Origin of the sequence: Burkholderia seminalis DSM 23518 (genome assembly GCF_902832885.1) — a bacterium.
Taxonomy (GTDB): Bacteria; Pseudomonadota; Gammaproteobacteria; order Burkholderiales; family Burkholderiaceae; genus Burkholderia; species Burkholderia seminalis.
The window spans coordinates 325,140-555,825 of the sequence record NZ_CADFDK010000004.1; the positions used below are offsets into that span (position 1 = coordinate 325,140).

Below are 230,686 nucleotides of genomic sequence, written 5' to 3' on the forward strand. Positions count from 1 at the left end.
ATCGCTCGTCGTGATCGCGGCGACGCTGCACCAGTTCAACATCCCGGAAGCCGGCCTGCTGCTGATCCTCGGTGTCGACACGTTTCTCGACATGGGGCGCTCGGCCACCAATGCGGTCGGCAACTCGATCGCCAGTGCGGTGGTGGCCAAGTGGGAGGGCGAACTGCTGTCGGAGAGCGATGCGCAGGCGCACGCCGCGCTCATGGACGCGGAACTGGCCGCGTCGAACAAGCAGACCGTCGGCGCCTGAGCGGCCGTGTCATCTTCCGCGCGCAGACGCCGAATCATGCGTCTGCGCACGTCGTCCGTGTCCGGTCCCGTGCGGGATCGGCAAGTCTGAATTAAAACGCAGTCCTGAATATCAGGCACATCCACCGCGTCTGATACCCGCACCTGCCCGATCGGGATTTCGATCCCGGTTGCGGCCCGTCCCCTCTCTCCCGACGTTCCGCTCGATGCCGCACCACGCACGCGTGCCGGCCTGACGAGTCGTACGCCGTCTCGTTCTCCGTGGCGATACAGGCTCGGGACCCGTCCTACGACGGTCGCGGGGCTTCTGTCGGATTTACGCGCGCCGACGGCGAAATAGACTTCCAATCGAGCGACATGATCGTACGGGACGGAACACGAAGCCGACCGGCCCGCGTCGCTCGCGCAAGCGCTTCGGCATGTCGCCCGACGGTCGCACGCTGCCGGCACCGTCGACGTCGACCGCTCTTGGGGGAGCGGCCCGCCTGTATCGGCAGACGAGGGGCAATCGCCTGACACGGGCGTTGCCCGACTGTTTCCGGACCGGATCCGGACCAAATCGTTACGCCCAGAGGGTCGACACACGTCGTGCCGGTGCGCCGGCCGACCGTCGATGCCGTGCGACCGGATGCCGTCGCATCGTGCGCCGCGTCGGGCGAATGCCTATCGAGGGGGTCATCATGACCAGGTCATTTCGTATCGTCGGCGCCGCGGTTGTCGCATGGGCGTGCGCCGTTGCCAGCTTTCCGGTTCAGGTTTGCGCCGCGACGCTCACGGAGTACACGGCGCCGCGCCATGCCGCGCGGGCGCGTCCGGCGGTACGGGCCGTGCCGGCGGCCGTGACGGTCCGGGCGGCAAGCGACGGCAGCGACCAGACCGATGCGTTGCAGGCCGCGCTCAACGCGTTGCAGGCCGGACAGACGCTGATCCTCGCGCCGGGACGCTACACGGTCAGCCGCTCGTTGTCGGTGGCGACGTCGGGCGTCGTGGTGTCGGGCTACGGCGCGACGCTCGTCGCGACCAACCCGTCCGACCAGACGATCGTGATGAGCGGCGCCGGCTCGACGCTGGTGGGCGTGACGCTGGTCGGTACCGGCACCACGCGGCTCACGACGCCGGCGTCGACCAAGGTCGAGGTGACGGGCACGGGTGTCCAGGTGCTCGGCGTGACGATCCAGGGCGGCGCCAGCGCCGGGATCTTCGTGTTCGGCGGCAGCAACGTCGCGATCGTCGGCAATACGGTGAGCGCCACGCTGGCCGACGGCATCCATACGACCTACGGCTCGACCAACGTGCTCGTGCAGAACAATACGGTGAAGGGGACCGGCGACGACCTGATCGCCGTCGTCAGCTATCTGGGAGACGGCCGCGTCAGCAGCAACGTGCTGATCGATCGCAACACCGTGTCGGGAAACGCGTGGGGGCGCGGTATTGCGGTGGTCGGCGGACAGGCCGTGACGATCTCGAACAACACGGTCGACGGCGTGCAGAAGGCGGCGGGCATCCTGCTGGCGCAGGAGGACAGCTGGAAGACCTACGGCGTGTCGAACGTCGTGATCGACGGCAACGTGGTGACCAACGTCCAGAATTCGACCGTGAACAACGGGTTGCAGCCGACGCAGCAGGCGGCGCTCGAACTGGACACGTGGTCGGGCACGGTGTCGACCGTGACGGTCACGCGCAATCGCGTGACGGGATCGGGCTATGCGGGATTCCGGGCGCTGGGCAACGTATGCGACTTCGAGGTCGCGGGCAACACGTTCGCAGCGATCGCGGGTAGCGCGGTGTCGTTGCTGTCGAGCGGATGCACGGCCAGCCGGATCGTCGCCAGCGGCAATACGCTGGATGGCGTCGCACTGGTGCCGCCGGTCGGCGCATCGTCGTCGGGCACGATCGCGGCCGCGGGCGCGGCGACGACGGCGATGCCGCAGGTGCGCACCGGCCTGATGCAGTCGTCGGGCAGTGCGGCGCCGGCGGCCGGCGCCGCACGATGACGTCGCGACGACGATCAGAGGAGCCCCAGGCGCTGGCCCGCGGCCGCGGCCTGGGTGCGATTGCGCACGTGCAATGCCTTGAAGATGGCGGTGATATGGGCTTTCACGGTTTTCTCGGACAGGCCGAGCCGGTCGGCGATGAGCTTGTTCGGCACGCCTTCCGCGATCAGGCGCAGCACGTCGAGCTGGCGCAACGTCAGGCGCGGGCTGTCGGGTTCGTGCGCGGACGGCGGGTCGCGATGCGCCGATTGCATGTCGAGCAGCAGCGGCGGCACGTACCGCTCGCCGTTCATCACCATCTTGATGGCCGACAGCAGCGTGTGCGCGGTGGCGGACTTGGGGACGTAGCCGAGCGCGCCGCGCGTGAATGCCGCGCGTACGTCCTGCGGGTCCTCGGACGAAGACAGCACGACGATCGGCAACTCGGGCCGCAGCTGCGTGATCCCGTCAATCGCGGCGAAACCGTCCATGCCGCTCATTTTCAGATCCAGGACGATGACGTCGAGGTCGGTGTGCAGCTCGAGCAGCCGCAACGCGTCGTCGGCGTTGCCCGCCTGAATGTCGATCATCCCGCCATTGTCCTGGTGCAACAACGTCGCCACGCCGTCTCGCAGAACCGGATGATCATCGACAATGAGTATTTTCATGAAAATAAAAATAAAGTCGGAGGCAGATCTCTTTCGCTCATAGGGAATCCGGGGTTTTCGAAAAGTCTTAATACTTTGGTCGTATGCGACGCCGTTTTTCCATGGGCTAACGTCGGATTTACATCCGGTCAAGCGTGTTTGACACTGAATCGTCGCGGTTTTCGGTGCGCTGGGACGCACAACGAGCGTCACGAAGATCGCGATGACAAGGGCTCGGGCAAGCTGCGGAAGCCGAGAGTTTTCGGGGTGCGATCGAACCCGGGTGCAGACTATACGATAAAAAGAACCGAACGTGCCAATACGGGGTGCGCTGATTATTTCAATTGATTGCCTTCTGAAAATCAGGCAATTGACGCCGAGGCGGGCGATTCACACCGTAAAACCAGACATGTTCCTTTGCACGGATTTGACGGACGTCTCCATCGGCCTGATTCGATATCAATCAAGGTGCAATATGGAAACTATCAATGAAGAGGATTTAATTCGCGACCTGAACATGTCTTATCTGTGGCTGGCGCAGCGGTTGCTGCGGACGGATCGTGCGACCGGCATGTTTCGTCTCGGCGCGACGCCGGATATGGCGGAGGCACTGGAAAGCCTGTCGATGCGATCGATGCTGAACCTGGCATCGTCGGGCCAATTGATCTGCGTGCTGCGACTGAGCCGCCGCGATACGGTGGACGCGCTCGCGCGGCACGCGCCGTCGGACGAAGTCGCGCCGCTGCACGTCGCGCTGGCGTTCTCCAGTATGGGGGCGTTCGACCAGGATATGCCGTGAACGGCGCCGCCGATGCCGCGCATGCGGCGAGTCTTGCCGATCACGCGCGGCTCGTGCTCGATGCCGTCACGCTGATCCGGCTCGGTGCGCGCCCGCAGATGCTCGAGATCGAGCTGGCGCTGCCGCACGAGCGCCTGGTCCGCCTGTATCGCGAGGTGCGCGGCGTGGCGCCGCCAAAGGGCCTGCTGCCGTTTTCCAGCGACTGGTACATGACCTGGATGGCCAACATCCATGCGTCGCTGTTCCACAACATCTACCGCTTCCTGCGGATCGACGCGCGGTGTTCGCGACTCGACGCGCTGGTGAAGGCGTACGGGCTGTATGCGGGGCGATGCCGTGCCGCGCACTGCGATCCGCTGCTCGACCTGACGCGCGCGTGGATGCTGGTGCGCTTCGTCGACGGCGGCGTGCTGTCGACGGCGCGCTGCGTCCGGTGCCATGCCGCATTCGTGATCCATCGTCACGACCTGCGCCCCAATCGCGTCTGTGTCGCCTGCCGGCCGCCGGCACGGGCCGGCAAGCGCGCCGGCCACGTGAAGCCGGAGCCGTCCGCCGGAAGCGCGTGCGGCACGAACGCGCGGATCCGGCTTGACCCGGCAAGCGCCGGCGGACACGCGCGGTGCCGCTAGATCGCGACGCCGCGGGCGTCCGTGTCGGCCATCGAGCGCCGCCGCGCACCGGCGGCGACGAGATGACCGACCGCCGTGCGCAGTTTGCCGTTCGGCAGCGGGCGGTGCAGCAGAACCAGCCCGCGCGCATGCGCCGCGGCCCGTTGTTCGTCGGTCGTATCGCCGCTGATCAGCAAGGCGGGCACGGCGGCGTCGAGCGCCCGGCGCAGCCGCTCGATGACCGCGATGCCGTTTTCACCGCGCGGCGGCAGGTAATCGCAGATCAGCAGGTCGGGTTGCCGCGCGCCGGCCGACAGCCGGTCGAGCGCCTCCTTGCCCGAGCGTACCGCGATCGTCTCGTAGCCCCACGTCGCCAGCAGTGCGGACAACCCGGTGCGGGTCGCGCGATTGCCGTCGATCACGACGACGCGCCCTGTCGTGCCGGGCACGTCGTCGTGACCGGCGATCGGCAGGTCGAGCGGATCGGGCGGGCAGGCGGCAAGCGCGATCGCGACTTCGAAGCACGAACCGCGGCCGGGCGTCGAGTGCACGGCCAGCCGGCCATCGAGCAGGGCGGCCAGCCGCCGCACGATCGCGAGCCCGAGCCCGAAGCCTTTCTCGTGATCGCGTTCGGCATTGCCGACCTGGTAGTACTCGTGGAACACGAGCTTCTGCAGGTGATCGGGAATCCCGCAGCCCGTGTCCCAGACCTGGATCGCGAGGCGGGTGCCGCGGCGCCGGCAGCCGACGACGATTCTTCCGCGCGCGGTGTAGCGCACCGCGTTGGAGACGAGATTGCGCACGATGCGTTCGACCAGCAGCGGATCCGATTGCACCACCGCGCGGCACGGCACGCGCGACAGCGCGACGCCTTTCGCTTGCGCGTCGAGCAGGCAGTCGTTGCACACGTATTCGAGCACCGCGTCGACGGCAAACGGCCGGCGCTGCACGTCGACGCTGCCGGCGTCGAGCCGCGAAAGATCGAGCAGCGCGCCGAAGAGCCGGCTGAGCGCGTCGGACGAGCGCTCGATGCGCTCGACGAGCTGGCGCCCGTCCGGCGGCATCGGGACGCCGTGCAGCGCGCCGATCAGCAGATTCAGCGCATGCGCGGACTGGCGCAGGTCGTGGCTGGCCGCCGCGAGGAATTGCGATTTGGCGAGATTGGCCTGGTCGGCGATGTGTCGCTGGCAGTCGAGGTCGACGGCGAGTCGTTCGATCCGTGCGTTCTGCGCCTGCAGATCGACTGCGTACCGTTCGGCCTTGAAGCGCAGGCGGATGTTCCGCGTGGCCGCGCGGTTCGCCAGCAGCCCGAGATAGCCGATCACGCCGGCGATCAGCAGCATCATCGGCGCGGTCGTGCGCTGGAGCGCGTTCGTCGACAGGAGCGCGGCGCCGATATACGGGAGGGTGGCCGGCAACAGAAAGGCGATGAACGCCGGAAAGTACGTGCCGAGTACCGGGATGGCACCGGCCACGACGCCGGTCGTCGCGATGACCACGAGGCTCGCGATTTCGAAATCCGCGTGCGCCGCGAGATGAATCGACGCCCATCCCCAGCCCATGCCGGTGGCCGTGCTGAAGGCGGAGAGCCCCAGCGCCCAGCACTGCCAGCGGCTCGCGGACGACGGCGATCGCCGATACAGACGCGACAGCACGATCTGGCCGGTCGAGCACACGGCGATGTAGAGCGGCCACGCAAGGCCCGATGCGGGGGCCGGACGGCCGAGCCAGCCGATCGAAAGGGTCGCGAAGAGGGCAAGCAGCGTGCTGCCGACGGCGTAGGGCATCACGACGTCGTAGACGATCCTGACCTGTTCCGAGGCAATCCGGTCTCGCGACTGCATATGCGTCCACCAAGATCGCTGCGCACGGCAGCGGGGCGTATCGGCGCGCCCGGCACAGACGCGTATTCCCGTTACATCAGCATAGTCGTTGCGGTGTCGAAATACGCGGTATTTTTTGACGTAATCTGAAAGTTACTCAGGACTACAGATGTAATTGAGAATCGCCGGTTTGGATTCAAATGGGGTTGCGTTGGATTGTGCCTCGGCAGTGCGCAATCGGTTACATGCGGCAGCGCAGCGGCCGCGCCGGCATGGCTGGAGCACTCGACATTTTCACGGAGAAATCGTCGTTTCCACGGACGGCGCTGCCTGCCGAGCGCATGCGGCGTGGGAATGGGCCGCCGTTGCCGTGAAGCGAGCGGCGGCCACGGCAAGCTTCAATCGACCGTCGACGACATGCGCGCGCGGCCGTGGGCATCCGCCGCATCGCGCACGCGGATCGCCGCCTGCATGCCGGACAGCTTCAGTTCGGTTTCCTGATACTCGTTGACCGGATCGGAGTCGGCGACGATACCGCAGCCCGCGAACAGCCGGCACGCGCCGCCTTCGATCAGCGCCGAACGCAGCGCGACGATGAAGTCGCCGTTGCCGTGCGCATCGATCCAGCCGATCGGTGCCGCGTACCAGCCGCGATCGAAGCCTTCATGTGCGCGGATATGGTCGAGTGCCGGCGCGCGCGGATGGCCGGCGACGGCGGGCGTCGGGTGCAGCGCCGCGACGACCTGCAGCAGCGTCGCGTCCGCATGCAGCGTGGCGCGGATCGGCGTGCTCAGGTGCTGCAGTTTCGGCAGCCGGTGCAGCGACGGGTGCTCGGGCACGTCGAGCATGCGCGACAGCGGCGTCAGCGCGGCGCGGATCGCGTCGACGACGAGCGCGTGTTCGAGCCGTTCCTTCGCGGAGCCCAGCAGCGCGGCGCCGAGCGCGCGGTCGTCGTCGGGCGTGGCGCCGCGCCGGATCGTCCCGGCGAGCGCATGCGTGCGCACGTCGCCGGCCGCGACCCGCGCGAGCCGTTCCGGCGTGGCGCCGACGAAGCATGCATTTGCGCGACGGATGGCGAACAGGTGGGCATGCGCGTCGCGTTGGCGGAGCCTGCGCAGCAGCGGCGCGATCGCGACGGGCCGCGCGTACTGGTCGAGCACGTCGCGGGCGAGCACGACCTTGCCGAACGCGCCGCCGCGTATCGCGTCCACCGCGCGCCGGACTTCGCGCTGCCATTCGCTTGCCTGTAGTGCCTGCGTGTGCAGCAGGTGGGATGCATCGTCGTCGTGGGCGGCGGCGAGTGCACCGAGCGACTCGATCCGTGCAAGACACGCATGCGCGAGCGCGGCCGGATCGTCGTGCGCGGCGACGACGTGCTGGCAGACCGCCCAGTGCGCTTCGCCTTCACGCACGATCAGCAGCGTGGCCACCGTCATGCTCGCGTCGGGAAACGACGCCCAGTGCACGCTGCGCGCCCCATGCGAATCGAACCGGAAGCCGCCGACGACGCGCGGCGGCTGCGGGCCGGCCGTCACCGCGCCGCGAACCAGCGTGCGCCAGCGCGCGTCGATCTGCGCGAAGCGCGTATCGCCCGTGGCGTTCAGCTCGAGCGCGCGGTCCCAGCCGAACAGCGTGACGGACGCGTCGCCGGCTTCGTGAAAGAACCACGGCGTGACGCCGTCGTCCCAGGCCGCGATCAGGTCGAAGAAGTCGAGCGGCCGCAGCGGCACCGACACCGAGGCGAGCGTCGGCTCGCCGGTGGCGGCGGCGCGTCGGGCGGCACGCGCGAACGTGTCGTGCAGCAGCGGAAGGCCGGCGTTCATGCGAGCCCCCGCTGTTGCCGCCAGTACTGCGTTTGCTGGGCGATGTACCACGCGATCAGCCCGGCGAACAGCGACTCGACGTAGTCGGCGTCGAGACCGGCCTGTTCGGCCCAGCGGCGCCGGTCGGGCAGCATCGCGGCCACCCGTTCCGGCGCGGCGATGCTCGCTTCGTCGGGCTTGAAGCGCGACGCGGCCTTCACGTATTGCATGCGCCGGCCGAGCGCGTCGATGATGTCGGCGTCCAGGCGATCGATGGCGTCGCGAATGTCGGGAAGCCCCGTGCAGGCGTCCGGTGCTTTCATGTGTACTCCTTTCCGTAACGAAGGGACTGGTCGATCCGTTCGACCAGATGCGCGATCACCGCCGGGTATTGGTGCCGCAGGTAGAAGTGGTCGCCGTCGAACGTCTCGATGCGGATCGGGCGCGCCGCGACGTCCTGCCACGCATGCGCTTCGTCGCGGTCGAGTTCGGTATCGGCGAGCGGATGCATCACGCCGAGCGGCGCATCGATGCGTGGCGGCCGGTCGCGCCGGTACGTCTCGATCGCGCGATAGTCGTCGCGGATCATCGGCAGGTAGATCGCACGCATTTCCGGATCGGCGAGCAGCGCGGCGTGTTCGCCGGACAGCCGGGCGACATCGCCTGCGAGCGCGTCGTCGGATTGCAGGTGCAGATTCGACAGGCGCTGGCGATGCGGCGGCGGCAGCGCGGAGACGGCCACGTAAAGCGGCGCGGCGCCGCGTGCTTCGAGCCGTAACGCGACCTCGTACGCGAGCGCCGCGCCGAGGCTGTGCCCGAACAGCACGAGCGGCGCGTGCGCATAGCGTTGCAGGGCGTCGGTCGCGGGGCCGGCGAGTGCCTCGATCGACTGCAGGCACGGTTCGCCGAAGCGCTCCTCGCGGCCCGGATACTGCAGCGCGAGCAGATCGACGTCCCACGGCAGCGCGCGGCTCCAGTTGCGAAAGAAATTCGCGGTGCCGCCCGCGTGCGGGAAGCACACGAGTTGCGCCCGTGCGCACGGCGACAGCCGCAGCTCGCGGATCCAGTTCGAACCGGTCGGGCGCGCGATCATGCGGCGGCCGCCTGCAACTGGCGGCGCAGCAGCTCGCGCAGCGATTTCTTGCTGGTCTTGCCGATGCCGGTTTCCGGGAAACGCGGCATGAACTCGATACGGTCGGGAATCTTGAAGGCCGCGAGTCCGCAATCGCGCAGGTAGCGTTTCAGCACCAGCCTGGACGGTGCAGGCGCGCGCGCGACGACGAACGCGCACGTACGCTCGCCGAGCAGCGTGTCGGGCATTGCGACGACTGCCGCGTCGTGCACCTGCGGATGCGCGAGCAGCAGGTTCTCGACTTCCTCGGCCGACACTTTCTCTCCGCCGCGGTTGATCTGGTCCTTGTCGCGGCCTTCGACGACGAGGTCGCCGTCCGCGGTGCGCCGCACACGATCGCCGCTGCGGTAGAAGCCGTCGGCCGTGAACGCCGTTGCGTCGTGGTCGGCGAGCCGGTAATAACCGCGTATCGTGTACGGGCCGCGTACCTGCAGCTCGCCGATCTCGCCGGGCGCGACCGGTTCGCCGGCTTCGTCGACGATGCGCACTTCATCGGCATCCGATACGGGGCGCCCCTGCGTACGCGCGATGCGTTCGGGCGAATCGTCGAGCCGCGTGCAGCAGATGAGCCCTTCGGCCATCCCGAACACCTGCTGCAGCCGGCAGCCGAGCACGGGCGTCACGCGCGCGGCCGCGTGGTCCATCAGCCGCGCGCCGCCGACCTGCAGCACGCGCAGGCTCGACAGGTCGGCCTGCCGTTGCGGTTGCTCGTCGAGCCACAGCAGCGCGAGCGGCGGCACGAGCGCGGTATGCGTGACGCGTTCCCGCGCGATCAGCGCGAAACTCTGTTCGGGCTCGGGCCGGCCGGTCGTGACCACGCGGCCGCCCGCGAGCAGCGCACCGATCGTGCCGGGGCAGCACAGCGTGAAGTTGTGCGCCATCGGCAGCGCGGCGAGATACACGGTGTCGGCACCGAAGCCGCTTGCGGCGCTGCATGCGCGCACGTTGTACAGGTATTCGCGATGGCGGCGCGGAATCAGTTTCGGCGTGCCGGTCGTGCCGCCCGACAGCTGGAAGCAGGCGATGTCGTCGGCGCGTGCCGCGCATTCGAGTACGGGCGGCGCGTTATACAGCGCGTCGAACGACGTGAACGCGTGATCGTCGCCGGCCATCACCACGTGCGCGAGCGTCGGGCAGTCGGCCTGCAACGCGGCCGCGAGCGGGCGGCAGTCGAAATCGCCGAGTTGCGACGCACCGAGATAGGCGCGCGCGCCGGCAAAGCGGCAGAACGCGCCGATCTCGTAGTGGCGGTGCGCGGGCAGCGCGAGCACCGGCCGCACGCCGAGCTGGAACAGCGCGAAGCACGTCTCGATGAAGCGCGCGCCGTTCGGCAAATGGACGACGACCGCGTCGCCGCGCGTCAGGCCGAGCCGAGCGAGGCCGCCCGCGAGTCGCCGGATGCGCGCCAGCAGGTCGCGATAACCGAGCCGGCAGGCGCCGTCAACGACGGCGAGCGCGTCGGGATGGCGCCGCGCACACGCATCGAGCGCGGCGAAGAACGTCGTGTCCTGCCAGTAGCCGGCGTCGCGGTAGCGGCGCGCGACGTCGTCGGGCCAGTCGGGCGCGTCGGCCGGCACGGCCGGCGCCAGGGAGGGAAGGGAGGATTGCATGCGCAGACCTTGGGTTCCGGCAAGTTGTCAAAAAATGTAAATGAGAGGTATTATCATTTGGAACACGCGCCGCGATAGCGTCGTTTCTTTTGATATCGCGGCAATTTCATTCGATCGGGCGTCCGTTGCGCGGCGCCCGCGCGGTCCGGCCGGACAATCGGCCGGTTGCCGCCGGCGCGCGCCGGTCCGCGCGTGCCGCCTAACCAACGGACCCTCCGATGAGCTCGACCTCCTTCGCTTCGTCACGACGTCACCCGCCGGTGCTCGTGCCCGGCAACCATCCGGGCGTGGTGCACGTCGATGCGGGCATGAAACTCATGAGCGGCACGCTGTGCTCGGACAGCCGCGACTGGTACGAGGAGCCGCTCGAGAAAGGGCTGAAGCTCGTCCTCGTGCAGAGCGGACAGTTGCGCTGCCGCGTGCCCGGCCAGCCCGAGCAGTGCATCAAGGGGCCGGGCCTGTGCGTGATCGCCAACGACGGCGAGTTCACGACGCACCAGATCTACGATCGCGACGTGCCGCTGCGCTACACGATCGTGCAGCTCGGCCTCGACGCGCTCGACCGCAACCTGAGCCTGCTGCCGGAAAAGATGCTCGCGCCGACGGGCGGCGATCCGCGCATCGTCAGTTGCCCGGCGTCGAAGGCGCTGCAGGCGCTCGCGGTGCAGATCGCCACCTGCCCGTTCGAGGGCGCGGTGCGCGAGTACTACCTGAAGGCGAAGGCGTTCGAGCTGACCGCGCTGAGCGCGCAGCTGCTCGCGACGCAGCGGCAGTTCGCGCCGGCCGACGTGCGCGTCACGTCGTCGGATGTCGAGCGCGTGTATGCGGCGAGCGACATCCTGACGCGCGAGCTCCAGCAGCCGCCGACGCTCGACGCGCTCGCGGGCCGCGTCGGGATGAATTCGCGCAAGCTGACGGCCGGATTCCGCAAGGTGTTCGGCACGAGCGTGTATGCGTACCTGCAGGAATACCGGCTGCGGACCGCGCACGCGATGCTGTGCGCGGAGGACGCGAACGTGTCGACCGTCGCGTATCGCGTCGGCTACAGTCCCGCGCATTTTTCGATCGCGTTCCGCAAGCGCTACGGCATTTCGCCGAGCGATATTCGCGCGTCGTCGAACGCGATCGACGACGACGAACTGACGAGCGCGGCAATCTAAAACAACTGACCGGCAGCCTAAAGGAATCGACCGGGCACATGGGAGTGAATGAGATAGATTCTCATTCACGGGTGGCCGCCACCGCGCGGATCCGCCATCGAACGACCCATACAAGGCGTGCCCATGAGCCAGACCGTTGTCGATTCCCGTATCGACCATTCCGATCCTTCCTGTTGTTCCTCCACCGACTTTCGCTCGCAGCTCGTTGCGTTGATCGCCGGGCTGCTCGACGAATCCGTCGATGAAATCGCATCGCTCGACGATGACGAGGACCTGCTGAGCTGCGGCCTCGATTCGATCCGGCTGATGTATCTGCAGACGCGCGTGAACCGTCTCGGTTACGCGCTGACGTTCGATGCGCTCGCGCGCACGCCGACGCTCGGCGCGTGGGCCGCGTTGCTGGCGAATGCGCCGCGTGTCGCGCGGCCGGCTCCCGACGTCGCGGGCGAGGATGTCGACGTGCACGCGCCGTTCGACCTGTCCGCGGTGCAGCAGGCGTACTGGCTCGGCCGCGGCGACGGCGAAGTGCTCGGCAACGTGAGCTGCCACGCGTTTCTGGAATTCCGCAGCCAGGCGCTCGATCCCGTTCGTCTCGACGCGGCGTGCCGGCGTGTGCGCGAGCGTCATCCGATGCTGCGCGCGCTTCGCCGGCGGTCGTCAGCAGATCCTCGCGGCGTCGGACGCGCCGGTGCTCGCGCATGCGGACTGGCGCGGCAAGACGGCCGCCGACGCGGAAACCGAATGGGCGTCGCTGCGCGCGTTCCGGTCGCACGAATGTCTCGATGTCGAGCACGCGCAGGTCTTCATGATGGGGCTCGTGCAGATGCCAGGCGGCGAGGATCGCGTGTGGTTGAGTGTCGACCTGCTCGCGGCCGACGTGGACAGCGTGCGGCTGCTGATGCAGGAGATCGGTGTCGCGTATGCCGAACCGTCGGCGTTGCCCGACGCGCCGTCGACGTGGTTCCCGGCCTGGCTCGCGCGTCGCGCGGCCGATACGCGCGACGCGCGGGCCGCGGCGCGCGATGCATGGCACGCAAAGCTCGCGACGCTGCCGGAAGGGCCGGCGCTGCCGCTGGCCCGCGCGCCGGAAGCGATCCGCGCGCCGCGCTTCAGCCGCATCGCCCACACGCTGAGCACGGACGAGCTTGCGCGCCTGCAGGCGCGGGCCGCGCAGCATGGCGTGACGCTGTCGTCGGTGTTCGGCGCGGCGTTTGCCGCGGTGCTCGCACGCTGGAGCGGCCGCCATGCGTTCCTGCTCAACGTGCCGCTGTTCGACCGGCATGGCGACGCACCCGATCTCGGCCGCGTGATCGCCGATTTCACGACGCTGCTGCTCGTCGAATGCGACGTGCAGGCCGACGCGAGCGCGGCCGATGCGGTGCGCGTTTTCCAGCAGCGGCTGCACGGCGCGATCGCGCACGCCGCGTATCCGGCGCTCGACGTGCTGCGCGATGCGCGCCGGCAGGGCACGCCGCGCGCGGCGCCCGTCGTGTTCTCGTGCAATCTCGGCGACGCGCCGTTCGTGCCCGAGGCGTTCGCGCGCGTGTTCGGCGATCTGCACGACATGATTTCGCAGACGCCGCAGGTGTGGCTCGATCATCAGCTCTATCGCGTGCCGGACGGCGCGCTGCTCGCGTGGGACAGCGTCGACGGCCTGTTTCCGGACGGGATGGTCGACGCGATGTTCGGCGCGTACGTCACGCTCGTACAGGCGCTGTGCGATCGCGACTGGCGGCTGCCGATCGCGGTCGAATTGCCGTCCGCGCAGCGTCGGGTGCGCGAGGCGCTCAACGCGCAGCCCGCGCCCGGCCGGCCGCGCACGCTGCATCGCGATTTCTTCGCCGGGGCCGCGCGCGAACCGGCGGCGGTCGCGTTGCGGTGCGGCGGGCAGGTCGTGACGCGCGGCGAACTGGCCGCGCAGGCGCTCGCGATCGCGGGCGGGTTGCGCGCGGCCGGGATCGGGCACGGCGATGCCGTCGAGATCAGCCTGCCGCGCGGGCCGGCGCAGGTCTCTGCCGTGTTCGGCGTACTGGCCGCCGGCGCGTGCTACGTCCCGCTCGACATCGCGCAGCCGGCCGCGCGCAAGGCGCTGATCGAGCGCGCGGCGGGCGTGAAAGCCGTGATCGGCGACACGGCGCGCACGGATGCGCCGGTGCCGCATTGGAGCATCGCCGCACTGATGCGGCATGCGCCGCTGGCCGCACCGCTCGCGGTCGCGCCGCGGGCCACGGCGTACGTGATCTATACGTCCGGCTCGACGGGCGTGCCGAAGGGTGTCGAGATGACGCACGCGGCGGCGGTCAACACGATCGACGCGATCGACGCGCTGCTCGGCGTGAGTGCGGACGACCGGTTGCTCGCGGTGTCGGCGCTCGACTTCGACCTGTCGGTGTACGACCTGTTCGGCGTGCTGGGCGCGGGTGCCGAACTCGTGCTGCCCACGCAGGACGACGCGCGCGACGCGGCGCGCTGGATCGAACTGATTGCGCAGCATCGCGTGACGCTATGGAATTCGGCGCCCGCGCTGCTCGAAATGGCGCTGGCCGTGCCGGTCGCGAAAGACGCGTGCCGCAGCGTGCGTGCGGCGCTGCTGTCCGGCGACTGGATCGCGCTCGACCTGCCGGCGCGCCTGCGCGAGCGCTGCGGCGACGCATGCGTATTCCACGCGCTCGGCGGCGCGACCGAAGCCGGCATCTGGTCGAACGTGCAGACGGTACGCGACGTGCCGCCGCACTGGCGCTCGATTCCATACGGCCGGCCGTTGCCGGGGCAGGCCTGGCGCGTGGTCGACGCCGACGGCCGCGACGCCCCCGATTACGTGCCGGGCGAACTGCTGATCGGCGGCGACAGTCTTGCGCGCGGCTACCGCAACGATCCCGGGCTGACCGCGCAGCGTTTCGTGCAGCACGCGTCGGGCCGCTGGTATCGCACCGGCGATCGCGGCTGTTACTGGCCGGACGGGACGCTCGAATTCCTGGGGCGCGAGGACCGGCAGGTGAAGGTGCGCGGGCACCGGATCGAACTGGGCGAGATCGAAGCGGCACTGGCCGCGCATCCGCGGATCGATGGCGCGTGTGCCAGTGTCGCGAACGGCGAAGTCGCGCGCATCGTCGCGGCGTTCGTGCCGGCCGATTGCGTGGCCGATGCGGCGCCGTCGCCGCTCGCGGATGCGGGCACGGCCGATACGGTTCAGGCGGAAGCGGCCGTTGCACGCGTCGTCGCCGATCGGCTGATCGACGGCGGCGCGAGCCTGCCGCCGTCGCTGCATGCGCGCCGGCACGCGACAGGCGATGCGTCGATCTCGATCGACGCCGCGCTCGATCGGCTCGGCTGGCATGCAACCGACCTGGACGACCTGACGGCGGCGCTGCGCGCGCTCGCAGCCGATCCCGATACCGTCGCGCAGCGCGTGGCGCTCGATCCGCGCGTCGCGCCGCTTGCATTCGCGACGCGCTTGCCGGACGGCGCTCGTGTGCTGCGCGAGTTTGCTGGCGCGCTCGATGCACAGGCTGCTGCATGCACGGACGCGATGCGGGTCGCGGTGCTCGATGCCCGCGCCGGGCAATGGTTCGACGCGGGCCTCGACGTGCTCGACGATCCGCGTTTCGACGTGACGCTGTTCGACGTGTCGCCGGGTCTGCTGCACACCGCGCAGGCACGCTTCACGCGAACGAGGCCCGCGCTTCAGGCGCTGCAGGACGCCCTGCTGCCCGCGCGTCATCTCGGCGCATTCGACTGCGTGATCAGTTTCGCCGCGGCACACCTGCGCGACGATCCGCGCGATACGTTCAGGATCGCGGCCGCGTTGCTGGCGCGGGATGGCCGTTTGCTGTTCGCCGACGTGCTGCGCGACTCGCCGTTGCGCGAACTCGTCGCGAGCGTGACGGGCGATGCCTCGTTGCCGCGGCCGTTCACGACCGAGGCGATCGCCGCTGCCGCGCAGGCGAGCGGCTTCACGCCCGACTCCCGAAGCTGGTATTCGACCGCGTTTGCATGCCTCGACGCGCGTCGTGTCGGCGAATCGGCGACGCAAGCGGTGCTGGCAGACTGGCTGCGCGACCGGCTGCCGGACGCGATGCGCCCTGACGCACTGTGGTGCCTGCCGCGCTGGCCGCTCAACGCGAACGGCAAGATCGACCGGCGCGCGGTGGGCGACGCGCTTGCGCGCGCGCTCGGCGACGCGCCGGCCGCGCATGACGCGTTCGTGCCGGCAAACGAACGGCATGCGACGCTGCTCGCGTGCTGGGAGCAGGCGCTCGGCTGCCGGGCGAACGCCCGCGACGCCACGTTCTTCGCGCTCGGCGGCGACAGTCTGCTGGCGACGCGCCTGCTCGCGCAATTGCGCGAACGGCTCGGCGCGCGGATCGGGATGGCCGCGTTCTACCGCGATCCGACGCTCGCCGGTCTTGCCGCCCAGCTCGACGATGTGGCGCCGGCGGTCACGGCGGACGGCAGCGCATCGGTCGCGACGATCGAGGAGGGCGTGCTGTGAGCTTCGACGACGTACTCGATCTCTGCCGCGAACGGCAGATCGAATTGTGGTGCGACGACGGCGGTCAGCTGCGCTATCGCGCACCGGCCGGCGCGCTCGACGCGGACCTGGCCGCGCGCATCAAGGCCGAACGCGACGCGTTCGTCCGCTTCCTGCGGGGCGGCGCGTGGCGCGGCGATCCGGCGCGCCAGCATGAACGGTTTGCGCTGACGCCGGTACAGGCCGCGTACGTGCTCGGCCGGCACGAGTCGTTCGAGTTCGGCGGCAGCGCATGCCATCTGTACGTCGAATACGACGAGCGGCAGGATCTCGACTGCGTGCGCTTCGAGGCCACGTGGAATGCGTGCGTGGCGCGGCATCCGATGCTGCGCGCGATCGTCGAGGACAACGCATGGCAGCGCGTGCTGCCCGACGTGCCGTGGCAGCGGCTCACGGTGCACGACCTGCGCGACGGCGATGCGCACGCATTCGACGCGCACGTGCAGCGGGTACGCGAGCGGCTCGACCACGCGGTCCATGCGCTCGACCGCTGGCCCGTGCTGCAGCCCGAAGTGAGCCTCGGGCCGGATGGCGCGCTGCTGCACCTGTCCGTCGATTTCACGCTGATCGACTACGCGAGCCTGCAACTGCTGCTTGCCGAATGGCGGCGCCGTTACGACGATCCGCAATGGCAGCCGGCGCCGCTCGACGCGACGTTTCGCGACTATGTGGCTCACGAGGCGCAGGCCGGCACGGGCGCCGATCATGCGCGCGACAAGGCCTGGTGGCTCGCGCGCATCGACGATCTGCCGGCGCGCCCCGATCTGCCGGTCGTGCCCGCGATGCGCACCGACGCCCGTCCGCGTTTCACGCATCGCCATGCGCGGCTCGACCGCGCGCAATGGGTCGCGCTGAGCGGCCATGCAAGCCGTTTCGGGCTGAGTGCGGCGAGCGTCGCGCTGGCCGCGTTCGCGGAAGTCGTCGGCCGCTGGAGCCAGTCGCCGGCGTTCTGCCTGAACCTGACGGTGCTGAACCGTCCGCCGGTGCATCCGCGCATCGACGCGGTGCTCGGCGATTTCACCGCGTTGAGCATGCTCGCCGTCGACGTGACGCAAGGGGGCGATTTCATCGCGCGCGCGCGTACGATCGGTGCGCGGATGTTCGACGATCTCGACCATCGCGCATTCACCGGCGTCGACGTGATGCGCGAACTCGCGCGGCGGCGCGGCAAGGAGGCGGCGCTGATGCCGGTCGTGTTCACGAGCGGCATCGGCAGCGTCGGCCGCTTGCTCGGCGAGCAGGCGGGCCGGGCGGAACCGCCGCGCTACATGATCAGCCAGACGCCGCAGGTGTGGCTCGACTGCCAGGTGACCGACCAGTTCGGCGGGCTGGAGATCGGCTGGGACGTGCGGGACGATCTGTTTCCCGAAGGCTTGCCGACCGCGATGTTCGACGCGTACGTCGCGCTGCTGGGCCGGCTTGCCGACGATGCCGGATGGTGGTCGCGTGCGGGCGACATCGTGCTGCCGTGCGCCGCGCCCGTTGCCGACGTGCATCCGGACGCGGAGACGCATATCGCGGCCGGGTTTGCCGCGCAGGCGCTGCGCACGCCCGATGCGCCGGTCGTGATCGACGCGCAGGGCGCCCGCACGTACCGCGATGTCGCGCAACATGCGGCGGCGCTGCGTACCGCGCTCGAACAGGCCGGCGTCGGCGTGGGCGACACGGTGGCGGTGCTGATGCCGAAGTGCGCGCACCAGCTCGCGGCCGTGCTCGCGATCGTCCAGGCGGGCGCCGCATACGTGCCGGTCGACAGCCGCCAGCCGGCGTTGCGCCGGCAGGCGATCCTGCGCAATGCGCGGGTGCGCGCGGTCGTGAGCGTACGGGCGCTGGACTTCGAGCATGAAGGATGCGTGCGCATCGATGCCGATGCGTTGCCCGCCGATCTGCAATGGCCGCCGCGCGCCGCGTGCGACGTCGACGGCGCGGCGCTGGCCTACGTGATCTACACGTCGGGCTCCACCGGCGAACCGAAGGGCGTGATGCTGAGCCACGCGGCGGTGTGCAACACGCTCGCCGACATCAACGCACGCCATGCGGTCGGTGCGGGCGATGTGGTACTCGGCCTGGCCGAACTGAGCTTCGACTTGTCCGTCTACGACTTCTTCGGCGCGACCGCGCGCGGTGCGTGCGTCGTGCTGCCCGACCCCGCGCGCGGTCACGATCCGTCGCACTGGGCAGAGTTGATGGCACGTCATGCGGTGACGGTGTGGAACTCGGTGCCCGCACAAGGGCAGATGCTGATCGATTACCTCGAGGGCGAACCGGCGCTCGACGTGCCGGGCCCGCGCCGCGTGCTGTGGTCGGGCGACTGGATTCCGGTGACGCTGCCGGCCCGCTGGTGGAAACGCTGGCCCGACAGCGCGCTGTTCAGTCTCGGCGGCGCGACCGAAGCGTCGATCTGGTCGATCGAGCATCCGATCCGCCCGGAGGACACGCAGCTCGCCAGCATTCCGTACGGCCGCGCGCTGACCGGGCAGACGATGGAAGTGCTCGACGTGCTTGGCCGGCCGTGCCCGCCCGGCGTGCGCGGCGAGATCCATATCGGCGGCGTCGGGCTCGCGACGGGCTATGCGAACGATCCCGCGCGAACGGCCGAACGTTTCATCCGTCATCGCGACGGGCGCCGGCTCTATCGCACCGGCGATCTCGGCCGCGTGCGCGCCGACGGTTCGCTCGAATTCCTCGGCCGGCAGGACGATCAGGTGAAGATCCGCGGTTACCGGATCGAGCTGGCCGAGATCGATGCGGCGCTGACCGCGCATCCGCTGGTCGGCGCGGCCGCGACGATCGTGCTCGGCGAGGGCGCCGAGCGCCGGCTGGCGAGCTTCGTGTCGCTGCAGGGTGCGGCGCCGGACCCGTCGGCGCACGACCCCGCCCTTCACGAGATCGCGGCACCGGTCCGCGCTGCGTTCGACGCCGTGCGCTGGCCCGCGCAAGCGGACGTGGCGCGATCGGTCGAGCAGCTCGAAACGGCATGCGTGGCGTCGCTGGCTGCGTGGATCGTACCGGCAGGCGGCTTGACGGCCGACGACGCAACCGGTTTCGCGACGCTGTGCGAGCGGCTGCGCGTGCCGCCGGCGCGGCAGCATCTGCTGCGCCACTGGCTCGCGATGCTCGTGACGCACGGCGTGCTGCACGCGGATGCCGAAGGCGGCTGGCGTAGACGGTCCGACGCCAGCCATGCCGACGCGCACGCATGCTGGGATGCGTTCGCGCTGCATGCATCGCCCGAGCTGTGGCCGCCGGTCCTCATCGACTACTTCCGCGACAGCGCGGGCTGCCTGGACGTACAGGTGGATGGCACGGTTTCGCCGGCCGGCCTGATGTTCCCCGAAGGCGCGTCGCATATCGCCGAAGCGATGTACAGCAACGGCGAACACGCGCATGCGCTGCATCGCGGGATGGCGCAAGCCGTGCGCGAGATCGTCGCGCGCGAGCCGCGGCGTACGTGGCGCATCCTCGAGATCGGCGCGGGAACGGCCGCCGCGACGCGCGCGATCGTGGATGCGCTCGCGCCGCTGGTCGAAGCGGGCACGCGGATCGACTACCTGTTCAGCGACGTGTCGAGCTACTTTCTCGCGGCCGCGCGCGAGCGCTTCGCCGCGTATCCGTGGATGCGGTTCGTGCGTTTCGACATGAATGCAGCGCTCGACGCGCAGGGCATCGCGCCGCATTCGATCGACATGACGATCAGCTCCGGCGCGCTGAACAACGCGCGCGACACGGTTGCACTGATCGCCGGATTGCGCGCGCTGTCGGCGGCCGATGCATGGTGGGTGATCCAGGAACTGACGGCCGAGCATCCGGAGATCAGCATCAGCCAGGGGCTGATGATGGAGACGCCGCGCGATGCGCGGGCCGGGTCGTGCCGGCTGTTCGTACCGCGCGCGCAGTGGCTCGAATGGCTGCAGGGGGACGACGGCGATCGCGCACTCGGCTGCGTGACGGCCGGCTCGCCGCTCGACGCGCTGGGCTACGACATCCTGCTCGCGCACGTGAAGCGCGGCGCGGCCCGCATCGCGCCGGATGCGCTGCTGTCGTTCGTTGCCGAGCGCGTGCCGGGCTACATGGTGCCGTCGCAACTGCGCGTGCTCGAGCGACTGCCCGTGACCGCGAACGGCAAGATCGACCGCCGGACGCTGGCCGGCATTGCCGACATTCGCGAGCCGGAACCGGCGGCGGTTCGGCCGGCGCAGACACCCGCCGCCGATCCGCTGCTGGCGCGATTGATCGGATGGTGGGAGACGGTGCTCGATACGCGCAACGTCACGCCGGATCAGGATTTCTTCGCCGCCGGCGGCGATTCGCTGCTGATCGCGCAACTCGTGTCGCGGCTGCGTGGCGAGGAACCGCTCGCGCAGGCGCATCCGTTCGACCGGCTGCTGCGCTGGGTGCTCGCGCGGCCGACGCCGGCGGCGTTCGCCCGTTGCCTGCGCGAAGCGCAGACGCAACCGTCGGCCGCCGTATCGCCGGCCGGCGCGGCCGCACCGCGCGCGATGCAGCCGTCGTCCGTCGTCCACGCACCCGCGCCGCGCGTGCGCGCCGACGTGCGGTCGATTCCGCTCGCGCCGGGCGACGGCGTGCCGCGCGTGATCGTGCACGAAGGGCTCGGCACCGTGCATGCCTATCGTCCGGCACTGCCGGCACTCGCGCGGCTCGGCCCGGTGCTCGGCTTCGCGGTGCGCGACGCGCAGGACTATCTCGACCTGCCGGCGCGTCACCTGAACGCGACGCTCGGCCGGCGCTATGCGGATGCGCTGTGGCGCAGCGGCGTGCGCGAGGTCGACGTGCTCGGCTACTGCTCGGGCGGGCTCGTCGCACTCGAAATGGCGAAATCGCTGGTGCAGCTCGGCGTCGCGGTGCGCACGCTCGACATCGTGTCGAGCTACCGCATTCCCTACCTGATCGAGGACGAACGGCTCGTGCTGTTCAATTTCGCGGCGACGCTCGGACTGCCGCTCGACGCGCTGGGCTTTCCGGAAACGTACGTGCTCGCCGATGCGCTCGCCGACGCGTTGAAGGCCGACCCCGCGCGGCTCGCGCCCGGCAGCCTGCAGGCGCAGCTCGAGATCTTCGGCGATCGCTGCGAGCCGCTCGACGAGTTGCGCCGGCGCGTGCTGCGTGCGGCGGCCGGCCTGTCGATGCAGGACGACGTCGCGCATCCGCTGCTCGACGAGCGCGAACGGCTGTACCGGCTCTTCATGCATTCCGTGCAGGCGAGCCATTGGGCCGGCGACGCGCCGTATGCGGGCGCATTGCGGTTGTTCGTGCCCGAGCGCTGCAACCCACTGATTCCGCAGCAGCGCGCGGCGCTCACCGAGTACTGGACGGCGCAGGCGCTCGGCGGCATCACGGCCGCCGACATCCCCGGCGGTCATTTCGACTGCCTGAACGCCGCGTTCGTCGACACCCGCCTGAAGGAGGCACGATGAAGGTTCACCCGCTGCCGGTCGTCGTGGCCGGCTCCCGCTTCGGCCAGTTCTACGCGGCGGGCCTCGCGGCGTCCGGTTCGTATCGCGTCGCGGGCTTGCTCGGCCGCGGCAGCGCGCGTACCGCCGCACTGGCCGCCCGCGTCGGCGCACCGGTGTTCGATTGCCCGGAGGCGCTGCCGGACGACGTGCGTGTCGCCTGCGTCGCGGTGGGCGGCGCGGCGCGCGGCGCGGAAGGGGCCGCGCTCGCGTGCCGGCTGCTCGAACGCGGGATCGACGTCGTGATCGAGCATCCGCTGCTGCCCGACGAATGGGATACCGTGCTGCGCGCCGCGTCGCGCCACGGCCGCCGCTGCCTGCTGAACAGCTTCTATCCGAACCTGCCCGTCGTCGCGCGCTTCATCGCGGTCGCGCGGCGGTTGCGCGACACGAGTGCTCCCGTGCACGCGGACGTCGTGTGCTCGGTGCAGGCGAGCTACGCGGCGCTCGACGTGCTGGCGGCCGCGCTGCAGGGCGTCGGGCCCTGGTCGGTCGAGCCGATCGGGCCGGCGCTGTCGTCGATGCGCGAATGCGCGATGGTGCTGGCCGAAACGCCGGTATCGCTGCGCGTGCACAACGAGATGGCGGCGGCCGACGACGGCCGCATGAGCCTGTTGTTCGGCATCACGCTGACGACGGACGCCGGCACCTGGACGCTCGCCTCGCCGCACGGGCCGTTGTGGTGGGCGCCCGCGCTGCGCGAACCGGCGATGGCCGAGGACGGGCTGTTCCCGATCTTCGGCGACTCGGCGGGCGATGACATGCCGAGCCTCCAGATCTGCGACGACGCGCAGGACACGTGGGGCGAGATTCATTCGCGCTGCTGGCCGCAGGCGGCCGTGCGCGCGGTCGACCGGCTCGTGTCCGGGGAAGGGCTGCCGGCGCATAACCAGCGCAGCATCGACGTGACGCGCGTCTGGCAGCAGTTGACCGCGCAACTCGGCTTCCCGGCGCAGCCGCCGGGCGATGCGTGCGCGGCGACGCTCGGCATGCTGCTGGAGCGTGCCGCATGAAGGGGCCGTTGCGTTCGATGTTGCGGCCGTTTGCCGTGCCGCTCGCGGCGGCGGTCGTGTTGCAGGCGCTCGCGGGTGTCGCGTCGCTCGTGCCATGGCTCGCGCTCGCCCGGATCGCCGACGCATGGCGCGGGTCGCACGCGCTCGACGCGACGGCACGCGGCTGGCTCGTCGCGGCCGTGGTCGCCGGCGTGTGCTGGCTCGGCGGCCAGACGGTCGCGCTGCACCTGACGCATCGCGTCGACGCCGATCTGGGCGATCGCTTGCGCAAGCGGCTCGCCGATCATCTGCAGCGTTTGCCGCTCGGCTGGTTCGCCCGCGCGGGCAGCGATCGCGTCGCGCGTCACGTCGATCAGGACGTGCGCGCGCTGCACCAGCTCGTCGCGCATGCGCCGGCCGACGTCACGCAGCTCGTCGTCGTGCCATGCGCGGCGCTGGCGAGCCTGCTTTACCTGAATCCCGCACTGCTCGCGTTTGCACTGGTGCCGCTTCTGGCCGGCGCCGCGCTGTTCCGCTGGATGCGGTCGGCGCGGTTCGCGCCGGCCGTCGCGGCACGCAACACGGCGCTCGAAACCCTGATGGGCGACTATGCGCAACTCGCGCAGAACCCGGCGCTCGTGCGGCAGTATCCGGGCGCGGGCATCGAGGCGGCCGCGCTGGCGTCAACCGCGCGTTTCGATCGGGCATTTTCGGCATGGGTCGGCCGCGTCGGCGGGCCCGGCGCCTGCACGCAGGTGCTGCTCGGCACGCCGTTTCTGCTCGCCTGGGTCGTGTTCGGCGCGACGTGGCTGACGGCCGGCCGGTTGCCGGTCGGCGAACTGTGCGCGTTCGCGCTGTTGATCTGGGCGGTCGCGGCGCCGGTGCGCGCGCTCGGCCATGGCGCCGATGCATTGCGCGAAGCGCGCGCGGCCGCCGCGCGCCTGGCTGCGTTGCTCGCGCAGCCAGGCCTGTCCGAGCCCGCCGACGGCGCGGCGCAGGTGCCGCGCGATGCGTCGGTCGAACTGCGCGGCGTGAGTGTCGACCTCGACGGCACGCCGATCCTGCACGACATCGACGCGACGATCGCGGCCGGCGCGGTCACCGCGATCGTCGGGCCGTCGGGCGCGGGCAAGAGCACGCTGCTGATGCTGCTCGCGCGCTTCATGGATCCGGATCGCGGCACGGTGCGGCTCGGCGGTGCCGATCTGCGGCTGCTCGCGCCGGATACGCGGCGTGCGCAGGTCGCGATGGTGTTCCAGCAAGCCACCGCGCTCGACGTATCGATTGCCGCGAACATCGCGCTCTACCGGCCCGATGCCGATCGCGACGCGATTCACGCCGCCGCGCGCGCGGCCTGTCTCGACGAACGCATCGACGCGTTGCCGGGCGGCTACGACTGCGTGTGCGGGCGCGACGTGCGTTTGTCCGGCGGCGAACTGCAACGCCTGTCGATCGCGCGCGCGCTGCTGTCGCCCGCGCCGTTGCTGCTGCTCGACGAACCGGGCTCGGCGCTCGATCCGCAAACCGCGCGCGCGTTGCGCAATGCGCTGCGCGGCGACCGGCGCACGCGCGTGATCGTCAGCCACGATCTCGACGCGATCCGGCACGCGGACCAGATCCTCGTGATGGATCGCGGCCGCATCGTCGAGCGCGGCACGCATGCCGCGCTGCTGGCCGCGCGCGGCCTGTATGCGCGGCTGTGGCGCGAACGCGATGGCGCGGGCGAGGAGGCCGCACGATGATGAAGTCGCTCAAACGTTTGCAGTGTCTGCCGCCCGAAACCCGCCGCGCGCTGCGGCGCGGTGTCGGCTGGGCGGTGGCCGCCGCGCTGCTCGACGGCGCCTGCGGGCTGCTGCTCGTGCCGCTGATCCGCGCGTGGTTTGCCGGCGCGCATGCGGCCGCGCTGCACTGGACGATCGCGCTCGGCGCGCTGACGCTGTGCCACGCGCTCGTGATGTACGTCGCGCAACGCGGCGGCTATCGCGCGGGCGGCGCGCTCGCGGCCGGGCTCGTCGATCGCCTCGTGCGGCACCTGCCGCGCATCGCGTCCTGGCAGGCCGTGCGCGACAGTCATCCGGCCGGGCTGCTGCGCGGCCCGGTCATGCAGGCAATGGGGATGCCCGCGCACCTGCTGGGGCCGCTGATCGCCGCGGTCGTCACGCCGCTCGCGGTCGTCGCGGGGCTCGCGTGGATCGACTGGCGCATCGCGTCGTGCCTCGCGGCCGCGGCCGTGCTGCTGTTCGCGCTGCTCGAACGCGGCGGCACGCGCACGCTCGCGTTCGAGCAGGCGCGCGCGGCCGGCGAGCGCGACATGGCCGTGCAGCTCCAGACCTTCGCCGCGCATCAGGGGCTGCTGCGCTTCGCGGGCCGCGAGGGCGACGCGCGCGCGGCGTTGCAGCGCGCGTTCGACGAGCAGCATCGCCGCACGCGTGCGCTGATGCGGCGCTCGCTGCCGATCGAGCTGGGTTTCGCGGGCGCGGTGCAGGGCGTGTTCGTCGCGATGCTGCTGGGCGGCACATGGGCCGTCGCGGCGGGCCGGCTCGATGCGGCGACGGCCGTCGCGGTGCTCGTGCTGCTCGTGCGCTTCATCGAGCCGCTTGCGCACCTCACGCAGCTCGACCAGGCGCTGCGCGGCGGCTGGCGCGCGCTCGACACGGTGCTCGCGGTGCTGCACGCGCCGCGTTTCGACAGCCCCGAGCGCGGCACGCCGGTACACGATGCGAGCGTCGACGCGATGCGTGTCGGCTACCGGTCCGCCAGCGGCGCAACGCTGCTCGACGGCATCGACCTCCATTGCCCGGCGGGCGGTTTCGTCGCGATCGTCGGCCCGACGGGCGCCGGCAAGAGCACGCTGCTCGGCCTGCTCGCGCGGCTCGACGATCCGGGCACCGGGCGCGTGCTGCTCGGCCGCGCCGACGTGCGGCACCTGAGCGAAGCGACGCTCGCCGCGACGCGCAACCTCGTGTTCCAGGACAACGCGCTGTTTCGCGGCAGCCTTGCATGGAACGTGCGGATGGGGCGTCCGGACGCGACCGACGCCGAACTGCGCGCCGTGCTGGATGCGGTCGGCCTGCTGCGTGACGCCGAGCGGCTGCCGGACGGGCTCGACACCGACGTCGGGCCCGGCGGCCAGCTGCTGTCCGGCGGGCAGCGCCAGCGAGCCTGCCTCGCACGTGCGTTGCTGGCGCGGGCACCGGTGCTGATGTTCGACGAGCCGACCGCGAGCCTCGACGAATTCGGCGCGCGGCGCGTGCGCGACAGCCTCGTCGCGCTGCGCGGGCAGCGCACGCGCATCGTCGTCACGCACCAGCCGGCGCTCGCGGCGGCCGCCGATACGATCGTCGTGCTCGAGGGGGGCCGCGTACGGGCGACCGGCACGCATGCGCAGCTCGTGGAAGCGGATGCGTGGTACGCGACCTTCGCCCGCGCGGGACGCCGGCACGACGACGCATCGTATGCAGGCGCAGGTCAGGAAGCCCGGCCGGCCGAATCCGCACACTGACGTGAACAATGCGGGCCGCCGTGCCCGGAATCGATAGGAAAAGCCCCTCGATCGAAAAATCGCCTGCCGGTTCTATTTGATAATGAGAATGATTATCAAATACGGGGGCGTGATGCGGTACGAGGTACGGGAACCTGGGAGATCGGTGATGAAGGGCGCGCACGTCGCCCGTTCGGGGCGGCGGCGCTGGCGGCCGTCGCTGTATCTCGGCCTGCTGATCGCGGCGCATCCGGCGGCCGCGTTCGCCGAGACGGCGCCGCCGGCCGGCACGGAGATCCGGAAGGAAGCGGCCGCCGCACAGCCGGCGGCGAGCGAGCTGAAGGCAATTTCGGTGAACGCGTCGCGCGGCGTGGCCGACGATCCGTCGGTCGCGACGGTCGGCAAGCTGCCGCTCGCATTGCGGGAGATTCCGCAGTCGATCAGCGTGACGACGCGCGAGCGGATCGAGCAGCAGAACCTGTATTCGCTCGACGAGGTGATGCAGCAGTCGGCCGGTGTGACCGTGCAGCCGTACGTGTTGCTGACCACCGCGTATTTCGTGCGCGGCTTCAAGGTCGACTCGTTCGAATTCGACGGCGTGCCGGTCGTGATCGGCGACATGGCGAGCGCGCCGCAGGACATGTCGGTGTACGAGCGCGTGGAAATCCTGCGTGGCGCGAACGGGCTGCTGCACGGCTCGGGCAATCCGGCCGCGACGGTCAACCTGGTGCGCAAGCGGCCGCAGTACCGGTTCTCCGCGAACGCGTCCGTGAGCATCGGCAGCTGGGACCGCTATCGCGCGGAAGCCGACATCGGCGGACCGCTCAACGCGGCCGGCACCGTACGCAGCCGGCTCGTCGCCGCATACGAGGATCGTCACTTCTTCTACGACCACGCGAAGCAGGACACGCGTTCGATCTACAGCGTCACGGAAGTCGACCTGACGCGCGACACGCTGCTCACGTTCGGCGCGCAGTACCAGACGACGTCGTCGATTCCCGACATGTCCGGCGTGCCGATGGCGCGCGACGGGTCGAGCCTCGGCCTGTCGCGCTCGACGTTCCTCGACACCGCATGGGGCCGCTTCAACTGGGACACGACGCGCGCATTCGCGTCGGTCGAGCAGAAGCTCGGCGCCGGCTGGAAAGCGAAAGTGAGCGGCGAGTACCAGAGCGTGCGCTCGGACCTGAAGTACGCGGGCTCGTTCGGCGCGATCGATCCGGCGACCGGCGCGGGCGGCCGGCTGACGGGCAGCGCGTACCAGTTCAGCAGCTACAGCCGCAGCCTCGACGCGAACGTGCAAGGCCCCGTGCATGCGTTCGGGCTCACGCACGACCTGCTGTTCGGCATCACCTACGCGAACAGCAGCAGCGGGCAGATGACGGCGCCGCTGCTCGGCAACGTGTCGGGTACGCCGGTGAACGTGTACCGCTGGAACCCGGGCAGCGTGCCCGAGCCCGGCATCGGGCCGTACCAGCAGTCGCAGCAGAACGACATTTCGCAGAAGGGCGTCTACGGGCTCGGCCGCATCAAGCTCGCGGAACCCGTCACGCTCGTGCTCGGCGGCCGGATGAGCTGGTGGAACCAGGACAGCCTCGGCGCGCACTACAACACCGGTCACCAGTTCACGCCTTACGGCGGTCTGATCTGGGATTTCGCGCGCGACTGGTCGTGGTACGCGAGCTACGCGGAAGTGTTCCAGCCGCAGACCAAGTCGATGTGGGGCGGCGGCATCCTGACGCCGGTGAAGGGGCGCACCTACGAGACGGGCGTGAAGGGCGAACTGGCCGGCGGCAAGCTCAACGTGTCGCTCGCGGCGTTCCGCATCGACCTCGACAACAACCCGCAGGTCGACATCGCGCATCCGTGCGCGGGGCCGAGCTGCTATTACGTGAACGGCGGCAGCGTGCGCAGCCAGGGCTTCGAGTTCGAGGCGAACGGCCGCATCACGCCGTGGTGGAGCGTGTGGGCGAGCTACACGTACGACACGATGCGCTACGCGGACAACCTCGCGAACGCGGGCACGTTCGCGCCGCTGCTGAACCCGCGCCACCTGTTCCGGCTGTGGACCAACTATGACCTGCCGTGGCAGGAGCGGCGCTGGAGCGTCGGTGGCGGCCTGCAGGTGCAGAGCAGCTACTCGGCGCAGGCCAACGGCGTGACGATGAGCCAGGGCGGCTACGCGCTCGCGAGCGTGCGGCTCGGCTACCGCTACGACAAGCACTGGAGCGCCGCGCTCAACGTCAACAACCTGTTCGACCGCCAGTACTACCTGAGCCTGAGCCAGCCGGGCTGGAACAACCGCTACGGAGAACCGCGCAACGTGATGCTGACCGTGCGCGGGCAGTTCTGATGGCGCCCGGCTGGGGCACGCGCTCGGCGATCGCGATCGGCGGCGTGCTGCCGGGCGCGGTGGCGCTCGCGGTCACGCTGGCCCGTCATTACCCGGCCGACGGCCTGAACCGGCTCTATGCGGCCGTGTTGCTGACGCTCGCCGCGAGCGTGGCCGCGCTGCTGTGGATGCTCGTCGCGCCCGGGCCGCGGCAGGCGGTGTGGCGCGCGGGTGTGTGGCTCGCGGCGCTGGTGCCGTGCGCGCTGTTCTGGGGAGGGCGCTGACATGGATGCGTCGTCGCGTTCGCGCTGGCGCGCGCTGCATCGCGGCGCGGGCGCGCTGTTCGGCACGGTGCTGTTCGTCGTGCTGTTCAGCGGCACCTGGAGTCTCGCGTTCGATTCGATGCAGGGCTGGTGGCGGCCGCCGCCGGTGGCGGTCGCGCGGCCGGCGTTGCCGCTCGATGCGCTCGTCGCGCGCGCGGCGGCACACGGTGTTGCGTTGCGCGACGTGCGCATCGTGCTGCCGCGGCCGGACGATCCGGCGATCCGGTTCTGCGATGCGCGCCAGGCGTGCACGCTGGCGCTCGATCCGGCGACGGGCGCGCCGCTGCCCGACGCGGGAAGGGCGAGGTTGATCGTCACGCTGCACAAGACGCTGTTCGCCGGTTTCCCCGGCCGCATCTTCGTCAGCCTGTGGGGCATCGTGCTGCTCGTGCTCGTCGTCGCGGGCGTGGTCGTGCATCGCCGCCGCTGGCCCGATGCGGCACGCGTCCGGCGCGGCCACGGGTTGCGCGTCGCGCTGTTCGACCTGCATGCGTGGATCGGCCTGTGGGGGACGCCGTGGCTCGTGCTGTTCGCGTTCACCGGCGCGTTGTCGGGGCTCGGCGCGCTCGGCACGGTGTCGCTCGCGGGCGTTGCGTATCCGGGGCAGCCGCAGCGCGCGTTCGCCGAACTGCTCGGCGGGCCGCCGCCCGCCGAGGCCGGCGGCCCGTGGCAGCACGCGCCCGATCTCGACGCGCTGTTGCGGCGCGATGCGGCGCGCAGGCCGGACTTCCGGCGCGAAGCCGTCGCGCTGCATCGCTGGGGCGACGCGAACGCGACCGTCGAGATTGCCGGCACGACCGCGGGGCTGCCGAGTACGGCGGTGTTCGAGCGTCACCTGTATCGCGCGGCGGACGGGCAATGGCTCGCGGATGCGACGTCGCGCGGTCGCGGCTTCTGGCTGCGCGCATTCATCGCGGTGCAGCCGCTGCATTTCGCGCAATACGGCTGGGTCGGTGCGGCGGGCGGTGTGCTGCGCGCGCTTCATTTCCTGATGGGGCTTGCTGCGTGCGTGTTGTGCGCGACGGGCTTGCATCTGTGGATCGAGCGGCGGCGCGCGCAGCGCGATCGCTCGGCAAACGTGCTGGCCGCCGTCGCGGTGGGCGCATGCGGGGGGCTCGTGCTCGCGGGCGGTGTCCTGCTGTTTGCCGGGCGCGCGTTGCCCGACGGCGTGCACGTCGACCATGCGCTCGCGATGCTGTTCTGGGCCGTGTGGGCCGGTGCGATTGCGGTCGCGGCCCGGGCGGCCGATCGGGCGGCATGGCTGCGCGTGCTGATGCGTGCGGCCGGCGCCGCTTACGGGCTGGCCGGCGCGACGCATTGCGCACTCGCGCTGCTGGGCGCGGGCGCACCCGTGTACGGGTGGATCGACGCGGCACTCGTCGTATTCGGCGTGTTGCTGCTGCGTGCCGCCCGCCGTCCGCGGCGCGATGCGATGCCGGCCGCACGCGTGCCGGCCGGCGTCGAACCTTTTTAACCTCATGCAACTGGAGACTTCGATGCGCGATCTGCTCGAACATCGCCGCCTGGTCGTCACGATCACGCTGCTTTACCTGTCGCAGGGCATCCCGATCGGCATTGCGATGGATGCGATGCCGACACTGCTGCGCCACGACGGCGCGCCGCTTCACGCTCTCGCGTTCCTGCCGCTCGTCGGGTTGCCGTGGGTCGTGAAATTCCTGTGGGCGCCCGTCGTCGACAACCGCTGGTCGCCACGCCTCGGGCGGCGGCGCAGCTGGATGCTGCCGATGCAGACCCTCGTCGTGGTGTGTCTCGGCTGCCTCGCGCAGATCGGGATGACGGTCGCGACGGCCGGCTGGGCGGTCGGCCTGCTGGCCGTCGCGTCGCTTGCCAGCGCAACGCAGGACATCGCGAACGACGGCATGGCCGCCGAGCATTTCAGCGGCGACACGCTCGCGAGGATCAACGCGATCCAGATCGCCGGCGTGATGATCGGCTTCTTCGGCGGCGGCGCCGGCACACTGACGCTGATCGGCCTGTTCGGCCAGCCGGCCGCGTTTCTCGCGCTGGCGGCCGTGCCGCTCGCGAGCCTGGTCTGCGTGCTGTGGGTGCTGCCGCGCGATGCGGACCGTGCGCGGGCGCGGCCGGCACACGACGCGAGCCTCGTGCGTTTCGCGAAGCGGCCGCGTTCGTGGTCGCTGCTGTCGCTCGCGCTGCTGTCGGCGATGACGGCCGTATCGGGCTTCGGCCTGTCGAAGCTGTTTCTCAACGACGCGGGCTGGACGCTCGACGCGATCGGCAAACTCGGGATGGCGGGCGGCGTCGTGACGGTCGTGCTCGGTTGCGGCGGCGGCGCGTGGCTCGTGAGGCGGCTCGGGGTATGGCGTGCGTTCACGGCCGGCGTGAGCTGCGCGGGCGCGGCGGCGTTGCTGTGGTTCGCGCAGGCGAGCGGATGGCTACCGGTGTCGCCATCGTGGGCGTGGCTGTGCACGGTGCTCGGCTCGCTGGCGACGGGGATCACGTCGGTGTCGATCATGACGGCCGGCATGCGCTTCGCGGGCGGCAGCGACCAGGCCGGTACCGACGTGACGGCCGTGCAGAGCACGCGCGATCTCGGCGAGTTGATCGCGTCGTCGACGATCCTGTCGCTGACCGCGAAGGTCGGTTATACGGGCGGGTTTCTCACGGGTGTCGGGCTGGCGGTGCTGGCCGCGTTGATCGCGATGACGCTGCGGCGGCGGGAGGCAGCGCATGCGGCGAAGGGGAGCGATGTGCTGGCGTCGTGACGGCGGCGCGGTCCGGCGCGCGCCGGTCGCGCTGCGTCACCTCAGCCGCGCGTCAACCGTCGCGCCGCCAGCAGCGCGAGCGCGAGCAGCACCGCGACATACGCGGCGACGCTCGCCCACGCGCCGTGTTGCCAGAACGTCCCGCCGATCGAGCCGAGCACGCTCGACCCGACGTAGTAGGCCAGCAGATAGAGCGAGGCCGCATGCCCCTTCGCGGCCCCCGCGAGGTTGCCGACCCAGCCGCTCGCGACCGAGTGGGCGACGAAGAAGCCGATCGTGACGAGCACGATGCCGACGACGATCGCGACGAGCGAGTGCGACAGCGTCAGCGCGAGACCCGCCGCGAAGACGACGATGCCACTGACGAGCACCGGGGCCCGCCCGAGGCGGTCGGCGAGCGCGCCGGCACTCGACGATGACACCATCCCGAACAGGTAGGCGCCGAAGATCAGTCCGCAGGCGGTCGGGCTCAGGTTGAACGGCGCGGCCATGAGCCGGAACCCGGCGTAGTTGTAGATCGTCACGAACGCGCCCATCACCAGGAAACCGATCGCGAACACGAACGGCAGACGCACGTGACGCAGTTGCGCGTGCCACAGCCGGATGTGATGACGCAGCGTCAGGTCGGTGCGCTTCACGAAGCGGCGCGATGTCGGCAGCAGCATCACGAAGGCGATCGCCGCAAGCAGGTCGATGACGCCGATCGTCAGCATCGCCGTGCGCCACGAGAAGTGCTCTTCGAGCGCGCTCATGCCGATCCGTCCGATCATGCCGCCGAACGCGGTCCCGCCGACGTAGAGGCCCATCGAGAAGCCGAGCCCGTCGGCGGCGATTTCTTCTGCGAGATAGGCCATCGCAACCGCCGGCACGCCGCCGAGCGCGAAGCCTTCGAGCGCCCGCCAGAGCAGCAGCAGGTTCCAGTTCGGCGACAGCGCGGCCAGCAGGTTGAACAGCGCGGCCAGCGTCATCGACGCGAACATCAGCCCGCGCCGTCCGACGCGTTCGGACAGTGCGCCGGCGCACAGGATCGACACCGCGAGCATCCCGGTCGACAGCGACAGCGAGAGCGAACTCGACGCCGCGCCGAGGTTGAATTCGCGGGCGAACGCGGGAAGCAGCGGCTGCACGCAGTACAGCAGCGAGAAGGTGGAAAAGCCGGCGAGAAAGAGCGCGAGCGCGATGCGCTTGTACGCGGCCGAGCGCGGGGACACGCCGGCCGGCAGGGCATCGGGTGCGGCTTGCTGCAGGCCGGGCATGGAGCGGGAAATCGAGGGGGCGGACATGGATGCACTCGATGTGCGACGGGAATGCACGAATTCTTGCGCATCGTCATGTATATGTCCAATATATGAAAAGAACCGCAGCGATATGTTTTAACACTGGCTTAAAGGCCGCCTCGACTTCCCGCAAGGTCGCTCACGAATGGAACTCCGGCATCTCCGATACTTTCTGGCCGTCGCGGCCACGTCGAATTTCACGAAGGCCGCCGACCTGCTCGGCATCGGTCAGCCGCCGTTGAGCCAGCAGATCAAGGCGCTCGAAAGCGAACTCGGCGTGGAGCTGTTCAAGCGGACCGCGCGTGGCGCCGGGCTGACGCTGGCAGGCGAGGTCTTCGCGGAAGAGGCGCGACGCGTGCTCGACGATGCCGAGCGCGCGGCACGCGCGGCCAGGCGTGCCGCGCGCGGCGAAACCGGCCATCTGCGGGTCGGTTTCACCGGGACGGCGGCGTTCAACCCGAAAGTGTCGGATCTGATTCGCCGCTTTCGGGAGGCGTTTCCGGATGCGGAGTTGACGTTGCAGGAAGCGACGTCGGGTGTCCTGCTCGAGGCACTGGATGCCGGGCGCCTCGACGTGGCGATCGTGCGGCCGGTGCGGCGCGTCGCCGCGACGTTGCGCGCCGCCGACTGGGACGAGGAGCCGATGTTCGTCGCGCTGCCCGTCGCGCATCGGCTGGCGCCGCGCCGGCGTATCGATCTGGCGGAACTGGCCGACGAGTCGTTCGTGCAGGTGCCGCGGGAGGCCGGCAGCGCGTTGTTCGACGACATCGTCGCCGCGTGCAAGGCCGCCGGATTCGAGCCGCGCATGGCGCAGCCGGCGCCGCAGATGGCATCCGCGGTGACGCTGGTGGCGGCCGGGCTCGGCGTATCGGTCGTGCCGAAGGCGATCACGCAGGTGCAGGTGCCCGGGGTCGTGTACCGGCCGTTCGCGGGTAACGGGCTGCGCGCCAGGCTGGCCATCGTGTCGCGATGCGACGAGCCGTCGGCGGTGGTGCGGAATTTTCTGCGGCTGGCGTAGCCGAAAACGAAAAACCCGCGAAGCCATCTGCTGTCGCGGGTTTCGGAAAATACGCGGAAAACGTTGAAGCTGCATTTGGTGCCGACGGCGAGACTCGAACTCGCACAGCTTTCGCCACTACCCCCTCAAGATAGCGTGTCTACCAATTTCACCACGTCGGCACTGCAAGGGGCGCAATTCTAACGTCACATTGCGCGTTTGTGAAGGGGCCGTGACAACGTCATGATTTTGCACGGCAGCGATCCCGGTAGAATTCGTCGGATCGGTCTGGCGACCGTCGCAACCGCAACCCGTTTTCACCCGTGACCCACACCCTCGAACAACTGCAGGCCGGACAACTGTCGGGCGCACGGCAACTCAAGCTCGCATGCGGGTTGACCGAATTTCCGCGCGAGATCCTCGATCTGGCCGATACGCTCGAAGTGCTCGACCTGACCGGCAATGCGCTGTCCGCGTTGCCGGACGACCTGCCGCGGCTGCATCGCCTGCGCATCCTGTTTGCATCCGGCAACCGCTTCACCGCGTTCCCCGACGTGCTCGGCGCGTGCGGGCAACTCGACATGATCGGCTTCAAGGCGAACCGGATTCGCACGGTGCCGCGCGGCGCACTGCCGCGCGCGCTGCGCTGGCTGATCCTCACCGACAACGCGATCGACGCGCTGCCGGCCGACATCGGCGACTGTTCGCGGCTGCAGAAGCTCATGCTCGCGGGCAATCGGCTGCGCGCGCTGCCGGCCGAAATGGCCGCATGCCGCGCGCTCGAACTGGTGCGCCTGTCGGCGAACCGGCTGGAGGCGTTGCCCGACTGGCTGCTGCGCCTGCCGCGTCTCGCGTGGCTCGCCACGGCCGGCATTCCGTTCAGTGCGGCGCCGGAGGCGGCGGCGGCGGCGGGGCCGGACGTCGCGCAGATCGACTGGGCGTCGCTGTCGTGTGAGCGGAAGCTGGGCGAGGGCGCATCGGGCGTCATTTACCGCGCGCAATGGCGTATGGACGGCCACCCGTCGCGCGCGGTCGCGGTCAAGCTGTTCAAGGGCGCGGTGACGAGCGACGGCCTGCCCGATTGCGAAATGGCCGCGTGCCTGCACGCCGGCCGCCACCCGGACCTGATCCCGGTGATCGGCAAGGTGAGCGGGCATCCGGACGGCACGCACGGCCTCGTGATGGAATTGGTCGATCCCGCGCTCGGGAATCTCGCCGGGCCGCCGAGCTTCGCTTCCTGCACGCGCGACGTGTATGCGGCCGACGCGCGCTTCGCGCCGGCCGAAGCGGTGCGGATCGCGCACGGCATCGCGTCGGTTGCGGGCCATCTGCATGCGCGCGGCATCATGCATGGCGACCTGTATGCGCACAACATCCTGCACGACGGGGCAGGCGGCGCGTTGCTGGGCGATTTCGGCGCGGCGTCGCTCTACGACGTGAACGACCGCACGCGTGGCGGCAGGTTCGAGCGGCTCGAAGTGCGCGCGTTCGGCTATCTGCTCGGCGAGTTGCTCGAGCGATGCGAGTCGCGCTCGGATGCCCTCGATGCCCTCGCGGCGGCCTGCCTGAATGAGGATATCGACGCCCGCCCGTCGTTCGGCGAGATTGCCGCGGCGCTCGCCGCGCACATGCGCTGACGCGCTTGCCCGCTTACGCCTGCCGTGCGGTCAGCAGCTTGATCCCGAGCCCGACGAACAGCAGCCCGCTGGCGCGCTTGAGCGCACGTGCTGCGCGACGCGTGCCGAAATCGCGATGGAATCGGCGCACGCCGGCCGAATAGACGCTGTGAACGATCACGACGGTGCAGGCGATCGTCGCGTACATCACGACGAACTGCAGCGCGAGCGGGCGATCGTGCACGACGAACTGCGGCATGAATGCCGACAGGAAGACCATCGTCTTCGGATTGCTGCCCGATACGAACAGCGCTTCGCGAAACAGCTTCGCGCGGTCGGGCATGGCGCTTTGCGCGGCGCCGCCCGACGCGGCGGCCATGCGGTCGCCGCGCAGTTGCCGCACACCCAGAACCATCAGGTAGGCGGCGCCGACGACCTTCATCGCGACGAACAGCGGCGGCATCGCGGCCAGTACGGCGCCGACGCCGAGCGCGACGAGCAGCACGACCACACCCTGTGCGACGAGATTGCCCGCGATCGTCGCGGCGGTGCCGTGCGTGCCGTAGCGCACCGTGTTGCGGATCACGAGCAGCACGTTCGGCCCGGGCGACAGTGTCGTGGCGAGATAGGCTGCGGCAAACAGCATCCAGGTCTGAAGGGCCATGCGTTGCTCCGGGTGACGGTTCCGGCGGACGGGATGCAGCGATGGTGCCACGCCAATAACGGCGCGGGCCGCCGCCGGAACCGTGCGGGCGCGGCGCGTCAGTGCGTGTCGCGCATGCAGTACGCGGGAATCGACGGCGGCGTGTCGATCGCGGCGGGCCGCGTCATCCACGCGATCCACGCGGCCCACAACCCGCAGACGATCAGTACGGCGAGATTCAGCGGCGTCCGGTAGCGGACGATCCGGCCGGCCAGCGGCAGGCGGTCTTTCATGTGCGTCTCCTTCGATCGGGATACCGGGTGCGTTACTGGCCGGCGTAGGTCGGCGCCTTCGCGTCGCAGGTGACCGACACCGTCGAGCCGTCCGCGAAATGCAGCCGGAACGGCACCTTCGAACCGGGCGCGACGGTCTTGCGCGGTTCCTCCAGCATCACGTGATAGCTCTTCGGCTTGAAGGTCAGCGAGCCGTGCGCGGGGACGACGACCGAGTCGACATGAACCATCTTCGCGGTGCTGCCGTTCGTCTGCGTTTCATGCACCATCGCCATCCCGTATGCGGGGCTGTCGATGCCTGTCAGCGTGGCGGGCGTGTCGCCGTCGTTCTTCAGCGTCAAGTAGCCGGACGACGGCACCGTCGCCGGCATCGCGCGGATCCAGCACGCATCGGCCTGCACGGCCGGCGCGGCGAACGAGGCGGGCGCTTGCAGCGCGAACACGGCAACGAGCAGGGTGGTCGGAATCGGGTGTTTCATCGTTTGTTCTCCTGATGGGGGGGGCCGGGGCAGCGTGTGCGTTACTTCAGTGTGAACGTGTAGCGGCCTTGCGTGCGATGGCCGTCGCTTGCCACCGCGACCCACGCGACCGTGTACGCGCCGGCCGTCAGGCTGGCCAGGGCGACGTGCATCCGTTTCCGGTTGCCGGCGTCGACGGCCGATTTCCCGTCGGTGACCGATTGACCATGGCCGTCGGTGACGGCGATCGAACTGAAGGCCGGTTCGAGCGCTTCGCTGAAATCGATCGTGACGGCGTGCGGCGCGGCCGACAGCGTGGCGTCGGCGGCCGGGACCTGCTTCTTCGGGATGGCGTGCGCATGGGCAGCCTGGATGACGACGAAGCCGAGCGCGGCGAGTGCGCCGCGAAAGAGCGTGGCGGTATGCATGAGGGTGAGCGTCCTTCGAAACGTGACATGTCACGCACGCGAGCGGCGTGCGCGGACCACGCGATGCGCGATGGCATCACGTGCAACGACAGCGGATCAGGACGTGAACGGCGGGGCGCGCGGCTGCGCGGCCGTGAGCGGCAGCGCGCGGCGCAGGCTTTCGAAGCGGGTGGCCGCGCGATGCTGGATCACGCGTACGTGGGCCGCGAACGTCAGTTCGGGGGCGGGCAGCGCGGGGGTATGGGCAAGCAGGCTGCAATAGCCGCATGCCTGGAGATGCGCGTGGAGGCTGGTCGACGGATCGGACGCGTGGCCGCCGGCGGCCGGCGCGGCCGTGCAGTAGCCGGCCAGCAGCGCGTCGACACGCCCTTGCGTGGTGAGCGCCTGCGAGATCGTCGGCGCGAGCGCCGTCATCAGGATGGCGAGCATCCCGATCAGACTGCCGATCTTCCGGAGGCGACGACTCAGCATGCGATGCGCGGCGGCGTATGGACGACGATGGAGCGGATTATGCCACGCACGCCGGTGCGCGGGACGGCGGCGGCATGCGGCGAAGCGGCGCGCTACGCGTGCTTCGCCAGGTATTTCGTGATCAGCATCATCTGCGCGGCCCAGCCTTGGTCGTTCATCTCGCGCGCTTTCGCGCGGCGCGCTTCGATCAACTGGTCGAAACCCGTTTCGGTGACCGTGAGCAGCGTGCCGCCGGCCTGGGCGGCGAGCGTGAACGTGACGAGCGTCATCGGCTCGGACGCGTAATCGAAATGCGGGTCGATCGCGAACGGATGCCAGCGAAACGAGAACAGTTGCTGCGGCTCGATGCGATCGACGACGATTTCGAACACAGTGCCCGCATAGGGTTCCTGTGCCCTGGCGACGTCGTCGTCGACGCGCGTCGGCGTGATGCGGCCGAACAGCGGCTGGTCGGCCGCGAACGGCCCGTCGAACGCGACGCCGAACCACTGGCCGAATTCGCCGGAATTGCTGACGGCTTCCCACGCGCGGTCGGGCGAGGCCGCGAGCTGGACTTGTTTCTCGATGCGATCGGTTGACTGGGTCATCGCGTTCTCCACGCAGGATCGGGCGTTGCAGGACGGCGCGCGTGGCCGCACGCCGCGTCTAGTCGAGCATGGTCGCGTCGGGCACGTCGAGCACGAGGTCCGACGTCGCGACGGCCACGCACGGCAGCGTATAGCCGTCGGCCTTTTCCTCGCGGCTCAGGCCCGGCCATTCGATCGTGTAGCGTACGCTGCCGCTGACGATCCGGCAAAGGCAGCTTCGGCACGTGCCGTTGCGGCACGAGCGCGGCAGCGACACGCGCGCGAACGCGGCGGCCTCGAGCAGCGTCAGCGAATCGGGCGCGTCGAAGGTCGCGCCGAGCGGCTCGATGCGCACGAGGGGCGGGTGGTCTGGATCGGTCATGACTGAAGCGGGCGGCGGTCGGCGGCAACGCGCCAAGCATACCCGAACCGGCCGGCGGGCAGCGTCCGCCGGCCGTGGGCGTCAATGCCGCCGCAGGTAGCGGTACACGGTATTGCGCGCTAGGCCGAGCTCGCGCGCGGCGGCCGATACGTTGCCGCCGTGCCGCGCAAGCACGGCGTCGATCACCGCGGCCTGGCGGCTTTGCAGCGTTGTGCCTTCGTGCGTGCCGGCCGGCACGGTCGGCGTGGCCGGCGTGGCGGCAGCGGGCGCGGCCGATGCATCGTCGCAGTCGAGCCAGAAATCGTCGGGCAAATGCGCGAGCGCGATTTCGGCTTCGTCTTCGGCGAGCATGCCGGCCGTGCGCAGCACGTTGGTCATCTGCCGCAGGTTGCCGGGCCAGCGGTGGCGCTTGAACGCATCGAGCACGTCGGCCGCGATGCGGCGCGGCATCGGTTCGCTGCGCGCCAGCCGCGCGAGAATCCGGTCGACCAGGACCGGCAGGTCGGTGCGCGCGGCCAGCGCCGGCAGCGTGACCGCGAGGCCGTTGATCCGGTAGAACAAATCTTCGCGGAACGTGCCGTCCGCGATCATCGCGCGCAGGTCGCGATGGGTCGCGCAAACCACGCGCACGTCGACCGGTACCGCGCGCGCGCCGCCGAGCGGCATCACCGCCCGCTCCTGCAGCACGCGCATCAGCCGCACCTGCTGCGCGAGCGGCATGTCGCCGATCTCGTCGAGAAACAGCGTGCCGCCGTCGGCCTGCGCGATCTTGCCGGGGCTGCCGCGCTTGCGCGCGCCCGTGAACGCGCCGTCTTCATAGCCGAACAGCTCGGCCTCGATCAGCGAATCGGGCAGCGCCGCGCAGTTGACCGCGACGAACGGGCCGTCCGCGCGCGGCGACGCCTGGTGCAGCGCGCGGGCGAGCCATTCCTTGCCGGTGCCGGTCTGGCCGAGGATCAGCAGCGGCAGGTCGCGCCCGCGGATCTTCGCGACGCGTTCGAGCACGGCGGCCATGCGTGCGTCGCCGGTGTCGAGCGTCGCGAACGTGATCGCGTCGGGGTCCGGCGCGCGTACGCGCGCGGCCGGCGCGGGCGGCGTGACGGCGACGGCCGTCTTCTGCGCGTCCGGGAATTCGCAGCGGGCGAGCACGCGCACGCCGGTCGACAGCGTCAGGCGGAACGTGGCGCCCGGCGCGCGGGCGGCCTGCTGCGCGAGCTGCGCGAAGCGCATGCCGAACAACGCGTCGCTGGCCTGATGTTGCAGTGCGTCGAACGACGCGCCGAGCTGGAATTGCGCGCTGCGGTTCGCGGCGATCAGCCCGCCGTCGGGGCCGAACGCGACGAGCCCGGCGAACAGCGAATCGACGCAATCCTCGTGCGCGTGAAAGCGCAGCCGCAGCGCTTCGCCGCACTGGTTCGCGAACAGATGGTTCTCGATCAGCTGCGCGGACATCCGCACCAGCGCGAGCGTATGCGGGCTGGAGCCGCGCGGGTCGCCACTGACGTCGAGCGTGCCGAGCGTGCGGCCGAACGGATCGACGATCGGCGCGCACGAGCAGGTGAGGATGTGGTTCGCGCGCAGGAAGTGTTCGGAACCGTGCACGACGACGGCCTGGCCCGACGCGAGCGCGGTTCCGATCGCATTGGTGCCGCGCGCGCCTTCGGCCCACGACACGCCGGTGCGCAGCGCGACGCGGTTGGCTTTTTCGATGAAGTCGGCGTCGCCGATGCTGTGCAGGATCACGCCGTCGGCGTCGGTCAGCAGCACGAGGCTTTGCGTCTCGGCGATCTGCGCGTGGAGGTCTTCCATCACCGGGCGCGCGTGCGAGAACAGCGTGTGATTCGTGTCGAGCAGTTCGCGCAGCGCGATACGCGACAGCGGCGTGAAATCCGGGCGTTCGTGCGCGCGCAGGCCGACCGCGGTCGAACGCGCATGCGCCTGCGCGAGCAGGTCGGTGCGACCCGCGGTGACGGGCAGCACGAAGGGTTGCGGCATGACTTGTCTCCTGTTCCCGGGCAGCCCGGGCCGACCGAATCGGAACCGGCGGCGGAGTGCGTCTCCGCTCGCGGTGCACCATCCGGCGCAACAGCCGTCCGTCCGGGTACGCATCATCATACAAGCGCCACGTGCGATGCGCGACCGGGAACAAAATCTCCTTGCTTTCAGGCGCCCGCCTGCAATGATGGAAATGGAGCACGCACGCGCCGTGTTCCGCATTGCAACATGCATGCGACGCGACATGCATCCGTTCGGGAGACGCATCATGGTTCGGACGGAACTGAGAGTCGTGCTGGCGGCCATCGCCACGTTCATCATGCTGGGCGGCATCGCCGTGGCGATCCACGGATTGCTGTTCGATCTGGCCGATGCGGTCCAATACGGGGCGGCCGCGATTGCGGTGGGCGTCACGACCGCCGCGATCGCGCTCAACGTCTGGCCTACCGATCCGCACTGAAGCCCGTTTCCGAAACGGTGCCCGATGCCGTGCTGATCTGAGGAATGACGCGTCGGAACGACGCATGCGGGAAAATTTGTCTCCTGCGCGAAACCGTCTAAAGTGGAAAGCAACCGGCATGCGTCGACCGCCCCATCCCCCGCGGTCGTGGCCTCCGCCGGCGAGCCCGCGTACATTTCGTCCGGCCGGTGGCGGACGACGGACGCGGTCATTCGTTTTCTACCGGTCGAGGCGGCTCCCATGCAGATCCATTTCACGAACGAGAAGCCCGAGTATTCGGGGCGCGACCTGATGCTTGCGTTCACGGCACTGGTCAATGGCGAGCGCGTCCAATGTCAGATCACCGCCGAGGCGCTGGAAGACCACTTCGGTGCGGCATCGCCGCGCTTCGAGGACATGGTCGGCGCATTCGACCAGCACCGCGACCGTATCGAGGCGGCTGCGCGGCGCCTGCTGTCGGAGACGCGCGCGCAATGCGTGACGCTGCGCAGCGGTTACGTGCGCTTCTACGAGGCCAACTGGCGCTGACGACACGACGCTCGTCTCGCGGCGCGCGCGATCAAGCGCGGCGCACGCGAAGACGTTGCCATGCAATGCCGTTCGGCGGGCCGGGCGGCATTTTCGTATGCGGGCGCCACCGGTTGTCGGGCGCATATGTACGGCACGGTGCGTCGACGCGCCGGGATCGCGCAAGGAGTCGTGCGAAAGTGCGAAAACAAGAACGCCACCCGAAGGTGGCGTTTTTTCATCCGCGGCGCGGCGTGTCGCTTACTCGCTGCCGAGATAGAAGAAGCGGAACAGGAACACGGCCGCGATGATCCAGACGATCGGCTTGACCGTGCGCGCCTGGCCCGTCAGCAGCTTGAGGCCGCCGTACGCGATGAAGCCGAACGCGACGCCGTTCGCGATCGAGTACGTGAACGGCATCAGCAGCGCGGTCAGCGCGGCCGGCACGGCTTCCGTCGCATCGTCCCACGGCACCTCGACCATCTCGCGCAGCATCAGGCACGACACGTACAGCAGCGCCGGCGCCGTTGCGTAGGCCGGCACGACGCCGGCGAGCGGTGCGATGAACAGGCACGCGAGGAACAGCACCGCGACGGTGATGGCCGTCACGCCCGTGCGGCCGCCGGCCTGCACGCCCGATGCGCTTTCGATGTACGCGGTGGTCGACGACGTGCCGAGCACCGAGCCCGCGACGATCGCGGTGCTGTCGGCGAGCAGCGCCTTGTTCAGGCGGTTCATCTTGCCTTCGACGAGCAGGCCCGCGCGGTTCGCGACACCCATCAGCGTGCCCGTTGCGTCGAACAGCTCGACGAGGAAGAACACGAGGATCACGTTGATGATCCCGGTCGACAGCGCGGCGCCGATGTCCAGCTTGAACAGCGTCGCATCGATCGACGGCGGCGCGGAGAACACGCCGTGGAACTGGTTGCCGGCGAAGAAGAACGACAGGACCGTGACGCCGATGATGCCGATCAGGATCGCGCCGCGCACGCGCAGGTGGTCGAGCGTGACGATCGTGAAGAAGCCGACGATCGCGAGGATCGTCTCATGCTTGTGCAGGTCGCCGAGCGTGACGAGCGTAGCCGGGTTGCCGACGATCACGCCCGACGTCTTCAGCGAGATGATGCCGAGGAACAGGCCGATGCCGGCGGTGATCGAGATCCGCAGCGATTTCGGAATGCCGTTGACGATCGCCTCGCGCACGCGGAACAGCGTGACGAGCAGGAACAGGCAGCCGGAGATGAACACCGCGCCGAGCGCGGCCTGCCACGTGAAGCCCATCCCCTTGACGACCGTATAGGCGAAATACGCGTTCAGGCCCATGCCGGGCGCGCACGCGATCGGGTAGTTCGCGTACAGCCCCATGATGATCGATGCCAGCGCCGCGACGAGGCAGGTCGCGACGAACACGGATTCCTTCGGCATGCCGGCGTCGCCGAGGATCGCGGGGTTGACGAAGATGATGTAGGCCATCGTCAGGAACGTGGTGACGCCCGCGAGTATTTCGGTGCGGAAGTCGGTGCCGGCTTCAGCGAAGCCGAAATACCGCTTGATGGATTCCATGAAGGCGTTTCTCCGGTCGGGTTGTCGTGTTGATTGTTGTGCCGAATTGTTGTGCAGGCAGCGCGCGGCGGGCTTAATGTAACCAGCCACTATTTCCTGGCTATCGGCGGATTGTAATAGCGCGGATAGCTCGGACGATATAGTTGGAGGGCACGATCGGTTGCCTGCGCGCGAACGGTCTGGCAGCCCGGCCGCGCGACGAAGGCGCGCATTTTACCGGTTCGCGCGGCACGGGCCGGCAGAAATGGCGGAAACGGTGGAAACGATGGCAGGCGGGCAGGCGAAACCGGCCGATGCGTGTGCAACGGCGCGGCGGCCGCATCGCGCGTGGCGGATGCGCGACGACCGGCGACGCAAACGGCGCGCCCGCATGCTGCACGAACACGGTGCAGGCGGCGCCCGCGCGCGGCCGGTGCGGATGCACGACGGCAGCGTGCGGCGGGCATTCGTCAGCCCAGGCGGTGGCAGGTATCGGGCTATGCTGCGCCGAAGCCGTCCCGTCCGCAACTGTCATTTCGCGATGCGGGGGCGACTGTGGTTTCTGTGTAAAAGATTGCAAGACCCCATCGCGTAAACCGGCAAGTCTTTCTAGGATAGATACACCGCGCATGCACACGCCGGCCGGTAATTGCCGACGCGGGGGAGTCGCAGTCCGTGCAGGCCAGGCGGTGAATGGCGGTCAAGGCCGTTGCGCGTTCGGGCAGGCACGGCCGATTGCGATTGCCCGATGCGGGTTCGTCCGTAATCACGGAGGTCAGCATGTTGAACTGGATCAGCCGTTGGGCGATGCGACACGCCCCCACGCCGGAAAAAACCGCTGCGTCGATGCTCGTGACGGCGCGCATGGAACTGTTCGCAGCCGAACAGCGCGTCATCGATGCGAAATTACAAGCGGATTACTGGCGCACACGCGTGTCATTCCTCGAAGAGGTGCAGAAGCAGGGCATCGATCCGTGGGTGACCTCGCAGGCAGCGCAACGTCCCGACGTCGATTCCACTCCCCGGAGCACGGGCCCGCGTCTCGCCGCCAGCACCTGATGCACGCACTGCATCCGGTTGTTGCGCACGGCGTGCGATCGCTCGCGGCCCGCATTCGCGGGCCGCGACATTCGATGCGCACCCGCGGCGCATTGCGCCGCGGGTGCGTCCGTTTCCGGCCGCGGCCGTTCCGCGTCCCGCGTGCGTGACCGCACGTCGCTCATCCGCTTCTTCTCCCTATCCCGACGAGCCAACGTTGCACTTGCGCGAGCATGCGCCTCAAGCGCTCGCCGCGCCGCACGTACGCGGTCGTGATCGTCGCTTCGGCCGACCGGTCGCCATCGGTGCCGAGCCAGATGCGCTCGCCGCGCGCGATGCGCAGCACGTCGCCGGGCCGCACCCAAAAATCGGCGACGTCCGGCGGGCGCGTGACCCACAGCGCCGCGCCCTGCGTGCGGAGCTCCGCATCCCGCGGCGCACGCCAGGTCATCGTCGTGCGCGGGGCGACCGCGAAACGGATCACGACGGTCGGTAACGCGATCGTGCCGGCGCGGCGCCGATCGGGACGGTCGAACAACGGGCTTGCCTGGTCCATCGTCTTCTCCATTCAGTGAGTCGGACGGATGACGCGCACCAGAACAAAAAGGCCTCATCCGTTTCCGGTGAGGCCTCGTGTGACATGCGGTACTGCTCGATTGCTAACGCACAAGCGCCTCCCGTGAATCATTCTTTCGAATGTTCATCGAGCAATGAATCGCGACGGCGATGAGCTTGAACGTAGGCATGCGAACGATTTTGTTGTCGGGCCGCGGTGTTGTCAACGACTATTTTCGGGATATGCGACGGTGAGCCGATGGCGCGCGTGCGCGGTGTTTCATGAGGTCGAGGCGAGCCCGGATCGCACGCGCGACGATGCATGCGTCACGCGCGACTTCGATGTCTCCCGCCCAGCATGCGGCGCATTCGTGCGAGCGCACGCGCGGGCCACGCGTCGCGTTTCATCACGTACGCGGTCGTGATCGACGCCGCGGCGGGCCGCTCGTCGTCGGTGCTGATCCAGATGCGATCGCCGCGCCGCAGGCGCAGCACGTCGCCGGTTCGTATCCAGTAATCGTCGAGGCAGCCCAGCCGCGTGATCCACAGCGTCGCGTCGTCTGCGCGGACCTCGGCATCGTGCTGCGCGCGCCATGCCAGCGTCGTGCGCGGCGCGACCGTGAAGTGCAACTCGACTCTCGGCAACGCGATCGTATCGGTGCGGCAGCGATCGCGGCAAACAACCAGCAGGCTTGCTTGGTCCATCGTCATCTCCATCCGTTGAGCCGGACAGGATGACGCGCACCAAAACAAAAAGGCCTCATCCGAATCCGGCGAGGCCTTGTGACATGCGTAACTGAATCGCGATGCTAATGCACAAGCGCCTCCGGTGCTCGCCACGTATGGGCGTTCACTCGATTTTCATGCGCGATGGCGATGGGCTTGAGCATAGGCATGCGAACGAGTGTGTCGTGGCAGCGCGGCAATGTCAACGGAAATTTCGAGATACGTGGCGGTCACGCGTCGCGTTGCGCGAGGCCGTTCACGAGCAGCTCGGACAGCAGGCCCGTCATCCCTTCCGGGTGCGTGGCCGCACGTGCCTTCAGCTGCTCGACGAGTTCGGCGTTGAGCTTGCACGCGAACGGCACGAGGCCCTGTTCCTGGTCGAGCTTGCGCTGCGCGCGGCGGTCGAGCTTGGCCGCGTCGTCGGCGCCCTTGCCGAAACGCGCGGAGTTCGACTGCTTCATCGCGTGCGTCAGCTTGAGCGCCTTGTTCTTTTCGAGATCGGTTTTCTTCATGGCCATCGCGGCACCTCCGGGAAATTGAAGCCGCGATTGTACGCATTTCGGCGCGCGCCGCCCGCCGAACCGGCCGGAAACCCGGTTACGCGCCCTTCGCCGTGCCCCAGTTGCCGCCGTGCGCGGCCGCCTGCGCGGCCGGCGAGCGCGCGAGATACGCGAGCGCCTGCTCGGTCGACCCTTCGTGGTGCGGCGTATAGCCGGGCTTGAAATAACGCAGCGCCGCGCCGATCACCTTCCAGAACGACGGCAGGTGCCCGCGCCGCGAACCCTGCCACCACGCGAGCACGAAGCCCGGGTAGCGGCCGGCGTCCGGGTCGCGCCGGTACATGAACTTCGCGCCGGTCGTGATGTAGTAGAGCAGCAGCACGATCACGAACGCCATGTGCACGCAGCGCTCCGGATAGGTGCCGCCCAGGTGCCGGTAGATGTCGAACGCGACGGTGCGGTGCTCGACTTCCTCGGCGCCGTGCCAGCGCAGCAGGTCGACCATCGTCGGGTCGGCACGGCCTTCGTCGAGACCGTGCGCGTTGAGCACCCAGTTGCCGAGATAACCGAAGAAGTGCTCCAGCGACGCGATCACGGCCAGCTGCTGCCGCAGCCAGAAACGCGTGTGGCCGATCTTCAGCCCGAGCGGCTGTTCGCCGAGCACGCGCGTGAACAGCCGGTTGAGCTTCTGCGTGAACGGCTTCGTGTCGATCCCGTGCCGGTCGTAGTAGTGCTTCAGCACGCCGCCGTGCGAGCGCGAATGCGCGGCTTCCTGGCGCAGGAAACCTTCGGCCTCGTCGCGCAGGCGCGCATCGGTGATCAGCGGCAGCGCCTTGTTGTACACGCGGCAGAACCACAGCTCGCCTTCCGGGAACAGCAGGTTCAGCGTGTTGATGATGTGCGTGCTGCCCGGATCGTTCGGCACCCAGGTGACCGGCGTGTCGCTGAAGTCGAATTTCACGTGCCGGGCCTTGATCTTGTGGTAGTCGGCGGTATCGGTCATGTTGTCTCCCTGTGCGGCGTCATGCGCCGTCAATGCGATGCCATGCTGACGCGGGCGATCATCCGGCCGAGCCACGGCAGGAAGCGGCCGACGAAACGCATCGCATGCGCCTCGCCGCCGACCGCGACGACGGGGCGGTTGCGCAGCACGCCGTCGACCATCGCCTGTGCGACGGTTTCCGGTTTCAGGCCGCGCATCTGGTAGAGCTTCGTCGCGCGCTTGCGCAGCCGCGCTTCGTCCTGGGCATTGGCGCCCGCGTATTGCGTCGACGCCATGATTCCGGTCTCCGCGAAACCCGGGCACACGGCCGTCACGCCGATGCCTTGCTCCGCGAGTTCCGCGCGCATGCACTCGCTGAGCATCAGCACCGCGGCCTTCGTCGTCGCATACGCGGGCAGGTCGCGTGACGGCCCGAACGCGGCGGCCGACGCGGTATTGACGATGTGCCCGCCGGTGCCGCGCGCGGCCATCTGCCGCGCGAACAGCCGCGAGCCGTGGATCACGCCCCACAGGTTCACGTGCAGGATGCGCTCCCAGTGCCGCGCGCTCGTGTCGAGGATGCCGCCGGCCATGCCGATGCCGGCGTTGTTGATCACGACGTCCGCGCCGCCGAGTTCGCTGCCGACCCACGCCGCGAGCGCTTCCATCTCGTCGGCGGACCCGACGTCGACGCGTTTCGCATGCGCGTGCGCGCCGGTCAGCCCGAGCAGCAGCGCGGTGCGTTCGGCGCTGGCGAGATCGATGTCGCATGCGACGACCGTCGCGCCTTCGCGGGCGAACGCGAGCGCCGCGCAGCGGCCGATGCCGCTGCCCGCGCCGGTGACGACCGCGACCTTGCCGCTGAAACGGCCGCTGGTGGCGCGGCGGCGCGCGTTCGCGAGCGCGGGCGGCTCGGTGCCCGATTCGACCGCGTCGATCAGTTGCCCGGCGAGATCCGCGAAGCGCGCGGGATCGGCGAGCGGCAGCCAGTGGCCGGCCGCGACTTCGCGGCGGTAGTACTGCGGCACCCAGCGCGACAGGTTCTCCGAGAGCGCGGGGCTCACGTACTTGTCGCCGAGCGGCACGATCGTCTGCACGGGGGCATGCGCATAGCGTTCGCGCGGCGCGAACAGGCAGCGGATGAAGTTCGCGCGATAGAGGCGCACGCCGCGCGCGCCGTCGTCGGCCTGCGTCGGGCGCGGTATCGCCGGCGTCTTCTCGAGCCGGCGCAGCAGGCGCGGCCACGCGCGGCCGAGCCACAGCCGCCAGCCGAGTTCGGGGACGAACGGCAGATGGAACAGGTACACGTACCACGAGCGCACGAGCTGGCCGCCGAGTTTGCCGAGCGACGCGGGCGTCGGGCGCAGCACGCGTTCGCGCAGCCAGAAGCCGACGTGGTCGAGGCACGGCCCCGAGCACGACGTGTACGACGCGATGCGGCCGGCGAGGCGCGGATCGGTGACGAATTCCCAACCCTGGATCGAGCCCCAGTCGTGCGCGATCAGGTGCACCGCGCGGCCGGGGCAGAGCGTGTCGATCACCGCGACGAAGTCGTCGGTCAGCTTCGCGAGGTGATAGTCGGCCGTGCGCTTCGGCGCGCCGGACAGGCCCGCGCCGCGCACGTCGTACGCGATCACGTAGTGCTTGCGCGCGAGCAGCGGCGCGACGTGCCGCCAGACGCTGCTGTCGTCGGGATAGCCGTGCACGAGCACGACCGGCGAGCGGGCCGGGTCGCCCCAGGTCCTGACCGCGAGCGTCAGGTCGCCGGAGGCGACCGCCGTCTCGCTGTGAACCGATTCGAACAGGGCCAGCGGCGCTTCGTCGGAAAGAGGCTGCATCGTGAGTCCGTCGTTCAGGGAGTCGGAGGGGCGCCGCGTCAGGCGGCGGCCGGCACGGTCGAAACGGCCTGCGCGCGTTCGGCCTGGCGGCGCTGCCAGCGGCGCACGTGCGGCAAGTCGTCGTCGAGCCAGTACGCGTCGTCGTCCGTGATCACGAGCAGCTCCTCGAATTTCGCGCCGACGCCGGCGAAGCCGAGATGCGGCTCGACGGCCCACAGGCCCGGCACCGGCGCATGCTCGGAGCGGCGGTCGATCGACCACAGCGGCGACCAGCCCTGCTGCTTCGCCGCGCGGCCCTGGTCGAGCAGCAGGTTGCGCGTCGCGTTCAGCCCGAAGCGCGCGACGAAGCGCGGCTTCGACAGCTTGTGGATCTTCGCGACGCGATGCGCGAGCACCTTGAACGGATAGGCCTTGTGGCGCGGCTCGACGCCCTGGCGGCGGCACAGCGCGTCGACTTCCTGCGCGACCTCGGCCATCGGACGGCGTGCCTTCACGAGCCGCACGATCATGTCGCGATGGTCCATCAGGTCGTCCTGCAGCTGTTCGAGGATCGGGTTGTGGCCGAGGCAGTGCGCGTAGCCGACGTCGGCGACGATGCCGTCGAGCACCGGCGCGACGTCGAGGATCACCGGCATGTCGGTTTCGAGCTGGCGATTGCTCGGGAAGAACGCGAGATTGAAGCCGCCCATGTGCTTGAGGCCGGAGAAGCCTTCGAACGCGGTGCGGTCGCCGAACCACGCGAACGGCTTGTGCAGCCAGTCGTGCACGCCGTTGTCCTGCAGCCATTCGGTCAGCAGGCGCGCGGCTTCCTTTTCGGTGATGCCGGGGTAGAGCATCGCGCCGACGGTTTCGACGCAGCGGTACGCGAGCTGCTGGACCGCGCGGAATTGCGGCAGCTCGTCGAGGTGGACTTCCGGCAGCGGATGGTGATCGGCCATGGTGCGTCTCCGTGTGGGCGCTGATCCGGAACGCGCCCGCCGGCGTCGCCGTCGCGGGTTATTCAGTCAGCATTTAATGTGTCATTGATCGATGTAAAGATCATAGACGGTTCCGGGGCGACGGACGTGGGGATTTGTCCTAATGGAGACGCGGAATGGAGGGCCTCCTCTAGAACGGAACGCGGCGACGCGCCGCGCCGGATCGCGTCTTGTCAGGGCTGACGGATGACGGTTTTCGCGGTTGTCGTGCCTGCCGTTCCCTGCGCGTCGGGATCGGCGTCGCGGCAGCGGGTGTCACGAGCGGTTCCGCCGCCAGCCGCGCATGTCGTGCTGGATCAACTCTCCGTCGTGTCGCGGCGCGACGCTGTCAAATTGCCGAAATAATTTCGTCACATCATTCGCCCCCGATTCGAAGCCGTCCCGGCTTTGCGGTGGCGGTGCGCCGCGCAGCGTCCGGGGGCAGCGGCCGGAGCCGATTCGACATTTCCAGGAGAGAGACCATGCAACGCCGCCAGTTCATGAACACCCTTGCCGCAGCGACCGCTGCGTCGTCGCTGATGCTAAAGGCCGGCACGGCCCGCGCGAAGAGCGCGACCGCGCCGGACGCGCTGGACCCGGGCCGCTGGTCGCCGTTCAACGCCGCGCGCCTGCAGGCGGTGCTCGACCAGCACGGCGTCGCGAGCGCCCGCTACGACGGAAAGCGCCGCCCGTATGCGGTGTTCGACTGGGACAACACGTGCATCATGAACGACTGCGAAGAGGCGTTGCTGATGTACCAGATCAACCATCTGCAGTACAAGCTGACGCCGGACGAATTCGTCGGCGTGATGTGGAAGGATGTGCCGAAGGGCGCGTTCATGAAGGACTACACGACCGTCGACGGCAAGCCGGTGACGATGGAGGATCTCGCCGCCGACGTCGAATCCGATTACCGCTGGCTCCATGCGAACTACAAGGGTTTCGGCGGCGACAAGAGCCTCGACGAGATTCGCGAGACCGACCAGTTCAAGGATTTCCGCGCGAAGCTGTACTTCATGTACGACGCGATCTGCGACACGCATCCGCTCGAAGTCGGCTACAAGTGGATCATCTATTTCTACAAGAACATGACGACCGCCGAACTGCAGGCGATGGCGGAAGCGTCGAACAACTACGGCATCGGCGACGCGCTGCGCAAGGTCCGCTACGAAAGCCCGAAGACGCTGCCGGGCAAGGCAGGCGTGGTGGCCGACACGCATTTCCACGGCATCCGCATTCACGAGGAAATCCGCGCGGTGATGCATACGCTGCGCGCGAACGGCATCGACGTGTACGTCAGCACGGCGTCGCTCGACGACGTCGTGCGCGTGTTCGCCGGCAATCCGAACTATGGCTACGGCGTGGCGCCCGAGAACGTGATCGGCCTGCGTCTCGACATGCAGGACGGCCAGTACACGAGTACCTATCCGGCCGGCTGGCACTTCAATTGGGGGCCCGGCAAGACGGTGGGCATCCGCAACGTCCTCGCGTCGAAGAAGGGCTACGGCCCGCTGCTGGTGTTCGGCGACAGCGACGGCGATGCGTGGATGCTGCGCGACTTCAAGGACACCGCGGCCGGCGTGATCGTGAACCGGATGAAGAAGGGCGAGATCGGCGCGGACAGCAAGCTCGCGGCCGAGCAGATCGGCAAGCCGGACGCGCGCTTCCTGCTGCAGGGGCGCGACGAACACACGGGCCTGATGATCCCGGACGAGAAGTCGATCAAGTACGGCAAGTCCGATCGCAAGCTGCTGGCCTGACGCGGGCCGGGCGTCGGGCCGCCGGGCCCGGCGCCGCCCGGGTGCCGGCCGCGGCGTCGCGCGGGCCGCACCGCCTGCGTTTCAGCGCTCGCGCGGCGCGCCCAGGCGGTCCAGCCACGCCCCCAGCAGATCGATCGGCAACGGAAACACGATCGTCGAGTTCTTGTCCGCCGCGATCGTCGTGAGCGTCTGCAGATAGCGCAGCTGCATCGCCTGCGGCTGCAATGCAAGCCGTTGCGCGGCCTGCAGCAGCTTCTCCGACGCCTGCAGTTCGCCTTCCGCGTGAATCACCTTCGCGCGCCGCTCGCGCTCGGCTTCGGCCTGCCGCGCGATCGCTCGGATCATCGTCTCGTTCAGGTCGACATGCTTGATCTCGACCGTCGACACCTTGATTCCCCACGCATCGGTCTGCGCGTCGAGCGTCTTCTGGATATCGGCGTTCAGCTGCTCGCGCTCGGCGAGCAGCGCATCGAGTTCGTGCTTGCCGAGCACCGCGCGCAGCGTCGTCTGCGCGAGCTGGCTCGTCGCCTCGAAGAAGCGCGCGACCTGGATCACGGCCTTCTCCGGATCGACGACGCGGAAATACACGACCGCGTTGACCTTCACCGACACGTTGTCGCGCGTGATCACGTCCTGCGGGGGCACGTCGAACACGACGGTGCGCAGGTCGATCCGCACGACCTGCTGGACGATCGGGATGATCAGCACGAGCCCCGGCCCCTTCACTTTCCAGAACCGGCCGAGCATGAACACGACGCCGCGTTCGTACTCGCGGAAGATGCGGATGGACGACGCGACGAGGACGACGACGAAGACGATCAGGACGCCGCTGAAGCCGAACGTGTAGCCGATCATGAAGGTTCTCCCTGGTGATGGGGCGGCGCAGGCATGTCGTAGAGCGGCGCGACGGTCAGCGTCAGCCCCTGGCGGCCGGTGACGCGCACGCGGCAGCCGGCGGCCAGCGGCGCGCTGCTCGCCACGCGCCAGCGCTCGCCATGCACGCGCGCCCAGCCCGCCGCGGACGGCGCGGTGCCGGCCGCGCCATGCGGCTGGTCCGGATGAAGGCCGTCGTCGAGCACTTCGCCGACGCTGCCGAGCATCGCCTCGGCGCCCGTCACGACCGGCCGCCGCCGCGCGCGCAGCGCGACGCTCGACACGCCCGCGACGAACAGCCCGCCGCCGAGCGCGAGGCTCGCGATCACGGGCCACGGGATGCCGTAGCCGGGCACGTCGGTGTCGATCAGCATCAGCGCGCCGATCGTGAACGACACGATTCCGCCGAAGCCGAGCACGCCGAAGGTCGGCAGGAACGCCTCGGCGACGAGGCAACCGAGGCCGAGCAGCACGAGGCCGAGGCCCGCATAGCTGATCGGCAGCAACTGCATCGCGAACAGCCCGACCAGCAGGCAGATCGTGCCGGCGACGCCCGGCAGCACGAAGCCGGGGTTCGCGAACTCGAAGAACAGGCCGTAGATGCCGATCGTCAGCAGGATCAGCGCGACGTTCGGATCGGCGATGATCGCGAGGAAGCGGCTGCGCCAGTCGGGTTCGACGACGACGAGCGGCGCATGCGCGGTCGCGAGCCGCACCGTGCCGGCGGGGGGCGTCGCGCCGTGGCCGTCGAGCTGGCGCGCGAGATCGGCCGGATCCTGCGCGATCAGGTCGACCACGTGCTGCGCGCGCGCCTCGTTCGCCGACAGGCTGACGGCTTCGCGCACCGCGCGCTCGGCCCATTCGGCATTGCGCCCGCGCAGCTGCGCGAGGCCGCGGATGTAGGCGGAGGCGTCCTGCATCGCCTTGCGGATTTCGGTCGATTGCGTATCGGTCGGCAGCGCGGCCGCCGTGGCCGACGCCTCCGATGCGCCCGATGCGCCCGATGCGCCGGTCGGCCGCGGCGCGGCAGGGTTCCCGCCCGGCGGCGCGGCGCCGCCGATGCCGAACTGCACGGGCGACGCCGCGCCGAGATTGGTGCCGGGCGCCATCGCCGCGAAGTGGCTCGCATACACGATGTAGGTGCCCGCGCTCGCGGCCCGTGCGCCGCCCGGCGCGACGAACGCGGCGACCGGCACCGGCGAGCCGAGGATCGCCTTGATGATCTGCCGCATCGACGTATCGAGGCCGCCGGGCGTGTCGAGCTGCAGGATCGCGAGCGGCGCGTGCTCGCGGGCGGCGCGCTCGAGCGCACGCACGATGAAATCGGCGCTGGCCGGGCCGATCGCGCCGTTGACGGGGATCACGATGACCGGGCGCGCGGCGGGCGCGTCGACGGGCGACGGCGCGGCGACCGCGGCACATACGACGAGCAGCGCCGCGAACAGCGCGGCGCGCGCGACCCGCGCGGACAGCGGGTGACGGGGCCGACCGTCGGGCGCGGCAGGCGCCGGCGGCGGCTCATGACGGTGAAAGCGCATCGGGGCGTCCAGGCGGCGCGCGGCCGCGCGCCGTCCGGCTCGCGGAATGGGCGTGGGCCCGATGCTTAAAGATTAGGCGGTTTCGGCGCAAAGCGCGAAGCCATGGCCGCGCCGGCCGGATTCAGACCGCGCCGCCGCCGCGCGCGAGCACTTCGTCGCGGTAGTCGGCCGGGCTGCGGCCGCTCCATTTGCGAAACGCGCGATAGAACGCGCTGGGCTCCGCGAAACCGGTGGCGGCCGCGACGTCGGCGATCGTGCGCGCGGGGTCGGCCAGCGCCTCGAACGCGAGGTCGCGCCGCAGCGTGTCCTTGATCGACTGGTAGGCCTGGCCCTCCTGGTGCAGCTTGCGGCGCAGCGTGGCCTCGGCCACGTGCAGCCGTGCGGCCATCCCGCCCGCGCCGGGCCACGCGGCGGGCGGCATCCCGCGCAGCACCGCGCGCACGCGCTGCGCGAGCGCATTCGGGTTGCGGTACTTGACGATGAAGCTGGCCGGCGCGTTGCGCAGGAAGGTTTTCAGCGTCTTCGCGTTCTGCACGACCGGCAGCGTCGCGAATTCGGGATCGAAATCGACATACGAATCGGGCTCGTTGAACCGCATGTCGTCGCAGAACATCGACGGGTATTCGTGGTCGGCGGGCGGCGTGTCGCAGCGGAAGCACGCATGCAGCAGCGGAATGCGCCGCCCGATCAGCCAGCAGGTCAGCCCGTACACGATGATGAAATAGGTCGCGTACGTGAACATCGCGGGCGTCGCGCCGTTGTTGCGGTGCACGAAGCGCAGCCGCACGCGCTGCGGGTTCGCGTCGAGTTCCGCGTGCAGGTCGTCGAGCACGCAGTGCATGAAATTCACCGCGCGCGCCATCGCATGCAGCCCGTCGCGCGCGGACAGGGCGGACTGGCTCATCGCGATGAAGCTGCCGCTGCGCATCGGGTGGCGATCCTGCCCGAAAAACTCGTCGTCCATCGTGCGCGCGATCGCGTTCCACAGCGCGCCGTACTGCTGCGCGGTCACGCGTGCGCGCGGCTGCGCGAGCAGCGCGGGCGCGATGCCGGCCTGCGCGAGCAGCGGCTCGGCCGCGACGCCGCGCCGCGTGGCGAGCGCGACGCTGTACGCGACGAGGCTGATCGCGACGGTTCCCTTGTCTTCCTGCTTCATCGGTGTCGCCGGTGTGGCAAAAACGCTCAGTGTAAATGAGCGACGCGAGCATCGAACAGTCGCGCCTGCTTGCCTACACTTGTTGCATCGAAACGCATGGACGGTCGCGCCCGGCGGCCGCGGGAGACAGCAGCACCATGGACGAGCTTTACACCGAAGACCAGCGGATGATCCGCGATGCCGCGCGCGCGTTCGCCACCGAGAGGCTGGCGCCGAACGCGGCCCAGTGGGACCACGACGCGCACCTGCCCGACGCGATCGTCGCGCAGCTCGGCGAGCTGGGGCTGCTCGGGATGATCGTGCCGCAGGAACTGGGCGGCTCGTATACGGACTACGTGGCCTACGCGCTGGCGATGGAGGAAGTCGCCGCCGGCGACGCCGCGTGCGCGACGATGATGAGCGTGCACAACTCGGTCGGCTGCGGGCCGATCCTCGGTTTCGGCACGCCGGCGCAGAAGGATCGCTGGCTGGCCGACATGGCGGCCGGCCGCGTGATCGGCGCGTTCTGCCTGACCGAGCCGCACGCCGGTTCCGAGGCGAACAACCTGCGTACCCGCGCGGAATTGCGCGACGGCAAGTGGGTGCTGAACGGCGCGAAGCAGTTCGTGACCAACGGCCAGCGTGCCGGGGTGGCGATCGTTTTTGCCATGACCGATCCGGAAGCCGGCAAGCGCGGCATTTCCGCATTCCTGGTGCCGACCGACACGCCGGGCTTCATCGTCGGCAAACCCGAGAAGAAGCTGGGTATCCGCGCATCGGATACGTGCCCGATCACGTTCGAGCATTGCGCGATTCCCGAAGAGAACCTGCTCGGCAACCGCGGCGAAGGGCTGAAGATCGCGCTGTCGAACCTCGAGGGCGGGCGCATCGGCATCGCCGCGCAGGCGCTCGGCATCGCGCGCGCCGCGTTCGACAAGGCGCGCCGCTATGCGGGCGAGCGCGTGCAGTTCGGCAAGCCGATCGCCGAGCATCAGGCGATCCAGCAGAAGCTCGCCGACATGGCCGTGCAGATCAACGCCGCGCGCCTGCTCGTGCACCACGCGGCGAAGCTGCGCACGGCCGGCTTGCCGTGCCTGTCGGAAGCGTCGCAGGCGAAGCTGTTCGCGTCGGAGATGGCCGAGCGCGTGTGCTCGGATGCGATCCAGATTCACGGCGGCTACGGCTACCTGGTCGATTACGAAGTCGAGCGTCACTATCGCGACGCACGCATCACGCAGATCTACGAAGGCACCAGCGAAGTGCAGCGGATGGTGATCGCGCGGCAGCTTTGAGCGGCGATGCGCGCCGCCGGCCGCCACGCGAACCGGCGAGCCGGCATACGACAGGCAATCAGGCAGGGCACGAGGGCAGGGCACGAGGGCAGCGCGGTGAACGCGGCACGCAACGACGTGACCGTGCGCCGCAACAGAGGAAACCGGGCACGCGCTGCAGCGCGTGCACCGGTTGACGGCGAGGCATGGGATCCACGCAAGCGCTGAAGCGTCGACGCGGATCGACAGGAGACGACACGATGACGGTACAGGCATTCCTGGACGCACGCGATTTTCTGCTGCGCCATCGCACCGACTACGAAACCGCGTATCGCGATTTCGAGTGGCCGGTGCTCGATGCATTCAACTGGGCGCTCGACTACTTCGACCCGATGGCGCGCGGCAACACGCAGCCCGCGCTGTGGATCGTCGACGCGGCGACCGGCTCGGGCGATCCGTATTCGTTCGCGCAGATGTCCGAGCGCTCGTCGCGGATCGCGAACTGGCTGCGCTCGATCGGCGTCGTGCGCGGCGATCGCATCCTGCTGATGCTGCCGAACCGTGTCGAACTGTGGGACGCGATGCTCGCCGCGATGAAGCTCGGCGCGATCGTGCTGCCCGCCACCACGCAACTGTCGCCCGACGACGTGCGCGACCGCGTGCGGATCGGCGGCGCGAAATTCGCGATCGTCGACGAGAACGAAACCGCCAAGTTCGAACAACCGGACCTCGGCCTCGCGCGGAAGATCGTCGCCGGCGCGCCGCGCGCGGGCTGGCTCGCGATGAACGACGGTTATGCGGCGAGCGCCGAATTCGAGCCGGACGCCGTCACGCACGCGAACGATCCGATGCTGCTGTACTTCACGTCGGGCACGACGTCGAAGCCGAAACTCGTCGAGCATACGCACCGCACCTATCCGGTCGGCCATCTGTCGACGATGTACTGGGTCGGCCTGCAGCCGGGCGACATCCACTGGAACATCAGCTCGCCGGGCTGGGCGAAGCATGCGTGGAGCTGTTTCTTCGCGCCGTGGAATGCGCAGGCCTGCGTGTTCGCGTTCAACTACGCGCGCTTCGAGCCGAAGGTCGTGCTCGATGCACTCGTCAAATACCGGGTGACGACGCTGTGCGCGCCGCCGACCGTCTGGCGCATGCTGGTGCAGCAGCCGCTCGCGTCGTTCGACGTGACGCTGCGCGAGATCGTCGGCGCGGGCGAGCCGCTGAATCCCGAGATCATCGAGCGCGTGAAGAAGGCATGGAACATCTCGATCCGCGACGGTTACGGCCAGACCGAGACGACCTGCCTGATCGGCAACTCGCCGGGCCAGCCGGTCGTGGCGGGCTCGATGGGCCGGCCGCTGCCGGGCTACCGGATCGCGCTGCTCGATCCGGACGGCGCGCCGGTGACCGAAGGCGAAGTCGCGCTGCCGATCGGCGCCGACGTCACGCGCCCGGTCGGGCTGATGAAAGGTTATGCGAACAACCCGGACGCGACGGCCCACGCGATGCGCGACGGCCATTACCGCACGTCGGACATCGCGATGCGCCGCGACGACGGTTACTACGTCTACATCGGCCGCGCGGACGACGTGTTCAAGTCGTCCGACTACCGGCTGAGCCCGTTCGAGCTCGAGAGCGTGCTGATCGAGCATCCGGCGATCGCCGAGGCGGCCGTCGTGCCGAGCCCCGACCCCGTACGGCTGTCGGTGCCGAAGACGTTCATCACGTTGCGGCAGGGCTACGAGGAAAGCCCGGCGCTCGCGCTGGAGATCTTCCGCTTCTCGCGCGAGAAGCTCGCGCCGTACAAGCGCATCCGCCGTCTGCAGTTCGCGGAGCTGCCGAAGACGATCTCGGGGAAGATCCGCCGCGTCGAGCTGCGCCGCCGCGAAATCGAGCGCGGCGACGACGCGACCGCGCGCATGCCCGGCGAATACTGGGAAGAGGATTTCGCCGCCGAACTGAAATGACCGGCTGCGGGCCTCACGTGCCGCATGTCGCGGCCGTTGCCCGCCGCCGAACTGAACCGGCCGCGCGGCGGAACGCCGCTTCGCGGCCCTCTGCAAGGAGAGAGGATCGATGAATGCGAATCCGACGCCCCGTACGGGGCAAGACGTGCCGACGGTCAAGCTGCTGATCGACGGCGCCTTCGTCGAGTCCGCCACGAACGAGTGGCGCGACATCGTCAACCCGGCGACGCAGCAGGTGCTCGCGCGCGTGCCGTTCGCGACCGTCGCGGAAGTCGATGCGGCCGTGCAGGCCGCGCACGCCGCGTATGCGACGTGGAAGAATACGCCGATCTCCGCGCGCATGCGCATCATGCTGAAGTTCCAGGATCTCGTGCGCGCGAACCAGCAGCGCATCGCGAGGACGCTGACGGCCGAGCAGGGCAAGACGATCCCCGACGCCGAAGGCGACATCTTCCGCGGCCTCGAAGTCGTCGAGCATGCGTGCTCGATCGGCACGCTGCAGCTCGGCGAATTCGCGGAGAACGTCGCGGGCGGCGTCGACACCTACACGCTGCGCCAGCCGCTCGGCGTGTGCGCGGGCATCACGCCGTTCAACTTCCCCGCGATGATTCCGCTGTGGATGTTCCCGATGGCGATCGTCTGCGGCAATACGTTCGTGCTGAAACCGTCGGAACAGGACCCGATGTCGACGATGGAACTGGTCGAGCTCGCGATCGAGGCCGGCGTACCGAAAGGCGTGCTGAACGTCGTGCACGGCGGCAAGGAAGTCGTCGACGCGATCTGCACGCATCCGCTCGTGAAGGCGATCTCGTTCGTCGGCTCGACGGCGGTCGGCACGCACGTGTACAACCTCGGCAGCGCGCACGGCAAGCGCGTGCAATCGATGATGGGCGCGAAGAACCATGCGATCGTGCTGCCCGACGCGAATCGCGAGCAGACGCTCAACGCGCTCGTCGGTGCCGGTTTCGGCGCGGCCGGCCAGCGCTGCATGGCGACGTCGGTCGCGGTGCTCGTCGGCAAGGCACGCGACTGGCTGCCCGATCTCGTCGCGAAGGCGAAGACGCTGAAGGTCAACGCGGGCGCGGAAGCGGGCACCGACGTCGGCCCGGTCGTGTCGCGCGGCGCGAAGGCGCGCATCCTGTCGCTGATCGAGGCGGGCGTGAAGGAGGGCGCGAAGCTCGAACTCGACGGCCGCGGCGTGAAGGTCGCGGGCTTCGAGGAAGGCAACTTCATCGGGCCGACGATCTTCTCCGGCGTGACGACCGACATGACGGTCTACACCCATGAAATCTTCGGGCCGGTGCTGGTCGTGATGGAAGTCGACACGCTCGACGACGCGATCGCGCTCGTCAACGCGAATCCGATGGGCAACGGCGTGGGCATCTTCACGCAGAGCGGCGCGGCCGCGCGCAAGTTCCAGAGCGAGATCGACGTCGGCCAGGTCGGCATCAACATCCCGATCCCGGTGCCGGTGCCGTTCTTCAGCTTCACCGGTTCGCGCGGCTCGAAGCTCGGCGATCTCGGGCCGTACGGCAAGCAGGTCGTGCAGTTCTACACGCAGACCAAGACGGTCACCGCGCGCTGGTTCGACGACGACGCGACGGCCGGCCCGGTGAACACGACGATCCGGCTGCACTGAGCGGCGGAGGATACCACCATGAAAATCGGATTTATCGGCCTCGGCCACATGGGCGCGCCGATGGCGCTGAACCTGCTGAAAGCCGGCCATGACGTGCATGCGTTCGACCTGAGCGCCGATGCGTTGCGCGCGTTGCAGGACGCCGGCGCGCAGGTGGCCGCGTCGCCGCGCGACGCGTCGTCGGGCGCGACGTTCGTGATCACGATGCTGCCGGCCGCGCCGCACGTGCGGTCGGTGCTGTCCGGCGAAAACGGCGTGCTGGCCGGCCTCGGCGCGGGCGCGACCGTGATCGATTCGAGCACGATCGACCCGGCCAGCGCGCAGGCGTTCGGCGCGCTGGTGCGCGAGCACGGCGGCGCGTTCGTCGATGCGCCGGTGTCGGGCGGCACCGGCGGCGCGGCGGCCGGCACGCTGACCTTCATGGTCGGCGGCAGCGACGCGGATTTCGAGCGCGTGAAGCCCGTGCTCGCCGGCATGGGCAAGAACATCGTCCATTGCGGCGCGACCGGCATGGGGCAGGTCGCGAAGGTCTGCAACAACCTCGTGCTCGGCATCTCGATGGCGGCCGTGTCGGAGGCGATGTCGCTCGGCGTCGCGCTCGGCATCGACCCGAAGGTGCTGGCCGGCATCGTCAACACGTCGACGGGCCGCTGCTGGAGCTCGGATACCTACAACCCGTACCCGGGCGTGATCGAGACCGCGCCGTCGTCGCGCGGCTACACGGGCGGCTTCGGCACCGACCTGATGCTGAAGGATCTCGGGCTCGCGAACGACGCGGCGAAGCAGGCGCGCCAGCCCGTCTATCTCGGCGCGCTCGCGCAGCAGCTGTACCAGACGATGAGCAGCCGCGGCGACGGCCAGCTCGATTTTTCGGCGGTGATCCGCCTGTACCAACCGGCAACGAAGAAGGACGCGTGATGATCGAACTGGACTACGTCGACGACGGCGCGATCGCGTGCGCGACGCTCAAGCGTCCGCCCGCGAACGCCTTTACCGCCGACGGGCTGCAGCAACTGCAGGCAACCGTCGCCGAACTGAATGCGAACCCGCGCGTGCGCGCGCTGGTGATCACCGGCGACGGGCCGAAGTTCTTCAGCGCGGGCGCCGACCTCAACACGTTCGCCGACGGCGACCGCGCGGTCGCGCGCGCGATGGCGGCCCGCTTCGGCGCGGCGTTCGAGGCGCTGCACGACGCGCGCGTCGTGACGATCGCGGCGATCAACGGCTACGCGATGGGCGGCGGGCTCGAATGCGCGCTCGCGTGCGACCTGCGGATCGCCGAGACGCATGCGCAGATGGCGTTGCCCGAACCGTCGGTCGGCCTGCTGCCGTGCGGGCTCGGCACGCAGACGCTGCCCTGGCTCGTCGGCGAAGGCTGGGCGAAGAAGATCATCCTGACCGGCGCGCGCGTCGACGCGGCGACGGCGCTGCGGATCGGCCTCGTCGAGGACGTGGTCGACAGCGGCGCCGCGCGCGACGCGGCGCTGGCGCTCGCGCGCAACGTCGCGCGGCAGAGCCCGCACGCGGTCGCGTACAGCAAGGAGCTGATCGGCCTCGCGCGCCGCGGCGTGCCGCGCGGCGCGGCGCTCGCGGTCGAGCGCGAACGCTTCATCGACCTGTTCGACACGGCCGATCCGCGCGAAGGCGTCGCTGCGTTCCTCGGCAAGCGCGCGCCGCAATGGCGCACCGACGGAGAGCCGCAACGATGAGCACGCCGGTGACGAATCACGACGCGTTCGCGGAGCACGCGCCCGAGGTGCTGTTCCGCGTGGTGAACCGCGTGGCGCTGATCACGCTGAACCGTCCGGCCGCGCTCAACGCGCTGTCGTACGCGATGATCGGCGAGCTGGCCGCGTTGTTCGAGCGCTGCCGCCACGACGACCAGATCGTCGCGGTCGTGCTGCGCGGCGCGGGCGAGAAGGGCTTCTGCGCGGGCGGCGACGTGCGTGCGCTGTACCGGATGGTCGCGCAGCGCGAGACTTGGCTGCCGTTCTTCGTCGACGAATACCGGCTCGACCATGCGATCCACACGTTCCCGAAGCCGGTCGTCGCGCTGATGGACGGCGTGACGATGGGCGGCGGCATGGGGCTCGCGCAAGGTGCGGCGCTGCGTGTCGCGACCGAGCGCAGCAAGATCGCGATGCCGGAAACGCGCATCGGCCTCGTGCCCGACGTCGGCGCGACGCATTTCCTGGCGCGCATGCCGGTCGAACTCGAGCTGTACGTCGGGCTGACCGGCGCGATGCTGTCGGGCGCCGACGCGCTGAGCGCGAAGCTCGCGGACTTGTGCGTGCCGTCCGCATGGCTCGACACGTTCGAGACGCGCATCGAAAGCGTCAGGTGGGACGGCGACGCGCTGCCGCTGCTGCGCAAGGTGTTCGAGCCGCCGTGCAACGTGGTGCCGCATGCGGCGCTCGACAGCCAGATGCCGTGGATCGTCCGTCACTTCGACAAGCGCTCGACCGTCGAGCGGATCGTCGCGACGCTCACGCAGGAGCTGGCGCGCGAGGAACTGTCGCGCGAGCACCGTCAATGGCTGCAGGCGACGCTCGACGCGCTCGCGAGCCATTCGCCGACGATGCTTTCGGTGACACGCGAGGCGCTGCTGCGCGGCCGGCAGATGACGCTCGCCGAATCGTTCCGGATGGAGCTCGGTATCGTGGCGCGCGCGATCGAGGAGGGCGATTTCTGCGAAGGCGTGCGCGCGCACCTGGTCGACAAGGATCGCAAGCCGCGCTGGGCGCCCGCGTCGCTGGTCGAGGTGCGCGCCGAACGCGTGCGGCATTTCCTGACGTCGCCGTGGAAGCTGTTCGCGCATCCGCTCGCGGATCTCGGCGCGGCGTGATGCCCCGGCGCGCCGCGCGGCGGCGCGCCGGTTCCCGCCCGTCTCATCGCAGTTCGTCGGGGCGCTCGATCATCGGCGGAATCGCCTGCGCGAGCGCGTCGATCACGCAGCGCGTCTTGCGCGGCAGGTAGCGCGTCTTCGGCCAGATCGCGTGAATGTCGCCTTCGCAGACGAAGCAGCGATCGAGCACGACCACCATCTCGCCGCGCTTCACGTAATGGTCGAGCAGCCAGCTCGGCACCCACGCGATGCCGAACCCCGATGCGCCGGCCGCGGCGATCGCCTGCACATCGTCAAAACTCAGTTGATGCGGCATGTCGATCCGCACCGTCGAGCCGTCCGGCGCGCGCAAGTCCCACGGTTGAACCACGCCCGAGCGTGAATACGCGATCGTCCGGTGATGCTTCAGGTCGTCGAGCGTCTTCGGCATCCCGTGGCGCGCGAGATACGACGGCGCGGCGCCGAGGCTGCCGTATTGCGTGCCGAGCCGCCGCACCGCGAGGCTCGTGCTGTCCGCGAGCGTGCCGATCCGGACCGCGAGGTCGATGCCTTCCTCGACGAGATCGACGAACCGGTCGGTGATCGACACGTCGATCCGCAGATGCGGGTAATGGCGTGCGAGATCGAGCACGATCGGCGTCACGCAGTGGTGCCCGAACGCGAGCGGCACGCTCAGCCGCAACTTGCCGCGCGCCTCGTTGCGGCCGCAATCGAGATCGGCCTCCGCCGCTTCCAGTTCCGCCAGCGCGCGCACGCAGCGGTCGTAGTACGCCTGGCCGTCGTCGGTCAGGCTCTGGCTGCGCGTCGTGCGCTGCAGCAGCCGCGCGCCGAGCCGCTTCTCGAGCCGCGCGATCGCCTTGCCGACCGCCGAACGCGTCATGTCGAGCCGTTCCGCCGCGAGCGCGAAGCTGCCCGATTCCACTACCTGCACGAAGGTCGTCACGCCGTCGAGTCTGTCGGTCATCGCAAGTTGCCGTGATTGATTCCTGAAATTCCCCAGTTCGTGGAAATGCATGCGTCAATGGGGAGGGAAATTCTCACTATAGTACCGATTCCCGCCCAGCGTGCGTTGCCGGCCGCACGCGGCGAATCCTACTCACCTGGAGGCGCGCGGCCTGTCGCCGGGCCGCCGCGCAATACGCATGACACGATCCGACTCCCGCAGGAACGCGGTCGCACTTGCGGCCGTCTGTCTCACGTCGCTGATGTTCGGCCTCGAGATTTCGAGCGTACCGGTGATCCTGCCGACGCTCGAACACGTGCTGCATGGCGACTTCAACGGCATGCAGTGGATCATGAACGCATACACGATCGCGTGCACGACGGTGCTGATGGCGGCCGGCACGCTCGCCGACCGGTTCGGCCGCAAGCGCGTGTACGTGATCGGCACCGTGCTGTTCGGCGCGACGTCGCTGCTGTGCGGACTCGCGCCGAACGTGCCGGTGCTCGTCGCGGGCCGGCTGCTGCAGGGCGCGAGCGGCGGCGCGATGCTGATCTGCCAGATCGCCGTGCTGTCGCACCAGTTCCGCGAGGGCCGCGAGCGCGGCCGCGCATTCGGGATCTGGGGGATCGTGTTCGGAATCGGCCTCGGGTTCGGGCCGATCGTCGGCGGCGCGATCGTCGCGCTGGCGAGCTGGCCGTGGGTGTTCCTCGTCCATGCGCCGCTCGCGGCCGTCGCGCTCGTGCTGATCGGCGGCGCGGTGCGGGAGTCGCGCGATCCGCATGCAGGCACGCTCGACGTCGCGGGCATCGTCACGCTGTCGCTCGCGGTGCTCGGCCTTGCGTTCTACATCACGCAGAGCGCGGCACTCGGGCTCGCGAGCGCCGCCGGGCTCGGCGTGCTCGGGGCCACGGTGCTCGCGCTGATCGGTTTCGTCGTCGCGGAGCGCGCCAGCGCACGGCCGATGTTCGACTTCTCGGTGTTCCGGATCCGCGCGTTCACCGGCGCGATCTTCGGCTCGATGGGGATGAACTTCAGCTTCTGGCCGTTCATGATCTACCTGCCGATCTGGTTCCAGGTCGCGCTCGGCTACGACAGCGTGACGGCCGGCCTCGCGTTGCTCGCGTACACGCTGCCGACGCTGGTCGCGCCGCCGTTCGGCGAACGGCTCGCGCTGCGCTACGGGCCGGGCGTCGTGATTCCGGGCGGCCTGTTCACGATCGCGGCCGGCTTCGCGCTGATGCGGCTCGGCAGCGCGGCCGGGCATGCGAGCTGGCTGACGATGCTGCCCGGCTGCGTGATCGCCGGCATCGGGCTCGGCTTGACGAACACGCCCGTCACGAACACGACGACGGGCGCGGTGCCGAGTTCGCGGGCCGGGATGGCATCGGGGATCGACATGAGCGCGCGGATGATCTCGCTTGCGCTGAACATCGCGGCGATGGGCTTCGTGCTGGTCGCGGGGATCGTCGCGAGCCTGAAGGGCGGGGCGGCCGGCGCGATCGGCGATACCGCGCTGCGCAGGCTCGCGCAGGAAATCGCGTCGGGCCGCACCGACGGGCTGCACGCGATCGCACCCGCGCTCGCGCAGGCCGACCCGAGCGGCGCGGCGCTGCATGCGGCGCTCGTGCACGGCTTCGGCTGGGTGATGGTCTACGGCGCGGCCGGTGTTGCCGTGCTCGCGACGGCGAGCGCGGTGGCGTTCGCGCCCGCGCGGCGCCGGGCAGCGGTATGCGAATGACGCGGCCCGCGCGCGGCGCCGCGCCGCCGCTCAGGACGTCCCGCCGCCGAGCGCGCGGTACAGCGTCATCTGGTTGTTGAGCCGGTTCAGGCGCGTCAGTTCGTCGGCGCCTTGCGCGCTCCTCAGCACCTGCTGCTGGTCGAGCCACGGCTGCACGGCGGTCGCGCCCGCCGCGAAACGCGCGGCGGCCAGCCGTTCCGCGCGCTGCGCCTGTTCGAGCGACAGCGCGCGCTGTTCGGCTTCGCGTTCGAGCTGCACGCGTGCCGACAGCGCATTCTCGACTTCCGCGAGCGCCGTGTAGAGCCGCTGGCGGAATCCGACCACCGCCTCCTGGTACTGCGACTTCGACACCTTGATCTGCAACTGCATCGTGTTCCACTGGATGAACGGCAGCGCGAGGCCGAGCCCGAGCGTGCCGACCGGGTTCGTCAGCACGCGCTCGAGGCTCGTGCTCGTCGTGCCGGCGCTGCCGGTCAGCGTGAAGGTCGGGTAGAAGCTCGTGCGCGTCGCGTCGACCTGCGCAAGCGACTCGCGCAACCGGAATTCCGCGGCGCGCAGGTCGGGGCGGCGGCCCAGCAGGCTCGCGGGCAGGCCGGCCGCGACCTCGGGCGGCGCTGCGTCGGGCAGCGCCGACGGTTCGGCAGCAAGCTGCTGCGGCGGCCGGTCGAACAGGATCGCGAGCGCGTGGCGGTTCTCGGTGCGTTGCTGGATCAGCTGCGTCTGCGCGGCGCGTTGCGCGGCGAGGCTCTGTTCGGCCTGCGCGAGATCGAGCCCCGACACGGCGCCGGCGGCGTGTCGCGACCGGACGAGCGCGAGCGTGCGCACCGCATACGCGATGTTCGCGTCGCCGAGCGCGATCTGCCGGTTCAGATAGCCGAGCTGCCAGTACAGCGACGCGGTCGTGCCGATCAGCGACAGCCGGGCGGCTTCGAGATCGGCGGCCGTCGCATCGGCTTCCCAGCGCGCCGAGTCGCGCAGCGCGGCCAGCCGGCCCCACAGATCGATTTCATAGCTGAGCGAACCGTTGATGCCGCTCGACCGGCTAGTCCGGTGCGTATCGAGCGTGCGCGACACGGCGCCGTTCGCGCCGGCCGTCACGTTGGGCGTCAGGTTCGTATCGGCGAGACCGGCCTGCAGTTGCGCGCGATAGACGCGGATCGCCGCGATCGCGAGGTCGTTGTTGGCGCGCAGCGCGTCGTCGATCAGCGCGTCGAGTTGCGGATCGTTGAAGCTGTGCCACCAGTCGCGCGTGGTGGCCGGCGCGTTCGCCGCGACCGGCGCGGCCCAGTGCGCGGGCATCGCGACGGCCGGCAGCGGATCGTGACGCGCACCCGCGCACCCGGCGAGCAGCGTGGCCGCGCACGCGAATGCGCCGAGGCGGCGAAGCGGTGAGGAATGCGTCATGGCAGGTCTTTCGTCAATCGCGCGCGAGCGCATCGATCGGATCGAGCCGCGACGCGTTGCGTGCGGGCATGAACCCGAATATCACACCGGTGAGCGTCGAGCATACGAACGCCGTCACGATCGCGCCGACGGAGAACACCATCTTCCACTGCACGACGAACATCGAGAACAGCGCGCCGAGCCCGAACGACAGTGCAATGCCGATCGTGCCGCCGAGCAGGCAGACGAGCACGGCCTCGACGAGGAACTGCTGCAGGATGTCGGATTGCCGCGCGCCGACCGCCATCCGGATGCCGATCTCGCGCGTGCGCTCGGTGACCGACACCAGCATGATGTTCATCACGCCGATCCCGCCGACGACGAGCGAGATCACGGCGATTAGCGACAGCAGCAGCGTCAGCGACTGGCCGGTCTTCTCGACGGTCTTGACCACGCTGTCCATGTTGTACGTGAAGAAGTCCTTGCGGCCGTGGCGCTGGATCATCAGCTTCTCGAGGCTTTTCTCGGCGGCGGCGCTCGGCTGCCCGTCGCGCACGCGCACGGTGATGCTGTCGAGATAACGCTGGCCGAACAGGTGCCCGCTCGCGGTCGTGTACGGCACCCACACGTTCAGGCTCTTCACGCTGCCGAACGCGCTCTTCTTGTCGGCCGTCACGCCGATCACGACGCACGGCACGTTGTCGACCAGGATCACGTCGCCGACCGGGTTGCGCGTCGCGCCGAACAGCTTGCGGCGCGTGTTCTGGTCGATCACGGCGACCTGCGCCTGGCGGCGCACCGCGTCGTCGTCGAACGCGGCGCCGAGCGCGAAACGCATCCCGCGCGCCTGAAAGTAGCGGTCGCCGACGCCGCTCACGAGCGCGTTGACGTCGACGTTGCGGTAGCGCAGCAGCAGCGTGCGCGACGTTTCGGGCGTCGCGCTGTCGACGTACGGCTGCTCGGCGAGCGCGGCGACGTCGGCCGGCACGAGCGTCTGGATCGTGTCCGCGCGGCTGTCGCCCCAGTCGGTGCCCGGATAGATGTTGATCGTGTTGGTGCCGATGCTGCCGATCTCGTCGAGCATGTAGCGCTTCGCGCCTTCGCCGATCGCGACGATCGACACGACCGACGTGATGCCGATGATGATGCCGAGCATCGTCAGCAGCGTGCGCAGCCGGTGCGACACGAGCGCGATCCAAGCCATCCGGCATGCCTCGGCGAAGCGGCCGGTGCCGGCCGCGAAGCGCGGGGCGCGCGGGGCGGGATCGGTATCGGCGTTCGCGTCGGCGTCGGCGGGCGTGGCCGTATCGTGACGATCGACTGCCGACGAGCCGGCAGCCGTGGCGGTTGCGGCGGCTTCCGCCGTATCGATGCCGGCTTCGGCGAGCGCTTCCGCGTAGTGCCGGTTCGGCCGGTCGGCGACGATCTCGCCGTCGCTGATCTCGATGATGCGCCGCGCATGGCGCGCGACGGTCTTGTCGTGCGTGACGATCACGATCGTGTGGCCGAGCGCGTTCAGCTCGTGCAGGATCCGGAGCACCTCCTGGCCGCTTTTCGTGTCGAGTGCGCCGGTCGGCTCGTCGGCGAGGATCACCTGGCCGCCGTTCATCAGCGCGCGCGCAATGCTCACGCGCTGCTGCTGGCCGCCGGACAACTGCCCGGGGCGATGATGCGCGCGATCGGCGAGCCCGAGGCGCGCGAGCAGTTCGCGTGCGCGGGTGTGCCGCGCCGCGCGTGGGGTGCCTGCATAGATCGCGGGCATTTCGAGGTTCGCGACCGCGTCGGCGTGCGGCAGCAGGTGGTAGCGCTGGAACACGAAGCCGAAGTGCTCGCGGCGCAATTGCGCGAGCTCGTCGCTGTCGAGCATGTGCGTGTCGCGCCCGCCGACCGTGTACGTGCCTTCGCTCGGATGATCGAGGCAGCCGAGGATGTTCATCAGCGTCGACTTGCCGGAGCCCGACGCGCCGACGATCGCGACGATCTCGCCCGCGTCGATCGACAGGTTCACGTTGTTCAGGACGACGACGTCCTTGTCGCCGGCCGGAAAGCGTCGTGTCACGGCGGCGAGTTTGAGCAGGGGCTGGCGCATCGTCACACCGCGTCCGACAGCAGCGCGTGGTCGTCCGCCGACGCTTCGCCGAGCACCACGCGCTCGCCGTCCTTCAGGCCGGCCAGCACTTCGACGCGCACGTTGTTGTTGATGCCGATGCGGATGTTGCGCGTGTCCGTGCTGCCGTCGGCGCGCAGCACGCGCACCGCATAGGTGCCGTCCTTGCGTTTCTCGCCGAGTGCGGCGGCCGGGATGCTCAGCGCGTTGCGCGCGTTGCCGAGCACGATGCTGACCTGCGCGGTCATCGCGATGCGCAGCCGGTGCTCGGGATTCGGCACGTCGAACAGCGCGTTGTAGAACACCGCGGCATTCGGTTTCGCGCCGCCTCCGCCGAGCGGGCTTTGTACGTCGGCGTAGTTCTGCGGCGCCGGTTCGATCGCGCGCAGCTTGCCGTAATGACGCTTGTCCGGTTCTCCGAGGCTCGTGAAATACGCGGTCTGGCCGGCGCTCACGCGGATCACGTCGGCTTCCGACACCTGCGCCTTCACGGTCATCGTGTCGAGATTCGCGAGTTTCAGAATCACCGGCGCCTGCTGCTGCGCGATCACGGTCTGGCCTTCCTGCGTGACGATCGCGACGACCTGGCCGTCGATCGGCGCGACGATGCGCGTGTAGCCGAGGTTGGCCTGCGCGGTCTCGATCTGGATGCGGGCCGAACGGATCTGCGCGGCGAGCGACGCGAGGGTCGCGCGCTGCACGTCGAGCGTCGCCTTCGCGGCCTCGAACGATTCGCGCGACGTCGCGTCATCGGGCAGCATCGCCTGCTGGCGGCGGAACGCGAGTTCGGCTTGCGTCAGCTGCGCGGCCGCCGATTGCTGCTGCGCGCGCAGGCTTTCTTCGCTGGCGCGCGCCTGGCGCAGCGCGTTTTCCGAGATCACGGGATCGATCTCGGCGAGCCACTGGCCCTTCGTGACCTTGTCGCCGAGCTTGACCTTCAGCGTCTTCAACTGCCCCGACACCTGCGCGCCGACGTCGACCTGCCTGAACGCCTGCAGCGCGCCGGTCGCGAGCACCGCGTTCTCGAGATCGCCGCGCGTGACGGGCGCGGACAGGTACTGCGGGTGCTTGTCGGGCGCGCAGGCTTTCAGCGTGACGCCGGTGGCGATCGCGACGACGGCAAGGGTAGCCAGCACGATGCGCCGGCGGCAATGGGTCTTCTGGGCCATGAGAACACTGCGAGGATGAAGCGATGCCGGCGATGCGTGCGGCCGGGCGGGACGATCCGGCCGGCGTCGCATGCCGGGCATGTCGCCCGCGACGGCATCCGCGTACGCATCGCGCGGGCGTGCCGGGCCGAATCAGGCGCCCATGGTAAGCGAGGAATTCGCGCCGAATCGTGTGGAAATTGTGCTGAATTGTGCGAGCGCCGTGTCGCAAGGGGGCCAGGCCGCGTGATTGTGGCGATGTGTGAACGACCCGACGTTCGCGCTACCGATGTGCAGCGACGATGGCCATCATTGGGCGGTCGCGCTCCTCGTCGAGCGCGGGCATCGCGTCGACCTGCTCGGGCGTCGGCCCCCATTCGCCGAGATGCGCGAGCGTGAAGCCGCAGCCGATCAGCAGGTTCACGAGCGTGCCGAGCGTGCGGTGCTGCTTGACGACGCCCGGCGCGAGCCAGTCGGTCACGCGTTCGCCTTCACGCTGGTAGCCGTCGAGCGGCCAGGTGCGGTTACCCTGCGCGTCGATGACGAAGCCGGGCCGGCGCGGCGCCGTATAGACCGGATGCTCGATCGAAAACACGAGCCGCCCGCCCGGCACGAGCGCGCGGTGGATCGTGCGCAGCAGCGTGTCGAGGTGCGCAATGTAGTGGAACGCGAGCGAGCTGTAGGCGAGATCGAATGCGGCGTCCGGCAGTACGAGCGTTTCGAGGTCGGCGCGGCGGTACGTGATGGCCGGATGCGCGGCGGTCGAGTTCGCTCGTTCGAGCATGCGTTCGGACACGTCGACGCCGAGCACGCCGGCCGCGCCCTGATCGGCCGCCCAGCGGCTGAACCAGCCGTAGCCGCAACCGAGATCGAGCACGTGGCGGCCGCGCAGATCCGGCAACAGCGCGCGTAGCGCGGGCCATTCGGGCGCGCCGTCGAGCCCGTGAATCGAGCGGTTCAGGCGGCTGTAACCTTCGAAGAAGGCCGGGTCGTCGTAGATGTTCTGCGTCATGCGGCGCGCCTCGTGCGAGCGGGGCACGCGGTGCGGTGCGCCCGAACCCGCGAGCTTACGCGTGCTGCCTGCCCGCGTCGATCCTGCGCTGCGTGTCGGCATCGACGATCTCGCGGATCGCGCTGAACAGCGGCGCGGCGTCGGTGTAGCGCCGGCCGTAGCCGAGATTGAACGCGTAGTCGAAATCGGGCGGATTGCTGCCCTGGTTGTGCTGCAGGATCGTCTCGAGCTTGTCGAGCGCCTTCGCCGCGCGCGCTTCCGGCGATGCGGCCGCTTCGTATTCGTCCCACAGCGCGACGATCGCGTCGCGCTGCGCATTGTCGAGCGACCCGGTCAGTGTCAGCAGGTCATCGCGTTCGTGCACGCTCTTGTCGGGATGCGCGGCCTGCTCGATCGCGGGGATGTCGCCGTGCAGCGCCTCGCCGAGATCGTGGACGACGCACAGCTTCAGCAGTTTCAGCATGTCGATGCCGGGCAGCGCGTCGGCGAACACGAGCGCCATCAGGCACAGCCGCCAGCTGTGCTCGGCCGTGCTTTCGGGGCGACCGTTCGACGTGTGGCCGCTGCGCAGCACGTCCTTCAGGCGTTCGGCTTCGCGCAGGAAATCGAGCCGTGCGCGGATCGTATCGGAGTTCATGGTCGGCGTCCTTGCGATGAGCCGTCCAGCGTACGCCGCCCGATCGCGGTTCGTCCACGCATGAAATATGCGCGGCGCGCGCTAAAGCGTCTCGACGAGTCGCGCGGCCGAGCCGTCCGACAGCGTCATGCGCGTCCACCGGCACCGGCTGCCGCGGATCGGCACGACGCGCGATGCGTTTGCGCCCGTGTCGAACTCGACGCTCGGCGGCCCCGCGCGATCGTGCCAGCCGAGCGGATCAAGCGCGGCCTCCATGCGGACGATTTCCGGCGTCGCATAGCGCCACAGCGACGTGCCGAGCAGCATCGAAAGCGGCTGCGAGAACTCGGCCGCGCGCGCCGGTGAACAGGCGAGCAGCCGATGCGTGAGGTCGCACACGAGATGCAGGCGGCCCGCGCTGCCCGCGATCAGCCGCGCGAGCGCGTGGTCGCCGGCGGAATCGAGACGCGCGGCGAGCAGCCGTTCGGCCGTCGCGCGCTCGTCGGGCGACATCTGCTGGCGGCCGGCTTCCCAGCGCGAGATCGTCGATTGCGCGACGCCGAACAGTTCGGCCGCATGGCTTTGCTTGACGCGGTGCAGCGCGCGCCAGCGCTTGAGTTGCGGGCCGAGCGGCGGCGTGTGAAGCGGTGAGGCGGTCATGACGATGCTCCCGTGGCGGCGCGTACCGCGCACGCCGTTACATGATCCGGATGCCGCCGTTTGCCTGGATCGCGATGGCCGCGAACGGCACGAGCACGATGCCGCCCAGCACGAGCACGCCGTCGGCGGCCACCGTGATCGGCGTGGCGAGGATCCGCAGGCCCATGCCGACGACGGACGGCGATTCCCGGATGTACACCCGGTACTGCTCGTTGAACGCTTGCGCGGCGCCCTTGTCCTGCTCGGCGAAACCTTCCGTCGAATAGCGCTTGCCGCCGATGTCGCCTTCGAGCACGAGACCGGCCGGCGCGGCGGTGAAGCCGTCGGCACGGGCAGCCTGCCGATCGTCGTCCGACGCGTCCTTCGGCAACACGATCCGGTAGTGGCCGGTGATGCCGCCGCCGCTCGCGTGAAAGTCGGCAAACGTCGTATGCAGCGATTTCCGGTAGCCGGACAGCAGCACCGGCCGCAATTGGGCCGGCAGATCGAAGATGTAATGGTAGCGCGTGCCGAGGACGACCAGCTTCTTGCCGTCCTGGGTGATCATGAAACTGGTGACGTACTCGCTGTATGCGTCGTCCTTGTACAGCTTCGGCGTGAAACAGCCTGACAGCGCCAGGCTGCTCGCGGCCATGGCGGCGGCCAGCAGGCGCCGGCGCGTGATCGATGTGCTCATTTGTTGTTGTCCCGTCTGTGCGGTTCGGTTCAGTGGCTTGCGCCCTCGGAAGCGCGATTCTCGCGTATCGGCGGCAGGTTGTCGAAGGGAAATCTGTCATGGCAGCGGGCGGCCGGATCGCTTCGCGCCCCGCCGAAAACGTTTTCGCCAGGCTTTCAACCGGCTCCGCCATATCTTATTATTCGGCGAGAGCGGCGCATGCCGGCCGCCGTCGGTCATGTCGACGGCACGACGCGCCGGCAACGATGACCGACTTTCGGCCGCCGCGTCGCACGGCGCGTGGTCGACATGACAGGGCACGCGAGGCCGCGCGTATCCCGAAAAATGACACGAGGGCGCGATGGTACGACTGGTATTGCTGCTGCTGGGCATCGAATATCTGCGAACCCGCTGGCGCGGGCTGACCGTGCTCGGCTGGGTGTGGGTCGCGGCAGGCATCGGGATCTTCGTCGACGCGCTCGACGGCGCGCTGCATTTCCCGATCGAGCTGTTCGCGTGGCTGTTCCTGATCGAGGGGCTCGCGACGCTCGCCATGGCCGGCAGCGGCGTCGGCGGGCAGCGCATCCTGCGCTACGTGAAGGGTATCGTGGTGGTCGTGGCCGCGGGGCTCGTGTTCGCCGGCCATCACCACGGCCACTTCCTGCTGTCGATGATCTTCGGCACGCTGTTCCTCGTCGACGGGCTGCTGCAGTGCACGTCCGCGTGGATGGTGCGCTACCGGCGCTGGAATGTCGCCTTCGCGTGGGGCATCGTCGAGATCCTGCTGGCGGTCTTCTTCTTCCAGCCGTACCCGACGCATTACGTCGGCACCGTGCCGTACTGCCTCGGCTTGCTGCTGATGTTCGGCGGAATGCACATGCTGAGCCTCGCCGCGCGCGAGCGGCGCCTGACGCGCAATCCCGCGTTCGCGACGTCGCCCGCGCCGGCGCTCGTACCCGATCTCGACGATGCGCGCGAGCAGCCGCGGTTCGCGCAAGCCGAATGGGACGGCCCGCCGGCCGACGGCGAGCACGCGCTCACCGTGCACGTGTGGACGCCGACCGGCACGTCGAAGGCCGAAGCGCAGCGTTATCCCGTGATCGACCGCTACATCGCGGCGGTGGACGTCAACGGCGTGATCTCGACCGGGCACGCGGCGCTGGAGTCGCCCGAAGGCATCTACATCAGCCTGTACCCGGGCGTCGAAATCGATCGTTCTCCGGACGAATTCACGCGCATTCTGCGCGCGACGCGCGAGAACGACGTGCCGGGCCTGTTCCAGCCCGACTATGCGACGGAGTCGAAAGCGTGGTGCCCGTCGACCGTGCGCGTACGCATCCGCAACTACGATCCGGCGAAGCTCGAAGCCTTCTGGTCGTCGTATCGGCAGAACGTCACGTACAACCTCACGCACCGCAACTGCTCGAGCACGGTATCGAATGCGCTCGAAGCCGCGCTCGACGGCGCGGTGTGGCGACTGAAGGGGGCGCGGGCCGGGTGGGGCGCGTTCGTGCGGCTGCTGCTGACGCCGGAGCTGTGGGTGGCCGCGCAGATCCGCAAGCGTGCGGTGACGATGGCGTGGACGCCCGGCCTCACGCTCGACTATGCGCGCGCGCTCAGCATGCTCGCCGATCCGCGGCCGTTCGCGTGGTGGAAGGTCGCGCGCTCGGCGGTGAATGCGATCATGGCGTCGCGCCGCGCGTGGCGCGAGCAGGACAGCGCGGCGCTGTCGCCCGGCCGATCGGAGGCGGCGTCGATGAAGTGAAACGCGTGGCGCCGGACGAGGGCCCGGCGTCACTTGGGTCGCCACCGCGCGACCCGGCGAGTGTGCCCGCCATCACGATCCACAGACGACAACAATGAACGAGACGAGAGCTTTACGCATCCTGATTCCCGCTGCGCTCGTGCTGGCCGGCGCCGGTTTCGCGCAGGCGAGTTCGGACGAAGTGCCGCGCATGAGCAACGACGTGTACCGGACGTCGGTGTCGTTCTGCTCGAACGTCGCGGCCGCCGAGAAGATCGCGTGCCAGGGCGACATGATCGCCGCGGGCAGCCGGATCGTCGCGGCGATCGGCGGCTTGCCGCCGGCGTCCGCCACGGCGATCGACGAAGGCGCGCGCAACAAGCTGCCGCCGGAGGAGCGCAAGGGTCTCGCGCCCGTCGAACCCGGCGCGATCGACAAGGACGACGACTTGGCCGGGCTCGCCGGCATGGTGCGTCTTTGCGACGTGTACGAATCCGAGCCGGCGTCCCGCGCGCGGCATCACGCGGCGCTGCGGCAGAAGGCGCCCGATGCCGCGCCGCGTGTCGAGGCGTTGCTGGCCGACGCGTCGACGGCCGCGCGCCAGCGCGTCAGTATCGGTGTGTGGCAGATTCTCGCGCTCGAGGGCCCCGAAGCGTCCGCCCGCGCGTGCACGCAGCTCGGCACCGGGTCGTGAGCGCCCGGATGCCACAGGTGCGAGCCGTGCCGCCGTCGATGTGCCGGCATCGATAGTGCCGCGTTCGGCGCATGCCGGGACGGTCAACCGCTCGCGATCGTGGCCGGCCTGACCCGTATCGGCTTGCCGGGCGTCCGGGCGACCGGAGAAGTCCGCACCGCGTCGCGCACGAGCGTCTGCTGTGCGGGCGACAGCGGCGCCGCGAAGCGCAGTGCGATATCGAAACCCGTTTCGTGGTCGAGGCGGTCGACGGTCACGTCCGCCGTGCAGGCGGGCAGTGTCACGCCCGCGCGTTGCGCGGCCAGGTCGATCGACATGCAGACGCACGCCGCGAGCGCGCTTTCGAGCAGCTCGTGCGGCCGCATGCCTGCGTCGCCGCCTTGGCCTTCCTTGTGCGTGTCCGCACGCACGACGCTGCGCCCGTTGCCGATCTCGACGCAATAGGGCTTGCCGAACCGTGTGGCGGTTACCATCGCGATGCTCCATAGCAGGGTGAGGGTGGCGACAGGGTACGCGGGTGCCGCCCGTGGCGGAAGGCAACGGGTGGTACCGGTACCGCTTGTAACAGGGTGGGCGGCGACCCGCGAGTTCTTTCGTCCACCTTCACATTCGTGCCACGTTGCGACAGCAACAATCGTGGGCAGACATTCGACAACCTTGCGGCGCATCCCGCGACCGCATGCCTTTTCCGAGGAAACACGCCATGCTCAAGACGCTCGCCCGCGCCGCTGCCGCCCTCGCCGTCGCTTCCGTTTCACTGCACGCCGCCGCGCAGACCAGCTACGACTACCTGTTGCTCGCCGCCTCGTGGGAGCCCGGCTTCTGCGCGTCGCACGATACGCCGGAATGCACGAACCTCGCCGGCTCGTATGCGGCGACGAGCCTGTCGCTGCATGGGCTCTGGCCGAACCGCTATGACGGCAACCAGCCGTTCTACTGCGGCGTGCCGCAGAACGACATCGACCTCGACAACGCGCACCAGTGGTGCAGCATGGACGCCTATCCGATCAGCAGCGCGACCCGCAACACGCTGTCGACGTACATGCCGGGCGTCGCGTCGTGTCTCGACAAGCACGAATGGTTCAAGCACGGCACCTGCTCGAACTCGGCGACGCCCGACGCGTACTGGAACCAGGCGTCGGGCATGATCAGCCGGCTCGGCAACACGTCGTTCAACGCCTTCCTGCAGGCGAACGCGGGCAAGACGGTGACGCGTAACCAGCTGCTGTCGGCGTTCGAGGGCGCGTTCGGCAGCAACACGCGCAGCGCGGTGTCGCTGAAGTGCACGAAGACGAACGGCGTGAGCTACTTCACGGAAGCCTGGATCGCGGTCAAGACGAATGCGGCCGCGCAGTTCCCGAGCGCGGCGTCGCTCGTGACCGACGGCAACACGCAGGGCACGTGCCCGACGTCGGGCGTGTTTATCGCCAGGTAACGGGGCACGGCGCGACGCGGGCGGGATCGCGCATGTCGCCGCCGGTCACGGCGCAGCGCACGCGCAATTTCCGGTCGGCATCGACCTCATTCTGGCGGGGATCGGAACGGCCCGGTGAGCCGGCCTGCGGCGGGCGGTTCCCGGTGAGGCGCCGGTTTGTTACGCGAGCAGGTGCAACGCGTCGGCGAGCGACAGCACCGTCGTGCGCGATTCGAACGCGGTGGCGAACAGATGCTCGTGAACCACCGGGTCCGGGTCGTAGCAGCAGTCCTTGACGGTATAGAGGCGGAAATCCGCGTCGCTCGCATGGGCGATCGACGACAGCATCACGCCGGTCGACGCGATGCCGACCAGGATCAGCGAGTCGATTCCTCGCGCGGCCAGCCGAGCCTGCAGATTCGTGCCGAAGAACACGCTGGCGCGGTGCGCGACGATCAGCGGTTCGTCGGCCTGCCGGCCCAATTCCGGGCAGACGTCGTCGTTGATGAACAGGCCAAGCTGCTTGATGCCCTGGCCGTTCTTGTTGCGCGGGCTGACTTCCGGATAGCCGGGGCGGAAGCGGAGATTCGCGAACCAGACGCCGACGCCGGCAGCCCGCGCCGCGTCGCACAACCGGCGCGTGTTGGCGAGCAGCTCGGGCGCGACCGACGGAAAGAGGCCGAGGATGTCGGTCTGGTAATGCATGACAAGCAGTGCGGTGCGAGACGGCACGATCGCGGGAATCGATGCGGAGGCGTCGGCGTTCGTGCAGGCTGTCGTGACGATTGCTGGTGCGTTGTCCGGATGCATGCGTGATGTTCTCCAGTAACCGCTGGGGGTGTCAGAAAATCGATCGTATCGTGCGAGTCGCCAACCCGTACAACGCCAACGTGCCGGGACTCCGGCAAGATAACCCGGCATGCCGTCCCGGCGCCCATCGTGCGGGCGGACAGCCGTGGTGCCTGCGATGACCGGGTTCGGCCAAGAAGAGACGTAGCGCCGCGAGCCTCAGGTTCCTGTTCCATGGATCACCAGGCGAATTTCCGCCCATGCGAGCAGGGGGCATCGACACTCGCGCGATGATATCGTGTTCGACGCCTCAGTTTTCCTGGCCCGCCACCGTTCCAGTCTCGGAGCTGTCGACCGGTAGCGTGATCGCTTCAACCCGTCTCATACGGGTTCGATTGATCATCAGGCGAGTAACGTCCGGGCGGGAATAATGCCCGGCGGGATCGGCGGCGCTCTTCGAAATGACGATGGCCGCAAGATCGATATCCGCGTACAGAATGCCCTCGCTGTCTTCCGGCAGCTTGGAGACAAGCGCGTTTCCGTCGGGCCCGTAAATGATCGCATGACCGCCGCCCACGTGGTTGAGTCCGTGCTTCTCCGGTGTGTCGCACAGGTCGTCGATCATCGCTTGTGTTACGACAGCGCAGGGTGCCAGTACGAAGCACGATCCCTCGACCGCATAGATTTTGCTCGCAGCATTGTTGACTTCCCACCCGAGTGCGTGAGCAAACGGCTCATAGTTGGAAAAGCTCGGCCATGCCGCAACGTGCACTTGCTCGTTTTGCGCGTACATCGCGTACTTCGACAGCGGCTGCAAATGCTCCCAGCAGCACAACGCGCCCACACGTCCAAGGCCTTCAATCTGATACACGGTCAGATCCGATCCATCGCCTTCGCCGAACACGGCACGCTCCACATGAGTGGGGCGCAGCTTGCGGCGAACGGCGATGGTCTCACCGTCGGCGCCAATGAGCCATTGCCCCATGTAGAGGCTGCCGCCGCTTCGCTCGGAAACGCCGATGACCGCCGTGATGCCGGCCTGCCTGACTGCGGCGCTGAGTCGTAGGGCCTCCGGGCTGTCGTAGCTTAGCGAATTGTCGAAGTATCGTTGAACGAAGCCACGGCTTACCTGCCAAGCATGCGCCCCCATCCAGATATGCCACGGATAGCCAGGCAGCCAGGTCTCCGGGAAGGCGACGAGCTTTGCGCCGTTCGCTGCCGCCTCTCGGATAAGGGCAATGGTCTTGTCGATGCCGGCTTCGAGGTTGAGCCAGATCGGGGCTGCCTGAACAACGGCGACCTTGTATTGCGGATGAGTGAGGGGCATGGTGAATCGCTTGAAGGTTTCGTGGTCCGGGCAACTTCCGATGTTTGCGAAGGGGTGCTCGAGAAGTCGAGAGTCCTAGTCGGCGATTTGCGTGAGCTTGCGCCGGGAACAGCCGCACCCGATCGCCTTCATGCCGTATCTGCGTCCGGGTCCAAGGACTTGCAGTGAGTGAGCATGTCGGCGCACTTCCTTGGCGGTCAGCGGACCGCCGTGCCCCATGTAGAAGCGTTGCATTCCCGCGTCGACCATGCCGATCAGTTCCGCGCTGACAGCTTTCGGGTCGTCCTCGAAGGGAGGGCGCATGGCGTGGGTCTTGCGGATGATTCCCCCGAGCAAGACGCCCGATGCGAGCAAATCGCCGACCAATGCGTCGCCACTGCTCAGTTCAACCGAGACAGAGCCCGCCGTGTGGCCAGGGGTATGCCTGGCCAGACCGTCAATTCCATGGCCGCTCAGATCGAAACTTGCGCTGTCCTGCAGCAGGATGTCGGGCGTGAAGGGCAGGTAGGGCTCACGAGGCACGCCGGAGCTCAAGAAGAGGGGGCCCCACCAATGGGCGACGCAGTATGTCATTTCCTCGCGCCGCTCGTAGTAGTCCAGATCTCCCGCATGGGCAAGGATCGGTGCACCCGTGAGTTCACGCAGTCGGGCAGCTGATCCGGCGTGATCCGTATGAGCATGCGTGACGACAATCAAGGTGACATCGCGAAAACCGCGACCATGTTTTTTCAAGGCACGCTCGATCTTCCCTTGCGACCCCGGCGTGCCGGTGTCGACGAGGACGCAGCCCGTTTCACCGATGATCAGGTGGCAATGGACCATGCCAAACGGCAGGATCGGGACCGTAACGATTGACGGGGTAGTCAAGATGTTTTTCCTTCGGAGCAGTTGACGGCGCCGCGTCGCTGACGAATTCCACGTGCCGCGGGCCATCCGGTAGCGTCACGTTCAGAGTCGAGTCCGGCCATCGAAATCGTCCGCGTTCACCGCAGCGTCAAAAGCAGCTGCGACCTGGTCGGGTGCGCCGCACGCGGTGGCCTTGTCTTCGAGCGCCGCGACGAAATGTGCAATGACCCGCGCCACCTCGGCCGGCGCTTCAAGCGGCGACAGGTGTCCGGTTCCAGGCAGGATGTACATCGCGGCCTGTGGAATTCGGGGCAGCAGTTCGGCCTGCAGCGTGGCGACGCGATCCACCTGGTCCAGCTCTCCGGCAATGACCAGTGTCGGGGCGTCGATCAACGCCACTGCGGCGGTGATGTCTTCGGCCATGGCCACGTTCGGCCATGCCGCCTTCGCTTGCGGCGCGGCCTTCAGACTGTCCTCTATGACTTGCTCGCGGCAGTCGGCGTCCAGCGGCTTCGCGGTCAGCACCTGGTCGATGACGAATTCGACCGATTCGCGCGACAGATAGGCGGCAGCCAAGGTTGCGCGTTGCTCGTCGGAGACAAGCATCGGCGACGGCGGCGACGGTGCAACGAGCACGAGGCCTTCGAGCCCTCGCGGCCGCCGTGATGCGATGAGTTGCGCAACCTTGCCGCCCATCGAGTGACCGACGAGAACATAGCGCGGCAATCCCAGCGATTCGATGACGCCCTCGGCATCGGCAGCAAGATCGGCGATACGGTAGCCGTCTGCGGGTGCTTCGGATTCGCCCCAGCCTCGATGATCGGTGGCAATGATGCGATACCGGTCGGACAACTGGTTTGCCACCCGGTCCCAGGTTCGCGACGAGCCGCCGTAGTAATGCAGGAACACGAGCGCCAAATCCCCGCTGCCGCACTGTTTGATGTGAATCCGCGTGCCGTTCGTGTCGACTTCCATTGGGATGCCCCTTCTTTATGAGTTGTGTCGAGGTTAGATCCCTGTCTTGTATTTGATAATTGCTGCATCAGTAGCGGCAGTCGATAATGGTGTTATCGAATTGAGGAGGCGCAATGGATCGACTGACGAGTCTCGGGGTGTTCGTCGCCGCAGTGGAGGAAGGCAGCTTTGCTGCTGCGGCGCGGCGGTTCGGGCTATCGGCGGCGATGGCCGGCAAGCACGTGAGCGCAATCGAGTCCGAACTGAATGCGCGGTTGCTCCAACGAACCACGCGCCGCCTGAGTTTGACCGATACTGGCCAGGCCTACTATGAGCGATGCAAGCAGATCCTCGAAGCGTTCGACGATGCGAACCGGGAAGCGAGCGATTCGCAAGGTACGGCGCGCGGCGTTTTGCGCGTCGCGGCGCCCGTCACGTTCGGCGCGATGCATTTGGGCGACGTTCTTGCCCGTTATGTAGAGGACCATCCGCAAGTGAACGTGGACGTGCTTCTCGGAGACCGTTATGTCGACCTCATCGATGCGGGCGTTGACGTGGCGATCCGGATCGGGCGGCTGCGGGAGCCGGAACTCGTCACACGCCGGCTTGCGCCGTGTCGAATGGTCGTGTGCGCGTCACCCGCGTACCTCGAGCGGCATGGGATGCCACGCAAGCCTGGCGACTTGCTGCGGGCACCACGCCTCGCCTTCAGCGAGGCCGTGTCGGCCGGTGACTGGACCTTGTTCGATGCGAGAAACCGCGCGTATGTCATCGACGGACCTTGCCGGATCGCCGCCAACAACACGCAAATGCTTCTCGCCGCCGCACTCGCCGGCGCCGGCATCGCGTACGGTCCAACCTTCGTATTCGGCGAGCACCTGCGTCGGGGCGAACTTGTGCCGTTGCTGCCGGCCTACCGTGCCACTGAGTTGGCGATCCAGGCCGTTTATCCGAGCGCGCGACGCATACCGCTTAAAGTGCGCCGCTTTGTCGATTACCTCACGGAAGCGTTTGGTGATGACCCCCCTTGGGATCGAATGGCGAAGCTCTGAAAGAGCGGCGGATGGTCACGCGTTACCGGCGTGACTGTGTGCTCCCGGGAAGCCGTCCCTGTAGTTTCGTCTGCGCCGGGCTGTTCAGGGTCGGCCACGGCCGACAGCCCCGAAGTAAAGTATGCGTCTCCGCTACGCCGGGACGACCGCGACATGCTTGCGATCTATCACGCGACGTTCGTTATACGGCGCTTGTCGGTCGCGTTCACGCACATTTTTGAGCGTGCGGAACTGTTGGACGCCGATCGGGCCACGATCGAGGAGATGCTCGCGCTGTATCGTGCCCGGCTCGACGCCGGCTTCTCTACGATCGAGCGCCATGGCGTTTTGTCCGACGTCGCGCGGGATTTGATCCACGAGGGGCAGGATTACGCGAAATCGCTGGCAGCTTGCTGACTGTTGCTTCGTCGGCCAATTCCGGGACTCGGAATTCCGGTGATTCTGATGCCGTTTAAGGGAATCGGCCGGGAAAGGCGTTTGTGCTCTGCGAGCGTAAACGCCTAATTCGGTGTATTGATCGATCGCTTCAAAAGAACCAGCAGCCTGCGGATTCGCCGGGGCTCTTCGCTATTGCAACGGATTGGACGACTGGGCAAGCCGTCAGACCCGGTTCGGCCGCTCGTCCGAGCCATGAAGCCCTCTCCCGAACGGCTGTTCCAACCTGAAACTCGCCAGATGTTCAGCGCGCACATCTTGCCGAAAGCGCTCCGAGCGGGCATCAGGGTCAACTTTGATTGCTCCAAAGATCGTCCACCGCACGGATCGACAGCAAGTAGCCGTTCGCGCCAGCCCCGCAGATGACGGCGGTAGCGGCCACCGAGATTGTCGAATGACGGTATTCCTCGGAGCGCCGGTGAATGTTCGTGATATGCACTTCCACCACCGGCCGGCGAACCAGCTTGACGGCATCGAGCACCGGAATGCGCCCGAACGAGAAACCGGCCGGGTTGATGATGAGCGCGGCGTCCTGCAGGAAGGTTTCCTGAATCCAGTCGATCAACTGACTCTCGCTGTTGGTCTGGCGGAACACGCAATCGAACTTGAGATCCGCGGCCAGCGCGAGGCAGTTCCGTTCGATGTCCTTGAGCGTCGTATGGCCGTAGAGGTGCGGCTCGCGCGCGCCGAGCATGTTCAGGTTGGAGCCGTTGAGGATGTAGAGTTTGCGAGTCATGGCGTCAGTGGGTAGCGCTACGTTCGAGGGCCGTGTCTTTGGTTTCCCGCGACGTCGCGATCATGAGGAAGGAAAGCAGGTTCAGCGAGCCGCAGACCGCGACGATGGCCCACGGCGAACCATGAAAGGCGTTGAGCAGCGCCACGGCGACGATCGGCATCGGCCCGCCGGTGAGCAGGTTGGCGCCCGAGTAGGACAGCGCGGAGCCGGTATAGCGCGCTTCCGTCGGGAAGGATTCGGCGAACCACACCGGCTGGATGCCGCTCTGGAACTGCGTGAAGCCGAGGAAGGCGCCCATCACGGCCATCGTCGTCGCGACCGAGTGCTGATTGAGGATCGGGAAGTAGATCAGGCAGCAGACCAGCGTGCAGAACGAGCCGATCAGCAGCGCGCCTTTACGTCCGATCCTGTCGCTCAGGTAGCCGCCCGCCAGCGCGCCCGCGATGGCGCAGACGTTCGCCACCATCAGCAGCATGAAGCCAGTCTGCTTGGGCACGCCGAGGTTCTTCGTGAGATAGCTGAGCGAGAAGACCACGATCAGGTAGAAGAGCGCCGCCGGACCGCAGAAGAACAGCGTCAGACGCAGCGCGGTGCGCCAGTGAAACCTGAAGACGATGCCGAGCGGATTGGCGGCGCGTGCGCCTTCGCCCTTTTTCCTGAGCGCCTCGAATGCCGGCGTCTCGCTGACCTTCATGCGGATATAGATGCCCAGCAGCACGAGCACGAAGCTCGCGAGGAACGGAATTCTCCATCCGTACGATTCGAAGTCCTGGGCCGAAAGCAGGCCGGACAGCGCGAAGAGGGCGAAGTTGGCGAGGATCTGGCTGAGCGGCGAGCAGATGCCGAGCAGGCCCGAGTACAGCCCGCGCTTTTTCGCGGATGCGTGTTCGACCGCCATCAGTTGCGCGCCCGTCGATTCGCCGCCGAGCGCGAACCCCTGAATGATGCGCAGCGAAACCAGCAAGGTTGGCGCAAGAATGCCGACTTGCTGATACGTGGGCAGCAGGCCCATCAGGAACGACGACGCGCCCATCACCGAAACCGTGACCAGCATCAGGTTGCGCCGCCCCCAGCGGTCGCCGAGCATGCCGCAGATCACCGCGCCGAGCGGACGGGCGGCGAGTCCCGCCCAGAAGCTCGCCAGCGATGCGAGCAGCGACGCGGTCGGATCGAGCGACGGGAAGAACAGCTTCGGAAAGATCGTGGCCGCGACCACACCGTACAACGCGAAGTCGAACCATTCCAGCGCCGTGCCGACGGTGGCGCCCGCCACCGCGCGACGGGCCATCAAGTGAGCCTGTGGGGACCCTTCGCCTGCGGCGATGTTCGGGTCAGCGATATCTGACATGGTGTCTCCTGGATTATCGGTATGGTGTAACCGCGTTTCTCGCGACCAACAGGTGCTATTGTTTGCGCTGCGGAAGCGGTGCGTTCCGCACCGGAACTACATTTCATATCGCGGAATGTCGACGAACGATGTCGCTCAAGAACGGCCTGAGAGTGCTCGATTTCCTCGCGTCGCAAGGCGAGGGCGCGGGGCTTGTCGAGATCGCGGATGCGCTGGGAATGCCGCGCAGTTCGTGCCATCGCGTTCTCGCGGAACTGGTCGACAGTGGTTACGTGCGGCAATTGGCCGATCACAGCCGCTACATCCTGACCATGCGCATGACGTCGAACGGCCTGGAGTTCCTGAGCCTGACCGGCATCGCGGATATTGCCCAGCCGATCATCGAACGCGTCGCCGCGCGCACCGGCGAACTGGCGCGCCTGTCGCTGGTGGACGGTGAGACGATCATCTGGGTGGGAAAAGCGGATGGCCAGCGTACCGGTTTTCGTTACGATCCCGACATGGGGCAGGCGGCACGGCTCTCATGTACATCGACCGGACACGCATGGCTCATGACGATGTCCGACGAACAGGCGGCTGCGCTCGTCCTGAAGCAGGGCTTTGGTGAGCCGAACGAGTTCGGCCCCAACGCGCCGACCACGCTCAAGGCGCTGCTCGGTTTCCTGCACGCCGCGCGCGTGCGCGGCTACGCGATGATCGATGAGGTCTTTGCGCCGGGAATGGCGGCGGTCGCGACACCCGTGGTCAGCGGCTCGCGTTGCGTCGGCGTCATCAGCCTGGCCGGTCCGCGCAAGCGGCTGACGGCGGAAAAGATTCACGTGTATTCGGAATTGCTGCGCGAGGCCGCCAATGAACTCGCCCAGTTGAGCAACATGGCCGGCTTTCCAGGCCGGCCCCCTCTGGGCAAGGGGTGATCCGGAGCGTGCCCGGCGCTCTGCGCCGGCCCACACCATGCGCTTCGAATCGGCTTCTCCGATACATCGGCGTGGATGGCCGGCGCGCGCTGTTCGCAAGCAGCGAATGCCCGACTTCGCGACCGGCTGAAGCGGGGCGATCGCGGCCGATACTCATCTGCCGCCGTTGCGCCGGGTGACGCACGCCTGACTCCGCCCCCTCAAAAAATCGACCTTCCCGTATAAGTCGTCAGCCACTCCAGCGCCAGCGTCCCTGCCAGCGAGTTCCCGTTCGCATCCAGCCCCGGCGCCCACACGCACACGGCCATTTCACCCGGCAGCACCGCGACGATCCCCCCCGCCGACACCACTCTTCGCCGGCAACCCGACCCGATACACGAAATCGCCGGCCGCGTCGTAAGTGCCGCAGGTCAGCATCAACGCCGACAGCCGTTTCGCGGAACTCGGATCGACGATCCGCTCGCCCGTCACCGGCGCGACGCCGCCGTTCGCAAGGAACAGCGCGGCGCTGGCAAGCTCGACGCAGTTCATCGTGATCGCGCACTGGCGGCAATACGCGTCGATCACCGTATCGGGCGGCATCTGCATGTTGCCGAAGCTCGCCATGAAATGCGCCATCGCGCGGTTGCGCTCCGCGTGCTGCAACTCCGACAGCGCGACGCGCGAATCGTAGTTGATGTCGTTCGCGCCGATCGTCCGCCGCACGAATTCGACCAGCGCCGTTTCGGCCTTGACGAAGCGGCGGCACAGCACGTCGGTGACGACCAGCGCCCCCGCGTTGATGAACGGATTGCGCGGCTTGCCGCGCTCGCTTTCGAGCTGCACCAGCGAATTGAACGCGTTGCCGGACGGCTCGCGGCCGACCCGTTCCCACAGTTCGTCGCCGAGCAACTGGAACGCGAGCGTGCACGCGAACAGCTTCGAAATGCTCTGGATCGAGAAACGCTCGTGCGCGTCGCCGACCGTGTAAACGTTTCCGTCGAGTGTCACGACAGCCATCCCGAACTTGTCGGCAGGCACTTTCGCGAGTTCGGGAATGTAGTCGGCAACCCGTCCCTGGCCAATCCAGGGGGCGAGTTCGGTATGGATGCGTTCGAGGATCGGCTGGTAATTCATCAAGTCAGGCGGGTAGAGGCATGTCCCGGATTCCGGCGAGCCCGTATGGAACCGTCCCGGCGCCGATTCGTCAAGCGCAACCGACATCGCGCCCTTATTTTCAAGACCGCCAAACGGGCGAGCGGCGGTCGCAGTATCATGCGGTACGTTTCGGCCGATGGCCGGCGTCCGGCACCGGCCGGCGCCGCCGCGGCTTCCCTGATGATCCGACCGCTGCCCATGTCTTTTCGTATCCTGCTCGTCGAAGACGACACCCGCCTGTCCACGCTGATCGCCGGCTACCTGCGCAAGAACGACTACGAGGTCGACACTGTGCTGCATGGCGACGCCGCGGTGCCGGCGATCCTGTCCATTCGTCCCGATCTCGTCATCCTCGACGTGAACCTGCCGGGCAAGGACGGCTTCGAAATCTGCCGCGAGGCGCGCAAGCAATACGACGGCGTGATCATCATGGTGACGGCGCGCGACGAGCCGTTCGACGAACTGCTCGGCCTCGAATTCGGCGCGGACGACTACGTGCACAAGCCCGTCGAGCCGCGCATCCTGCTTGCGCGGATCAAGGCCCAGTTGCGCCGCGCACCCGTGCGCGCGGTCGAAGGCACCGCGCCGCAGCCGGAGCGTTACGCGTTCGGCAAGTTCTCGATCGACCGTACCGACCGCACCGTCGTGCTGCCCGACGGCAGCACGCCCGACCTGACGTCGGCCGAGTTCGACCTGCTGTGGGCGCTGGTGTGCCATGCGGGCGAAGTCGTCAGCCGCGACGACCTGATGCTGCAGCTGCGCGGCGTCGAATTCGACGGCCTCGACCGCACGATCGACGGGCGCATCTCGAAGCTGCGCCGCAAGCTGCGCGACGACGCGAGCAACCCGCAGCGGATCAAGACGATCCGCAGCAAGGGTTATCAATTCAGCAAGCACGCGTGGGAATGACGCCGCCAGCGCGCGACGCCGTCACGTTCCGCGCGGGCATTGCGCCCGCAGGCCGGGAGCCGCGATGATCCGACGAACCCGTTCGCACCCCGATGCACCGCCGCTGCCGACGCTGCGCTACGTCAAATGGCGCTGGCTGCATTTCCGCCGCGCGTGGACCGACACGCGCGCCGACCGCATTCCGAGCTGGTCGCGCCTCTACGTGCGCACCTATCTGCATCTGCTCGGCCTCGTCCTGCTGACCGCGCTCGTGCCGGCGCTCGCGCTGTGCGTCGAATTGTCGCCGCAGGTCGTGTGGCATGCGTTCGACGCGCTGCCCGGCGACATCTATATCGTGCTCGCGTTCGTGTTCGCGGCGCCCGCCCTGGCGGCGTACCGGTGGATGCGGCCGGTGTGGTCGGATCTCGTGATGGTGCGCGAACGCGCGATCGACTTCACGGGCGGGCGGTTCAACACGCGCGCGCGCGAATCGCACAGCGTGATCATCGGCCCGCTCGCCCGCACGCTGAATGCGCTCGCGATGCGCATGGAGCGCCTGATCGCCGCGCAGCGCGATCTGACGAACGGCATTTCGCACGAGCTGCGCACGCCGCTCGCGCGCGTGCGTTTCGCGCTCGAAATGCTGCGCGAACCGGCTTCGGCGGCGGAATACCAGGGCGCGCTCGAGAGCATCGCGCAGGACGTGACCGAGCTCGAGGAATTGATCGACATGAGCCTGACGTTCGCGCGGCTCGAATACAGTTCGCTGCAGTCGAACCTCGAGATGACCGCGCCGGTCGCGTGGTTCGAACACCAGATCCACGACGCGCAACTGCTGTATCCGGAGCGCGCGATCGAGGCGCGCATCGCGATCGCGTCGGATCTGCGCGTGAAGATGGACCGGCGGCTGATGTCGTACGCGATGCGCAACCTGCTGCGCAACGCGAGCAAGTACGCGAAATCGCATATCGTCGTCGGCCTCTCGCTCGTGCACGGCAACATCGGGATCTTCGTCGAGGACGACGGCCCCGGCGTGCCGGAGAGCGAGCGCGAACGGATCTTCGACGCGTTCGTGCGCCTCGATCGCCGCACGGGCGGCTACGGGCTCGGCCTGTCGATCACGCGGCAGGTGCTCCACGCACACAACGGCCGGATCGCGGTCGTCGATCCGGTCGAGCTCGGCGGCGCGCGCTTCGAGATCAGCTGGCCGGTCTAGCGATACGCCGCCGCGCGCTCAGTATGTGCGGCCGAGCTGCAGGTAGAAGTTGCGGCGGCCGCCGGGGGCGAGCGCCACGCCGATATAGACGGGCCCGAACGCGGTCGACAGGCTCGTGAAGAACGTATAGCTCTGCTTGAGCGCACCACCGCCGATCTGCTGGCCGCTCGACCAGACGTTGCCGACTTCCGCGCTGGCGCCGACCGACAGCGCCTTGATCGGCGACGCGTTGAACGTCATCAACTGGTTCATGTAGGTGATCTGACCGTACGCGAGCTCGTTGCCGTTCAGCTGGTCGGCCGCATACGCGGACAGGTGCTGGAAGCCGCCGAGCGTGAAGTTGAACGCGTTGATCAGGTTGGTGCCGCCGATGCTCTTGCCGCCCTCGATCGTCGCGCTGACGCTGTGCCGCCCGAACTGCTGCGCGATCATCGCCTTGCCGTAGATCTCGGTGTACGGCGCGTTGTTGATCCCGTCGTCGAATGCCGATGCCGAGCGGCCGTTGCGCGACACCAGCGAGCGTTCGACGCGCAGTTCGCCGAAGTAGCCCTTGCGGGGGAACATCGGATCGTCGAGCTGATCGATGACGAACCGCGCGCGCGCGGTCAGCGCCTGGGACGTGAAGCTCGGCCACAGCAGGTTCTGGCCGCTGCCGTCGTCGAACGGCAGGTTGTAGGTCGGCGAGCCGTGCCCGGTCACGTAACCGATGCCGATCCGGAAATCGCCGAGCCGCGCGATCGGCAGGCCGAAATCGATCCCGGCGCGCGCCGTCTGCATCAGGTACTGCGTGATCTTCACGTCGCCGGTGTCGTCGTACAGGTTCGCGTAGCGGCGCTGATACTCCGCGTACGGCGACAGGTAGACGCCGTACGCCATCGACAGCGGCTGGCGGAATTCGACGCGCGCCGACTGCAGGTCGCTGCCGATCGTCGTATCGGCGCGGAATTCCAGCCCCGATTCGGTGAGCCACGGCCGCCGGTAGCCGACGTGCAGGCGGAAGCCGCCCTCGTCGGTCGAACTGCTCGACATGCCGAGCCCGAACAGCAGGAAATTCGGCCCCCAGTACTTCTCGCGCGCGTTGATCTCGAGCACGTTGTCGTCGCCGTGGCTCACGATCTGCTGCGTGACGCTCTCGAAATTGCCGCCCGTCGTGAGGCCGAGCAGGTCCTGGCTGACGGTCTGCGGATCGTAGGTGTCGCCGGGCTTCACGTGCAGCGCGTTGCTGACGACCCGCTTCGGCACGCCGCCGCTGGTCTGGATGTCGATGCGCGTGATCCGGATCGGCGGCGGCAGCGGCTGTGCGTGCGCGGACCGGTAGGCGGCGTACTGCTCCGGCGTGAGCGCGAAACGCCGCAGTTTCGGCAGCGCGGCGGTCGCGGCGGCGGCGCCGGCGGCGATCGCCTGCTTCGCGTTCTGGAAATCGGTAAACGCGAGCCCGCCGAGATCGGGCGTGAGCAGCACGTCGTGCGTGTCGAGCTGCTTGCGCTGCGCGGTCACGTTCTGGCGGATCAGGATGCCCACCATCTGCTGCATCACGTCGGCGGGCGACGCAAGCGCGTCGAGCGGGCGCAGTTGCGAGCCGATGTCGACGGCGATCACGACGTTCGCACCCATCTGCCGCGCGGTGTCGACGGGCAGGTTGCTGACGAGCCCGCCGTCCACGAGCGCGCGCCCGTTGATCTCGGCCGGTGCGAACAGACCCGGCATCGCCATGCTCGCGCGGATCGCGAGCGGCAGCGAGCCGTGGTCGAGCACGACCATCTGGCCCGTCTGCAGGTCGGTGGCGACCGCGCGGTACGGGATCGGCAGGCGGTCGAACGGCTGGTTGGTCGGCACGGCGGCCGTCCAGTTCGCGAGCAGCGCCTGCAGCCGGTTGCCCTGCACGAGGCCGACCGGCGCCTTCACGCCTTTCTTGCCGAAGCCGAGCGTCAGCCCGTTGATGTACAGCCGTTCGTCTTCCCGGCTGGTTTGCGGCAGGTCCGCGCGGTCCGTCACGTCGAACGCGATGTCCGCGAGGTTGACCTCCGACAGCCGCTTCTGCATCTCGCCGGCCGCCATCCCGCTCGCATACAGGCCGCCGACCACGGCGCCCATGCTGGTGCCCGCGATGCAGTCGATCGGGATCCGGTTGTCTTCCAGCACCTTGAGCACGCCGAGGTGCGCGTAGCCGCGCGCGCCGCCGCCGGACAGCACGAGGCCGACCGACGGGCGGCCGTCCGGGCCGCCGTCGGCCGTGCAGGCGTTCGCGGGCGTGGCGGGCGCGGCGGGCAGCGCCGCCGGTGCGCCCGCGGCAGCGGTAACGGTCGGGGCGGCGGCGGGTTCGGTGGCCGGCAGCGGCTGCGCGGCGACCGTGCAGCACCAGAAGGCGACGAGCGTCGTGCAGAGCGGGCGCACCCGCGCCCAGCGGGAGGAAACGGTCGCTGTCATGGTGGAAATACCTGGCGTGATCGGGCGTCTGAGGCCTGCCGGGAGCAGGCAAGACCGAGAGATTACCGTGTTTTACAGGCGCAACGCGAGCGGCCGTTTCGGAGTCCGATGCCCGCGAAGTGTCATTTTCGGCAAATTCGCCGCGAAAAAATCATCGGAATTGCCTAAAGTATCGGAACGATTTGCCGCTAAGCTCGTGATGGGGCGGCACGCACGCGCCGCGACAATGCGGCGCGGCTGTCCCGGCCCGTTCGCTCACAAAGGTTTGATATGTCGACACCGCTGTTCGGAAAGTTGTTTGCGCAACCCGTTGCGATCGACCCTGGAACGGCGAGTACGCGGATTTATACGCACGAGCGCGGCGTGGTGCTGAACCAGCCGTCGGTCGTCTGCTTCCGCAAGGGCGGCGCGACCGACGCGCGGCCGACGCTTGAGGCCGTCGGCGAACTCGCGAAGGCGCTGCTCGGCCGCGAACCGGGGCATCTCGAAGCCGTGCGGCCGATGCGCCATGGCGTGATCGCCGACGCGCACGCGGCCGAACAGATGATCCGCAGCTTCATCGACATGTCGCGCACCCGGTCGCGCTTCGGCCGCCGTGTCGAGGTCACGCTGTGCGTGCCGTCCGACGCGACGGCCGTCGAGCGCCGCGCGATCCGCGAAGCCGCGTTCGCGGCCGGCGTATCGGACGTCGAACTGATCGAGGAGTCGCTCGCGGCCGGGCTCGGCGCCGGCCTGCCGGTCACCGAGCCGGTCGGCTCGATGGTCATCGACATCGGCGGCGGGACGACCGAAGTCGCGGTGATCGCGCTCGGCGGCATCGTCTACCGCGAGGCGATCCGCGTGGGCGGCAGCCAGTTCGACGCGGCGATCGTCAATCATGTCCGTAACCTGTATGGCGTGCTGCTCGGCGAGCAGACGGCCGAGCACGTGAAGAAGACGATCGGCTCGGCCACCAGCGCGGTGCCGCGCACGTCGACGCGCGCGGTCGGGCGCGGCATCGGCGACGGCTTGCCGCGCTCGGTCGAACTGTCCAACCATGACGTCGCGGACGCGCTGGCCGCGCCGCTCAAGCAGGTGATCGGCGCGGTGAAGTCGGTGCTGGAAAACGCGCCGGCCGAACTCGTGACCGACATTGCCCATCGCGGCGTGGTGCTGACGGGCGGCGGCGCGTTGCTCGCCGACCTCGAACGCCTGCTGTACGACGAGACGGGGCTGGTCGCGCGGATTGCCGACGAACCGGCCACCTGCGCGGTGCGCGGCGCCGGCGAGGCGATGGGGCGGCTGTCGATGTGTCCGGTCGATTGAGCCGGGCCAGGGGCGCCCGGTCATCGTTGCGCGGTGCGGACCGTCACATTCTTTCGATCTCCCTGTTGCCGGCGCGTATCGCCGGTCATCGTGTCGACCGGCCGCTGATCGTCCGGCATCGGTTCGCCGTGCGGCCATGCGCGAGCGTGTCGTGCCGGCGCGTTGCGCCCATCCAGGGCCGGGCCGTCCGAAACGGCCGATACACCTGACGACCCGAGAGACCGACCACCTTGAAATATCGAACCAGACGGAGCCTTGCGGCCCGAGCGGGCCGCCTGCTGGCCGTGTTTGCGTGCCTCTGGGGCGCGGCGGCCATTGCGATCGTCGCGTACGGGATGCGCATGCCGGGCGAACCGGCCGATGTCGCCGTGATCTTCGGCAACGCACTCGACGAGACGGGCGCGCCGAAGCCCGTGCTCGCGGCCCGGCTCGATGTCGGCGTGCGCTGTTACCGCGCGGGGCAGTGCCCGGCGTTCCTGGTCAGCGGCGCGATCGACGGTCCCGGGCTGAACGAGGCGACGGCCATGCGCGACTATCTCGTCGCGCGCGGCGTGCCGGCCGACCGGATCGCCGTCGACGACCAGGGCGACAACACGCTCGCGACCGCGCAACACACGCTCGCTTACATGCAGGCGCACCACGTGTCGCGCGTGCTGATCGTCAGCCAGTACTATCACCTCGCGCGGGCGAGGCTCGCGTTCGAGCGCGTCGGCATCGCGCGCGCGAACATCTCCGCCGCGTATCCGCATCGCTTCCAGTGGCGCGATGTCTATTCGAGCTGGCGCGAGGTGCCGGCTTACGCGATGTATGCGGTGCGGCTGTGGGCGAATCCCGACGCGCAGCCGCGGTCGTTCCGGCCGATGCTTTATCTGATGAGCCTGTTTTCGTAACGCGCGCGCCGCGGGGCGAACGCTTCGGGTGCACGCGGTTCCGTTTTTTCTTCCGGTTTTCCTGTCCTTTTCTCTCCCCCCGGCACGGGATGTATTCGCCGCGTGGCAAGCGATAACGATTCGCATTGCAGTTTGAACGCAGGGGCGAAAATCGAAGCAATTTGGCCGGTTGCCTGAAAATCAGGGGTTTATTTGATTGTTAAGTAAGCGCTGATTTTCAGTTCTACAATTTCGATAATTAAAATACTGCGCTGCGGAATTCATATACCTTGAATCGAAGTTGCGCATCAGCGTTTTCACTGATGCGGTGATTCCGTTATTTTTGCGAAAAATCAAATCGGAAAGACGAAAAACATGCGTAACGTCGTCGCCGGACATCTTGCGGTGGGTAAAAAATACAGGCTCGCTATCCCTTGATCTGATGAGTAAACATCGACTGGAAAACGGTTTGAGTTTGATATAGCCTTGTCTGACAAAAGCAGGGTAGTAATCAAATAAACCAGAAAGTCGCTGCAGAAAAACAGGGGCCGCCATCATGTCATTCGACTAGTCTTGCGTCTGCAATCCCGAATCCGGGCTGATTGAAAATCAGCCATGAATAAACTGGCGTCACATCGCGACCGCCGGGGCGGACGCTTTTGTCCGTGATTTTCTGCTGCGCGCCGTCCGGTGCGGCCGAAATACCGCAATACCCATATCAAAAACCAAAGCTAAAAACGAGGGAAAGCATGAACCTTGCGCGTTCGAAAAAAGCCGGTGAGCCGTTTCCGAGACTGCTGTTGCCCACGGGCGTTTTCCTGGCATTGTCCGGCGCGGGTATCGTGCCTGCCCATGCGGTTTGCAGCACGGCGGGCACGACGGTGACCTGCTCCGGCGTCGCGAATCCGCTGGCGCCCAGTTATGCGAACAGCGCGAACAACCTGCACGCGACGGTCAACCCGGGCGCGAGCGTGGGCGTGCTGCTCGGCGTCGGCGGTACCGCGTTGTCGCTGACGGGCAACAACAACACGCTGACCAACAACGGCACGATCGACCCGTCCGCGCTCGGTTCGGGGCTTGGCGTGCTGTCGAGCGGCGCGGTGGTCGGCAATGCGTCCGCGAGCAACACGACCGTCACCAACAACGGCACGATGAACGGCACGACCGGCGTGGCGATCAGCGGCGTGACGGGCATGGCGCTGTCGGTCCAGAACGGCACGGGCGGGACGTCGACCATCACGAACACCGGCACGATCGGGTCCAATCCGCTGGTCGGCGCGACCCTCTCCGGCGCGGATGCGCCCGTGGTCGCCGCGTACGGCGGCGGCACGGTCAACATGTCGAACAGCGGCACGATCAACGGCCGCGTGTCGCTCGGCACGAACGGTACTCCCGGGCAGGGCAACACGTTCACCAACTCGGGCACGATCAACGGCGGCGTGTCGATGGGCGCGAACAGCAACAATACGTTCAATGCCGTGACGGGCTCGTCGGTCAACACGGCGGGCGGCACCGGCGGCGCGTTCAACATCACCGTCGGCCCGGTCACGATCGGCGTCGCGGCGACGGGTGTCGTCGATGGCGGCGCGGGCGGCAACAACACGCTCAACCTGCAGCAGGGCACCAGCGCGAACGGCACGATCGCGGCCAACAACTACATCAACTTCAATCACCTGAACGTCCAGAACGGCGACTGGACGATCAACGGCGCGTCGACCGCGCAGGACGCGACGCTGGCGGGCGGCGTCGCGATCATCAACAACAATGGATCGCTCGGCACCGGTAACGTCACGGCCACCGGCGGCGCGCTGCAGGCAGGTGCGGCGGGGCTCGACGTCTCCAACAACGTGACGCTCGGTGCGGGCGGGCTGACGGTGCAGGGCGCGACCGGGCTCGCGCTGTCGGGCACGGTGTCGGGTGCCGGCGCGCTGACGAAGAACGATGGCGGCACGCTGACGCTGTCGGGCGCGAACACCTATGCGGGCGGCACGAACCTGAACGCCGGCGGCCTGGTGCTCGGCAACAACGCGGCGCTCGGCACGGGCGCGCTGAACGTCAACGCATCGGCGTCGCTCGACACGAGCGCGAACGTGACGCTCGGCAATACGGTGAATCTCGCCAACGGTGCGGCGCTGACGGTCGGCGGCAGCAACGATCTCGGGCTGGCCGGCGCGATCAACGGAAACGGCAGCCTCGTGAAGAACGGCGCGGCGACCACGACGCTGACCGGCGTGAACACGTACACGGGCGACACGACCATCAACGGCGGCACGCTTGCGCTGAGCGGCGCCGGCAGCCTGGCGTCGACCGGGACGGTCAACCTGACCGGGGCGGGCGCGGCGCTCGACGTGAGCGGCGCCTCGGGCGCGCGGACGATCGGCGCGCTGGCGGGGGCGGCCGGGACGAGCGTGAACCTCGGCGGCAATTCGCTGACGCTCAACGGCAGCATCAATGCAACCTATGCCGGCACGATCGGCGGTGCGGGCAGCGTGACGCTGTCGGGTACGGGCACGCAATCGCTGACGGGCACGAACGTGTACACGGGCGGCACCAACCTGAACGGCGGCAACGTTGTCGTCGGCAGCAATACGGCGCTCGGCAGCGGTGCGGTGAACGTGAACGGCTCGTCGTCGCTCGATGCGACCGCCAGCGTATCGCTGGCGAACGGCGTCAACATCGCGACGGGCACCACGCTGACGCTCGGCGGCAGCACGTCGCTCGGTCTGGGCGGCACGATTTCGGGCGGCGGCGGTCTCGCGAAGAACGGTGCGGCGACCACGACGCTTTCCGGCGCGAACACCTACACGGGCGGCACGACGCTGAACGCCGGCGGCCTGGTGCTCGGCAACAACACGGCGCTCGGCACGGGCGCGCTGAGCGTCGGCGGCGCGGCGACGCTCGACACGAATGCGAACCTGTCGGTGGCCAACGCGATCGATCTCGGCACGGGGGCGACGCTGACGCTCGGCGGCAGCAATGCGCTCGGGCTGAGCGGCGCGATTTCCGGCACGGGGGCGCTCGTGAAGGACGGTGCGGCGACGACGACCCTGACCGGCGCGAATACCTATACGGGCGGCACGACGATCAACGCCGGCACGCTGGCGATCGGCGCGGGCGGCAGCCTGTCGTCGACGGGCGCGGTGAACCTGGTCAATCCGGGCGCCACGCTCGACATCAGCGCGGGCGGTGCACAGTCGATCGGCGCACTGTCGGGCGGCGTCGGCACGAGCGTGAGTCTCGGCAGCAGTGCGCTGACGCTGGGCGGCACCGCCAGCGGCACGTTCGGCGGCGTGATCGGCGGCACCGGCAGTCTGACGCTGTCGGGCACCGGCACGCAGACGCTGAACGGCGCGAATGCATACTCCGGCGGCACGAACCTGAACAGCGGCAGCCTCGTCCTCGGCAACAACGGGGCGCTCGGCTCCGGCACGCTGAATGTCGGCGGTGCGGCGACGCTCGACACGAACGCGAGCCTGTCGGTCGGCAACGCAGTCAACCTCGGCGCGGGCGCGGCACTCACGCTGGGCGGCAGCAACACCCTCACGCTGGGCGGCGCGATTTCCGGTGCGGGCGGCCTCGTGAAGAACGGCGCGGCGACCACGACGCTGACCGGCGCGAACACGTACACGGGCGGCACGACGATCAATGCCGGCACGCTGGCGGTCGGTGCGGGCGGCAGTCTCGCATCGACCGGCGCGATGAACCTCGCGAATGCCGGCGCGACGCTGGACTTGAGCGCCGCGACGGGCGGGCAGACGCTCGGCGCGCTGTCGGGTGTCACGGGAACGAACCTCAATCTCGGCGGCAACGCGCTGACGCTGGGCGGCACCGCGAGCGGCACGTTCAGCGGCGCGATCGGCGGCACCGGCAGCCTGACGCTCGCCGGCACCGGTACGCAGACGCTGAACGGCGCGAGCACCTATTCGGGCGGCACGAACCTCGACAGCGGCGGCCTGGTGCTCGGCAACAACACGGCGCTCGGCACGGGCGCGCTGAGCGTCGGCGGCGCGGCGACGCTCGACACGAATGCGAACCTGTCGGTGGCCAACACGATCGATCTCGGCACGAGTGCGACGCTGACGCTTGGCGGCAGCAATGCGCTCGGGCTGAGCGGCACGATTTCCGGCACGGGTGCGCTCGTGAAGGACGGTGCGGCGACGACGACCCTGACCGGCGCGAACACCTATACGGGCGGCACGACGATCAACGCCGGTACGCTGGTGATCGGCGCGGGCGGCAGCCTCGCGTCGGCCGGCGCGATGAATCTCGCGGGTGCCGGCGCGACGCTCGATCTGAGCGCCGCGACGGGCGCGCAAACGCTCGGCGCACTGTCGGGCGTCGCGGGGACCCACCTCAACCTCGGCGGTAACGCGCTGATGCTGGGCGGCACCGCCAGCGGCACGTTCGGCGGCGTGATCGGCGGCACGGGCGGCGTGACGCTGTCCGGCACCGGCACGCAGACGTTGACGGGCGCAAACACCTACACGGGCGGCACGACCATCAACGGCGGCAGCACACTCGCACTCGGGGCGGGCGGCAGCCTGGCGTCGACCGGCACGGTGAATCTGGCCAGCGCGGGCGCGACGTTCAACCTGGGCGGCGCGACGGGCGCGCAGACGATCGGCGCATTGACCGGTGCGGCCGGCACGAACGTGAACCTGGGCGGCAACGGGTTGACGCTGAGCGGGGCGGGCAACCACACGTTCGGCGGCGCGATCGGCGGCACCGGCGGCCTGACGCTGGCCGGCGCGGGCACGCAAACGCTGACGGGTGCGAATACCTACACGGGCGGCACGACGATCGGCGGCGGCAGCACGCTCGCACTCGGCGCGGGCGGCAGCCTCGCGGCGACGGGGGGCGTGAATCTTGCAGCCCCGGGTGCGACGTTCGATGTGAGCGGTGCGACGGGCGCGCAGACGATCGGCGCGCTGACCGGCGCGGCCGGCACGAACGTGAGCCTCGGCGGAAATGCGCTGACGCTGAACGGCAGCGGCAACAACACGTTCGGCGGTGCGATCGGCGGCACCGGCAGCGTGACCTTCGCCGGCTCCGGCACGCAAACGCTGACGGGGGCGAACACGTACACGGGCGGCACGACGATCGACGGCGGCAGCACGCTCGCACTCGGCGCGGGCGGCAGCCTCGCGGCGGGCAGCACGGTGAATCTCGCGGGCACGGGGGCCGCGTTCGACGTGAGCGGCGCGACGGGCGCACAAACGCTCGGGGCGCTGACCGGCACGACCGGCACGAACGTGAATCTCGGCGGGAATGCGCTGACGCTGAACGGCAGCGGCAACAGCACGTTCGGCGGTGCGATCGGCGGCACGGGCGGCGTGACGCTCGCGGGCACCGGCACACAGACGCTGACGGGCGCGAACACGTACACGGGCGGCACGACCATCAACGGCGGCAGCACACTCGCACTCGGCGCAGGCGGCAGTCTCGCGGCAACGGGTGCCGTGAACCTCGCGGGCACGGGTGCGACGTTCAATCTGAGCGGCGCATCGGGCGCGCAGATGGTTGGTCCGCTCACCGGTGTGGCCGGCACCATCGTGAGTCTCGGCGCGAATGCGCTGACGCTGAACGGCAGCGGCAACAACACGTTTGGCGGCACGATCGGCGGGACGGGCGGCGTGACGTTCGCCGGTACCGGTACGCAGACGCTGACGGGGGCGAACACGTATACGGGCGGCACGACGATCAACGGCGGCAGCACGCTGGCGCTGGGGGCGGGCGGCAGTCTCGCATCGGGCAGTGCGGTGAATCTCGCGGGCACGGGGGCCACGTTCGACGTGAGCGGCGCGACGGGCGCACAAACGCTCGGGGCGCTGACCGGTACGACCGGCACGAACGTGACGCTCGGCGCGAATGCGCTGACGCTGAACGGCAGCGGCAACAACACGTTTGGCGGCACGATCGGCGGCACGGGCGGCGTGACGCTGGCCGGGACGGGCACGCAGACGCTGACGGGCGCGAACACGTACACCGGTGGCACGACGATCGACGGCGGCAGCACGCTCGCGCTGGGGGCGGGCGGCAGTCTCGCATCGACCGGCGCGGTCAACCTCGCCGGCACGGGCGCGACGTTCAACCTGAGCGGCGCATCGGGCGCGCAGACGATCGGCTCGCTGGCCGGTGCAACTGGCACGAACGTGAACCTCGGCGCGAACGCGCTGACGCTGAACGGCAGCGGCAACAGCACGTTCGGCGGCGCGATCGGCGGCACGGGCAGCGTGACGCTGGCCGGGACGGGCACGCAGACGCTGACGGGCGCGAACACGTACACCGGTGGCACGACGATCAACGGCGGCAGCACGCTGGCGCTCGGCACGGGCGGCAGCCTCGCATCGACCGGCTCGGTGAATCTGGCAGGCACCGGCGCGACGTTCAACCTGAGCGGCGCGTCGGGCGCGCAGACGATCGGCACGTTGACCGGCGCGGCCGGCACGAACGTGAGCCTCGGCGCGAACGCGCTGACGTTGAACGGCAGCGGCAACGGCACGTTCGGCGGCACGATCGGCGGCACGGGCGGCCTGACGCTCGCGGGCACCGGCACACAGACGTTGACGGGCGCGAACACCTACACGGGTGGCACGACGATCAACGGCGGCAGCACGTTGGCGCTGGGTGCGGGCGGCAGTCTCGCATCGGGCAGCACGGTGAATCTCGCGGGCGCAGGTGCAACGTTCAACCTGAGCGGCGCGTCGGGCGCGCAGACGATTGGCGCGCTGACCGGCGCGGCCGGCACGAACGTGACGCTCGGCGCGAATGCGCTGACGCTGAACGGCGGCGGCAACAACACGTTCGGCGGTGCGATCGGCGGCACGGGCGGCGTGACCTTCGCCGGCACCGGCACACAGACGCTGACGGGCGCCAACACCTACACGGGCGGCACGACGATCAACGGCGGCAGCACGCTGGCGCTCGGCGCGGGCGGCAGTCTCGCATCGACCGGTGCGGTGAATCTCGCCGGCGCGGGTGCGACGTTCGACGCGAGCGGCGCGACAGGCGCGCAGACGATCGGCAGGCTGACCGGCGCGGCCGGCACGAACGTGACGCTCGGCACGAATGCGCTGACACTGAACGGCGGCGCGAGCGGCACGTTCGGCGGGACCATCGGCGGCGCAGGCGGCGTGACGGTGGCCGGTGCGGGCACGCAAACGCTGACGGGCGCGAACACGTACACCGGTGGCACGACGATCAACGCAGGCAGCACACTCGCACTCGGTGCGGGCGGCAGCCTCGCATCGACGGGCGCGGTGAATCTCGCCGGCGCGGGTGCGACGTTCGACGCGAGCGGCGCATCGGGCGCGCAGACGGTCGGCGCGCTGTCGGGCGCGGCCGGCACGAACGTGAACCTCGGCAGCAACGCGCTGACGTTGAACGGCAGCGGCAACAGCACGTTCGGCGGCACGATCGGCGGCTCGGGCGGCGTGACGGTGGCGAGCGGCACGCAGGTGCTGACCGGCGGCAACACGTACACGGGCGGCACCACGATCGCGGCCGGCGGCACGCTGCAGCTCGGCAACGGCGGCACGTCGGGCAGCGTGGCCGGCAACGTCGTCGACAACGGGGCGCTGGTCGTCAATCAATCCGGCAACGTGACGATCGCGAGCGTGCTGTCCGGCACCGGTTCGCTGACGCAGGCCGGCAGCGGGCAACTGACGCTGACGGGCACGAACACGCTGAGCGGCCCGACCACGGTCAGCGCGGGCACGCTTGCCGTCAACGGTTCGCTCGGCCAGTCGAACGTCACCGTGCAGAGCGGCGCGACGCTGACGGGCACCGGCACGGTCGGCGGCCTCGTGGTGCAGGGCGGCGCGACGGCGGCCGCCTCGCAGCCGGGCGCGGCGCTGAACGTGGGCGGCAACGTCACGTTCCAGCCGGGTTCGACGTTCCAGGTCGCGGCGGCGCCGCAACAAAGCGGCAGTCTCGCGGCGGGCGGCACGGCGACGCTGAACGGCGGCACCGTGCAGGTGATCGCGAACCAGAGCGGCTACCAGCCGAGCACGACCTACACGATCCTCACGGCGGCGTCGGGCGTGCAGGGCACCTTCAGCCAGGTGAGCGCGAACTACGCGTTCCTGATGCCGACGCTCAGTTACGATCCGGGCCACGTGTACCTGCGGCTCGTCGAGAACGGCACGTCGCTGCCCGACGTCGCGACGACGCCGAACCAGCGTTCGGTCGCGGCCGCGCTCGGCGGGCTCGGGGCCGGCAACCCGCTGTACGACGCGGTGCTGACGACCGACGCGCCCACCGCGCGGCGCGCGTACGGGCTGCTCGACGGCGAACTGCAGGCGAGCCTGAAGAGCATGCTGCTGCTCGACAGCCGTTATGTGCGTGACGCGGTGACCGATCGTGTCCGCCAGGGCCTCGCGCCCGGGGCGGGGCCGCTTGCCGCGCTGTCGTCGGGCGGCGCCGCGCTGTGCGGCGACAACACGGCCGGCGCGGTCGACCCGATGCTGCCGCCGGAACGCCGGATCGGTTCGCGCGAGGGCTGCTACGGCGGCACGCCTTATCAGCCGGTCGTCTGGGGGCAGGCATTCGGCGGCCGCAGCCGGCTCACCGGCGACGGCAACGCGTCGACGATCAACCGCAGCATGACGGGCTTCATCGCCGGCGCCGACATGGCACTCAACGACAAGTGGCGTGCGGGCCTGGCGGCAGGCGTCACGCACAGCTCGCTCGACAACGACCAGAGCTCGTCGGCGGCCGTGAACAGCTACTACCTGTCGCTGTATGGCGGCGCGCAGTACGGCGCGCTCGGCGTGCGCGGCGGCGCGTCGTACACGTGGTACCGGATCAACAGCGACCGTTATCCCGGCTTCGCGGGTTTCTCGGATCACGACTCGGCCGGTTACAACGCGAATTCGGCGCAGGTGTTCGGCGAAGTCGGCTACGCGCTGCCGGTCGGGCCCGTCGCGATCGAACCGTTCGCGGGCCTCGCGTATGTGAACCTGCATACCGACGGCTATACGGAAACCGGGGGCGCGTCCGCATTGCGCGCCGGCGGCGAGACGACCCACGTCGGCTTCTCGACGCTCGGCCTGCGCGCGGCGTCGCAACTCGGCGCGATCGGGAGCGGCACGTTCACCGCGCGCGGGACGGTCGGCTGGCGCCACGCGTTCGGCAACGTGCGGCCGTCGTCGGCGTTCACGTTCGCGAACGGCGGCACGTCGTTCCAGGTGTCGGGCGTGCCGATCGCGCGCGACAGCGCGGTGCTCGAAGCCGGCATCGACGCGAACATCACGAAGCGCCTGACGCTCGGCCTCACGTACAGCGGCCAGTATGGCAGCGGCGTGCGCGACAACGCGATCCTCGGCAACATCCTGTGGAAGTTCTGACCGGCAACTGACGTGCCCGCACGCGGCGCCCGCGACGACGGCAACGTCGCGGGCGCCGCGGCCGTTTCGTCGCTGCGCACGTGCCCCGTTCTGGCCTATCCTGTGCGAAACACGCGACGCGCGCCGCGCGTTGCGCCTCGACACAGGAGCATCGATGCCGAATCACGCCGAAGCCACGACGACGCAGGCGCCGCAAGTCGCGCCCGTCGCCCCGACCGCCGCGTCGGGCCCCGCCTTCATCGCGCCCGAAGCCGATCCGCAGGCGCTCGCGCGCAACAACCAGTACGTGCTGAAATCCGGCGACGCGTTCGTGGTGAGCGACGCGCTCGGCGACATCGGCGGGCATGACGACGGCCTGTTCGTCGACGACATGCGCGTGCTGTCGACGTGGCGCCTGACGTTCGGCGGCCGCGCGCCGTCGCTGCTGTCGGGCGCGACGAGCGCCGACAACGCGTCGTTCACCGCGCACCTGACGAACCGCCCGCTGCCGCCGCTCGGCGGCCACGAGACGCCCGAGGGCGTGATCCATATCGAGCGGATGCGCGTGCTCGCGGGCGACGTGCTTTACGAAGCGCTGACGCTGACGAACTACGGCGCGAGCGAGGCCGAGGTGCCGCTGTCGCTGTCGTTCGCGGCCGATTTCAAGGACATGTTCGAGGTGCGGGGCACGCAGCGCCCGAAGCGCGGCACGGTCGTTGCTCCGCGCGTCGATGCCGGCGCGGTGCGGCTGCGCTACGACGGCCTCGACCGCGTCGAGCGCAACGTGACCGTGCATTTCTCGCCGGCGCCCGACGCGCTGTCGGTCGATCGTGCCGACTACACGCTGACGATCGCCGCGCAGGCCTGCGTGTCGATCTACCTGACCGTCGATGCGACGCTCGGCCCGGCGCACGGCGAAGGGCCCGGGTGCGGCCGCGTCGCGCTGCGCACCGCGCTCGTCGGCGTGCATCGCGAGATGCGTGCGCGGCGCGAGTCGATGGCGCGCGTGAACACCGGCAATCCGCTGTTCGACGCCTGGCTCGATCGTTCGCTCGCGGATCTCGGGCTGCTGACGACGCAGCTCGATACGGGGCCCTACCCGTATGCGGGCATTCCGTGGTTCTCGACGCCGTTCGGCCGCGACGCGGTGATCACGTCGTTGCAGATGCTGTGGCTGCAGCCGTCGCTCGCGCGCGGCGTGCTGCGTTTTCTTGCCGAGCACCAGGCGCGTGAAACCTCCGCCTTCCGCGACGCGGAGCCCGGCAAGATCATGCACGAGTTCCGCCGCAGCGAGATGGCCGCGACGGGCGAAGTGCCGTTCGCGCTGTACTACGGCGGTGTCGACACGACGCCGCTGTTCATCGTGCTGGCCGGCGCCTATGTCGAACGCACCGGCGACGATGCGCTGATCGACGAGCTGTGGCCCGCGCTCGAGCGCGCCGCGCAATGGGTGATCGACAAGTGCGACCGCAATCCCTACGGACTGCTCGATTACCAGCGCACGTCGGAGCGCGGCCTCGCGAACCAGGGCTGGAAGGACAGCCACGATTCGGTGTTCCATGCGGACGGCCGTTTTCCCGACGGGCCGATCGCGCTCGTCGAAGTGCAGGCCTATGCGTGCGCGGCGCTCGATGCGATGTCGGCGTGCTCGCACCGGCGCGGCCACGCGGCCGACGCGACGCGCTACGCGTTGCGCGCGAAGGCGCTGCGCGACCAGGTCGACGCGTTGTTCTGGATGCCCGAGGGCCATTTCTACGGGATCGCGCTCGACGGCCATGGCGACCTGTGCCGCGTGTTCGCGTCGAACGCGGGGCACCTGCTCGCGTTCGGGCTGCCCGATGCCGAGCGCGGCGCGGCGGTGGCCGGCGTGCTCGGCTCGACGCTGTTCCAGACGGGGTGGGGCATCCGCACGCTCGCGGCCGGGCAGCCGCGTTTCAACCCGATGGCCTATCACAACGGGTCGGTATGGCCGCACGACAATGCGCTCATCGCGCGCGGCCTGGCGCGCTACGGCGACAAGACGGCCGCGGTGAACCTGTTGCGCGCGCTGTTCGAGGCGGCGGTGAGCTTCGAGATGCGCTTGCCGGAGCTGTTCTGCGGGTTCCCGCGCCGGCGCGGCGAACCGCCGACCGCGTATCCGGTGGCCTGCCTGCCGCAGGCCTGGGCGGCCGGTGCGCCATTCATGATGCTGCAGGCATGCCTCGGTGTGAGCATCGACGCGACGCGCCACGAGGTGCGCGTCGAGCGTCCGGCGCTGCCGGAGGGCGTCGACTGGCTGCGGATCGACGCACTGCGCGTCGGCGACGAAACCGTGTCGTTGACGTTCCGCCGTGTCGACGGCCAGGTCGTCGCGGCGGCGGAGCAGCCGGGGCGGGTGAAGGTGGTCGCGGTGCTGTAGCGCCGTGCTGCACGAACGTTGCGCGATGTCGCGCCACGTTCGTGCGCAGCGGCATAGAATCGTGACATGACCCTTGAACGATGGAGGAGGTAGACGATGACGACCGACAACCGGCCCGACGACGGCGAGCACAAGCTCGAAAACCTGGAGGCGGCGGTCGACCACCTGCACAAGTCGATCGAATCGCAGAGCATCGCGGTCGGCGCGGCGAAGGGCATCCTGTTCAGCCTGATCGAAACGCTCGGCGCGCTGATCGGCGATCCCGACCTGCCCGAGCATGCGCGTTCGGGTTACGAAGCGTTGCGCGACAAGGCCAGCGAATTGCGCGGCGGGCTCGACCGGCATTGATCCACGGCGTGCGCCGACGCGAGCCGCACGGGCCGCGCCGGCGCTGCCCGATTCTGCGGATGAAGCACAAAACCCCGTGCGCTCAATGAGTTAGGCGCCCGGTGCGCAGGATATCCACAAGCTTGCCAACACAATCTGTGGAGAACCGGCCGGCCTTCGGCCGCACGTGTGCTGCGCTCCCGATGTGTGCCCGGGAGGCCGTTCGAATGATGGTGCGGTGCCACACCATTGACCGGTCAAGGTCCTGATATCGAATCCCCTTGTGTATCAAGATGTTACGCGCCGGATCCGGCGGATATCCACAGGTTTGCCAACAAATTCTGTGGACAACTTGCCATCGATTGCGTCGCATGGGTTGAGTATCGGGCCCGAATGCGGCATGCGCGCGAGGCGCGTGCACAAAGGCTGCCCGATGTGTGGGTCGGAACGCAAATTCGTGCGCGATCAAGGGCTTAGGTCCCGGGTGCCCAGGATATCCACATCCTTGCCAACACTTTCTGTGGACAAGGGCGGTTGCGTTACGCGTCCGGTGTCGTGTCGGCCGCCTCGGCCACGATCCAGTCGCGAAAGAGCGTCATTGCGGGCGTCAGCGGTTTCGATTTCAGCGACGTGAGCCAGTAACCGCCCGCGCACACGTCGATGTCGAGCGGTCGCGCGAGCAGGCCGAGCTGCAGTTCGCGTGCAAACATGCAGGCCGGCGCGAGTGCGATGCCCGCACCCTGCATCGCGGCCTCGACCATCAGCCGCGATGAATCGAACACGGGCCCGTTGACCGTCCACGGCTCGAGCTGCGCGGCGTCGAACCAGCCGTGCCATTCGTCGGTGCGGTACGAGCGCAGCAGCGTTTCGTTCGCGAGATCGGCCGGCCGCGCGAGGCGCCGCGCGATCTCCGGCGCGCACAACGCGGTGAGCGGTGCATCGAGCAGCCGTTCGTTGCGCGTCGCCGGCCAGTTGCCTTCGCCGAAGCGGATCGCGAAATCGAGTCCCTCGGCGGCGAGATCGACGACGTTGTTGTTGGTGCGCAGCCGCAGTTCGACGAACGGATGCGTGTCGCCGAACTGCTTCAGTCGCGGCATTAGCCAGCCTAGGGCAAAGGTGCCGACGACGCCGAGTGTCAGTACCTCGCGGAAGCGCCCGCCGTCGAACTGCTTGAGCACCGTCTCGATGCGGCTGAACGCATCGCTCAGCACGGGCAGCAGCGCCCGCCCTTCGTCGGTGAGCCCGAGGCCCCGCGGCAGCCGCGTGAACAGCGTGCAGCCGAGCCGCTCCTCGAGCGAGCGCACCTGCTGGCTGACCGCGGCCTGGGTCACGCTCAGCTCGAGGCCGGCGCGCGTGAAGTTCAGGTGGCGCGCCGACGATTCGAACGCGCGCAACGCATTGAGCGGAAGATGAGGGCGGAGCTTCGTCATAAGAATTTCTTTTGTCAGCGCTCAATTATCGTTGCTTGTCGGCTAACCGTAAAGTCTCGATAGTGCTGTCTCGGCGCCGCCGTTTCAACCTCGATTCGCCGCCATTCCACTCCGAGACAACCGACATGACCTACTCATCGAAACGTCGAACCCTGTTGCTGGCCGCCGCGACGGCGCCGCTCGTCCTCACCGTCACCGCGTGCGCGTCGCGGCAGGCCGCGAAGGCGGACGCGGCCGATCCGGCAGCGGTGGCCGAGGCGGCGGCTGCGCTGGCCGATCTCGAGCGCGACGCGGGCGGCCGTCTCGGCGTGTGCGCGATCGACACCGCGAGCGGCCGGGTCATCGCGCATCGCCCGGACGAGCGCTTCCCGTTCTGCAGCACGTTCAAGGCGATGCTGAGCGCGGCGGTGCTCGCGCAGAGCGTCGATCGCCCGGGTTGGCTGCAGCAGCGCGTGACGTACACGAAGGCCGATCTCGTCAACTATTCGCCGGTGTCCGGGAAGCATGTCGGTTCGGGCATGACGGTTGCCGCGCTGTGCGAGGCCGCGATCCAGTACAGCGACAACTCGGCCGCGAACCTGCTGATGAAGCTGATCGGCGGCCCGTCCGCCGTGACCGCGTTCGCGCGCTCGATCGGCGACGACACGTTCCGGCTCGATCGATGGGAGACCGAACTGAATACCGCGCTGCCGGGCGACCCGCGCGACACGACGACGCCCGCCGCGATGGCGGCGAGCATGCGCGTGCTCACGCTCGGCGACGCGCTGCCGGCCGCGCAGCGTGCGCAGCTCGTCGCGTGGCTGCGCGGCAACAAGGTTGGCGACAAGCGGATCCGCGCAGGCGTGCCGGCAGGGTGGACGGTCGGCGACAAGACGGGCACCGGCGACTACGGGACGACGAACGATGCCGGCGTCATCTGGCCGGCGTCGGGCGCGCCCATCGTGCTGGTCGTGTACTACACGCAGGCGCAAGCCGATGCGCGGGCGAAGGACGGCGTGATCGCGTCGGTCGCGCAAATCGTGGCGCGGACGTTCGGTTGAGTCGGGCGGCGCGGCGAGCGTGAACGCGATCCGCATGCACGCCGTGCCGCAGTCGTGACCCGCGCGACCAAACGTTGTGCGATCAACGACTTAGGTCGCGCATGCTCAGGATATCCACATGCTTGCCAACAAAAACTGTGGACAAGCCCGCGTGCGGCCGCGTTCGGCGCGGCGTGCGCGGCCGTGCCCTGTTTGAGGCGGCGCGGACAAAGTCTTTCGGATCAAGCGCTTGGCTGCGGTATGCGCAGGCTGTCCACACGCTTGCCAACACAATCTGTGGACAAGCGCGCCGGTCGGCGCCGGTGGCGACGCGTCACGCCGCGCGAGGGCACGCAACCGGCGATATGCCGGCTGCGTGCCGCGTTTGAGGCGGCGCGGACAAAGTCTTTCGGATCAAGCGCTTGGCTGCGGTATGCGCAGGCTATCCACATGCTTGCCAACACAATCTGTGGACAAGCTCGCGCGCTGTCGCCGCGATAGTCAGCGCTGCCGATCGTCGACCGCGGGCCAGCGCGCGAACGCGAATACCCACAACATGATGAAGTTCAGGACCGGGACGAACATCGTCAGGATCCACCAGCCCGAATGTCCGGTGCGCCGGACGATGCGGACGTACGGATAGACGACGATGGCGACGAGCACGAGCGAGACGAGCAACTGCCACGCGGTGAAGTGTTCCATGGTCTTCCTCGGAGTGATGGTGATGCGTCGTGGTGCGGCTCGCATGATCTTGATGCGTGACCTGCGCGGGCGTCAAGGCGCGGGTTGAGCGTAGCCGTCGTGCCGGATCGTTCGTGCACGCTTGCGCCACGCGTTGCCGCAACGGTGACCCCGCGCACGAACCTCAGGCCGATCAACGGGTTAGCGCATGCGTGCTCAGGATATCCACAAGCTTGCCAACACAATCTGTGGGTAAGTGGCCGGCACGGCAGCCGGCCGGCGTGCATGCGGCGGTCGTTGCGTGCATCGTCGTGGCGTCGTGATGCGAACTGGGGCGAAGTGGCGAGCGCGACGGCCATCGCCCGGCCCTCGTCTGCATCACGCGTGCCAAAGTCCATCGGATCAAGGGTTTAGCGTCGCGGTGCGCAGGATATCCACAAGCTTGCCAACATTTTCTGTGGAGAAGTCCGCGTTCGCGATCGGCCGGTGCGATACCGGCGGATGCCACGCGTTGCCACGTGACGCACGCGCACTTACGCGGTGCAGATACCGGCGACACCGACTTTCTGGAACAGGTGCGGGCTGGCGACGGCGGACGACGGATAGGCCGACAGCTTGGCGACGAACGCCGGATGCGTGAAGGCCGCGCGAAACGTAGCGGTCGATGCCCAGATCGCGTAGTTCAGGTAGGTCGGACTGTCGCCGAGTGCGCGATGCAACTGGGTCGAGATGAACCCCGGCTGCTGCTTCATGAATGCCGCGTCGTCCTTCCAGGCGGCGAGAAAGTCCGCTTCGTCGGCGGGTGCCAGGGTGAACACGTTGACGAGAACGACCGGCTCCGCGTCGATCGCGATCTGTTGCTGGATCGGAAAGGCCGGATCCATCGGCTTGAAGTGGGGCATGGGAATTCCTGGTGAGGTGGCGGGCTGGCGGGGTTACGCGTGGCCGTCCTGGCCGTGCGCCCGGGACATCGCCGACAGCACGCGAATGGCGGCATCGAGGTCGGCCGCACTGAAGTCGCCGGCGATGTCGCGGACATGCTGCTGCCACTGCTCGGCCACGGCCCGATAGGCCGCTTCGCCGCGCGGCGTCAGCGCATACAGAGGGGAGCGCTTGTGCGCCGGGTTCGGCAATGACAGGACGAGCCCTTCTTCGGTCAGCACGTTGACCTGTTTCAGCACGGCTTGCCGCGTGATGCCCATTGCATCGGCAATCTGCGGGATGGTCGGCGCGTCCGGCGCCATCGAGATCGCGCCCAGCACCTGCCAGCGCGCACTGGTCAGGCCGTGCGGGCCGGAAAAGGTGTTGCCCCATTCGATCAGCAGCCCGTTCAAGCGGAATACGGACAGCGCGACGGTGGTCAATTTCTCGGATTTCGTCATATCCCGCTCGCATCATGAATTGACAACCACTTTACAAAATAGACAACTGGTTGTCAAATTGGATGCGCGGATCAAACGAATCGTCCATGACGATCGACGGGCGCGCGGCTGCCCCGGGCTGGCGCATTTGCCGCGCATGCCCGACAAATCCTTTCCGATCAAGGGCTTGGTGTCGTTAATGGAAGGTTGTCCACAAGCTTGCCAACATAATCTGTGGACAAGCTTCCGGTCACGTGCGCATCAGACCGGTGCGGGAAACCGCACCGTGACGGTCAGCCCGCGCCCGCCCTGCGTGGTGCCGAGCGCGACCGTCGCGCGATGCTGTTCGGCGATTCGCTTGACGATCGACAGCCCGAGCCCGCTGCCCGACGACGTGACGGCCTGCGCGCCTTCGCCGCGATAGAAGCGTTCCCACACGTCCGTGCGTTCGGCTTCCGGAATACCGGGGCCGTCGTCGGCGACTTCGAGCACGGGCGTCGTGCCGTCGACGCGCGCGGACACGTCGACGCGCGCGCCTGCGCCCGCATAGCGGATCGCGTTGTCGACGAGGTTGTTGAGCAGCACGCGCAGCGTGTCGGCATTGCCCGCGGCCATCACGGGCGCGGCGACGATCGCGCCGAGATCGATCCGGTGCGCGTCGGCGACGCGCGCGCGGTCCGACACCACCGACCGGCACAGCGCGGCGAGATCGACGGGCTCCGACGTCGAGGCGGCCGCCTGCGCATCGGGTTCGAGGCGCGCGAGCGTCAGCAGCTGCTCGGCGAGGTGGCCGAGGCGCGTCGTGCCCGCCTGGATCTGCGCGAGAATGTGCTCGCGCTCCTCGGCGGTCGCCGCGCGCCGCAGCAACTGCGACTGGATCGACAGCCCCATGATCGGCGTGCGCAACTCGTGCGCGGCATCGGCGATGAAATGCCGCTGCAGCGTGAACGACCGGTCGAGCCGCGCAAGCAGGTCGTTGATCGCTTCGGCGAGCGGGCGGACCTCGTTCGGCATCGACGCGACGTCGACCGGCTCGAGGTTGTTCGCATTCCTGCGTTTCAGGCCCGATGCGATCGTGCGCAGCGGCCGCAACCCGGCGCCGATGCCGAACCACAGGCCGATCGCGAGCAGCGGCAGCATCGAGAACACCGGCCACAGCAGATGCACGGCGATCCCGGCGATCGCTTCCCAGCGGGCATGCCGCGCCTGCGCGAGCCGGATCGTCGTGCCGCCGCGTTCGGTCACGTAGGTGCGCCACGACTGGCCGCCGACGTCGACGCTCGCGATACCCTTCTGCGCGGGTGCCGGCAACTTCGAATCGCGGTCGGTCGAATACACCAGCGTGCCGTTGCGCCACACCTGCAGCAGGACCGCATCGGGGTCGCTCGCCTCGAAACCGTGCTTGCCGTTTGCACGGTCGCTGAACGACAGCTCGCCGTTCGGGCCGACGACGATTTGCTTCGACATGCTGCGCATCTGGTCGTCGAGCAGGTCGTCGAGCTCGCGCAACGCACCCCAGTAGGTGCCCGCGCTCGCGACCAGGCCGATCACGCACGCGGCCGGCAGCAGCCACGTCAGCAGGCGTCGCCGCAGCGACGCGTTGCGCCAGCGTGCGATCGTGCGTTGCACGTGCGTCATGTGCCGTCACCGATCCGGTAGCCGACGCCGCGCACCGTGCGGATCATGTCGTGGCCGAGCTTCTTGCGCAGGTTGTGGATATGCACCTGTACCGCGTTGCTCTCGATTTCCTCGCCCCAGCTGTACAGCCGCTCCTCGAACTGCTCGCGCGAAATCACCGCGCCCGGTTCGCGCATCAGCTCGTGCAGCAGCACGAACTCCTTCGGCGACAGCGGCACTTCCTCATCGTCCAGCCAGACGAGGTGCTTGACGGGATCGAGCCGCAGCGGGCCGATCGCGAGTGTCGTCTGCGCGCGGCCCGCGTGGCGGCGGTTGACCGCGCGGATGCGGGCGAGCAGTTCGTCGAGTTCGAACGGCTTGACGAGATAGTCGTCCGCGCCGCTGTCGAGGCCCGCGATGCGGTCGGGCACGCCGTCGCGCGCGGTGATGATGATCGCGGGCAGGTTTTCGTCGCGGCGGCGCAGCGCGGCGAGCACCGACAGGCCGTCGCGGTTCGGCAGCCCGAGATCGAGCAGCAGCAGGCCGTAGCCGGTCGAACGCAGCGCGAGCGACGCGGCATCGCCGTCCTTCACCCAGTCAACCGCGAAGCCTTCCTGTTTGAGGCCCTGTTCGAGCCCGCTGCCGATCAGCGGATCGTCCTCGACGAGCAGTACGCGCATGGATTCGTGTCTCTTCAGCAGGGCGCGGCAACGCCCGGGATTCCCATGATAAGCGCGCGCGTCTTAGGTCAAGCTTAAATGCGGAGGGCGCCGCCGCCATTTCGTACCTGTCCAATGCGGCACCGTGTCGCCTCGGCGCGCCCTTCAGGTTTGCTTAATCTTACGATCCGTAATCTGGTGCCGTCGCGTTCAACGGAGCGCGGCGTCACATTCAAGCAGAGGACCGACATCATGAAACACCTGGCCAGAATCCTGGCGGTTGCACTCGCCACGCTGCCCGCCGCCGTCTATGCGCAATACACGGGGCCATCCGCGCTGACCACGACGACCGTGAAGGAATTGCTCGCCAACGGCAAGGACGATCAGCACGTGCAGTTGCAAGGGCGCATCGTCAAGCACGTCGGCGGCGAGGACTACGAGTTCGCCGACGCCACCGGCACGATCCGCGTCGAGATCGACCACAAGCTGTGGGCGGCCGGCCAGCCGGTCAGCGACAAGAACGAAGTGAAGGTGACCGGCGAATTCGAGCGCAAATGGTCGGGCAGCGTGAAGGTCGACGCCGATCACGTCGAAGTGCTGCGCTGACCGGTGCGCGCGGGGCCGGTGATACCATGAGCGACCGGTTCCCGTTCCCATCACGATGGCTGCCAATTTCGACGAACTCGCGTCCCGGATCCGGGCGCAATTTTCCGAGCTGAGCCCGCAATTCCAGGCGGGCGCCGCCTTCCTGCTCGACCATCCCGACGAAGTCGCCACGTCGTCGATGCGCAAGGTCGCGCAGCGCGCGCAGGTGCAGCCTGCGTCGCTCGTGCGGCTCGCGCAGCAATTCGGTTTTCCCGGCTGGAACGAGTTGCGCGATCTGTGCGTCGCGCGCGTGCGCGCGCGGCCCGAGCCGCTCACGCAGCGCGCGCGCTCGCTGGTGCGGCCCGACGCGAGGGCGTCGCTCGCGCATGACCTGCTCGCCGCGCAGCAGCACAACCTGTCGGCCACCGCCGCGCAGAACGAGCACGCGCTCGCGGACGCGGCCAGGCTGATCCGCAAGGCATCGCATGTTCACGTGGCGGGGTTCCGCTCGTGTTATCCGGTCGCGTTCGGGTTCGTGTACGGCTACCGGCTGTTCCGCCCGACCGTGTCGCTGCTCAACGGCGTCGCCGGTTCGCTCGAAATGGAGCTGCGGACGATCGCGAAGCAGAGCGTGACCGTGGTCGTCAGCTTCGCGCCGTACTCGGCGGAAGCAACACGCGTCGCGCAGGCCGCGAAGGAGCAGGGCAGCAAGGTCGTCGCGATCACCGACAGCGCGGTGGCGCCGATCGCGCTGCACGCGGACGCGCAACTGATCTTCACGCACGACAGCCCGTCGTTCTTCCCGTCGCTGGTGGCCGCGCATGCGATGGCCGAGGCGCTGGTCGCGCAGTTGCTCGCGCTCGAAGGCAGCGATGCGATCGCGGCGCTCGAGCGTACCGAAGCGGCGCTGCACGCGAAGGGCGCCTACGTGGTCTGACGCGCGCGGTGCGTGCGGCTCCAGCCAATTCCCGTTCACGATTCAACCCGACGCAACCGATGACGTTCACCTACGAAGTGACCGACGCGGGCGACGCGGACGTACGCAAGCAGATCGTCGCGCCGCTCGTCCGGTTCAACGAAAGCCAGGCCGGCCCGGCCGAGTTCCGGCCGCTGGCCGTGGTCGTGACCGACGCCGCCGGCGCGGTGGTCGGCGGCCTGTGGGGCGGCACGGCGTTCGGCTGGCTGCACGTCGACCTGCTCGTGGTGCCCGAGGCCGCGCGCGGCCAGGGCGCCGGCACGCGCATCATGGATCTGGCCGAAGCGGAGGCGCTCGCGCGCGGCTGCCACAGCGCGTGGCTCGACACGTTCGATTTCCAGGCGCGACCGTTCTACGAAAAGCGCGGCTATGTCCGCTTCGGCGAGCTGCCGGACTATCCGGTCGGGCACACGCGCATTTTCCTGACGAAGCGGCTCGCGGGCTGAGCGGCGCTGCGTCGGCAGGTTGACGATGTCGCCGGCCGTCGCCTACGATACCGGGCAGCGATGCAGGTCGCTTCCGGGTCCGCGGAAAGGGTTGAACCCACCTGTGTCGCATCCACTCGAGGTTTCCCCATCCTTTGTGCTGGCGGTATTGCGGACCTTCGGCCATCCATGCACGAGGATCCGCATGAACACGCTGCCTCCCAACGCCCATCCCGATCATCTGAAAAAGCAGGCCAAGGCATTGTTGCGCCTGTACCGGCAAGGCGACGCCGGTGCCGTCGCGCGCTTTGTCCGGTCGCTCCCCGCCGCCGCGAACCGCACGCACGACGAAACACGCGCGCTCGGGCTCCGCCTGCACGACGCGCAGTCCTGCATCGCGCGCGAGTACGGCTTCGCGTCGTGGGCCGATCTCGGCGCGTTCGTCGAAATGCGCGCGCTCGCGCGGCAACCGCGGTCGGCGCTGATCCGGCGCTGGCTCCACCTCGCCTACGGCGGTGAGGTGACCGGCGGCGTCGATGCGCCCCGGCCGCGTGTCGCCGCGCAATTGTTGCTCGACCATCCCGATCTCGTGTCGGCCGATCCGGCCATCGCATGCGCGGCGGGCGATCTCGACGCGGTGAAGGCGGCGCTGGCCGCCGATCCCGGCTGGATCGCGCGCGCCGGCGGTGCGTTCAAGCTGCCGCCGCTGGTCGCCGTCACGCATTCGCGGCTCGGGCGGATTCCGGCGTTCGCCATCGGGCTGCGCGACTGCGCGCGTCATCTGCTCGATGCAGGCGCGGATCCGAACCAGCGGATCGGCAACCGGTTTCCGCCGGCTTCGCTTGCCGAGCCCGACGAGTCGGCGCCACTGTCGGCGCTGTACGGCGCCGCGGGCGTCAATCGCGATCCGGCGCTCACGGCGATGTTGCTGGAAGCCGGCGCCGACCCGAACGACGGCGAATCGCTGTATCACTCGCTGGAGAATCCGGCCTGCACGCGCGTGCTGCTCGAGCACGGCGCGCAAGTGGGCGGCACGAATGCGTTGCGGCGCGCGTTCGACATGCGCGACGCGGCGGCGCTCGAACTGCTGCTCGCGCATGGCGGCGACGCGAACGAGCCGCCCGGCGCGGGCCTCGCGCGGACCTGGGGCGCGCCGTTGCTGCGCGCGATCGGCGTGCGCTGCTCGGCGCGCCATGTCGCCGCGCTGCTGGCGGCCGGCGCCGATCCGCGCGCGTGCACGCCGGCGGGCGTCAGTGCGTACCGGCTGGCGATGCAGGCCGGCTTGACCGACGTCGCGGCGCTGCTGCGCGCAGCCGGCGCGGAAGAGGCGCTCGGCCCGGACGACGCATTCGTGGCGGCCTGTGCGCGTGCCGACGCCGACACCGCGCGGCGTATCCGGGCGCGCCATCCGGAACTGCCCGGCGCGCTGACCGAGGCCCGGCTGCGACAACTGCCGGATGCCGCCGCATGGGGGGCGCGCGACGCGGTGAAGGTCATGGTCGAGCTGGGCTGGCCGATTGCCGTGCGCGGTGGCGACTGGGACGCGAGCGCGCTCAATCACGCGGTGTTCCGCGGCGATGCCGATCTGCTGGCGTTCCTGCTCGCGCACGGCGCAAGCTGGCGCGAGCCGCACGGATTCGGGAGCGACGCGCTCGGCACGTTGTCCTGGGCGTCCGTCAACGAACCGGAGGGCGTCGACGTACCCGACTGGGAAGCGTGCGCACGCGTGCTGATCGCACATGGCGTGCCGCAGGCGGTGCGCGATCCGTCGCATCCGGACGCCGTGCTGATCGACGGCCGCACGATGCAGTTCTCCGAGGGCGTCGCCGACGTGTTGCTCGGCATCGACGGCGGGCCGGCTGCATCGACGTAAGCGCCGGCTGCCGGCGCGCGTCCCGCGCGTCGGTTTTTTCCGGTCGCGCGACGACATTTCGGCCATCGCTGAAACGTCGCGCGCACGACCGGCGTAAGCTCACCCGTCATGACCATCCGGGAGTCCACGATGACCCGTTCCGACCTGCAAGCGCGCCACGCCGAAGTTTTCCGTTCGCTGCACACGCGCCCCGGCGCGTTCATCATCCCGAACCCGTGGGACGCCGGCACCGCGCGCCTGCTGGCGATGGCCGGTTTCGAGGCGCTCGCCACGACGAGCGCCGGCTACGCGTTTTCGAAAGGGCAGCCCGACAACGCGATCGACCGCGACGCGATGCTCGACCACATTGCCGATCTCGTCGCCGCGGGTGGCCTGCCGGTGAGCGCCGATCTCGAGAACGGCTTCGGCGATGCACCCGACACGGTGGCCGAAACGATCCGGCTGGCGGCCGAGGCCGGCGCGGTCGGCGGCTCGATCGAGGACGCGACGGGCCGCGCCGACGCGCCGATCTACCCGCGCGGCGCGCGCGCTGCCGTTTCCGTTCACCTTGACCGCGCGCTGCGAAAACTACCTGCACGACCGCCGCGATCTCGACGACACGATTGCCCGGCTCGTCGCCTATCGTGACGCGGGCGCCGACGTGCTGTATGCGCCGGGCATCACCGACGCCGACGAAATCGCGGCCGTGACGCGGGCGGTCGGCGCGCCGGTGAACGTCGTGATGGGGCTGCAGGGCGGCTTGCTGAGCCTGGACGAACTCGCGGCGCTCGGCGTGAAGCGCGTCAGCGTCGGCGGCGCGCTGGCGCGGGCCGCGCTCGGCGCGTTCCTGCGCGCCGCGACCGAGATGGCGCGCGACGGCACGTTTACGTTCGCACAGGCGGCCGTGCCGGGGCGCGACATCAACCGCTGGTTTGCGGCACCCGATAATTCGCCGGTTTTGTTCGGAGAATGATGGCCAATTAAACATGGGATCGTTTCCAGCGGAAACGTCGATTGACAATAATCAACCTATTTCGCGTCTTAATTAACCGTCGATGACGGCGCGAAAACCATCGTTTATTCTCCGCATTTCCCCCGGTTGCCCCGATCCGCCGTGCAGGCCGCGCCGGATCGGGCGATCGGCGGCCCGCCGCGCGTGTCGATGGCGCGTATCGTTGCATTTTCTCGATCAATGTATTTTCGTGTGCGGCAGTTGCCGGCCGTTTTTTTGATTGATAATCTGCGGCACATTCAAATGACCGGTTGGCGGGCCGCCGGGAATATCAATATATAAAATCCGAGAGAGCGATGACGATCCGAGAAAATCAGCGCGTCAGGTTTCGCGTCGGCGATGTCGTGACGCTGAAAACGGGCGGGCCGCGCATGACCGTCACCTATGCGGGGCCGGTCGTGTTCGACGACGGCGACTGGCTGATCTGCCAGTGGTTCGACGAAAACGGCGAATTCCGGCAGGAAATGTTCCATCACGACACGGTGCTGCCCGAGCCGCGCGCGATTTCGGCCGGGCGCGTCCGGATGCGCATGCAGTCGCACCGCGACCGGTCGGCCGCCTGACCGTTGCCTTGCGTTGCGAGGCCGCGGCGCGCGGCGCCCGTGCCGCGACATTTCACGTGAACCCGAAACATGCGGCGGTGCACGCCATCGATACTGAGCGCATGAACCCGACCGATCCCATTGCAGCGGTGACGCACCGCGATCCCTAACCCTACTATGCGACGCTCGTCGACGGGCCGCCGCTCGCGTTCGACGCCGCGCTCGGCCTGTGGGTCGCGAGCCGCGCGTCGACCGTGACGGCCGTGCTCGGCCATCCGGCCTGCCGCGTACGCCCGCTGGACATGCCGGTGCCGCCCGCGTTGCGCGGCACGACGGCCGGCGCGCTGTTCGGCGAGCTGGTGCGCATGAACGACGGCGCGTCGCGGCACGACGTGCCGAAGCAGGCGCTGCGCGCGGCGTTCGCGCCGATCGACACGGAGGCGCTGCGCGCTCGCGCGGCGCAGCTTGCCGCGCGACGGTTGCCGGCGCCGGGCGACGCCGACGCGCTGAATACGTGGTGCATGACCGTGCCCGTGTGTGCGGTTGCCGATCTGCTCGGCTTCGACGAAGCGCAGCTGGACGATATCGCGGCGCGGGTCGTCGACTTCGTCGCCGCGCTGTCGCCGTTGTCGGATGCCGCGGCGCTGGCGCGCGCAAGCGAAGGCGCGCGGCAATTGCTCGACCGGATGACCGAGCGCGTCGCGCAGACGCGTGCGCACGACGGCACGCTCGTCGCCGCCGTGCAGCAGGCAGCGCGCGCGTCGGGCTGGCAGGCAAGCGGCGCGCTGGTGGCGAATCTCGTCGGGTTGTTGTCGCAGACCTGTGAAGCGACGGCCGCGTGGCTCGGCAACACGCTGGTGGCATGGCACGGGGAAGCCCACGCCGCGCGCGCCGTGCCGGACGACACGGCGCTCGACGCCTTCGTCGCCGAAGTCGGGCGCTTCGATTCACCGGTGCAGAACACGCGCCGCTTCGTCGCGGCGCGCACGACGATCGACGGCGCGACCGTCGAAGCCGGCGACGCGATCCTCGTCGTGCTCGCCGCGGCGAACCGCGACCCGGCCGTGCATCGCGAACCGCACCGGCTGATGCCCGGCCGCGCGGCGGGGCCGAATTTCGGCTTCGGCACGGGGCCGCACGCGTGCCCGGGCGAGCGGATCGCGCGGGCGGTGACGGCGGGGGCGTTCGGGGCGTGCTTGCGCGCAGGCGGCTGGCCGCCGCACGAGGGACTGCACTGGACTTACCGCGCGTCGACCAACGTCAGGATGCCGAAGTTCGACGCGGCACGGTGAAAGGGAAAAAGGGACTTAACGGCAGCCTTGCTTCTCGGCCCATTGCTCCTGGGCCGCGACGCGGCGCTGCACGCGTTCGACGAGGCCGGACGAGAACGTCCGCATGCTGACGCCGCGGCGCTTCGCGAGGATCGTCTGCGCGACGTCGGTACGCGGGTTCGGCTGGCACGCCCAGTACAGCGTCATCAGCCAGCCGATGCCGGTCCATGCGAACAGCGCGTTGAACATCGCGATCGTCAGCTTGTCGTGCCGGCCGCGCCGGTCGGCAATGACGGCCGGCAGAAAATAGATCGCGATCGCGGCGACTGAACCGGCCACTTGAATCAGGACTGCATCATGCATGGTGCTGCTCCGTCCGAACTGCAATGTGGCTGATTGTCGCGCTTTTTTCGTTCGTGTGCTGGCAATTGATTGTTGCGTTTTTAATGACGATCAGTCGGCTTCGGCGCCGATCGGCTGCACTTCGTTGCTCAACGCGAAACCTTCGTCGCGCCAGCCCGTCACGCCGCCGATCATCAGCTTGACCGGCCGGCCGAGGCGCGCCAGCTGGATCGCCGCGCGTGCGGCGCCGTTGCAGTGCGGGCCCGCGCAGTAGACGACGAACAGCGTACCGGCCGGATAGCCGGCGAGCTTGCTCTCGATGATCTTGCGGCGCGGCAGGTTGCGTGCGCCAGGCACGTGGCCGGCGGCGAACTGGTCGGGGCCGCGCACGTCGAGCAGCACGAAGTCGGGTGCCCCGGACGCGAGCGCGTCGTGCACGTCCCAGCAATCGGTCTCGAATCGCAGCGACGCCTCGAAATGGGCGAGGGCGGCGGGGCTGTCGGCGGCGGGCACGTCGGTGACGTAGGACATGGGCAGGTTCTCCGGGTGGAAGGGGCGCGGAGCGCGCCGGGATGAGAGGCAGTATCGCGGTTCGGCCCGCTTTGCGGCAGTGGCGCAATCGACAAGTTCCGGTAACATTGCGCCATGCATGATCATCTCGTCGTCGCGCTCGCCTACGATCGCCTCTGCACATTCGAATTCGGCTGCGTGGTTGAACTGTTCGCGCTCGAGCGCCCGGAACTCGGCGTCGACTGGTATCGCTTCGCGGTATGCGCCAGCGAGCCGGGGCCGGTGCGCGCGGCGGGCGGCATCACGGTCGCCGCGCCGTACCGGCTCGCGATGCTCGATCGCGCGGACACCATCGTGATTCCCGGCTGGCGCGATCCGGACGAACGGCCGCCCGAGCCGTTGCTGAAGAAGCTGCGGGCCGCGCATCGGCGCGGCGCGCGGCTCTGCTCGATCTGTTCGGGCGTGTTCGTGCTCGCGGCGGCCGGCGTGCTCGACGGGCTCACGGTGACCACCCACTGGCGTTACGCGGAACGCCTGCAGGCGCGCTATCCGGCGCTGCGCGTGAATCCCGATGCGCTGTACGTCGACGAAGGGCAGATCGTCACGTCGGCCGGTTCGGCGGCGGGGCTCGACATGCTGCTGCATCTGGTGCGGCGCGACCACGGCGGCGCGATCGCGAACCGGGTCGCGCAGCGCCTCGTGCTGCCGCCGCACCGCGATGGCGGGCAGGCGCAATTCGTGCCGCGCCCGGTCGCGCCGGGCGGCACCGACCGGCTCGCGAAGCTGATCGACTGGATGCGCGCCCATGCGGCCGAGCCGCACACGCTGGCATCGCTCGCCGCGCAGGCCGCGATGAGCACGCGCACGCTGCAGCGCCAGTTCGCGGATGCGACGGGGATGTCGCCGCTCACTTGGCTGATCCGCGAGCGCGTGAACGTCGCGAAGGACATGCTCGAGGCGCAGCCCGCGCTGCCGCTCGCGCAGGTCGCGGCGCGCGCGGGGTTCGGCTCGGAGGAATCGTTGCGCCGGCATTTCCGGCGCGTCGCGGCGACCAGCCCGGCCGCATACCGGCGCGGCATGGATCGCGGCGGCACGTAGCGCACGCGGCATCAGGCCGGTTGTGCGCGACGAGACGAAGAACAACCCGCGTGGCGACGACCATGCATGGCGAAAAAGGATTCCGATGACGACACTGCCTTCCCGTTTGCCGTTGATCCAGGCCCCGATGGTCGGTTCGCTGAGCCCGCTCGCGATCGCCGTGTGCGAAGCCGGCGGGCTCGGTTCGCTCGCGTGCGCGGCGCTCGGCCCGCAGCAGTTGCGCGACGAGATCGCGGCGATCCGCGCCCGCACGCCCGCGCCGTTCAACGTGAACTTCTTCTGCCACACGCCGCCCGCGCCCGACGCCGAAGTCGACGCGCGCTGGCGCGCGGCGCTCGCCGGCTACTACGCGGAAGCCGGAGTCGATCCGGCCGGCGTGAAGGGCGGCCCGGGCCGCGCGCCGTTCGACGATGCGACGTGCGCGGTCGTCGAGGAATGGCGGCCGGCCGTCGTGAGCTTCCATTTCGGGTTGCCGGACGACACGCTGCTCGAACGCGTGCGGCGTACGGGCGCGCGAGTCGTTTCTTCCGCGACGACCGTCGAGGAGGCGCGCTGGCTCGATGCGCGCGGCGTCGACGCGATCGTCGCGCAGGGCGCGGAGGCCGGCGGCCACCGCGGGATGTTCCTGACCGACGACATCCATGCGCAACCGGGCCTGTTCGCGTTGCTGCCGCAGATCGTCGACGCGGTGCGCGCGCCGGTGATCGCGGCCGGTGCGATCGCCGACGGGCGCGGCATCGCGGCCGCGTTCGCGCTCGGCGCGCGTGCGGTGCAGATCGGTACCGCCTACCTGCTGACGCCGCAGGCCGGCCGGTCGGCGCAGCATCGCGCGGCGGTACGCGCGGCACGCGACGACGGCACGCGCATGACCAACCTGTATACCGGCCGCCCCGCGCGCGGGCTGCTGACGCGCTTCATGCGCGAACAGGGGCCGATGAGTGCCCTTGCGCCCGCGTTCCCGCTCGCGACGACCGCGGTCGATCCGCTGCGTAGCGCGTTCGAGCGGCAGGGCCGCGACGATTTCTCGCTGCTGTGGTCGGGCGAGGCCGCGGCGCTCGCGCGCGAGGCGGATGCCGGCACATTGACGCGACGCCTGTGGGACGACGCGCTGGCCTGCGCGGCAGGGCTGCGCGACGCGTTCCCGAAGGTCGTCTGAACGGCCAGGAGGGGGCGCCGGCGGGGGAGCATCGGCGTATGATCTGGGTTTTCGTCAGCCCGATCCAGGCACCCCCATCATGACTTCCGTCGACACGACCCCCGTCCTCGACCATGACAAGCTCGTTACCTTCGTCGAGCGCAAGTGGAACGATGAAATCCTCCATGCCCTGACCGACTACATCGCGATTCCCGCGAAGAGTCCCGCATTCGACCCCGACTGGGCGAAGCGCGGCTATCTCGAGCGCGTCGTCACGGACGCCGCGCAGTGGGCCGAACGGCAGCCCGTGAAGGGCCTGACGCTCGAAATCGTGCGCTTGCCGGGCCGCACGCCGGTGATCTTCTTCGAGACGCCCGCCACGCGCTCGGGCAGCACCGATACGATCCTGCTGTACGGCCACCTCGACAAGCAGCCCGAATTCGACGGCTGGCGCGCGGACCTCGGCCCGTGGACGCCGAAGCTCGAGAACGGCAAGCTGTACGGCCGCGGCGGCGCGGACGACGGTTACGCGATCTACGCGAGCCTCGCGGCGCTCGGCGCGCTCGACGAGCAGGGCATCGAGCGGCCGCGCTGCGTCGGCCTGATCGAGACCTGCGAGGAGTCGGGCAGCTACGACCTGCTGCCGTACGTCGATGCATTGCGCGACCGGCTCGGCCAGGTGTCGCTCGTCGTCTGTCTCGATTCGGGCGCCGGCAACTACGACCAGATGTGGCTCACCACGTCGCTGCGCGGCCTCGTGTCGGGCGACCTGCAGGTCGAGGTGCTGGAAGAAGGCATCCACTCGGGTGTCTACGGCGGCATCGCGCCGTCGAGCTTCCGCGTGATGCGCCAGCTGTTCGAGCGCCTGGAAGATGCGAAGAACGGCAACCTGCTGCCGGGCGTGTTCCATTGCGAGATTCCGTCGAGCCGCGTGCGCGAGGCCGAAGCGGCCGCCGCGATTCTCGGCGACACCGTATGGAAGGGGCTGCCGTGGGCGTGCGGCGCGGACGGCAAGCCGGTGCTGCCGACCACGACCGATCCGCGCGAGGCGCTGCTGAATTCGACATGGCGTCCGTCGCTGTCGGTCACGGGTGCGGCCGGCATGCCGGCGCTCGCCGATGCCGGCAACGTGCTGCGTCCGCGCACCGCGTTCAAGCTGTCGCTGCGCCTGCCGCCGCTCGTCGATGCCGCCCAGGCCGTGCAGCAGCTGAAGGAGCTGCTCGAACTCGATCCGCCGTACAACGCGAAGGTCACGTTCAAGCCGGACGCGGGCGCCGCGACGGGCTGGAGCGCGCCCGATCTCGCGCCGTGGCTCGCGTCGTCGCTCGACGCCGCGTCGCGCCGCCACTTCGGCGCCGACTGCGCGTACATGGGCCTCGGCGGCACGATCCCGCTGATGAACGTGCTGCAGGAAGGCTTCCCGTCCGCGCAGTTCATGGTGTGCGGCGTGCTCGGGCCGAAGTCGAACGCGCACGGCCCGAACGAGTTCCTGCATGTGCCGTACGCGAAGAAGCTGACCGCGGCCGTGGCCGACGTGATCGCGACCGCGCGCTGAGCGTCGCAGCGTCCGAAGCATCGATTTCCCGATCCGACTTGATGGAGTGTTGCCGATGACCGTCCTGCCGACGCCCGCTACCGAACCGCTGCGCATGCGCGCCGAACCGCTGCACGCATTCGTCGCGGCACTCTGGGAGCGGGCCGGCAGCAGTGCGCGCGAGGCAGCGCTCGTCGCCGATCACCTGGTCGGCGCGAATCTCGCGGGCCACGACTCGCACGGGATCGGGATGATCCCGAATTACGTCGCGTCGTGGCGGGAAGGGCAGTTGCAACTGAACGGGCACGCGTCGATCGTGCGCGACGGCGGCGCGGTGCTGACGATCGACGGCGGCCGCGGTTTCGGCCAGGTGATCGCGTTCGAGGCGATGGTCGAGGGAATCGAGCGTGCGCGGCGCATGGGGATCTGTGCGATCGGGCTGCGCGACGTCCATCACCTCGGCCGCATCGGGCACTGGGCCGAGCAGTGCGCGCGCTCGGGGCTCGTGTCGTTCCATTTCGTCAACGTGCCGGGCGACCTGCTGGTCGCGCCGTTGCACGGCACCGATCCGCGCTTCGGCACGAACCCGTTCTGCGCCGCGTATCCGCGGGCGGGCAAACCGCCGCTGCTGCTCGATTTCGCGACGAGCGCGATCGCGTACGGCAAGACGCGCGTCGCGTACAACCAGGGCAAGCATGTGCCGGCCGGGTCGCTGATCGACCATCGCGGCCAGCCGACCGACGATCCGGCCGTGATGCACGAGCAGCCGTTCGGCGCGCTGCTGCCGTTCGGGCTGCACAAGGGGTATGCGCTCGCGGCGATGTGCGAGATCTTCGGCGGCGCGCTGGTCGGCGGGCATACGACGTACGGCGATACGCTGCAGAAGACGAGCGCGATCGTCAACGGGATGCTGTCGGTGCTGATCGACCCGAACGCGTTCGACGCGGCCGACGCCGGGCGCGAGGCCGATGCGTTCGTCGCGTGGGCGAAGGCATCGCCGCAGGCCGGCGATGCGCCGGTGCGGATGCCCGGCGAGCCGGAGGATGCCAGCCGTGCCGCACGCGGGGCCGCCGGCATCCCGGTCGACCGCGCGACGTGGCGGCAGATCCGCGAGAGTGCGACGGCCGTCGGTTTCGACGACGCCGAGCTCGATGCGTGGACGCGGCGCTGCGAGGCCTGCGCATGAGCTGGCAAGCGGAGAAGGCGCACGGCGAGGAGATCGCGTATCAGCTCGCGCCGCTCGGCACGGTCGCGGTCGCCCGGTTCTTCAGCGGCGCGGCGTTGCGGCTCGACGGCGTGATGTTCGGCTTCATGTCGCGCGGGTCGCTGTTCCTGCGTGTCGACGACGTGAACCGTCCGGCGTTCGTCGCGGCGGGCATGGGGCCGTTCTCGTATACCAGGCCCACGCGTACGGTCGCGCTCGAGGGCTACTACGAAACGCCGGCCGACGTGCTCGAGGATGCGGGTGCGCTGTTCGACTGGTGCCGCGGCGCGTATCGTGCGGCGTTGCTGGCCGGGCCGCCGAAGCGCAAGGCGAGGGCCGTGCCGAAGCCGGCGTCGAAGGCGGGTGCCGGGACGGCAGCGAAATCGGCATCGAAATCGGCATCGAAAGCCGCGCCGAAAGCCGCGCCGAAAGCGGCACTGAAATCCGCGCCCAAGCCTGCGCCGAACCCGGCGCGGAAGACGGCATCCACGGTGGCGGCGAAACCCGCGCCGAAATCCACGGCCGAACCGCTCTCCGTGCCGAAAGCCGCGCGCGTATCGAAACCTGCGCCGAAACCGGCATCGAAACCGCCGGCGAAGCGCAAGGAGACGTAATACCGGCCGCGCGAAGCGACAGCCGCGCGATGTTCGCTTTCCTTTCTTCAGGCGTACCCATCACCGGGCGACCGGTGCGTCGTACGGCCGCAGGCCCGCACGATCGGACGTACGAACGCGTCAAGCCTGACGCGCCGCACATCCTGCATGCTTCACAACGGCAGTCCCGGCGTTTATGATCGGCGCGGGTTGCGCCGCCGGGCGCGGCCCGCGCCGGCCTTGCCGCCGGCTCCGCGAACGGCGCATCGTACGTCGCGCGGAACGTATCCCCACTCATCATTCCAGACGGAGACAGTCGATGCTCGTCCTGATTCTCGGTTTAGCGATCTTCCTCGGTGTGCACTCGATCCGGATCGTCGCCGGCGGCTGGCGCTCCACGACGATCGAGCGGATCGGCGAGAAGGGCTGGAAGGGCGGTTATTCGATCGCGTCGGTCGTCGGCTTCGTGCTGATCGTCTGGGGGTACGGGATCGCCCGCTCGGGCGCGACGCTGCTGTGGGTGTCGCCGGTCGGCGTGCGCCACCTGACGGGCATGCTGACCGCGGTCGCGTTCGTGCTGATCGCCGCGTCGTACGTGCCGCGCAACCGGATCAAGACGCTCGTCGGACACCCGATGCTGGCCGGCGTGATGGTCTGGGCCGTGGCGCACCTGCTCGTGAACGGCACCGTGCATGCGGTCGTGCTGTTCGGTGCGTTCTTCGTGTGGTCGATCGTCGATTTCGTCGTGTCGCGTGCGCGCGATCGCCGCGATGGCGTCCGCTACCCGGCCGGCGCGCTGTCGGGCGACATCGTCGCCGTGCTGGGCGGGATCGTCGTCTGGGCCGTGTTCGCGCGGTTCCTGCACGGCCCGCTGATCGGCGTGCGGCCGTTCGGCTGAACGCGCACGCCGGCCGCCGGTCAACGCATCCTCGCCAGGAACGAGTTCATCACCGACATGAACGATTCGAACAGCACGGTTTTCATCGCGACGGCCGCACCCGTGAAGCCCGCCATGTTGAACAGCGACACTTGCGGCGATTTCTGGTTGGCCTTGTCGGTCCACGGCATGCACAGGATCAGGATCGACACCGAGCCGACGTAGCACACCATCACGCGCACGATCACGCCGCCAAGCGCGATCATCGTGATATGCCGTTGCTTGAGGCTTTGCCTCAACGCGTTGTCCGCCTCTCCTGCCTCTCGTTATCGTTGGGCGGGAAGCGCGTGCGTCAGATCGGCTTGACGAACAATCCGATGGTCAGCACGACGCCGATGCAGACGATCCCGATCCGCAGGATGCGTTCGTTCACGCGATGCAGCGCCCACGTGCCGAGCAGCCCGCCGACGATCGCGCCGCCGCCGAGCGCGAGTGCCGATCCCCAGTGCAGGTGCGGCGACGTCACGAACAGCACGACGGCCGATGCGTTCATCACGCCCGCGAGTGCGTTCTTCGTCGACATCGCGTGACGCGGCGACAGACCGGCCATCGTCAACACGGCCATCATCAGGAAGCCGAGTCCGCCGCCGAAGTAGCCGCCGTAGATCGCGATCATGAATTGCGAGATCGCGGCAGGGACGGTGCCGAGGTGCGCCGCGCCTTCGCGCGGCTTGCGGAAGAAGCTGCCCCACGCGAACACGATGGTCGCGAACAGCACGAGCCACGGTACAAGGCGCGAGAAGATCGACGAAGGCGTCTTCAGCAGCAGCAGCCCGCCGAGTGCGCCGCCGACCACGCTGATCGCGAACAGCGCGCGAAACGACAGCTTGCCCGCGCCGCGCACCATTTTTCGGCTGGCCCAGCCGGTCGTGACCTGCGCGGGAAACAGCGCGACCGTCGACGTGATGTTCGCCGCGAGCGGCGACATGCCCGACACGATCAGCGCGGGCAGCGTGACGAACGAGCCGCCGCCGGCGAGGGTGTTCTGCAGGCCGGCCCAGAGGCCGGCGAGGATGACGAGAGCGAGCATCGGAGCGCAACGAGGGAGGTGGCAGGCCCGCTTGCCGGATACGGGCAGGCGCGGTGGACGCCCGATGGTAATGCAGGATCGCGTTCTTCGGTGCTTCGCCGCCTCGTGGCGCGAGCGCGGTCCGGGTGCGCAGGCGCAGCCGTGCGCGTGGCGTTCGAGCCGGGAACACGCCCGATTTAACGCTTCATTACGATAGGCTTAACGGAATGGTGCTAAATTCCCGTCGATATCTCGAAAATCAGAAGGGCGGACAGATGCTGAAGAAACTGGGTGTGATGGCAGTGGTGGCCGGCGTGACGGCGATGGTGTCGTTGCCTGCCGTGGCAGGCGATACGAATAACGCACTGGGCGGTGCGCTGGGCGGCGTCGCGGGCGCGGCGGTCGGCAATGCGATCGGCGGCAGCACGGGCACGGTCATCGGCGGCGCGGTAGGCGGCGGCGCGGGCGGTGCGGTCACGTCGAACAAGCGCGAGCGCACGGGCGCGGTCGTCGGCGGCGCACTGGGCGGCGGTGCGGGCGCCGCAGCGGGCAATGCGATGGGCGGTACGGCGGGCGGTCTCGTCGGCGCAGCCGTGGGCGGCGGCGCGGGCGCGGCGCTGGGCGGCCACGTGTCGCGCAACAACGCCCGTTCCAACGACCACTACCACGGCAACAAGCACAAGAAGAAGCGCAACAAGCACTACGACTGAGCGTCGGTTTCCCGGTGCGTGCCGATCGTGCCGGGTGATCGACCGCGTATGAGCGGCGAGGGCGGCGGTCCGGCCGACGTCCGTCTTTCCGCCTTCGATGCGCCGTGCGTCGAGCATCCGATGCTGGAGGAGGCGTCAAGCCGCGTCGACTGCGTCGCTTGATCGCCTGCGCCGACCAAGCGCCCCGGTTGCACGACCGGTACTGGCGTATCGACAAGCTGACGTTCAGGCATCGTGGCCGTCTTGGTCATCGGTCCGGCAACGGATGACGTTGATGCAGTGATTGGCACAGGCAAGGCCCGGATAAGAAGTCGCAGAGAAGGCAAGAAAAATCTCCGTCGTAGCGTTGTTGACGACGAATATCTTCATGGCGCTTCAGCGTGCGGCGTCCAACGCTCGCCGTCGAGCGTCCCAATCGAAAATGCCAGCACTAGCCTCGACACACGCCAATCGGCCTGAGATTGCACGACCTGACGTCGCGCCGTTGCGAGGGTAGTTTGGGCGTTCAGAACATCGAGCAGGGGACCGACGCCGGCACTGTAGCGTTTGCTCGCCACGTCGTACGCTTCCTGCGCGCTTTCCTGCGTCGAAGAGGCGACCTGTAGATTGGCCGTCTTCGTTATCACGTCCTGATAGTTGCGCCATACTGCCGACGCGACTTCCAGTTCGGCTTTGTGCAGGCTTGCGCGGTCGATATCAACTTGAGCTTCCGATGCCTGACGGTGATACTGCTGACCAAACCCTGAAAAGATCGGGATGCTGATCTGAATTCCCACATATTTGCTGTACGTGCGCGTGTCGCGTGGAAATGCGCCTAATGACTTGTCGTTGCTCAACGAGCCGGACAAGGAAATCGTGGGCAGTTCCTCCCTGTGTGCAAGTTTCGCGTTCGCGTCGTCAGCTTCGATCAGGGCTTGCGCCTCGCGTACCTTCGGGTTGACAGCTTTTGCGAGCGCCAGCAGATCAGCAATCGAAGACGTGAAATTCACGTCCGGTTGAGCGCCCGCGCTCACATCGACTTCAATGGAGGTTTCGACGGGAATTCCCATGCGTAGACACAAGGTGCCCTGCGCTGCCTTGAGCGCACCTGTCGCGTTCACGCGTGTGTAAATTGCTTCCTGCCACGCGGCCTTTGCCTGCAATTCATCGTTCAGTGTACCGGCGCCTGCAAGGTGTTTATGCCGGGCAATCTGAAAGCTTCGTTCGGCATTCGCCTCGGCGTTGCCCGCAGCATCAAGTGTGCTTTGTGCAGTCCAGACTGAGTAAAACGCCGCTGCGGCCTGTTCGAACACAGATTGCAGTGCTTCGGTATGGCTCGCCTTGGAAAGCTCAAGAAGACCGTTATAGTAGGCCAGATTCGCGTCACGCCTTCCGAAATCGAAGAGCACCCACGAGAGCCGCAACTCGTCATAACGATCCGATGCGCGGCCCATCGCATCAGGCAGTGTCGGACCAGATAGGGTTTCGGTTTCAACTGTACGCGAACGTGTGCCACTGGCGTCTAGCGTCGGCAACCACGCAGATTTTGCGACACCCACCTGAGCCGCGTTCAAGACCATGTTCGCCCAGCTCTCGCGCACGGTCGGATCGCTGCACAGAGCGCGGCTGACTGCGTCATACAGGGAAACAGGCGAATGAAGGCTCGCGTCGCTACAGGCGCCTGTAGCGCGTGCCATCCGGTTCAAATAGGGCGACACGTCTTCCAGTCCTCTTCGCGTCGAAAAAGGATCGAGTTGCGCATGCGTCAGCGGAACGACGAGCATGGCGACCGCGAGGCAGGCAACAACGAGCGCACAACGGTATGAAAGCGTCTGAAGCGCGACATTCTTCTTTCTCATGCTGTTTCCCGAACCTGCCCAAGTTCGATGACGCGATCAGCTGTTGCGATGGTTTCAGGACGGTGCGCGACAATGATCCGCGTGATGTTCAGCTTGCGCATCGCCGCGTTCACGGCGCGCTCGTTGTTCACGTCAAGATGGCTCGTCGCCTCATCGAGCAGGAGCAGTTTCGGACGGCGGTAAAGGGCGCGTGCGAGCATCACGCGTTGCCGCTGACCTGCGGACAGGGCAGACCCCATGTCTCCGATATAGGTGTAGTAGCCCATGGGCATCGCACGAATATCAGCATTGACGGAAGCCATTTCCGCGCATTCCGTGATCCACGCGAAGTCGGGCGTTGGATCGAAGAAACTGATGTTCTCGGCAATCGATCCGGCGAACAGTCGATCCTCTTGCATCACGACGCCGATCAGGGAACGATAGTTCGCAAGCCCCATTTGCCGAATCGGTATTCCGCCCGCGATAATTTCCCCCGAATACGGTGCCAACAAGCCTGCGAGCAGTTTCAGCAACGTGGTTTTGCCTTGGCCAGATGGCCCGACAATTGCAACAGCTTCGCCGGCCTCAACACGCAGATCGAGGTTGTCGATGATCTTCGGTCCGTTCTTCGAATAGCTGTATGACAATTTCTTGACTTCGAGCGTCGGCACAAATTCATCCACGTCCGGCGCTCGCATCACTTCATCCGGCTCCCGTTTCGTGAGCACGATATCCGCCAGTCGCGCCGCGTGAAGTTTGAGAATTCGCAGCTCGTAAACTTTGTCGATCAACGCAGTAAAGCGTGCGGTGAACTGCCCACGATAGGACAGGAAGGCGAACAGCATCCCGAGCGAGAGCGACCGGTCAATGACGGCAAGCGCGCCGAAGTAGGTTACGAGAATCGCTTCGAGCCCGAAGATGAAATGATTGCTTGTGGTGGCGATCAGTTGAAGCCGTCGCGTTCGCAGGTCGGCGTTCTTCTCGCTTACGATCACATTCAGCCAGCGGGCTAGCCGGTCCTCCGCCTTACCAAACAGGCGCACGCTCTGAATGCCTCGGACTGATTCCATGAGCAGACTTTTGCCTCGTGCGGCGAAAACAATCTGCTTCTGGTTCGACATGCGCAGTGCGCCATAAATACAGGCGCGCAAGATCGCGTAGAGCACCACGGCAACCACACTGATAAGCGATAGCCGGGCGTTGTAGACGATCATGATAATGATGGTGCCGATCGACATGAGACCATCGAGCACGGATTCAACGAAGCCGACCGTCAGCGCTTGCTGGATCGTGTTGACGCTATCGAAGCGGGAAACGATATCGCCGATGTGACGTTTGCCGAAATAGTCGAGCGGCAGATTCAGCAGATGTCTGAACACGTTCGCCAACCATTGCACATTCACGAGCGTGCTGAACGTCGTGACAGCCCACGATCGCATTGCCTCTGTCGCGATATGGATCACCAGCACCAACCCGAAACCCAGCGCCAAAATCAGAAGTAGGTGTCGATCGCCGGTCGTAATGGCTTGGTCCGTGACCCACTCGGGATAGAAAGGTGCAACGATGGTGAAGACTTCAAGCGCAAGGGCGAGCAGGAAGATTCTGAGCAGCCCGCGCCCGACACCACTTGCACGACCCATCAGGGAACGCAGACCGATTTCCTGCTTGTCCCGGCGAGGCTGAAAGGCCGGCGTCGGCAAGAGTTCCAATGCCATGCCGCTGAAATGCAGCGACAATTCCTTGAGCGGCATGCGCCGCGCGCCGAGCGCGGGGTCAACCAACATCACATGATCGCGGCCAACTCGTTCGAGGACGACAAAATGCCGAAAATCCCAATGCAGAATGCACGGCAGCCGCAGCAGGTGAAGCTCTTCCGGCTCCAGTCGAACCGCGCGCCCGGCAAGATCGAGGGATGCGCCGATCTTGACAAGATCGAGCAGCGTCAGCCCCTTGAGTGATGGCGAAAAGCGTCGCCGCAACGTTGGCAGATCGGTGTCGTAGCCATGAAACGTTGCGATCATGCTGATGCAGGCAAGTCCGCATTCCGTTGCTTCGGTTTGCAAATGCACGTCAACACTACGCCGAAATCCGAATTGAAGTTGGCGGTTCATGGTTGCTCTGGTTAGGGTAAAGCGTGAACTGCGGTCAGGGTGAGCGGCGGGTTAGCGTGTACAGCGGTTCCAGTACCCATTCGTACAGCTTGCGCGTATCGAGCACTACGTCTGCGTCGACGCGCATCCCGTCCTGCAAGGGAATCGACTCGCCGTAGGCGTTGATGGTCTGTGAATCGAGCGCAACCGTAATCTGATACAGGTTCTCGGACCTGTCGGCATCACCTGTTTCGGTTGCGGTCTGCAATTGCGACGGGCTCAAGGCGGTGCGAGCGATCTGCGTGACCTTGCCCGCGTAGGCCCCAAATTTCTGATACGGGAACGCTTCGTATCGCAATTCGACGGGCGCGCCGATCTTGACGAAACCGACTGCCTTGCTCGGCGCAAACAGTTTCACGTCGAGGCTCCCGCCTTGCGGCAGTAGCGACATCAAAGGTGTTGATCCGTTGACCGACTGGCCGGGACGAGTGAGCAGAGCCGTTACGGTGCCTGCGATTTGCGCCGGTATCGTGATCTCTCGGTTGGATTCGTTGTCGGCGATTTCGCCGTCCACCTGTAGCATTTGCCGACGGATCGAGTCCAGTTGGTTTTGTTCATCAAGCGGTGCATTTCGAAGATCAGCCTTAACCTGCGCGAGTTCCACTTGAGAGGCCGTACGTTGCTTTCGCAGGTCTTCGAGTTGCGCCTGACTCATCAGCATGCTTTGCTCATGCTGCTCGAATTCGGATTGGGACACCACATCGTCACGCCGCAATTGTTCGAACCGCGCACTGTCGATTTCTGCCAGCTTTGATCGCGCCTCAAGGGTCGTGATTTCCGTCTCCAGATGCCGAATACCCGCGCTCAGTTCGATGGCCTTCGCCTTGAGCATCGCAATGTTCTGTTCGACGATGCTTTGTATATGCCGCGAGTCGCCTTCCAGGCTGGAACGCCGCGCATTCAGTTCAACACCGATCTGCTGCCGCGAGTTGCCGCCAGCGATAGTGCGCTCTGTTGACACGACGACCAAAGGCCGGCCGACATTAACCACGTCTCCTTCGTTGACGAGCACGCGGATAACCGTGCCGACCGTTGGCGCGAATATCTCCGCCGCGCCGTTGTCGATCATGACCCGGCCTTGTACTTCCTCCTTTCGCGTGTACTCGCCGAAGATCATGAACAACACGACGGCGGTCGCGATTGCGAAGAACACGATGCTGGTCGTGAGGCTGCGTGCCGAACCCGTCAGCACAACCTCACCGAGCCATTGATGCTGACGAAATTCGAGCGCAGCGGGGCGGAATAGCAATGCACGGTTACTTTGCCGTGGCTGTTTCTCTTCCGGCTGCTCTGCGTTGGGGACGGTCGATGTCTCGCTCATGCTTATCTTGTTGTCAGCGGATGATCACACGCGCTGAGCATCGATGGCGCTTGCGGCTTCTTTAGATACAAACCAGCCGTTCGTCTTCTTCAAAAACCAGTACATCAAAGCGAAAGGCAGGACACCTTTGAGCATGGCAAAGACAACCGCGTCAGCTATCAGGACTGGATTGTTTACGAATCCGGACGTTGAAATTTGCGCATGTTGCTGCGCGTGGGAGAACAGGATCGGCAGCATCATTGCGCAGATGTTCATCATCGTATGCGCCCCGATCGACAGTTCCAGTCGTCGATCGCGTAAACTCAATGCAGAAAACCCAAGCGAGCAAAAGAACAGTGTCGTTTTGATGGGCCAGTCGTAATGTGTGTGGTAGATCGCGAAGAGGGCGGCAACGATTGCGACGACGATGAGCGGGGAACGCACATATTGCCCGAGCGTTTGCGTCAACCACCCACGGAAAAACAATTCCTCGGCGAACGCGAGAACGAGAATGCCGAGCCACGCGCCAAGCATCCCTAAAATCCGACCAAAACTTAGAATGTCCTGCAGCGGTTGAAGATGCCCGAACGGAAGCGTCCATGCGCCAATTCGAATCGACGTATAGATGGACATGACTAAGGCTGCTATCACGAAGGCAGGAAGATAAAGGACCGCGCCGAACAGGCAACGCCGAAGTCGGAAACGCAGATCGACGGAAATCAGGGAAAGGTACGGGCGTCGCAAGACGATCTTGCATGCAAGCCAGAAGCCTATGATGCCCGTGGTGCTGGCTGTATTGGTGTACAGCGAGATAGCTGCCCGAGCGGCATCAAAATTCTTGAAATACAGCGTCCATCCTGAAAACATCAGGACTCCAAGCGTGCCGATGATACTGACGATCGCGCTAAGAAGGATCGTCGATGCTGTTGCTCGCCAATCAGTTCGGCCAAGCTTGGCAAGATCAATAAACGCACGCGCTATATTGTCTTCAGTTTTCATGGAATTATGATCGAGTGAAACAACGGTTGCTTGCTTTTGGCGACGCAATTTTCGGTGCGCTGTGTGGTGCTATACCGATGAAGATAAGGCGTCCAGTCGCGGGACCAGTAGCGCGCCGTCATTCATCGATCAGGCTTGGTTCATAGCCTGTACACCAGAGCGTTGCTTAGTGGTTGTGACCGCCGCCGCCGATACCGAGCCCGTGAGCGGCAGCGCCAACCGCGTATCCTGCGGCGAAACCGATCGGAGAAGATTGGAAGGAGCCGAGGTTGGCAGTTTCAGCCTGACCTAACGACAGACCCTGTTGCGCGGCGTCATATCCGGCAACGGCCGCACCGCCCCACGTGGACATTGATTCGTCCTGCAAGCCCTTCGTGGCTTCCGCGAGTTGACCGTTGTTTTCAGCCTGCCCGATGGCATCGTTGGCATTGGAGTTGAAGCCTGCGTCGGCCAACGACGTCGCGTCGCTGCCTACTGCCGAATCGGCTGCGGAATCACCGTCGCCGTCACCATCCCCGTCGCCATCGCCATCGCCGTATCCGCCACCATCACCATCGCCGTCACCGCCGCCATCACCATCACCACCAGCCACGTAGCGCAGCAAATCCAGATCGTCAATCGTTTGCATGTGATTCACTCCTGAAGTATGCGGGTTTGACGTCTACATCCACAATGGCACCCGCGCAGCCATTGATTCACAATCGGTTGTCGAAACAGCTGACGCGAAAAGGTTGTGCGTCAGGATTCCGAGCGTTGCAGCACTTGCGACGGCGGTTGCGTGTGCGCCTGCTCGATGAATGCGCCGCGCACTGGAAGGGGATTTGCGTCGTCTGCTATCGCCCACGTCAGGCAAGGAGCGACTTCCCAGGTTGAGGCCGGAATATCCGGCAGCGCCGCGATGAACGACTCTTCGTCCGTCCATTGATGCAATGTCGATACAGGCAAGAAAGCTTGCGTCTGATTGCCATTTCGGCATATCAGTGCATCCCGATCCATGCGGAAGTGACCGCGACAGCGCGAGCGATCAACAGGACGGCCTCTGAATATCAGTGACAGGAACATGTGCGATGCACCGGCACCTTGGTCCGGCAGGGACTGTTGCAGATCACGCAAATTCGCCATCTTGGGTGCCGGCACAAGCTGCGTTGTGAACGCTGCATCCATGTACCGAGTGACGGCCAGAGCGGAAAGTCGATCTACCACGCCCGAGAGCGAATCTTCCAGCTCATCCTGCTTTCGCGGATCGAGCAACCACGACACGAAGCGCGTCAGTGTCGTCGCGTCGTATGGAAGCGGAACGCCATAGGCCGGCCACGACATGTCATCGGTCTGTCGTTTAACGGTATGACGGTAAAGCGTGTGCCCTTCACTGGGCGTCAGTTTGGCGTTGCGCAGCGCGTGCAGATACTGGCCGTGTTCGTTGCAGTATTCAGGGGAGTTCGGCAGCCCACCGCCGAGCTTGCCGCCTGCCGTTGCGCGCACGAGTATTCCGAATTTCTCGTGATCCAACTGATCGACTGCGACTTGCTCAAGCGGTCCGAACAGACTTACGCCAATGGCGGTATCGCGAAGCGAATCGACGGCCAGGTTCGCGCACGCCTTCGTCACCGCCACGATGACCGACAATTCCGGTGATAGGTCGCTTGAGTCGAACGTCCATTGACCGCCGCGCCCGATGCGCTGCAAAGTCGCGCGATTTCGCAGGCTCACGAAGACACCACCTTGCGGGAGAGCGCCGGTCAATTTGTATCCTAGCGGATCAGGCAGAGCGGTACGATTCGCAATTGCATCGACAGCACGCCGCGCAAGCTGTAATGCGGTCACGTCGACCGTCGACTGCCCGTCTTGTGCTGGTTCGCGCACGACTGGCGGCGTCACGGACACGCCGTACAGGCGATTGGCCGTCGTCGCAACCGTGAGCATCTGATTAACCGCGTCATATTCGACGGCGGTTGTCACGGCATCAGGAAGCTGAAACACACCAGCGAGCGCAAACGTTTGAGGATCGATTGCACGTACGCGCCCGTTCGTGCTTCCGAACCAAATCCATGGGCCGATGCGGGCAGGAGACGAAAAAATCTTGGAGTGCGCGCCGATCTTCGCGATGCCTTCGCCGGTCGCCAAATCGATCACGTACAGGTACTTGTCCGTAGAGCCGCAGTAGGCGCGAGCGCCGTCGATCAGCGGTGTTGTGTAGACGGCGTTGCCGGTCTGGATGCAGAACTTCAGTTCGCCGCTATCGAGGCTTACGCCGCGAATGCCGCCGTCGAACGATCCGAACACGACTTGCCGGCGATCGGGATCGAGTGCGGGCGCATGCTTGACCGCGCCGTTCGTCTGAAATTGCCAACGGAGTGCGCCGGTACGTGCGTCGAGCGCCAGCAGAGCACCGTCGTTCGTGCCGCAGAGCACAAGCGAATCATCAGCGGCATAGAGCGGGGAGCCGTGGACGTAGCAACGGACCGGGCATTCCCAGACCTTGTGACCGGTTTCAGCATCGATCGCGGCTATGCCGCCGCCTCGCGTTGGACTGGCGTATTCAACGCCGATAAAGACCAGATTCAGGTCGGATGCGTAGGCCGGTGAAGAGCCAATCCAATCGGGTTCGACGTATCGCCAGATTTCCCGGCCGCTTTGGGCGCACAACGCGTACAGGTTACCGTCGTAGCCGCCGAAGAAAACGCGTCCGGGCGTCACGTACGGCGTAGACCAAATCCCTTTTGAGCGCGCCGCCTCGATCTTGAAACTCCAGCGCGTTTCGCCGCTTGCGCCATCGATGCAGCGCATTTCGCCGCTGTCGGTTCCGAAATAGATCAAGCCGCCTTGCGCGCGCGGTGCGGATTTCGGTACGACATAGTGGTGATTCGCGGAGGTCGCTTTGCTGAGCCAGCGCACGAGGAACGAAAGCTGCGTCGAATGGCTCGTCGGAACCGACAGTTTCAGGCCGAAATCACCTAGAACGTATGCGGACTCTACTGTAACGCCATGTCGCTTTTGCCAGTCCTCACCCGTATTGGACTGGTAGTCGATCACGCTCCACACTTTCCAGATGGGGCGATCAATTTCCGCTAATACAACGCGTGATTGTTCAATGCTCGCGCCGCTGTTGAAAATATCATCCACGAGCAGAATAGGTGCATCCGAAACCTCGCCTTCGATCGCGTTCATCCGGCCATAACGCTTACGCTCTTTGTGAATGATGAAGCCGCCGAGATGGTGCCCTTTGCGTGCGCCGGCCATAAGAATCGCAGCCACGAGCGGGACGGCGGCCATTTCCATGCCGCCGACCTGAAACGGCAGTTGATCCGCATAGCGATTCCAGAATAAATCCGCAAGCGTATCGAGTCCTTCCGAAGAAAGAAGGAGTGGTCGCAAATCGATCAGCCATTTAAGGGACTTTCCGCTTGACGATACAAGCTTGTATTTTGGTGCGCGAAATATGCATTTCGACTCAATTAAATTACGTAACGCCGCCCGCCTGTCCAGGTTGGAATCATTCATGGTTTTTTTGTCGGTCGATTATTTCACGTGTCCCCGCCGCGATTCGCCTGTACAGGCGGATTACATCAATCCCCATCGCACTATGTGGGATCTTGCGATCGCCAAGAATTTCAGTTATATTAACGAAAGATTGCGGATGCATTCCGCATTTGACGCTCGGAATCACCTGCGTGGAGTTCGAATTCTGCATTTCTCATACGAAGCAAAGTGAAGGTATTTTTAGAATATTTTCACGAATGAATTCATTGTGAATTTTTTATTGGTGATATAGGTGAGATTATTTCGCGCGACAGAAGCTAAATATTAAATTTAGAGATAGTAAAAAGCGCGGCCATCGAAATTAAATTCTCGTTGAAACCGATTTCAGTCGAGTGGGTGCTTTGGAGCGAACACGCCGGTGTTCGCAACCTGAGCGGCCTAAGAAGGCCCCTGACACGGTGTCTTTGTCTTATAAACGCGACAAAGTGCCGGATGCGTGATCGTCAACCTGGCATCAAATGAAAGGTCCGCGTGTCAGATTAATTTGACATAATTAACATGGCGCCGAAAAGTCTGTGGTAGCCATAGGGAATTCCAAGTTCTGTACGCGTGCACTCCTAGTCAGGTGTGTACCGCTGCATTGCAGGAGCGGGCGGTGGAGTAAGGAAACGCCGGCTTGATGCAGTCAACAGTCGCCCATACGCGACTTCAGCGCGCAGCAGCCGGTGCATCGGTCGGTGGTCGATCACGCTGTAGCGCCGAGGGCGTGTGGCGACCTCTTCAAGCTATTGTTTTATTGAGGAACATTCGCGGGCGTTCGCAGCCGGCGTGGGTCCTTGCAAGTTCCGATTTGAACGAAAAAAATTCCAAGTTGGATGCATCTCGACAGCCATGCCGGTTCATCCGACCGGGTTTCCGCCCGCTTGCTTCCGTGAAATTGCCGTGCTAATTTTTCATGAAATTTCTCGGCGTAATTTTCACGGGAGCGCGCATGTTCGTGCAGTCCGACCGTCACGTCGCAAGCTACTACGCCGGCACCTACCCGGCGTCGATCCCGCATCGTCCCGCACTGGACGAACGCATCGATGCCGACGTGCTCGTCGTCGGCGCGGGCTTCAGCGGGCTGCATACGGCGTTGCGCCTGGCGCTGGCCGGCAAGCGCGTGGCCGTACTCGAAGCGAGCCGCGTCGCGTGGGCGGCGTCGGGGCGCAACGGCGGGCAGGCGCTGCTCGGCTGGTCGTGCGACATGCAGCCGCTCGAGGATTCGCTCGGCCGCGACGGCGCTCGCCTGCTGTGGGACAGCATGCGCTGGGCGGCGGCCGAGGTGCGCGAACTGCCGGCGCGGCACGGTTTCGACATCGACTACCGGCCGGGCAGCCTGTGGGCGGCCGTACGGCCGCGTCGCGTCGCGATGCTCGCGCAGGCGCGCGACGAGGCGGCCGAGCGCTGGGGCTACGACCGGCTGCGGGTGATCGGCCGTGACGAGCTGCCCGAATGGATCGGCGGCAAGCGTTATCTCGCCGCGCTCCACGATCCGGAGGCCGGCCACCTGAATCCGCTGAAGCTCGCGCTCGGCCTCGCACAGACGATCGAGCGCGCGGGCGGTCGTATCTTCGAGCAGAGCCGCGTGCTCGACTGCCGCGAGACGGCCGGCGGCCACGTCGCGCGCACGTTACGCGGCGAAGTGCGCGCCGACGTACTCGTGCTCGCGTGCAACGCCTACGTCGACCGCCTCGATCGGGAGCTTGCGCGCCGGCTGCTGCCGGTCGGCACCTACCAGGTCGCGACCGCGCCGCTCGCGCCCGACGTCGCGCGTGCGCTGCTGCCGCAGAACAGCTGCGTGATCGACAACCAGTTCGTGCCCGACTACTTCCGCCTGAGCCCCGACAACCGGTTGCTGTTCGGCGGCGGCTGTACGTATCTCGGCGGAATTCCGGCCGATATCGCGGCGGCGACGCGGCCGCACCTCGAACGCGTGTTCCCGCAACTGGCCGGCGTGCCGCTCGACTACGCATGGGGCGGCCATATCGACATCAGCATGCGCCGCACGCCTGACATCGGCCGACACGGGCAGCGTTTCTGGCTGCAGGGCTTCTCGGGGCACGGCGTGCTGCCGACGCTGGCCGGCGCGCGCGCGGTGGCCGACGCCGTGCTCGGCGACGAACGCCTGCTCGCGCAGTACCAGCGCATCCGCAACCCGCGTTTTCCCGGCGGCGACCGGCTCGCCGCACCGCTGGAAGCGATCGGCAAGGCCTGGTACCGTTTGCGCGATACCGTCTGACCCACCGGAACCCGTCATGAACGAACAGGAAGAGATAGAAAGTCTGGCGATCCTGATCCGCGACCTGCGCAAGCACCGCAAGGTCACGCTCAACGATCTGGCTGAACGGATCGGCCGCTCGGTCGGCTTTCTGTCGCAGGTCGAGCGCGGGCTGTCGCGCCCGACGGTCGCGGATCTCACCGCGATCGGCGAGGCGCTCGGCGTGCCGACCACGTACTTCTACAGCCTGAGCAAGCCGCGCAGCGTGCCATGGGTCACGCGGCCCGACGAACGGCGCACCGTGTATTACGCGGCCGGCATCACCGACATTCTCGTGTCGCCGAACATGCGCTCGCGCTTCTCGATCCTCGAGAGTCATCTCGCGCCGGGCGCGAGCAGCGGCGAGCGGCCGGTCGACGACAGCGACGAGCAGGGCGGTTTCGTGCTGGAAGGAGAGCTGACGATCTGGATCGACGGCGACGACACGCCGGTCACGCTCGGCCCGAACGACGCATTCCAGTTGCCCGCGCACAAGCGCTTCCGTTACGCCAACCTGACCGACGTGCCGACGCGCGTGATCTGGGTATTCACCTGAGTGGCCGGCGGGGCATGCGGTGTCACGGGCCGCCGCGCTACTCGGCCTGTTTGCAGTACTGATTGAAATGCGGCATGCAGGGTCACGCGTGCCGCGCGAATCCGGTTCGCCGCGTTGCGGCGCCGCCATACCAGGACATGGAAAGGATGAGACATGGCTGACGTCGTTCCCGCGCTGGTCGATGAAGTCCGCGCGTTCCGGCAGGCGCACCCCGAGATCCGTTATGTCGACCTGATCTGCCTCGATTTGCCGGGACACTTCTACGGCAAGCGTTACCCGATCGATGCGCTCGAAAAGGTCGCGGCCGGTTCGCTGCTTAAGCTGCCGCAGAACTGCGTGCTGCTCGGCACGCAGGGCGGCCTCTACAAGATCGGCGACTACTGCTTCAACGACGGCGATCCCGACGCGCCGCGCCGCTTGATTCCCGGCACGCTGAAGCCGGTGCGCTGGGAGCGGCAGCCGCTCGCGCAGATGCTGATCAGTTCCGACGGCACCGATGCGCCGATCGAGTTCGAGCCGCGCGAGGTGCTTGCGCGCGTGCTGCGGCGGTTCGCGGCGCGCGGCATCCGGCCTGTCGTCGCGTTCGAGCTCGAGTTCTACCTGTTCGCCGCGCAGCTGGCGGAAGGGATGCCGCAGTATCCGCGCGACCGGTTGAGCGACGACCGCGACGATCAGCCGAACATGCATATCGAGCGCCTGTCGCGCTTTTCCGACGTGCTGCACGAGATGGTCGATGCCGCGCGCGAGCAGGGTGTCGACGCGACGGTGATCACCGCCGAGCTCGGGCCCGGCCAGTTCGAGATCAATTTCGGCCACACCGACGACGCGCTGCGCGCGGCCGACTGGTCGGCGCTGTTCTGCCGCAGCACGCGCGGCGTCGCGTTGCAGCACGGCTATCGCGCGAGCTTCATGGGCAAGCCGTACCTGCATGCGCCGGGCAGCGGGATGCACGTGCACGTGAGCCTGTACGACGACGCGGGGCGCAACCTGCTCGCGGCGGACGGGCAGCGGCCGTTGCGGCATGCGGTGGCCGGCTGCCTCGCGCTGCTGCCGCACTGCATGCCCGTGTTCGCGCCGAATCACAACGCGTTCCGGCGCTACGGGTCGATGGTGAATGCGGCGAGCCGCGCAAGCTGGGGCTTCGAGGATCGCGATGCATGCATCCGGATTCCGGAGTCGGATGCCCGCAACCTGCGGATCGAACACCGGCTCGCGAGCGCGGATGCGAATCCGTATCTGGTGCTCGCGGCGATCCTGTCAGGGATGGAACACGGGCTCGACGCGCGGATCGATCCGATCGCGCCGCTCAACGAGGATCGCGGCAGCGGGATCGATTTCCCGAAGGAGATGCTGTCGGCCGTCGCCGCGATGCAGGATCATCCGGCCGTACGCGAAGGGCTCGGCAGCGAGTTCGTGATGGTGTATTGCGAAAACAAGCGGCAGGAAGAGCTGGATTTTCGCAATGAAATCGGCGCGCGGGAGTATCGGTGGTTTCTTTGACGGCCGTGCCGGCGGCTAGAGCCGGTCAGGGAAGCGCGCGCCAGTAGCGCACCTCCTCGATCGGCGTCCCGTCGATCTCGAACGTCTTGATGTCGTCTTCGGCGACGAAGCCTTCGCGTTCGTAGAATGCCCTGGCCCGAAGGTTCTTGATCAGTACCCACAGCGACACCCAGGCATGGCCGGCATCATGCAGCGACCGGCACGCATGATCGACCAGCGCCGCGCCGATGCCTTGCCCGCAATGCGACGGATTCAGATAGATCGCTTCGATTTCGCCCCACGCGCGATCCTTGTCGGTGTCGCGGGTCGGACCGTAGGCGATCCAGCCCGTCAACGCGTTTCCCGAGAGCGCAAGCGCGACGCACGGCCGTCCTGCGTCGAGTGCATAACGCCACCCGGCCGTGCGCTTTTCGATCGACAGGCCGGCGAGGAACGGAGCCGGCATGATGTCCGTGTAGGTCGCTTGCCAGGATGCGACGTGGATGCCGGCAATGGCGGGCGCATCGGCGGCGGTGGCGGCGCGGATGTCGATCGTCGTCGTGTTCGGTGCCATGCGTACCTCGCCTGATCGTGTGCCGTGCGCAGCGTTGCCCTGCACGGAATTCATTCCGCCGGATCCAGGCTGCTGTCGATGGCGAAACTGTAGCCGAGATCCACGTGTGACGCGTCGCTCGGCGTGTCGGTTTTCTTCAGCACGAACTCGAACGCGGGTTCGAACCAGCCGTTGCGCGGCACTTCGCCACCGAGGACTTCGACGTCGTACCAGCCGTTGTCGAGGTCGATCACGGGCCGGCCCGGTTCGCGATAACGCGCCAGCAGCGCGTTCACCGATTCGTCGTTGAAGCGTTCGAGAATGCGCCACGTGTAAAGCATCACCGAACGGTGTTCGACGCGTAGCACGTATCCGCCGCGCCGATGCTGCAGACGGCTTCCCGCCTTCAGCAGTTCGGGCGTGTCGTCGTCCAGCGTGAAGATGACCGTATACGGATGGTTCTCGATACCGGCCAGCGGAATGACGACGCCTTCGAGCACGGCGTTGTCGCCGCTGTCGCCGGTCGTGAACGCGAGCGCGACGTCGTCCGGCAGCCGATGTGTTTCCTTGTAGCGCTTCAGCAGCAGAAGATCGCCGACGAGGAAACAGTCGATCAGGTCGTTGAGGACTTCGGAGAATTCATGCCGCATCGTCGTGTCTTTCGAAGGCGGCGTGCCGCGACCTGCACGGCGGCACACCGCGTCCGAAGAGCTTACTCGCCGAGCTTCGACGTCACGCACCCCGTGCTCGAGCATTCGCGCTCACGCTCGCGCAGGAACGACAGCCGCGACTGCGTCATGTCGTTCGCGCACTGGATATCCACGAGGTAGCTGTTGTTGCGCGTTTCGCTGCACTGTGCATCGCGCTGCTTCAGCCACGCGAGCTGGCCGGCCTTCAGCGCGGCCTGCTGGTCGCCGCTCAGTTGCTTGCGCAGGCGACCGTACTCGTCGTTGAGATCGCGATCGGATTGCGAGAACTGCGTGCTGGTGCAGTACACCTGGTCGAACGCGCTGCGCGGCTTCCCGCAGCCAGCCGCCTGTGCGGCGAACGGAACGGCGAGCGCGAGCAGCGCGCAGGATGCGAACAGCGTCTTCTTTTTCATCGTGATGCTCCTGACTGGGTGAAAACCGTTGGGCCCGATGGGCGTTCATCGTTTATTGCGGCGTCGTGCACGCGTCGATCCCGCCCGCGATCGCGGCGGACAGGCGCTGGATCGTCTCGCGACGCGCGAGCCGTGCCTCTTCGTCCGGATTGACGATCACGCCGGCTTCGACGAGCACGGCCGGAATCGGCGCGGTGCGCAGCACGACGAGATCGTCGAAGCGGTGGATGCCGAGTGACGGGTCGATCAGCGGGCGGTTTTCGCCGCGGATCGGCTGCGCGTGATACAGCGACGGCCGTTCGCCGGCCGCGACCAGGTGTTCGGCGATCGCCTTCGCGCAACGCAGGCTTTCCGCGTAGCGCGGATTGCGTTCCGACACGAACACCGAGAAGCCGCGGAATTCGCGCTGCCGGCCCGCGTCGATGAACTGCTGCTGCATCGAGTCGTGATGGATCGACACGAACAGGTTCGCATCCGGCGCCTGCGTCGAGCGTTGATCGAGCTTGATCTCGCGGCCGTCGGCCGACGTGCGCAGCACGCGGTCGCCGTGCGCGGCGAGCCTGTCGGCGACCGCGCCGGACAGGTCGAGGTTGTACAGGTATTCGACGCGGCCGCTCGCACCGGTGGAGCCGGGGTGCGCGGGCGTATGGCCGGTGTCGACGACGATGTAGCGCCCGGAGGCCGCCTCGGTGCCGGTGGTGCCTGCGGTGCCGGCCGCATGCAGCGCGGGCGGCGCGCCGAGCAGCGGGACGCACGCGAGCACGCGCGCGGCGGCGCGCACGAACGGGCGAAGGCGTCGATGGATTCGGTTCGTCATTGTTGTTGTCGCGGAGGGCATACGGTGCGTCGCACGGTGCGGCACCGTCGGCCTGCTCGATGCAGTCGGAATGTCGCGCGATTATAGCGTTTGGCGGCGGTACCGCAATGACGGACGACGGTGGTCAGGCGAGCATGCGCCGGGCCGCGAGCATGCCCCAGTACGACGCTTCCTCGAACAACGACAGCCCGGACAGGTCGGCATGCGCGAACACGACGGGGCCGTCGGCGTCGCGCAGCGCGAGCAGGCCCGGCCGGCTCAGGAAGCCGACGTCGGGTATCGCCATCGCATGGCCACGCACGGTGATTTCCAGTGCCGTCGCATGCTTCCAGAGTTCGCGCCCGTAGACGGCCTGCAGGTCGATCGCGGCCTGTTCGCGCAACGCGTCAGGCTTGGCGTCGGCAAGCCAGCGGCGCGTGTCGTCCGGCGTTTGTGTACTCAACGCCTGATAGGCGGAGAACACCGAACGCGTCGGCGGCGACATCCGGATCAGCTGGTGGGTCGACACGACATAGCCGAGCGCCGCGCCGTCGTAGACGACGTTGTCCCACGCGAGCGGCACGCCGGCTTCTTCGGCCGGCATGCCGTCGAGCAGGAAGTTGGAGACGAGCCAGGGCGCGCGCGGCGGCAGGTCGCGCGCGGGTTCGAAGCCATACGCGGCAAGCTGCGGAAACACGCGCGCCGCGACGAACAGCGGCATCGCGCAGACGACGCGCCGCGCTTTCAGCGTGAACGTCGACAGCGTGCCGTGCTCGCCGAGGCGCGCGCACAGCACGTCGACGCCGCCCGCGCGCTCGGTCGCGCGCACCGCGAACCCTTCCCGCGACCACGCGTTCGAGCCGGTGCGTGCGGTGATCGAATCGCCCAGCTTCGTCACCATCGTGTGCAGCCCGTCGGGCCAGGTCAGCACCGCGCCGTCGCCCGCATCGCCCGCATGGCCGCCGCGCGACGAGAAATAGTGGAGGCCGGCCCAGGCCGATACATGCTCGTAGCCCGCGCCGTAGTCGTCGCGGCAGCAGTAGTTCAGGTACCAGTGCAGCGCCTTCGCGGTGTAGCCCTCGTCGAGCAGCCACTGGCGGAACGACCGCCGGTCGAGCGCGCGCCAGCGCGGGTCGCGCGACGATTCCGCGAGCGGGATGCAGAACACCTTGCGGCCGTCGGCGCCGCGCGCGGTGCGCAGGCCGTCCGTGTACGCGAAGAACTTCGCCTGCTGCGCGAGCGCGTCGGGGTCGAGGCCGGCGGTCGGCACGATGCCGTCCTGCCACTGGCCGGCGATGAAGAGCCGCTCGTCCGGCGCATGGACGAGCGCGCGTTCGTCGTACACCGGGCGGGCGGAGAACGGCGCGGATTCGATCACGCCGAGATCGGCGAGCATGTCGCGCAGGTGCGTGGATTCGAGCGACGGCAACGGCAGGTAGTGCGCGCCTTTGGGGTAGCCGAGTTCGCCGAAGCGCCCGCCGGCCGCATTGCCGCCGAATTCGGGCCCCGCGAGCACCGTGAAGCGCTTGTGGCCCGCGCGGGCGAGCTGCCATGCGCACGACAGTCCGGCCGCGCCGGCACCGAGGATCGCGACATCCGTGTCGATCGTGCCCGACGGCGGCGGCAGCGCGGCATGATCGCGCAACGCGTGGCCTTCGCGCATGCCGGGGTAGCCGACGCGCGGCGTCGTCTCGATCCAGCCGGTGCGGCCGCATGCGGCGAGCGACGCGGCCGCCGACGCAAGGAGGAACGTGCGGCGGTCCATCAGCGCAGCACGTGTTTCCAGTCGTCGTCGAAGCGGCGCACGAGCGGCTGGTCGTTGAGTTCGTTCGGCGACATCGGCAGCGCCGGCATGTCGGCCGGGAAGTGGAACATCTCGGCGGCCGTCTGCGCATCGAGCCAGCGGGTCGGCACCGAGTAACGCGTCGGCACCGTGAAGTCGCGGCGCTTGCCGGCGATCACGAAGCCCCAGTCGCCGAACGACGGCACGTAGCAGTGGTACGGCCACGTGTTGAGCCCGGCTTCGTGCAGGGTCGCGATGATGGTCCAGTACGCGTGCGGCGCGAAGTACGGCGACGTCGACTGGATCACCGCATAGCCGTTCTCCGACAGGTGGCGCGCAAGCAGGCGGAACACCGGCACCGAATACAGGCGGCCGAGCCCGAAGTTGGTCGGATCGGGAAAGTCGACGACGATCGCGTCGTACACGTCGGCGTTCGATTCGAGCCAGCGTACCGCATCGTCGTTGATCACGCGCACGCGCGGATCCTTCAGCGAGCCCTGGTTCAGCCTGACGAGCGGCGCGGACGTCGAGAACAGTTTCGTCATCGCGGGGTCGAGATCGACGAGCGTGATCTGTTCGAGGTTGCGATGCTTGAGCAGTTCGCGCACGGCGAGCCCGTCGCCGCCGCCGAGCACGAGCACGCGCTTCGCCCACGGCAGCGCCTCGATCGCCGGATGGATCAGCGCTTCGTGATAGCGATGCTCGTCGCGCGACGAGAACTGCAGGTTGCCGTTCAGGTACAGCCGCAGGTCGTCGTGCCACTGCGTGAGCACGATGCGCTGGTACGGCGTCGTTTCCGAATAGATCGTCTCGTCGCCGTACACGCCGTGCTCGGCCCAGTGCGTGATGCGGTCCGACAGGGCGAAGCCGGCGACGAGCAGCCCGATCACGAGCGACGCGCGCATCAGCTTGCCGCGCACGTTGCGGATCTCGTCGCGGAACAGGTGTGTCGTCCACAGCGCGACGCATGCGTTCAGGAGGCCGAACAGGAAGCTCGTGCGCAGCAGGCCGAGGCGCGGCGCGAGCACGAGCGGGAAGATCAGCGACACGGCAAGCGAGCCGAGGTAGTCGAAGGTCAGCACTTCGCTGACGGTATGACGGAACGCCTGGCGCCGCTGCTGGAACGCACGCATCACGAGCGGGATCTCCATCCCGATCAGCAGGCCGAGCGCGAGCACGAGCGCGTAGAGCGCCGCGCGGAACGGCGCGGCGAGCCACGCGAATACCGCGAACAGCAGCGCGGCCGATACGCCGCCGAGCAGGCCGACGAGCAGCTCGATATCGACGAAGCGGTCGAGCACGTCGTCGTCCTCGACGAACTTCGCGAGCCACGAGCCGATCCCCATCGCGAACAGGTAGCAGCCGATCACCGACGAGAACTGCAGGATCGAATCGCCGAGCAGGTAGCTCGACAGCGCGCTGCTGATCAGTTCGTAGCCGAGCCCGCACGACGCGAGCACGAGAATCGACAGGACGAGCGCGCGCTTATGCAGCATGGCGCGTCCGTTGTGCAGCGATCGGCAATGTGGATATACTGGCGCGGAATTTTGACCGCTGGCCCCGCGCGGGCCGGCCGGCGACGGGGCGGCGAACCGAGCACAAAATCCGAGGGAAAGAATGAATAGTGCCTATCTCTATGCGGTTCATTTACTGTCGGCGTTCGTGCTGCTTCTTGTGTTCGCGGCAGTGTACCTGAAGGTCACCCCGTTCGACGAACTGGCGCTGATCCGCGACGGCAACGCGGCCGCGACGCTGTCGTTCGGCGGCGCGCTGATCGGTTTCTGTCTGACGCTCGCATCCAGCATCGCGCACAACTCGACGCTTGGCGAAGTCGTGGTCTGGGCCGTTGGCGCGATGATCGTGCAACTGATCACCTATGCGGCGCTGACGCGCCTGATGCCCGGCATGAATCATGCGATCGAGGATCGCAACATCGCGATGGGCGGCCTGATGGGCACCGCGTCGCTCGTCGTCGGCATCATCAATGCCGCCTGCCTGACCTGACGCGCCACGCGTCCGAGGAGACCGACATGAGTCTGGGTTCATTCATCCGCAAGCAGTTCATCGACGTCCTGCAATGGACGGAAGACACCGACGGCGTGCTGGCCTGGCGCTACCCGATGGAAGACCAGGAGATCCAGTACGGCGGCAAGCTGACCGTGCGCGAAACGCAGGTCGCGATCTTCGTCAACGAAGGCAAGGTGGCCGACGTGTTCCAGCCGGGGTTGTACACGCTGGAAACGAATACGCTGCCGGTGCTGACGTACCTGAAGAACTGGGACAAGTTCTTTCAATCTCCTTTCAAGTCCGATGTCTACTTCTTCAGCACGCGCTTGCAGCTCGGCCGTCGCTGGGGCACCGCGCAGCCGGTGACGATCCGCGATCGCGAGTTCGGCTTCGTGCAACTGCGTGCGTTCGGGATCTACTCGTACCGGATCGTCGACGCGGCCGCGTTCCACCGCGAGGTGAGCGGCACGCGTGCGCAGTACACGGTCGACGATCTCGAGCAGCAGTTGCGCAACCTGGTCGTCACCGCGATGAGCACGACGTTCGGCTCGGCCGACGTGCCGTTCGTCGACATGGCCGCGAACCAGTCGCTGCTGTCGCAGCGCGTGGCCGAGGCGCTGGTGCCGGTGTTCACGCGCTACGGGCTCGCGCTCGACGCGTTCGCGGTGGAAAGCGTGTCGCTGCCGGCCGAGCTGCAGAAGGCGCTCGACCTGCGGATCGGCGCGGGGATGGCCGGCGATCTCGCACGCGCCACGCAATACCAGACGGCGCAGGCGATTCCGCTCGCCGCGCAGAACCCGGGCGGCCTCGCCGGGGTCGGTGCGGGCCTGGCCGCCGGCGCGGCGATCGGGCAGGCGATGGCCGGCCAGATCGCGGGCGCCGCGCAACCGGCGCCGGCCGCGCCGCCCGCGCCCGCCGCCGCGCCGGCAGAGGGCACCGACTACGTGCAGCGGCTCGAGCAGCTGAAGGCGCTGTTCGACAAGGGCCTCGTGACCGAAGACGAATATTCGCGCGCGAAGGCCGAGATCCTCGCGAAGCTCACCCGGTAAGCATCGCGCATGTTCAGTACCTCGTGCCCCCAGTGCGGCGCGCCGGTCGAGTTTCGCTCGGCGGCGGCCGTGATGGCCGTCTGCGCGTTCTGCCGCAGCACGCTGCTCAAGCGCGGCGCCGACGTCGAGCGGATCGGCGAGCTGGCTACCGTGATCGACGATGCGTCGCCGATCCAGATCGGTACGGCCGGGCGCTACGGCAAACGTGCGTTCACGGTGCTCGGCCGCATCCAGATGACCTACGACGCCGGCGCGTGGAGCGAGTGGTACGTCGTGTTCGACGACGGCGCGTTCGGCTGGCTGTCGGATGCGTCGGGCCAGTACGCGGTCACGGTGCGCGAGCCCGACGATGCATCCGGCGGCGCGTGGCCCGCGTTCGGCACGCTCGAGCCGGGCATGCGGATCGACCACGGCGGCCGGGCGTATCTCGTGTCCGACGTGCGTACCGCGCGTTGCACGGGCGGCGACGGCGAATTGCCGTTTCGCGTCGACGCCGGCTGGGAGGCGCGCGTCGTCGACCTGCGGACCGGCAATGCATTCGCGACCTACGACTATTCCGACGCCGATTCGAACGGCGGCAGTCCGGCCGTCTATACGGGCGAAGCGCTGGAATTCGATGCGCTCGCATTCACCGGGCTGCGCGATACCGAACACGACACGCGCGAGAAGCGCGGCGCGGAGATGGTGCCGTTCGCGTGCCCGAGCTGCGGCGCGCCGCTGACGTATCTGCCGAACGTGGCCGACTACGTCGTGTGCGGCAGTTGCCACGCGGGCGTGCAATGCACGGCCGAGCAGCAGACCGTGTTCGCCGCGCAGCGCAAGCTCGATGCGGTGAAGGGCGCGCTGGAACTCGGCGCGATCGGCACGTTCGACGGCGTGAAGTACACGGTGATCGGCATGATGCGGTGCCGCGTGCCGGGCGACGCCGAGACCTGGGACGAATACCTGCTGCTGAACCTGAAGCGCGGCTTCCTGTGGCTCGTGCAGAGCGAAGGGCGCTGGGAGCGCGTGCAGGTGCTCGACCAATGGCCGACGATCGGCGGCGAGTCCGACGTGATCGACGGCGGCAAGACCTACCGGCTGCGCGAGGCCTACGACTCGGAGGTCGTCTACGTGGTCGGTGCGTTCAACTGGCGCGTGCAGGTGGGCGATCGCACGTCGATCGTCGACTATGGCTGGCAGAAGGACAAGCTGACGCGCGAGCGCAGCGACGCGGAAATCGTCTGGTCGCGCGCACGGCCGCTGTCGGGCAGCGCGCTTGCCGAACGTTTCGGTACGCCGACGCTGGCGACGGCGGCGGCGGCCGCTTCAGGCGCGGCCGTATCGACGGGCCTGTTCGGCGGAAAGGGTCCGCACAGTTTCGCGCCGCTGCCGTGGGTGTTCAGCGCATTGCTCGTGATCTTCAACATGGGATCGCTGTTCGCGTTCAGCGGCCGTACCGTCTACGTGCTGATCGGCCTGCTGGTGCTGTGGCTGCCGGAATGGCTGTGGAAGGGTTTTGCGTCGGACGGGGGCAAGTCGTGATCCGGTACATCCTCTACGGCATTTACGGCCTGATCGTCGTCACGCTGTTCAGCTGCGCATCGATCGGCGGCAGCGGGTCGGGCGGCAGCGGCTGGGGCAGTTCGTCGGCCCGCAGCGGCTACTCGTCGTACGGGTCGCACAAATGACCGCGCGCGACGGGATCGAGCCGCCACGCGCGACGCTCGGCTCGCACGTGCTGGCCGACCTGGCCGGCGCCGACGCGGCGTTGCTGCGCGACGCGGCACGGCTCGAAGCGATCCTCACCGACGCCGCGCAACGGGCCGGCGCGCGCGTGATCGGCGCGCATTTCCATCACTTCGGCGGCGCGCACGGCGTGACGGGGGTCGTGCTGCTCGCCGAATCGCACATCACGATCCATACGTGGCCCGAGCATCGCTTCGCGGCCGTCGACGCGTTCATGTGCGGCGCGGCGCGCGCGGCCGAAGCCGTCGACGCGATCGCCGCGGCGCTCGGCACGCACGCGCAGGTCCGTCAGCAGGTGGCGCGTGGCGGGGCGTTGACCTGAAAGGGCGTTGCCCAACCGTTATCGACATGCTCAAAAGAACCGGAATGACCGCATCGATCTGCCTGGCCTGCTTTGTTGGCAACGTTGCCGCACAAGTCGCCGCCAAAACCGCCCGGGCCGGTCGTGATGATCCACTTCGACTACGACGCGAGGGACGACGCGCGCCTTCACCGGCTCGAGCAACGGCTCGATCGCGCGGTGCGGCGGGCGGGGGCCGGTGAACTCGGCGAGACCGAGCTCCATCGCGACGGCAACGACGGTTACCTGTATTTCCATGGCGCCAGCGCCGACCGCCTGTACGCGATCGCGCGCCCGATCCTGAAATCGTCAGGATGGCTGACCGGAATGGAAGTGACGTTGCGCCGCGAATCGGGCACCGAAGCGTTCGTGACGCGCTAGCGGTCGAACCGGAACGTCGACACGCTGTACAGGGTCGCGGCCGGCGTGAGAACAACGCAAATGCCGAACACGATCATCTCCTCATCAGGTTGGCCGACGGCTGTCACGCGGCCGTCATGTGACGTTGCCGCACGCGGTTCGGGCTATCGGGCTCCCCGGATCGTGTTCGTGTCGATACCGTGACAGGGCGCGGGCGCGGCTCCCGCGGTCAGTGCGGCAGCGCTTCGGCTTCGGCCCAGCGCTTGAACGAATCGAGACGCCGGCGCGTCTGCACGAGATAGAACGCACCGATCAGCGGTTCGAGCAGCCAGCGCAGCCAGGACGGCTGCGCGCGGAAGTTGTACGTGAACTTCACCTCGGTCGACCCGGGCGTGTGTTCGGTGAAGTTCCAGCTGCCGCTGAAGCGTTCGAGCACCTTCGGCCCTTCGACCATTTCGACGGCGGCGACCTGCGGCGGACGGTACGAGATGTAGCGCGACACCATCGTCGCGCCCGACTGGCTGCGGCAGAATGCGTCGACACCCACGTTGGCCGTGGTCCCGTCGAGCAGGTAGGCGTCGGTGAGGAAGCTGTCCCACACGAGCCGCCGCGCATAATCCTGCGACCACGTGAAGAGGCGCCTGCGATCGACGCCGACGGTCCGGCTGACTGAGATCCTCATGATGGCGGGCGCGAAGGCGTGGATTGGGATGCAATCGAGTGTACCTCGCCAATAACTTGCGTTTCGTCATACTTCGTCAAGTCGAGCATGCGCTCGACTGCGTGTGATTGACGCACCTCGGGATTTCCCCTAGGATTCATTCCAACCCTTCGGGACAGACCCGGAGCGTTTCAATCTCTTGAGGGAGCCTCATGAGTACGCAACAGAACCGGCGCTTCGACGCGCTCGTTTTCATTGGTCGTTTCCAGCCTCCGCATCGTGGTCACCTGAACGTGCTGAAGTCGGCACTGAGCCGGGCCGAGCGCGTGTGCGTGCTGATCGGGTCGACCGACAAGCCCCGCACCATCAAGGATCCGTTTTCGTTCGACGAGCGCCGGCAGATGCTGGCTTCGCTGCTCGACGCGTCCGAGCGCGACCGTGTGACGATCGCGCCGCTGCAGGATTCGACGTACAACGACGGCGACTGGGTGCGCTGGGTGCAGGAGGCCGTGGCCGTCACGCTCGGCGATGTCGCGCAGCGCAAGGTCGGGCTGATCGGCCACGAGAAGGACGCCACGTCGTATTACCTGCGGATGTTCCCGCAATGGGAGCTCGTCGACGTCGATGCGACGGAAGACATTTCCGCCACCGAGATCCGCGACCAGTATTTCGCCGAACGCACCAACAGCTTCGTGCAGTGGGTCGTGCCGGAACCCGTGTTCGGCTGGCTCGAGCGCTTTCGCACGCAGCCGGAATTCGCGCAGCTGAAGTCGGAAGCCGAATTCATCGCCGCGTATCGCAAGGCGTGGGCGGCCGCACCGTATCCCGTCACGTTCGTGACGGTCGACGCGGTGGTCGTGCACTCGGGCCACATCCTGCTGGTGCGTCGCCGCAGCGAGCCGGGGCGCGGCCTGTGGGCACTGCCGGGCGGGTTCGTGAACCAGGACGAGCGGCTCGACGCGGCCTGCATCCGCGAGCTGCGCGAGGAAACCGGCCTCAAGCTGCCCGAGCCCGTGCTGCGCGGCTCGATCAAGGATCGCCAGGTATTCGATCATCCGACACGCTCGCTGCGCGGCCGCACGATCACGCACGCATGCCTGTTCAACTTCCCGACCGGCGAGCTGCCGCGCGTGAAAGGCAGCGACGACGCCGACAAGGCGCGCTGGGTGCCGCTCAACGAGTTCGCGCAGATGCGCAACGTGATGTTCGAGGATCACTTCGACATCGCGTACCACTTCCTGGGGAAGCTGTGATCCGCTGATTCCCCGCATTCCGTCCGCCGCGACAGACGCGGCGGCACTTCAACGGCCTAGAGGAGCTCTAGCCATGCAAAACGATCCCGGCGGCTTTGCCGCGGTTCTCGCCAATCCGATTCTCAATACGGATTCCTACAAGGCTTCCCACTTCCTGCAGTATCCGCCCGATGCGTCGGCGATGTTCTCGTACGTCGAATCGCGCGGCGGCCGATACGACCGCACGGTGTTCTTCGGCCTGCAGATGCTGCTGAAGGAATATCTATGCAAGCCGGTCACGCCCGCGATGATCGACGACGCACGCGATTTCTTCGCGGTACACGGCGAGCCGTTCAACGAAGCCGGGTGGCGTTACATCGTCGAACGCTACGACGGCTACCTGCCGGTGAAGATCCGCGCGGTGCCCGAGGGCGCGGTGGTGCCGGTGCACAACGTGCTGATGACCGTCGAATGCGACGATCCGCGGGTGTTCTGGCTTGCGTCCTATCTCGAGACGATGCTGCTGCGCATCTGGTATCCGGTGACGGTCGCGACGCGCAGCTGGCACCTGCGGCAGACGATTCGCCGCTTCCTCGAAAAGACCGACGACGATCTCGCGCAACTGCCGTTCAAGCTGCACGACTTCGGCGCGCGCGGTGTATCGAGCGCGGAATCGGCCGCGATCGGCGGCGCCGCGCACCTCGTGAACTTCATGGGCTCGGACACGGTGCTCGGCGTGCTGGCCGCGAACCGCTTCTATCGCGAGCCGATGGCCGCGTACTCGGTGCCGGCCGCCGAGCACAGCACGATCACGTCGTGGGGCCGTGACGGCGAGGCCGATGCGTATCGCAACATGATCCGCCGCTTCGGGTTGCCCGGTGCAATCGTGTCGGTCGTGTCGGATTCCTACGATCTGTTCGCCGCGCTCGATCTGTGGGGCGGCGAACTGCGGCAGGCCGTGATCGATTCGGGGGCGACGCTCGTCGTGCGGCCGGATTCGGGCGATCCCGTGACGATCGTGCTGCAGACCGTGCGCGCGCTCGACGCGTCGTTCGGTTCGACCGTAAACGGCAAGGGGCGTCGCGTGCTGAATCGCGTGCGCGTGATCCAGGGCGACGGTGTCGACGAGGCGTCGATCGAAGCGATCCTGACGGCGCTTCACGACGCGGGCTATGCGGCCGGCAACGTCGTGTTCGGCATGGGCGGCGCGCTATTGCAGCAGGTGAACCGCGATACGCAGCGCTTCGCGATGAAGTGCTCGGCGGTCCGGCGCGGCGGCGTGTGGCACGACGTTCGCAAGGATCCGGTCACCGACCGGGGCAAGCGTTCGAAGCAGGGGCGGCTCACGCTGCTGCGCAATCGGCGCACCGGCGAGTATCGGACCGTGACGCTGCCCGTCGCGTGGGACGACCGCATGCTGGAAGGCGAGTGGGACGACGCGCTCGAGACCGTGTTCGATACGGGGCGGTTGCTCGTCGATACGACGTTTGCCGAGGTGCGCGCGCGGGCGCATGCGGGCGAGGCGTAACTGACGGCGGGCGCGGCAAGGCCGCCGCGCCCGCCGGCGCTCCGTTTACGCTTCGCCGGCGCGGGCGACGAGCCGGCGCAGCACGGCGTCGGCGTCGATTTCGCCTCGAACGACATCCGCGCGCGCCGACTCGAAATCGATCCAGCCCTCGTTGAAGCCGTCGAGCATGCGCATGCGAGGTTCGGGGTAACGCATGTGCTGCGCATCGAACAGCGCCGCCCATGTGTCGCGCGGCACGGCTTCGGCGTGCACCGGGCGCCCGAGCACGCGGGCAAATGCGGCCGCGAGGTCGTTCGGGCTGACGCGGCGAGGCCCTTCGAGCTCGACGACGCGTGTGCCGGTCCATTCGTCCTGCAGCAGCGCGGCCGCGGTCCGGCCGACGTCGTCGGTCGCCACCATCGGCACCGGTTTGTCGAGCGGCTGGAGAAAACTGTGGACGACACCGGTGTCCCGGGCGGTCGCGACGTCCCAGGCGGCATTCTCGAGGAACCACGCGGGACGCAGGAACGCGACGGGCAACGGCAAATCGGCGAATGCCTGCTCGATCATCGTCAACTGCGTCAGCAGATTCACCTGTGTCGCCTGCGCGCCGATCGTCGACAGGCAGACGACCTTGCGCGGACGCGCCGCCCGCAACGCCGTGCCGACGGCATCGATGACGGCGCGCGTTTCGGGGAACCCCGGAGACGGATCGAAGCACGGCGGCAGCAGGACGAAGACGCCGTCCGTGTTCGCGAAGGCCGCCGTCAGCGCGGCGGCGTCGGTCATGTCGGCAACCGCGACCTCGCAACCGCGCTCGGCCCACGGTGCGGCGCGGTGTGTGGCGCGCGCGACCGCGCGTACGGTTTGGCCGGAGGCGAGCAGCGTTCGGGCGAGCGCGCCGCCGACCTGCCCGGTGATACCGGTAATGGCATACATGGTTCGACATCCTCATCGAGAAGGGAGCGGGCGCACCGATTCGGTCGGGCGCCGGGACTGCATCCGGCGTTCGGACTTGCCGTCGCGATGCATCGGGTTGCATGATAGGGACTGGCGATTCCTGATGGAATCGAATTCATGTCATTGGATTGGCGATCTTGAGTCATGAGTGAAATCATGGGTATCGACGGGCGCATTCTGGCGAACGTGAGCGTGTTGGCCGCGATCGTCGAAAGCGGCAGTTTCGCGCGCGCGGCCGACGCACTCGGCCTGTCGCCCTCCGGGGTCAGCCGGGCCGTGGGGCGGCTCGAGGCACGCGTCGGCGTGCGGCTGCTCGATCGCACGACGCGGTCGGTCACGCTGACGGACGAAGGGCGCCGGCTGTACGAAGAGATCGGCCCGCTGCTTGCCGGCATCGGCGATGCGCTCACGCTGGCCGCCGGTTCGGCCGCCGCCGTGCGCGGCAGGTTGCGCGTGAACGTCGATGCGTATTTCTCGCGGCGGATGCTGGCGCCGCATCTTCCGGCGTTCCTGGCGCGCCATCCCGATCTGTCGCTGGAACTGGCGGCGCGCGAGCAACTCGGCGATCTGGTCGCCGACGGATTCGACGTGGCGGTGCGGTTCGGCGAGCCGCCCTCGTCGTCGCTGGTGGCGCGCAAACTGCTGGAAACCCGTGCGCTGACGGTCGCTTCGCCCGCTTACGTGAAGCGGCACGGCCGTCCCGTGGTGCCGGCCGATCTTGCCGGCCATGCGTGCATCCAGATGCGCAATACGCTGACCGGTCAGCCGCTCGAATGGGTCTATCGGCTGGGGCGCAAGCGCGTGCCGGTCAAGACGGCGGGCCGGCTGCTCGTCAACGACGCCGGCACGATGCTCGGCGCGTGTCTGGCCGGTGTGGGTGTCGCGCGTTTCAAGGCGAGCGGGGTGGCGGGCCTGATCGAGCAGGGGCGGCTCGTCGAGCTGCTCGCGGATTGGCGCGGCGAGTCGTTTCCGCTGTTTGCCTACTATCCGTCGCGTCACCTGCCGCCTGCAAAGGTGCGGGCGTTCGTCGATTTCGTCGCGGAGATCGTGGCGGCCGGCCCTTAGCGTGCCCGCCTGCCGTCAACGCGGGCCGGCAACCGGCCGTGCGATCGCGTGCGCCGCCGAACGCGTTGCGTCCATCGCCCGCGCAAGCGCATCGAACACGGCGGGCCCCTTGCAGCGCGATACGTTGAAGCGCAGGTACGACGTCGCGCCGTGCGACGGACTGAACACGTTGCCGGGCGCGAGCACCACGTCGTGATCCAGCGCGTGGCGCGCCACGCGCGCGGCATCGAGCCCTGCGGGCAGTTCCGCCCACACGAACAGGCCGCCGCGCGGCTCCGTCCAGATGCCGAGCCCGGCCCGTGTGAGGCGCCGGATCGTTTCGCCCATCGCATCCGCGAGACGCGCGTGCAGGCTGTCGAGATGGCGCCGGTACGTGCCGTCGATCAGCAGCCGGTGCACCACGTTCGCGCCGATCTGCGCGTTGCCGAACGACGTCGCGAGCTTCAGGTCGACGAGCGCGTCGATCCATTCCGGGCGCGCGGCGACGTAGCCGCAGCGGATCGCGGCCGACAGCGTCTTCGAGAAGCTGCCGATCGACACGACGCGCGACAGCCCGTCGAATGCCGCGAGGCGCGGCGCGGGCGTGCTTTCGAAATCCGCGAAGATGTCGTCCTCGACGATCAGCAGCCCGTGCTCGGCCGCGAGCGTCAGCAGCCGGTGCGCGACGGGCGGCGCGAGCGTCGCGCCGGTCGGGTTGTGCAGCGCCGCGTTGGTGATGTACAGGCGCGGGCGATGCTCGGCGAGCACCTGCTCGAAGCGCCCGAGATCGGGGCCGGTCGGCGTATACGGGACGCTGACGATCCGTGCGCGGTGCGCGCGCAGCAGCGCCTGGAAATTGAAGTAGCACGGATCGTCGAGCACGACCGTGTCGCCGGGTTCCAGCAGCAGGCGGCACACGAGATCGAGCGCATGCGTGCCGCCGTCGGTCAGCATGATCTGCGTGGGCTCTGCATGGACACCGTGCTGCGCGAGCCGCCACGTGAGCTGCTGGCGCAGCGCGGGCAGGCCGAGCGGCGTCGCGTAGTCGGTCAGCGCGTCGGCGTCGTCGCGCGACACGGCGCGCAGCGCACGGCGCAGGCTCTCGTCCGGCAGCCACGACGACGGCAGCCAGCCGCAGCCGGGCTTCACCGAGGTCGGCGCCGCTTCGAGCGACTGGCGCGACAGCCACAGCGGATCGAGTTCGCGATCGAGGCGCGGGCCGAGATCGGCGAGCGCGAGCGGCGGCGCGTGGCCCGACACGTAGAAGCCCGAACCGCGCCGCGCAATCAGCACGCCTTCGCTCGCGAGCCGCTCGTACGCATCGACGACCGTCGATTTCGATACCCCCAGACTGTCGGCCATCATCCGGATCGACGGCACGCGTGCGCCGGGCATCAGCGCGCGGCTCGCGATGCGTGCGTGCAAGGTATCCATCACGGTTTCGACGCGTGTACGCGACGCCGCGGGCGGAACGGGAGACGGGGCGACCTGGCTCATGGCGAAAAAAGAACTGTACGGCCGGTTGTCCAGTACAGTTCGTCCGGATTGTATTGGGCTGTAGCTTACGCGCTTTTCGCGGGCGGCGGATCATCGGTGATCTACTTTTCCCGTTCAGGATTTCCCGTGCAAAAGACGACCGACGGATGGCTCAGCGGCCTGCTGGGCGTGATCATCTTCAGTGGCTCGCTGCCTGCGACGCGTATCGCGGTGCAGGGGCTCGATCCGCTGTTTCTCACGTTCGCGCGGGCGACGATCGCCGGCGCGCTCGGCCTGCTGCTGCTCGCCGTGCTGAAGCAGCGGCGGCCGACGCATGCCGAGATCGTGTCGCTGGCCGTCGTCGCGCTCGGCGTCGTGGTCGGTTTTCCGTTATTGACGGCGCTCGCGCTGAAGCATGTCACGTCGGCGCACGCGATCGTGTTCGTCGGCCTGCTGCCGCTGGCAACCGCGTTGTTCGGCGTATGGCGCGGCGGCGAGCGGCCGCGGTTGCCGTTCTGGATCTTCTCGATCGTCGGCAGCGGCGCGGTGGCCGCGTTTGCGCTGCGCAACGGCGGGCAGACGTCGGTCGTCGGCGATGCGCTGATGCTGGCGGCGATCGTCGCGTGCGGGCTCGGCTACGCGGAAGGCGCGCGCCTGTCGCGCCAGCTCGGCGGCTGGCAGGTGATCTCGTGGGCGCTCGTGCTGTCGCTGCCGCTGATGGGGCCGCTCGCGTGGTTCACGTGGCCCGCGTCGTTCGACGCCGTAGATGCCGCCGCGTTGTGGGGGCTCGCGTACGTGTCGCTGTTCAGCATGCTGATCGGCTTCGTGTTCTGGTATCGCGGGCTCGCGCTCGGCGGGATCGCCGGTGTCGGCCAGCTGCAGTTGCTGCAGCCGTTCTTCGGTTTCCTGCTGGCGGCCGGCCTGCTGCACGAAACGGTGCCGCCGTCGATGATCGTCGTGACGGTGGTCGTGGTCGGCTGCGTGGCGGGTGCGAAGTATTTCTCGAAGATGGCGCCCGTGCGGCGCGCGGGGTGATCGAGGCGCGCGGGCGCGCGCCCCGTTCCGCGCTGCCGGCGTTACGCGAACGTCTCGAGCGCGAGCAGTTCCTCGATCGTTTGCCGGCGCCGGATCAGTCGCGGCGTGCCGTGATCGACGAGCACTTCCGGCGCGAGCGGCCGGCTGTTGTAGTTCGAGGACATCGACGCGCCGTATGCGCCCGCATCGTGCAGGAACAGCAGGTCGCCGATCTGCGGCTGCGGCAGCTTGCGGTGCGTGACCACGCCGCCCGCGTCCTGCGTGAACACGTCGCCGGATTCGCACAGCGGGCCCGCGATCGCCAGATCGACGGCCGGGCGGCCGGCCGGCAGCGTGCCGTCGTGCGCGTGCACGGACACCGCGTGATAGCTGCCGTACATCGACGGCCGCATCAGGTCGTTGAAGCCCGCGTCGATCAGCACGAAATCGTGCTTCGGCCGGCGGTTCACGGCCTGCACTTCGGTGACGAGCGTGCCGGCTTCCGCGACGAGGAAGCGGCCCGGTTCGATCTCGATGCGCACCGGGTGGCCGAGGTGCCGCTCGATCCGCTTGCGGGCGGCGTCCCACTGGCTGAAGTAGTGACCGACGTCGACGCGCGGTTCGCCGTCGCGATACGGGATCGACAGGCCGCCGCCGGCCGAGATCGCGTCGATGTCGTGGCCGAGCGACGTGACGAGATCGACCATCGCATCGCACACCTGCGACAGGTGGCCGTAGTCGACACCCGAGCCGATGTGCATGTGGATGCCGACGAGCTTCAGCCCGTACTGGCGCACGATCTCGATCGCGCGCGGCACGTCGTCGATCCAGATGCCGTGCTTGCTCTGCGGGCCGCCGGTGTTGGTCTTGTTGCTGTGGCCGTGGCCGAAGCCGGGATTGACGCGCAGCCACACGCGGTGGCCCGGCGCGTGCTCGCCGATGCGCGCGAGCATGTCGAGCGAGCCGGCGTTGACGGTTACGCCGTGCTTGAGTACGGCCGCGAGCGTCGGGCGGTCGATCAGGTCGGCCGTGAACACGACGCCTTCCGGTTCGCCGGCCGGGCTGAAGCCCGCCGCGAGGCTGCGTTCGATCTCGCCGAGCGACACGGCGTCGACGCACGCGCCTTCCTCGCGCATCAGCTTCAGGATATGGACGTTCGAGTTCGCCTTCTGCGCGTAGCGGATCACGTCGAACTGGCGCAGTTGGGCAATGCGGTCGCGGATGACGTCGGCGTCGTACACCCACAGCGGGGTGCCGTATTGCTGCGCGAGCGTCGCGAGCTGGCGGGAATCGAGTGACATATGGTGGATGAATCGGATCGAATGAACGGATAGCGTGGATGATGCACCCGATCGTCTATACAGTAAAATGCCTGTTTTTCGACATTTGATTCAGCTCTGATATAGATAGTCATGCTCACGCACCGTCACATCGAGGTATTCCGCGCGCTGATGGTCACCGGCAGCACGACGCGCGCGGCCGAGATGCTGTACACGTCGCAGCCGACGATCAGCCGCGAACTCGCGCGGATGGAGCAGGTCGTCGGCTTCGCGCTGTTCGAGCGCGCGCATGGCCGGCTGCGGCCGACGATGGCCGCGCTCACGCTGTTCGACGACGTGCGGCTCGCGTATGTGGGGCTCGAACGCGTCGCGGCGACGGCCGCGCGCCTGCGCGAGTTTCGCGACGGCCAGCTGTCGGTGATCGCGCTGCCGGCGTTTGCGCACGCGATCCTGCCCGGCGCGGCCCGCCGTTTTCACGGCGCGCATGCGGGTGTCAGCCTGTCGGTCGAAACGCAGGAATCGCCGATGCTCGAAGAGTGGCTGACCGCGCAGCGTTACGACCTGGGGCTGACCGAGCACGACGTCGCGCCGGCCGGCACCGTGCTCACGCCGCTGCTCGAAGTCGATGAAGTATGCGTGCTGCCCGACGGTCACCCGCTGCTCGCGCAGGACGCGATCGACCTGCTGGATCTCGCCGATCGACCGTTCGTGAGCCTGTCGCTGAACGATCCGTACCGCATCCTGATCGACGAGGCGTTCGCGCAACTCGGCGTCGCGCCGCGCTCGGTGGTCGACACGCCGTCGGCCGTATCGGTGTGCGCATTCGTGCGGCAGGGGCTCGGCGCCGCGATCGTCAATCCGCTGACCGCGCTCGATTTCGTCGGGCGCGACCTGCACGTGCGGCCGCTCACGCGATCGTTTCCGTACCGCGTCAGCATGATCGTGCCCGAGCACCGGCCGAAGAATCTGCTCGTCGATGCGTTCGCCGATGCGCTGCGCGGCGAGGCGAAGGCCATCCGCAGGCGGCTGGCCGCGCACCTCGGCTAGCGGCCCCGTATGATGGGCGTTTCGCCGCCATCGTCCTCGTTTCCCGGAATCTCGCCATGACCGCCGCATCGTCTTCCCTCGAACCACCGACCCTCCGCGGCGAGCGCGTCGTCCTGCGGCCGCTCGATGCATCCGACCGGCAGGCGCTGCTCGATGCCGCCGCCGACGGCGAGTTGTGGAACCTGACGGTCACGGTCGTGCCGGGCGCGGGGACGATCGACGCGTATATCGATACCGCATTGCAGGGGCGCGCGGCCGGCACCGTGATGCCGTTCGTGATCGTCGATCGCGCATCGGGCCGCGTGATCGGCAGCACGCGCTTCTGGAAGATCGACCGCAAGAATCGCAAGCTCGAGATCGGTCATACGTGGTTGAGCGAATCGGCGCAGCGCACGCGTGCGAATACCGAGGCGAAGTGGCTGCTGCTGGCGTATGCGTTCGACACGCTGCACTGTGTGCGCGTGCAGTTCACGACCGACGAGCTGAACGAGAAATCGCGCGCGGCGATCCTGCGGATCGGCGCGAAACAGGAGGGCATCGTGCGTCACGAACGGATCATGCCGGATGGCCGCAAGCGCAATTCGGTGCGCTTCAGCATCATCGACGACGAATGGCCGGAAGTGAGCGCGCGGCTGGTGGCGAAGCTCGCGAGCTGACGCGTGACGTGCGTCGCGCCGCCGGCGGGAGCGGCGGCAGCGCGACGACGGGGGAAGCGCGGCGCTGTATCGCGTTACTGCGCCGAAGCGAGGTGATGACGCTGCGCGAGCTTCTGCGCGTCCGCGTAGTGCGCCTGCAGAATCGGCAGCGACTGGCGTGCGACTTCCTTCAGCTTCGTGTCGCGGCCCGAGGCGATTTCGGCCTGGAATGCCGAGATCGCCTTCTGCTGGCCCGCGAGCGCGACCTGCTCGATGTATGCCTTGTCGAACTCGGCGCCGCGCAGGTTCTTGATGCTGCTCAGCACGGCCGTGTCGGGGTCGTTGGCCGGCACGTCGACGCCGCGCGGGCTCGCCGCGCGCATCGCCTGGATGATCTTTTCATCGTCGGTCGACACGCGTTGCGCGAATGCCTTGACCTGGCTGTCCGACGTGCGCGAATCGGCGATGCGCGCCGCGTCGTGCTGCGTCGACACGGTCTTCGTGCCGTCGGTGATGAAGGCCTGGTCGGCTTCGTGGATGCGCGTCGCGGCGGCGGCCGGCGCAGCCGGTGCCGGTTGCGCGGTTTGCGCGGTCGCCGTCACGGCGACGAGAAGCAGGCCAGCGGCAGACAAAGCAAGGCGCGAGATGGGGGGGAAGCGGTTCATGAGGACCTCCTGTCAATCGGGGCTCTGGTTGAAAAACGGATCACGTGATCCGTCGCTGTGCGAGAGACCGGGCGCGCCCGGACCGGATTCGACCGCCGCTCTGCCGCGGCGCCGGTCGAAGTGTTTCCCGGCCCGACTGATTCTAGGAGGGCGGTCGGGTAGCAGGTGCAACCGCGATGTGGCTTGTGTAACGGTTGGTAAGACGAAACGATGCGCGCGCCGGCGGACAGGTAGTGCGTACCTGATGCCCCTGCGGCGGCGGCAATTTTTGCGTGCGCGTGACGCATGCGATGCATGGGACGCACGCGTGTGTCATCGGTGGTTGAGCGTCGTGCTGTCGGGTCGCGCATGCGATGCGCGAGCAAGCGTCACACGCGATCGAGCAACGCATCGAGGCGCGGCAGCAGCGGTGTCGCGCAATGTGCCTGCAATGCATCGGGCGCGGTGTAGCCCCACGCGACACCCTGGAACGCGATGCGTGCGCGTCGCGCTGCGTCGGCGTCGCGGATTTCGTCGCCGACGTACAGCACTTCGTCGGCACGTACGCGGGCCTCGCGCACCAGCGCGCGCAGGCGACGCGCCTTGCCGAACAGCGGAATGCCGCATGCGAACGTGTCGACGTGGGCACTGGCACGCGGGCCGAGCCGGTCGCGCACGATGTCTTCGGTGTTGGACGTGGCGATCGCGATACGGATGCCGCGCGCGGCGAGCGCGTCGAACGTTGCGTCGACGCCGGGGAACAGCGTCACCTGCGCGACGCGCGGCCGCATCAGGCGGCGCATGTCGATCGTCACGCGCGGCACTTTCCACATCGGCACCTCGAGCGCGCGAATGATGTCGCGTGCCGACATGCCGCGCAGCGCGGGGCGCAGTTCGGGCGTCGCGTCGCGGAAGCCGTGCAGGCGCGACGCTTCCGACAGCGCCGCGAGAAAGCTGTCGAGCGAATCGGCGAGGGTGCCGTCGAAGTCGAATGCGATGAGGCGGAAGGGCATGAGGCGACGTGACCGGTTCATGGGGCGGGTGACATTGTCGCCGATTCGGCCGCGGCGGATCGATGGTGTACCTTGTCCGCCGCTTCACGGCGCGGTATCGTCGATGCTCCGCCTTCCGACCTCGACCGGAGAACCGCCGTGCTCGCAGCCGCCCCCGCCACGCTGAGATTTTCCACTGACAAGCGCGAACTCGACATCGACGCGATCCACGACTTCCTGCATCGCGATGCGTACTGGTCGCAGGGTATTCCGCGCGACGTGGTCGAGAAGGCGATCGAGGGTTCGCTGTGTTTCGGTGCGTATGTCGGCGACCGGCTCGTCGGGTTCGCGCGGCTCGTTACCGATCATGCGACGTTCGCGTACCTGTGCGACGTGTTCGTGTTGCCGGCCGATCGCGGCAACGGCTACGGCCGTGCGCTGATCGATCACGTGTTCGCGCAGGAGATGGTGCAGCGGCTGCGCCGCATCATGCTCGTGACGACCGATGCGCACGAACTGTACCGGCCGGTCGGCTTCGGGCCGTCCGCGAATCCCGAGCGGCTGATGGAGATCCGCCGTCCCGACATCTACGCGAAACGCTGACGCGCGGCGCAGCGCATACAATACGCGCTTTCCGTTTTTTGCCGAAGAGAAGCCCATCATGACCGAACAGGAAGCCGAACAGCTCGCGACGCACCGTCACTACAAGGGCGGGCTGTACCGCTACATCGGCGTTGCACGCCACTCCGAAACCGAGGAATCGGTGGTCGTGTACGAGCATCTGTGGCCGCATGCGCGCGGGCTGTGGGTGCGTCCGGAAGCGATGTTCAACGGGAACCTCGAGGACGGTACGCCGCGCTTTCGCAAGCTGCGCGACTGATCCGTGACCGGCGGCGCGTGCGCCGCCGCCGCGCGAGCCGGCCAATCCGTCACGCGCCGGCCAGCGCCTTCACCAGCTCGGGCGGCGCGTGTCTGACCGTCACCTCCGGCGTGCCGTGCCACGCCGCGAGTCTCTTCACGGCCTTCGCGACGTCGGCCGCGAGCCCCGCACCGACGCGCACGCCCGGCTCGACATGCACCGCCTTCAGCTCGAACGTACCCAGCGTGCGATGCGCTTTCGCATCGACGCGGCCGACCAGCCGGCCGCGATGCAGCACGGGCAGGCAGAAATAACCGTAGCGCCGCTTGTGCTCGGGCGTATAGCACTCGATCGTGTAGTCGAAGCCGAACAGCGTCGACGCGCGCCGCCGGTCCCAGACGACCGGATCGAACGGCGACAGCAGCGTCGTGACCGTCGAGCGCAGCGTGTCGGCCTCGGCGGCCGGCAGCCAGGCTTCGAGCGAGCGATGCACGTAGGCCGGTTCCTTCCAGTCGTCGATCCGCACCGGAATCAGGTCGCCGGCTGCCGCGAGCCGCTCCAGTTCGTCGCGGTACGAGCGGCGCGGCAGCCGGTAGTAGTCGGCGACCCAGTCCGCGCGCACGACGCCGAGCGCACGGCACGTGTAGTCGAGCAGCGCCGGCAGCACGGCTTCGCGTGGCGGCAGGTCGCGTGAATCGTCCCAGCCGGGCAGCACGCGTTCGCGGACGTCGTACACGCGCTGGAAATTGCGGCGTTCCGACACCATCAGGTCACCCGTCGTGAACAGCACCTCCAGGTGCCGTTTCTCCGGCTTGCGATCCCACCATCCGTTGCCCTTCGCGCCATCCTCGCGCGCGAAATCGGCCGACCGCACCGGGCCCTCGTCGCGAATCCGCGCGAGCAGCCGCTCGATGTCGGGCCGGTTGCGCTCATGCCATTCGGCCGCGTATTTCCAGCCCATCCCCGACGGATCGAGCATCTTGTAGCGCATCAGCCCGAACTGCTCGACCGGCAGGAAGCACGCCTCGTGCGACCAGTACTCGAACAGGCGCGCTTCGGCGAGATGTTCGTCGAGCCACTGCGGCGCGAAATCGCCGAGGCGGCTGAACAACACGAGATACGGGCTGCGCGCGACGACGTGAATGGTGTCGATCTGCAACTGCGCCATGCGGCGGATCGTGTCGAGCACGTCGGTTTTGGTTGCCTTGCGGCGGGGCGGCGTCAGCAGGCCCTGCGCGGCGAGATGCAGCGCGCGGGCGGCGGCGGGCGAGAGCGTAAGCATCGGAATGGCGGTCGAGGGTGGTGATCGGGGACCACTTTAGCGCGAAAGCGGCGCACGCGTGCGATGCGCTGCCGCCGCGCGTCTGACAATGCTTGACAGATAGGTTTCGCAAGTTTCCCTATAGTGCAGTTCATGGCGCGGCGACAAATGCGCGCAACGATTCCGCTTCCGACGCACATATGTCCATGGCACGCAGGAAGCGAATCCTGGATTCTCAACCCCCATCGGGAATTCAGGAGCCCTGAGCGGACATCCATGCGGCTGTGCACCGGCCCCGAGTGGATGTCCGCTGATTTTTTTGTATTGCCGGATTTTCACGCGCCGCCGCCGTGCCTGTCACGCCGCGGCACTCGTTTCCCCGGGCCGCAGCGCGCGCGACAGGTCGTAGTGTCTGGCCGCACCGTAGCGTGGCGAACCGAAATGCCAGTCGTAGTTGCCGCGGATGTACGAGCGCGCGCCTTCGAGCAGGCGCAGCGACGTTCGATCGTCGGTGCGCGCCCGCACGCGGGCCTCCAGTTCCAGATAACGCATCAGATACCCGTTGTGGATCGCGGCCGCCGCGTCGAGCGCGGCTTGCGGCGCGAGGCCGCGCTCGTGCATCAGGACGCAGACGAGATTGCTGCTCGATTCGCCGGCTTCCTTCGGATACGAAAAGATGTCGTTGCAGAGGCACAGGATCAGGCCGGACAGCTTGCGCAGGCGCCGGACCTCTTCGTCCGCATAGAATGCGACGGGCGCTTCGTACCCCGCCGCGATGTCGATCAGTGCAAACGCGCCTTCGCCGCATCCGTTGTACGTGCGGCCGGAAAGGTATTCGGCCTCGCCCGGCACGACATCCGTCGCGTAGCGGCCGGCCTCCCACAGCGTCGAAAACAGGAACGTCATCATGCCGGCCGTCCAGCGTGCGTATTGCGCGGCCGTGGACGCGGCCGCGATGCGCGTGCAGATGTCCTGCGTCGCGCGTTGCAGCGCGGGCAGGAACGCGGCCATGTGCGGCAGGCGCGCGGCCAGCGCATCGCGCAGCGGCACCGGATCGTGACCGGCCGGATCCGCGATCATCTCGTACAGCCACAGGTAGAGCGCCCCGAGATCGCCCGGCGAGCGGGCGACGCCATGCAGGCTGCACAGGCCGTCGTCGATCGAGAAAATCCAGCCGTACGCGCGGGTCGCCGAGCACAGGCCGTCGAAGGTCGAGTACGCATAGACCCGTGCGCAGTATTCGCCGATCTTGCCGTGACGGATGCCGCTGGCCCAGCGCGGATCCTCGAGCAGGCCATGACCGTTCATCCAGGCCTGCAGGTCGGCTTCGGCGCGGTCGGCGTCGGGGTGCACGGGCGTCCGGAACGGGTGAAACAGGTGCGGAAGCACCAGCGTGGGCGCGGCGGCAACGGTTTCGACGGCGGACATGGCGTACCTCGCGGATAGCGGGTGACAACGGGTGTCGTGAAGGGAGTCCGGCTTACTTGCCGAACCGGCGCGCGCGCTTGCCGTACGCATCGATGGCCTGATCGAAATCGTCGCGTCCGAAATCGGGCCAGCAGGTCGGCGTGAAATAGAACTCCGAGAAGGCGGTTTGCCAGAGCATGAAATTCGACAGGCGCTGCTCGCCGGACGTGCGGATCACGAGGTCCGGCTCGGGCTGGCCGGCCGTACAGAGCCGGCTCGCGATCATTTCCGGGCTGAGTTGCGCGAGCAACTGATCGACGGTGCCGGCCGCGACGTGCTCCTCGATCAGCGACCGGATCGCATTCAGCAGGTCGAGGCGGCCGCTGTACGCGACGGCGATGTTGACGTCGAGCCCGCGCGCATCGGCCGTGCGTCGTTGCGCGGCGCCGATCCGTTCGGCCGTGTCGGGCGGCAGCTTCGTCAGGTCGCCGATCACGTGCAGGCGCCAGCGGCCGCTGGCGGCGAGCTCGTCGAAAACGTCGGCGATCACCGCGAGCAGCCCGCGCAATTCCTCGGCGTCGCGGTTCAGGTTTTCGGTGGACAGCGGCCACAGCGTGACGAACGGGATGGCGGCTTCCTCGCACCACGACAGCAGCGCATGCACGTTGCGGCCGCCGGCCCGGTAGCCGTCGGCGGTCGGCAGGCCGAGCCGGTCGGCCCAGCGCCGGTTGCCGTCGAGGATGACGGCGAGATGCGTGGGCAGCGGCTGTGCCGCAACGCTCGATACGGCGGGCGAATCGATGGCGAATGTTTCCGGCGCGCGCACAATCAGCTCTTGAGTCATGGCGACTCCTTCGAGGCGGGAAGCGATCGAAACGTCAAACAGCAGGGGGATTGTTATGCCAACTTCCGTATGTCGGCGTGGGGATGAATGTTCGCGCCGATGCGACCGCCCATTATTGGCCGATATATTCGGGATTTTCAAGTTAACGACGTGCGCGCAATCGCGGTGCGTCGGCCGTGCGGCCGGGCGGGCATTGCACCGCGGCGCATGGATCTCCGATCCGATTCGGTGCAGGCGATTTTCCAGCTGATGTCTTGTCGAAGCCGTCATTCCGGCCCGCGTTTTTCGCGCGTTTCGATTTCTTGAATAAACCGGAAATTAAAAAATAAAAACGAGGCAATCGACAGGCGGCCGAGGGCGGCGGAAACGATTCCGATGCGCCGACCGCGTGTTGCCGCTCATTGCCGTTTGCCGCGCGCCACTTCGTCGCCGGCGCCGGGCGGCAGCCGCCGCGTGATCGGAATCGACGCGAACGAGCACAGCCCGACCACCAGGAACGCGGGCCAGAAATCCGACCACATCATCTTCTGGTGGCCCTGCAGCCAGTGCGACACGTGCAGCACGAGGCCGGCCACCGTCACGCCGAGGCCGAGCGACATCTGCTGCACGACGCTGCCGAGGCTCGTGGCACGGCCCGCGTCGCGCGGCGAGATGTCCGCGTAGATCATCGAGTTCAGGCTCGTGAACTGCAGCGCGGGGAAGATGCCGCCGACGAGCACGATCAGCCAGATCGCCCAGGTCGCCATGCCGGGATGGAACACGCCGTACGCGGCGATCGCGAGGCCCGCGAAGGCCGCGTTGTAGATCAGCACCGTGCGAAAGCCGAAGCGGCGCAGCGTATGCGTGGCCGTCGAGCGGCTCACCGCGCCGCCGAGCGCGGACGCGCACGTGATGAGCCCCGAATGGAACGCGCTCATGCCGAGTCCTTCCTGCAGCGCAAGCGGCAGCAGGAACGGCACCGCGCCGAGGCCGATGCGGAACAGCGACCCGCCGACGACGCTCGCGTGATACGTCGGGATCTTCAGGAAACTGAGATCGAGCACCGGCCGTTCCTTGCGGCGCGCATACGGCACGTAGAGCGCCAGCATCGCGGTGCCGGCCACGCACATGAGGAGCGCGTTCGAGCGCGACGTGAGCGCGCCGTCGATCAGCGTGAGCCCCATCAGCAGCAGGGCGGCGCCGCTCGCCGACAGCAGGAAGCCGAACCAGTCGAGCGGGCCGGGATCGGGCTCGTGCGTGTTCGCGATGTGCTTGCTCGCGAGATAGATCCCGTAGAGGCCGATCGGCACGTTGATGAAGAAGATCATCCGCCAGTGCAGGTAGGTCGTGATGAAGCCGCCGACGAGCGGTCCGACCGTGGGCCCGAACAGCGCGGGAATCGCGAGGTAGTTCATCGCGCGCACGAGATCGGAGCGCGGCACCGCGCGGAAGATGATGATGCGGCCGACCGGGACCATCATCGCGCCGCCGACGCCCTGGATGAAGCGCGCGAACGTGAGCACGCCGAGCGAGTTGGAGGCCGCGCACATCAGCGAGCCGACGACGAAGATGCCGATCGCGGTGCGGAACACGGAGCGTGCGCTGAAGCGGTCGGCGAGCCAGCCGCAGATCGGAATGAACACGCCGAGGCCGACCACGTAGGCCGTGATCGCGATGTTCAGTGTGACGGGGTTGTGCCCGAAGTCCCTCGCCATCGCGGGCAGGGCGGTGACGATGATGTTCGCGTCGACGCTTTCCATGAACAACGCACAGGCAACGATGAGCGGTGCTAGAAAGACGGGCGACATGGGCTGGGCGCGCGGTAAAGACGCCATTATGCCCACAATGTGACCGTTGCGTCACGCATGACAACAGTTGTTCCGCATGTTGCAACAGTCGTCCTTTCCGGCCGGATGCGCGGAAGGAACGACTGCGCATGCGTGCCGATTTCTTTTGACGGAGGGCACGTGCGTTTCTAGAATGTGAGCGTTTGCTCATATTCGAAACTCGCCTGCCCGCCATGTCCGGATCGTCCTCGCGTATCGCGCTGTCGCCCCGCAAGGCGCCGCGCCAGCGCCGCTCGGCGGCCACCGTCGACGCGATCGTCGAGGCCGCTGCCCGCATTCTGGAGCGCGACGGCTTCGACGGTTACACGACGAACGCCGTCGCCGCGCTGGCCGGCGTGAGCATCGGCTCGCTCTATCAATACTTCCCGAATCGCGACGCGCTGACGGCCGCGCTCGTCGAGCGCGAGAGTGCGCATCTGCTCGACGACGTCGACCGGGCGGCCGCGCTGTCGTCCTGCGACGACGTGCTGCGCGCCCTGGTGCGCGGAGCCGTCGCGCACCAGATGCGCCGGCCGGTGCTCGCGCGGCTGATCGATTTCGAGGAAGCGCGGCTGCCGCTCGGTGCGCGTGCGGCACGCGTCGCGGACCGCATCCACGCGACGCTGCTGCATGCGCTCGGCTTGCGCGATGCGCCGCGTGTCGCCGCGCCCGACGTCGTCGCGCACGATCTGCTGGCGATCGTGAAAGGGATTGTCGACGCGGCGGGCGCGCGCGGCGAGACCGATGCGGCGGCGCTCGAGGCGCGTGCATCGCGGGCCGTGCGCGGTTACCTGCGCGAGTCGCGCGAATCGAAACTTGCTTGATGTGCGCGTTTCGTGCGACAGTCGGACCGACTCGCACCACCACATGACGCGTATCGATCGAGGGCCATCGAGACGAACGCGCGCGCGAACGAGACCCCTTGCCGATCCATTCACCATCGAAAGGAGGGGACACGTCATGACGCCACGTCGTGCCGCACCGATTGCAACTCGCTTCCCGGTTCATCTCTCGTCACGCGCTGCGCCGCCCGCGCCGCGTCTTCGCTGGGCGGCCACGCTGGCCGTCGCCTATCTCGCTGTCGCAGGCTGCGCCGCGCAGGCCGACAACGCGAACCAGGCCGCCGCGCAAGCGGCGGGCCAGTCTCCGGCCGCGGCCGCCACCGCCGCGGCACCCGCCGTATCGGGCACGCTGCTGCCGCCGCCGAGCCAGCTCTACGGCGACCTGTTCGTCGCGGTGCAGACCGCGCAGATCTACCCCGACCAGAAGACCTTCGTCGACGCGACGCCCGATACCGATCCCGCGACGATCGTGCAGTTGTATCAGCAACAGAAATCGCAACCGGGCTTTTCGCTGAAGACGTTCGTCGGCCAGCACTTCACGCCGCCGCCGGAAAGCGGCGTGACGCCGCCGCCGAACCAGACGCTGCGCCAGCACATCGACTGGCTGTGGCCGCAGCTCACGCGCACGAGCGTCACGGTGCCCCAATACGGTTCGCTGATCGCGATGCCGAAACCGTATGTCGTGCCGGGCGGCCGCTTTCGCGAAGGCTACTACTGGGATACCTATTTCACGATGCTCGGCCTGCAGGTGTCGGGACGCGAGGATCTCGTCGACAACATGCTCGACAACTTCGCATATCTGATCGATACGATCGGCCACATCCCGAACGGCAACCGGACGTATTACGCGAGCCGCTCGCAGCCGCCGTTCTTCGCGTACATGGTCACGCTCGCCGCGCAGGCCGAAGGCGACAGGGTCTACCAGAAATACCTGCCGGAGCTGCGCAAGGAACACGCGTACTGGATGCAAGGCGAAACCACGACGCCGCGCGGGCAGGCCGCGCGCCACGTGGTCGCGATGCCCGACGGCGCGGTGCTGAACCGCTACTGGGACGCGAGCGACACGCCGCGCGACGAGTCGTATCTGGAGGACGTGACGACCGCGAAGTCGGCAACCGGCCGCCCGGCGAACGAGGTCTACCGCGACCTGCGTGCGGGCGCCGAAAGCGGCTGGGACTACAGCTCGCGCTGGTTCGGCGACGGCAAGACGCTCGCGACGATCCGCACGACGTCGATCGTGCCGGTCGACCTGAACAGCCTGATGTTCCATCTCGAGACGACGATCGTGAAGGGCTGCACGGTCGCGCGCGACATGGCATGCGTGATCGATTTCTCCGGGCGCGCGGCACGGCGTGCGGCCGCGATCAACCGTTACCTGTGGAATCGTCACGGCTATTACGGCGACTACGACTGGCAGTTGCGCAAGCCGCGCGACGGCGTGACGGCGGCCACGCTGTATCCGCTGTTCGCGGGCGTCGCATGGCCCGAGCGCGCGAAGGCGACCGCGCGCGAAGTGCGCAAGACGCTGCTGCAACCGGGCGGGCTCGCGACGACGACCGAGAACACGGGCCAGCAGTGGGATGCGCCGAACGGGTGGGCGCCGCTGCAGTGGATCGCGATCGACGGGCTGCGCCGTTATGGCGAACCGGCGCTCGCGAAGGACATCGGCACGCGCTTCCTGTCCGACGTGAAGCATGTGTATGCGACGGAAGGCAAGCTCGTCGAGAAGTACGTGGTCGAAGGCGCCGGCACGGGCGGGGGCGGAGGCGGTGAATATTCGCTGCAGGACGGGTTCGGCTGGACCAACGGCGTCACGCTGAAACTGCTCGGGCTGTACGGCGAGTAATTCGCGGCGCGGCACACGAGCAAACGGGCCGGACGGTCGCGCGAGCGGCCGACCGGCCCGTGTTTTCATGCGGCGCGCATCAGAACGTGATCGTCGTGCGTACGCCGACCACCGTTTCGTCGCCGATGCGCGCGCCGGCCGCGTTCGGGTTCGGGATGCCGCCGCCCGGGCGGAAGAAGTGCTGCAGGTCGGCCTGCAACTGCCACCACGGCGTGACCTGGTACTGGTAGGTCGCTTCGACGACCGTCTCCGCGCGACGCACCGGATAGCCGGGCGTCGTGTACACGCCGGTGTCGCCGTCGAGGCCGCGCGCATGCGAGCCGATCTTCGCGTAGCCGATCGCGATGCCGGCGACGTCGTTGTCGCGTCCGGCGAACGGCGCCTTCAGCGTCACGCCTGCGTTGGCCGCGAAGTCGACGACATTGCGGTCGCCGGGTGCGCCCATCACGCGTGCGAACACGCCGAGCGCGCGCGGGCTGTCGGCCGACGGCCGCCACACCATCTGGTCCGCGACCGCATAGAACCCGTAGTTGCCGCGATGCGCGGCGGGCGTGCCGTGACTCGCCGGATCCGCGAGCGACAGGCCGTCGGTGCCGTAACGCGGGTCGTTCGCGTGCTGCGACTGATACCAGAAGCCGAGCTTGTACGTGCCGGGCAGGCCGACGGGTTGCGGCGCCTTCGGATCGGCCGGCGGCGCGTTCAGCGCGTACTGCACCTCGCCGATCACGAACGCACCGCTGCGCAGGTTGAAGTGGGTGCCGTGCGCGTTCAGCACCTGCGCGTCGCCGTCGGTGCGGCCGGCCGGGTTGCCGTCGAACACGCCGATCATCGCGGTCCACGCGTCGGCCGGCTTCACGCGCAGGCGCACGCCGAGCGACGACAGCGGATACGCGGGGCCGCCGGCCGGCAGGTCGGTCGACGGCAGCACGGGCCAGCCGAACGTCGCGTTCATGAACGTCGACGCGTTCTGGCTTACCATGAATTCCTGGTCGACGCTCTGCTGGCCGACCTTCACGTCGACCTTGCCGTCGAGCAACGACTGCTGGTACCAGAGCTCCCACAGTCGCGTGGTCGAGTTCGCTTCGATGCCGGTCGCGGTCTGCAGTGTCTGCAGGTAGCGCTGCGTGAGGTTGGTGCCGTGGATCTGCAGCCCCGACACGTTGAACGTGCCGCCCGGCAGGCCGATCGCCTTGCCGGTATCGACGTTGAAACCGAATTGCGTGAGCCCCTGGTACGCGCCGCCGCGATGCGTGCCGCCGGACGTGTTGTACAGGTACTCGCTGGTTTCCTGCAGGCTCAGCGTGACGCCGTGATCGCCCAGCAGGTCGCGCAGGCCGCCCATGTCGCCGAGCAGGTTCGAACGCTCCCAGAAGCCGGTGGGGGCGGGCGCGGCGGCATCGGCGGCCTGTCGTGCGGGCGCGGCGGCGTCGCTGGCGCCGGCTGCCGGCTCGGCCGCGGCCGGTGACGACGCCTGCGCGAACGCGGGTGTGGCGGCAAGCGACAGCAACAGCGTGGCGAGCGCATTGACGCGGCGCTTGCGCGGGACAGGTTCGAGGTGATTCTTCATGCGGATTCCGTTGATGGTTTGATTAGCTAGACTGAATAAATGAAGGCGCGATGCGGGAAATGCGACGAGACGATCGCGCGGCGTTCCAGGGCGAGTGGTACCGCCGCGCGGCGACGGGATTACGGCAGCCAGCCGCCGACGCGCCACACCTGCGCGAAGCCGAGGCGCGAGGCGGCCGCGCACAGCAGCGCGGCGAGCGCGACCGCGGCCGCCATCGCGGCGACCAGCACGCAGTCGAGCGGGCGTGGTGCCGCGGGCACGTGGGCGAGCGCGATGCCGCGCCAGTTGCTGAACGCGTGGGCGAGCGGCGAGAGGCCGGAAACGAATGCACGGTCGCACGCGACGTGGGCGATGCGCTTGAGTCTGAGCGCGAAGGATGGAAAGAACATGACGCTGCCTCCGTCCGGTCCGGCAAACGCCGGACGACGTGATCGAGCGCGGGCGCATGACGCAACCTGCGATCGGAGGGTGGAACGTAACGGAGCGTGCGACTGGCGAGGCGGCGATGGCCGGCCCGGGAGGAAGCGCGCTAACCCGACGAATGCGAGCTAGCGGCGAAAGACATGCGTCTGGCTGCTATCTCGCGATGGCTTGGCCGGCCTGGACCGGCATCGAACTGCAACTAGAGCATGTGTCCACGGGGGGACTCCCTTGATGAATTGGGGCGGATTGTAGTCGCGACTTTTGCTGCGGCGCAAGCAAAAAACGCACGAAAGATGACGTCCGTGGCCTGCGCGTCGCAACGGACCGCGGTCGCGCGGCAGCGGCCTGGCGGGGGCCGGAAGCGCACGCGGCGGGATACTCCGTGCCGTTGCGCGCACGCATCGCCGCCGGAGCGCATCCTGACGCGCTGAAAGGTTTCGGTGCGCCATTTCAAGGGCAAATCTTTCAGCGGCGAAACGCGGGGAATTTATTTCGGGAAATGGGGTTGGGAGGGGTTGACTTCACTTTCGGGCCGTCCATAGAATCCGCCATCTTCACTCTTGGGGCCGCCGCCTTGGACGCCTGCAGTAGTCGATCTTCGAACGAAATTTCCGCCTGAGCGACCGACGTCCGCGCCTCATCGAAGCCGCCGTTTGTCTCCCGGGCAAACGGTGCGCGCAGCAGCATTCCGCAGCAAATCCCTACGTGCACCCTGATTCGCGCCGGTTAGCGTGATGCGTTTTCGCATGCGTTGGCCGGTTTCACCGCCGCCTGGCAGGCGGTCGCGTTCGCGCGTGCCTTTTCCCGGCTCGCGAATGGCGGCCCGCCGGCCTGACGGCGGTCAACCGTGTTTTCCGGAACACCGCACAGGAGCCGCCATGAACGACAGTGACAGTTGTCCCTTATGCCCGTTGCACGCACCGACCCTTTTGAACCCCGGTCGCAGGGACAATCCGGCCGACTAGCCTGACACGTCGTTCAGGCCCCGGACTGGCCCCGCGCCCACGACGCGGCCGGCACGCCTGCCGTCGCCGCACGGAGCCAGACCATGAACTTCGGCCTTCTGCTGTCGAACCTTCCGCACGTCACGGAATCGCGCAACCAGTACGACGCGATGCTGACGCTCGACGCCCGTCCGCGGGTGTTCTCCCGCCTGCTGAACCAGCTGAAATCGTTGATCCACTGAAGGAAGCGCCGAGCGCGCCTCGGCATGCGCACGCGTGGCCGCCTTCGGGCGGTCGCCCCGTGCGCATTCCAAGGTCACACGCTTATCGAATCGCATAACCCTTAGCCGTACGGAACACATCATGTCCACGCCATCCAACGTCTCTTCACCGATCGCCGCCGAACGCAGCGCCGTGCTCGACGACGCCCACCTCGGCGACATCCGCGGCGCACTCGGCACGATCCCGCACCACGACACCGGTGCGCGCGGCACGTGGTGGGCGCGCCTGCGCACGCTGCTCGCGATCATCGGCCCGGGCCTGATCGTGATGGTCGGCGACAACGACGCCGGCGCATTCGGCACCTACACGCAGGCCGGCCAGAACTACGGCACGACGCTGCTGTGGACGCTGCTGCTGCTCGTGCCCGTGCTGTACGTGAACCAGGAAATGGTGCTGCGCCTCGGCGCGGTCACCGGCGTCGGCCATGCACGCCTGATCTTCGAGCGTTTCGGCAAGTTCTGGGGCGCGTTCAGCGTGATCGACCTGTTCCTGCTCAATGCGCTCACGATCGTCACCGAGTTCATCGGCATCACATTCGTGCTGGATTTCTTCGGATTGCCGAAGGTGGCCGGCGTGTGCGTGGCCGCCGCGCTGACGATGGCCGCGGTGAGTACCGGCGATTTCCGGCGCTTCGAGCGGTTCGCGATCGGGCTGTGCGTGATGAGCCTGCTGCTCGTGCCCGTGCTCGTGTCGATCCATCCGAGCGTCGCGCAGATGTCGCGCGATTTCTTCGTGCCGAACTGGCCCGCGCACGCGAAGCTGTCGGACGTGATGTTGCTCGTGATCGGCATCGTCGGCACGACGGTTGCGCCCTGGCAGTTGTTCTTCCAGCAGAGCTACGTGATCGACAAGCGCATCACGCCGCGCTTCATGAAGTACGAGAAGGCCGACCTGTGGATCGGTATCGCGTTCGTGCTGGTCGGCGCGGTGGCCATGATCGGCTTCAGCGCCGCGCTGTTCAGCGGCCATCCGGAAGCCGGCAACTTTACCGACGCGGGCGGCATCATCGCGGGCCTGGAGAAGTATGCGGGCCGCACGAGCGCGACGCTGTTCGCGATCGCGCTGCTCGACGCATGCATCATCGGCGCGGCGGCGGTGTCGCTGTCGACCGCGTATGCGATCGGCGACGTGTTCAAGATCCGCCACTCGCTGCATCGCGGCGTGACCGACGCAAAGGGCTTTTATCTCGTCTACTTCGGCATTGTCGCGGCGGCGGCCACGCTCGTGCTGATCCCGGGCAGCCCGCTCGGCCTGCTGACCGAAGCCGTGCAGACGCTGGCCGGCGTGCTGCTGCCGAGTGCCACGGTGTTCCTGCTGGTGCTGTGCAACGACCGCCAGGTGCTCGGCCCGTGGGTCAACTCGACGAAGCTCAACGTGTTCACGGGCGCGGTGATCTGGGTACTCGTGCTGCTGTCGATCATCCTGACCGCGTCGGTGATGTATCCGGATATCAGCGGCGAAGCGATCGTCGACGTGCTGGTGGGCGGTACCGTGCTTGCGATCGCGGGGTATCTCGCGACGGTCCTGATTCGCCGCAACAAGCGCGTGGTGGAGCCGGGTGTAGACCGGTCGCTGCGCGATACGTGGCGGATGCCGCCGCTCGACACGCTCGAGCCGCAGAACATGACGCTCGCGACGCGGATCTGGATGGCCGTGCTGCGCGGCTATCTCGTGATCGCGGTCGGGCTCGTGATCGTGAAGGTCGTGCAGATGACGCTGCTGAAGTAACGTCGCACCGCAACCCGCGCATGCCGGCCCTCGAGGCCGGCATGCGCGTTTACGCGTTCGAATTCGCCAAGCGGCGGCGCCGCGCTCAGATCAATTCGAGCTTCGACGTCAGGTACGTGAGCTGGATCCGGTTCGCGACGCCGAAGCGCTTGCGCAGCTTGCGCAGGTGATAGTCGACGTTGTGCGCGCTGGTGTCGAGGCGCCGGCCGATCTCCTTGTCGGATGCGCCTTCGGCAATGCCGAGCAGCAGTTCCTGCTCGAACGGCGTGAGCCCGTTCACCGCGCGCTCGCGCGACGTCGAGATCAGTTGCGGCGAGGCGAACTTGTGCACCGACAACCCGATCGACAATGCCTGCTCGATCGTCGCCGGCGTGATCCACTCGCGCGTGCGGCGCGGCGCGGTGAAGCTCATGAACGCGTGCAGCCGCGTGCCGGGCACGGCCATCGAATACATGATGCCGCTGCACATCCCGTCGTCCTGCATCGTCTGCAGGAAGCCGTCGAGCGTGGCGGGGCGCTCGCTCGGGCCGTCGTCGCGCTCGCGGTGCTCGCGGCGCAGCTGCTGCAGGTCCCACACGATCGGCATGTTGCAGACGCGCGCGCCGAGCGTGCGCGGATCGACGTCGTGATGGTTGTGCCGCACGTAGTCGCCGCGATAGGTGGGCGGCGTGAACGCTTCGTGCAGATAGAGGCTTTCGACGCGCTCGCGCGAGAATTCGAGCGCGAAGTACGCGAACGTCGAGAAGCCTGTCAGATGCAGCAGGCTCGTGACGATCCGGTTGCGCTCGGCCGTGCTCTGCGCGTGCGCGAGCGTATCGGCGACGCCGAGCTTCGGCGCGTGCGGCTGCGTGACGTCGCCGCCCTTCACGTCGTCGCACCAGACGACCTGCACGGTGCGCTCCCGGCGCGCATCCGCGCAGGCGCCCGACGCGCCCGACGCGCGCGGAAAGGTTGGGGCGACCGCTTCTTCATGCAATGCAATATCGGACATGAGCCATCCCTCGGAATCGACGCGCATCGCCTGGCGGCGGCCGTATCGTGAACGGCATTCGCGGCGGTGCGATCGAGCATCGTTTTGATATGCGCCGATCGTCATCCCTGACGAAACGCGGGGGCATTGTACAAAAATGCCTGTGTATGCGTAATATGCCGTAATACTAATTGCGGCGAAAGGTTCATGTTCGCGCGCGTATATTGACTACCAGAAAATCATAAAGAAAAGACCAGATCGTGACGGGGCGCAGTTTCATATATTGGGAAAGGGGCGGGCTCCTCATGACACATGCTGACGGCGCACCACGCGTCGAATGGTTCTCACATGCCGATATAGCGGCCGCGGCCGCTTATTCGAGCGAATATCAGGCAATCGAGCGCGACGTTTTTACCGGCATTCAAATCGGATCCGGTAAAACCGACCTCGCGCCAATCGATTTCGCGCAATGCCATGCGCGATTGCGGCAAATCGGTTTCAGTACGCTCGGTTACGGCGCCTACGAAATGATCGGGCGGCGCATTTTGTGTGCCCATCTGCTGCGCGATCTCGCGCCGGCAACGTTCATGCAGCCGTTCATCGAAGGGATGCTCTACGAGAGCGACCCGCGTTTCGCGCAGGTGCGGCAGAGCGGCTTTCCGGTCGCATGGCGGCTCGACGAGATCGAGGCGGCCGCGCAGGGCAGCGGCGACCGCAAGGTGCTGGCGCTCGCCGGCCATCTGCGTGCGCACGCGATGAACAGCGGCGTGATCTTCAGTCTGTCGGCGCCGCGTCTCGACCTGCGCGTCGCGGTGAACGTGACGTCGGAGACGCACGGCACCGAGTGGATCGACGATCGCGTGATCGGCGGCGCGCTGGCGGTGAGCCTCGCCGTGCATCGCGTCGCGCTGCCGTTCCTCGAGGCGCGTATCGCACGCATGCGCGGTTTCGCGCTCGGCGACGAGCAGCAGCAGGTGCTCGATCGCCTCGTGCATGGGCTGTCCGACCAGGAGATCGCGAGCGCGCTGCGCACGTCGCTGCACAAGGTCGGCCATCACATCCGGTCGCTCGAGAAACTCTTCAACGTGCAGAACCGCGCGCAGCTCGCGTACCTCGCCGCGCGGCGCCTGTAACCCCGAAACGGCGCACCGCCGGCGTGCGCGCCGGCGGCCCGGCACCCGATGGAAGCGGTTCCGGCGGCGCGTGCCCGAGCGTGCCGCCGGGTTTCGTAGTCCGATTCGATCGTCGCCGGAAAACGCGCTTTCGCGCTACGAGGCGCATCCCTTTTTCCATCGTTTCCCGTCGCTACACTCGTCCCATTCAACGGTCCGCGCGGCACGGGCAGGATTGCCCGTGCCGGCCGGCGATAACGACAGGACGACGGCACGATGGCTGAACCGAAGGCGCTCCCCCGCGACTGGCAGCGGTTGTTTTCCGCCGGCCGCGGCGTGTCCGGACCGCGTCTCGGGGGCGCATCGCCGCGCGCCGACCTGTTCATCGCGGTGTTCATCGTCGCGGTCGTCGCGCTGTTCATCCTGCCGCTGCCGCAGGCCGCGCTCGACGGGATGATCTCGCTGAACCTCGCCGCGAGCGTCGTACTGCTGACGGTATCGACCTACGTGCCGTCGGCGGTGAGCTTCTCGTCGTTTCCCGCCTTGCTGCTGTTCACGACACTGTTCCGGCTCGCGCTGAACATCGCGTCGTGCAAGCTGATCCTGCTGCACGCGAACGCGGGCCACGTGATCGACGCGTTCGGGAGGCTCGTGGTCGGCAACAACGTCGTGGTGGGCGGCGTGGTGTTCCTCGTGATCGCCGTCGTGCAGTTCATCGTGATCGCGAAAGGGTCGGAGCGGGTGGCGGAAGTCGGTGCACGCTTCTCGCTCGACGCGATGCCCGGCAAGCAGATGAGCATCGACGCGGACTTGCGCGCGGGCATCATCAGCGCCGACGAAGCGCGAGAGCGACGCGAGAAGCTGGAGCAGGAATCGCAGATGCACGGCGCGATGGACGGCGCGATGAAGTTCGTGAAGGGCGACGCGATCGCGGGCCTCGTGATCGCGTTCATCAACATCGTCGCGGGGATCGCGGTCGGCACGCTGATGCACGGGATGGATATCGGCCAGGCGCTGCAGCGTTACGCGATCCTGACGGTCGGCGACGGGATGGCGTCGCAGATTCCGTCGCTGCTTGTGTCGATCGCCGCCGGCATCGTCACGACCCGCGTCGCGACGCGCGATGCGCGGCAGCGCCAGCTCGGCGAACAGCTCGGCGAGCAGCTGGGGGCGCATCCGCGCGCGCTGCTGATCGCGGCGGTCGTGCTGGCCGGCTTCCTCGTCGTGCCCGGTTTTCCGAAATGGTCGTTCGCGCTGATCGCGATCGGCCTCGGCGTGTTCGCGTTCTCGCAGCTCAAGCGCAAGACGGCCGCGCCGAGTTTCAACCTGATCCAGATCGCGGGGCGCGTCGGCGCGGCCGACGACGGCCAGCCCGCGAAGGTGTCGCATGCGGCCGGCGTCACGTCGCTGATCGCGGTGTCGCTGTCCGACGACCTGCGCGCGAGCCTGAACCTCGCGCAGTTGCAGGCCGCGCTGTCGAGCGCGAAAGCGCGCGTCGATGCGGACATCGGCACGGTGTTCCCGCGCATCACGCTGAACGACGACGAAGGCGCGGCGGCCGGCACGTACCGGATCTATCTGCAGGACGTGCTCGCCGCGCACGGCGCGCTGAAGCCGGGCTGGCTGCTGTGGGACGGCGTCGCGCCGCTGCCCGAGCGCGCGGAGCGCCAGCCGGCCGAGGCATTCGGCCCGTTCGCGACGGCGCTGTGGATCAAGCCCGACGGCCCCGCGCCGGACGGCAAGTGGCTGTCGAGCGAAAGCGCGCTCGCCGCGCATGTCGAGCAGATCGTGCGCCAGCATGCGGACGAACTGCTCGGAATCCAGGAAACGCAGGCGCTCGTGCACCTCGTGCGCCGCGAGCATCCGGAACTCGTGGGCGAGCTGACGCGGCTCGTGCCGCTGCAGCGCGTGACCGAGGTGCTGCGCCGACTGCTGGCCGAGCAGGTGCCGATCCGCAATTTGCGCGTGATCTTCGAAAGCCTGATCACGTGGGCGCCGAACGAACCGGACGACGTGATCGCGCTGGTCGAGCTCGTGCGCGTCGACCTGCGCCGGATGATTACCGACCGCCACGCGGGCACGACGCGCCAGCTGCGGGTCGTGTTGTTCGAGCAGAACCTGCAGGAGCGGATCGAGAGCGCGGTGATGCGCACCAAGCAGGGCAATTTCCTCGCGCTGTCGAGCGCGGTCAAGCAGGACATCGGCGAGCAGGTGCGCGCGATCGTGCAGGCCGCGCAGGCGGGCGGCGCCGGCGGGCACGGCAATGCGCAGGGCGCCGTGCGGCTCGCGGTGATGGTCGCGCTCGGCGCGCGCCGCTACGTGAAGACGATCCTGCAGCCGGTCCTGCCCGACCTCGCGGTGCTGTCGTACCAGGAGGTCGAGGAAGACGTGCAGCTGCATACGGTCGGCTGGGTCAAGAACCCGCCGGACGACGGCACGGTCGGCGCGGGTGCCGGCGTGCGTGTGCCGGGAGCCGTGCAATGACGAGCTCGACGATCCTCGACCTGACGCGCCAGGCGCTGATGCTCGTGCTGCTGCTGTCGCTGCCGATCGTGCTGATCGCCACCGTCACGGGCCTCGTCGTCGCGATCCTGCAGGCCGTCACGCAGGTGCAGGACGCCAACATCGGCATCGCGGTGCGGCTGATCGCCGTGATGGTCGCGCTCGTGCTGTTGTCTGGCTGGCTCGGCGGCGAAGTGCTGCGCTTCGCGCAGCAGGCGCTGGAACGCATGTTCGTTTCTTCCACAGGAGTCCTTTGATGCGTCGACGCGTCGCCTCGATCCGGTTTCAACCGCGCAGCCTGCAACGGGCCGCGCTCGCCATGTGCGCGACCGCGTTGCTCACGGCGTCGCTGTGCATGGCGCCCGCGCAGCATGCGCGGGCCGCGGACCTGCGCTGGCGCAACAAGCCGTTCACGATCGTCGCGAACGGCAAGAAGATCGGCGACTTCATCCGCGAGCTCGCGTCGTCGCAGGGCGTGACGGCGGTGGTCGACCCGAAGGTCGACGGCGTGATCAGCGGCCGCTTCTCGGGCACGCCGCAACAGACGCTCGACACGATCTGCTCGACCTACGGGCTCACGTGGTACTACGACGGCTCGTTCCTGTACGTCGATCCGGCCGATCAGTCGCAGACGCAGATGATCCCGATCCCGCCGAACGCAGCCGGTGAAATCGGCCGCGCGCTGCAGGCGATGCAGATTCCCGACAAGCGCTACACGCTGGTGATCAACGACCGCGCGAACAGCGTGTACGTGGCCGGCCCGCGCCGCTACGTCGAGCTCGTGCGGCAGGCGGTCGGCTCGGTCGGCGATCCGTCGGCGAACGGCGCGCATGCGGACATCCGCGCGTTCCGGCTGAAGTACGGCTGGGCGTCGGATTTCACGATCAACCGCTCGGGCAAGGAGGTGACGGTGCCGGGCGTCGCGACGATCCTGAGCCGCCTGTTCGGCAAGGGCGGCGGCACGAACGCGCTGCCGTCGAGCACGCCGCTCGGACAGGCCGCGCGCCAGGTGAAGCTGGGCTCGGGGCTGACGATCGCCGTGCCGCGGCTCGACTTCCCCGATATCGCCGGCGGCCCGCGCGCGGGCGGTTACGCGGGCGACAGCAGTGCCGGCGGCGGGCTTGCACCGTTCGGGAACGCCGGCGGCGGCGACGCGCTGCCGCAGATCGTCGCCGATCCGGCGATCAACGCGGTGATCGTGCGCGACCTGCCGGAGAACATGTACCGCTACCAGTCGCTGATCAACCAGCTCGACGAGCGGCCGCGCATCGTCGAGATCAACGTGACGATCATCGACATCAACGAGGATTCGCTCGACAGCCTCGGGATCGACTGGCGCCTGCACACGACGCACGGCGACGTGCAGATCGGCAACGGCGCGAATCCGCTGAACGGCAACACGCAGTACAACGGCTCGGGCAATCCGCCGCTCACGTTCGGCGTCGGCACGTCGGAAACCGGGCAGACGGGCACCTTCCTGCCGACCGGCATCGCGTTGACGGCATCGATCGGCGGCTCGCTGCGCAACTACCTGCTCACGCGCGTGAACGCGCTCGCGCAGAAGGGGCAGGCGCAGTTGCGTTCGAAACCGAAGGTGCTGGCGCTCGACAACACCGAGGCGATCCTCGAGAACCTTACGCAGTTCTACGTGCAGGTGCAGGGCTACCAGGATTCGTCGCTGTACAGCGTGACGACCGGCACGAGCATCAAGGTGACGCCGATGATCGTCGACGAGGCGATCCGCAACGCGGCGGCCGTGTCCGGCAATCCGCAGAGCGTGATGATGTCGATCGACATCCAGGACGGCAACGTCGTGCAAGGGCAGGCCGTGTCGAACATTCCGGTGATCCAGCAGCGCAACATCGTCACCAAGTCGATGATCGACGAGGGCAAGAGCCTGCTGATCGCGGGTTTCAACGACGACGAGGTGAAGCTGAACAAGAGCGGCGTGCCCTGGCTGTCCGACATTCCGCTGATCGGCAACCTGTTCAAGTACACCGACAAGTCGGGCAACCACATGGAGCGGTTCTACCTGCTGACGCCGCGCGTGGTGACGACCGCGTCGATGTATGCGCCGGACGGCTCGCCCGTGAACCCGGGTGTCGACGCGCCGGCCGGCCAGGAAGGACTGTCGATGTACCGCCCGCCGGACAACGACGTCGCGGTGCCGCTGACGCCGAAGCCGCTGCCCGGCACGAAGTTCGGTCCGCCCGCGCTGCCGCCGCCGCAGGATGCGGCGGCGCAGCCCGCGACGACCGCAGGAGCCACTCCCCATGTCGACGAGCATCATTGATCCGCACGGCGACGGCGCATTGCCCGGCGGCGCGGGGGGGCGGCGCGGCCGCGCTCGCGTCGCCGTGGAACCTGTGTTTCCTGAGCGGGCCGATGTACGGCCGCACGATGTCGCTCGCGCGCGGCGCGAACTGGGTCGGCACCGCGGCCGATTGCGAAGTGATCCTGCCCGATCGCGAGATCGGCGCGAAGCAGGTGTGCCTGCAGGTCGGCGCGCTCGCGGTGACCGTGCAGAACCACGGCGGCGAGACCGGCGCGGCGGTGCTGTTCAACGACGAACCGCTCGGCGCGGGGCGCCGCTCGCTGACGCCGCACGACGTCGTGACGGTCGGCTCGATCCGGCTCGGCATCGCGCGGCATGCGCAGGCGAGCGTCGCGGTGCCGGACGAAGCCGATGCGCCGGACGCCGCGCGCGAGGCCGCGTGGCTCGGCTGGCTCACGGGCGGCCTGCGCCGCCTCGGCAGCCGCCGGCTCGTGATCGCGCTGGTCGCGTTGTGGATCGGCGTGCTGCTCGGCGCGCTCGGCTACGGCTTCGTCGCGTGGTCGGGGCGCCTGCCGTGGCAGCACGAATCGGTGCTCGCGCGCACGCACCGGCTGCAGCAGCTGCTGCATGCGTATCCGGAGCTGGCCGTCGCGCCGCGCGACGACGGCGTGATCGTGTCGGGCTACGTCAGCGATCCGGCCGCGCGCGAACGCGTCGCGCAGATCGTCGCGGAGGTCGACAACGCGGCGCTCGGCAACATCTACGTGGTCAGCGACCTGGTGGCGACCGCGCAGACCTATTTCAGCGATACGGCGCTGACGGTGACGTATCTCGGCCGCGGCCGGATCGAACTGACGGGCGCGGCCGCGCGCGCGCAGATCGAGCCGCGCATCCGCAACTACATGAAGGATGCGCGACCGGCGCTCGAAGTCGTCGATCACGTGCGCGATGCCGATCCGGCCGCGCCGCGCACGGCGACGACGCTGGGCGGCACGGCTGGCATTCCGGAGATCACGACCGTGTTCGCGGGCGACGGCGACCAGCGCTACATCGAGACGGCCGACGGCAGCCGCTATTTCGAAGGCGCGCGGCTGAAGGAGGGGGCGACGGTCGTGTCGATCGGCCCGGACGAAGTCGTGTTCGAACGCGGCGGCCAGCGCATCACGATGCCGCTCGGCGGCCCGTCGGCGCGTGCGCCCGAACAGGCGCCGGCGCCGCCCGTGGCACCGCTCGCGAGCGGCGCGGCCGCCGGGGTCGCGCAGCCGGTGCCGGGGCCGACGCTGTTGCCTGAGGCGGCGGCAACCGCGGCGGCATCGAAGGAGAAGGCGCACTAGCGCCGCGACAGGTCATGCGCATCGCGCGGCACGCGGTGCGCGCATTACGCGAGGCGTCGCAGCGGTGCGGCGGCTCACGTCGCCGGCGGGGCATGGGGCCGCCGCCGGAAGGTGGATGAACTTCACTTAAAGGAGCACAACATGGGTACGCAGGCAGCAGGTGGTGCAACCAACACGAACCAGGTCCAGCAGCAGGCCGACGACCTGACCAAGACGCAGCTCGAACTGACGAAGATCAACTTCCAGGTCCAGCAGTCGACGGCGACGTTCGAAACCAGCAACGCAGTGACCGCGCAAGAGGGGACGGCGAACGCCCAGGTTGCGCAGCACCTGAGCTCGGCCGGCCGCGCATGACGCCGGTCGCCGGCCGTGCCGCGCGTGGCCGCGCGCCGGGTCTGCCCGAGCAGGGCGTCCGGCGGCGGATGCGTGCGTGCCGGCCGGTTTGTTCCGGGCTGGCCCGACCGATCCGGTCCGGCGTCGGCCACTCGAGGAGGGCATGAACATGTCAGTGACAGGCGTAGGCGCGGCGCCGCCGGGCGCGGCCGCGCTCGCGAGCGCCGCGCAGCAGCAAACGGGTGCGGCGTCCGATCCGGCGCAGGTGCGCCAGTTCGATGCGCTGATGCAGCCGGGGGCATCGGCGGCGGCCCCGCCGTCCGCGTCGGGCGTCGCGATGTCGCGCGCGCCGGCGGATGCGGCGCCGGCCGTGCAGATGACGCCCGCGCAGGCGAACCAGTCGTCGCTCGTCGAGCGGTTGCGCACCTACGGCAACGATCTCGATTCGCGGTACGCGAACATCGACAAGCATCGCAGCGAGATGCTGACGTCGATGGCGGACAGCCGCAGCGACCCGCTGATGACGATGGTGAAGGCGATGGACTTCCAGTGGACGGCGACCACCACGATTTCGGAATACCAGTTGAGCCTGTCGGTCGCGCAGGCGGCGAACGGCTTCACGCACACGGTGCTGAAGACGCAGGAGTGATGGCGCGCGTGGGCCGGATCCGGTCTCGCGCGCCCTGAAGCGGACAAACGATGACGACGATCGATTCGACGCCGCGCGTGCATGCGTGGCGCAGCCGGGCGGCGCGCGCGCTGCTCGCGGGGCTGCTCGTGCTGTTGGCCGGGTGCCAGAAGGAGCTGTACTCGGGCCTGTCGGAGCGCGACGCGAACCAGATGGTCGCCGTGCTCGGCGACGCGGGCATCAGCGCGTCGAAGGACAACGACGCGCGCGACACGTCGGACCGCAACGCGTGGCTCGTGAGCGTCGCGGACGGCGACATGCAGTCGGCACTCACGGTGCTGCAGGCGAACGGGCTGCCGAAGCCGAGCTATGCGAGCCTCGGCGAGCTGTTCCAGAAGCAGGGCCTCGTGTCGACGCCCGCCGAGGAGCGCGTGCGCTACCTGTACGGCGTGTCGCAGGATCTGTCGCGCACGCTGCAGGACATCGAGGGCGTCGTGGTCGCGCGCGTGCAGGTCGTGATTCCCGAGAACGATCCGTTGGCGGACAAGATCAAGCCGTCGTCGGCGGCCGTCTACATCCGCTACCGGCCCGGCGTCGACCTGCGCGCGATGGCGCCGATGGTCAAGGATCTCGTCGCGCACAGCATCGAAGGGCTGCAGTACGACAACGTGTCGCTGTTCCTGCAGCCGGCCGCCGCGCGCGCGACACGCGTGGACGGGATCGGCAGCGCGGTGTCGGACGTCCTGCGGCTGCGTTCGCCGCTCGGCTGGCTCGTGTTCGCGCTGATCCTGTTGACTTGCGCGGTCATCGCGCTGTCGGCCGCGCGGCGCGGGATGTTCGGCGCGCGGCTCGCGGGCCTGCTCGGTGCGCCGCGCGGGGCGAACGGTGCCGGCGGCGCGTCGCAGCCGGGCGGCGGCCTGCGCGCGGCGGACGGTGCGCGCGACGGCGCATGAGCGATCCGCACGCGCCGCCGCCGGGCGACGGGCTCAACCCGGCCGACGCCGCGCCGCTGCCGTGGCTGCAGCCGCTCGCGGCACCGCCCGCGCCGCGCCGCGCGGCGTTTCATGCGCTCGTCTGCGACTTCAACCTGCGGCCCGACCGCTACCTGCACGTGACGCGCGTGCCGGCCGACTGGCCCGCGCGCTACCGCTCGCCGGACGCGTTCGGCGCGGCCGGCCGCAAGCTGCTCGCGCGGCACCTGCTCGCGGCGAACGACGTGGCCGGCCGGCACGACTTCGACGTCGCGAACCCGTGCGCGCGGCTCGCGCTGCTGCCGGGCGCGGCGCTCGAGCAACTGGCCGCGTATGCGGGGCTGCTGCTGCATCGCGCGTGGCTGCGCGACGCGCTGGCCGGGCGCCGCGTCCGCGCGGAAGTCGCGGCGCGGCTCGGCGGCGACGCGCTGGACCTCGTGCTCGAACGCGCGCCGGAATTCGGCGCGCTGGCGGAAACGCTCGAACCGTGGCGTGCCGATCCCGCCGCGTTGCCGGTCGTGATCCGCGCGCGCGGCGGCCGGCTGCTCGCGGATTTCATCGGCGCGGCCGGCGAGGCGGTCGCGCGGCGCGTGCGCCTGAAATTCAACCGCGCGATCGACGACGAGGCGCCTTACTGGCTGAATCGCGCTCAGCGCGACCAGTTCGGCGAACTGATGTTCCTGTTTCTGATTCCCGAGAGGCTTGCGTCATGGGACTGGCTTTTCTGATCACGAGCGACAATCTGCAGCTGCTGTCGGAGCGCAAGGTGCTCAAGGAGCGCGAGTACGCGGCGCTGCTCGATGCGTCCGCGGTGATCGCGACCGCGCATGAAGAGGCCGCGCGCATCGTCGCCGACGCGCAGCGCGAATTCGACAAGCGCCAGGCGGCCGGCTACGACGAAGGGATGCGCCGCGCGCAGCGCGAGCAGGCCGCGCAGGCCTACGCGCAGGCGCTTGCCGCCACGCGCACGATGGAGACGATGAAGGATGCGATGGCCGATATCGTCGTGAAAGCCGTGCGCGCGATCGTCGGCGAGATGAGCACGCAGAAGCTGTACGAGGCCGCGCTCGCGCGGATCGCGCCGCTCGTGCGCGACGAGGCGTTTCTGGTCGTGCATGTCGCGCCCGGCCGCCAGGACGAGATGCGCGACGCGCTCGACGGCGCGTTCGCCGGACAGTCGAACCGGCAGAAGATCCGCATCGTCGAGGACGCGCGGCTCGAGCGCCACGCGTGCACGGTCGAGACGCCGTCCGGGCGCATCGACGCGAGTCTCGACCTGCAGATCGACGCGCTGCGCCAGGCGATCCGCCGCGATGCGCTGAAGGGCGCCGCGCGATGAACGCGCCGCTCGACGATCCGCAACCGTTCGGCGGTGACGACGACGGCGCGCCGTTCGATCGCGGCCGCCTCGTCGGCGAACTCGACGCGGGGCTCGCGTTCTTCTCGCCGGTATCGGTGCAGGGTCGCGTCAATCACGCGGTCGGGCAGATCCTGAACGCGACGGGCATCCGCGCGCGGCTCGGCGAGATCTGCGAGTTGCGCACGCCGAACCAGCCGACGCTGCTCGCGGAGGTGGTCGGTTTTTCGCGGCAGACGACGTTGCTCACGCCGCTCGGCGACGTGGCCGGGCTGTCGCCGGAGACGACCGTCGTGCCGTCCGGGCGCGAGCATGTGTTTCCGGTGGGGGAAGGGCTGTTCGGCCGGGTGCTCGACGGGCTCGGCCGGCCGCTCGACGATCGCGGGCCCGTGACGGGCGCCGCGTGGGTGTCGACGCAGCAGGACCCGCCGAATCCGCTCGCGCGCAAGATGATCGACACGCCGTTTCCGACCGGCGTGCGCGTGATCGACGGCCTGATGACGCTCGGCGTCGGGCAGCGCGTGGGCATCTTCGCGCCGTCCGGCGTCGGCAAGAGCACGCTGCTCGGGATGATCGCGCGCGGTGCGCAGGCCGATGTGAACGTGATCGCGCTCGTCGGCGAACGCGGTCGCGAGGTGCGCGAATTCATCGAGCACAGCCTGTCGCCGGAGGTGCGCGCGCGGTCGATCGTCGTCGTATCGACCTCCGATCGCCCCGCGATGGAGCGCGTGAAATCCGCGCTGGTCGCGACCGCGATCGCCGAGCACTTCCGCGACGCGGGCAAGCGCGTGCTGCTGCTGGTCGATTCGCTGACGCGTTTTGCCCGCGCGCAGCGCGAGGTCGGCCTCGCGAGCGGCGAGCCGCCGACGCGGCGCAGCTTCCCGCCGTCGACGTTCGCGGTGCTGCCGCGCCTGCTCGAGCGTGCGGGGCAGGGTGCGCACGGGTCGATCACCGCACTCTATACGGTGCTCGTCGAAGGGGACGAGGAATCGGACCCGATCGCCGAGGAAGTGCGCTCGATCCTCGACGGCCATATCGTGCTCTCGCGCAAGATCGCGCTCGCGAACCGCTATCCGGCGATCGACGTGCTCGCGAGCCTGTCGCGCGTGATGCCGCTCGTCGCGAGCCGCGCGCACCAGCAGGCGGCCGCGCGCGTGCGCGAGCTGATCGCGAAGTACCAGGAGATCGAGCTGCTCGTGCAGATCGGCGAGTATCGCGAAGGCAGCGACCGGCTCGGCGATCTCGCGCTGCGCGCGCGCGACGCGATCGGCGCGTTCTGCGCGCAGGCGTCGAACGAGGACGTGCGTTTCGATGCGCAGCTCGCGAAGCTGATGAAGCTGGCGAACGATCATGTCTGAAACCGACGACCGCCTCGTGCTCGCGACGCTCGCGCGCCTGAAGCGCGTGCGCGAGATGCGCAGCCAGATCGCCCGCGTCGCGGCCGCGCGCCAGCAGGGCGTCGCCGCGCAGAGCCGTCGCGCGCTCGATGCCGCGCAAGCGCAGCTTGCGCAACAGGTTGCCGCGAAGGCCGCGATCCAGGTGCGGCTCGCCGACGATCTGCGCGAGGCGCGCGCGCTGCAGGAGGCCGCGGCCGATACACGCACGTTCGACCGCCACATCGGCACCGCGAACGCATCGGTGAACCAGGCCGCGCACCTGCATCGCGGCCACGAGGCGACGCTCGCCGACCTGCAGCGCGCCGCGCGCAAGGCGAAGGCCGCCGAGGACAAGCTCGAGAAGGCCGGCGAGAAGGCGCTGCAGGCGCGCGCCGCCCGGATCGAGCGCGACGCCGACGAAGTCGCGGACGGTTACGCGGTGCGGCGTTTCTCGACGGCCGGCGCATGGGTGGCCGGGGTGGCCGGGGCGGGCGATACGGCCGGTCATGCGTCCACGCCGCCTGAAGCGGCCGCCGCGTTCGATGCGGAGATGTCCGGCCCGGCTGGCGAGGCCGCGGCCGACGATGCCGCGCCACCCGCGGCCGCGGAGCGCCGATGCTAGATCAGGCCGCGGGTTTCAACGACGTCGCGGGCACGCTGCGGCCGCTGCTCTACGTGATGCCGCGCCTGTTGCCGGTCATGTTCGTCGTGCCGGTGTTCAACGAGCAGATCATCACGGGCCTCGTGCGCAACGGGATCGCCGTCGTGATCGCCGCATTCGTCGCGCCCGCGATCGATTCCGCGCAGGTGGCCGCGCTGCCGTTCCTGATGTGGTGCCTGCTCGTCGCGAAGGAGGCGGTGGTCGGCATGCTGCTCGCGGGTGCGTTCAGCGCGGTGCTGTTCGCGATCCAGGGCGTCGGTTACCTGATCGACTTCCAGACCGGCAGCGGCAGCGCCGCGTTCTTCGATCCGATGGGCGGGCACGAGGGCGGTCCGACGTCGGGATTCCTGAATTTCGTCGCGATCACGCTGTTCGTCACGGCGGGCGGCCTGCAGGTGCTGGTGCAGCTGTTCGCGCAGTCGTACGCGTGGTGGCCGATCGGTTCGCTCGGCCCCGATTTCTCGTCGATGCTGCAGACCTTCATCGTGCGACAGACCGACACGATCTTCGAATGGATGGTGAAGCTCGCGGCGCCGGTGACGATCGTGCTGGTCCTTGTCGAGCTCGGCATCGGCCTCGTCGGGCGCGCGGTGCCGCAGCTGAACATCTTCGTGTTCTCGCAGCCGCTGAAGAGCGCGCTGGCCCTGCTGATGATGATGCTGTTCCTGCCGGTGGTGTACGCGTCGCTGCATTCGCTGCTGAGCCCCGACAGCGGGCTGATGGCGCTGCTGCGCGCGCTGTTCGCCGCGCACGGCGGCGGCTGAGCGCGGCGGCACCGACATGGCCGAAAAGGACCAGAAGCCGACCGCGAAGCGCCTGCGCGAGGCGCGCGAGAAAGGCGACGTGCCGAAGAGCGCGGAGACGGTTTCGTCGGCGTTCTTCGTCGGCGTGTGCGTCGCGCTCGCGGTGGGCATCGGTTCGCTGTTCGCGCGGCTGCAGGCGCTGTTCCGGCTCGTGTTCGACGCGGTGGGCGCGGCGGACCCGGCCGCGCGGCTCGCGGTGCTGATCGACGGCGCCGCGCGCGACTGGGCGACGCTGTCCGCGCAGATCGTCGCGGCCGGGTTGCTGGCCGGGCTGCTCGCGGGCTTCGTGCGGGTGGGCGGCGTGATGGCGTGGAGCCGTCTCGTGCCGCAGCTGTCGCGGCTCAATCCGGCCGAGGGCATGAAGAACCTGTGGTCGCTGCGCAACCTCGTCAATCTCGCGAAGATGCTGCTGAAGACGGCGCTGCTGGTCGCGACGCTCGGCTGGCTGATCGTCGAGTCGCTCGACCCGGCGGTGCAGTCGGGTTTCACGCGGCCGGTCTCGATCCTCGCGCTGATCGTGAAGCTGCTGATGCTGCTGTTCGGCTGGGCCGCGCTGATCTACATCGTGATGGCGCTGATCGACATCGTGCACCAGCGGCACGAGTTCAACCAGAAGATGAAGATGTCGATCGACGAAGTGCGGCGCGAGCACAAGGAGGACGAAGGCGATCCGCACATCGAGGCGAAGCGCCGGCAGCTCGCGCGCGAAGCGCAGTTCGCGTCGCTGCCCGACCGTATCGGCTACGCGTCGGTGGTCGTGTATTCGCCGCGCGTCGCGGTGGCGCTCTATTACGGCGGGATCGGCACGCTGCCGTGGGTGCTCGCGCGCGGCGAGGGCGACGCGGCCGAGCGGATCGTGCGGCTCGCCCGCGACGCGTTGCGCCCGACGCTCGCGAACGTCGGGCTCGCCCAGGCGCTGTACGAGACGACGCCCGAGAACGGCACGATTCAGCCGCAGCATTTCCGCGAGGTCGCGCAGTTGCTGAAATGGGCGACCGGCGGGGGGTGACGCGGCGTGGCGCGGTGGCGGTGAGCGTTTGTGCATGCCGCCCTTATTTCCTGCGCGCGTCGCGCATCGGCCGTCCATTCCCGTTCGATATGGCCCCTTGGCGGGGCGATCCGCCCCCGGGGCTTGACGCGGGTTTTTTTCCGGATTTCGTCTGCGTTCACCAGTGAATTATTGCTGATTTATTTCTTCGTAATATGGCCCGACCGTCACGCCCGACGGCGGCCGCGAGTTTGCGCGGTACATGACGGAACAGGTCAACAGGGGCAGACAAATCAAATGTGCGGAATCGACGGCTTTCTGAATAGCGTCGCCTTCGATGAGGAGACAGCGCGCGGCACGCTCGCGCGAATGACGACGAGCCTCGCGCATCGCGGGCCGGACGGGCAGGGGATCTGGGTCGACCCGGAAGCCGGCATCGCGCTCGGCCACCGGCGACTTGCGATCCTCGACCTGTCGGTGCATGGCCGGCAGCCGATGGCATCCGCGTGCGGCCGCTACGTCATGGTCTTCAACGGCGAAATCTACAACCATCGCGAACTGCGCGCGGAGCTCGAGCGCGCGGGTCGCGCACCGGCGTGGCGCGGCCACTCCGACAGCGAGGTGCTGATCGCGGCGATCGTCGCGTGGGGTATCGAGGCAACGTTGCGCCGCGCGACCGGCATGTTCGCGTTCGCGCTGTGGAATCGCGCGTCGCGCGTGCTGACGCTCGCACGCGACCGGATCGGCGAGAAGCCGCTCTACTACGGCCGGATCGGCGACGCGCTGGTGTTCGCGTCCGAGCTGAAGGCGCTGCGCGGTTATCCGGGTTTCGACGGCGCGATCGATCGCGACGCGCTGTGCCTGTACCTGCGTCAGTCGAGCGTGCCTGCGCCTTACACGATCTATCGCGGCATCCACAAGCTGCCGCCCGGCACCTACATCCAGTTCGAGCATGCGCGCGACACGCCGCGCGTGCGGGCGTACTGGACGCTCGAGCAGACGATCGAGGCGGGCCGTGCGCAGCCGTTCGAGGGCAATGCCGACGAAGCCGTCGACCAGCTCGACGCGATCCTGCGCCGGGCCGTCGCGCGGCAGATGGAAGCGGACGTGCCGCTCGGCGCGTTCCTGTCGGGCGGCATCGATTCGTCGACGATCGTCGCGCTGATGCAGGCGCAATCGTCGACGCCGGTCGACACGTTTACGATCGGCTTCCACGAGGCCGGCTACGACGAAGCCGGTTACGCGAAGGCCGTCGCGCGCCACCTCGGCACACGCCATACCGAACTCTACGTGACGGCCGACCATGCGCTCGGCGTCGTCCCGAAGCTGCCGTCGATCTACGACGAGCCGTTCGCCGATGCGTCGCAAATCCCGACCTTCCTCGTGTCGGAACTGACGCGCCGGCACGTGAAGGTGAGCCTGTCCGGCGACGGCGGCGACGAGCTGTTCGGCGGCTATACGCGCTACTTCCTGACGCCGCGCCTGTGGCGCAAGCTGCACCGCGTGCCGGCGGCCGTGCGGGCGCGGATCGCGGCCGCGCTGCATGCGCTGCGGCCCGATCACGCGGACCAGCTCGCGGCCGTCGCGCAGGGCGCGTGGGGCGGCGTGGAGGCGCGCGACACGGCGACGCGCATCGGCGATCGCCTGCACAAGCTCGGCCACGTGATGACGGCCGAGAGCCGCATCGGGCTGTACCGGCTGCTGATGTCGTCGGTGCATCATCCCGAGCGGATCGCGCTGTCGGGGCAGGAGCCGCCGACGCCGCTCGACACGGTGTCGGCGTGGCCCGCGCACCTGAGCTTCGCCGAGCAGGCGATGGCGATCGACACGCTCACCTACCTGCCGACCGACATTCTCGCGAAAGTCGATCGCGCGGCGATGGCCGTGAGCCTCGAGACGCGCATGCCGTTCCTCGATCATCACGTCGTCGAATTCGCGTGGCGCGTGCCGGCGTCCGTGCGCTTGCCGGAAGGGCAGTCGAAGGCGCTGCTGCGCCGGCTGCTCGACCGGTACGTGCCGTCCGCGCTGATCGACCGGCCCAAGCAGGGCTTCTGCGCGCCCGTCGATCACTGGCTGCGCGGCGCGCTGCGCGACTGGGCCGAGGCGCTGCTGCGCCCGTCGCGGCTGCGCGAAGAAGGCTTCTTCGACGCGACCGCGGTCGAGCGGCTGTGGCGGCAGCACCAGACCGGCCGGATGAACTGGCAGCACCCGTTGTGGACGGTGCTGATGTTCCAGGCGTGGCTGGAACATCAGCGGGCGGCGTGATGCGGCGTGATATCGGCGCCCCGCGGACGGCGCGCCGATATCAGCCCACGATCAGCGGCGTGCCGACCGACAACTGGTTCGGATCGCGTGAAACCGACGGATTGAGCTGCAGGATCTCGTTGAGTGCGAGCATATCCTGCTTGCCGCGCGGCATCGCCTGCTGGTCGGCGCGCGACACGTGCGCGGCGTCGAGCAGCGACTGGCGATGCCGGTCGGCGATCACCCACAGCGAATCGCCGGCCACGACGATATAGGGCTGCGGCGACCCGGACGGTTGCGCGGTCGACGGCGTGGCGCTGGCCGACGGTGAAGCCGGCGCGGCAGGCGAGGTACCGGGCGACGCGGTCGCCGAAGCGCTCGGCGCGGCGCTGGCCGAAGGATGGGCCGAAGCGCTCGGCGACGCGCCGGGTGCGAGATGCGATTGCGACGAATTCGACTGATTCGACTGATTCGACGCGCCGGACCCCGAGCCGAAGAACGTCGTCCACAGACCTTCGATCAGCTTGTACGCGAACGCGCCGACCGGAATCAGCACGACGGCCGTGGGGATCTTCTTGATCAGCGGCGTCGCGTTCGGGAAATGCGTGTTCAGGCGCCCGCCGAGCAGCAGCGCGGTGGACACGCCGGTCGCGATGGCGAGATCGTAATGGCCGCCGCTCCACTGCACGCCGGTGCCGAGACCGCCGTACGCGACGGCCATGAAGTCGCTCGCCGAATCGGTGAAGCGCACGATGCGGCTGCGCTTGTCGGCATTCACGCGGTGCGCGCCGATCGTATAGACGAGCCCCGCGTACGTGGCACCCAACGCACCGCTCGCGATGGCGGCCGAGCCGTAGGCGAGATCGAACGCGCCGTGCGCGTGCACGACGCCGCTGATGCCGACCGCGAGCGTCGCGGTCGACGTGATCGCGGCGCCCGCGCGACCCGCGATCCCGAACAGGTGACGCGGGTTGCCGGTATGGAGCTGCTGCAGCGACGTGCCGCCGACGGTGCCCTGCATCTGCGCGAGCACGTCCGCGGCGAGCGCCTTGATGTGGGTGGTCGCGTCGTCGAAACTCATCAGCCCGACGCGATTCAGTTCGACGTACTGCGCGGCCAGCGTCCGCGCTTCGTTCGAGATTTGCTCCAGCTGGGCGCGCCGGTTCTGGCCGTAATCGTGCGCGCCCGAGCGCAACTGCCGCGACAGCGTCACTTCGAGCCGCGTGAGGACCGCCTGCGCGGCCTTCGGATCACCGGCCTGCAGGCTGCGCACCGCGCCCTGGTGCATGACCTGGAACACGCGGCCGAGACGCGAGCCCAGCAGGAACGACGACGTCGCGCTGCTCAGCATGTCGTGCCGCAGCACGTGCGTCGCACCGAGCGTATCGGCGATCACGAGCGCGCCCGCCCCGGTGACGAGCGAGCTGAAGCCGATCGACTTCCACAGCTCCGCCTTGCGGAACGACGGCCGGTGCACGCGCAGCGCGTTGATCTGCGCGAGCGCCTGCAGTTCCTCGATCATCTTGGCCTGTTTCGGGTTCGCCGCGATCTGCCGGCCGACGCTGATCGGCTTCGACGGATCGTTCTTCAGCGCTTCACGCTCGACCACCGACTGCCAGTAGGCGCGACTGTCGGCCAGCGGCCCGGCGGGATCGGCGCTCGTCACGACGGTGCCGCGTGCCGGCGCGCGGCCGCCGGCTTCCGCGAGCCAGCGTTCGCCGAAGCGGCGGGCGAGTTTTTCGGTGCGCGTGGCGGGCGGATGGTCGGCCGACGCCCACTGCGTCATCGCATGCTCGATCGTCGCCTTGCGCGCCTGGTTGACGAGCGCGGTCGTGTTGCGTTCGTACAGTTCGCTGCGCAGCGTCGCGAGCGCGTCGTCGGACAGGCCTTTCGACTTGCCGATGCGCGCGATTTCCGCGAACAGCACCTGCTGCTGGTTCGCGAACGCCTCGGGGCTCACCGGTTCGAAGACGCGCGTGAGCGCGTCGGCGCCGTGCAGCCGGGCGAACTTGCCGTGACGGTCGGTCTGGTAATAGTCGACGATCCGTTCCGCCAGCGCCCGCGTCAGGTCCTGGTTCGCGATGAAGTCGGTCCCGTGCGTGCCGTACGACAGCCCGACGTGCAGCCAGTCGATCGCCTTGCGGTCGAGCAGCGCATCGAGCAGCTCGACGTGGCCGGCGCCCGGCACCGGTTCGAGCACGGCGTCCCACCCGTGAAAGCTCAGCATCACGTTCGGCGCGGGTGCGCCGGGGTGATCGTGCGACCAGCGCTCGAACGATGTCATGAGCCGCGTGTATTCGGCGTAGCTGTCGTTGGTGCCGGCGATCGTGCGGCGGTCGTCCGCGGACACGAGCGGGCGGCCGGCCGCCGCTTCGAGACGAAGCTGGAAACCGTAGCGCGACGCCGCGGTGAGCCATTGGTGCAGATGCGCGATGTCGTCGAGCTCGAGCGTGCGCGTGGTGCCGTCCGGCGCCTCGCGCGTGATCGTCGCGTCGGCCTCGTTGTAGCGCGCGCCGATCGGGGAACCGAACTGGCGGGCGCGCCGGATGAACGCCGGGTCGTGCTTGCCGCCGCGCGCGGCCGCGAGCGTGTGCGGATCGACCGGAATCGACACCACCGGCATCGCGCCGCCATATTGGTCGATGTAGCGCACCGCGAGCGCCGGATCGTCGCGCAGGTTGAACGCACGTGCCATCGGTGCGACGCGGTCCTGGATCTCGGCCGGCGCGCGCACGAACGCCTGGATCGCGCGCTTGTCGATCATGCGTGCCGCGCTGTGGCGCGTGGCGTACGCCTGCATCCACTTCACGAACCGGTTGTGATCGCCGTGTGGATCGGCGACCGGCCCGCGCGACGGCATGCTCGACACCTCGCGCGCGAGACCAAGGGGGATGCCGAGCGCTTTCAGCATCGGTGCGTCGGCCAGGATCGTCTGCGGTTCGTCGGTCAGCGCGAGGCCGCCGGCATCGGGCTGGTTCCGGCGTGCGGCGACCGCCTTCACGCGGTCGACCGTCGGGAACCAGTCGGCCACCTTGGCGGCGCCGTAGCGCATCACCCATTCCGCGACCGTGCTCGAACCCAGGCTCGGCTGGTATGGCCGCAGCGTCAGCGGCTTGGCGGCCGGCGTTTTCGGCGGCTTCGGCGCGGCCGGCACGTTCGACGCATTCGACGCATTCGCGGCGCGGCGGCTGCGCCGGCCGCCCTTGCCGCGCAGCGCATTGCGCACCCGGCCGGCGGGGCGGGTCGTGCCGCCGCCCGCCGGCTGCGCGGCCTGCTGGGCGGCGGCGAGGTCGGCCTGCGCCGCTTTCACGCGATCGATCTGGCTGGCGATCTGCGTGCGGATCCAGCGCGTCGCGAGGTCGAACTTCGCCGGCAGCGCATCGAAATTCGATTTCTCGTCGAGCAACTGCGTGAGCCGTTGCGCAAGCGCGGCTTTCTGCGTGGCGGTCGCGCGCGGATCGAACGCATCGGGCGCGAGCGTCGACAGCAGGAAGTGCTGGTTCGCGCCGAACGGGCCGCGCCCGAGCGGCATCTCGTCGAGCGGGCGGCCCGCGTCCGGCCGGGCGCGCAATTGCTCGGCGTCGTCGTACCAGCGCGCGTTGCCGTCGCGGATCGCGATGATGCCGCGGCGCGCATGCAGCGATTCGGCGACCGGATGATCGGTCTCGTACACGTACACGTAGTGATCGCCGCGGATGGCCTTCAACTCCAGCGCGCGCATCAGATGCAGCGTGTTCGCACCGCTGAAGTCGATCGCGAGCTGTTCGCTGTCCGGGACGAGCTTCGGCGGCAGCAACGGACTGTCGGTGCCGTCGATCTCGGCGATCTTGCGGCGCACGCCGGGATCGGCCTTCGCGAGGCCGCGCTGCACGCGCGTGCCGAGTTTCTGCATCGGCGGCTTCTCGTCGCCGAGCGCCTTGCGCATCGCGGCCGGCGCGAAGCCGCCGTAGCGCTCGACCGTGTCGTGCGCGACGTCCGTCACGACGAATCGCACGCCGCGCCGGCCGCCGGACAGATTGCGCGCGCGCCGGCGGAACGCGGCGCCGAGATCGCGCGGTGCGATCGTCGCGTCGCCGAGCGAGGTCGACTCGTGATAGGTCCAGTCGTGCGCGGCGTTGCGCGTCGCGTAGCCGAGCACCTTGCCGGTTTCCTTGTCGATCGCGTAAAGCGTCGCGCCGTCGCCGGCCGCCTTCGCCGCCTGCTTCGGCCGGCGAAAACGCGGCGCGTCGGCGAGCGATTTCAGCGTCGTGACGACGCTCGCGTCGGGCGTCGCCGCCGCCTGTTCGGCTTCCCAGGTGCGGCCGTCGCTGCGCGCGGTGATCCGCGCGGCGCCGCCGTACTCGCGCAATTGCGCGAGCGACACGGGCGACACGTAGAAATCGACGTCCGCCCGTTGCGCGCCACCGTTGTCCTTCAGCGCGCGATAGACCGCGTCCGGGATCGGCGCGGCCGGATCGGCGGACGCCTTGTCGACGAACGTACCGTTGCCGTCGGTGCGCATGCTCGCGATGAACTTCGGCTGCGCATGGCGCGCCTCGACGGACGCGTCCGGCCGCGGTTCATGCTCGGCGATCAGCACGTGCGCATTCGTGCCGAACGCCTCCTTCATCTGCTGGAGCGACGCGAGCTGCGAACCGTCGATGCGGACCAGGTCGCGCTTGCCGTGCGACGCGAGGTGATCGAGCGCATGCCGGCGGCTCGCGGCGTCCGCCGTCGCGGCGGCGGCCGGCACGTTCGACGCCGGCTGCGGTGCGGGCGCCGGCATCTCGCGCGGCACGCCGCGCGCATGCATCGCGTCGGCCTGGTTCGCGTAGTACGCGCGATAGTTCATGTGGCCGGGCACGGACGGCGCGGCATCGCCGAAGGCGGCCGCGAGCCGGCGCAGCCCGGCTTCGTCGCCGGGCATCACGTGGTCGGCTTCCCGTGCGATCGCGTCGGGCAGGCGGGCGTCCCGGGCGATGTCGATGCCGCCGTCGTCGAGGATTTCGCGGCGCACCGCGAACGCGTTCGCCTGCGCGCGCGCTTCGGCCATCAGCGCACTGTCGGTCAGCGCCTCCGGCGACGAGCGATCGAGCGCGAGGCGGCGCGTGATCGTCTCGACCGCGTGCTGCGCTTCGTGGGCGAGCGTATAGACGAGCGTGCCGGTGCCGTGGAACTGCCCGTCGAGCACGATCCGCTGCTTCGCGGTATCGATCCGGCTGCCGCGCCCGGGCCGGCCCACCACGATTTGCCAGCCGGCCTCGCCGGCCAGCGCGACCTGCTGGCGCAACAGGCTCGAGCGGTCGATCAGCGCATGAGCGGCCTTCGGCAGCGGCGCGCCGCCGAAACGCATGCGGATGCGCGTGATGACGGACGGCTTCTGCACGAATGCGTCGGGCGGCAGGTGTTCGGCGATGCCCGGATGCGCGAGCTCGATCGCGCCGCGCGCGATGCCGTCCTCGAGCGTCACGCGCAGCGCGCCGATCTCGCGGACGATGCCTTCGACGTTCAGCTTCGGCGCATCGGTCATGACCGTCGACGGGTCGCTCAGGTAGAAGTCGCCGTGCGCGTCGAACACGCCTTCGAAGTCGTAGTACAGGCGGTGCCGCGCGGTGATGTCGCGCGCGCGGTCGAGCTGCGCGAATGCGTCGCGGGTGACGCGCGCCGGCAGCACGCCGGCCATCACGTCGTGGCTGCTCAGCGACGCGAACGGCGCGTACATCACGGCCACGCGATCGAAGGCCGCGAACGGGCCGCCGACCGTGAGCGTGCGCAGCCCGTGCGCGCGCAGCGCCGCGAGGCCTTCCTGTTCGAGGCGGATCGATTCGATGTGACCGAGGATCGCGCGATTGTCCGTGCCCAGGTAGAGGCCGATCGCATTGCGGCGGCCGAGCTCGAACACGGTCTTCTCGATGCCGGCGCCGGTTGCCGCGCCGGTGAAGCGCTCGACCGGCACGCGGGCGGCCGGATCGCCGCTGACGTGGACGCCGTTGCCGTCCACCTCGAGCGCGCCGAGGTCCGGGCGCAGGTGCGGCGCCGGATCGTAACGCAGCCACGCGTTCGTATGGCCGAGCCGTGCCTCGGCACCGAGCCCGACCGCGATCGTCGGCGGGGCGTAGACGGGGCGCTGCCAGACGTTCGCGAGCCACGCGGCGGCGTCGCGGCCGTTGCGTGCCGAGAGGATCACCGACGAGCCGGGCAGGCCGAGCACCGAGCGGTGCGCGAGCGTGACCTCGACCGGCGTGTATGGCCGGCCGTCCGGATCGACGAGGCGGCCTTGCGCGTCGGTGACGCCATGCACGATCACGATGCGGCCGTCGCGGTCGTAGGACAGCGGGCCCGAGCGGTCGAGCGTCAGTGCGTCGACGCCGGCTACCGGCTTGCCGTCGAACGGCGACGTCTTCACCGGACGGGCGCGCGACCATGCCGTTTCCTCGGCGAGCGTGGCGGCCGTGTCGCGCGGCGCCGGCATCGTGACCCCGGTACGCCGCGCGGCCTGCGCGTGGCGCCGATACAGCTCGCCGTAGGTCACGCCGCCGTCGAGCGACGTCGGGCTGTGCTCGAACGCGTCGGCGAGGCGCGCGAGCGAGGCCGCGTCGCCGGGCCGCGCGCGGCCGTATTCGTTGGCGATCGCCTCGGGCAGCGCGACGTGGCGGCCGATGTCGACGCCGAGGTTCGCCCGGATCTCGTCGCGCACCGCGAATGCGTTGACCTGCGCGCGCGCCTCGGCGAGCAGCGCGCTACGCACGTAACCCTGCGTCGAGCCGTAGTCGAGCCCGAGCGTGCCGGTCGCGGCCTCGAGCGCATGGCGGGCCTCGTGCGCGAGCACGTAGACCATCGATCCGGTCGACCGCAGGCCGCCGTCGATCGTGACGCGGCGCCGCCGCGTATCGATCTTGCTGCCGCCGCCGGGCTTGCCGCGCACGACTTTCCAGCCGGCGTCGGTGCCGAGCCGAAGCTGCTGAGACAGCAGGCTCGATGCGTCGATCAGCCGGTACGCTTCCTTCGGCAGCGGGGCGCCGCCGAAGCGCATCCGCACGCGCGTGATGACCGACGGTTTTTGCACGAACGCATCGGGCGGCGGCGTTTCGGCGAGCCGCGGATGCGCGAGTTCGATGTTGCCGCGCTCGAGGCCTTGCGTCAGCGCGCGCTCGATTACCGCGAGCCGCTGCAGCGCGGTGAAGTGCTCGCCCGCGCCCGTGCCGATCGGGCCGGGGTCGCTCAGCAGGAAATCGCCGCCGCGCGTGAAGAGGCCTTGCAGGTCGAAGCCGATGCCCGTGCGTTCGACGACTTCGCGAATCTGCCGGATATGCTCGAGCGCCGCGCGCGACACCACGCGCGGCAGCGCGCCCGTCTCGAAGCCGTAGCTGTGGAACACGCCCAGCGGCCGGTACAGCACGGCGACGCGGTTCAGCGCGGAGAACGGACCGTGCATCGTCACGGTCTTCAGGTCGTACGCGGCGAGATCGTCGAGTGCGATGCTCTCGTCGATCGCCGCTTCGATCTGGCGGGCTTCCGACGTATGCGGGCCGTGGTCGTAAACCGCGAGCGCGGCATCGTGGCCGAGCGCGAACACGGTTTTTTCGCCGCCGGCGCCGAGCAGTTCGCCGACGTGACGCTCGACGTCGATCCGCGCGGCCGGATTGCCCTCGACGTGCACGCCTTCGGCGTCGGCCGCCAGCGGCCCGAGATCGTGCGGTGCCGCGGGCGCCGGGTCGTAGCGGCGGAACACGCCGGTGTCGAGCAGCGCCGCGCGTTCGCCGACCGCGTGCGGGGGCGGCGCATACACCGGCCGTTGCCACAGGTTCGCGAGCTGCGAGGCAGCCGCATCGCCGCCGTGCTTCGCCGACAGCACGATCGAATAGCCGTCCTTGATCAGGAACGACGGCGCCTGGTCGAGCGCGTATTCATGCACGCTGGCCGGTTGTCCATCCGCGAGCAGCGTGCCGTCCGGCAACGTGTCGGCATGCAGCATCAGCACGCCTTCGTCCTGCAGCATCGTGAAGTGGCGGCTGCGCGCTGCTTGGAGGTCGGCCGCGGCAGGCACGGGCCCGTCGCCGAACGGCGACGCATAGTCGGCATGCGCGCGGCTCCAGGCGACGCGTTCGTCGAAGCTGCGCACGCCGCGCGGCGCGTCGGCGGTCTCGTGCGTTTGCGGCGCGGGCATCCGGCGCGGGATGCCGCCGCGGCGCTTCTGGCGCGACCACACGTCGTCGTAGAAGTCGCGGTAGGTCTCGCCGTCGCGGCCCGATACGGGCGCATCCGCGAATGCGTCGACGAGGCGTCCGACCGTGCCCGCGTAGTCGTGCGACGGCGCGCGCCACGCGGCGCCTTCGCGCTCGATCGCGTCGGGCAGGCGCACATGCGCGGCAATGTCGCCGCCGCCCGCGAGCTTGATTTCGTAGCGTGCCTCGAACGCGTTGATCTGCGCGCGCGCCTCGGCTTCGAGCGCCTTGCGCGTGAAGCGGCTGCGGTTGCCGTAGTCGAGATTCAGCACACCGGCCATCGCCTCGACCGCATGGCGCGCTTCGTGCGCGAGCGTATATGTGATGCTGCCCGGATGCTGGAGCGCGCCGTCTATCGTCACGCGACGCTTGCGCGGGTCGATGCGGCTGCCGCCGCCGCGCTTGCCGAGCGTCACGCGCCAGCCGGCGTCCTGCAGCATGCGCAGTTGGGTGGCGAGCGTGCCCGACTGCATCGCGAGCGCCTGTGCGGCTTCGGGCAGCGCCGCGCCGCCGAAGCGCATCTGCATCCGCGTGACCCAGCCCGGCTTCGATGCGCCGGGGTCGGGCGGGGCGGTCTCGGTCGTTTCGGGGTGCGCGGCGGCGAGGCCGATGTCGTCGTTCGCTGCGGCGCGACGTTCGCCGCCGGTCGGTGCGCGTGCGGTCTGGTCGCCCGCGTCGTCGATCGCGCGCGTGCCGCGGTCGGCCGCGGCCGTTTCCCGCTCCGCGTTCCGCTCGGGCGCACCGGGGCGTTCCGGCTTGACGAGCACGAGCACGCGGTTCGGCGCGCTGAACACGCCGTCGAGCGCCTTGACCGGCTCGGGCGGCGCGGCCGTACGGGGCATCGCCGGTTCGTTCGGGCCGCGCTTGCCGGCCAGCACGATCACCGTGTCGTCGCCGGCAGCCGGGCGGGGCGATGCCGGTGGCGTTTCGTCGGCCGCGGCCGCGCCCGGCAAGCCGGTTTCGGCGGCCGTGGTTTCCGGCGCGGGATCGAAACGCAGCACGCGTGCGTCGGCGCGCAGCTGGCCGTCGGCGCCGAACGCGTCGGGTGCGGCGGCGTAGACGGGCTTCTGCCAGCGGTTCGCGAGTTCGGGCGCCAGTGCCGCGTCATGTTCGCCCGCGACGACGATCACCGGCTCGTCGAGATCCTGCGGGCGCAACGCGGACGGCCGTGCGCCAGGCGCGTCCTGCGCCATACGGTCGCGCACGACATAGACGGTGCGGTCGCCGACCTCCAGCGGTTCGGCGCTCGGCCCGCGCGGGACCGCGACGGCGGCCGGATCGCGCGCGGCCGGCCGAGCGGCCGGCGCTTCGTCCGTCAGGTCGACGATTTTCACGTTGACGCGCGGCGGCGAGCCATCCGTCTTCGTTCGCGTGCCGCCGCCGGCGGGTTCCTCGAGGTCGGCGGGCCGCGTGCGCAACGCCTGCGCGTCCTCGCTGCGCCGGTCGTTGCGCGCGGCCGACGTGCGGTCCAGTTCGGTTTCGTCGTGCTGCTGATCGACGCGCGCGCGTTCCTGGCTCGCGCGCTGGGTGCTGCGGGCGTTGTTCGCCGTGCTGGCCGTTTCGCTTTCGGCGGCCGTCTGCGCGAGGCTGCGCGGCGCCTGCGCGTCGGCGCCGCTTGCCTGCCGGATCGCTTCGCTCGTCTGCGCAAGGGTGTGATCGAGCAGTTCGAGCCGCGTCTTCGGGACGACGTTCGGCGTCGTGGTCATCTCGCCGTCCGGGCCGAACGACAGGCGCTCGCCGGTTCCCGTCACGTCGTCGATGCGCGTGCCGTTGGTCCATTCCTTCGGCGAGGCCGACACGACGGACAGCGTGCCGTCCTCGCCGAGCACCACCGATTTGCCGGGCGGCATCTGCTTGCTCGACGTCTTGTCGAGCACGCGGATCGGTTGGTTGTCGTAGGTCAGGATCTTGTCGCCGACCATCAGCATGCCGTCGGGCGACACCTTCACGGCTTCCCCGTCGAGCGTCGCCCGGGTGCGGCCGTAGGCGAGCGACGACACGTCGCCCTTGTTCAGGATCCGGCCGAGCATCTGGCTGTCGACCGTGACGGTGTCGCCGTCGGCCCCGCGGATCGGCACCGGCCGGCCGGTGTGCGTGCGCACCGACGTCACCGCGCGTTCCTTGAGGCCACCGGCGGCCATCAGCGCGACGTTGGTGATCCCGGACTTGAGCTGCTCGCCGGCCGCCTTCGTGTCGCCCTTGACGAAATAGTCGTAGCCCGCTTCGCCGAACGCCTCGACCGCGCCGCCCACGCCCGTCACGACCGCGGTGGCGCGCGCGCCGGTGGTAAGCACCGATGCGACCTTCGGCGTGCGCGTGAGCGCCGTGACCGCGCGCGTGAACAGCTTGCTGCCGGCGAGCTTCGCGGCGCCCGCCGCGCCCATCGGCACGAGGTTGATGAAGTCGGCCCGTGCGCCCGCGTCGGTAAACGGATTGAGACTGCGCCCGTGGTCGGCACGGTTGGCCAGATCGAGGCCCGCGCTCGTCATCGTCGCGCCGATCGCCGTGTACATCATCCCCGCGCCGAGGATGTTCAGCGGCACGCCGACGATCGCGCCGATGCCGGTGCCGTCGAGCAGCGTGCCGAGACCTTTGAGCGCCATCCCGCCGACCATCATGCCGATGTTCAGGCCCGTGCTGGTCAGCGTGTTCAGGAAACTGTCGAAGCCGCTTTCGTGATGCGCGGCCTTCGACACGAGCTGCAGCGAGCCGTCCGCGTTGTGACCGGTCGCGATGTCGACGGTGCCGTCCTTCGACAGCTCGTTGTTGTCGATGTAGTCGTTGATGTCGTTGTAGGTGCTCGCCGTCTCGTCGACGTATTGCGTGCCGTCCTTGCCGCTGACCTTGAACAGCGCGCTGGTGGTCATGCCGGCATCCTTGGCGGCGTAGACCATCGGCAGCACGTTGACCTGCGTCGTCGCACCGCCGCCGATCGACAGCAGCTTGTCGCGCACGCTGTTGATCGTCGACAGCTTGTCCTTGTCGGTGTAGCGCGCGACATCGTCTTTCGTCGGCGATACGGGATCCGAACCATCGCTCGACGATGCCGTGTTCGGCACGTCGGGCTGCATGCCGAGCGCGACGCCGATCAGGTTGCGCTGCTCGTTGTCGGTCAGCTTGCCGAACGCGATCGTATCGCCGTTCTGCGTGCTCGCGCTCGCCGCGTCGAGCAGCGAGTTCGACAGCTCGCCGCGGTGCGCCTCGTAGAAGTCGTGCAGCGCCTTCTTGTAGTCGTTGCCGGCGTCAGAGTCGGGCGCCGCATAGCGCAGCCGCTCGTCGAGTCCCGCGTCGAATTGATCCATCAACACCTGCTGATGCGACGTCTCGCTCAGCAGTTGCAGACGTTGCACCGCATTGTCGGCCTGCGTGACGGCCGCCTTCGCCTTGTCGAGCGGGTCCTGGTAAAGGTTGGGCCGCGGCATCGACGGCGCCGGAATCATGTCGTCGCCCGCGACGGTGCGAAAACGCATCGGCGGCGGATTCGCGGCTGCCCAGTCGTCGTACTGCTTCTGCACCGACGCGAGCGTGCTCTTCGCCTGCGTCTGCTGGATGCGCGCCTGCGACAGCGCGAGCTGGGTCGCGCGCTCGTTGACCGAATCCGACATGCGGCCGTCGGCCGCGCGGATCGCGCCCGCGACGGTCTGCATGCGCTTCACGTCGAGCATCGTCGGGCCGGCCTGCGCGGCGGACGGGCCCGACGACTGCGGCAGCAGGAACGGGCTGTCGAGCAGCGGCGACGCGGGCAGCGACGCTGCGCCGTTGGACCCGGGCAACGTCGGCGGGGCCAGCGGCGATGCGCTCGGCAGCGGCGGCGTGCCGGAGGGGGCGGCCGACGTCGCCGTCGACAACGACGATGCGGGCAGCCCCGGCAGGCCGTTCGCGGTCGACAGCGACGGCGTCAGCAGCGGCGGTTGAAGCCTCGGCTTCGTGAATATCGATTGCGCGTTCACCTGCGCCTTGATCTGCGATGCCTGATCGTCGTACTGCTGCGCGAGCGTCGCACCGTACGCGACGACGAAACCGTCGTGCGCGATGCTTGCCTGCTGCTTCGCCTGATCGAGCTTCGCATACGCATCGCCGAGGTCCATATCGACCTGCGGATCCTTGATCATCGCGTGCGGATTGTCCTTGTGCCACGCGTTGGATGCGTCCAGCTTCTTCGTATAGTCGGCCTGCAGCGCGTCGACCTGCCGCTGCGCGGACAGCATCTGCAGATAACCGCCGCTCGTGTTCGCGGCCGTCTGCGCGCGGGCGAGCGCGGTCTTCGCGTCCGACACCGCATTCGCGACGACCACCGTCGGTCCTTCCTTGCCGCTGGCCGAATCGTAGCGCTGCTGCGCGTTCGTGAGCGCCAGGCTGTCGTTGGCCGCGCCGTACGCGGCGTTCGCGTAGTTCGCATCCTTCGCGGCGGACGTGACCGCCTGCTGCGCGGCATCCTGCGAAGCGGGGGCGTCGGGCATCGTGACCTGCAGTTCCAGCGGCTGCAGCGCATCGTTCAGCCGCCCGACGCCCGCATCGAGCGCGGCCTTGTAGTCCGGATCGGCGAGGTACGACTGGAACTGCGTATACGCGAGGTTGGAATTCGCGACGTCCGCGAAGTATTTCGACGCGCCCACGGCCGCCTTCGCGCTGGCGGTCTGCCAGTCGTCGTAGAGCCGGATCTGCAGCGGATTCTTGCAGTCGCCCGGCTGCGGTACCCAGTTCGGATCGTTCGCATGATCGGGGAAGGCGGCCAGCAGCGTCTTGAACTGCTGGTCGGCCGCGTGCTGCGCGTCGCCGGCGTCCGTCACCTTGCCGGAATCGTCGATCTTCATCCCGGCCGGCATGTCGGCGTTCGCCTGTTCGCCGTACAGGATCATGTAGCCGGCGTCGGTGGTCACGTTCAGCTCGCGCTGCGCGGTGTCGGCCGCCGTGCGCGCCTTCGCGTAGTCGGCCTGCGCGGTCTTGCGGTCGTCGGCCGTCGACTCGGGATCGCGGTTGACCAGGTGCAGCACGTTCTGCGCGCCCTGCAGCGTCTGCGATGCGTTGTCGTAGTTCGTCTGCGCGTCCTGGATCGCTTTCTGCACCGCGCGCGTCTTGTCGTTCTCGACGGTGATGTCGGGCGGCGGCGCCGTATATTGCGCGGCCATGTTCTGGATCAGCGACGTCGCGGACTGGATCTCGGCGTTGGTCGGCTTCGACGGATCGGTGGCCAGCGATGCGGTGACGGGAATCGGCGGGGCGATGCTCGGGCTCGCGGGCCCGGCGGCCGGATCGTCCTTTTTCGGCGGCGGAGGCGGCGGGGGCGGCGGTGCGACGACCGGATTCAGCGTTTCCGACAGGAAGCGCTGCCAGTTGACACCCAGTCCCACTCCGTCGATCAACAGCATGCTCGTCTCCGTTGAACCGCCCAATGCGCGGCACGCGCGGCGCCCTGCGCGCCGCAACGTGATCGTTCGAGTGTACGGACGCCCCCGGCGACGGGAACACCGCTGTTTCGTAGCGGCAGGAAGGGGCCGGCGCCCGGGCGCCGCGCGGGCTACGAGACGGGCGCCGCGTGCGGCAGCCGTGCCGCGCGGCGTGGTTCGGACCCCTGAAAGCGACGCGCGTGCAGGGCGCCGCGCGCGCTCATGCGGTCACTGATCGAGACACCGCACGCACAGCCGCTTCGTCTGGCTCGCCGACAAGCCGTGGCACATCATCACGACCGGGCGCGCATGGCACGACGGCGGGTCGGCGGAGGCAGCCGGCAACGGCAGCCTGCGCGCGCGATCGGGCGGCGTGGTCGCGGCCGCGTCCATGCGTCGCTGCCGCGCCGGCGGCGGCACGTCACGCACCACCGGGATCGGTTCGACGCCGCCTTCGCGCGCGTTGCGCTGCGCGCTCGCGACGACGCGGCTCACGTAGCCGCTCGAGAAGCCGGTCGTGAAGTTGCCGCTGTAGTAGCACGACAGCGCCGCGCGCAGTGCGGCCTGCGTGGCGCGGCCGGTGCCCGACGAGCGCGCGAAGCATTCGGTCAGGATCGCGCCGCCGGCCTGCAGGTTGCGGCATGGCTCGAACATCGTCGTTTCGTCGAGCCCGTATTTCGCGAAGTTGCGCGCGTTCACCTGCGCGAGGCCGACGCTGTAGCTGTAACCGCGCGACGACAGTTCGCGCGCGGTCGCGCGCGCTTCGTCGAGCGACGCGGGCTGGCGCGTCAGGTGGCCGCCGACCACGCCGATCGCATACGGATTGAAGCCCGACTCGGTGCGCACCAGCGCGGCGAGCGTGTCGGGATCGACGTTCGGCGCGCAGGCGCGCGCGAGTCGAGCGAAACCCGCGGCGGCGCCGGCCGCCCGCGCGTCACGCGGCTGCAGGCCCGCCAGCGCGAGCACGGCCAGCGCGCACAGGCACGCCGCCGCGATTCGCAGGCCGCGCGCGTTCATCCCGCACCCGCCACGCGGTACGACATCACGAGCCCGTGCACGAGCAGCGACCAGCCGTCGAGCGCGACGAACAGCAGCAGCTTGAACGGCACCGAGATCGTCGTCGGCGAGATCATCTGCATCCCGAGCGCGAGCAGGATGTTCGCGACCAGCAGGTCGACGACGATGAACACGATGTAGATCACGAAACCGATCTGGAACGCCTTCGTCAGCTCGGCGAGCGTGAAGCTCGGCACCAGCACGAGCAGGTCGTCGTCCTTGATGCCGTCGGCGCGGTGCTTCGGCCAGACCGACGTCGCGGTGCGCACGAAGAACTCGCGGTCGCGCTGCCGCGTGTGCGACACGAGGAATTCCTTGATCGGCGGCAGCGCGGCATCGGCGAGCGCGCCGACGTCGGCCGTCGACAGCTGTCCCGACGCGTCGAAGTGGCGCGCCTGCAGCGCATCGCGGATCGACATTCCGACGGGCGCCATGATGAACAGCGACAGGATCAGCGCGATGCCGTTCAGCACGAGGTTCGGCGGCACCTGCTGGATGCCGAGCGCGGAGCGCAGCAGGCCGAGCACGACCACGAGCTTCGTGTAGCTCGTCACCATCAGCGCCGCGAACGGCGCGATGCCGAGCGCGGCGATCACCGCGATCAGCGCGACCGGGTTCGGCAGGTTGCCCATCGTTCAGCGCTCGCGCGGCGCGGGTTGCGTCAGCGTGACGACGCGCACGCCGAGTTTCTGGCCGACCGCGATCAGGTGGCCGGTGCCGATCAGCATCCCGTTCGCGACGAGATGGATCACGCTCTGGTTGATCCCTTGCTGCAGTTCGATCACGGCGCCCGGCTGCAGCGTGCTCAGCTCGCCGAGCGGCATCGACGCGGGCGGCAGCTCGAAGCGCAGGTCGACCGCGAGGCCGTCGAGCGTGCGCGGCGCATCGGCGGATGGCGCATCGTGTGTCGTGACGGGCGCGTGGTCGGTGCGGGTCGGTTCCAAAGGCATCTCCCTGATTCGTTCGACGGTCAGCCGGTTGCCCGACGGCCGTCCGGTGATTTCCCACGCCGGCGCGGCCGCCAGCCGCGCGACGCACAGCAGGTTCTGCTCGTGCGCCTGCCAGCGTTCGATCGCGATGATGTCGCCGCCGACGACGTCGGCCAGTTCGGCCGTCGTCAGCTCGGTGCGGCCGATCTCGAACACGAGCGGCACGGGCAGGTTCGCGTAGGCCGCGCGCGCATCGGCGAGCGCGGCCGGCGCGGTCGCGAAGAACACGGCCAGTGCATCCGGCACGTCGAACAGCAGCGCGCCATGGCAACGCCACGCGGCATCGGCGCGCCGCAGCTCGAAGCGCAGCGCGGCCGGCGCCGCACGCCAGGCCGGCACGCTCTCGGGCGGCGGCAGCAGCTCCACGCGCTGCCGCGTCGCGGCCTGCAGCACGGCCGCGAGCGGCGCGCCAAGGTCGGCGAGCAGCGCCGCGCGGATCACGGCCGGCACGGCCGGATCGGCTGCGTCGCCGAGCCATTCCGTTTCCGCGACCGGATCGATCCACAGCGTGCCGGTGGCCGGGCCGATGACGAAGCGGTACGCGTGCGCATCGGCGGCCGGCTCCGCGTCGACGCGCCAGCGCACCTCGTACGCGTGCTCGCCGAGCGTGACCGGGACGGCGCCCGTCGCGCCGTACGCGTGCGACAGCCCGCGCGCGGCGGCGGCGGACAGGCGCGGCAGGTACGGCGACGCGTCGAGCGCGACCGCCGCCGGCGCAGCGGCGGGGGGCGCGGAAGCGGCGGGCATCGCCCGGCTCGCGGCGTCGCCGGCGTCGGCATTCGTCAGGAACTGCGCAGGCACGGCGGGATCGGGGCGGATTCGGCGTTGATTCGACGGGTTGTTCCGGGGCCGGCGGCGCCGTCGGGCGCGCGGCTGCTGCGTCGATTGTAGGGACGGCCATGGCCGCGTGCCGGGCCGGAATCCGTAGTCGCACGCATCGTGCGGCGATCGAGCTAGCGGGGTGCTACGAAGCGTGATGAAGCCGGGCAGGCGGCGGCCGGCGCCCAAAAGCAACCGCCGCCCGGAGGCGGCGGTCGGGTCGCGACTGGCTGGCGGGCCGGAGGGCGTGCAGGCCGGATCCGGCTGGCAGGCCGCGAGGCGCTGCGGCTGGGCGCAGCGCGGTGGGGGGGACGTGGCCGCTGCGCCGCGAGCAGGCGGCGCGCGGGGGCAGCGTCACGCGTAGTCGGCGGCCATCGCCGGTTGCGGCGCGGCACGCAGGACCGGCGCGGCATCGTGGCGCTCGACGTGCGTCATGGCCGCACCGAACAGCACCAGGCGATAGCCGACCGCGTAGATCGGGATGATCCGCAGGTTCTTGTCGTGTTCGAGCTGCAGCTTCGAACGGATCCGCGAGATATGGGTGTCGAGCGTGCGCGACGACACGCCGAGCTCGCGGCCCCACACGGCTTCCTGGATTGCCTGCCGCGGCACGATCTTGTTCATGTTGTCGAGCAGGAATTCGACGACGTCGAATTCGCGCGGCGTCACGTCAACGACCTTGTTGTCGATTTCGATCGTGCGGCGCACGAAGTTGATTTTTATGTTGTCGATGTACAGGTATTTGCAATCCATGGTGGCCCTCACATGTCCATTAAGGAGTGTTTGCGGGTCCTGTGCTGCAACTTTCGGGCCAGGCAGAGGATTATCGAGCGCCGACCGGCGGCGGCACGGCTGCGCGCGGCCCGGCAGCCTTGAATTTAAAAGAATTTTTAACGGGAGAGGCGCGGCGGACACTGAAGGGGTCCGAGCATCATTGAAGGATTGTTACGTAGCATCGGGTGGGGATGTTACGGGTGACGGGCGTTACGTCTGACGTAACGCGAGGGGCGGCTGGATGGAGACCGGCCACGGAGGCGTTTCGCCCCGTGGCCGGTGCGCCTGCACATCAGGCCTTCGCGCCCTCCGCCGAATCGAACGGCAGCACGTAGTGCCGCTTGCCCGTCGCCGCGAAGATCGCGTTCGCCACGGCCGGGCCGACCGGCGCGACGCCCGGCTCGCCGACGCCGGTCGGCGCCTCGGCCGACGGCACGATATGCACTTCGACCTTCGGCATCTCGGCCATCCGCAGCACCTGGTAGCCGTCGAAGTTGCGCTGCTCGACCTGGCCGTCCTTCAGCGTGATCGCGCTGTGCATCGCCGCGCCGAGCCCGAAGCCGATGCCGCCCTCCATCTGCGCGGCGACGATGTCGGGATTGATCGCGATCCCGCAATCGACCGCGCACACCACGCGCTCGACCTTCACCTTGCCGTCCGCGTCGACCGACACCTCGGCGACCTGCGCGACATAGCTCTTGAACGCCTCGGCGACCGCGATCCCGCGCCCGCGGCCCTTCGGCAGCGGCTTGGCCGGATCCCAGCCGGCCTTCTGCGCGGCGAGATCCAGTACCGCGCGCATCCGCGGTTCCTTCTCGAGCAGGTCGCGGCGGAACGCGTACGGATCCTTGCCCGCCGTGTGCGCGGCTTCGTCGATGAACGCCTCCACCGCGTAGGCCGTGTGCGAGCTGCCGACCACGCGCCACCACAGCACCGGCACGCCGGTCTTCGCGGTGGTGAGCTCGACCGACACGTTCGGCACCGCGTACGGCAGGTTCGCCGCACCCTCGACCGACGTCGCGTCGACGCCGTTCTTGACCATGAACGCTTCGAACGGCGTGCCGGCGAGGATCGACTGGCCGACGATCCGGTGGCGCCAGCCGACCAGCTTGCCGTCCGCGGTCAGGCCCGCGTCGAGCTTGTGGAAGTACATCGGGCGGTACAAGCCGCCCTGGATGTCGTCCTCGCGCGTCCACTGCAGCTTGACGGGCTTGCCGTCCGCGCCGAGCGCCTTCGCGATCGACACGGCCTCGACCACGTAGTCCGACCACGCGTTCGCGCGCCGGCCGAAGCTGCCGCCCGCATACAGCGTGTGGATCTGCACCTGTTCGGGTTTCAGCCCCGCCGTCCTGGCCGCGTTGGCCTGGTCGACGGTCTGGAACTGGTCGCCGGCCCAGATTTCGCAGCTGTTCGCCGTCAGCTTGACGACCGCGTCGAGCGGCTCCATCGGCGCGTGCGCGAGATACGGGAATTCGTACGACGCGCTGATCTTGCGCGCCGCGCCCGCGATCGCCGCGTCGGCGTCACCGTCCTTGCGCGCCGACGTGCCGGGCTTGTCGGCGAGCTGGCGGTATTCGCGCATGATCTCGCCGGACCCGCGTTTTTCCGCGTGCGCGTCGTCCCACTCGACCTTCAGCGCGTCACGGCCCTGTTTCGCGGCCCAGAAGCCGTTCGCGACGACTGCCACGCCGCCCGGCACCTGCACGACCGACACGACGCCCGGCACGGCCTTCGCGGCCGTCGCGTCGAACGATTTCACCGTGGCGCCGAAGCGCGGCGGGCGCTGCAGCAGCGCGACGCGCATGCCGGGGAAGGTCGTATCGAGCGTGAAATGCGCGGTGCCGTTCGATTTCGCCGACGCGTCGACGCGCGGGATCCGGTGCCCGATCAGCTTGAAATCGGCGGGCTGCTTCAACGTGACCTTGTCGGGCACGGGCAGCTTCGACGCATCGGCGACGAGCGTGCCGTACGGCGCCGTTTTGCCGCTCTTCGCGTGCGTGACGACGCCATTGGCGGTCGTCAGCTCGCTGGCCGGCACCTTCCAGCGGGCCGCGGCGGCCGACACCAGCATCGCGCGCGCCTTGCCGCCCGCTTCGCGCAGCTGCTGCCACGAGTTCGCCATCGCCGAACTGCCGCCGGTGCCCTGCATCGTGCCGAACGCGAGGTTCGCGTAGCGCTTCGCATCGGCCGGCGCGCTTTCGACGCGCACGTTCGACCAGTTCGCGTCGAGCTCCTCGGCGACGATCGTCGCGATGCCCGTATACGCGCCCTGGCCCATTTCGACGTGCTTCGCGATGACCGTGACGGTGCCGTCGGGCGTGATGCGCAGGAATGCGTTCGGCGCGAAACCGGCTTCGGGCGCGGTCGCGGCGAGCGCGCGGCGGCCGAAGCCGGTGAAGTCGAAGCCGATGGTCAGGCTGACCGCGGCCGCGGCCCCCGCGGTCTTCAGGAACGTGCGGCGCGACGGGCGCACGGAGCCGGTGTTGTCGAGTTCGATCGTCATGGTCAGGCTCCCAGCGTCGCGGCTGCGTCGTGGATCGCGGCCCGGATGCGGGCGTAGGTCGCGCAGCGGCACAGGTTGCCGTTCATCGCGGCATCGATGTCCGCGTCGGTCGGCTTCGGGTTCTGTTCCAGCAGCGCGGTGGCCGACATGATCTGGCCGGACTGGCAGTAGCCGCATTGCGGCACCTGCAGCTTGACCCAGGCGGCCTGCACGGCGTGCGCGGGCTTGCTCTGCAGGCCCTCGATCGTCGTGACGTGCTTGCCCGCGATGCCGGCGAGCGGCAGCACGCACGAGCGGACGGCCTGGCCTTCGAGATGCACGGTGCACGCGCCGCACTGCGCCATGCCGCAGCCGAACTTCGTGCCGGTCAGTCCCGCGTGTTCGCGAATCGCCCAGAGGACGGGCATCGACGGATCGGCGTCGAGCGTGACGTTCTTGCCGTTCAGGACAAACGAGGTAGGCATTTTTATGTCTCCATGGGGAAAACCCGCCATACGGGCAGGTTAGCCGGGAGTGTGCGCGAGCCGCCGCTTTTTGCGTCTACCCAATCCTGCAAATTTATTGAACAATCCTGCAAATCCCCGGCACGCGGCGAGCCGTTTCGCTATGCTCCCGCGACACGGGAAATCATTCGAGGATGCGTCATGGACATGACCGATATCGTGGCGTCGCGCGAATCCGGGCGGCGCGAGCTGGCATCGCTGATCGGCCGTTTCGCACCGGCCGACGGCTCGCATTCGACGGCCGTGCCGGGCTTGATGCTGCATCGGCACACGCGTCCGGTCGATCTCGGCTGCGGCGTGTCGCGGGCCGCGCTGGTGATCGCCGCGCAGGGCGCGAAGCGCGTGATCGTGGCCGGTCACGCTTACGAATACGACACGCACAATTGCCTGATTACGTCGATCGACTTGCCGATCCTCTCGCGCGTGACGCGCGCGTCGCCGGAGGCGCCGTACCTGTGCTTGTCGCTGACGCTCGATCCGCAGCGCATCGTCGAGCTGGCGGCCGAGATGCGGCTGCCCGAGCCCGATGCGGGCCCGGAAGGCGAGGGGATCGCGCTCGCCGAACTGACGCCGCCGCTGCTCGACGCCGCGCTGCGACTGTTGCGCCTGCTCGATACGCCTGCCGACATTCCGGTCGTCGCACCGTTGATCGAAAAGGAAGTGCTGTACCGGCTGATGACGAGCGGGCAGGGCACGCGGCTGCGACACATGGCCATCGCGGGCAGCCAGACGCACCGGATCGCGCGCGCGATCGAATGGATCCGCGATCACTTCGCGGAGCCGATGCGCGTCGAGTCGCTCGCGCAGGCGGTCAACATGAGCGTGTCGTCGCTGCACCATCATTTCAAGCACGTGACGACGCTGAGCCCGCTGCAGTACCAGAAGCAGTTGCGGCTGCACGAAGCGCGGCGGCTGTTGCTGCGGCAGGGCGGCGACGTCGGGTCGGTCGCCGCCGTCGTCGGCTACGAAAGCGCATCGCAGTTCAGCCGCGAATACAGCCGGCTGTTCGGCGCGCCGCCGATGCGCGACGTCGTGCACCTGCGGAAGAAGGAATTGCTCGGCTGAGGTGCCGCCGGCACCGGCCGGCACGCGTCTCGGGCGGTGCGCGGTCATTCATCGCCGTCTCCTTCGTCGAGCATCTCGAGGAACCACAGGTCGATCTGTCCGACGGCGTCGCGCACGCGCTCCATCCCGCTGCACGGGTGCCGTTTCGGCAAGCGCCGGTCCGCCTGTTCCGATGTCGACGAAGCGCCGCGACAGGCGCTCCGGTTTCGCTGACAACCCCGTTGATGCTTGAATGGCGCAAGCGCCGATCGATCGGTGGTGATCTTCATCGCCGTTTCCCCGACACGCAGGTTGCGAGCGGGCCGCCGCCGGTGCTCCGTGTGCCGTGGCGTGCCGCTCGGTGAGAGCCGGACATCAGGCAATCGGCATGCCACGGACGACACGCCGCCGCCGGGCGCGGGCACGGCCATGCCTTCGCCGATCGACAGGCGTGCAGGCGTTTCACGCGTGAATCGTGGGGACAGGCGAATGAGCCGGGCGAGCGCCGGATCAATGCGATTCGATACGATGAAACGCTCGATAAATCAGGCTTTTACGAGATTGTTAACGTAAGGCGCACGTTGAATCGGCATGTTTCATCGATGAGAATCGAGCGGATAAATGCTTGAAAACGTTTCTCGAATGTGTCGCATCCTCGGGGTGTATCCGGCGTGAAAGGTGGGTTGAGCCGGAATGAAAAATGGTGCTTGTGCTTTTGCCGGCATTCCATGTTTACATTTGTTTTAATTATTACGCCGGTAACGGTCGCGATGGCAACATTTTTCGTCGCGCGATCGTGTCGGTATTTTCACGAATGAATCAAATTCGTTTTGCCTAACCGGGGATAAGCAAGCCGAAGACGCATCGAAGGCCGTTGCGTCTGGCGCCGGGGCCGTACGCAGGGTGGATCGATTCTCGTTCGTTTTCGCACGGAAGCCGGGCCGCATACGCATCGAAGCGTCGTTCGTCAGTGGAAACACGGACGCCGCCCGGCGGGCGCCGCGGCGCGCTTCTCAAGTTTGAAACACCCGTTCAACCTGCCGTCCGACAACGCGCCGCGGGCCGGATTCGTCCGTCTAATCACGGGATTGCGTCATGAAGCGCAGCGATCGTGACGTGTGCCAAACCTTTGCCGCGATACATTCCTGAAACAAAAAACGACGTTTCCGGCGAAAAGCCGCGGCCTGGCGGCGGTTCGGCGCGCGCAACGAACGATGGCGCAACGCGTGGCACGCTGCTTGCGGTATTGGACGCATCGGCGGGCGGTCGACACGATGCAACAAAGATGTGGGGGCGACCAACTCGTCAGTAAGCAGTCGGGGAAACGGCGATGAAGACCATAAGCAGTAGTGTGATCCGCGCGTATTTTGCGCACCAATGGGGTAGTCGGAGAAATCGGGGTGTTGCTCACGACGCAGTGCCAGCGTCGCGGGTATTCCATCGCTTTCCCGGCGTCCGCGCCGGCCGCGTGCCGCGGCGGTTGTCGCGCCTCGTGACGAGCGGGCGACAGGGGTGCCCCCTTTCATTCAGCTCACCCGGATGGGTCAGGCTGTTCGTGCCGGACAGCGTGACGCCGTTTCGTCTTCAACCGTGCAGGGCGGTTTCGATCGCGCCGGGCCAGTACCGGCGCCGGCCGGATTAGATCGAACGCACGTCGGCCGGATTGTCCGGACGCCCTTTCTTCGCCAGCTCAGGGAGCAAACATGCCATCTGTCTGCAATGCGGCACCGTCGTCGCTCGGCTGACGGGCGCCATTTGAACGGCTGTCGTATTTTGCGGTGGTATATATTCGCGCATTTTTGATTTCGAAACGAATGCCAGTGCCGGTATCCGTTTTCGACGGGGTATCGAAAATCGTGAGCCGGAGGATGCGTGCGTCATTCCGGTTGCGCAATTGGAGGTGTTTTTTTTAAAAATATTCAATGGTCGTAAAAATAATAGAAAACACCTACGCATAAATTTTGGACAAGCTGAAAACATAAAACTAGACTTCGGCTGTCAAAAATAGACAAAAAATTAAAATTAAGAGCCAGCACGAATTTATTGATTTGATAGTAATCCTTATTTTTTAAGGATTGCTCGAGGCAGGAAGGTTGATGGCGTGCAGTCTTCCTTGCTCATTCTCTCCACGCCGTTATGGAGTCGACCATGAAGAAGCTTCTGATTGCAGCAGCAGTTCTGGCGGTTTCGGGTGCAGCGTTTGCAGGCAGCGGCACGGTGTCGAGCAGCAATTCGACGAGCGGTGGCCAGACGATGGCCGGAGTTGCCGGGTTCGGCCACTTCTCCGCGACCGATTCGGGCGCAGCACTCGGTGCCGCCGGTGCACTTGCCGGTGGCCCGGGCAGCGCTTCGGTCTCGTACACGAGCCACACGCAAACGTCGACGGTCGGCGGCTTCGGCTTCGGCGGCGCACAGGCTGGCGGCAGCAGCGGTGCGAATGCCGGCTCGACTGGCTGGACGTATCACCACTAAGCCGCGGCGCGTAGCGTTCGTCATTGGCTGGCGGTACGGATGCCGGGCTTCGCCCCATCAGGGCGGGCCTGGCTCCGCCACCGCCGAACTTCCTCACAGCAAGGAATTGCTATGAAAGCCAAAGTCATATTAGCGACAGCGCTCACCGTCCTATCGTCGGCCGCATTGGCAGCAGGTTCGTTCACGAACAACCAGACGCAATCCGTCGCAGCGGGTGTGTCCGGTTCGGTACTGGTCGGATCCGGCAGCTATACGAGCAATTCGACATCGACGGCTGGTGCAAGCGCCGGCAGTACCGTGACACCCGCTGGTTCCGTCGGCACGGCGTCCGCCAATCACAACTCGACTTCGACGGCCAGCGGTTCGGGCATGAACGGAGGCGCGTTCGCGGCAGGCGGCGGTATCGGTGCTGCAGGCTCGTTCGGTGGAAACAGCAAAACGAACGAGAACGCGAATGCGCTGTCGGGAGGGGTGACCGCCACGATCGTACTCGGCGCGAACCACTACACGGCCACGGGTGCGAACGACAACGGCAACGCCAACGCGGGTGCCGCCGGGCTGACGGGCAGTGGTGGGTCCGCTGCGATCACGGGTTCGACTCACTACAACTCGTCGACCGCGTGGAGTACCGGTCCGGCCGGTTCGCCGTCCGCATCGGGTGGAAGCCAGGGCAGTTCGAGCGCGACCGGGAGCAGTCATTAGTCAGGTGTGGGGGGGGACCAGTTTCCCAGCGACGCTGGTCTCTTTTCCGCATTGTTGTCACGTAAGGAGTTGGCATGAAGCAGAACCTGATTGCCGCCGCTCTGATGCTCGCGTCTCTGACGGCGTATGGCGCTGACCGTGCTGCCGATGGTGGGCAATCGACTATGCAGACGTCAAACAATCCTGACCAGACAACCAAACCGTCAGAACAACAAACGCTTTCGTCGGGCAGTGCCATCGGCGGACCGGATGCCCAGCAGTGGCAGGGCGTGTCGGCCGGCTCGTGGTCCCAGCTGGGCAGCGGCTGGAAGCAGTTCGGGGAAGCAGCGAAAACTGAAGGCATTCAGGGGAATTAGTACGGTTGCCTGGGTCGGAGGTCAAACCTCGTCCGGAGAGTGAAATGAACAGCAACAGGATCAAGGTGGCATGCGCGGCGATGTTCGCGATGACCACGATCGGTGCCCACGCGCAAACTGCCGACTCGACGTCGAGCGCGCAGTCCTCGACGTCGTCGACGGCCGTCAGCCAGGGTGGCGGTTCGAGCATGAACACGAACACCACGAGCTCGCGCGGCGGCAATGCCACCAGTTCCAGCGGGGTGCGCGGCAGCGGCAATTCGAGCGTGAACTTCAACGTGACGATGCCGTCCAGCACCAGCGGAGGCACGAGCGTGACGCCGCAGTCGCTGCAGTCGTCGGGCGCGCCCGGCACCAACCCGTACAACACCCAGACTTCGGAAAACGTCAACTACTCCGGTACGCAGACGATCAAGACCAACCCGGCGATCCAGGCGCCCGGCCTCACGACCACGCTGTCCGATACCTGCATGGGTTCGGTGAGCGTCGGTGTGTCGTTCCCGGGCTTCGGCGCGACGGGCGGCACGACGCTGGTCGACCAGGCCTGCGTCCGGCGTCTCGATGCGCGTGAATTCCGTGCGATGGGCCTGACCGACGTGGCGCTCGCGCTGCTGTGCCAGAGCGATGCGAACCGGCGCGCGGTGGAAGCGACCGGCCACCTGTGCCCGGGCACGACCGCGCCGCTCGCGCGTTCGAACGTGGCGCCGAGCGTGGAAGCGACCGTCGCGGACGACGTGAAGTATCGCGACCCGATCGTGCGCGACCGCATGGGCCTGCCGCCGCTCGGCTCGGCCGCGCCGGCATCCGCGCCGACGCGTCCGATCCAGACGACGTCGGTGCAGGCAGCGCCTGTTTCGGTGCCGGTTCCGATTCCGGTGCCGGCGGTCGCGCCGGTCGCCGCCGCCCCGGCCGTCGCCGCGCCGGCAGTCGCCGCGGCCACCCCGGCGGTCGCGTCGCCCGCTGTTGCCGCCGCGGCGCCGGCAGTGGCTGCACCGGCGGCAGCGGCGCCCGCGGTTGCTGCGGCACCTGCCGTCGCCGCCGCGCCTGCCGCCGCGGTCGTACCGGCAGCCGCGATGGCGGCCGTGCCGGCTGCGGCTGTCATCGCCGCGCCCGCGGTGGCTGACAAGGCATCGCAAGCGCCTGCCACGCCGGTCGCTGACACGAAGGCCGCCGAGCCCGCCCAGCCCGTGGCTGACACGAAGGCGCCGGAGCCCGCACAGCCCGTTGCCGACACGAAGGCCGCCGAGCCCGCCCAGCCGGTTGCCGACACGAAGGCGCCCGAACCCGTGCAGCCCGTCGCCGACAAGGCACCGGAGCCGATGCCGGCCGCCACCGACAACGCAGCGCAGGCCGCAGGCGAACCGGTTGCCGAACCGATGCCGGCCGCTGCCGTCGTCACGGCGCCGGCAGCCGATGCAAAGGCTGCCGAGCCGGCGCCGCAAGCGACTGTCGAAGCGCCCGCTCCGCAAGCCGCGCTGCCTGAGGCAGCAGCGCCGGCCGACATGCCGACTGCCGACGCGAAGGTGCCCGAAGCGGCCGAATCCGCTGCCGCACCGGCTGCGCCCGCCGCCGACATGCCGGCGTTGAGCGACCCGGCCCAGGCGTTGCCGCCGGCCACGGTCGACCAGCAGGCCGCACCGGCCGCACCGGTTGCGCCGGCGCCGGCCGTCATCTCGACGAGCACGTCGTCGTAAGCACGCGGGGCCGTCTGCCGCGCGGCCGAATGCCGGTCGCCCGGCCGGCGCCCGGCCCCGATGCCCGATGGACGTTTCCGGTTGGACGGGTGTTGGTCCCATCCCCGAGATCAACACCTCTTTTTGCCTGACGAGGATGCAAGGAGGCCTCAATCATGAGGATCTTTTTGGTCGCTTTGCTGCTGGTCAGCGTGCAAGCCGCTGCGCAGACGGTTTTCCAGAATCCCGCGGTGTTCGTGATCCTGAGCGAGCAGACCGCCGCGAATGCCGTGAGCGTTCAGCAGGCGCTGACGACGCTGGGCCGCGCCGACAACACCGCATGCGCGCCGATGGTGATGATCGGCGATCCGCAGATGGTCTACATGATGCCGGAGCAAGGTCATGCGCCGTCGTGGAAGTCGCCGGTATACGGTCGCGGCGCACCGTTCGAAGCGCAGAACGGCCCGACGTCGACGGGCAAGACGGTCGGCGCGATGCAGCATGCCGAGGACATGCAGACGCAGCCGTGGAGCGACGGCAGCGCGATCACGCAGAAGATCGCCGGCGAGTCGAGCGTGACGGCGGCGGACCGCGTGAGCGGGTGGCAGCACAGCGGGCTCGACAGGATCGAGACGGCCCGGGCCGAGGACGTGACGGTGAACGGCAAGACCTACCATGCCTATCGCGACGATCTCAACACGTCGGTGAAGCCGGCCATCGAGCCGCAGATCTACACGCAGCGCGTCGTGTTCTGCCGATAACGAAACATCGATTCGAGGACGGGGCGGCGCCGCGCCGCGGGACCACGGGCCCCGCCGCATGCGATCCGGCAATGGCCGTTCCGACAACCAACCCTACGCGGCGAGGCCATCGTGAACTATTGCTGCCAACTGAGAGTGTCGGGCCCGCAGGATGTCGAAAGGGAGGCCGGCGCGATGTCGTTCGTCGCCGCCCGGCGCAATCATGCGGTGCCGTCGCGGCCGCTCGTCTACCTGTCGCAGCGGCACGACGCCGCGCTCGCCGACTGCCTGGCGTCTCGCGGTTGGGACGTGTGGCGCGCGAAAACCGTTGCGGACGCACTGAATCTCGTCAAGGCGAACCGCCCGCATGCCGGCATCGTCGATTTCGGCAGTTTCGGGTCGCCCGACATCGCGTCGTTCGAGGCGCTGCTGCGCGACTCGCGCGTCGGCTGGGTCGCGCTCGCCGACGGCGAGCGGCTGCGCGACCTCTCGATCGCGCGCCTGATCCGTCGTTGCTGTTTCGACTACGTGCGCAACGCGACGGCCTATACGACGATCGGCTATCTGGTCGGCCATGCGTACGGGATGCTGAAGCTCGCGGACGGCGACCCGGCTGCCGATGGCGTGCCGCCCGCCGGCGCGATGATCGGCTCGTGCGACGCGATGCGCCGGCTGTTCGCGACGATCCGCAAGGTCGCGAACACGGACGCCACCGTGTTCATCGCCGGCGAATCCGGCACCGGCAAGGAGCTGACCGCGGCGGCGATCCATCAGCAGTCGCTGCGGGCCGATGCGCCGTTCGTCGCCGTGAACTGCGCGGCCATCCCGTCCACGCTGCTGCAGGCCGAACTGTTCGGCCACGAGCGCGGCGCCTTCACGGGCGCGCACCAGCGCAAGATCGGCCGTATCGAGGCCGCGCACGGCGGCACGCTGTTTCTCGACGAGATCGGCGACATGCCGTTCGAGAGCCAGGCGAGCCTGCTGCGATTCCTGCAGGAGGGCAAGATCGAGCGGCTCGGCGGGCACCAGTCGATCGCGGTCGACGTACGGATCGTATCGGCGACCCACGTCGATCTCGAGGACGCGATGCGAACAGGGCGGTTCCGCGCCGATCTGTACTACCGCTTGTGCGTGCTGCGCATCGACGAGCCGCCGTTGCGCGCACGCGGCCGCGACATCATGCTGCTTGCCGATTACGTGCTGCGGCGTTATCGCGGCGACGGTTCGCACCGGATTCGCGGCTTCACGCCCTGCGCGGTCGAGGCGATCCACAACTATCCCTGGCCGGGCAACGTGCGCGAGCTGATCAACCGGATCCGGTTCGCGGTCGTGATGACGAACGGCCCGCTGATCTCGGCGGCCGATCTCGAACTGCATGCGTACACGTCGCGGCGGCCGCCGACGCTGGCGGAAACGCGCCGGCAGGCCGAGCGGCGCGCGATCGAGGAAACGCTGCTGCGCAACCGCCACCAGCATGCGGACGTCGCGGCCGAACTGGGCATTTCGCGCGCGACGCTGTACCGCCTGATGACCGCGCACGGGCTGCACGGCTGATGGGCGCCGGTGCGCGGCGCTCAAGACTGCGCGACAGCGGCCGTTAAGACAGGAAATGACCCGTGCGGACCGCCGGCGCATCGCCGCGCTGGCGGCCGACACGCGGCGCATCACGCTTATCCGAGGGTTATCGTGACAGAGTGCAGTCACTGCGGCAGGACGTTCCTGGTCGGCGGCCGGTCGATCGACGGCCGCCGCTATTGCAGCCGGGTGTGCGCCCGCGCGCATCCGATCATCGTCGAGGCCGAACGGGTGCCCGACGCGAAAGTCCGGCAGTATGTCGACGACTGGCGCTACGGGCCGTGCCCGATCTGCCTGCGCGAAGGGCGGCCGGTCGACGTCCATGCGTCGCATCGCGTCGTGTCGCTCGTGTTCGTCACCCGCTGGGCGACGCGGCGCCACGTGTGTTGCCGCCGCTGCGGACGCCGGAAGCAGGTGCTCGCGCTGCTCGCGTCGGCCGCGCTCGGTTGGTGGGGGCTGCCGTGGGGCATCGTGCTGACGCCGATCCAGCTCGTGCGCAACGCGCTCGGGCTGGCCGCGCGCGATCCGGAGGTCGCGACGCAGCAGTTCGAGCAGTTCGTGCGGCGCAAGCTGGCGGCGCGCCGGCTCGCGCGTGCCGAGCAGGGCGCCGGCACCTGATCGCGCGCGCCGGCGTGTCGCGCCCGCTCAGGCCGGCCGCTCGAAGCCCGACGCGACCCAGCGTTCCGCGCTGGCCTTGTTGAGCTTGAACCCGGCCGACACCTTCGCTTCGGCCAGCAGCTCGCCATACGAATCGAATGCCTTCAGTTGCGCGTACGGCTCGAACTCGTCCGGCACGATGTCGAGCGTCACCGATACCTCCTGCCCGTCGTCGCCCTGGACCGTCACTTCCTTGTGCAGCATCGCGCGCCGCTGCTGCTCGTGCCGCATCAGCACCTCGGTCGCGGTTTTCACGAGCGTGCGGAACGCGTTCGCGTCCATCGGTTTCGGATTCTTCTTGTCGCGGCCCATCGTCCACGGCCCGACGAGCGCGGGCTCGGACTCGCCGTCCTTGATCATCTCGACGGCCCAGCCGTCGTCGTCTTCGTTCTTGATGATGCGGGCCGTCCAGCCGTTGTCGCGCCAGAGGCCGTCTTCGTGGATGGAGGTGTCGTCGGATTGCAGATCGGAGTCGGTCATGAGGAAAGGGGCGAGTGCGGGCAGCCGGCAAAAGGGCGGTGGCGCGCGGCCGGCAGCGGCGCATCGCTCGCCGCCGGCGAGCCCGGAGTGGCATGCAAAGGCCGTAATTTTACCTGCTGGCGACCGCATGGCGCGCAACCTTGGCCATCGGGCCGATGCCGCGACCGTCGCCGCTGGCCGCCGGCCGCCTGAACCCGCGCAAATATCAAACTTGTATTACCTCCCCGGCGGCCGATCCACGTGCCGTCCGATATCCCGCCCGCGCACGGCTTCCTAGAATCGGGTGGCAGGCTAAAAATAGCCTGCTCATCCTTTCAACGCTTGGCCGGCCGCCCGCGTTCCGCGCCGCGCGGCCGGCGAACCACCAGGAATTGCGCATGAGGAAATTCAATGTTCGCATCGTCGTCGCTTACGACTGGCCGCTGACGCTGGCCGGCATCGAGCAGGTCGCCGGCAGCGCCTGCGCGATCGAGCTCGTCGCGGTCTGCCGGAGCACGGCCGAACTGGTTGCGTCGCTCGGCACGGTCGACTGCGATGTCGTGCTGGTCGACTATGCGATCCGCGGCGACGCGCGGATGGACGGCCTCGCGCTGTTCGACTGGCTGCGCCGCACGCGGCCGAACGTCGGGATCGTCGCGCTGGTCGCGAACGAGAATCCGCTGATTTTCCGGTCGATCATCGCGACCGGCGGCGTGAGCGTCGTCAGCAAGTTCGACGAGGTCGGCCACATCGTCACGGCGATCCATTCGAGCTACAGCGGCGGCGCGTACCTGTCGCCGGTTGTCAGGCGCGCGCTCGACACGCTCGGCGAGCGCGGCGAGGCGCCGGTGAAGCTGACGGCCCGCGAGATCGAGGTGATTCGCCTGTACCTGTCGGGCGTGCCGATCAAGACGATCGCGCAGCGCCTGAGCAAGGGCAAGCAGACGGTCAGCGCGCAGAAGATGAGCGCGATGAAGAAGCTCGGCGCGAGCAACGACGTCGAGCTGATCCAGCGGGCGGCCGGACTGGGGCTCGGCGGCGGGGCGGGCGCGCTGCCGGCAGGCGGCGCCGCTTGAGCATGCCCGCGCCCGCCGGGCGTCTTCAGGCCGGCAACGCGAACCGCGTGACGGCGTCGCGCAGTGCCTCGGCCTGATCGCGCAGCGAATGCGCGGCTGCCGCCGCCTGTTCGACCAGCGCCGCGTTCTGCTGCGTGACCTGGTCCATCTCGCCCACCGCGCGATTGACCTGTTCGATCCCGGCGCTCTGCTCGCGCGACGCATGGCTGATTTCGTCGAGGATCTCGTTCACGCGCCGCACCGACTGCACGAGCTCGGACATCGTCTCGCCCGCGTTGGAAACGAGCGCCGCGCCGTGTTCGACGGTCTCGTTCGACGACACGATCAGCGACTTGATTTCCTTCGCCGCCGTCGCCGAGCGTTGCGCGAGCGAGCGCACTTCGGCCGCGACCACCGCGAAGCCGCGGCCCTGTTCGCCCGCGCGCGCCGCCTCGACGGCCGCGTTCAGCGCGAGGATGTTGGTCTGGAACGCGATGCCGTCGATCACGCCGATGATGTCGCCGATCTTGTGCGAGCGGTCGGTGATCTCGTTCATCGTCCGCACGACGTCGTCGACCACCGCGCTGCCGCGCGTCGCGACCTGCGCGGCCTGGCCGGCGAGTGCCGCGGCCTGCGCGGCGCTGTCCGCGTTCTGTTTCACGTTCGCGGTCATCTGGTCCATGCTCGACGCGGTCTGCACGAGCGCGGCCGCTTGTTCCTCGGTGCGCTGCGACAGGTCCGTGTTGCCGGACGCGATCTCGCTCGCGCCGACGTTGATGTTCTCGGTGCCGGTCCGTACGCGCGACACCATGTCGATCAGCCCGCCCTGCATCGTATGCAGCGCATGCAGCAGGCTGCCTCGATCGTCCTGCTTCACGGTCACGCGCGCGGTCAGGTCGCCTTGCGCGATGCGCTGCGCGGCGTCGAGTGCGACTTCGAGCTCGCCGCCCAGGTTCGCGCGCACGCTCTTCAGCACCATCACCATCACGGCAGTCGCGATCGCGCCGAGCACGGCCGTCATCGCGAACCAGCGGCCGATGCTCGCGAGCACCGCCGTGCGCACGTCGTTCATGTACATGCCCGTCACCAGATACCAGTCCCACGGCGCGAAGCGCTGCACGGCGCTGGTCTTCTCCTGCGGCTTGTCGGCGCCCGGTTTCGGCCACAGATATTCGACGAAACCCTTGCCGCCCTCGGCGTTGCCGGCCTTCACGATCTCGACGAAGAGGTGCTTGCCGTCCGGGTCGGTGAAGTTCGACACGTCCTTGCCGTTGAGATCGGTCTTGATCGGATGCATCACGATCACCGGCTTCGAATCGTTGATCGAGATGTAGCCGTCGGCGCCGTGACGCATCGCGGCGATCGCCTCGAGCGCCTTCTGCTTCGCATCGGCTTCCGGCAGCGCGTTCTGCTGCGACAGCTTGTAGTAATGGTCGGTCACGCTCGCGGCCTGCGCGACCAGCGAGGCCAACTGGTCGCGGCGGTCCGCGATCATCGACGCGCGCGTCTGCCATGCGCCGAGCCCGGCGATCACGAGCAGGCCGAGCCACAGGATGACGATCATCGAGGCGAGTTTCTGATTCAGCGAAAGGTTGCGCATGGTGTGTGGTCGGTCAGTCGAGGAGGCTCGCCGGGGCGGCGTGACGGGATAAGTATCTTGACGGCGCTCGATGCGCGTTACCGTAGACGGGTTATCCCTAGGAATCGGTGCCGCCGCCCATCCCTTCGTTGCCGGTAAGGGTATCTATGCATATGCATAAAGGGTGTCGCTATACTGTCGGGCGATGGTGTACGCGCTGCGCGCCCGGGGCTGGCGCCGGCGCGGGCGCTGAACGAAACCGAAAGGAGGCAACGATGCGAATTCTGGTGGTAGGGGCCGGCGCGGTCGGCGGGTACTTCGGCGGCCGGCTGGCCGCGGCAGGGCGTGACGTGACGTTCCTGGTGCGCGACGGCCGGGCCGCGGCACTGGCACGCGACGGGTTGCTGATCCGCAGCCCGCGCGGCGACCTGACGCTGGCGAACGTGCAGACGGTGCGCGCGGCCGACGCGAACGCGGGCATTGCGCCGTTCGACCTCGTGCTGCTGAGCTGCAAGGCATACAGCCTCGACGACGCGATTGCGTCGTTCGCGCCGTTCGTCGGGCCGCGGACGCTGATCCTGCCGATGCTCAACGGGATGCGCCACCTCGACGTGCTGCGCGAGCGCTTCGGCGCCGCGCAGGTGCTCGGCGGGCTGTGCGTGATCGCGGCCACGCTCGATCGCGAGCAGCGCATCGTGCACCTGAACGATACGCACGGCGTGACGTTCGGCGAGCTCGCCGGCGGCGAATCGCCGCGCGTGCGGGCGGTTGCCGACGTGCTCGGCGGCGCGGGCTTCGACGCGACGCTCAGCGACGACGTCGCCGCACGGATGTGGGAAAAATGGGTGTTCCTCGCCACGCTCGCCGCGAGCACGTCGCTGTTTCGCGGCTCGGTCGGCGACATTCTGGCCGCGCCGGATGGCCGCCGCCTGCTCGAGACGATGCTCGCCGAATGCAGCGCGATCGCCGAACACAATGGCCACCGGCCCGATCCGGTCGCCATCGAACGGATGCAGCGGATGGTGCTGACGCCGTCGCCGCTCACCGCGTCGATGCTCCGCGACGTCGAGAACCATGCGCGTGTCGAAGCCGATCACGTGATCGGCGACCTGCTCGCGCGGCGCGACCCGCAGGCAGCCGACGCGTTGTCGCTGCTGCGGATCGCGTACAACCACCTGAAAGCGTACGAGGTGCGCACCGCGCGCGAGCACGCGAGCGCGTAGGCGCCGGCGCGGGCGGCCGCACGGCCGTTCCGCACTGCACAAATTTGCCGTCCGGCGCCGTTTGCGGCCGGATCGCGCAAAAAAGTATCGGAAATCAGGCGTAAAGTTGGTGGAGCCGCGTACGCGATCGACCTACATTGCTTCCCATGCGACCGGTCGCGTCGCCGCGCGGAACGCGGCAACACGCGGCGCGCCGCCGAACAGGCCGGCCAGCGATACATGGGAATGGAGACGCCAACATGATGCACCCCGATCTCGAAGTGGTCGACGTGCGACGCGACGAGTCGTTCAAGGTCTGGTCGCACGGCTATCCGTATCGCACGATCCGTTGGCATTTCCATCCCGAATTCGAGCTGCACCTGATCGTCGCGACGCACGGCAAGTATTTCGTCGGCGATCACGTCGGCTCGTTCGGCCCCGGCCATCTCGTGCTGCTCGGCCCGAACCTGCCGCACAACTGGGTCAGCGACATGGCCGAAGGCGAAACCGTCGAGCGCCGCAATCTCGTGATCCAGTTCGACCCGGCGTTCGTCCGGCGCTGCATGGACGCGTTTCCCGAATGCCGCGACGCGCAGGCGCTGCTCGACGATGCGCGCCGCGGAGTCGGTTTCGACGCCGCGACGAGTGCCGCGATCGCGCCGCTGTTCGACGCATTGCTGGCGGCGCGCGGCATGCGCCGCATCGCGCTGTTCATGACGATCCTTGAACGCCTGTGCGGCGCGGCCGAACGCACGCTGCTCGCGAGTCCCGCGTACGACCAGACCGACGTCACGCCGACGCGGTTGAGCCACGCGCTGTCGTATATCGGCAAGAACCTCGCGTCCGAGCTACGCGAATCCGATCTCGCGCAGCTGACCGGGCAGAGCGTCAGCGCGTTCTCGCGCGCGTTCCATCGCCAGACGGGCATGCCGTTCGTCCAGTACGTGAATCGTCTGCGGATCGAATCCGCGTGCCAGATGCTGCTCGCCGACGACGCGAACATCACCGACATCTGCTTCCAGGCCGGCTTCAACAACGTGTCGAACTTCAACCGCCAGTTCCGCGCGGTGAAGGGGATGGCGCCGTCCGAATTCCGTGCGCTGCAGCGCCTGAACGCACGCAGCCGCGACCTGGCGCTGCATGCGGCGCCGATCGGCAACCCGATGCCGCCGCGCGTGCTGACGCCCGGCGCGCCCGAACTCGCCCCGCAGCCCGGATGATCGCCGGGCCGTTGCCCGCCTGAGTTTCCCCTCCGTTTCACCCAGCCGATCGCGCCGTTCACGTCGCGAGGGGCGCATTCACCCACGAAAAAGCCGCACACAATTCTGGAGACACCGTCATGACGCACGCATCGCCCGCCTCATTCCCCCGTCGCGCCGCCCGCATGGCGGCCGTTGCCGCGCTCGCCGCCGCGGCCTGGCTGCCCGTCACGGCCGCGCA

General features: G+C 68.3%; 185 protein-coding genes, 1 tRNA gene and 6 pseudogenes (2 of these 192 only partly in view). 103 read left to right on the top strand and 89 right to left on the bottom strand.

Features of this window, described 5'->3' with window-relative positions:
* Positions 1 to 250, top strand: partial view of a dicarboxylate/amino acid:cation symporter gene (locus HWX00_RS15660; RefSeq protein ID WP_069245982.1) — the final stretch only. Its footprint begins 1,058 nt before the window's first position; 250 of the gene's 1,308 nt are visible here — the last part of the coding sequence; its start codon lies beyond the left edge, outside the window; it ends in the stop codon at positions 248 to 250.
* Between the two features lie 679 nt (positions 251 to 929).
* Positions 930 to 2,243: a right-handed parallel beta-helix repeat-containing protein gene (locus HWX00_RS15665; protein ID WP_034186165.1), complete on the top strand. Its 1,314-nt coding sequence runs from the start codon at positions 930 to 932 to the stop codon at positions 2,241 to 2,243.
* Positions 2,244 to 2,257: 14 nt separating this feature from the next.
* Here the strand turns inward: HWX00_RS15665 and HWX00_RS15670 are convergent, their stop codons facing one another.
* The gene (locus HWX00_RS15670; RefSeq protein WP_244131174.1) at positions 2,258 to 3,082 is read right to left on the bottom strand and encodes a response regulator; all 825 of its coding nucleotides are present in this window, start codon (positions 3,080 to 3,082) and stop codon (positions 2,258 to 2,260) included.
* Between the two features lie 196 nt (positions 3,083 to 3,278).
* On the opposite strand from HWX00_RS15670, the gene HWX00_RS15675 reads away from it, so the two are divergent.
* A complete protein-coding gene (locus HWX00_RS15675; protein WP_080287718.1) occupies positions 3,279 to 3,668 on the top strand; it encodes a flagellar transcriptional regulator FlhD in 390 nt (129 codons plus the stop codon).
* Positions 3,665 to 4,297 (top strand): flagellar transcriptional regulator FlhC, encoded by a 633-nt coding sequence (gene flhC / locus HWX00_RS15680; RefSeq protein WP_059556870.1) that lies wholly within the window; start codon positions 3,665 to 3,667, stop codon positions 4,295 to 4,297. The genes HWX00_RS15675 and flhC overlap by 4 nt, the downstream gene beginning before the upstream one ends.
* Here the strand turns inward: flhC and HWX00_RS15685 are convergent.
* The 5 genes from HWX00_RS15685 to HWX00_RS15705 form a co-directional block, all read right to left on the bottom strand.
* Positions 4,294 to 6,120 carry an ATP-binding response regulator gene (locus tag HWX00_RS15685; protein WP_175026793.1) on the bottom strand — a complete coding sequence of 609 codons (1,827 nt, stop codon included), beginning with the start codon at positions 6,118 to 6,120 and terminating at the stop codon, positions 4,294 to 4,296. The two genes, flhC and HWX00_RS15685, sit on opposite strands and share 4 nt — an antisense overlap.
* A gap of 377 nt (positions 6,121 to 6,497) precedes the next feature.
* Positions 6,498 to 7,922, bottom strand: coding sequence for an isochorismate synthase (locus HWX00_RS15690; protein ID WP_034186168.1), 1,425 nt, complete (start codon positions 7,920 to 7,922; stop codon positions 6,498 to 6,500).
* Complete coding sequence (locus tag HWX00_RS15695) at positions 7,919 to 8,224, bottom strand: isochorismate lyase (protein ID WP_034186169.1); 306 nt, start codon at positions 8,222 to 8,224, stop codon at positions 7,919 to 7,921. Before HWX00_RS15695 ends, HWX00_RS15690 begins: the two co-directional genes overlap by 4 nt.
* Complete coding sequence (locus HWX00_RS15700; protein WP_034186170.1) at positions 8,221 to 8,994, bottom strand: thioesterase II family protein; 774 nt, start codon at positions 8,992 to 8,994, stop codon at positions 8,221 to 8,223. The genes HWX00_RS15695 and HWX00_RS15700 overlap by 4 nt, the downstream gene beginning before the upstream one ends.
* Positions 8,991 to 10,643: a (2,3-dihydroxybenzoyl)adenylate synthase gene (locus HWX00_RS15705; RefSeq protein ID WP_175026794.1), complete on the bottom strand. Its 1,653-nt coding sequence runs from the start codon at positions 10,641 to 10,643 to the stop codon at positions 8,991 to 8,993. The genes HWX00_RS15700 and HWX00_RS15705 overlap by 4 nt, the downstream gene beginning before the upstream one ends.
* 218 nt (positions 10,644 to 10,861) lie before the next feature.
* Between HWX00_RS15705 and HWX00_RS15710 the strand changes: the two genes are divergently transcribed.
* From HWX00_RS15710 to HWX00_RS15755, 10 genes and pseudogenes are all read left to right on the top strand, one after another.
* Positions 10,862 to 11,803 carry a helix-turn-helix domain-containing protein gene (locus HWX00_RS15710; protein WP_051700896.1) on the top strand — a complete coding sequence of 314 codons (942 nt, stop codon included), beginning with the start codon at positions 10,862 to 10,864 and terminating at the stop codon, positions 11,801 to 11,803.
* A gap of 123 nt (positions 11,804 to 11,926) precedes the next feature.
* Positions 11,927 to 16,295 (top strand): annotated as a pseudogene (locus tag HWX00_RS15715) (non-ribosomal peptide synthetase).
* Positions 16,292 to 21,769 carry a non-ribosomal peptide synthetase gene (locus tag HWX00_RS15720; RefSeq protein WP_175026795.1) on the top strand — a complete coding sequence of 1,826 codons (5,478 nt, stop codon included), beginning with the start codon at positions 16,292 to 16,294 and terminating at the stop codon, positions 21,767 to 21,769. Before HWX00_RS15715 ends, HWX00_RS15720 begins: the two are co-directional and overlap by 4 nt.
* The gene (locus HWX00_RS15725; protein WP_059556864.1) at positions 21,766 to 22,818 is read left to right on the top strand and encodes a Gfo/Idh/MocA family oxidoreductase; all 1,053 of its coding nucleotides are present in this window, start codon (positions 21,766 to 21,768) and stop codon (positions 22,816 to 22,818) included. The genes HWX00_RS15720 and HWX00_RS15725 overlap by 4 nt, the downstream gene beginning before the upstream one ends.
* Positions 22,815 to 24,539: an ABC transporter ATP-binding protein gene (locus HWX00_RS15730; protein WP_175026796.1), complete on the top strand. Its 1,725-nt coding sequence runs from the start codon at positions 22,815 to 22,817 to the stop codon at positions 24,537 to 24,539. The genes HWX00_RS15725 and HWX00_RS15730 overlap by 4 nt, the downstream gene beginning before the upstream one ends.
* Positions 24,536 to 26,299: an ABC transporter ATP-binding protein gene (locus HWX00_RS15735; RefSeq protein WP_175026797.1), complete on the top strand. Its 1,764-nt coding sequence runs from the start codon at positions 24,536 to 24,538 to the stop codon at positions 26,297 to 26,299. The genes HWX00_RS15730 and HWX00_RS15735 overlap by 4 nt, the downstream gene beginning before the upstream one ends.
* Positions 26,300 to 26,510: 211 nt before the next feature.
* On the top strand, positions 26,511 to 28,631 hold the full coding sequence (locus tag HWX00_RS15740; protein WP_175026813.1) for a TonB-dependent siderophore receptor: 2,121 nt from the start codon (positions 26,511 to 26,513) through the stop codon (positions 28,629 to 28,631).
* Positions 28,631 to 28,894 (top strand): hypothetical protein, encoded by a 264-nt coding sequence (locus tag HWX00_RS15745; protein WP_175026798.1) that lies wholly within the window; start codon positions 28,631 to 28,633, stop codon positions 28,892 to 28,894. Before HWX00_RS15740 ends, HWX00_RS15745 begins: the two co-directional genes overlap by 1 nt.
* Position 28,895: 1 nt before the next feature.
* Positions 28,896 to 30,407, top strand: coding sequence for a PepSY-associated TM helix domain-containing protein (locus HWX00_RS15750; RefSeq protein WP_175026799.1), 1,512 nt, complete (start codon positions 28,896 to 28,898; stop codon positions 30,405 to 30,407).
* Positions 30,408 to 30,429: 22 nt separating this feature from the next.
* Positions 30,430 to 31,677: a RhtX/FptX family siderophore transporter gene (locus HWX00_RS15755; RefSeq protein ID WP_175026800.1), complete on the top strand. Its 1,248-nt coding sequence runs from the start codon at positions 30,430 to 30,432 to the stop codon at positions 31,675 to 31,677.
* A 41-nt stretch (positions 31,678 to 31,718) separates the two neighbouring features.
* On the opposite strand, the gene HWX00_RS15760 is transcribed toward HWX00_RS15755, so the two are convergent.
* Complete coding sequence (locus HWX00_RS15760) at positions 31,719 to 32,960, bottom strand: MFS transporter (protein WP_175026801.1); 1,242 nt, start codon at positions 32,958 to 32,960, stop codon at positions 31,719 to 31,721.
* A 139-nt stretch (positions 32,961 to 33,099) separates the two neighbouring features.
* Here HWX00_RS15760 and HWX00_RS15765 point away from each other — a divergent pair, with 139 nt between their 5' ends.
* Positions 33,100 to 33,972 carry a LysR family transcriptional regulator gene (locus HWX00_RS15765; protein ID WP_034186182.1) on the top strand — a complete coding sequence of 291 codons (873 nt, stop codon included), beginning with the start codon at positions 33,100 to 33,102 and terminating at the stop codon, positions 33,970 to 33,972.
* A gap of 76 nt (positions 33,973 to 34,048) precedes the next feature.
* Here HWX00_RS15765 and HWX00_RS15770 read toward each other — a convergent pair.
* Positions 34,049 to 34,133, bottom strand: a tRNA-Leu gene (locus HWX00_RS15770).
* A 141-nt stretch (positions 34,134 to 34,274) separates the two neighbouring features.
* Here HWX00_RS15770 and HWX00_RS15775 point away from each other — a divergent pair.
* Positions 34,275 to 35,588 (top strand): leucine-rich repeat-containing protein kinase family protein, encoded by a 1,314-nt coding sequence (locus HWX00_RS15775; RefSeq protein ID WP_175026802.1) that lies wholly within the window; start codon positions 34,275 to 34,277, stop codon positions 35,586 to 35,588.
* A gap of 13 nt (positions 35,589 to 35,601) precedes the next feature.
* Here the strand turns inward: HWX00_RS15775 and HWX00_RS15780 are convergent, their stop codons facing one another.
* The 8 genes from HWX00_RS15780 to HWX00_RS15815 form a co-directional block, all read right to left on the bottom strand.
* Positions 35,602 to 36,231: a LysE family translocator gene (locus HWX00_RS15780; protein WP_049031261.1), complete on the bottom strand. Its 630-nt coding sequence runs from the start codon at positions 36,229 to 36,231 to the stop codon at positions 35,602 to 35,604.
* 98 nt (positions 36,232 to 36,329) lie between these two features.
* A complete protein-coding gene (locus HWX00_RS15785) occupies positions 36,330 to 36,503 on the bottom strand; it encodes a hypothetical protein (protein ID WP_167361905.1) in 174 nt (57 codons plus the stop codon).
* Between the two features lie 32 nt (positions 36,504 to 36,535).
* Positions 36,536 to 36,982, bottom strand: a complete 447-nt coding sequence (locus HWX00_RS15790; RefSeq protein ID WP_175026803.1) for a copper chaperone PCu(A)C — start codon at positions 36,980 to 36,982, stop codon at positions 36,536 to 36,538.
* Positions 36,983 to 37,023: 41 nt separating this feature from the next.
* Positions 37,024 to 37,389: a copper homeostasis periplasmic binding protein CopC gene (gene copC / locus HWX00_RS15795; protein WP_034186186.1), complete on the bottom strand. Its 366-nt coding sequence runs from the start codon at positions 37,387 to 37,389 to the stop codon at positions 37,024 to 37,026.
* A 96-nt stretch (positions 37,390 to 37,485) separates the two neighbouring features.
* Positions 37,486 to 37,860 (bottom strand): DUF2946 domain-containing protein, encoded by a 375-nt coding sequence (locus HWX00_RS15800; protein WP_049031262.1) that lies wholly within the window; start codon positions 37,858 to 37,860, stop codon positions 37,486 to 37,488.
* 92 nt (positions 37,861 to 37,952) lie between these two features.
* Entirely contained in the window at positions 37,953 to 38,447 is a 495-nt protein-coding gene (locus HWX00_RS15805) for an SRPBCC family protein (protein WP_175026804.1), read from the bottom strand.
* 58 nt (positions 38,448 to 38,505) lie between these two features.
* Positions 38,506 to 38,808: a 2Fe-2S iron-sulfur cluster-binding protein gene (locus tag HWX00_RS15810; protein ID WP_175026805.1), complete on the bottom strand. Its 303-nt coding sequence runs from the start codon at positions 38,806 to 38,808 to the stop codon at positions 38,506 to 38,508.
* 81 nt (positions 38,809 to 38,889) lie between these two features.
* A complete protein-coding gene (locus HWX00_RS15815) occupies positions 38,890 to 40,803 on the bottom strand; it encodes a sigma-54-dependent Fis family transcriptional regulator (protein WP_034186188.1) in 1,914 nt (637 codons plus the stop codon).
* A 184-nt stretch (positions 40,804 to 40,987) separates the two neighbouring features.
* Between HWX00_RS15815 and HWX00_RS15820 the strand changes: the two genes are divergently transcribed.
* Positions 40,988 to 41,263, top strand: coding sequence for a DUF2964 family protein (locus HWX00_RS15820; RefSeq protein WP_226103934.1), 276 nt, complete (start codon positions 40,988 to 40,990; stop codon positions 41,261 to 41,263).
* A 240-nt stretch (positions 41,264 to 41,503) separates the two neighbouring features.
* Entirely contained in the window at positions 41,504 to 41,791 is a 288-nt protein-coding gene (locus tag HWX00_RS15825; RefSeq protein WP_011354308.1) for a DUF1488 family protein, read from the top strand.
* A 240-nt stretch (positions 41,792 to 42,031) separates the two neighbouring features.
* On the opposite strand, the gene HWX00_RS15830 is transcribed toward HWX00_RS15825, so the two are convergent.
* Complete coding sequence (locus HWX00_RS15830) at positions 42,032 to 43,333, bottom strand: NCS2 family permease (RefSeq protein WP_034186189.1); 1,302 nt, start codon at positions 43,331 to 43,333, stop codon at positions 42,032 to 42,034.
* Positions 43,334 to 44,092: 759 nt separating this feature from the next.
* Here HWX00_RS15830 and HWX00_RS15835 point away from each other — a divergent pair.
* Entirely contained in the window at positions 44,093 to 44,371 is a 279-nt protein-coding gene (locus tag HWX00_RS15835) for a hypothetical protein (protein ID WP_034186190.1), read from the top strand.
* 160 nt (positions 44,372 to 44,531) lie between these two features.
* Here HWX00_RS15835 and HWX00_RS15840 read toward each other — a convergent pair whose 3' ends face one another.
* The 6 genes from HWX00_RS15840 to HWX00_RS15865 all read right to left on the bottom strand — a co-directional run bounded on the left by HWX00_RS15840 (position 44,532) and on the right by HWX00_RS15865 (position 49,889).
* Positions 44,532 to 44,906, bottom strand: a complete 375-nt coding sequence (locus tag HWX00_RS15840) for a DUF2917 domain-containing protein (RefSeq protein WP_175026806.1) — start codon at positions 44,904 to 44,906, stop codon at positions 44,532 to 44,534.
* Positions 44,907 to 45,232: 326 nt separating this feature from the next.
* Positions 45,233 to 45,610: a DUF2917 domain-containing protein gene (locus HWX00_RS15845; protein ID WP_175026807.1), complete on the bottom strand. Its 378-nt coding sequence runs from the start codon at positions 45,608 to 45,610 to the stop codon at positions 45,233 to 45,235.
* 251 nt (positions 45,611 to 45,861) lie between these two features.
* The gene (locus HWX00_RS15850) at positions 45,862 to 46,149 is read right to left on the bottom strand and encodes a hypothetical protein (RefSeq protein WP_034186191.1); all 288 of its coding nucleotides are present in this window, start codon (positions 46,147 to 46,149) and stop codon (positions 45,862 to 45,864) included.
* Between the two features lie 79 nt (positions 46,150 to 46,228).
* On the bottom strand, positions 46,229 to 47,134 hold the full coding sequence (locus tag HWX00_RS15855; protein WP_175026808.1) for a metal-dependent hydrolase: 906 nt from the start codon (positions 47,132 to 47,134) through the stop codon (positions 46,229 to 46,231).
* A 29-nt stretch (positions 47,135 to 47,163) separates the two neighbouring features.
* Positions 47,164 to 48,951, bottom strand: a complete 1,788-nt coding sequence (locus tag HWX00_RS15860) for an SDR family oxidoreductase (RefSeq protein WP_175026809.1) — start codon at positions 48,949 to 48,951, stop codon at positions 47,164 to 47,166.
* 38 nt (positions 48,952 to 48,989) lie between these two features.
* Positions 48,990 to 49,889, bottom strand: coding sequence for a M24 family metallopeptidase (locus HWX00_RS15865; protein ID WP_034186194.1), 900 nt, complete (start codon positions 49,887 to 49,889; stop codon positions 48,990 to 48,992).
* A gap of 500 nt (positions 49,890 to 50,389) precedes the next feature.
* Here HWX00_RS15865 and HWX00_RS15870 point away from each other — a divergent pair, with 500 nt between their 5' ends.
* The gene (locus HWX00_RS15870) at positions 50,390 to 51,667 is read left to right on the top strand and encodes an HAD family hydrolase (RefSeq protein ID WP_049035200.1); all 1,278 of its coding nucleotides are present in this window, start codon (positions 50,390 to 50,392) and stop codon (positions 51,665 to 51,667) included.
* 81 nt (positions 51,668 to 51,748) lie between these two features.
* On the opposite strand, the gene HWX00_RS15875 is transcribed toward HWX00_RS15870, so the two are convergent.
* The 3 genes from HWX00_RS15875 to HWX00_RS15885 all read right to left on the bottom strand — a co-directional run bounded on the left by HWX00_RS15875 (position 51,749) and on the right by HWX00_RS15885 (position 55,234).
* The gene (locus HWX00_RS15875) at positions 51,749 to 52,522 is read right to left on the bottom strand and encodes a slipin family protein (RefSeq protein ID WP_034186196.1); all 774 of its coding nucleotides are present in this window, start codon (positions 52,520 to 52,522) and stop codon (positions 51,749 to 51,751) included.
* Entirely contained in the window at positions 52,519 to 54,078 is a 1,560-nt protein-coding gene (locus HWX00_RS15880) for an NfeD family protein (RefSeq protein WP_175028931.1), read from the bottom strand. The genes HWX00_RS15875 and HWX00_RS15880 overlap by 4 nt, the downstream gene beginning before the upstream one ends.
* Positions 54,079 to 54,199: 121 nt before the next feature.
* Positions 54,200 to 55,234: an AraC family transcriptional regulator gene (locus tag HWX00_RS15885; protein WP_059556849.1), complete on the bottom strand. Its 1,035-nt coding sequence runs from the start codon at positions 55,232 to 55,234 to the stop codon at positions 54,200 to 54,202.
* 137 nt (positions 55,235 to 55,371) lie between these two features.
* Here HWX00_RS15885 and HWX00_RS15890 point away from each other — a divergent pair, with 137 nt between their 5' ends.
* From HWX00_RS15890 to HWX00_RS15915, 6 genes are all read left to right on the top strand, one after another.
* The gene (locus HWX00_RS15890; protein WP_034189303.1) at positions 55,372 to 56,505 is read left to right on the top strand and encodes an acyl-CoA dehydrogenase family protein; all 1,134 of its coding nucleotides are present in this window, start codon (positions 55,372 to 55,374) and stop codon (positions 56,503 to 56,505) included.
* 239 nt (positions 56,506 to 56,744) lie between these two features.
* Positions 56,745 to 58,451: an AMP-binding protein gene (locus HWX00_RS15895; protein WP_034189304.1), complete on the top strand. Its 1,707-nt coding sequence runs from the start codon at positions 56,745 to 56,747 to the stop codon at positions 58,449 to 58,451.
* A gap of 109 nt (positions 58,452 to 58,560) precedes the next feature.
* Positions 58,561 to 60,090, top strand: coding sequence for a CoA-acylating methylmalonate-semialdehyde dehydrogenase (locus tag HWX00_RS15900; protein WP_034189305.1), 1,530 nt, complete (start codon positions 58,561 to 58,563; stop codon positions 60,088 to 60,090).
* A gap of 18 nt (positions 60,091 to 60,108) precedes the next feature.
* Positions 60,109 to 61,008: a 3-hydroxyisobutyrate dehydrogenase gene (gene mmsB / locus HWX00_RS15905; protein WP_059556848.1), complete on the top strand. Its 900-nt coding sequence runs from the start codon at positions 60,109 to 60,111 to the stop codon at positions 61,006 to 61,008.
* The gene (locus HWX00_RS15910) at positions 61,008 to 61,799 is read left to right on the top strand and encodes an enoyl-CoA hydratase (protein ID WP_175028932.1); all 792 of its coding nucleotides are present in this window, start codon (positions 61,008 to 61,010) and stop codon (positions 61,797 to 61,799) included. The genes mmsB and HWX00_RS15910 overlap by 1 nt, the downstream gene beginning before the upstream one ends.
* Complete coding sequence (locus HWX00_RS15915; protein ID WP_069706732.1) at positions 61,796 to 62,935, top strand: enoyl-CoA hydratase/isomerase family protein; 1,140 nt, start codon at positions 61,796 to 61,798, stop codon at positions 62,933 to 62,935. Before HWX00_RS15910 ends, HWX00_RS15915 begins: the two co-directional genes overlap by 4 nt.
* A gap of 43 nt (positions 62,936 to 62,978) precedes the next feature.
* Here the strand turns inward: HWX00_RS15915 and HWX00_RS15920 are convergent, their stop codons facing one another.
* Positions 62,979 to 63,899: a LysR family transcriptional regulator gene (locus HWX00_RS15920; RefSeq protein WP_069706733.1), complete on the bottom strand. Its 921-nt coding sequence runs from the start codon at positions 63,897 to 63,899 to the stop codon at positions 62,979 to 62,981.
* A 178-nt stretch (positions 63,900 to 64,077) separates the two neighbouring features.
* Here HWX00_RS15920 and HWX00_RS15925 point away from each other — a divergent pair, with 178 nt between their 5' ends.
* Positions 64,078 to 65,616, top strand: coding sequence for an MFS transporter (locus HWX00_RS15925; protein WP_034189310.1), 1,539 nt, complete (start codon positions 64,078 to 64,080; stop codon positions 65,614 to 65,616).
* Positions 65,617 to 65,646: 30 nt separating this feature from the next.
* Here HWX00_RS15925 and HWX00_RS15930 read toward each other — a convergent pair whose 3' ends face one another.
* From HWX00_RS15930 to HWX00_RS15960, 7 genes are all read right to left on the bottom strand, one after another.
* Entirely contained in the window at positions 65,647 to 67,020 is a 1,374-nt protein-coding gene (locus tag HWX00_RS15930) for an efflux transporter outer membrane subunit (RefSeq protein WP_175028933.1), read from the bottom strand.
* A gap of 13 nt (positions 67,021 to 67,033) precedes the next feature.
* On the bottom strand, positions 67,034 to 69,088 hold the full coding sequence (locus HWX00_RS15935; RefSeq protein ID WP_175028934.1) for a MacB family efflux pump subunit: 2,055 nt from the start codon (positions 69,086 to 69,088) through the stop codon (positions 67,034 to 67,036).
* 2 nt (positions 69,089 to 69,090) lie between these two features.
* Complete coding sequence (gene macA / locus HWX00_RS15940) at positions 69,091 to 70,275, bottom strand: macrolide transporter subunit MacA (RefSeq protein WP_049028329.1); 1,185 nt, start codon at positions 70,273 to 70,275, stop codon at positions 69,091 to 69,093.
* Positions 70,276 to 70,537: 262 nt separating this feature from the next.
* Positions 70,538 to 71,266 carry a class I SAM-dependent methyltransferase gene (locus tag HWX00_RS15945; protein WP_049028328.1) on the bottom strand — a complete coding sequence of 243 codons (729 nt, stop codon included), beginning with the start codon at positions 71,264 to 71,266 and terminating at the stop codon, positions 70,538 to 70,540.
* A 55-nt stretch (positions 71,267 to 71,321) separates the two neighbouring features.
* Entirely contained in the window at positions 71,322 to 71,903 is a 582-nt protein-coding gene (locus tag HWX00_RS15950) for an HD domain-containing protein (RefSeq protein WP_175028935.1), read from the bottom strand.
* Positions 71,904 to 71,984: 81 nt separating this feature from the next.
* The gene (locus HWX00_RS15955) at positions 71,985 to 72,542 is read right to left on the bottom strand and encodes a helix-turn-helix domain-containing protein (RefSeq protein WP_049028326.1); all 558 of its coding nucleotides are present in this window, start codon (positions 72,540 to 72,542) and stop codon (positions 71,985 to 71,987) included.
* Positions 72,543 to 72,579: 37 nt separating this feature from the next.
* Positions 72,580 to 73,218 carry a hypothetical protein gene (locus HWX00_RS15960; RefSeq protein ID WP_034189316.1) on the bottom strand — a complete coding sequence of 213 codons (639 nt, stop codon included), beginning with the start codon at positions 73,216 to 73,218 and terminating at the stop codon, positions 72,580 to 72,582.
* A 340-nt stretch (positions 73,219 to 73,558) separates the two neighbouring features.
* On the opposite strand from HWX00_RS15960, the gene HWX00_RS15965 reads away from it, so the two are divergent.
* Positions 73,559 to 74,962, top strand: a complete 1,404-nt coding sequence (locus HWX00_RS15965; RefSeq protein ID WP_175028936.1) for an HdeD family acid-resistance protein — start codon at positions 73,559 to 73,561, stop codon at positions 74,960 to 74,962.
* A 94-nt stretch (positions 74,963 to 75,056) separates the two neighbouring features.
* Positions 75,057 to 75,635: a hypothetical protein gene (locus HWX00_RS15970; protein WP_175028937.1), complete on the top strand. Its 579-nt coding sequence runs from the start codon at positions 75,057 to 75,059 to the stop codon at positions 75,633 to 75,635.
* 83 nt (positions 75,636 to 75,718) lie between these two features.
* Here HWX00_RS15970 and HWX00_RS15975 read toward each other — a convergent pair whose 3' ends face one another.
* Complete coding sequence (locus tag HWX00_RS15975) at positions 75,719 to 76,108, bottom strand: OsmC family protein (protein WP_175028938.1); 390 nt, start codon at positions 76,106 to 76,108, stop codon at positions 75,719 to 75,721.
* A 230-nt stretch (positions 76,109 to 76,338) separates the two neighbouring features.
* Between HWX00_RS15975 and HWX00_RS15980 the strand changes: the two genes are divergently transcribed.
* Positions 76,339 to 77,070 carry a ribonuclease T2 gene (locus HWX00_RS15980; RefSeq protein WP_034189320.1) on the top strand — a complete coding sequence of 244 codons (732 nt, stop codon included), beginning with the start codon at positions 76,339 to 76,341 and terminating at the stop codon, positions 77,068 to 77,070.
* A 159-nt stretch (positions 77,071 to 77,229) separates the two neighbouring features.
* Here HWX00_RS15980 and HWX00_RS15985 read toward each other — a convergent pair whose 3' ends face one another.
* From HWX00_RS15985 to HWX00_RS16000, 4 genes are all read right to left on the bottom strand, one after another.
* Positions 77,230 to 77,859: a cysteine hydrolase family protein gene (locus tag HWX00_RS15985; protein ID WP_175028939.1), complete on the bottom strand. Its 630-nt coding sequence runs from the start codon at positions 77,857 to 77,859 to the stop codon at positions 77,230 to 77,232.
* A 289-nt stretch (positions 77,860 to 78,148) separates the two neighbouring features.
* The gene (locus tag HWX00_RS15990; RefSeq protein ID WP_034189322.1) at positions 78,149 to 79,165 is read right to left on the bottom strand and encodes a carbon-nitrogen hydrolase family protein; all 1,017 of its coding nucleotides are present in this window, start codon (positions 79,163 to 79,165) and stop codon (positions 78,149 to 78,151) included.
* 75 nt (positions 79,166 to 79,240) lie between these two features.
* A complete protein-coding gene (locus HWX00_RS15995; RefSeq protein ID WP_156444739.1) occupies positions 79,241 to 80,032 on the bottom strand; it encodes an MBL fold metallo-hydrolase in 792 nt (263 codons plus the stop codon).
* Positions 80,033 to 80,113: 81 nt separating this feature from the next.
* Positions 80,114 to 80,986: an alpha/beta fold hydrolase gene (locus HWX00_RS16000; RefSeq protein WP_175028940.1), complete on the bottom strand. Its 873-nt coding sequence runs from the start codon at positions 80,984 to 80,986 to the stop codon at positions 80,114 to 80,116.
* Between the two features lie 113 nt (positions 80,987 to 81,099).
* Here HWX00_RS16000 and HWX00_RS16005 point away from each other — a divergent pair, with 113 nt between their 5' ends.
* Positions 81,100 to 82,017 carry a LysR family transcriptional regulator gene (locus HWX00_RS16005; protein WP_034189323.1) on the top strand — a complete coding sequence of 306 codons (918 nt, stop codon included), beginning with the start codon at positions 81,100 to 81,102 and terminating at the stop codon, positions 82,015 to 82,017.
* Between the two features lie 153 nt (positions 82,018 to 82,170).
* A complete protein-coding gene (locus tag HWX00_RS16010) occupies positions 82,171 to 82,413 on the top strand; it encodes a hypothetical protein (protein WP_034189324.1) in 243 nt (80 codons plus the stop codon).
* Positions 82,414 to 82,741: 328 nt separating this feature from the next.
* Here HWX00_RS16010 and HWX00_RS16015 read toward each other — a convergent pair whose 3' ends face one another.
* Complete coding sequence (locus tag HWX00_RS16015) at positions 82,742 to 83,188, bottom strand: type II 3-dehydroquinate dehydratase (protein WP_034189325.1); 447 nt, start codon at positions 83,186 to 83,188, stop codon at positions 82,742 to 82,744.
* 4 nt (positions 83,189 to 83,192) lie between these two features.
* Positions 83,193 to 84,476: an MFS transporter gene (locus HWX00_RS16020; protein WP_034189326.1), complete on the bottom strand. Its 1,284-nt coding sequence runs from the start codon at positions 84,474 to 84,476 to the stop codon at positions 83,193 to 83,195.
* A 188-nt stretch (positions 84,477 to 84,664) separates the two neighbouring features.
* Between HWX00_RS16020 and HWX00_RS16025 the strand changes: the two genes are divergently transcribed.
* Positions 84,665 to 85,450 carry an IclR family transcriptional regulator gene (locus HWX00_RS16025; RefSeq protein ID WP_124669672.1) on the top strand — a complete coding sequence of 262 codons (786 nt, stop codon included), beginning with the start codon at positions 84,665 to 84,667 and terminating at the stop codon, positions 85,448 to 85,450.
* A gap of 200 nt (positions 85,451 to 85,650) precedes the next feature.
* On the opposite strand, the pseudogene HWX00_RS16030 reads toward HWX00_RS16025, so the two are convergent.
* A pseudogene (locus HWX00_RS16030) lies at positions 85,651 to 86,566 on the bottom strand (glutaminase).
* Positions 86,567 to 86,785: 219 nt separating this feature from the next.
* Between HWX00_RS16030 and HWX00_RS16035 the strand changes: the two are divergent.
* A complete protein-coding gene (locus HWX00_RS16035; protein ID WP_175028941.1) occupies positions 86,786 to 87,496 on the top strand; it encodes a response regulator in 711 nt (236 codons plus the stop codon).
* Between the two features lie 64 nt (positions 87,497 to 87,560).
* Positions 87,561 to 88,691 carry an ATP-binding protein gene (locus HWX00_RS16040; RefSeq protein ID WP_034189329.1) on the top strand — a complete coding sequence of 377 codons (1,131 nt, stop codon included), beginning with the start codon at positions 87,561 to 87,563 and terminating at the stop codon, positions 88,689 to 88,691.
* Positions 88,692 to 88,709: 18 nt separating this feature from the next.
* Here the strand turns inward: HWX00_RS16040 and HWX00_RS16045 are convergent, their stop codons facing one another.
* Positions 88,710 to 91,118, bottom strand: a complete 2,409-nt coding sequence (locus HWX00_RS16045) for a patatin-like phospholipase family protein (protein ID WP_175868121.1) — start codon at positions 91,116 to 91,118, stop codon at positions 88,710 to 88,712.
* Between the two features lie 270 nt (positions 91,119 to 91,388).
* On the opposite strand from HWX00_RS16045, the gene mreB reads away from it, so the two are divergent.
* The 5 genes from mreB (at position 91,389) to HWX00_RS16070 (ending at position 105,364) form a co-directional block, all read left to right on the top strand.
* The gene (gene mreB, locus HWX00_RS16050; RefSeq protein WP_034189331.1) at positions 91,389 to 92,423 is read left to right on the top strand and encodes a rod shape-determining protein; all 1,035 of its coding nucleotides are present in this window, start codon (positions 91,389 to 91,391) and stop codon (positions 92,421 to 92,423) included.
* Positions 92,424 to 92,653: 230 nt separating this feature from the next.
* A complete protein-coding gene (locus HWX00_RS16055; protein WP_034189332.1) occupies positions 92,654 to 93,313 on the top strand; it encodes a YdcF family protein in 660 nt (219 codons plus the stop codon).
* 728 nt (positions 93,314 to 94,041) lie between these two features.
* Positions 94,042 to 102,639, top strand: coding sequence for an autotransporter-associated beta strand repeat-containing protein (locus tag HWX00_RS16060; RefSeq protein WP_175028645.1), 8,598 nt, complete (start codon positions 94,042 to 94,044; stop codon positions 102,637 to 102,639).
* A gap of 154 nt (positions 102,640 to 102,793) precedes the next feature.
* Positions 102,794 to 105,016 carry an amylo-alpha-1,6-glucosidase gene (locus HWX00_RS16065; RefSeq protein WP_034189334.1) on the top strand — a complete coding sequence of 741 codons (2,223 nt, stop codon included), beginning with the start codon at positions 102,794 to 102,796 and terminating at the stop codon, positions 105,014 to 105,016.
* 96 nt (positions 105,017 to 105,112) lie between these two features.
* The gene (locus HWX00_RS16070; protein ID WP_006482135.1) at positions 105,113 to 105,364 is read left to right on the top strand and encodes a hypothetical protein; all 252 of its coding nucleotides are present in this window, start codon (positions 105,113 to 105,115) and stop codon (positions 105,362 to 105,364) included.
* Positions 105,365 to 105,882: 518 nt separating this feature from the next.
* Here HWX00_RS16070 and penR read toward each other — a convergent pair.
* Positions 105,883 to 106,773, bottom strand: coding sequence for a beta-lactamase transcriptional regulator PenR (gene penR, locus HWX00_RS16075; protein ID WP_034189335.1), 891 nt, complete (start codon positions 106,771 to 106,773; stop codon positions 105,883 to 105,885).
* 125 nt (positions 106,774 to 106,898) lie between these two features.
* On the opposite strand from penR, the gene blaPEN-bcc reads away from it, so the two are divergent.
* Positions 106,899 to 107,813 carry a PEN family class A beta-lactamase, Bcc-type gene (gene blaPEN-bcc / locus HWX00_RS16080; protein ID WP_175028644.1) on the top strand — a complete coding sequence of 305 codons (915 nt, stop codon included), beginning with the start codon at positions 106,899 to 106,901 and terminating at the stop codon, positions 107,811 to 107,813.
* Positions 107,814 to 108,293: 480 nt separating this feature from the next.
* On the opposite strand, the gene HWX00_RS16085 is transcribed toward blaPEN-bcc, so the two are convergent.
* From HWX00_RS16085 to HWX00_RS16105, 5 genes are all read right to left on the bottom strand, one after another.
* Entirely contained in the window at positions 108,294 to 108,494 is a 201-nt protein-coding gene (locus HWX00_RS16085; RefSeq protein WP_034189337.1) for a DUF805 domain-containing protein, read from the bottom strand.
* Between the two features lie 512 nt (positions 108,495 to 109,006).
* Positions 109,007 to 109,375, bottom strand: coding sequence for an antibiotic biosynthesis monooxygenase family protein (locus tag HWX00_RS16090; RefSeq protein ID WP_034189338.1), 369 nt, complete (start codon positions 109,373 to 109,375; stop codon positions 109,007 to 109,009).
* Positions 109,376 to 109,408: 33 nt separating this feature from the next.
* Complete coding sequence (locus tag HWX00_RS16095) at positions 109,409 to 109,855, bottom strand: MarR family winged helix-turn-helix transcriptional regulator (RefSeq protein ID WP_059556827.1); 447 nt, start codon at positions 109,853 to 109,855, stop codon at positions 109,409 to 109,411.
* A gap of 240 nt (positions 109,856 to 110,095) precedes the next feature.
* A complete protein-coding gene (locus HWX00_RS16100) occupies positions 110,096 to 111,472 on the bottom strand; it encodes an ATP-binding protein (protein ID WP_175028643.1) in 1,377 nt (458 codons plus the stop codon).
* On the bottom strand, positions 111,469 to 112,131 hold the full coding sequence (locus tag HWX00_RS16105) for a response regulator (RefSeq protein ID WP_034189341.1): 663 nt from the start codon (positions 112,129 to 112,131) through the stop codon (positions 111,469 to 111,471). Before HWX00_RS16105 ends, HWX00_RS16100 begins: the two co-directional genes overlap by 4 nt.
* Before the next feature lie 231 nt (positions 112,132 to 112,362).
* On the opposite strand from HWX00_RS16105, the gene HWX00_RS16110 reads away from it, so the two are divergent.
* The 7 genes and pseudogenes from HWX00_RS16110 (at position 112,363) to HWX00_RS16140 (ending at position 118,794) form a co-directional block, all read left to right on the top strand.
* Positions 112,363 to 112,716, top strand: a complete 354-nt coding sequence (locus tag HWX00_RS16110) for a YgiW/YdeI family stress tolerance OB fold protein (protein WP_034189342.1) — start codon at positions 112,363 to 112,365, stop codon at positions 112,714 to 112,716.
* 55 nt (positions 112,717 to 112,771) lie between these two features.
* Positions 112,772 to 113,632, top strand: coding sequence for a MurR/RpiR family transcriptional regulator (locus HWX00_RS16115; protein ID WP_175028642.1), 861 nt, complete (start codon positions 112,772 to 112,774; stop codon positions 113,630 to 113,632).
* Between the two features lie 59 nt (positions 113,633 to 113,691).
* Positions 113,692 to 114,117, top strand: a complete 426-nt coding sequence (locus HWX00_RS16120; RefSeq protein ID WP_069245977.1) for a GNAT family N-acetyltransferase — start codon at positions 113,692 to 113,694, stop codon at positions 114,115 to 114,117.
* 184 nt (positions 114,118 to 114,301) lie between these two features.
* On the top strand, positions 114,302 to 115,969 hold the full coding sequence (locus HWX00_RS16125; protein ID WP_175028641.1) for an ankyrin repeat domain-containing protein: 1,668 nt from the start codon (positions 114,302 to 114,304) through the stop codon (positions 115,967 to 115,969).
* A gap of 129 nt (positions 115,970 to 116,098) precedes the next feature.
* Positions 116,099 to 116,921: pseudogene (locus tag HWX00_RS16130) on the top strand (isocitrate lyase/PEP mutase family protein).
* Between the two features lie 335 nt (positions 116,922 to 117,256).
* On the top strand, positions 117,257 to 117,523 hold the full coding sequence (locus HWX00_RS16135; protein WP_049032821.1) for a YodC family protein: 267 nt from the start codon (positions 117,257 to 117,259) through the stop codon (positions 117,521 to 117,523).
* 101 nt (positions 117,524 to 117,624) lie between these two features.
* A pseudogene (locus HWX00_RS16140) lies at positions 117,625 to 118,794 on the top strand (cytochrome P450).
* Positions 118,795 to 118,809: 15 nt separating this feature from the next.
* Here the strand turns inward: HWX00_RS16140 and HWX00_RS16145 are convergent.
* Positions 118,810 to 119,136: a superinfection immunity protein gene (locus HWX00_RS16145; protein ID WP_034189349.1), complete on the bottom strand. Its 327-nt coding sequence runs from the start codon at positions 119,134 to 119,136 to the stop codon at positions 118,810 to 118,812.
* 90 nt (positions 119,137 to 119,226) lie between these two features.
* Entirely contained in the window at positions 119,227 to 119,646 is a 420-nt protein-coding gene (locus tag HWX00_RS16150) for a rhodanese-like domain-containing protein (protein ID WP_049032816.1), read from the bottom strand.
* Positions 119,647 to 119,760: 114 nt separating this feature from the next.
* On the opposite strand from HWX00_RS16150, the gene ftrA reads away from it, so the two are divergent.
* The 6 genes from ftrA (at position 119,761) to HWX00_RS16180 (ending at position 126,087) form a co-directional block, all read left to right on the top strand.
* Positions 119,761 to 120,723 (top strand): transcriptional regulator FtrA, encoded by a 963-nt coding sequence (gene ftrA / locus HWX00_RS16155; RefSeq protein WP_034189351.1) that lies wholly within the window; start codon positions 119,761 to 119,763, stop codon positions 120,721 to 120,723.
* 85 nt (positions 120,724 to 120,808) lie between these two features.
* Positions 120,809 to 121,879 carry an NAD(P)H-dependent flavin oxidoreductase gene (locus tag HWX00_RS16160; RefSeq protein WP_059556960.1) on the top strand — a complete coding sequence of 357 codons (1,071 nt, stop codon included), beginning with the start codon at positions 120,809 to 120,811 and terminating at the stop codon, positions 121,877 to 121,879.
* A gap of 79 nt (positions 121,880 to 121,958) precedes the next feature.
* Positions 121,959 to 123,413 carry a M20 family metallopeptidase gene (locus HWX00_RS16165; protein WP_034189352.1) on the top strand — a complete coding sequence of 485 codons (1,455 nt, stop codon included), beginning with the start codon at positions 121,959 to 121,961 and terminating at the stop codon, positions 123,411 to 123,413.
* A gap of 55 nt (positions 123,414 to 123,468) precedes the next feature.
* On the top strand, positions 123,469 to 124,578 hold the full coding sequence (locus HWX00_RS16170) for a malate/lactate/ureidoglycolate dehydrogenase (RefSeq protein ID WP_175028640.1): 1,110 nt from the start codon (positions 123,469 to 123,471) through the stop codon (positions 124,576 to 124,578).
* Complete coding sequence (locus HWX00_RS16175; RefSeq protein ID WP_175028639.1) at positions 124,575 to 125,210, top strand: TfoX/Sxy family protein; 636 nt, start codon at positions 124,575 to 124,577, stop codon at positions 125,208 to 125,210. The genes HWX00_RS16170 and HWX00_RS16175 overlap by 4 nt, the downstream gene beginning before the upstream one ends.
* 298 nt (positions 125,211 to 125,508) lie before the next feature.
* Entirely contained in the window at positions 125,509 to 126,087 is a 579-nt protein-coding gene (locus tag HWX00_RS16180; protein ID WP_059556818.1) for an NnrU family protein, read from the top strand.
* A gap of 35 nt (positions 126,088 to 126,122) precedes the next feature.
* On the opposite strand, the pseudogene HWX00_RS16185 reads toward HWX00_RS16180, so the two are convergent.
* Together HWX00_RS16185 and HWX00_RS16190 are read right to left on the bottom strand one after the other, a co-directional pair.
* Positions 126,123 to 126,386: pseudogene (locus tag HWX00_RS16185) on the bottom strand (GABA permease); the annotation flags it as partial.
* A gap of 32 nt (positions 126,387 to 126,418) precedes the next feature.
* The gene (locus tag HWX00_RS16190) at positions 126,419 to 127,156 is read right to left on the bottom strand and encodes a sulfite exporter TauE/SafE family protein (protein WP_175028638.1); all 738 of its coding nucleotides are present in this window, start codon (positions 127,154 to 127,156) and stop codon (positions 126,419 to 126,421) included.
* A gap of 254 nt (positions 127,157 to 127,410) precedes the next feature.
* Here HWX00_RS16190 and HWX00_RS16195 point away from each other — a divergent pair, with 254 nt between their 5' ends.
* A complete protein-coding gene (locus HWX00_RS16195) occupies positions 127,411 to 127,845 on the top strand; it encodes a hypothetical protein (RefSeq protein ID WP_034189357.1) in 435 nt (144 codons plus the stop codon).
* Between the two features lie 365 nt (positions 127,846 to 128,210).
* Here the strand turns inward: HWX00_RS16195 and HWX00_RS16200 are convergent, their stop codons facing one another.
* From HWX00_RS16200 to HWX00_RS16225, 6 genes are all read right to left on the bottom strand, one after another.
* On the bottom strand, positions 128,211 to 129,683 hold the full coding sequence (locus tag HWX00_RS16200; protein ID WP_175028637.1) for a TolC family protein: 1,473 nt from the start codon (positions 129,681 to 129,683) through the stop codon (positions 128,211 to 128,213).
* A complete protein-coding gene (locus HWX00_RS16205; RefSeq protein ID WP_034189359.1) occupies positions 129,680 to 131,773 on the bottom strand; it encodes a peptidase domain-containing ABC transporter in 2,094 nt (697 codons plus the stop codon). The genes HWX00_RS16200 and HWX00_RS16205 overlap by 4 nt, the downstream gene beginning before the upstream one ends.
* A 34-nt stretch (positions 131,774 to 131,807) precedes the next feature.
* On the bottom strand, positions 131,808 to 133,133 hold the full coding sequence (locus HWX00_RS16210) for an HlyD family secretion protein (protein ID WP_083286646.1): 1,326 nt from the start codon (positions 133,131 to 133,133) through the stop codon (positions 131,808 to 131,810).
* A gap of 24 nt (positions 133,134 to 133,157) precedes the next feature.
* Entirely contained in the window at positions 133,158 to 134,111 is a 954-nt protein-coding gene (locus HWX00_RS16215; RefSeq protein WP_175028636.1) for a CPBP family intramembrane glutamic endopeptidase, read from the bottom strand.
* 166 nt (positions 134,112 to 134,277) lie between these two features.
* On the bottom strand, positions 134,278 to 134,739 hold the full coding sequence (locus tag HWX00_RS16220) for a hypothetical protein (protein ID WP_175028635.1): 462 nt from the start codon (positions 134,737 to 134,739) through the stop codon (positions 134,278 to 134,280).
* Positions 134,740 to 134,849: 110 nt separating this feature from the next.
* Positions 134,850 to 137,612 carry an outer membrane protein assembly factor BamB family protein gene (locus tag HWX00_RS16225; protein WP_175028634.1) on the bottom strand — a complete coding sequence of 921 codons (2,763 nt, stop codon included), beginning with the start codon at positions 137,610 to 137,612 and terminating at the stop codon, positions 134,850 to 134,852.
* Between the two features lie 970 nt (positions 137,613 to 138,582).
* Between HWX00_RS16225 and HWX00_RS16230 the strand changes: the two genes are divergently transcribed.
* The 3 genes from HWX00_RS16230 (at position 138,583) to HWX00_RS16240 (ending at position 141,946) form a co-directional block, all read left to right on the top strand.
* Positions 138,583 to 139,872: an NAD(P)/FAD-dependent oxidoreductase gene (locus HWX00_RS16230; protein ID WP_059556813.1), complete on the top strand. Its 1,290-nt coding sequence runs from the start codon at positions 138,583 to 138,585 to the stop codon at positions 139,870 to 139,872.
* A 16-nt stretch (positions 139,873 to 139,888) separates the two neighbouring features.
* Positions 139,889 to 140,446: a helix-turn-helix domain-containing protein gene (locus tag HWX00_RS16235; RefSeq protein ID WP_034189364.1), complete on the top strand. Its 558-nt coding sequence runs from the start codon at positions 139,889 to 139,891 to the stop codon at positions 140,444 to 140,446.
* Positions 140,447 to 140,599: 153 nt separating this feature from the next.
* On the top strand, positions 140,600 to 141,946 hold the full coding sequence (locus HWX00_RS16240) for a glutamine synthetase family protein (protein ID WP_034189365.1): 1,347 nt from the start codon (positions 140,600 to 140,602) through the stop codon (positions 141,944 to 141,946).
* 25 nt (positions 141,947 to 141,971) lie between these two features.
* Here the strand turns inward: HWX00_RS16240 and HWX00_RS16245 are convergent, their stop codons facing one another.
* The 6 genes from HWX00_RS16245 to HWX00_RS16270 all read right to left on the bottom strand — a co-directional run bounded on the left by HWX00_RS16245 (position 141,972) and on the right by HWX00_RS16270 (position 147,655).
* Positions 141,972 to 142,499, bottom strand: coding sequence for a GNAT family N-acetyltransferase (locus HWX00_RS16245; protein ID WP_034189516.1), 528 nt, complete (start codon positions 142,497 to 142,499; stop codon positions 141,972 to 141,974).
* Positions 142,500 to 142,549: 50 nt separating this feature from the next.
* A complete protein-coding gene (locus HWX00_RS16250; protein ID WP_175028633.1) occupies positions 142,550 to 143,128 on the bottom strand; it encodes a hypothetical protein in 579 nt (192 codons plus the stop codon).
* A gap of 62 nt (positions 143,129 to 143,190) precedes the next feature.
* On the bottom strand, positions 143,191 to 143,580 hold the full coding sequence (locus HWX00_RS16255) for a lysozyme inhibitor LprI family protein (RefSeq protein WP_034189366.1): 390 nt from the start codon (positions 143,578 to 143,580) through the stop codon (positions 143,191 to 143,193).
* 52 nt (positions 143,581 to 143,632) lie between these two features.
* Positions 143,633 to 144,397, bottom strand: a complete 765-nt coding sequence (locus HWX00_RS16260) for an N-acetylmuramoyl-L-alanine amidase family protein (RefSeq protein WP_175028632.1) — start codon at positions 144,395 to 144,397, stop codon at positions 143,633 to 143,635.
* A gap of 124 nt (positions 144,398 to 144,521) precedes the next feature.
* Positions 144,522 to 146,141 (bottom strand): FAD-dependent oxidoreductase, encoded by a 1,620-nt coding sequence (locus tag HWX00_RS16265; RefSeq protein ID WP_175028631.1) that lies wholly within the window; start codon positions 146,139 to 146,141, stop codon positions 144,522 to 144,524.
* Positions 146,141 to 147,655 carry a polyamine aminopropyltransferase gene (locus HWX00_RS16270; RefSeq protein WP_049033466.1) on the bottom strand — a complete coding sequence of 505 codons (1,515 nt, stop codon included), beginning with the start codon at positions 147,653 to 147,655 and terminating at the stop codon, positions 146,141 to 146,143. The genes HWX00_RS16265 and HWX00_RS16270 overlap by 1 nt, the downstream gene beginning before the upstream one ends.
* 121 nt (positions 147,656 to 147,776) lie before the next feature.
* Here HWX00_RS16270 and HWX00_RS16275 point away from each other — a divergent pair, with 121 nt between their 5' ends.
* The 6 genes from HWX00_RS16275 (at position 147,777) to HWX00_RS16300 (ending at position 151,664) form a co-directional block, all read left to right on the top strand.
* Entirely contained in the window at positions 147,777 to 148,163 is a 387-nt protein-coding gene (locus tag HWX00_RS16275; protein WP_034189370.1) for a DUF350 domain-containing protein, read from the top strand.
* A 26-nt stretch (positions 148,164 to 148,189) separates the two neighbouring features.
* Positions 148,190 to 149,215: an SPFH domain-containing protein gene (locus tag HWX00_RS16280; protein ID WP_175868122.1), complete on the top strand. Its 1,026-nt coding sequence runs from the start codon at positions 148,190 to 148,192 to the stop codon at positions 149,213 to 149,215.
* A gap of 9 nt (positions 149,216 to 149,224) precedes the next feature.
* A complete protein-coding gene (locus tag HWX00_RS16285; protein WP_175028954.1) occupies positions 149,225 to 150,739 on the top strand; it encodes a DUF4178 domain-containing protein in 1,515 nt (504 codons plus the stop codon).
* Positions 150,736 to 150,885, top strand: coding sequence for a hypothetical protein (locus tag HWX00_RS16290; protein ID WP_155291822.1), 150 nt, complete (start codon positions 150,736 to 150,738; stop codon positions 150,883 to 150,885). Before HWX00_RS16285 ends, HWX00_RS16290 begins: the two co-directional genes overlap by 4 nt.
* Positions 150,882 to 151,265, top strand: a complete 384-nt coding sequence (speD, locus tag HWX00_RS16295; protein WP_049035595.1) for an adenosylmethionine decarboxylase — start codon at positions 150,882 to 150,884, stop codon at positions 151,263 to 151,265. Before HWX00_RS16290 ends, speD begins: the two co-directional genes overlap by 4 nt.
* 126 nt (positions 151,266 to 151,391) lie before the next feature.
* Positions 151,392 to 151,664, top strand: coding sequence for a hypothetical protein (locus HWX00_RS16300; protein WP_226194131.1), 273 nt, complete (start codon positions 151,392 to 151,394; stop codon positions 151,662 to 151,664).
* 208 nt (positions 151,665 to 151,872) lie between these two features.
* On the opposite strand, the gene HWX00_RS16305 is transcribed toward HWX00_RS16300, so the two are convergent.
* Entirely contained in the window at positions 151,873 to 152,325 is a 453-nt protein-coding gene (locus HWX00_RS16305) for a type II toxin-antitoxin system RatA family toxin (protein ID WP_034189375.1), read from the bottom strand.
* Positions 152,326 to 152,516: 191 nt separating this feature from the next.
* Between HWX00_RS16305 and HWX00_RS16310 the strand changes: the two genes are divergently transcribed.
* On the top strand, positions 152,517 to 153,557 hold the full coding sequence (locus HWX00_RS16310; protein ID WP_175028956.1) for a bifunctional nicotinamide-nucleotide adenylyltransferase/Nudix hydroxylase: 1,041 nt from the start codon (positions 152,517 to 152,519) through the stop codon (positions 153,555 to 153,557).
* Between the two features lie 73 nt (positions 153,558 to 153,630).
* The gene (locus tag HWX00_RS16315; RefSeq protein ID WP_175028957.1) at positions 153,631 to 155,064 is read left to right on the top strand and encodes a nicotinate phosphoribosyltransferase; all 1,434 of its coding nucleotides are present in this window, start codon (positions 153,631 to 153,633) and stop codon (positions 155,062 to 155,064) included.
* Between the two features lie 45 nt (positions 155,065 to 155,109).
* Here the strand turns inward: HWX00_RS16315 and HWX00_RS16320 are convergent, their stop codons facing one another.
* Positions 155,110 to 155,982: an NmrA family NAD(P)-binding protein gene (locus HWX00_RS16320; RefSeq protein WP_175028958.1), complete on the bottom strand. Its 873-nt coding sequence runs from the start codon at positions 155,980 to 155,982 to the stop codon at positions 155,110 to 155,112.
* 177 nt (positions 155,983 to 156,159) lie between these two features.
* On the opposite strand from HWX00_RS16320, the gene HWX00_RS16325 reads away from it, so the two are divergent.
* Positions 156,160 to 157,068 carry a LysR family transcriptional regulator gene (locus HWX00_RS16325; RefSeq protein WP_034189518.1) on the top strand — a complete coding sequence of 303 codons (909 nt, stop codon included), beginning with the start codon at positions 156,160 to 156,162 and terminating at the stop codon, positions 157,066 to 157,068.
* 15 nt (positions 157,069 to 157,083) lie between these two features.
* On the opposite strand, the gene HWX00_RS16330 is transcribed toward HWX00_RS16325, so the two are convergent.
* Positions 157,084 to 158,544 carry an aminotransferase-like domain-containing protein gene (locus tag HWX00_RS16330; protein WP_175028959.1) on the bottom strand — a complete coding sequence of 487 codons (1,461 nt, stop codon included), beginning with the start codon at positions 158,542 to 158,544 and terminating at the stop codon, positions 157,084 to 157,086.
* 126 nt (positions 158,545 to 158,670) lie between these two features.
* Here HWX00_RS16330 and HWX00_RS16335 point away from each other — a divergent pair, with 126 nt between their 5' ends.
* Positions 158,671 to 159,558 (top strand): DMT family transporter, encoded by an 888-nt coding sequence (locus tag HWX00_RS16335; RefSeq protein WP_175028960.1) that lies wholly within the window; start codon positions 158,671 to 158,673, stop codon positions 159,556 to 159,558.
* Between the two features lie 41 nt (positions 159,559 to 159,599).
* Here HWX00_RS16335 and lysA read toward each other — a convergent pair whose 3' ends face one another.
* Positions 159,600 to 160,838 carry a diaminopimelate decarboxylase gene (lysA, locus tag HWX00_RS16340; RefSeq protein WP_175028961.1) on the bottom strand — a complete coding sequence of 413 codons (1,239 nt, stop codon included), beginning with the start codon at positions 160,836 to 160,838 and terminating at the stop codon, positions 159,600 to 159,602.
* 111 nt (positions 160,839 to 160,949) lie between these two features.
* Here lysA and HWX00_RS16345 point away from each other — a divergent pair, with 111 nt between their 5' ends.
* Together HWX00_RS16345 and HWX00_RS16350 are read left to right on the top strand one after the other, a co-directional pair.
* On the top strand, positions 160,950 to 161,864 hold the full coding sequence (locus HWX00_RS16345) for a LysR family transcriptional regulator (protein ID WP_059556801.1): 915 nt from the start codon (positions 160,950 to 160,952) through the stop codon (positions 161,862 to 161,864).
* Between the two features lie 56 nt (positions 161,865 to 161,920).
* Positions 161,921 to 162,520, top strand: a complete 600-nt coding sequence (locus tag HWX00_RS16350) for a GNAT family N-acetyltransferase (protein WP_034189383.1) — start codon at positions 161,921 to 161,923, stop codon at positions 162,518 to 162,520.
* Positions 162,521 to 162,594: 74 nt separating this feature from the next.
* Here HWX00_RS16350 and HWX00_RS16355 read toward each other — a convergent pair whose 3' ends face one another.
* Positions 162,595 to 163,164: a DUF4142 domain-containing protein gene (locus HWX00_RS16355; RefSeq protein ID WP_049034712.1), complete on the bottom strand. Its 570-nt coding sequence runs from the start codon at positions 163,162 to 163,164 to the stop codon at positions 162,595 to 162,597.
* 368 nt (positions 163,165 to 163,532) lie between these two features.
* Positions 163,533 to 164,156, bottom strand: coding sequence for an HAD hydrolase-like protein (locus HWX00_RS16360; protein WP_175028962.1), 624 nt, complete (start codon positions 164,154 to 164,156; stop codon positions 163,533 to 163,535).
* 138 nt (positions 164,157 to 164,294) lie between these two features.
* On the opposite strand from HWX00_RS16360, the gene HWX00_RS16365 reads away from it, so the two are divergent.
* Positions 164,295 to 164,738 carry a GNAT family N-acetyltransferase gene (locus tag HWX00_RS16365; protein WP_175028963.1) on the top strand — a complete coding sequence of 148 codons (444 nt, stop codon included), beginning with the start codon at positions 164,295 to 164,297 and terminating at the stop codon, positions 164,736 to 164,738.
* A 58-nt stretch (positions 164,739 to 164,796) separates the two neighbouring features.
* The gene (locus HWX00_RS16370) at positions 164,797 to 165,015 is read left to right on the top strand and encodes a DUF1653 domain-containing protein (protein ID WP_006480837.1); all 219 of its coding nucleotides are present in this window, start codon (positions 164,797 to 164,799) and stop codon (positions 165,013 to 165,015) included.
* Positions 165,016 to 165,064: 49 nt separating this feature from the next.
* On the opposite strand, the gene HWX00_RS16375 is transcribed toward HWX00_RS16370, so the two are convergent.
* The 4 genes from HWX00_RS16375 to HWX00_RS16390 all read right to left on the bottom strand — a co-directional run bounded on the left by HWX00_RS16375 (position 165,065) and on the right by HWX00_RS16390 (position 170,293).
* Entirely contained in the window at positions 165,065 to 166,276 is a 1,212-nt protein-coding gene (locus tag HWX00_RS16375; protein ID WP_049032135.1) for a winged helix-turn-helix domain-containing protein, read from the bottom strand.
* Between the two features lie 336 nt (positions 166,277 to 166,612).
* Positions 166,613 to 167,683, bottom strand: coding sequence for a terpene synthase family protein (locus HWX00_RS16380; protein WP_049032136.1), 1,071 nt, complete (start codon positions 167,681 to 167,683; stop codon positions 166,613 to 166,615).
* 52 nt (positions 167,684 to 167,735) lie between these two features.
* Positions 167,736 to 168,776 (bottom strand): polyprenyl diphosphate synthase, encoded by a 1,041-nt coding sequence (gene uppS, locus HWX00_RS16385; RefSeq protein WP_226194103.1) that lies wholly within the window; start codon positions 168,774 to 168,776, stop codon positions 167,736 to 167,738.
* Positions 168,777 to 168,904: 128 nt separating this feature from the next.
* Positions 168,905 to 170,293, bottom strand: coding sequence for an MFS transporter (locus HWX00_RS16390; protein WP_059556796.1), 1,389 nt, complete (start codon positions 170,291 to 170,293; stop codon positions 168,905 to 168,907).
* A gap of 212 nt (positions 170,294 to 170,505) precedes the next feature.
* Here HWX00_RS16390 and HWX00_RS16395 point away from each other — a divergent pair, with 212 nt between their 5' ends.
* Positions 170,506 to 171,135 (top strand): TetR/AcrR family transcriptional regulator, encoded by a 630-nt coding sequence (locus tag HWX00_RS16395; RefSeq protein ID WP_069706827.1) that lies wholly within the window; start codon positions 170,506 to 170,508, stop codon positions 171,133 to 171,135.
* Positions 171,136 to 171,271: 136 nt separating this feature from the next.
* Positions 171,272 to 172,999, top strand: a complete 1,728-nt coding sequence (gene treA, locus HWX00_RS16400; RefSeq protein ID WP_175028964.1) for an alpha,alpha-trehalase TreA — start codon at positions 171,272 to 171,274, stop codon at positions 172,997 to 172,999.
* A gap of 79 nt (positions 173,000 to 173,078) precedes the next feature.
* On the opposite strand, the gene HWX00_RS16405 is transcribed toward treA, so the two are convergent.
* The 3 genes from HWX00_RS16405 to HWX00_RS16415 form a co-directional block, all read right to left on the bottom strand.
* Entirely contained in the window at positions 173,079 to 174,566 is a 1,488-nt protein-coding gene (locus HWX00_RS16405) for a carbohydrate porin (protein WP_175028965.1), read from the bottom strand.
* A 119-nt stretch (positions 174,567 to 174,685) separates the two neighbouring features.
* On the bottom strand, positions 174,686 to 174,955 hold the full coding sequence (locus HWX00_RS16410) for a hypothetical protein (RefSeq protein WP_049035638.1): 270 nt from the start codon (positions 174,953 to 174,955) through the stop codon (positions 174,686 to 174,688).
* 499 nt (positions 174,956 to 175,454) lie between these two features.
* Positions 175,455 to 175,676, bottom strand: a complete 222-nt coding sequence (locus HWX00_RS16415; RefSeq protein WP_154233767.1) for a hypothetical protein — start codon at positions 175,674 to 175,676, stop codon at positions 175,455 to 175,457.
* Between the two features lie 361 nt (positions 175,677 to 176,037).
* Between HWX00_RS16415 and HWX00_RS16420 the strand changes: the two genes are divergently transcribed.
* Positions 176,038 to 176,175, top strand: a complete 138-nt coding sequence (locus tag HWX00_RS16420) for a hypothetical protein (RefSeq protein WP_167361904.1) — start codon at positions 176,038 to 176,040, stop codon at positions 176,173 to 176,175.
* A 121-nt stretch (positions 176,176 to 176,296) separates the two neighbouring features.
* A complete protein-coding gene (locus tag HWX00_RS16425) occupies positions 176,297 to 177,943 on the top strand; it encodes an Nramp family divalent metal transporter (protein WP_175028966.1) in 1,647 nt (548 codons plus the stop codon).
* A gap of 85 nt (positions 177,944 to 178,028) precedes the next feature.
* Here HWX00_RS16425 and HWX00_RS16430 read toward each other — a convergent pair whose 3' ends face one another.
* Positions 178,029 to 178,934 carry a helix-turn-helix transcriptional regulator gene (locus HWX00_RS16430; RefSeq protein ID WP_175028967.1) on the bottom strand — a complete coding sequence of 302 codons (906 nt, stop codon included), beginning with the start codon at positions 178,932 to 178,934 and terminating at the stop codon, positions 178,029 to 178,031.
* A gap of 284 nt (positions 178,935 to 179,218) precedes the next feature.
* Here HWX00_RS16430 and HWX00_RS16435 point away from each other — a divergent pair, with 284 nt between their 5' ends.
* The 15 genes and pseudogenes from HWX00_RS16435 to asnB all read left to right on the top strand — a co-directional run bounded on the left by HWX00_RS16435 (position 179,219) and on the right by asnB (position 195,518).
* On the top strand, positions 179,219 to 180,046 hold the full coding sequence (locus HWX00_RS16435; RefSeq protein WP_034189396.1) for a helix-turn-helix transcriptional regulator: 828 nt from the start codon (positions 179,219 to 179,221) through the stop codon (positions 180,044 to 180,046).
* 255 nt (positions 180,047 to 180,301) lie between these two features.
* The gene (sctV, locus tag HWX00_RS16440; protein WP_175028968.1) at positions 180,302 to 182,509 is read left to right on the top strand and encodes a type III secretion system export apparatus subunit SctV; all 2,208 of its coding nucleotides are present in this window, start codon (positions 180,302 to 180,304) and stop codon (positions 182,507 to 182,509) included.
* Positions 182,506 to 182,784, top strand: coding sequence for a type III secretion system export apparatus subunit SctS (gene sctS / locus HWX00_RS16445; protein ID WP_006480854.1), 279 nt, complete (start codon positions 182,506 to 182,508; stop codon positions 182,782 to 182,784). Before sctV ends, sctS begins: the two co-directional genes overlap by 4 nt.
* Entirely contained in the window at positions 182,784 to 184,820 is a 2,037-nt protein-coding gene (gene sctC / locus HWX00_RS16450; protein ID WP_124607697.1) for a type III secretion system outer membrane ring subunit SctC, read from the top strand. The genes sctS and sctC overlap by 1 nt, the downstream gene beginning before the upstream one ends.
* Positions 184,801 to 186,136: pseudogene (gene sctD, locus HWX00_RS16455) on the top strand (type III secretion system inner membrane ring subunit SctD). The gene sctC and the pseudogene sctD overlap by 20 nt, the downstream one beginning before the upstream one ends.
* A gap of 141 nt (positions 186,137 to 186,277) precedes the next feature.
* Positions 186,278 to 186,490, top strand: coding sequence for a hypothetical protein (locus HWX00_RS16460; RefSeq protein WP_034180511.1), 213 nt, complete (start codon positions 186,278 to 186,280; stop codon positions 186,488 to 186,490).
* Between the two features lie 148 nt (positions 186,491 to 186,638).
* Positions 186,639 to 187,118, top strand: coding sequence for a hypothetical protein (locus HWX00_RS16465; RefSeq protein ID WP_034189520.1), 480 nt, complete (start codon positions 186,639 to 186,641; stop codon positions 187,116 to 187,118).
* A 50-nt stretch (positions 187,119 to 187,168) separates the two neighbouring features.
* Positions 187,169 to 188,050, top strand: coding sequence for a type III secretion system inner membrane ring lipoprotein SctJ (gene sctJ / locus HWX00_RS16470; protein ID WP_034189400.1), 882 nt, complete (start codon positions 187,169 to 187,171; stop codon positions 188,048 to 188,050).
* Positions 188,047 to 188,796: a SctK family type III secretion system sorting platform protein gene (locus HWX00_RS16475; RefSeq protein ID WP_175868123.1), complete on the top strand. Its 750-nt coding sequence runs from the start codon at positions 188,047 to 188,049 to the stop codon at positions 188,794 to 188,796. The genes sctJ and HWX00_RS16475 overlap by 4 nt, the downstream gene beginning before the upstream one ends.
* On the top strand, positions 188,778 to 189,407 hold the full coding sequence (gene sctL / locus HWX00_RS16480; protein WP_034189402.1) for a type III secretion system stator protein SctL: 630 nt from the start codon (positions 188,778 to 188,780) through the stop codon (positions 189,405 to 189,407). Before HWX00_RS16475 ends, sctL begins: the two co-directional genes overlap by 19 nt.
* Positions 189,404 to 190,783, top strand: a complete 1,380-nt coding sequence (gene sctN / locus HWX00_RS16485) for a type III secretion system ATPase SctN (RefSeq protein WP_175029177.1) — start codon at positions 189,404 to 189,406, stop codon at positions 190,781 to 190,783. Before sctL ends, sctN begins: the two co-directional genes overlap by 4 nt.
* Positions 190,776 to 191,423, top strand: coding sequence for a hypothetical protein (locus tag HWX00_RS16490; protein WP_175029176.1), 648 nt, complete (start codon positions 190,776 to 190,778; stop codon positions 191,421 to 191,423). Before sctN ends, HWX00_RS16490 begins: the two co-directional genes overlap by 8 nt.
* Positions 191,417 to 192,226: a type III secretion system export apparatus subunit SctT gene (gene sctT, locus HWX00_RS16495; protein WP_034189405.1), complete on the top strand. Its 810-nt coding sequence runs from the start codon at positions 191,417 to 191,419 to the stop codon at positions 192,224 to 192,226. The genes HWX00_RS16490 and sctT overlap by 7 nt, the downstream gene beginning before the upstream one ends.
* A gap of 16 nt (positions 192,227 to 192,242) precedes the next feature.
* The gene (locus tag HWX00_RS16500; protein ID WP_175029175.1) at positions 192,243 to 193,274 is read left to right on the top strand and encodes an EscU/YscU/HrcU family type III secretion system export apparatus switch protein; all 1,032 of its coding nucleotides are present in this window, start codon (positions 192,243 to 192,245) and stop codon (positions 193,272 to 193,274) included.
* 276 nt (positions 193,275 to 193,550) lie between these two features.
* Positions 193,551 to 195,518 carry an asparagine synthase (glutamine-hydrolyzing) gene (gene asnB, locus HWX00_RS16505; protein ID WP_034189407.1) on the top strand — a complete coding sequence of 656 codons (1,968 nt, stop codon included), beginning with the start codon at positions 193,551 to 193,553 and terminating at the stop codon, positions 195,516 to 195,518.
* Positions 195,519 to 195,558: 40 nt separating this feature from the next.
* On the opposite strand, the gene HWX00_RS16510 is transcribed toward asnB, so the two are convergent.
* From HWX00_RS16510 to HWX00_RS16540, 7 genes are all read right to left on the bottom strand, one after another.
* On the bottom strand, positions 195,559 to 209,070 hold the full coding sequence (locus tag HWX00_RS16510) for an LWXIA domain-containing protein (RefSeq protein ID WP_175029174.1): 13,512 nt from the start codon (positions 209,068 to 209,070) through the stop codon (positions 195,559 to 195,561).
* Positions 209,071 to 209,316: 246 nt separating this feature from the next.
* The gene (locus tag HWX00_RS16515) at positions 209,317 to 210,105 is read right to left on the bottom strand and encodes a lytic transglycosylase domain-containing protein (protein WP_034189409.1); all 789 of its coding nucleotides are present in this window, start codon (positions 210,103 to 210,105) and stop codon (positions 209,317 to 209,319) included.
* Positions 210,102 to 210,776: a type III secretion system export apparatus subunit SctR gene (sctR, locus tag HWX00_RS16520; protein WP_049034062.1), complete on the bottom strand. Its 675-nt coding sequence runs from the start codon at positions 210,774 to 210,776 to the stop codon at positions 210,102 to 210,104. Before sctR ends, HWX00_RS16515 begins: the two co-directional genes overlap by 4 nt.
* A 3-nt stretch (positions 210,777 to 210,779) precedes the next feature.
* Positions 210,780 to 211,934 (bottom strand): type III secretion system cytoplasmic ring protein SctQ, encoded by a 1,155-nt coding sequence (gene sctQ / locus HWX00_RS16525; RefSeq protein WP_175868124.1) that lies wholly within the window; start codon positions 211,932 to 211,934, stop codon positions 210,780 to 210,782.
* Between the two features lie 372 nt (positions 211,935 to 212,306).
* Entirely contained in the window at positions 212,307 to 212,705 is a 399-nt protein-coding gene (locus HWX00_RS16530; protein ID WP_034189412.1) for a winged helix-turn-helix domain-containing protein, read from the bottom strand.
* Between the two features lie 313 nt (positions 212,706 to 213,018).
* Positions 213,019 to 215,229: a xanthine dehydrogenase family protein molybdopterin-binding subunit gene (locus HWX00_RS16535; protein WP_175029359.1), complete on the bottom strand. Its 2,211-nt coding sequence runs from the start codon at positions 215,227 to 215,229 to the stop codon at positions 213,019 to 213,021.
* Between the two features lie 2 nt (positions 215,230 to 215,231).
* The gene (locus tag HWX00_RS16540; RefSeq protein WP_069252121.1) at positions 215,232 to 215,693 is read right to left on the bottom strand and encodes a (2Fe-2S)-binding protein; all 462 of its coding nucleotides are present in this window, start codon (positions 215,691 to 215,693) and stop codon (positions 215,232 to 215,234) included.
* Between the two features lie 180 nt (positions 215,694 to 215,873).
* Here HWX00_RS16540 and HWX00_RS16545 point away from each other — a divergent pair, with 180 nt between their 5' ends.
* A complete protein-coding gene (locus HWX00_RS16545; RefSeq protein ID WP_059556784.1) occupies positions 215,874 to 216,797 on the top strand; it encodes an AraC family transcriptional regulator in 924 nt (307 codons plus the stop codon).
* Positions 216,798 to 216,841: 44 nt separating this feature from the next.
* On the opposite strand, the gene HWX00_RS36825 is transcribed toward HWX00_RS16545, so the two are convergent.
* On the bottom strand, positions 216,842 to 217,066 hold the full coding sequence (locus HWX00_RS36825) for a hypothetical protein (RefSeq protein ID WP_226104081.1): 225 nt from the start codon (positions 217,064 to 217,066) through the stop codon (positions 216,842 to 216,844).
* Between the two features lie 1,858 nt (positions 217,067 to 218,924).
* Between HWX00_RS36825 and HWX00_RS16555 the strand changes: the two genes are divergently transcribed.
* From HWX00_RS16555 to HWX00_RS16585, 7 genes are all read left to right on the top strand, one after another.
* Entirely contained in the window at positions 218,925 to 219,248 is a 324-nt protein-coding gene (locus HWX00_RS16555; protein ID WP_034189521.1) for a hypothetical protein, read from the top strand.
* A 111-nt stretch (positions 219,249 to 219,359) separates the two neighbouring features.
* Positions 219,360 to 219,950: a hypothetical protein gene (locus HWX00_RS16560; protein WP_034189416.1), complete on the top strand. Its 591-nt coding sequence runs from the start codon at positions 219,360 to 219,362 to the stop codon at positions 219,948 to 219,950.
* A 74-nt stretch (positions 219,951 to 220,024) separates the two neighbouring features.
* Positions 220,025 to 220,306, top strand: coding sequence for a hypothetical protein (locus HWX00_RS16565; protein ID WP_034189417.1), 282 nt, complete (start codon positions 220,025 to 220,027; stop codon positions 220,304 to 220,306).
* A 44-nt stretch (positions 220,307 to 220,350) separates the two neighbouring features.
* Complete coding sequence (locus tag HWX00_RS16570) at positions 220,351 to 222,000, top strand: chemotaxis protein CheA (protein ID WP_175868125.1); 1,650 nt, start codon at positions 220,351 to 220,353, stop codon at positions 221,998 to 222,000.
* A 155-nt stretch (positions 222,001 to 222,155) separates the two neighbouring features.
* Positions 222,156 to 222,740: a hypothetical protein gene (locus HWX00_RS16575; RefSeq protein WP_059556782.1), complete on the top strand. Its 585-nt coding sequence runs from the start codon at positions 222,156 to 222,158 to the stop codon at positions 222,738 to 222,740.
* A gap of 174 nt (positions 222,741 to 222,914) precedes the next feature.
* A complete protein-coding gene (locus tag HWX00_RS16580) occupies positions 222,915 to 224,273 on the top strand; it encodes a sigma-54 dependent transcriptional regulator (protein WP_264166369.1) in 1,359 nt (452 codons plus the stop codon).
* A 132-nt stretch (positions 224,274 to 224,405) separates the two neighbouring features.
* Positions 224,406 to 224,912 carry a hypothetical protein gene (locus HWX00_RS16585; protein ID WP_034189421.1) on the top strand — a complete coding sequence of 169 codons (507 nt, stop codon included), beginning with the start codon at positions 224,406 to 224,408 and terminating at the stop codon, positions 224,910 to 224,912.
* A gap of 27 nt (positions 224,913 to 224,939) precedes the next feature.
* On the opposite strand, the gene HWX00_RS16590 is transcribed toward HWX00_RS16585, so the two are convergent.
* Positions 224,940 to 225,431 (bottom strand): hypothetical protein, encoded by a 492-nt coding sequence (locus HWX00_RS16590; RefSeq protein ID WP_034189422.1) that lies wholly within the window; start codon positions 225,429 to 225,431, stop codon positions 224,940 to 224,942.
* Positions 225,432 to 225,808: 377 nt separating this feature from the next.
* Here HWX00_RS16590 and HWX00_RS16595 point away from each other — a divergent pair, with 377 nt between their 5' ends.
* Positions 225,809 to 226,486, top strand: coding sequence for a LuxR C-terminal-related transcriptional regulator (locus HWX00_RS16595; protein ID WP_175028412.1), 678 nt, complete (start codon positions 225,809 to 225,811; stop codon positions 226,484 to 226,486).
* 25 nt (positions 226,487 to 226,511) lie between these two features.
* Here HWX00_RS16595 and HWX00_RS16600 read toward each other — a convergent pair whose 3' ends face one another.
* Positions 226,512 to 228,065: a methyl-accepting chemotaxis protein gene (locus HWX00_RS16600; protein WP_034189424.1), complete on the bottom strand. Its 1,554-nt coding sequence runs from the start codon at positions 228,063 to 228,065 to the stop codon at positions 226,512 to 226,514.
* Positions 228,066 to 228,319: 254 nt separating this feature from the next.
* On the opposite strand from HWX00_RS16600, the gene panE reads away from it, so the two are divergent.
* From panE to HWX00_RS16615, 3 genes are all read left to right on the top strand, one after another.
* Positions 228,320 to 229,267: a 2-dehydropantoate 2-reductase gene (gene panE, locus HWX00_RS16605; protein ID WP_034189522.1), complete on the top strand. Its 948-nt coding sequence runs from the start codon at positions 228,320 to 228,322 to the stop codon at positions 229,265 to 229,267.
* A 239-nt stretch (positions 229,268 to 229,506) separates the two neighbouring features.
* Entirely contained in the window at positions 229,507 to 230,466 is a 960-nt protein-coding gene (locus tag HWX00_RS16610) for an AraC family transcriptional regulator (protein ID WP_175028411.1), read from the top strand.
* Between the two features lie 119 nt (positions 230,467 to 230,585).
* Positions 230,586 to 230,686, top strand: partial view of a substrate-binding domain-containing protein gene (locus HWX00_RS16615; RefSeq protein WP_034189426.1) — the 5' portion only. The gene runs 844 nt beyond the window's last position; 101 of the gene's 945 nt are visible here — the first part of the coding sequence; it begins with the start codon at positions 230,586 to 230,588; its stop codon lies beyond the right edge, outside the window.

Bases quoted from the DNA above. Each gene is read 5' to 3' on its own strand.
- HWX00_RS16535 (WP_175029359.1), bottom strand. From the start codon at position 215,229: ATGACGATCGAACTCGACAACACCGGCTCCGTGCGCCCGTCGCGCCGC.
- HWX00_RS16125 (WP_175028641.1), top strand. From the start codon at position 114,302: ATGAACACGCTGCCTCCCAACGCCCATCCCGATCATCTGAAAAAGCAG.
- HWX00_RS16040 (WP_034189329.1), top strand. From the start codon at position 87,561: ATGATCCGACGAACCCGTTCGCACCCCGATGCACCGCCGCTGCCGACG.
- HWX00_RS16165 (WP_034189352.1), top strand. From the start codon at position 121,959: ATGACTTCCGTCGACACGACCCCCGTCCTCGACCATGACAAGCTCGTT.
- HWX00_RS15675 (WP_080287718.1), top strand. From the start codon at position 3,279: ATGTTCCTTTGCACGGATTTGACGGACGTCTCCATCGGCCTGATTCGA.
- HWX00_RS16360 (WP_175028962.1), bottom strand. From the start codon at position 164,156: ATGCCCTTCCGCCTCATCGCATTCGACTTCGACGGCACCCTCGCCGAT.
- HWX00_RS16135 (WP_049032821.1), top strand. From the start codon at position 117,257: ATGACGATCCGAGAAAATCAGCGCGTCAGGTTTCGCGTCGGCGATGTC.
- HWX00_RS15980 (WP_034189320.1), top strand. From the start codon at position 76,339: ATGCTCAAGACGCTCGCCCGCGCCGCTGCCGCCCTCGCCGTCGCTTCC.
- HWX00_RS15840 (WP_175026806.1), bottom strand. From the start codon at position 44,906: ATGGACCAGGCAAGCCCGTTGTTCGACCGTCCCGATCGGCGCCGCGCC.
- HWX00_RS16210 (WP_083286646.1), bottom strand. From the start codon at position 133,133: ATGAGCGAGACATCGACCGTCCCCAACGCAGAGCAGCCGGAAGAGAAA.
- HWX00_RS16245 (WP_034189516.1), bottom strand. From the start codon at position 142,499: ATGGCACCGAACACGACGACGATCGACATCCGCGCCGCCACCGCCGCC.
- HWX00_RS15765 (WP_034186182.1), top strand. From the start codon at position 33,100: ATGGAACTCCGGCATCTCCGATACTTTCTGGCCGTCGCGGCCACGTCG.
- HWX00_RS16005 (WP_034189323.1), top strand. From the start codon at position 81,100: ATGGATCGACTGACGAGTCTCGGGGTGTTCGTCGCCGCAGTGGAGGAA.
- uppS (WP_226194103.1), bottom strand. From the start codon at position 168,776: ATGACGGCTTCGACAAGACATCAGCTGGAAAATCGCCTGCACCGAATC.
- HWX00_RS16565 (WP_034189417.1), top strand. From the start codon at position 220,025: ATGAAGCAGAACCTGATTGCCGCCGCTCTGATGCTCGCGTCTCTGACG.
- HWX00_RS16530 (WP_034189412.1), bottom strand. From the start codon at position 212,705: ATGGATTGCAAATACCTGTACATCGACAACATAAAAATCAACTTCGTG.
- HWX00_RS15695 (WP_034186169.1), bottom strand. From the start codon at position 8,224: ATGAAAGCACCGGACGCCTGCACGGGGCTTCCCGACATTCGCGACGCC.
- HWX00_RS16045 (WP_175868121.1), bottom strand. From the start codon at position 91,118: ATGACAGCGACCGTTTCCTCCCGCTGGGCGCGGGTGCGCCCGCTCTGC.
- HWX00_RS16150 (WP_049032816.1), bottom strand. From the start codon at position 119,646: ATGTCCTACGTCACCGACGTGCCCGCCGCCGACAGCCCCGCCGCCCTC.
- HWX00_RS15915 (WP_069706732.1), top strand. From the start codon at position 61,796: ATGAGCACGCCGGTGACGAATCACGACGCGTTCGCGGAGCACGCGCCC.
- mmsB (WP_059556848.1), top strand. From the start codon at position 60,109: ATGAAAATCGGATTTATCGGCCTCGGCCACATGGGCGCGCCGATGGCG.
- ftrA (WP_034189351.1), top strand. From the start codon at position 119,761: ATGCATGATCATCTCGTCGTCGCGCTCGCCTACGATCGCCTCTGCACA.
- HWX00_RS16160 (WP_059556960.1), top strand. From the start codon at position 120,809: ATGACGACACTGCCTTCCCGTTTGCCGTTGATCCAGGCCCCGATGGTC.
- HWX00_RS16035 (WP_175028941.1), top strand. From the start codon at position 86,786: ATGTCTTTTCGTATCCTGCTCGTCGAAGACGACACCCGCCTGTCCACG.
- HWX00_RS15975 (WP_175028938.1), bottom strand. From the start codon at position 76,108: ATGGTAACCGCCACACGGTTCGGCAAGCCCTATTGCGTCGAGATCGGC.
- lysA (WP_175028961.1), bottom strand. From the start codon at position 160,838: ATGTCACTCGATTCCCGCCAGCTCGCGACGCTCGCGCAGCAATACGGC.
- HWX00_RS16575 (WP_059556782.1), top strand. From the start codon at position 222,156: ATGAGGATCTTTTTGGTCGCTTTGCTGCTGGTCAGCGTGCAAGCCGCT.
- HWX00_RS16310 (WP_175028956.1), top strand. From the start codon at position 152,517: ATGAGTACGCAACAGAACCGGCGCTTCGACGCGCTCGTTTTCATTGGT.
- macA (WP_049028329.1), bottom strand. From the start codon at position 70,275: ATGGCCCAGAAGACCCATTGCCGCCGGCGCATCGTGCTGGCTACCCTT.
- HWX00_RS15945 (WP_049028328.1), bottom strand. From the start codon at position 71,266: ATGACGCAGAACATCTACGACGACCCGGCCTTCTTCGAAGGTTACAGC.
- sctR (WP_049034062.1), bottom strand. From the start codon at position 210,776: ATGGGCAACCTGCCGAACCCGGTCGCGCTGATCGCGGTGATCGCCGCG.
- HWX00_RS16230 (WP_059556813.1), top strand. From the start codon at position 138,583: ATGTTCGTGCAGTCCGACCGTCACGTCGCAAGCTACTACGCCGGCACC.
- HWX00_RS15880 (WP_175028931.1), bottom strand. From the start codon at position 54,078: ATGCGCTTTCACCGTCATGAGCCGCCGCCGGCGCCTGCCGCGCCCGAC.
- sctT (WP_034189405.1), top strand. From the start codon at position 191,417: ATGCTAGATCAGGCCGCGGGTTTCAACGACGTCGCGGGCACGCTGCGG.
- HWX00_RS16610 (WP_175028411.1), top strand. From the start codon at position 229,507: ATGATGCACCCCGATCTCGAAGTGGTCGACGTGCGACGCGACGAGTCG.
- HWX00_RS16420 (WP_167361904.1), top strand. From the start codon at position 176,038: ATGAACTTCGGCCTTCTGCTGTCGAACCTTCCGCACGTCACGGAATCG.
- HWX00_RS15930 (WP_175028933.1), bottom strand. From the start codon at position 67,020: ATGACGCATTCCTCACCGCTTCGCCGCCTCGGCGCATTCGCGTGCGCG.
- HWX00_RS15780 (WP_049031261.1), bottom strand. From the start codon at position 36,231: ATGGCCCTTCAGACCTGGATGCTGTTTGCCGCAGCCTATCTCGCCACG.
- HWX00_RS16410 (WP_049035638.1), bottom strand. From the start codon at position 174,955: ATGTTCTTTCCATCCTTCGCGCTCAGACTCAAGCGCATCGCCCACGTC.
- HWX00_RS15850 (WP_034186191.1), bottom strand. From the start codon at position 46,149: ATGGCCATGAAGAAAACCGATCTCGAAAAGAACAAGGCGCTCAAGCTG.
- sctN (WP_175029177.1), top strand. From the start codon at position 189,404: ATGAACGCGCCGCTCGACGATCCGCAACCGTTCGGCGGTGACGACGAC.
- HWX00_RS16475 (WP_175868123.1), top strand. From the start codon at position 188,047: ATGAGCGATCCGCACGCGCCGCCGCCGGGCGACGGGCTCAACCCGGCC.
- HWX00_RS15735 (WP_175026797.1), top strand. From the start codon at position 24,536: ATGATGAAGTCGCTCAAACGTTTGCAGTGTCTGCCGCCCGAAACCCGC.
- HWX00_RS15935 (WP_175028934.1), bottom strand. From the start codon at position 69,088: ATGCGCCAGCCCCTGCTCAAACTCGCCGCCGTGACACGACGCTTTCCG.
- HWX00_RS16010 (WP_034189324.1), top strand. From the start codon at position 82,171: ATGCTTGCGATCTATCACGCGACGTTCGTTATACGGCGCTTGTCGGTC.
- HWX00_RS16260 (WP_175028632.1), bottom strand. From the start codon at position 144,397: ATGACGAACCGAATCCATCGACGCCTTCGCCCGTTCGTGCGCGCCGCC.
- HWX00_RS15665 (WP_034186165.1), top strand. From the start codon at position 930: ATGACCAGGTCATTTCGTATCGTCGGCGCCGCGGTTGTCGCATGGGCG.
- HWX00_RS16270 (WP_049033466.1), bottom strand. From the start codon at position 147,655: ATGCTGCATAAGCGCGCGCTCGTCCTGTCGATTCTCGTGCTCGCGTCG.
- HWX00_RS16560 (WP_034189416.1), top strand. From the start codon at position 219,360: ATGAAAGCCAAAGTCATATTAGCGACAGCGCTCACCGTCCTATCGTCG.
- HWX00_RS15690 (WP_034186168.1), bottom strand. From the start codon at position 7,922: ATGAACGCCGGCCTTCCGCTGCTGCACGACACGTTCGCGCGTGCCGCC.
- HWX00_RS16200 (WP_175028637.1), bottom strand. From the start codon at position 129,683: ATGAGAAAGAAGAATGTCGCGCTTCAGACGCTTTCATACCGTTGTGCG.
- HWX00_RS16345 (WP_059556801.1), top strand. From the start codon at position 160,950: ATGCTCACGCACCGTCACATCGAGGTATTCCGCGCGCTGATGGTCACC.
- penR (WP_034189335.1), bottom strand. From the start codon at position 106,773: ATGACGAAGCTCCGCCCTCATCTTCCGCTCAATGCGTTGCGCGCGTTC.
- HWX00_RS15785 (WP_167361905.1), bottom strand. From the start codon at position 36,503: ATGAAAGACCGCCTGCCGCTGGCCGGCCGGATCGTCCGCTACCGGACG.
- HWX00_RS15955 (WP_049028326.1), bottom strand. From the start codon at position 72,542: ATGACCGCCTCACCGCTTCACACGCCGCCGCTCGGCCCGCAACTCAAG.
- HWX00_RS16315 (WP_175028957.1), top strand. From the start codon at position 153,631: ATGCAAAACGATCCCGGCGGCTTTGCCGCGGTTCTCGCCAATCCGATT.
- HWX00_RS16415 (WP_154233767.1), bottom strand. From the start codon at position 175,676: ATGCTGCTGCGCGCACCGTTTGCCCGGGAGACAAACGGCGGCTTCGAT.
- HWX00_RS15800 (WP_049031262.1), bottom strand. From the start codon at position 37,860: ATGCTGAGTCGTCGCCTCCGGAAGATCGGCAGTCTGATCGGGATGCTC.
- HWX00_RS16105 (WP_034189341.1), bottom strand. From the start codon at position 112,131: ATGCGCGTACTGCTCGTCGAGGACGATCCGCTGATCGGCAGCGGGCTC.
- HWX00_RS16595 (WP_175028412.1), top strand. From the start codon at position 225,809: ATGAGGAAATTCAATGTTCGCATCGTCGTCGCTTACGACTGGCCGCTG.
- HWX00_RS16120 (WP_069245977.1), top strand. From the start codon at position 113,692: ATGACGTTCACCTACGAAGTGACCGACGCGGGCGACGCGGACGTACGC.
- HWX00_RS16225 (WP_175028634.1), bottom strand. From the start codon at position 137,612: ATGAATGATTCCAACCTGGACAGGCGGGCGGCGTTACGTAATTTAATT.
- HWX00_RS16600 (WP_034189424.1), bottom strand. From the start codon at position 228,065: ATGCGCAACCTTTCGCTGAATCAGAAACTCGCCTCGATGATCGTCATC.
- HWX00_RS16570 (WP_175868125.1), top strand. From the start codon at position 220,351: ATGAACAGCAACAGGATCAAGGTGGCATGCGCGGCGATGTTCGCGATG.
- HWX00_RS15755 (WP_175026800.1), top strand. From the start codon at position 30,430: ATGCGCGATCTGCTCGAACATCGCCGCCTGGTCGTCACGATCACGCTG.
- HWX00_RS15890 (WP_034189303.1), top strand. From the start codon at position 55,372: ATGGACGAGCTTTACACCGAAGACCAGCGGATGATCCGCGATGCCGCG.
- HWX00_RS15860 (WP_175026809.1), bottom strand. From the start codon at position 48,951: ATGCAGCCTCTTTCCGACGAAGCGCCGCTGGCCCTGTTCGAATCGGTT.
- HWX00_RS15810 (WP_175026805.1), bottom strand. From the start codon at position 38,808: ATGACCGATCCAGACCACCCGCCCCTCGTGCGCATCGAGCCGCTCGGC.
- HWX00_RS16305 (WP_034189375.1), bottom strand. From the start codon at position 152,325: ATGAGGATCTCAGTCAGCCGGACCGTCGGCGTCGATCGCAGGCGCCTC.
- copC (WP_034186186.1), bottom strand. From the start codon at position 37,389: ATGCATACCGCCACGCTCTTTCGCGGCGCACTCGCCGCGCTCGGCTTC.
- HWX00_RS16115 (WP_175028642.1), top strand. From the start codon at position 112,772: ATGGCTGCCAATTTCGACGAACTCGCGTCCCGGATCCGGGCGCAATTT.
- HWX00_RS16235 (WP_034189364.1), top strand. From the start codon at position 139,889: ATGAACGAACAGGAAGAGATAGAAAGTCTGGCGATCCTGATCCGCGAC.
- HWX00_RS16330 (WP_175028959.1), bottom strand. From the start codon at position 158,544: ATGAGCCAGGTCGCCCCGTCTCCCGTTCCGCCCGCGGCGTCGCGTACA.
- HWX00_RS15910 (WP_175028932.1), top strand. From the start codon at position 61,008: ATGATCGAACTGGACTACGTCGACGACGGCGCGATCGCGTGCGCGACG.
- HWX00_RS16590 (WP_034189422.1), bottom strand. From the start codon at position 225,431: ATGACCGACTCCGATCTGCAATCCGACGACACCTCCATCCACGAAGAC.
- HWX00_RS15705 (WP_175026794.1), bottom strand. From the start codon at position 10,643: ATGCAATCCTCCCTTCCCTCCCTGGCGCCGGCCGTGCCGGCCGACGCG.
- HWX00_RS16065 (WP_034189334.1), top strand. From the start codon at position 102,794: ATGCCGAATCACGCCGAAGCCACGACGACGCAGGCGCCGCAAGTCGCG.
- HWX00_RS16390 (WP_059556796.1), bottom strand. From the start codon at position 170,293: ATGTCGCCCGTCTTTCTAGCACCGCTCATCGTTGCCTGTGCGTTGTTC.
- HWX00_RS15845 (WP_175026807.1), bottom strand. From the start codon at position 45,610: ATGGACCAAGCAAGCCTGCTGGTTGTTTGCCGCGATCGCTGCCGCACC.
- HWX00_RS15970 (WP_175028937.1), top strand. From the start codon at position 75,057: ATGAACGAGACGAGAGCTTTACGCATCCTGATTCCCGCTGCGCTCGTG.
- HWX00_RS16095 (WP_059556827.1), bottom strand. From the start codon at position 109,855: ATGACGAAATCCGAGAAATTGACCACCGTCGCGCTGTCCGTATTCCGC.
- HWX00_RS16180 (WP_059556818.1), top strand. From the start codon at position 125,509: ATGCTCGTCCTGATTCTCGGTTTAGCGATCTTCCTCGGTGTGCACTCG.
- sctL (WP_034189402.1), top strand. From the start codon at position 188,778: ATGGGACTGGCTTTTCTGATCACGAGCGACAATCTGCAGCTGCTGTCG.
- HWX00_RS16435 (WP_034189396.1), top strand. From the start codon at position 179,219: ATGACACATGCTGACGGCGCACCACGCGTCGAATGGTTCTCACATGCC.
- HWX00_RS16265 (WP_175028631.1), bottom strand. From the start codon at position 146,141: ATGGACCGCCGCACGTTCCTCCTTGCGTCGGCGGCCGCGTCGCTCGCC.
- HWX00_RS16170 (WP_175028640.1), top strand. From the start codon at position 123,469: ATGACCGTCCTGCCGACGCCCGCTACCGAACCGCTGCGCATGCGCGCC.
- HWX00_RS16025 (WP_124669672.1), top strand. From the start codon at position 84,665: ATGTCGCTCAAGAACGGCCTGAGAGTGCTCGATTTCCTCGCGTCGCAA.
- HWX00_RS16090 (WP_034189338.1), bottom strand. From the start codon at position 109,375: ATGCCCCACTTCAAGCCGATGGATCCGGCCTTTCCGATCCAGCAACAG.
- HWX00_RS16460 (WP_034180511.1), top strand. From the start codon at position 186,278: ATGGGTACGCAGGCAGCAGGTGGTGCAACCAACACGAACCAGGTCCAG.
- HWX00_RS16070 (WP_006482135.1), top strand. From the start codon at position 105,113: ATGACGACCGACAACCGGCCCGACGACGGCGAGCACAAGCTCGAAAAC.
- HWX00_RS15855 (WP_175026808.1), bottom strand. From the start codon at position 47,134: ATGACCGATACCGCCGACTACCACAAGATCAAGGCCCGGCACGTGAAA.
- HWX00_RS16285 (WP_175028954.1), top strand. From the start codon at position 149,225: ATGTTCAGTACCTCGTGCCCCCAGTGCGGCGCGCCGGTCGAGTTTCGC.
- HWX00_RS16215 (WP_175028636.1), bottom strand. From the start codon at position 134,111: ATGAAAACTGAAGACAATATAGCGCGTGCGTTTATTGATCTTGCCAAG.
- HWX00_RS16510 (WP_175029174.1), bottom strand. From the start codon at position 209,070: ATGCTGTTGATCGACGGAGTGGGACTGGGTGTCAACTGGCAGCGCTTC.
- HWX00_RS16405 (WP_175028965.1), bottom strand. From the start codon at position 174,566: ATGAAGAATCACCTCGAACCTGTCCCGCGCAAGCGCCGCGTCAATGCG.
- HWX00_RS16015 (WP_034189325.1), bottom strand. From the start codon at position 83,188: ATGACTCGCAAACTCTACATCCTCAACGGCTCCAACCTGAACATGCTC.
- HWX00_RS15965 (WP_175028936.1), top strand. From the start codon at position 73,559: ATGGTACGACTGGTATTGCTGCTGCTGGGCATCGAATATCTGCGAACC.
- HWX00_RS16320 (WP_175028958.1), bottom strand. From the start codon at position 155,982: ATGTATGCCATTACCGGTATCACCGGGCAGGTCGGCGGCGCGCTCGCC.
- HWX00_RS16275 (WP_034189370.1), top strand. From the start codon at position 147,777: ATGAATAGTGCCTATCTCTATGCGGTTCATTTACTGTCGGCGTTCGTG.
- HWX00_RS16240 (WP_034189365.1), top strand. From the start codon at position 140,600: ATGGCTGACGTCGTTCCCGCGCTGGTCGATGAAGTCCGCGCGTTCCGG.
- HWX00_RS15745 (WP_175026798.1), top strand. From the start codon at position 28,631: ATGGCGCCCGGCTGGGGCACGCGCTCGGCGATCGCGATCGGCGGCGTG.
- HWX00_RS16540 (WP_069252121.1), bottom strand. From the start codon at position 215,693: ATGCCTACCTCGTTTGTCCTGAACGGCAAGAACGTCACGCTCGACGCC.
- HWX00_RS15875 (WP_034186196.1), bottom strand. From the start codon at position 52,522: ATGATCGGCTACACGTTCGGCTTCAGCGGCGTCCTGATCGTCTTCGTC.
- HWX00_RS16515 (WP_034189409.1), bottom strand. From the start codon at position 210,105: ATGAACGCGCGCGGCCTGCGAATCGCGGCGGCGTGCCTGTGCGCGCTG.
- HWX00_RS16085 (WP_034189337.1), bottom strand. From the start codon at position 108,494: ATGGAACACTTCACCGCGTGGCAGTTGCTCGTCTCGCTCGTGCTCGTC.
- HWX00_RS15895 (WP_034189304.1), top strand. From the start codon at position 56,745: ATGACGGTACAGGCATTCCTGGACGCACGCGATTTTCTGCTGCGCCAT.
- HWX00_RS16195 (WP_034189357.1), top strand. From the start codon at position 127,411: ATGCTGAAGAAACTGGGTGTGATGGCAGTGGTGGCCGGCGTGACGGCG.
- HWX00_RS16375 (WP_049032135.1), bottom strand. From the start codon at position 166,276: ATGCTTACGCTCTCGCCCGCCGCCGCCCGCGCGCTGCATCTCGCCGCG.
- speD (WP_049035595.1), top strand. From the start codon at position 150,882: ATGACCGCGCGCGACGGGATCGAGCCGCCACGCGCGACGCTCGGCTCG.
- HWX00_RS16500 (WP_175029175.1), top strand. From the start codon at position 192,243: ATGGCCGAAAAGGACCAGAAGCCGACCGCGAAGCGCCTGCGCGAGGCG.
- HWX00_RS15700 (WP_034186170.1), bottom strand. From the start codon at position 8,994: ATGATCGCGCGCCCGACCGGTTCGAACTGGATCCGCGAGCTGCGGCTG.
- HWX00_RS16425 (WP_175028966.1), top strand. From the start codon at position 176,297: ATGTCCACGCCATCCAACGTCTCTTCACCGATCGCCGCCGAACGCAGC.
- HWX00_RS16555 (WP_034189521.1), top strand. From the start codon at position 218,925: ATGAAGAAGCTTCTGATTGCAGCAGCAGTTCTGGCGGTTTCGGGTGCA.
- HWX00_RS15725 (WP_059556864.1), top strand. From the start codon at position 21,766: ATGAAGGTTCACCCGCTGCCGGTCGTCGTGGCCGGCTCCCGCTTCGGC.
- HWX00_RS15730 (WP_175026796.1), top strand. From the start codon at position 22,815: ATGAAGGGGCCGTTGCGTTCGATGTTGCGGCCGTTTGCCGTGCCGCTC.
- HWX00_RS15865 (WP_034186194.1), bottom strand. From the start codon at position 49,889: ATGGCCGATCACCATCCGCTGCCGGAAGTCCACCTCGACGAGCTGCCG.
- HWX00_RS15900 (WP_034189305.1), top strand. From the start codon at position 58,561: ATGAATGCGAATCCGACGCCCCGTACGGGGCAAGACGTGCCGACGGTC.
- HWX00_RS36825 (WP_226104081.1), bottom strand. From the start codon at position 217,066: ATGAAGATCACCACCGATCGATCGGCGCTTGCGCCATTCAAGCATCAA.
- HWX00_RS15830 (WP_034186189.1), bottom strand. From the start codon at position 43,333: ATGGAATCCATCAAGCGGTATTTCGGCTTCGCTGAAGCCGGCACCGAC.
- HWX00_RS16350 (WP_034189383.1), top strand. From the start codon at position 161,921: ATGACCGCCGCATCGTCTTCCCTCGAACCACCGACCCTCCGCGGCGAG.
- panE (WP_034189522.1), top strand. From the start codon at position 228,320: ATGCGAATTCTGGTGGTAGGGGCCGGCGCGGTCGGCGGGTACTTCGGC.
- HWX00_RS16280 (WP_175868122.1), top strand. From the start codon at position 148,190: ATGAGTCTGGGTTCATTCATCCGCAAGCAGTTCATCGACGTCCTGCAA.
- asnB (WP_034189407.1), top strand. From the start codon at position 193,551: ATGTGCGGAATCGACGGCTTTCTGAATAGCGTCGCCTTCGATGAGGAG.
- HWX00_RS16100 (WP_175028643.1), bottom strand. From the start codon at position 111,472: ATGACGCACGTGCAACGCACGATCGCACGCTGGCGCAACGCGTCGCTG.
- sctC (WP_124607697.1), top strand. From the start codon at position 182,784: ATGCGTCGACGCGTCGCCTCGATCCGGTTTCAACCGCGCAGCCTGCAA.
- HWX00_RS16380 (WP_049032136.1), bottom strand. From the start codon at position 167,683: ATGTCCGCCGTCGAAACCGTTGCCGCCGCGCCCACGCTGGTGCTTCCG.
- HWX00_RS15825 (WP_011354308.1), top strand. From the start codon at position 41,504: ATGCAGATCCATTTCACGAACGAGAAGCCCGAGTATTCGGGGCGCGAC.
- HWX00_RS16465 (WP_034189520.1), top strand. From the start codon at position 186,639: ATGTCAGTGACAGGCGTAGGCGCGGCGCCGCCGGGCGCGGCCGCGCTC.
- HWX00_RS16355 (WP_049034712.1), bottom strand. From the start codon at position 163,164: ATGAACCGCTTCCCCCCCATCTCGCGCCTTGCTTTGTCTGCCGCTGGC.
- sctV (WP_175028968.1), top strand. From the start codon at position 180,302: ATGGCTGAACCGAAGGCGCTCCCCCGCGACTGGCAGCGGTTGTTTTCC.
- HWX00_RS16255 (WP_034189366.1), bottom strand. From the start codon at position 143,580: ATGAAAAAGAAGACGCTGTTCGCATCCTGCGCGCTGCTCGCGCTCGCC.
- HWX00_RS16490 (WP_175029176.1), top strand. From the start codon at position 190,776: ATGTCTGAAACCGACGACCGCCTCGTGCTCGCGACGCTCGCGCGCCTG.
- treA (WP_175028964.1), top strand. From the start codon at position 171,272: ATGACGCCACGTCGTGCCGCACCGATTGCAACTCGCTTCCCGGTTCAT.
- HWX00_RS16020 (WP_034189326.1), bottom strand. From the start codon at position 84,476: ATGGCCCGTCGCGCGGTGGCGGGCGCCACCGTCGGCACGGCGCTGGAA.
- sctJ (WP_034189400.1), top strand. From the start codon at position 187,169: ATGACGACGATCGATTCGACGCCGCGCGTGCATGCGTGGCGCAGCCGG.
- HWX00_RS15685 (WP_175026793.1), bottom strand. From the start codon at position 6,120: ATGCAGTCGCGAGACCGGATTGCCTCGGAACAGGTCAGGATCGTCTAC.
- HWX00_RS15925 (WP_034189310.1), top strand. From the start codon at position 64,078: ATGACACGATCCGACTCCCGCAGGAACGCGGTCGCACTTGCGGCCGTC.
- HWX00_RS16545 (WP_059556784.1), top strand. From the start codon at position 215,874: ATGGACATGACCGATATCGTGGCGTCGCGCGAATCCGGGCGGCGCGAG.
- HWX00_RS16190 (WP_175028638.1), bottom strand. From the start codon at position 127,156: ATGCTCGCTCTCGTCATCCTCGCCGGCCTCTGGGCCGGCCTGCAGAAC.
- HWX00_RS15760 (WP_175026801.1), bottom strand. From the start codon at position 32,960: ATGTCCGCCCCCTCGATTTCCCGCTCCATGCCCGGCCTGCAGCAAGCC.
- HWX00_RS15750 (WP_175026799.1), top strand. From the start codon at position 28,896: ATGGATGCGTCGTCGCGTTCGCGCTGGCGCGCGCTGCATCGCGGCGCG.
- HWX00_RS15820 (WP_226103934.1), top strand. From the start codon at position 40,988: ATGATGGAAATGGAGCACGCACGCGCCGTGTTCCGCATTGCAACATGC.
- HWX00_RS15985 (WP_175028939.1), bottom strand. From the start codon at position 77,859: ATGCATCCGGACAACGCACCAGCAATCGTCACGACAGCCTGCACGAAC.
- HWX00_RS16110 (WP_034189342.1), top strand. From the start codon at position 112,363: ATGAAACACCTGGCCAGAATCCTGGCGGTTGCACTCGCCACGCTGCCC.
- HWX00_RS15960 (WP_034189316.1), bottom strand. From the start codon at position 73,218: ATGAGCACATCGATCACGCGCCGGCGCCTGCTGGCCGCCGCCATGGCC.
- HWX00_RS16000 (WP_175028940.1), bottom strand. From the start codon at position 80,986: ATGGAAGTCGACACGAACGGCACGCGGATTCACATCAAACAGTGCGGC.
- HWX00_RS15870 (WP_049035200.1), top strand. From the start codon at position 50,390: ATGCAACGCCGCCAGTTCATGAACACCCTTGCCGCAGCGACCGCTGCG.
- sctS (WP_006480854.1), top strand. From the start codon at position 182,506: ATGACGAGCTCGACGATCCTCGACCTGACGCGCCAGGCGCTGATGCTC.
- mreB (WP_034189331.1), top strand. From the start codon at position 91,389: ATGTCGACACCGCTGTTCGGAAAGTTGTTTGCGCAACCCGTTGCGATC.
- HWX00_RS16580 (WP_264166369.1), top strand. From the start codon at position 222,915: ATGTCGTTCGTCGCCGCCCGGCGCAATCATGCGGTGCCGTCGCGGCCG.
- HWX00_RS16175 (WP_175028639.1), top strand. From the start codon at position 124,575: ATGAGCTGGCAAGCGGAGAAGGCGCACGGCGAGGAGATCGCGTATCAG.
- HWX00_RS15710 (WP_051700896.1), top strand. From the start codon at position 10,862: ATGAGCTCGACCTCCTTCGCTTCGTCACGACGTCACCCGCCGGTGCTC.
- blaPEN-bcc (WP_175028644.1), top strand. From the start codon at position 106,899: ATGACCTACTCATCGAAACGTCGAACCCTGTTGCTGGCCGCCGCGACG.
- HWX00_RS15885 (WP_059556849.1), bottom strand. From the start codon at position 55,234: ATGAAGCAGGAAGACAAGGGAACCGTCGCGATCAGCCTCGTCGCGTAC.
- HWX00_RS16370 (WP_006480837.1), top strand. From the start codon at position 164,797: ATGACCGAACAGGAAGCCGAACAGCTCGCGACGCACCGTCACTACAAG.
- HWX00_RS16250 (WP_175028633.1), bottom strand. From the start codon at position 143,128: ATGCGGCATGAATTCTCCGAAGTCCTCAACGACCTGATCGACTGTTTC.
- HWX00_RS15835 (WP_034186190.1), top strand. From the start codon at position 44,093: ATGTTGAACTGGATCAGCCGTTGGGCGATGCGACACGCCCCCACGCCG.
- HWX00_RS16145 (WP_034189349.1), bottom strand. From the start codon at position 119,136: ATGCATGATGCAGTCCTGATTCAAGTGGCCGGTTCAGTCGCCGCGATC.
- HWX00_RS15805 (WP_175026804.1), bottom strand. From the start codon at position 38,447: ATGACCCAGTCAACCGATCGCATCGAGAAACAAGTCCAGCTCGCGGCC.
- HWX00_RS16060 (WP_175028645.1), top strand. From the start codon at position 94,042: ATGAACCTTGCGCGTTCGAAAAAAGCCGGTGAGCCGTTTCCGAGACTG.
- HWX00_RS16220 (WP_175028635.1), bottom strand. From the start codon at position 134,739: ATGCAAACGATTGACGATCTGGATTTGCTGCGCTACGTGGCTGGTGGT.
- HWX00_RS15920 (WP_069706733.1), bottom strand. From the start codon at position 63,899: ATGACCGACAGACTCGACGGCGTGACGACCTTCGTGCAGGTAGTGGAA.
- HWX00_RS16205 (WP_034189359.1), bottom strand. From the start codon at position 131,773: ATGAACCGCCAACTTCAATTCGGATTTCGGCGTAGTGTTGACGTGCAT.
- HWX00_RS16395 (WP_069706827.1), top strand. From the start codon at position 170,506: ATGTCCGGATCGTCCTCGCGTATCGCGCTGTCGCCCCGCAAGGCGCCG.
- HWX00_RS15990 (WP_034189322.1), bottom strand. From the start codon at position 79,165: ATGCCCCTCACTCATCCGCAATACAAGGTCGCCGTTGTTCAGGCAGCC.
- HWX00_RS16430 (WP_175028967.1), bottom strand. From the start codon at position 178,934: ATGTCCGATATTGCATTGCATGAAGAAGCGGTCGCCCCAACCTTTCCG.
- HWX00_RS16325 (WP_034189518.1), top strand. From the start codon at position 156,160: ATGGGTATCGACGGGCGCATTCTGGCGAACGTGAGCGTGTTGGCCGCG.
- HWX00_RS15950 (WP_175028935.1), bottom strand. From the start codon at position 71,903: ATGAACTCCGATACGATCCGCGCACGGCTCGATTTCCTGCGCGAAGCC.
- HWX00_RS16300 (WP_226194131.1), top strand. From the start codon at position 151,392: ATGATCCACTTCGACTACGACGCGAGGGACGACGCGCGCCTTCACCGG.
- HWX00_RS15815 (WP_034186188.1), bottom strand. From the start codon at position 40,803: ATGCCGCAACCCTTCGTGCTGCCCGTCACCGCGGGTCGCACCGACCTG.
- HWX00_RS15790 (WP_175026803.1), bottom strand. From the start codon at position 36,982: ATGAAACACCCGATTCCGACCACCCTGCTCGTTGCCGTGTTCGCGCTG.